The sequence below is a fragment of the Pseudonocardia zijingensis genome (assembly GCF_042657305.1).
GTDB classification, from domain to species: Bacteria; Actinomycetota; Actinomycetes; order Mycobacteriales; family Pseudonocardiaceae; genus Pseudonocardia; species Pseudonocardia zijingensis.
In genome coordinates, this window is record NZ_JBHSKO010000004.1 from 1 (window position 1) to 224430 (window position 224430).

Annotated in this window: 218 protein-coding genes, 1 tRNA gene, 1 other RNA gene and 3 pseudogenes (1 of these 223 only partly in view); 105 read left to right on the forward strand and 118 right to left on the reverse strand. The window is 74.0% G+C overall.

The genetic code is table 11. The features are described from left to right. Nucleotides 1-123 precede the first annotated feature (123 nt). Nucleotides 124-711, reverse strand: a complete 588-nt coding sequence (locus ACFPL3_RS09875) for a TetR/AcrR family transcriptional regulator (protein WP_343946626.1) — start codon at nt 709-711, stop codon at nt 124-126. A gap of 78 nt (nt 712-789) precedes the next feature. On the opposite strand from ACFPL3_RS09875, the gene ACFPL3_RS09880 reads away from it, so the two are divergent. Both ACFPL3_RS09880 and ACFPL3_RS09885 read left to right on the forward strand, forming a co-directional pair. Then, the gene (locus ACFPL3_RS09880; protein ID WP_379588792.1) at nt 790-1620 is read left to right on the forward strand and encodes an alpha/beta hydrolase family protein; all 831 of its coding nucleotides are present in this window, start codon (nt 790-792) and stop codon (nt 1618-1620) included. Next, nucleotides 1617-2732 (forward strand): YbfB/YjiJ family MFS transporter, encoded by a 1116-nt coding sequence (locus ACFPL3_RS09885; RefSeq protein WP_343946623.1) that lies wholly within the window; start codon nt 1617-1619, stop codon nt 2730-2732. The genes ACFPL3_RS09880 and ACFPL3_RS09885 overlap by 4 nt, the downstream gene beginning before the upstream one ends. On the opposite strand, the gene ACFPL3_RS09890 is transcribed toward ACFPL3_RS09885, so the two are convergent. The 6 genes from ACFPL3_RS09890 to ACFPL3_RS09915 all read right to left on the reverse strand — a co-directional run bounded on the left by ACFPL3_RS09890 (nt 2695) and on the right by ACFPL3_RS09915 (nt 10559). After that, nucleotides 2695-3609 (reverse strand): LysR family transcriptional regulator, encoded by a 915-nt coding sequence (locus tag ACFPL3_RS09890; RefSeq protein ID WP_343946622.1) that lies wholly within the window; start codon nt 3607-3609, stop codon nt 2695-2697. The genes ACFPL3_RS09885 and ACFPL3_RS09890 overlap by 38 nt on opposite strands. Nucleotides 3610-3618: 9 nt before the next feature. Then, a complete protein-coding gene (locus ACFPL3_RS09895) occupies nt 3619-4809 on the reverse strand; it encodes a 2Fe-2S iron-sulfur cluster-binding protein (protein WP_343946621.1) in 1191 nt (396 codons plus the stop codon). Next, nucleotides 4809-5666 (reverse strand): FAD binding domain-containing protein, encoded by an 858-nt coding sequence (locus ACFPL3_RS09900; protein ID WP_343946620.1) that lies wholly within the window; start codon nt 5664-5666, stop codon nt 4809-4811. The genes ACFPL3_RS09895 and ACFPL3_RS09900 overlap by 1 nt, the downstream gene beginning before the upstream one ends. A 4-nt stretch (nt 5667-5670) precedes the next feature. Further along, nucleotides 5671-6450 carry an enoyl-CoA hydratase/isomerase family protein gene (locus tag ACFPL3_RS09905; RefSeq protein ID WP_343946619.1) on the reverse strand — a complete coding sequence of 260 codons (780 nt, stop codon included), beginning with the start codon at nt 6448-6450 and terminating at the stop codon, nt 5671-5673. A 205-nt stretch (nt 6451-6655) separates the two neighbouring features. Then, entirely contained in the window at nt 6656-9049 is a 2394-nt protein-coding gene (locus ACFPL3_RS09910; RefSeq protein ID WP_343946618.1) for a xanthine dehydrogenase family protein molybdopterin-binding subunit, read from the reverse strand. Then, nucleotides 9042-10559: a class I adenylate-forming enzyme family protein gene (locus ACFPL3_RS09915; protein WP_343946617.1), complete on the reverse strand. Its 1518-nt coding sequence runs from the start codon at nt 10557-10559 to the stop codon at nt 9042-9044. Before ACFPL3_RS09915 ends, ACFPL3_RS09910 begins: the two co-directional genes overlap by 8 nt. A 123-nt stretch (nt 10560-10682) precedes the next feature. Here ACFPL3_RS09915 and ACFPL3_RS09920 point away from each other — a divergent pair, with 123 nt between their 5' ends. Together ACFPL3_RS09920 and ACFPL3_RS09925 are read left to right on the forward strand one after the other, a co-directional pair. After that, complete coding sequence (locus tag ACFPL3_RS09920) at nt 10683-11258, forward strand: PadR family transcriptional regulator (protein ID WP_343946616.1); 576 nt, start codon at nt 10683-10685, stop codon at nt 11256-11258. A 107-nt stretch (nt 11259-11365) separates the two neighbouring features. Further along, nucleotides 11366-11818: a DoxX family protein gene (locus tag ACFPL3_RS09925; RefSeq protein WP_343946615.1), complete on the forward strand. Its 453-nt coding sequence runs from the start codon at nt 11366-11368 to the stop codon at nt 11816-11818. A gap of 11 nt (nt 11819-11829) precedes the next feature. Here the strand turns inward: ACFPL3_RS09925 and ACFPL3_RS09930 are convergent, their stop codons facing one another. Together ACFPL3_RS09930 and cutA are read right to left on the reverse strand one after the other, a co-directional pair. Continuing rightward, complete coding sequence (locus ACFPL3_RS09930) at nt 11830-12030, reverse strand: hypothetical protein (RefSeq protein WP_343946614.1); 201 nt, start codon at nt 12028-12030, stop codon at nt 11830-11832. A 70-nt stretch (nt 12031-12100) separates the two neighbouring features. Next, entirely contained in the window at nt 12101-12439 is a 339-nt protein-coding gene (gene cutA / locus ACFPL3_RS09935; RefSeq protein WP_343946613.1) for a divalent-cation tolerance protein CutA, read from the reverse strand. An 86-nt stretch (nt 12440-12525) separates the two neighbouring features. Between cutA and ACFPL3_RS09940 the strand changes: the two are divergent. Next, a pseudogene (locus ACFPL3_RS09940) lies at nt 12526-12693 on the forward strand (SDR family NAD(P)-dependent oxidoreductase); the annotation flags it as partial. Nucleotides 12694-12916: 223 nt separating this feature from the next. Then, the gene (locus ACFPL3_RS09945; protein ID WP_343946612.1) at nt 12917-13192 is read left to right on the forward strand and encodes an SDR family oxidoreductase; all 276 of its coding nucleotides are present in this window, start codon (nt 12917-12919) and stop codon (nt 13190-13192) included. Between the two features lie 102 nt (nt 13193-13294). Here the strand turns inward: ACFPL3_RS09945 and ACFPL3_RS09950 are convergent, their stop codons facing one another. From ACFPL3_RS09950 to ACFPL3_RS09965, 4 genes are all read right to left on the reverse strand, one after another. Beyond that, nucleotides 13295-14131: an SDR family oxidoreductase gene (locus tag ACFPL3_RS09950; protein ID WP_343946611.1), complete on the reverse strand. Its 837-nt coding sequence runs from the start codon at nt 14129-14131 to the stop codon at nt 13295-13297. A gap of 135 nt (nt 14132-14266) precedes the next feature. Continuing rightward, nucleotides 14267-14664, reverse strand: an RNA gene (gene rnpB / locus ACFPL3_RS09955) — RNase P RNA component class A. Nucleotides 14665-14692: 28 nt separating this feature from the next. After that, nucleotides 14693-15256, reverse strand: coding sequence for an AMIN-like domain-containing (lipo)protein (locus ACFPL3_RS09960; protein ID WP_343946610.1), 564 nt, complete (start codon nt 15254-15256; stop codon nt 14693-14695). Between the two features lie 45 nt (nt 15257-15301). After that, a complete protein-coding gene (locus tag ACFPL3_RS09965; RefSeq protein WP_343946609.1) occupies nt 15302-15451 on the reverse strand; it encodes a hypothetical protein in 150 nt (49 codons plus the stop codon). A gap of 94 nt (nt 15452-15545) precedes the next feature. Between ACFPL3_RS09965 and ACFPL3_RS09970 the strand changes: the two genes are divergently transcribed. The 3 genes from ACFPL3_RS09970 (at nt 15546) to ACFPL3_RS09980 (ending at nt 17954) form a co-directional block, all read left to right on the forward strand. After that, on the forward strand, nt 15546-16307 hold the full coding sequence (locus ACFPL3_RS09970) for a sulfite exporter TauE/SafE family protein (protein ID WP_343946608.1): 762 nt from the start codon (nt 15546-15548) through the stop codon (nt 16305-16307). A gap of 61 nt (nt 16308-16368) precedes the next feature. Beyond that, complete coding sequence (locus ACFPL3_RS09975; RefSeq protein WP_343946607.1) at nt 16369-16740, forward strand: YciI family protein; 372 nt, start codon at nt 16369-16371, stop codon at nt 16738-16740. After that, nucleotides 16737-17954 (forward strand): RNA polymerase sigma factor, encoded by a 1218-nt coding sequence (locus ACFPL3_RS09980; protein WP_343946606.1) that lies wholly within the window; start codon nt 16737-16739, stop codon nt 17952-17954. The genes ACFPL3_RS09975 and ACFPL3_RS09980 overlap by 4 nt, the downstream gene beginning before the upstream one ends. Here the strand turns inward: ACFPL3_RS09980 and ACFPL3_RS09985 are convergent. Then, nucleotides 17899-18312 (reverse strand): DUF4267 domain-containing protein, encoded by a 414-nt coding sequence (locus ACFPL3_RS09985; protein WP_343946605.1) that lies wholly within the window; start codon nt 18310-18312, stop codon nt 17899-17901. The two genes, ACFPL3_RS09980 and ACFPL3_RS09985, sit on opposite strands and share 56 nt — an antisense overlap. An 81-nt stretch (nt 18313-18393) precedes the next feature. On the opposite strand from ACFPL3_RS09985, the gene ACFPL3_RS09990 reads away from it, so the two are divergent. Next, on the forward strand, nt 18394-18984 hold the full coding sequence (locus tag ACFPL3_RS09990; protein ID WP_343946604.1) for a TetR/AcrR family transcriptional regulator: 591 nt from the start codon (nt 18394-18396) through the stop codon (nt 18982-18984). Here ACFPL3_RS09990 and ACFPL3_RS09995 read toward each other — a convergent pair. The 4 genes and pseudogenes from ACFPL3_RS09995 to cobC form a co-directional block, all read right to left on the reverse strand. After that, nucleotides 18950-20025 (reverse strand): annotated as a pseudogene (locus ACFPL3_RS09995) (histidine phosphatase family protein). The gene ACFPL3_RS09990 and the pseudogene ACFPL3_RS09995 sit on opposite strands and share 35 nt — an antisense overlap. Next, nucleotides 20022-20759: a zinc ribbon domain-containing protein gene (locus ACFPL3_RS10000; protein WP_343946603.1), complete on the reverse strand. Its 738-nt coding sequence runs from the start codon at nt 20757-20759 to the stop codon at nt 20022-20024. The pseudogene ACFPL3_RS09995 and the gene ACFPL3_RS10000 overlap by 4 nt, the downstream one beginning before the upstream one ends. 187 nt (nt 20760-20946) lie before the next feature. Then, a complete protein-coding gene (locus ACFPL3_RS10005; protein WP_343946602.1) occupies nt 20947-22089 on the reverse strand; it encodes a Nif3-like dinuclear metal center hexameric protein in 1143 nt (380 codons plus the stop codon). Next, nucleotides 22086-23135, reverse strand: coding sequence for an Rv2231c family pyridoxal phosphate-dependent protein CobC (cobC, locus tag ACFPL3_RS10010; protein WP_343946601.1), 1050 nt, complete (start codon nt 23133-23135; stop codon nt 22086-22088). The genes ACFPL3_RS10005 and cobC overlap by 4 nt, the downstream gene beginning before the upstream one ends. Nucleotides 23136-23185: 50 nt before the next feature. Here cobC and ACFPL3_RS10015 point away from each other — a divergent pair, with 50 nt between their 5' ends. Beyond that, nucleotides 23186-23683, forward strand: coding sequence for a low molecular weight protein-tyrosine-phosphatase (locus ACFPL3_RS10015; protein ID WP_343946600.1), 498 nt, complete (start codon nt 23186-23188; stop codon nt 23681-23683). Then, nucleotides 23662-24507, forward strand: a complete 846-nt coding sequence (locus tag ACFPL3_RS10020) for a fructosamine kinase family protein (protein ID WP_379588801.1) — start codon at nt 23662-23664, stop codon at nt 24505-24507. Before ACFPL3_RS10015 ends, ACFPL3_RS10020 begins: the two co-directional genes overlap by 22 nt. A 26-nt stretch (nt 24508-24533) precedes the next feature. Here the strand turns inward: ACFPL3_RS10020 and ACFPL3_RS10025 are convergent, their stop codons facing one another. The 5 genes from ACFPL3_RS10025 to ACFPL3_RS10045 form a co-directional block, all read right to left on the reverse strand. Then, the gene (locus ACFPL3_RS10025; protein ID WP_343944098.1) at nt 24534-25460 is read right to left on the reverse strand and encodes a GNAT family N-acetyltransferase; all 927 of its coding nucleotides are present in this window, start codon (nt 25458-25460) and stop codon (nt 24534-24536) included. 131 nt (nt 25461-25591) lie between these two features. Then, on the reverse strand, nt 25592-26989 hold the full coding sequence (locus ACFPL3_RS10030; RefSeq protein WP_343944097.1) for a WS/DGAT/MGAT family O-acyltransferase: 1398 nt from the start codon (nt 26987-26989) through the stop codon (nt 25592-25594). A 77-nt stretch (nt 26990-27066) separates the two neighbouring features. Next, on the reverse strand, nt 27067-28296 hold the full coding sequence (locus ACFPL3_RS10035; RefSeq protein ID WP_343944096.1) for a cyclopropane-fatty-acyl-phospholipid synthase family protein: 1230 nt from the start codon (nt 28294-28296) through the stop codon (nt 27067-27069). A 13-nt stretch (nt 28297-28309) separates the two neighbouring features. Beyond that, nucleotides 28310-29653: an FAD-binding oxidoreductase gene (locus tag ACFPL3_RS10040; protein WP_343944095.1), complete on the reverse strand. Its 1344-nt coding sequence runs from the start codon at nt 29651-29653 to the stop codon at nt 28310-28312. Between the two features lie 96 nt (nt 29654-29749). Beyond that, a complete protein-coding gene (locus tag ACFPL3_RS10045; protein WP_343944100.1) occupies nt 29750-30763 on the reverse strand; it encodes an alpha/beta hydrolase in 1014 nt (337 codons plus the stop codon). Nucleotides 30764-30897: 134 nt separating this feature from the next. Between ACFPL3_RS10045 and ACFPL3_RS10050 the strand changes: the two genes are divergently transcribed. Next, nucleotides 30898-31410 carry a DUF4190 domain-containing protein gene (locus ACFPL3_RS10050; RefSeq protein WP_343944094.1) on the forward strand — a complete coding sequence of 171 codons (513 nt, stop codon included), beginning with the start codon at nt 30898-30900 and terminating at the stop codon, nt 31408-31410. A 38-nt stretch (nt 31411-31448) separates the two neighbouring features. Continuing rightward, nucleotides 31449-32591: an acyl-CoA dehydrogenase family protein gene (locus ACFPL3_RS10055; RefSeq protein WP_343944093.1), complete on the forward strand. Its 1143-nt coding sequence runs from the start codon at nt 31449-31451 to the stop codon at nt 32589-32591. A gap of 91 nt (nt 32592-32682) precedes the next feature. Here the strand turns inward: ACFPL3_RS10055 and ACFPL3_RS10060 are convergent, their stop codons facing one another. The 5 genes from ACFPL3_RS10060 to ACFPL3_RS10080 all read right to left on the reverse strand — a co-directional run bounded on the left by ACFPL3_RS10060 (nt 32683) and on the right by ACFPL3_RS10080 (nt 37571). After that, nucleotides 32683-33540 carry a PPK2 family polyphosphate kinase gene (locus tag ACFPL3_RS10060; protein ID WP_343944092.1) on the reverse strand — a complete coding sequence of 286 codons (858 nt, stop codon included), beginning with the start codon at nt 33538-33540 and terminating at the stop codon, nt 32683-32685. 280 nt (nt 33541-33820) lie between these two features. Continuing rightward, nucleotides 33821-34543, reverse strand: a complete 723-nt coding sequence (locus tag ACFPL3_RS10065; RefSeq protein WP_343944091.1) for a Uma2 family endonuclease — start codon at nt 34541-34543, stop codon at nt 33821-33823. Nucleotides 34544-34609: 66 nt separating this feature from the next. Next, nucleotides 34610-35452 (reverse strand): ABC transporter ATP-binding protein, encoded by an 843-nt coding sequence (locus tag ACFPL3_RS10070; RefSeq protein ID WP_343944090.1) that lies wholly within the window; start codon nt 35450-35452, stop codon nt 34610-34612. After that, nucleotides 35449-36537 carry a FecCD family ABC transporter permease gene (locus ACFPL3_RS10075; protein ID WP_343944089.1) on the reverse strand — a complete coding sequence of 363 codons (1089 nt, stop codon included), beginning with the start codon at nt 36535-36537 and terminating at the stop codon, nt 35449-35451. Before ACFPL3_RS10075 ends, ACFPL3_RS10070 begins: the two co-directional genes overlap by 4 nt. Beyond that, nucleotides 36537-37571 (reverse strand): FecCD family ABC transporter permease, encoded by a 1035-nt coding sequence (locus ACFPL3_RS10080; protein ID WP_379588931.1) that lies wholly within the window; start codon nt 37569-37571, stop codon nt 36537-36539. Before ACFPL3_RS10080 ends, ACFPL3_RS10075 begins: the two co-directional genes overlap by 1 nt. Nucleotides 37572-37644: 73 nt before the next feature. Here ACFPL3_RS10080 and ACFPL3_RS10085 point away from each other — a divergent pair, with 73 nt between their 5' ends. From ACFPL3_RS10085 to ACFPL3_RS10125, 9 genes are all read left to right on the forward strand, one after another. After that, on the forward strand, nt 37645-38361 hold the full coding sequence (locus tag ACFPL3_RS10085) for a dihydrofolate reductase family protein (RefSeq protein WP_343944087.1): 717 nt from the start codon (nt 37645-37647) through the stop codon (nt 38359-38361). 76 nt (nt 38362-38437) lie between these two features. After that, nucleotides 38438-38932 (forward strand): Asp23/Gls24 family envelope stress response protein, encoded by a 495-nt coding sequence (locus tag ACFPL3_RS10090; RefSeq protein WP_343944086.1) that lies wholly within the window; start codon nt 38438-38440, stop codon nt 38930-38932. A gap of 26 nt (nt 38933-38958) precedes the next feature. Then, on the forward strand, nt 38959-39282 hold the full coding sequence (locus tag ACFPL3_RS10095; RefSeq protein ID WP_343944085.1) for a hypothetical protein: 324 nt from the start codon (nt 38959-38961) through the stop codon (nt 39280-39282). Continuing rightward, nucleotides 39279-39521: a hypothetical protein gene (locus ACFPL3_RS10100; RefSeq protein ID WP_343944084.1), complete on the forward strand. Its 243-nt coding sequence runs from the start codon at nt 39279-39281 to the stop codon at nt 39519-39521. Before ACFPL3_RS10095 ends, ACFPL3_RS10100 begins: the two co-directional genes overlap by 4 nt. A 37-nt stretch (nt 39522-39558) precedes the next feature. Further along, nucleotides 39559-39738 (forward strand): hypothetical protein, encoded by a 180-nt coding sequence (locus ACFPL3_RS10105; protein WP_343944083.1) that lies wholly within the window; start codon nt 39559-39561, stop codon nt 39736-39738. Then, complete coding sequence (locus tag ACFPL3_RS10110) at nt 39735-40109, forward strand: Asp23/Gls24 family envelope stress response protein (RefSeq protein WP_343944082.1); 375 nt, start codon at nt 39735-39737, stop codon at nt 40107-40109. The genes ACFPL3_RS10105 and ACFPL3_RS10110 overlap by 4 nt, the downstream gene beginning before the upstream one ends. A gap of 24 nt (nt 40110-40133) precedes the next feature. Next, on the forward strand, nt 40134-40673 hold the full coding sequence (locus ACFPL3_RS10115; protein ID WP_343944081.1) for a DUF6286 domain-containing protein: 540 nt from the start codon (nt 40134-40136) through the stop codon (nt 40671-40673). Beyond that, nucleotides 40670-41323, forward strand: a complete 654-nt coding sequence (locus tag ACFPL3_RS10120; RefSeq protein WP_379588807.1) for an alkaline shock response membrane anchor protein AmaP — start codon at nt 40670-40672, stop codon at nt 41321-41323. Before ACFPL3_RS10115 ends, ACFPL3_RS10120 begins: the two co-directional genes overlap by 4 nt. An 84-nt stretch (nt 41324-41407) precedes the next feature. Beyond that, a complete protein-coding gene (locus ACFPL3_RS10125) occupies nt 41408-42997 on the forward strand; it encodes an alpha/beta fold hydrolase (RefSeq protein WP_343944080.1) in 1590 nt (529 codons plus the stop codon). A 489-nt stretch (nt 42998-43486) separates the two neighbouring features. On the opposite strand, the gene ACFPL3_RS10130 is transcribed toward ACFPL3_RS10125, so the two are convergent. Further along, nucleotides 43487-46900, reverse strand: a complete 3414-nt coding sequence (locus tag ACFPL3_RS10130) for a DUF732 domain-containing protein (protein WP_379588809.1) — start codon at nt 46898-46900, stop codon at nt 43487-43489. A gap of 341 nt (nt 46901-47241) precedes the next feature. Between ACFPL3_RS10130 and ACFPL3_RS10135 the strand changes: the two genes are divergently transcribed. Then, nucleotides 47242-48867 (forward strand): glycoside hydrolase family 13 protein, encoded by a 1626-nt coding sequence (locus tag ACFPL3_RS10135; protein WP_343940372.1) that lies wholly within the window; start codon nt 47242-47244, stop codon nt 48865-48867. 51 nt (nt 48868-48918) lie between these two features. On the opposite strand, the gene ACFPL3_RS10140 is transcribed toward ACFPL3_RS10135, so the two are convergent. The 9 genes from ACFPL3_RS10140 to ACFPL3_RS10180 form a co-directional block, all read right to left on the reverse strand. Further along, complete coding sequence (locus tag ACFPL3_RS10140; protein ID WP_343940370.1) at nt 48919-50181, reverse strand: aminotransferase family protein; 1263 nt, start codon at nt 50179-50181, stop codon at nt 48919-48921. Between the two features lie 20 nt (nt 50182-50201). After that, a complete protein-coding gene (locus tag ACFPL3_RS10145) occupies nt 50202-50636 on the reverse strand; it encodes a DUF5709 domain-containing protein (RefSeq protein WP_343940368.1) in 435 nt (144 codons plus the stop codon). Between the two features lie 18 nt (nt 50637-50654). Beyond that, nucleotides 50655-51800: a PucR family transcriptional regulator gene (locus tag ACFPL3_RS10150; protein ID WP_343940366.1), complete on the reverse strand. Its 1146-nt coding sequence runs from the start codon at nt 51798-51800 to the stop codon at nt 50655-50657. 95 nt (nt 51801-51895) lie between these two features. Continuing rightward, nucleotides 51896-52864, reverse strand: coding sequence for a 5-oxoprolinase subunit C family protein (locus ACFPL3_RS10155; RefSeq protein ID WP_343940364.1), 969 nt, complete (start codon nt 52862-52864; stop codon nt 51896-51898). After that, complete coding sequence (locus ACFPL3_RS10160; protein WP_343940362.1) at nt 52861-53754, reverse strand: 5-oxoprolinase subunit B family protein; 894 nt, start codon at nt 53752-53754, stop codon at nt 52861-52863. The genes ACFPL3_RS10155 and ACFPL3_RS10160 overlap by 4 nt, the downstream gene beginning before the upstream one ends. Continuing rightward, on the reverse strand, nt 53751-55106 hold the full coding sequence (locus ACFPL3_RS10165) for an acetyl-CoA carboxylase biotin carboxylase subunit (protein ID WP_343940360.1): 1356 nt from the start codon (nt 55104-55106) through the stop codon (nt 53751-53753). Before ACFPL3_RS10165 ends, ACFPL3_RS10160 begins: the two co-directional genes overlap by 4 nt. Before the next feature lie 70 nt (nt 55107-55176). Then, entirely contained in the window at nt 55177-55422 is a 246-nt protein-coding gene (locus tag ACFPL3_RS10170; RefSeq protein ID WP_343940358.1) for an acetyl-CoA carboxylase, read from the reverse strand. A gap of 68 nt (nt 55423-55490) precedes the next feature. Further along, a complete protein-coding gene (pxpA, locus tag ACFPL3_RS10175; RefSeq protein ID WP_343940356.1) occupies nt 55491-56213 on the reverse strand; it encodes a 5-oxoprolinase subunit PxpA in 723 nt (240 codons plus the stop codon). A 14-nt stretch (nt 56214-56227) separates the two neighbouring features. After that, nucleotides 56228-58615 (reverse strand): xanthine dehydrogenase family protein molybdopterin-binding subunit, encoded by a 2388-nt coding sequence (locus tag ACFPL3_RS10180; protein ID WP_343940354.1) that lies wholly within the window; start codon nt 58613-58615, stop codon nt 56228-56230. A gap of 160 nt (nt 58616-58775) precedes the next feature. On the opposite strand from ACFPL3_RS10180, the gene map reads away from it, so the two are divergent. Further along, nucleotides 58776-59555: a type I methionyl aminopeptidase gene (gene map / locus ACFPL3_RS10185; protein ID WP_343940353.1), complete on the forward strand. Its 780-nt coding sequence runs from the start codon at nt 58776-58778 to the stop codon at nt 59553-59555. An 84-nt stretch (nt 59556-59639) separates the two neighbouring features. Here the strand turns inward: map and ACFPL3_RS10190 are convergent, their stop codons facing one another. Then, nucleotides 59640-60773, reverse strand: a complete 1134-nt coding sequence (locus ACFPL3_RS10190; protein WP_343940351.1) for an FAD-dependent oxidoreductase — start codon at nt 60771-60773, stop codon at nt 59640-59642. A gap of 152 nt (nt 60774-60925) precedes the next feature. On the opposite strand from ACFPL3_RS10190, the gene ACFPL3_RS10195 reads away from it, so the two are divergent. The 4 genes from ACFPL3_RS10195 to ACFPL3_RS10210 are packed head-to-tail and all read left to right on the forward strand — an operon-like array spanning nt 60926 to nt 66114. Continuing rightward, nucleotides 60926-61501, forward strand: a complete 576-nt coding sequence (locus tag ACFPL3_RS10195) for an urease subunit gamma (RefSeq protein WP_343940349.1) — start codon at nt 60926-60928, stop codon at nt 61499-61501. Beyond that, a complete protein-coding gene (locus tag ACFPL3_RS10200) occupies nt 61498-63171 on the forward strand; it encodes an urease subunit alpha (protein ID WP_343940347.1) in 1674 nt (557 codons plus the stop codon). Before ACFPL3_RS10195 ends, ACFPL3_RS10200 begins: the two co-directional genes overlap by 4 nt. Before the next feature lie 2 nt (nt 63172-63173). Continuing rightward, nucleotides 63174-64814 carry an amidohydrolase gene (locus ACFPL3_RS10205; RefSeq protein ID WP_343940345.1) on the forward strand — a complete coding sequence of 547 codons (1641 nt, stop codon included), beginning with the start codon at nt 63174-63176 and terminating at the stop codon, nt 64812-64814. A gap of 1 nt (nt 64815) precedes the next feature. Beyond that, the gene (locus ACFPL3_RS10210) at nt 64816-66114 is read left to right on the forward strand and encodes an MFS transporter (protein ID WP_343940343.1); all 1299 of its coding nucleotides are present in this window, start codon (nt 64816-64818) and stop codon (nt 66112-66114) included. A gap of 5 nt (nt 66115-66119) precedes the next feature. Here the strand turns inward: ACFPL3_RS10210 and ACFPL3_RS10215 are convergent, their stop codons facing one another. Then, nucleotides 66120-67349 carry an MFS transporter gene (locus ACFPL3_RS10215; protein WP_379588812.1) on the reverse strand — a complete coding sequence of 410 codons (1230 nt, stop codon included), beginning with the start codon at nt 67347-67349 and terminating at the stop codon, nt 66120-66122. 68 nt (nt 67350-67417) lie between these two features. Here ACFPL3_RS10215 and ACFPL3_RS10220 point away from each other — a divergent pair, with 68 nt between their 5' ends. The 3 genes from ACFPL3_RS10220 (at nt 67418) to ACFPL3_RS10230 (ending at nt 69953) form a co-directional block, all read left to right on the forward strand. After that, nucleotides 67418-68389, forward strand: coding sequence for a LysR substrate-binding domain-containing protein (locus ACFPL3_RS10220; RefSeq protein ID WP_343940337.1), 972 nt, complete (start codon nt 67418-67420; stop codon nt 68387-68389). Nucleotides 68390-68646: 257 nt separating this feature from the next. Further along, nucleotides 68647-69207, forward strand: coding sequence for a GNAT family N-acetyltransferase (locus ACFPL3_RS10225; protein WP_343940335.1), 561 nt, complete (start codon nt 68647-68649; stop codon nt 69205-69207). Next, complete coding sequence (locus ACFPL3_RS10230; protein ID WP_343940333.1) at nt 69204-69953, forward strand: helical backbone metal receptor; 750 nt, start codon at nt 69204-69206, stop codon at nt 69951-69953. Before ACFPL3_RS10225 ends, ACFPL3_RS10230 begins: the two co-directional genes overlap by 4 nt. A 3-nt stretch (nt 69954-69956) precedes the next feature. Here ACFPL3_RS10230 and ACFPL3_RS10235 read toward each other — a convergent pair whose 3' ends face one another. Beyond that, nucleotides 69957-71141, reverse strand: a complete 1185-nt coding sequence (locus ACFPL3_RS10235) for a mandelate racemase/muconate lactonizing enzyme family protein (RefSeq protein ID WP_343940331.1) — start codon at nt 71139-71141, stop codon at nt 69957-69959. Beyond that, nucleotides 71141-72286 carry a M24 family metallopeptidase gene (locus ACFPL3_RS10240; RefSeq protein ID WP_379588814.1) on the reverse strand — a complete coding sequence of 382 codons (1146 nt, stop codon included), beginning with the start codon at nt 72284-72286 and terminating at the stop codon, nt 71141-71143. The genes ACFPL3_RS10235 and ACFPL3_RS10240 overlap by 1 nt, the downstream gene beginning before the upstream one ends. Nucleotides 72287-72358: 72 nt before the next feature. Between ACFPL3_RS10240 and ACFPL3_RS10245 the strand changes: the two genes are divergently transcribed. The 3 genes from ACFPL3_RS10245 to ACFPL3_RS10255 all read left to right on the forward strand — a co-directional run bounded on the left by ACFPL3_RS10245 (nt 72359) and on the right by ACFPL3_RS10255 (nt 74935). Further along, the gene (locus ACFPL3_RS10245) at nt 72359-73261 is read left to right on the forward strand and encodes a LysR family transcriptional regulator (protein ID WP_343943760.1); all 903 of its coding nucleotides are present in this window, start codon (nt 72359-72361) and stop codon (nt 73259-73261) included. A 43-nt stretch (nt 73262-73304) separates the two neighbouring features. Next, nucleotides 73305-73685: a hypothetical protein gene (locus ACFPL3_RS10250; RefSeq protein WP_343943761.1), complete on the forward strand. Its 381-nt coding sequence runs from the start codon at nt 73305-73307 to the stop codon at nt 73683-73685. 77 nt (nt 73686-73762) lie between these two features. Next, nucleotides 73763-74935 (forward strand): MFS transporter, encoded by a 1173-nt coding sequence (locus ACFPL3_RS10255; protein WP_379588816.1) that lies wholly within the window; start codon nt 73763-73765, stop codon nt 74933-74935. On the opposite strand, the gene ACFPL3_RS10260 is transcribed toward ACFPL3_RS10255, so the two are convergent. The 8 genes from ACFPL3_RS10260 to ACFPL3_RS10295 all read right to left on the reverse strand — a co-directional run bounded on the left by ACFPL3_RS10260 (nt 74912) and on the right by ACFPL3_RS10295 (nt 82911). Further along, nucleotides 74912-75745, reverse strand: a complete 834-nt coding sequence (locus ACFPL3_RS10260) for a helix-turn-helix domain-containing protein (RefSeq protein ID WP_343943763.1) — start codon at nt 75743-75745, stop codon at nt 74912-74914. The two genes, ACFPL3_RS10255 and ACFPL3_RS10260, sit on opposite strands and share 24 nt — an antisense overlap. 49 nt (nt 75746-75794) lie before the next feature. After that, the gene (locus ACFPL3_RS10265; protein WP_343943764.1) at nt 75795-76652 is read right to left on the reverse strand and encodes an ABC transporter permease; all 858 of its coding nucleotides are present in this window, start codon (nt 76650-76652) and stop codon (nt 75795-75797) included. Then, complete coding sequence (locus ACFPL3_RS10270) at nt 76652-77563, reverse strand: ABC transporter permease (protein ID WP_343943765.1); 912 nt, start codon at nt 77561-77563, stop codon at nt 76652-76654. The genes ACFPL3_RS10265 and ACFPL3_RS10270 overlap by 1 nt, the downstream gene beginning before the upstream one ends. Nucleotides 77564-77681: 118 nt before the next feature. Beyond that, nucleotides 77682-78794 carry an ABC transporter ATP-binding protein gene (locus ACFPL3_RS10275; protein WP_343943766.1) on the reverse strand — a complete coding sequence of 371 codons (1113 nt, stop codon included), beginning with the start codon at nt 78792-78794 and terminating at the stop codon, nt 77682-77684. Beyond that, nucleotides 78791-79999: an extracellular solute-binding protein gene (locus ACFPL3_RS10280; RefSeq protein ID WP_343943767.1), complete on the reverse strand. Its 1209-nt coding sequence runs from the start codon at nt 79997-79999 to the stop codon at nt 78791-78793. Before ACFPL3_RS10280 ends, ACFPL3_RS10275 begins: the two co-directional genes overlap by 4 nt. Next, nucleotides 79996-81006, reverse strand: coding sequence for a LacI family DNA-binding transcriptional regulator (locus ACFPL3_RS10285; protein ID WP_343943768.1), 1011 nt, complete (start codon nt 81004-81006; stop codon nt 79996-79998). The genes ACFPL3_RS10280 and ACFPL3_RS10285 overlap by 4 nt, the downstream gene beginning before the upstream one ends. Before the next feature lie 145 nt (nt 81007-81151). Next, the gene (locus ACFPL3_RS10290) at nt 81152-82156 is read right to left on the reverse strand and encodes a TIGR03557 family F420-dependent LLM class oxidoreductase (protein WP_343943769.1); all 1005 of its coding nucleotides are present in this window, start codon (nt 82154-82156) and stop codon (nt 81152-81154) included. 92 nt (nt 82157-82248) lie between these two features. Then, on the reverse strand, nt 82249-82911 hold the full coding sequence (locus tag ACFPL3_RS10295; RefSeq protein ID WP_343943770.1) for an FMN-dependent NADH-azoreductase: 663 nt from the start codon (nt 82909-82911) through the stop codon (nt 82249-82251). Nucleotides 82912-83022: 111 nt separating this feature from the next. On the opposite strand from ACFPL3_RS10295, the gene ACFPL3_RS10300 reads away from it, so the two are divergent. Next, nucleotides 83023-83502, forward strand: coding sequence for a MarR family winged helix-turn-helix transcriptional regulator (locus ACFPL3_RS10300; RefSeq protein WP_343943771.1), 480 nt, complete (start codon nt 83023-83025; stop codon nt 83500-83502). A 39-nt stretch (nt 83503-83541) separates the two neighbouring features. After that, entirely contained in the window at nt 83542-83883 is a 342-nt protein-coding gene (locus ACFPL3_RS10305; protein WP_343943772.1) for a DUF3140 domain-containing protein, read from the forward strand. 15 nt (nt 83884-83898) lie between these two features. Here ACFPL3_RS10305 and ACFPL3_RS10310 read toward each other — a convergent pair whose 3' ends face one another. Further along, complete coding sequence (locus ACFPL3_RS10310) at nt 83899-84774, reverse strand: NAD(P)-dependent oxidoreductase (protein ID WP_343943773.1); 876 nt, start codon at nt 84772-84774, stop codon at nt 83899-83901. An 85-nt stretch (nt 84775-84859) separates the two neighbouring features. Between ACFPL3_RS10310 and ACFPL3_RS10315 the strand changes: the two genes are divergently transcribed. Next, on the forward strand, nt 84860-88036 hold the full coding sequence (locus tag ACFPL3_RS10315) for an AfsR/SARP family transcriptional regulator (RefSeq protein WP_379588819.1): 3177 nt from the start codon (nt 84860-84862) through the stop codon (nt 88034-88036). 638 nt (nt 88037-88674) lie between these two features. Here the strand turns inward: ACFPL3_RS10315 and ACFPL3_RS10320 are convergent. The 3 genes from ACFPL3_RS10320 to ACFPL3_RS10330 are packed head-to-tail and all read right to left on the reverse strand — an operon-like array spanning nt 88675 to nt 92941. After that, on the reverse strand, nt 88675-90228 hold the full coding sequence (locus tag ACFPL3_RS10320) for a GMC family oxidoreductase (RefSeq protein WP_343942477.1): 1554 nt from the start codon (nt 90226-90228) through the stop codon (nt 88675-88677). Next, a complete protein-coding gene (locus ACFPL3_RS10325) occupies nt 90225-91703 on the reverse strand; it encodes an aldehyde dehydrogenase family protein (protein WP_343942478.1) in 1479 nt (492 codons plus the stop codon). The genes ACFPL3_RS10320 and ACFPL3_RS10325 overlap by 4 nt, the downstream gene beginning before the upstream one ends. A 53-nt stretch (nt 91704-91756) precedes the next feature. Continuing rightward, nucleotides 91757-92941: an MFS transporter gene (locus tag ACFPL3_RS10330; protein ID WP_343942479.1), complete on the reverse strand. Its 1185-nt coding sequence runs from the start codon at nt 92939-92941 to the stop codon at nt 91757-91759. Nucleotides 92942-93039: 98 nt separating this feature from the next. On the opposite strand from ACFPL3_RS10330, the gene ACFPL3_RS10335 reads away from it, so the two are divergent. From ACFPL3_RS10335 to ACFPL3_RS10395, 13 genes are all read left to right on the forward strand, one after another. Next, nucleotides 93040-94113 (forward strand): LacI family DNA-binding transcriptional regulator, encoded by a 1074-nt coding sequence (locus tag ACFPL3_RS10335; RefSeq protein ID WP_343942480.1) that lies wholly within the window; start codon nt 93040-93042, stop codon nt 94111-94113. 42 nt (nt 94114-94155) lie between these two features. Next, on the forward strand, nt 94156-94809 hold the full coding sequence (locus ACFPL3_RS10340; protein ID WP_343942481.1) for a response regulator transcription factor: 654 nt from the start codon (nt 94156-94158) through the stop codon (nt 94807-94809). Between the two features lie 638 nt (nt 94810-95447). Further along, entirely contained in the window at nt 95448-97088 is a 1641-nt protein-coding gene (locus ACFPL3_RS10345; protein ID WP_343942482.1) for an ABC transporter substrate-binding protein, read from the forward strand. Then, nucleotides 97089-98048, forward strand: coding sequence for an ABC transporter permease (locus tag ACFPL3_RS10350; RefSeq protein WP_343942483.1), 960 nt, complete (start codon nt 97089-97091; stop codon nt 98046-98048). Beyond that, complete coding sequence (locus ACFPL3_RS10355) at nt 98048-98911, forward strand: ABC transporter permease (RefSeq protein WP_343942484.1); 864 nt, start codon at nt 98048-98050, stop codon at nt 98909-98911. The genes ACFPL3_RS10350 and ACFPL3_RS10355 overlap by 1 nt, the downstream gene beginning before the upstream one ends. Nucleotides 98912-98988: 77 nt before the next feature. Then, entirely contained in the window at nt 98989-100722 is a 1734-nt protein-coding gene (locus tag ACFPL3_RS10360) for a gamma-glutamyltransferase family protein (RefSeq protein ID WP_343942497.1), read from the forward strand. Beyond that, complete coding sequence (locus ACFPL3_RS10365) at nt 100722-102329, forward strand: ABC transporter ATP-binding protein (protein ID WP_343942485.1); 1608 nt, start codon at nt 100722-100724, stop codon at nt 102327-102329. Before ACFPL3_RS10360 ends, ACFPL3_RS10365 begins: the two co-directional genes overlap by 1 nt. Before the next feature lie 55 nt (nt 102330-102384). Beyond that, on the forward strand, nt 102385-102726 hold the full coding sequence (locus tag ACFPL3_RS10370; RefSeq protein ID WP_343942486.1) for a UBP-type zinc finger domain-containing protein: 342 nt from the start codon (nt 102385-102387) through the stop codon (nt 102724-102726). A gap of 22 nt (nt 102727-102748) precedes the next feature. Further along, complete coding sequence (locus ACFPL3_RS10375) at nt 102749-103756, forward strand: Gfo/Idh/MocA family protein (RefSeq protein ID WP_343942487.1); 1008 nt, start codon at nt 102749-102751, stop codon at nt 103754-103756. A 148-nt stretch (nt 103757-103904) separates the two neighbouring features. After that, nucleotides 103905-105170, forward strand: a complete 1266-nt coding sequence (gene ilvA / locus ACFPL3_RS10380) for a threonine ammonia-lyase IlvA (RefSeq protein ID WP_343942488.1) — start codon at nt 103905-103907, stop codon at nt 105168-105170. 42 nt (nt 105171-105212) lie between these two features. Then, nucleotides 105213-105644 (forward strand): hypothetical protein, encoded by a 432-nt coding sequence (locus ACFPL3_RS10385; protein WP_343942489.1) that lies wholly within the window; start codon nt 105213-105215, stop codon nt 105642-105644. Nucleotides 105645-106068: 424 nt separating this feature from the next. After that, nucleotides 106069-106785 (forward strand): hypothetical protein, encoded by a 717-nt coding sequence (locus ACFPL3_RS10390; protein WP_343942490.1) that lies wholly within the window; start codon nt 106069-106071, stop codon nt 106783-106785. Beyond that, on the forward strand, nt 106719-106862 hold the full coding sequence (locus ACFPL3_RS10395; protein ID WP_343942491.1) for a hypothetical protein: 144 nt from the start codon (nt 106719-106721) through the stop codon (nt 106860-106862). The genes ACFPL3_RS10390 and ACFPL3_RS10395 overlap by 67 nt, the downstream gene beginning before the upstream one ends. 7 nt (nt 106863-106869) lie before the next feature. Here ACFPL3_RS10395 and ACFPL3_RS10400 read toward each other — a convergent pair whose 3' ends face one another. Beyond that, on the reverse strand, nt 106870-107451 hold the full coding sequence (locus ACFPL3_RS10400) for a TetR/AcrR family transcriptional regulator (RefSeq protein ID WP_343942492.1): 582 nt from the start codon (nt 107449-107451) through the stop codon (nt 106870-106872). Between the two features lie 58 nt (nt 107452-107509). On the opposite strand from ACFPL3_RS10400, the gene ACFPL3_RS10405 reads away from it, so the two are divergent. Continuing rightward, nucleotides 107510-108652 (forward strand): acyl-CoA dehydrogenase family protein, encoded by a 1143-nt coding sequence (locus ACFPL3_RS10405; protein ID WP_343942493.1) that lies wholly within the window; start codon nt 107510-107512, stop codon nt 108650-108652. Between the two features lie 4 nt (nt 108653-108656). On the opposite strand, the gene ACFPL3_RS10410 is transcribed toward ACFPL3_RS10405, so the two are convergent. Further along, nucleotides 108657-109232 carry a TetR/AcrR family transcriptional regulator gene (locus tag ACFPL3_RS10410; protein ID WP_343942494.1) on the reverse strand — a complete coding sequence of 192 codons (576 nt, stop codon included), beginning with the start codon at nt 109230-109232 and terminating at the stop codon, nt 108657-108659. A gap of 83 nt (nt 109233-109315) precedes the next feature. Here ACFPL3_RS10410 and ACFPL3_RS10415 point away from each other — a divergent pair, with 83 nt between their 5' ends. Next, nucleotides 109316-110788 (forward strand): MFS transporter, encoded by a 1473-nt coding sequence (locus tag ACFPL3_RS10415; RefSeq protein WP_379588822.1) that lies wholly within the window; start codon nt 109316-109318, stop codon nt 110786-110788. A 4-nt stretch (nt 110789-110792) separates the two neighbouring features. On the opposite strand, the gene hutH is transcribed toward ACFPL3_RS10415, so the two are convergent. Next, nucleotides 110793-112340 (reverse strand): histidine ammonia-lyase, encoded by a 1548-nt coding sequence (gene hutH, locus ACFPL3_RS10420; RefSeq protein ID WP_379588823.1) that lies wholly within the window; start codon nt 112338-112340, stop codon nt 110793-110795. Nucleotides 112341-112529: 189 nt separating this feature from the next. Here hutH and ACFPL3_RS10425 point away from each other — a divergent pair, with 189 nt between their 5' ends. Genes ACFPL3_RS10425 through ACFPL3_RS10435 form a run of 3 tightly spaced genes read left to right on the forward strand, consistent with a single transcriptional unit; the run spans nt 112530 to nt 116162 of the window. Continuing rightward, nucleotides 112530-115016, forward strand: a complete 2487-nt coding sequence (locus ACFPL3_RS10425) for a PEP/pyruvate-binding domain-containing protein (RefSeq protein WP_343945005.1) — start codon at nt 112530-112532, stop codon at nt 115014-115016. A gap of 31 nt (nt 115017-115047) precedes the next feature. Continuing rightward, nucleotides 115048-116007: a non-homologous end joining protein Ku gene (gene ku, locus ACFPL3_RS10430; protein ID WP_343945006.1), complete on the forward strand. Its 960-nt coding sequence runs from the start codon at nt 115048-115050 to the stop codon at nt 116005-116007. Further along, nucleotides 116004-116162 carry a hypothetical protein gene (locus ACFPL3_RS10435; protein ID WP_343945007.1) on the forward strand — a complete coding sequence of 53 codons (159 nt, stop codon included), beginning with the start codon at nt 116004-116006 and terminating at the stop codon, nt 116160-116162. The genes ku and ACFPL3_RS10435 overlap by 4 nt, the downstream gene beginning before the upstream one ends. Before the next feature lie 106 nt (nt 116163-116268). On the opposite strand, the gene ACFPL3_RS10440 is transcribed toward ACFPL3_RS10435, so the two are convergent. From ACFPL3_RS10440 to ACFPL3_RS10460, 5 genes are all read right to left on the reverse strand, one after another. Beyond that, on the reverse strand, nt 116269-116559 hold the full coding sequence (locus tag ACFPL3_RS10440) for a hypothetical protein (protein ID WP_343945008.1): 291 nt from the start codon (nt 116557-116559) through the stop codon (nt 116269-116271). 425 nt (nt 116560-116984) lie between these two features. Next, the gene (locus ACFPL3_RS10445; protein ID WP_379588826.1) at nt 116985-118031 is read right to left on the reverse strand and encodes a hypothetical protein; all 1047 of its coding nucleotides are present in this window, start codon (nt 118029-118031) and stop codon (nt 116985-116987) included. Nucleotides 118032-118140: 109 nt separating this feature from the next. After that, a complete protein-coding gene (locus ACFPL3_RS10450) occupies nt 118141-118581 on the reverse strand; it encodes a hypothetical protein (RefSeq protein WP_343947007.1) in 441 nt (146 codons plus the stop codon). Further along, nucleotides 118578-119876 carry a phosphodiester glycosidase family protein gene (locus ACFPL3_RS10455; RefSeq protein ID WP_343947006.1) on the reverse strand — a complete coding sequence of 433 codons (1299 nt, stop codon included), beginning with the start codon at nt 119874-119876 and terminating at the stop codon, nt 118578-118580. Before ACFPL3_RS10455 ends, ACFPL3_RS10450 begins: the two co-directional genes overlap by 4 nt. Before the next feature lie 139 nt (nt 119877-120015). After that, nucleotides 120016-121776 (reverse strand): ABC transporter ATP-binding protein, encoded by a 1761-nt coding sequence (locus ACFPL3_RS10460; RefSeq protein ID WP_343947005.1) that lies wholly within the window; start codon nt 121774-121776, stop codon nt 120016-120018. 75 nt (nt 121777-121851) lie between these two features. Between ACFPL3_RS10460 and ACFPL3_RS10465 the strand changes: the two genes are divergently transcribed. Then, on the forward strand, nt 121852-122424 hold the full coding sequence (locus tag ACFPL3_RS10465; RefSeq protein WP_343947004.1) for a TetR/AcrR family transcriptional regulator: 573 nt from the start codon (nt 121852-121854) through the stop codon (nt 122422-122424). On the opposite strand, the gene ACFPL3_RS10470 is transcribed toward ACFPL3_RS10465, so the two are convergent. Continuing rightward, the gene (locus ACFPL3_RS10470; protein ID WP_343947003.1) at nt 122425-123057 is read right to left on the reverse strand and encodes a TetR/AcrR family transcriptional regulator; all 633 of its coding nucleotides are present in this window, start codon (nt 123055-123057) and stop codon (nt 122425-122427) included. It abuts the gene before it with no gap. Between the two features lie 113 nt (nt 123058-123170). Here ACFPL3_RS10470 and ACFPL3_RS10475 point away from each other — a divergent pair, with 113 nt between their 5' ends. Both ACFPL3_RS10475 and ACFPL3_RS10480 read left to right on the forward strand, forming a co-directional pair. After that, a complete protein-coding gene (locus tag ACFPL3_RS10475) occupies nt 123171-123719 on the forward strand; it encodes a YceI family protein (RefSeq protein WP_343947002.1) in 549 nt (182 codons plus the stop codon). Nucleotides 123720-123721: 2 nt separating this feature from the next. Further along, entirely contained in the window at nt 123722-124270 is a 549-nt protein-coding gene (locus ACFPL3_RS10480; protein ID WP_343947001.1) for an NADPH-dependent FMN reductase, read from the forward strand. Nucleotides 124271-124276: 6 nt separating this feature from the next. On the opposite strand, the gene ACFPL3_RS10485 is transcribed toward ACFPL3_RS10480, so the two are convergent. From ACFPL3_RS10485 to ACFPL3_RS10520, 8 genes are all read right to left on the reverse strand, one after another. Then, complete coding sequence (locus ACFPL3_RS10485; RefSeq protein ID WP_343947000.1) at nt 124277-124525, reverse strand: hypothetical protein; 249 nt, start codon at nt 124523-124525, stop codon at nt 124277-124279. A 165-nt stretch (nt 124526-124690) separates the two neighbouring features. Continuing rightward, nucleotides 124691-125284, reverse strand: a complete 594-nt coding sequence (locus ACFPL3_RS10490) for a hypothetical protein (RefSeq protein WP_343946999.1) — start codon at nt 125282-125284, stop codon at nt 124691-124693. Then, nucleotides 125285-126361 carry a hypothetical protein gene (locus tag ACFPL3_RS10495; protein ID WP_343946998.1) on the reverse strand — a complete coding sequence of 359 codons (1077 nt, stop codon included), beginning with the start codon at nt 126359-126361 and terminating at the stop codon, nt 125285-125287. Beyond that, entirely contained in the window at nt 126358-126765 is a 408-nt protein-coding gene (locus ACFPL3_RS10500; RefSeq protein ID WP_343946997.1) for a hypothetical protein, read from the reverse strand. Before ACFPL3_RS10500 ends, ACFPL3_RS10495 begins: the two co-directional genes overlap by 4 nt. Next, nucleotides 126762-128129 (reverse strand): hypothetical protein, encoded by a 1368-nt coding sequence (locus ACFPL3_RS10505; RefSeq protein WP_379588831.1) that lies wholly within the window; start codon nt 128127-128129, stop codon nt 126762-126764. The genes ACFPL3_RS10500 and ACFPL3_RS10505 overlap by 4 nt, the downstream gene beginning before the upstream one ends. Before the next feature lie 100 nt (nt 128130-128229). Further along, a complete protein-coding gene (locus tag ACFPL3_RS10510; protein WP_343944525.1) occupies nt 128230-128877 on the reverse strand; it encodes a response regulator transcription factor in 648 nt (215 codons plus the stop codon). Continuing rightward, nucleotides 128868-130379 carry a sensor histidine kinase gene (locus ACFPL3_RS10515; protein ID WP_343944524.1) on the reverse strand — a complete coding sequence of 504 codons (1512 nt, stop codon included), beginning with the start codon at nt 130377-130379 and terminating at the stop codon, nt 128868-128870. The genes ACFPL3_RS10510 and ACFPL3_RS10515 overlap by 10 nt, the downstream gene beginning before the upstream one ends. A gap of 50 nt (nt 130380-130429) precedes the next feature. After that, complete coding sequence (locus tag ACFPL3_RS10520) at nt 130430-131203, reverse strand: AraC family transcriptional regulator (RefSeq protein WP_343944523.1); 774 nt, start codon at nt 131201-131203, stop codon at nt 130430-130432. Between the two features lie 109 nt (nt 131204-131312). Here ACFPL3_RS10520 and ACFPL3_RS10525 point away from each other — a divergent pair, with 109 nt between their 5' ends. From ACFPL3_RS10525 to ACFPL3_RS10555, 7 genes are all read left to right on the forward strand, one after another. Then, nucleotides 131313-132170: a phytanoyl-CoA dioxygenase family protein gene (locus ACFPL3_RS10525; RefSeq protein ID WP_343944522.1), complete on the forward strand. Its 858-nt coding sequence runs from the start codon at nt 131313-131315 to the stop codon at nt 132168-132170. Further along, nucleotides 132167-132430, forward strand: coding sequence for a hypothetical protein (locus tag ACFPL3_RS10530; protein WP_343944521.1), 264 nt, complete (start codon nt 132167-132169; stop codon nt 132428-132430). Before ACFPL3_RS10525 ends, ACFPL3_RS10530 begins: the two co-directional genes overlap by 4 nt. A gap of 97 nt (nt 132431-132527) precedes the next feature. Then, on the forward strand, nt 132528-133787 hold the full coding sequence (locus ACFPL3_RS10535; RefSeq protein ID WP_343944520.1) for an ABC transporter substrate-binding protein: 1260 nt from the start codon (nt 132528-132530) through the stop codon (nt 133785-133787). Nucleotides 133788-133794: 7 nt separating this feature from the next. Continuing rightward, nucleotides 133795-134724, forward strand: coding sequence for a carbohydrate ABC transporter permease (locus ACFPL3_RS10540; RefSeq protein WP_343944519.1), 930 nt, complete (start codon nt 133795-133797; stop codon nt 134722-134724). Continuing rightward, on the forward strand, nt 134717-135550 hold the full coding sequence (locus ACFPL3_RS10545) for a carbohydrate ABC transporter permease (protein WP_343944518.1): 834 nt from the start codon (nt 134717-134719) through the stop codon (nt 135548-135550). Before ACFPL3_RS10540 ends, ACFPL3_RS10545 begins: the two co-directional genes overlap by 8 nt. Nucleotides 135551-135567: 17 nt before the next feature. Then, nucleotides 135568-136887 carry an alpha-L-fucosidase gene (locus ACFPL3_RS10550; RefSeq protein ID WP_343944517.1) on the forward strand — a complete coding sequence of 440 codons (1320 nt, stop codon included), beginning with the start codon at nt 135568-135570 and terminating at the stop codon, nt 136885-136887. After that, nucleotides 136887-137561, forward strand: coding sequence for a FadR/GntR family transcriptional regulator (locus tag ACFPL3_RS10555; RefSeq protein WP_343944516.1), 675 nt, complete (start codon nt 136887-136889; stop codon nt 137559-137561). The genes ACFPL3_RS10550 and ACFPL3_RS10555 overlap by 1 nt, the downstream gene beginning before the upstream one ends. A 148-nt stretch (nt 137562-137709) precedes the next feature. Here the strand turns inward: ACFPL3_RS10555 and ACFPL3_RS10560 are convergent, their stop codons facing one another. From ACFPL3_RS10560 to ACFPL3_RS10585, 6 genes are all read right to left on the reverse strand, one after another. Next, on the reverse strand, nt 137710-138549 hold the full coding sequence (locus tag ACFPL3_RS10560) for a class I SAM-dependent methyltransferase (RefSeq protein ID WP_343944515.1): 840 nt from the start codon (nt 138547-138549) through the stop codon (nt 137710-137712). A gap of 55 nt (nt 138550-138604) precedes the next feature. Further along, nucleotides 138605-140014 carry a selenium-binding protein SBP56-related protein gene (locus ACFPL3_RS10565; RefSeq protein WP_343944514.1) on the reverse strand — a complete coding sequence of 470 codons (1410 nt, stop codon included), beginning with the start codon at nt 140012-140014 and terminating at the stop codon, nt 138605-138607. 74 nt (nt 140015-140088) lie between these two features. Beyond that, entirely contained in the window at nt 140089-140883 is a 795-nt protein-coding gene (locus ACFPL3_RS10570) for a DeoR/GlpR family DNA-binding transcription regulator (protein ID WP_343944513.1), read from the reverse strand. 7 nt (nt 140884-140890) lie between these two features. Beyond that, nucleotides 140891-141904, reverse strand: coding sequence for a 4-hydroxythreonine-4-phosphate dehydrogenase PdxA (gene pdxA / locus ACFPL3_RS10575; RefSeq protein ID WP_343944512.1), 1014 nt, complete (start codon nt 141902-141904; stop codon nt 140891-140893). Beyond that, nucleotides 141901-143064 (reverse strand): four-carbon acid sugar kinase family protein, encoded by a 1164-nt coding sequence (locus tag ACFPL3_RS10580; protein ID WP_379588837.1) that lies wholly within the window; start codon nt 143062-143064, stop codon nt 141901-141903. The genes pdxA and ACFPL3_RS10580 overlap by 4 nt, the downstream gene beginning before the upstream one ends. A 163-nt stretch (nt 143065-143227) precedes the next feature. After that, complete coding sequence (locus ACFPL3_RS10585) at nt 143228-143704, reverse strand: cupin domain-containing protein (RefSeq protein WP_343944500.1); 477 nt, start codon at nt 143702-143704, stop codon at nt 143228-143230. A gap of 68 nt (nt 143705-143772) precedes the next feature. Here ACFPL3_RS10585 and ACFPL3_RS10590 point away from each other — a divergent pair, with 68 nt between their 5' ends. Both ACFPL3_RS10590 and ACFPL3_RS10595 read left to right on the forward strand, forming a co-directional pair. Further along, a complete protein-coding gene (locus ACFPL3_RS10590) occupies nt 143773-144078 on the forward strand; it encodes a hypothetical protein (RefSeq protein WP_343944499.1) in 306 nt (101 codons plus the stop codon). A gap of 43 nt (nt 144079-144121) precedes the next feature. After that, on the forward strand, nt 144122-145012 hold the full coding sequence (locus ACFPL3_RS10595) for an alpha/beta fold hydrolase (RefSeq protein ID WP_343944498.1): 891 nt from the start codon (nt 144122-144124) through the stop codon (nt 145010-145012). On the opposite strand, the gene ACFPL3_RS10600 is transcribed toward ACFPL3_RS10595, so the two are convergent. The 6 genes and pseudogenes from ACFPL3_RS10600 to ACFPL3_RS10625 form a co-directional block, all read right to left on the reverse strand. Then, complete coding sequence (locus tag ACFPL3_RS10600; protein WP_343944497.1) at nt 144988-145797, reverse strand: MBL fold metallo-hydrolase; 810 nt, start codon at nt 145795-145797, stop codon at nt 144988-144990. The two genes, ACFPL3_RS10595 and ACFPL3_RS10600, sit on opposite strands and share 25 nt — an antisense overlap. Then, a pseudogene (locus tag ACFPL3_RS10605) lies at nt 145784-146680 on the reverse strand (fumarylacetoacetate hydrolase family protein). Before ACFPL3_RS10605 ends, ACFPL3_RS10600 begins: the two are co-directional and overlap by 14 nt. Before the next feature lie 30 nt (nt 146681-146710). After that, nucleotides 146711-148048, reverse strand: a complete 1338-nt coding sequence (locus tag ACFPL3_RS10610) for an MFS transporter (RefSeq protein ID WP_343944496.1) — start codon at nt 148046-148048, stop codon at nt 146711-146713. 20 nt (nt 148049-148068) lie between these two features. Next, nucleotides 148069-148824: an SDR family oxidoreductase gene (locus tag ACFPL3_RS10615; protein WP_343944495.1), complete on the reverse strand. Its 756-nt coding sequence runs from the start codon at nt 148822-148824 to the stop codon at nt 148069-148071. Between the two features lies 1 nt (nt 148825). After that, nucleotides 148826-150238, reverse strand: coding sequence for a class II fumarate hydratase (locus ACFPL3_RS10620; RefSeq protein WP_343944494.1), 1413 nt, complete (start codon nt 150236-150238; stop codon nt 148826-148828). Then, the gene (locus ACFPL3_RS10625) at nt 150235-151704 is read right to left on the reverse strand and encodes an NAD-dependent succinate-semialdehyde dehydrogenase (RefSeq protein ID WP_343944501.1); all 1470 of its coding nucleotides are present in this window, start codon (nt 151702-151704) and stop codon (nt 150235-150237) included. Before ACFPL3_RS10625 ends, ACFPL3_RS10620 begins: the two co-directional genes overlap by 4 nt. A gap of 201 nt (nt 151705-151905) precedes the next feature. On the opposite strand from ACFPL3_RS10625, the gene ACFPL3_RS10630 reads away from it, so the two are divergent. Next, nucleotides 151906-152832, forward strand: coding sequence for a LysR family transcriptional regulator (locus ACFPL3_RS10630; protein ID WP_343944493.1), 927 nt, complete (start codon nt 151906-151908; stop codon nt 152830-152832). 10 nt (nt 152833-152842) lie between these two features. Here the strand turns inward: ACFPL3_RS10630 and ACFPL3_RS10635 are convergent, their stop codons facing one another. Beyond that, nucleotides 152843-153610, reverse strand: a complete 768-nt coding sequence (locus tag ACFPL3_RS10635) for an LLM class flavin-dependent oxidoreductase (protein WP_343944492.1) — start codon at nt 153608-153610, stop codon at nt 152843-152845. Nucleotides 153611-153651: 41 nt separating this feature from the next. On the opposite strand from ACFPL3_RS10635, the gene ACFPL3_RS10640 reads away from it, so the two are divergent. Next, a complete protein-coding gene (locus tag ACFPL3_RS10640) occupies nt 153652-154236 on the forward strand; it encodes a TetR/AcrR family transcriptional regulator (protein WP_343944491.1) in 585 nt (194 codons plus the stop codon). Between the two features lie 13 nt (nt 154237-154249). Here the strand turns inward: ACFPL3_RS10640 and ACFPL3_RS10645 are convergent, their stop codons facing one another. Beyond that, entirely contained in the window at nt 154250-155257 is a 1008-nt protein-coding gene (locus tag ACFPL3_RS10645) for an Lrp/AsnC family transcriptional regulator (protein ID WP_343944490.1), read from the reverse strand. Nucleotides 155258-155416: 159 nt separating this feature from the next. Here ACFPL3_RS10645 and ACFPL3_RS10650 point away from each other — a divergent pair, with 159 nt between their 5' ends. After that, entirely contained in the window at nt 155417-156751 is a 1335-nt protein-coding gene (locus ACFPL3_RS10650) for an MFS transporter (RefSeq protein WP_343944489.1), read from the forward strand. Then, nucleotides 156748-158235, forward strand: coding sequence for a M81 family metallopeptidase (locus tag ACFPL3_RS10655; RefSeq protein ID WP_379588842.1), 1488 nt, complete (start codon nt 156748-156750; stop codon nt 158233-158235). The genes ACFPL3_RS10650 and ACFPL3_RS10655 overlap by 4 nt, the downstream gene beginning before the upstream one ends. On the opposite strand, the gene ACFPL3_RS10660 is transcribed toward ACFPL3_RS10655, so the two are convergent. Next, nucleotides 158224-158775 (reverse strand): P-loop nucleotide/nucleoside kinase family protein, encoded by a 552-nt coding sequence (locus ACFPL3_RS10660; protein ID WP_343944486.1) that lies wholly within the window; start codon nt 158773-158775, stop codon nt 158224-158226. The two genes, ACFPL3_RS10655 and ACFPL3_RS10660, sit on opposite strands and share 12 nt — an antisense overlap. 69 nt (nt 158776-158844) lie before the next feature. Here ACFPL3_RS10660 and ACFPL3_RS10665 point away from each other — a divergent pair, with 69 nt between their 5' ends. The 3 genes from ACFPL3_RS10665 to ACFPL3_RS10675 all read left to right on the forward strand — a co-directional run bounded on the left by ACFPL3_RS10665 (nt 158845) and on the right by ACFPL3_RS10675 (nt 162352). Beyond that, a complete protein-coding gene (locus ACFPL3_RS10665; RefSeq protein WP_343944485.1) occupies nt 158845-159555 on the forward strand; it encodes a GntR family transcriptional regulator in 711 nt (236 codons plus the stop codon). A gap of 35 nt (nt 159556-159590) precedes the next feature. Further along, nucleotides 159591-160757: an NAD(P)/FAD-dependent oxidoreductase gene (locus ACFPL3_RS10670; RefSeq protein WP_343944484.1), complete on the forward strand. Its 1167-nt coding sequence runs from the start codon at nt 159591-159593 to the stop codon at nt 160755-160757. Nucleotides 160758-160843: 86 nt separating this feature from the next. Further along, nucleotides 160844-162352: an AbgT family transporter gene (locus tag ACFPL3_RS10675; RefSeq protein ID WP_343944483.1), complete on the forward strand. Its 1509-nt coding sequence runs from the start codon at nt 160844-160846 to the stop codon at nt 162350-162352. A gap of 287 nt (nt 162353-162639) precedes the next feature. Here ACFPL3_RS10675 and ACFPL3_RS10680 read toward each other — a convergent pair whose 3' ends face one another. After that, on the reverse strand, nt 162640-163095 hold the full coding sequence (locus tag ACFPL3_RS10680; protein WP_343944482.1) for an NUDIX domain-containing protein: 456 nt from the start codon (nt 163093-163095) through the stop codon (nt 162640-162642). 285 nt (nt 163096-163380) lie between these two features. On the opposite strand from ACFPL3_RS10680, the gene ACFPL3_RS10685 reads away from it, so the two are divergent. Next, on the forward strand, nt 163381-164772 hold the full coding sequence (locus ACFPL3_RS10685) for an amidase (RefSeq protein ID WP_343944481.1): 1392 nt from the start codon (nt 163381-163383) through the stop codon (nt 164770-164772). A 198-nt stretch (nt 164773-164970) separates the two neighbouring features. Here ACFPL3_RS10685 and ACFPL3_RS10690 read toward each other — a convergent pair. Continuing rightward, a tRNA-Asn gene (locus ACFPL3_RS10690) sits at nt 164971-165043 on the reverse strand. A gap of 41 nt (nt 165044-165084) precedes the next feature. Next, nucleotides 165085-165312, reverse strand: a complete 228-nt coding sequence (locus ACFPL3_RS10695; protein WP_343944480.1) for a hypothetical protein — start codon at nt 165310-165312, stop codon at nt 165085-165087. Between the two features lie 206 nt (nt 165313-165518). Between ACFPL3_RS10695 and ACFPL3_RS10700 the strand changes: the two genes are divergently transcribed. The 5 genes from ACFPL3_RS10700 to ACFPL3_RS10720 all read left to right on the forward strand — a co-directional run bounded on the left by ACFPL3_RS10700 (nt 165519) and on the right by ACFPL3_RS10720 (nt 171185). Beyond that, nucleotides 165519-167495: a beta-galactosidase gene (locus ACFPL3_RS10700; protein ID WP_343944479.1), complete on the forward strand. Its 1977-nt coding sequence runs from the start codon at nt 165519-165521 to the stop codon at nt 167493-167495. Beyond that, entirely contained in the window at nt 167495-168262 is a 768-nt protein-coding gene (locus ACFPL3_RS10705) for a DeoR/GlpR family DNA-binding transcription regulator (protein WP_343944478.1), read from the forward strand. The genes ACFPL3_RS10700 and ACFPL3_RS10705 overlap by 1 nt, the downstream gene beginning before the upstream one ends. Continuing rightward, nucleotides 168259-169356, forward strand: coding sequence for a galactose-1-phosphate uridylyltransferase (gene galT / locus ACFPL3_RS10710; protein WP_343944477.1), 1098 nt, complete (start codon nt 168259-168261; stop codon nt 169354-169356). Before ACFPL3_RS10705 ends, galT begins: the two co-directional genes overlap by 4 nt. Continuing rightward, nucleotides 169353-170483, forward strand: coding sequence for a galactokinase (gene galK, locus ACFPL3_RS10715; protein ID WP_343944476.1), 1131 nt, complete (start codon nt 169353-169355; stop codon nt 170481-170483). The genes galT and galK overlap by 4 nt, the downstream gene beginning before the upstream one ends. A gap of 69 nt (nt 170484-170552) precedes the next feature. Then, nucleotides 170553-171185 carry an FMN-binding negative transcriptional regulator gene (locus ACFPL3_RS10720; RefSeq protein WP_343944475.1) on the forward strand — a complete coding sequence of 211 codons (633 nt, stop codon included), beginning with the start codon at nt 170553-170555 and terminating at the stop codon, nt 171183-171185. A gap of 150 nt (nt 171186-171335) precedes the next feature. Here the strand turns inward: ACFPL3_RS10720 and ACFPL3_RS10725 are convergent, their stop codons facing one another. The 5 genes from ACFPL3_RS10725 to ACFPL3_RS10745 form a co-directional block, all read right to left on the reverse strand. Further along, nucleotides 171336-171752, reverse strand: coding sequence for an OsmC family protein (locus ACFPL3_RS10725; RefSeq protein ID WP_343944474.1), 417 nt, complete (start codon nt 171750-171752; stop codon nt 171336-171338). Continuing rightward, a complete protein-coding gene (locus ACFPL3_RS10730) occupies nt 171749-173209 on the reverse strand; it encodes an ATP-binding protein (protein ID WP_343944473.1) in 1461 nt (486 codons plus the stop codon). Before ACFPL3_RS10730 ends, ACFPL3_RS10725 begins: the two co-directional genes overlap by 4 nt. Continuing rightward, the gene (locus ACFPL3_RS10735) at nt 173206-174879 is read right to left on the reverse strand and encodes an FAD-dependent oxidoreductase (RefSeq protein ID WP_343944472.1); all 1674 of its coding nucleotides are present in this window, start codon (nt 174877-174879) and stop codon (nt 173206-173208) included. The genes ACFPL3_RS10730 and ACFPL3_RS10735 overlap by 4 nt, the downstream gene beginning before the upstream one ends. Before the next feature lie 369 nt (nt 174880-175248). Beyond that, a complete protein-coding gene (locus ACFPL3_RS10740; protein ID WP_379588848.1) occupies nt 175249-176766 on the reverse strand; it encodes an aldehyde dehydrogenase (NADP(+)) in 1518 nt (505 codons plus the stop codon). Further along, nucleotides 176718-177617, reverse strand: a complete 900-nt coding sequence (locus tag ACFPL3_RS10745; RefSeq protein WP_343944747.1) for a fumarylacetoacetate hydrolase family protein — start codon at nt 177615-177617, stop codon at nt 176718-176720. The genes ACFPL3_RS10740 and ACFPL3_RS10745 overlap by 49 nt, the downstream gene beginning before the upstream one ends. A 118-nt stretch (nt 177618-177735) precedes the next feature. On the opposite strand from ACFPL3_RS10745, the gene ACFPL3_RS10750 reads away from it, so the two are divergent. Further along, complete coding sequence (locus tag ACFPL3_RS10750; RefSeq protein WP_343944746.1) at nt 177736-178401, forward strand: GntR family transcriptional regulator; 666 nt, start codon at nt 177736-177738, stop codon at nt 178399-178401. A gap of 55 nt (nt 178402-178456) precedes the next feature. Next, entirely contained in the window at nt 178457-179824 is a 1368-nt protein-coding gene (locus tag ACFPL3_RS10755) for an FAD-binding oxidoreductase (protein ID WP_343944745.1), read from the forward strand. A gap of 104 nt (nt 179825-179928) precedes the next feature. Here ACFPL3_RS10755 and ACFPL3_RS10760 read toward each other — a convergent pair whose 3' ends face one another. Beyond that, the gene (locus ACFPL3_RS10760) at nt 179929-180960 is read right to left on the reverse strand and encodes a tartrate dehydrogenase (RefSeq protein WP_343944744.1); all 1032 of its coding nucleotides are present in this window, start codon (nt 180958-180960) and stop codon (nt 179929-179931) included. A gap of 163 nt (nt 180961-181123) precedes the next feature. On the opposite strand from ACFPL3_RS10760, the gene ACFPL3_RS10765 reads away from it, so the two are divergent. Then, nucleotides 181124-182905 carry a family 20 glycosylhydrolase gene (locus ACFPL3_RS10765; RefSeq protein WP_379588850.1) on the forward strand — a complete coding sequence of 594 codons (1782 nt, stop codon included), beginning with the start codon at nt 181124-181126 and terminating at the stop codon, nt 182903-182905. 10 nt (nt 182906-182915) lie between these two features. On the opposite strand, the gene ACFPL3_RS10770 is transcribed toward ACFPL3_RS10765, so the two are convergent. Next, nucleotides 182916-183908, reverse strand: coding sequence for a polysaccharide deacetylase family protein (locus ACFPL3_RS10770; RefSeq protein ID WP_343944742.1), 993 nt, complete (start codon nt 183906-183908; stop codon nt 182916-182918). Between the two features lie 123 nt (nt 183909-184031). Between ACFPL3_RS10770 and ACFPL3_RS10775 the strand changes: the two genes are divergently transcribed. Next, on the forward strand, nt 184032-185606 hold the full coding sequence (locus ACFPL3_RS10775; protein ID WP_343944741.1) for a putative glycoside hydrolase: 1575 nt from the start codon (nt 184032-184034) through the stop codon (nt 185604-185606). A gap of 9 nt (nt 185607-185615) precedes the next feature. Here the strand turns inward: ACFPL3_RS10775 and ACFPL3_RS10780 are convergent, their stop codons facing one another. Both ACFPL3_RS10780 and ACFPL3_RS10785 read right to left on the reverse strand, forming a co-directional pair. Then, complete coding sequence (locus ACFPL3_RS10780; RefSeq protein WP_343944740.1) at nt 185616-186794, reverse strand: RtcB family protein; 1179 nt, start codon at nt 186792-186794, stop codon at nt 185616-185618. 60 nt (nt 186795-186854) lie between these two features. Then, entirely contained in the window at nt 186855-187394 is a 540-nt protein-coding gene (locus ACFPL3_RS10785) for a helix-turn-helix domain-containing protein (protein ID WP_343944739.1), read from the reverse strand. Nucleotides 187395-187464: 70 nt separating this feature from the next. Between ACFPL3_RS10785 and ACFPL3_RS10790 the strand changes: the two genes are divergently transcribed. Then, on the forward strand, nt 187465-187839 hold the full coding sequence (locus ACFPL3_RS10790) for a hypothetical protein (RefSeq protein WP_343944738.1): 375 nt from the start codon (nt 187465-187467) through the stop codon (nt 187837-187839). A 665-nt stretch (nt 187840-188504) separates the two neighbouring features. Here the strand turns inward: ACFPL3_RS10790 and ACFPL3_RS10795 are convergent. The 3 genes from ACFPL3_RS10795 to dnaG form a co-directional block, all read right to left on the reverse strand. Next, on the reverse strand, nt 188505-189269 hold the full coding sequence (locus ACFPL3_RS10795) for a trans-aconitate 2-methyltransferase (RefSeq protein ID WP_343944737.1): 765 nt from the start codon (nt 189267-189269) through the stop codon (nt 188505-188507). Next, nucleotides 189266-189784 carry a hypothetical protein gene (locus ACFPL3_RS10800; RefSeq protein WP_343944736.1) on the reverse strand — a complete coding sequence of 173 codons (519 nt, stop codon included), beginning with the start codon at nt 189782-189784 and terminating at the stop codon, nt 189266-189268. Before ACFPL3_RS10800 ends, ACFPL3_RS10795 begins: the two co-directional genes overlap by 4 nt. Before the next feature lie 218 nt (nt 189785-190002). Further along, a complete protein-coding gene (dnaG, locus tag ACFPL3_RS10805; RefSeq protein WP_343944735.1) occupies nt 190003-191865 on the reverse strand; it encodes a DNA primase in 1863 nt (620 codons plus the stop codon). A gap of 194 nt (nt 191866-192059) precedes the next feature. On the opposite strand from dnaG, the gene ACFPL3_RS10810 reads away from it, so the two are divergent. Further along, on the forward strand, nt 192060-193922 hold the full coding sequence (locus ACFPL3_RS10810; protein WP_343944734.1) for a hypothetical protein: 1863 nt from the start codon (nt 192060-192062) through the stop codon (nt 193920-193922). Between the two features lie 18 nt (nt 193923-193940). After that, the gene (locus ACFPL3_RS10815; protein WP_343944733.1) at nt 193941-195434 is read left to right on the forward strand and encodes an ABC transporter substrate-binding protein; all 1494 of its coding nucleotides are present in this window, start codon (nt 193941-193943) and stop codon (nt 195432-195434) included. 10 nt (nt 195435-195444) lie between these two features. On the opposite strand, the gene ACFPL3_RS10820 is transcribed toward ACFPL3_RS10815, so the two are convergent. After that, a complete protein-coding gene (locus ACFPL3_RS10820; RefSeq protein ID WP_343944732.1) occupies nt 195445-195579 on the reverse strand; it encodes a hypothetical protein in 135 nt (44 codons plus the stop codon). Between the two features lie 118 nt (nt 195580-195697). Between ACFPL3_RS10820 and ACFPL3_RS10825 the strand changes: the two genes are divergently transcribed. Continuing rightward, nucleotides 195698-196411: an HNH endonuclease family protein gene (locus ACFPL3_RS10825; RefSeq protein WP_343944731.1), complete on the forward strand. Its 714-nt coding sequence runs from the start codon at nt 195698-195700 to the stop codon at nt 196409-196411. 27 nt (nt 196412-196438) lie between these two features. After that, nucleotides 196439-197323, forward strand: coding sequence for an RNA polymerase sigma factor SigJ (gene sigJ, locus ACFPL3_RS10830; RefSeq protein WP_343944730.1), 885 nt, complete (start codon nt 196439-196441; stop codon nt 197321-197323). Here the strand turns inward: sigJ and ACFPL3_RS10835 are convergent. The 5 genes from ACFPL3_RS10835 to ACFPL3_RS10855 form a co-directional block, all read right to left on the reverse strand. Next, nucleotides 197289-197876: a carboxymuconolactone decarboxylase family protein gene (locus tag ACFPL3_RS10835; RefSeq protein WP_343944729.1), complete on the reverse strand. Its 588-nt coding sequence runs from the start codon at nt 197874-197876 to the stop codon at nt 197289-197291. The genes sigJ and ACFPL3_RS10835 overlap by 35 nt on opposite strands. Nucleotides 197877-197935: 59 nt before the next feature. Beyond that, entirely contained in the window at nt 197936-198346 is a 411-nt protein-coding gene (locus ACFPL3_RS10840; RefSeq protein ID WP_343944728.1) for a YccF domain-containing protein, read from the reverse strand. Between the two features lie 16 nt (nt 198347-198362). Further along, complete coding sequence (locus ACFPL3_RS10845) at nt 198363-199613, reverse strand: deoxyguanosinetriphosphate triphosphohydrolase (protein WP_343944727.1); 1251 nt, start codon at nt 199611-199613, stop codon at nt 198363-198365. Then, entirely contained in the window at nt 199613-200191 is a 579-nt protein-coding gene (locus ACFPL3_RS10850) for a YdcF family protein (RefSeq protein WP_343944752.1), read from the reverse strand. The genes ACFPL3_RS10845 and ACFPL3_RS10850 overlap by 1 nt, the downstream gene beginning before the upstream one ends. Before the next feature lie 167 nt (nt 200192-200358). Next, nucleotides 200359-201381: an XdhC family protein gene (locus ACFPL3_RS10855; protein ID WP_343944726.1), complete on the reverse strand. Its 1023-nt coding sequence runs from the start codon at nt 201379-201381 to the stop codon at nt 200359-200361. Nucleotides 201382-201588: 207 nt separating this feature from the next. Between ACFPL3_RS10855 and ACFPL3_RS10860 the strand changes: the two genes are divergently transcribed. Beyond that, a complete protein-coding gene (locus ACFPL3_RS10860) occupies nt 201589-202947 on the forward strand; it encodes a hemolysin family protein (protein ID WP_343944725.1) in 1359 nt (452 codons plus the stop codon). After that, nucleotides 202944-203942: a hemolysin family protein gene (locus ACFPL3_RS10865; protein WP_343944724.1), complete on the forward strand. Its 999-nt coding sequence runs from the start codon at nt 202944-202946 to the stop codon at nt 203940-203942. Before ACFPL3_RS10860 ends, ACFPL3_RS10865 begins: the two co-directional genes overlap by 4 nt. A 150-nt stretch (nt 203943-204092) precedes the next feature. Here ACFPL3_RS10865 and ACFPL3_RS10870 read toward each other — a convergent pair whose 3' ends face one another. Continuing rightward, nucleotides 204093-205490 carry a glycine--tRNA ligase gene (locus ACFPL3_RS10870; RefSeq protein WP_343944723.1) on the reverse strand — a complete coding sequence of 466 codons (1398 nt, stop codon included), beginning with the start codon at nt 205488-205490 and terminating at the stop codon, nt 204093-204095. A gap of 129 nt (nt 205491-205619) precedes the next feature. Here ACFPL3_RS10870 and ACFPL3_RS10875 point away from each other — a divergent pair, with 129 nt between their 5' ends. The 3 genes from ACFPL3_RS10875 to ACFPL3_RS10885 are packed head-to-tail and all read left to right on the forward strand — an operon-like array spanning nt 205620 to nt 207812. Next, nucleotides 205620-205970 (forward strand): ArsR/SmtB family transcription factor, encoded by a 351-nt coding sequence (locus tag ACFPL3_RS10875; protein ID WP_343944722.1) that lies wholly within the window; start codon nt 205620-205622, stop codon nt 205968-205970. A gap of 2 nt (nt 205971-205972) precedes the next feature. Further along, a complete protein-coding gene (locus ACFPL3_RS10880; protein WP_343944721.1) occupies nt 205973-206602 on the forward strand; it encodes an SRPBCC family protein in 630 nt (209 codons plus the stop codon). Nucleotides 206603-206636: 34 nt separating this feature from the next. After that, the gene (locus ACFPL3_RS10885) at nt 206637-207812 is read left to right on the forward strand and encodes a winged helix DNA-binding domain-containing protein (RefSeq protein ID WP_343944720.1); all 1176 of its coding nucleotides are present in this window, start codon (nt 206637-206639) and stop codon (nt 207810-207812) included. A gap of 16 nt (nt 207813-207828) precedes the next feature. Here the strand turns inward: ACFPL3_RS10885 and ACFPL3_RS10890 are convergent, their stop codons facing one another. Both ACFPL3_RS10890 and ACFPL3_RS10895 read right to left on the reverse strand, forming a co-directional pair. Then, a complete protein-coding gene (locus ACFPL3_RS10890) occupies nt 207829-208989 on the reverse strand; it encodes a pyridoxal phosphate-dependent aminotransferase (RefSeq protein WP_343944719.1) in 1161 nt (386 codons plus the stop codon). A 32-nt stretch (nt 208990-209021) separates the two neighbouring features. Beyond that, a complete protein-coding gene (locus ACFPL3_RS10895; protein ID WP_343944718.1) occupies nt 209022-209336 on the reverse strand; it encodes an antibiotic biosynthesis monooxygenase family protein in 315 nt (104 codons plus the stop codon). Nucleotides 209337-209435: 99 nt separating this feature from the next. On the opposite strand from ACFPL3_RS10895, the gene ACFPL3_RS10900 reads away from it, so the two are divergent. From ACFPL3_RS10900 to ACFPL3_RS10910, 3 genes are all read left to right on the forward strand, one after another. After that, nucleotides 209436-209837 carry an ArsR/SmtB family transcription factor gene (locus tag ACFPL3_RS10900; RefSeq protein ID WP_343944717.1) on the forward strand — a complete coding sequence of 134 codons (402 nt, stop codon included), beginning with the start codon at nt 209436-209438 and terminating at the stop codon, nt 209835-209837. Next, nucleotides 209834-210262, forward strand: coding sequence for a Fur family transcriptional regulator (locus ACFPL3_RS10905; RefSeq protein WP_343944716.1), 429 nt, complete (start codon nt 209834-209836; stop codon nt 210260-210262). The genes ACFPL3_RS10900 and ACFPL3_RS10905 overlap by 4 nt, the downstream gene beginning before the upstream one ends. An 86-nt stretch (nt 210263-210348) precedes the next feature. Further along, nucleotides 210349-210534 carry a DUF1918 domain-containing protein gene (locus tag ACFPL3_RS10910; RefSeq protein WP_343944715.1) on the forward strand — a complete coding sequence of 62 codons (186 nt, stop codon included), beginning with the start codon at nt 210349-210351 and terminating at the stop codon, nt 210532-210534. On the opposite strand, the gene ACFPL3_RS10915 is transcribed toward ACFPL3_RS10910, so the two are convergent. Beyond that, entirely contained in the window at nt 210523-210921 is a 399-nt protein-coding gene (locus tag ACFPL3_RS10915) for a hypothetical protein (RefSeq protein ID WP_379588933.1), read from the reverse strand. The genes ACFPL3_RS10910 and ACFPL3_RS10915 overlap by 12 nt on opposite strands. A gap of 17 nt (nt 210922-210938) precedes the next feature. Further along, nucleotides 210939-211724: an isoprenyl transferase gene (locus ACFPL3_RS10920; protein WP_343944713.1), complete on the reverse strand. Its 786-nt coding sequence runs from the start codon at nt 211722-211724 to the stop codon at nt 210939-210941. A 96-nt stretch (nt 211725-211820) separates the two neighbouring features. Here ACFPL3_RS10920 and ACFPL3_RS10925 point away from each other — a divergent pair, with 96 nt between their 5' ends. From ACFPL3_RS10925 to ACFPL3_RS10940, 4 genes are all read left to right on the forward strand, one after another. Next, entirely contained in the window at nt 211821-212645 is an 825-nt protein-coding gene (locus ACFPL3_RS10925) for a VTT domain-containing protein (RefSeq protein WP_379588862.1), read from the forward strand. A 4-nt stretch (nt 212646-212649) separates the two neighbouring features. Beyond that, nucleotides 212650-213777, forward strand: a complete 1128-nt coding sequence (locus tag ACFPL3_RS10930; protein ID WP_343944712.1) for a sensor histidine kinase — start codon at nt 212650-212652, stop codon at nt 213775-213777. Next, the gene (locus tag ACFPL3_RS10935; RefSeq protein WP_343944711.1) at nt 213768-214412 is read left to right on the forward strand and encodes a response regulator transcription factor; all 645 of its coding nucleotides are present in this window, start codon (nt 213768-213770) and stop codon (nt 214410-214412) included. Before ACFPL3_RS10930 ends, ACFPL3_RS10935 begins: the two co-directional genes overlap by 10 nt. 74 nt (nt 214413-214486) lie before the next feature. Next, entirely contained in the window at nt 214487-215728 is a 1242-nt protein-coding gene (locus ACFPL3_RS10940) for an FAD-dependent oxidoreductase (RefSeq protein WP_343944710.1), read from the forward strand. On the opposite strand, the gene recO is transcribed toward ACFPL3_RS10940, so the two are convergent. Then, on the reverse strand, nt 215718-216458 hold the full coding sequence (gene recO, locus ACFPL3_RS10945) for a DNA repair protein RecO (protein WP_343944709.1): 741 nt from the start codon (nt 216456-216458) through the stop codon (nt 215718-215720). The genes ACFPL3_RS10940 and recO overlap by 11 nt on opposite strands. Nucleotides 216459-216540: 82 nt before the next feature. Here recO and ACFPL3_RS10950 point away from each other — a divergent pair, with 82 nt between their 5' ends. Beyond that, the gene (locus tag ACFPL3_RS10950; RefSeq protein ID WP_343944708.1) at nt 216541-217341 is read left to right on the forward strand and encodes a HugZ family pyridoxamine 5'-phosphate oxidase; all 801 of its coding nucleotides are present in this window, start codon (nt 216541-216543) and stop codon (nt 217339-217341) included. Nucleotides 217342-217542: 201 nt separating this feature from the next. Here the strand turns inward: ACFPL3_RS10950 and ACFPL3_RS10955 are convergent, their stop codons facing one another. Continuing rightward, nucleotides 217543-218619, reverse strand: coding sequence for a TetR/AcrR family transcriptional regulator (locus ACFPL3_RS10955; RefSeq protein WP_343944707.1), 1077 nt, complete (start codon nt 218617-218619; stop codon nt 217543-217545). Nucleotides 218620-218715: 96 nt separating this feature from the next. Between ACFPL3_RS10955 and ACFPL3_RS10960 the strand changes: the two genes are divergently transcribed. Further along, nucleotides 218716-219903, forward strand: a complete 1188-nt coding sequence (locus ACFPL3_RS10960; RefSeq protein ID WP_343944706.1) for a cytochrome P450 family protein — start codon at nt 218716-218718, stop codon at nt 219901-219903. Nucleotides 219904-220010: 107 nt separating this feature from the next. Here ACFPL3_RS10960 and era read toward each other — a convergent pair whose 3' ends face one another. The 4 genes from era to ybeY are packed head-to-tail and all read right to left on the reverse strand — an operon-like array spanning nt 220011 to nt 224071. Further along, complete coding sequence (gene era, locus ACFPL3_RS10965) at nt 220011-220925, reverse strand: GTPase Era (RefSeq protein ID WP_343944705.1); 915 nt, start codon at nt 220923-220925, stop codon at nt 220011-220013. Beyond that, nucleotides 220925-222151, reverse strand: a complete 1227-nt coding sequence (gene lhgO, locus ACFPL3_RS10970) for an L-2-hydroxyglutarate oxidase (protein ID WP_343944704.1) — start codon at nt 222149-222151, stop codon at nt 220925-220927. Before lhgO ends, era begins: the two co-directional genes overlap by 1 nt. Nucleotides 222152-222166: 15 nt before the next feature. After that, nucleotides 222167-223525 (reverse strand): hemolysin family protein, encoded by a 1359-nt coding sequence (locus ACFPL3_RS10975; protein ID WP_343944703.1) that lies wholly within the window; start codon nt 223523-223525, stop codon nt 222167-222169. Nucleotides 223526-223534: 9 nt separating this feature from the next. Continuing rightward, nucleotides 223535-224071, reverse strand: coding sequence for an rRNA maturation RNase YbeY (gene ybeY / locus ACFPL3_RS10980; RefSeq protein WP_343944751.1), 537 nt, complete (start codon nt 224069-224071; stop codon nt 223535-223537). A 73-nt stretch (nt 224072-224144) separates the two neighbouring features. On the opposite strand from ybeY, the gene ACFPL3_RS10985 reads away from it, so the two are divergent. Then, nucleotides 224145-224430, forward strand: partial view of a D-arabinono-1,4-lactone oxidase gene (locus ACFPL3_RS10985; RefSeq protein ID WP_343944702.1) — the start only. Its footprint extends 947 nt past the window's final position; only the first 286 of its 1233 coding nucleotides appear in the window; the start codon lies at nt 224145-224147; its stop codon lies beyond the right edge, outside the window.

Here is a 224430-nt window from a genome sequence, read left to right on the forward strand (position 1 = left end):
TTCTGCCAGCTCAAACACTGGCGAGGACTGGCCACCCGCTATGACCGGCACGCCCGCAACTACCTCGGAGCGCTCCACCTCGCAGCCCTGCTCACCTGGCTTCCATGATCCACCAGACACTCCCTAGCCGGAGCGCGCGGCCGCCAGCAGGGCGAGGGCCGCCTCGCGCGCCTGGACCGCCGTGTCGGCGACGCCGTGGTGGGCGGCCACGACCGTCGCCCCCTCCACCAGCATCAGGAGCCGGCGCCCGAGGCCGTCGGGGTCGGCGACCCCGGCGCGGGCGGCGATGCCGGAGAGGAGGTCCAGGTAGCGGCCCAGGTGCCTGCCGGTGACGGCGCGCACCGGGTCGTCGTGGTGCTGGGCGGCGGCGTTCACCATGGCGCAGCCGCGGAACTCCGGCTCGCGATACCAGCGACCCAGCGCGTCGAAGACGGCGGCCAGCTGGTCGGCGGGATCGTCGCCCACCGCCGCGACGGCCGCGGCCATCCAGCGGTGCACCCGCTCGCTCCGCGCCTCCAGCACGGCCTGCACCAGGCCGTCCTTGGCGCCGAAGTGGCGATAGAGCGTCTCCTTGGACACACCGAGCCGGGCACACAGCTCGGCGACGCCCACCCCGTCGATCCCGCGCTCGTACAGCAGAGGGCCGGCCGCCTCGACGATGGCGGCACGGGTGCGGGCCGGATCGATCGTCGAGCGCTTGGCCACCGGCATGTCCCGGATCGTACCGATCGGTTCGATGTGGTGGTAGCGTCCCGGACCGTACCGATCGGTTCGATCTCTGGACGGCGCATGACGGACCCGCTCGCCACCGACCCCCCACCGGACCCGCTGCACCCGGCCGCCACCCCGGCGCTGACCTTCCGCAGCGGCGGCGAGGACCTGCTGGGTGTGCTGCACGTGCCCGGCGGCCCGGGGCCGCACCCGGTCGTCGTGCTCCTGCACGGCTTCCCGGGGATCGAGCGCAACTTCGACCTCGCGCAGGTGCTGCGCCGGGCCGGGTACGCCGCGCTCGTCTTCCACTACCGCGGCTCGTGGGGCATGGGCGGCGCGTGGTCGTGGGGGCACGTGCTCGAGGACGCGAGGGCGGTCGTGGCCGCGCTCCGCGACGAGCGCCTCGCCGCGGCCCACCGGCTCGATCCGGCGCGCCTGACCGTGGTCGGTCACAGCCTCGGCGGCTTCGCCGCGCTCATGACGGCGGCGGCGCTGCCGTCCGTCACCGCGGTGGCCTCGGTGGCCGGGGTCGACTTCGGCGCCGTCGCCGCCCGTTGCCGCGCCGACCCGGCAACGCGCGCCGCGTGGGTGGACGCGTTCGCCGCCGATCTGGGCCCGCTGCGCGGCACCAGCGGGGAGGCGCTGATGGCCGAGCTGGAGGCGGCGGGCGAGTCGTGGCGGCTGGCCCGGCTCGCACCTCGGCTGACCGACCGGCCCGTGCTGCTGATCGGCGGCAGCCGCGACACCGTCACGCCGCCCGACGCACATCACGACCCGGTCGTCGCGGCGTTCCGGGCGGAGCCGGTCGAGCGGCTCGAACACCACGTCCTCCCCACCGACCACGCCCTGTCCGACCACCGCGTGACGCTGGCGCGCACGCTGCTCGCCTTCCTGGCGCGGCACGCATGATCCAGGCGCTGCGGCTGGCGCTCGGCACCGCGTCGGCGCTCGGGTTCGCGCGGTTCGCCTACGGACTGCTCCTGCCGGCCATGCGCGAGGACCTGCACTGGAGCCTCGCGCAGGCCGGGGCGATGAACACCGCGAACGGGTTGGGCTACCTGATCGGCGCACTGGTGACGGCCGCCGTCGTCCGCAGGCTGGGCACCGCGGCCGCGTTCCGCTGGGGCATGGCCCTCACCGCGGTGGCGTTGGCGGCCACCGCGCTCACCGGCGACTACGCCGCGCTGCTGGTCCTCAGGACGGCCGCGGGCATCACGGGCGCCGTCGTCTTCATCGCCGGCGGGGTGATCGCGGCCCGGTCCCCGTCCCGCGGGGCGATCCCGGTCTACTTCGCCGGGAGCGGTCTGGGGATCGTCGTCAGCGGCGCCGCCCTCCCCTCGCTGGGCGACCACTGGCGCGCGGGCTGGGCCGGCCTGGGCGTCGCCGCGGGGCTGGCCACGTGGCTGAGCTGGCGCGCCGCCACCGACGGGGACGCGTCGACCACCGCCACCGGACGCGCGCGGGTGCTCCCGCTGTGGCGCACGGCCGTGGCGTACCTGCTGTTCGCGGCCGGCTACATCACCTACATCACGTTCCTGTCCGCCTACCTCGCCGAGCAGAACGCCCCGGTGGCGCAGGTGGCGCTCACCTGGACGGTGCTGGGCGCGGCCGTGATCGCGGTGCCCACGCTGTGGCGCCGCCCGCTCGCGCGCTGGCCGCGCAGCACGGCTCTCGCCGTGATGCTGGCGCTGCTGGCCGGGGCGTCGGCGCTCGCACTGGTCTCCCCGGCGCTGCCGGTGGTGCTGGCCTCCGCCGCCGGGTACGGGGCGACGTTCCTCGGGGTGCCCGCCGCGATCACCTCGCTCATCAAGCGCGACATCCCGCCCGACGACTGGACGGCCACGCTCGCGGCGTTCACCACCCTGTTCGCGGGCGGCCAGACCGCGGGCCCGTGGATCGCGGGGGTACTCGCCGATCACACCTCGACCGGCGCCACGGTGGCGTGGACGGCCGTCCTGTGCGGTGCGGGCGCGGTGATCGCCCTCACGGCGCGCCCGCCGCACCCCGCTCTGCGGGCGTGAGCTCGTCGTCGCAGATCGCGAGCAGGCGCTCGAGGAACGCTGCTACCGGGGGCGACTCGAGCGCGGTGCGCCGCCAGACCACGCCCAGCTCGCGGCAGGCGGGCGGATCCGTGACGGGCACGGCGTGCTCGGCGCCCGCGGCGGCGAGCCGGGGCAGCAGCGCCACGCCGACCCCGCTGCGCACCATCCCGTGCACGATCGAGAGCTGGCCGGTCTCGATCACGACGTCCGGGGCGAACCCGGCCTCGGCGCAGAGCTGGTCGGTGAGCTCGCGGACGCCGTAGCCGGCGCGCATGCAGACGAAGCCCTCGCCGGCGAGTTCGTGCAGGGCCACCCCCTGCCGCCCGGCGAGGGGGTGGCCGGGCGGCACGAGCACGACGATCGGCTCGCGGACGAGCGTGCGAGCGCCGAGACCGGTGAGGGTCAGCGGCATCCGCGTGACGGCCATGTCGAGCTCACCGGCCTGCACGAGCTGCTCGAAGTCGCGCGAGACGTCGTGCTCGACCAGGTGCACCGCCACCCCGGGGTGCTCCGCGCGGAACTGCGCCAGCACGGCGGGCAGCAGGTGCGCCGCGACGCTCGGCAGCACTCCGACGGCCACCCGGCCGTGCCGGAGCCCGACGACGTCGGCCACGCGGTCGCGGCCCGTCTCCAGCTCGGCGAGCGCGCGTTCGGCGTGTTCGAGGAACGCCGCGCCGGCAGCGGTGAGCACGACGCTGCGGGCGAGCCGCTCGAACAGCTTCGCGCCGACCTCCTGCTCCAGCTTGCGGATCTGGATCGACAACGTCGGCTGGGCGAGGAACAGCGAGGCCGCCGCGTGCGTCATGCTGCCCTTCTTCGCCACGGCGACGAAGTAGCGCAGCTGGTGCAGCTCCACGACGGTGGGCTACCGGCCGCCGCGCAGGCGGCGCAGCAGGGCCCGCACCCGCGCCGCGAGCGTGCCGGCGAGGAGCGAGAGCGCGCCAGGAGGCCGCACCGGGGTGGCCGGGGCCCGTCCGGTGCGGGCGTTCTCCTCGACGGCGAGGGCGAACTGCTCGAACAGCCGCCGGCTCACGTCCCCGGCGAGCGCCCGGCCGAACTGCGCGATCCGCCCGGACAGGAACAGCGCCGCCTCGGCCCGCAGCACGGTGCCACCGCCGGCGGCGGGCTCGGCGTGCAGGCGGATGTCGGCCTGGGTGGTGCTGCCCCCGGTGTCGGCGCCCTGGGCGTGCACCCGCAACCGGTGCTCGTCCGGCACGCGCTCGACCACCTGGGCGAGCCCGTCGAACGCCAGCCGGACGGGGCCGAGCGCCACGGTGGCGCGGCCGCGGTACCGGTCGTCGTCCAGGACCTCGACGAGCTCGGCGCCGGGCAGGCAGGCGGCCAGCCGGTGGAAGTCGTCGAGTACCTCCCACGCCTTGTCGACGGGCACGGCCAGCTCGCTGCGCACCTCCACGGTGGCCGAGGGCGCCCCGGCAGGCAGCTCGACGGGTCGTGAGTGGATACGAGTGCTGGGGGCCTCGTAGTCACTCACGGCGTGGTCGGTGCCGCGGCTGAGGATCGTGCGCGGACTGCAGTTGCGCGGCGGTGGCACGCCGTCGGGGTGCTCGGCGGCGACGTCGGCCACGGCCGCGAGGATCCCGCGGTACCCGGTGCAGCGGCACAGCACGCCCGACATCTCCATCGGCAGCTCCTCCGGCGCCACCGGCGTGCCGTCGGCGAGGAGGTCGTAGCTGCTCATGAGCATGCCCGGCGTGCAGAACCCGCACTGCAGGCCGTGGTGGGCGGAGAAGGCCTCCTGCAGCGGGTGCTGGTCCTCCTGGCTGCCCAGCCCCTCGACCGTGACGATCTCGGCGCCCTCGCACTGCACCGCGAACAGCAGGCAGGCGCGGGCCGCGGCGCCGTCCACGAGCACGGTGCACATGCCGCAGACGCCGTGCTCGCAGCCCAGGTGGGTGCCGGTGAGGCCCAGCTGCTCGCGCAGCACGTCCGCGAGGTGCACGCGGGGCGGCACCCGCACCGTGACCTCGGACCCGTTGACGGTCATGGCGATCTCGACCTGTTCGCCTGCGGCGACCTTGACCGGACGTGCGTCCATCACGCCACTTCCTTCCTGGCCCGGCGGAGTGCCTTCTCCAGCTCGCGGGTGGCCAGCACGCCGAAGAGACGGCGCCGGTAGCCGGTGGAGCCGTGCGCGTCCCCGGCGGTGTCGACCACCTCGGAGGCGAGCTCGGTCGTGGCGGCGCGGAGGTCGGGCTCCCGCAGCACCTCGGTGACGTCGCGGGTGACCGGCCGGTCGGAGATCCCGAACCCGGTGAGCCGGGCCTGCGCGACGGCGCCGTCGCCGCCGACCCGGACCACCGCCGCGACGCCCGCGAGGGCGAAGTCGCCGTGCCGCCGGGCGATCTCACCGAACCCGAAGCCCTCCCCCGGCCGTGCCGCGGGGAACTCGACGGAGACGACGACGTCCTGCGGGCCCGCCCCGGTGGTCATGGCGCCGGCGAAGAACTCCCCCGCCGGGATCCGCCGCCGCCCCGCGGGACCGGCGACCTCGATCGTCGCGTCCAGGCACGCCGCCACGGCGGGCAGCTCGGCTGCGGGGTCGGCATGGGCGAGGCTGCCGACCACGGTGCCGCGGCTGCGCAGCTCCCGGTGCCCCACGAACGGCATCGCCATCCCGATCAGCGGCACCGCGCGGGTCTCGGCGGCCCGCTCGACGGTGCGCTGCCGCACGGCGGCGCCGATCCGCAGGGCGCCCCCGTCGACGGTCTCGAAGCCTTGCAGCTCGGCGACCGCGTTGATGTCCACGAGCGTGGCGGGCCGGCCCAGCCGCATCGCCAGCACGGGCACCAGCGACTGCCCGCCCGCGAGCACCTTGGCGTCGCCCCCGGCGAGCTCGGCGAGCACGTCGTCGAGCGCAGCGGGGCGGACGTAGGCGAACGGTGGGGCCTTCATCGTGTCAGCGCCCCCGGAACTCCGGCTTGCGCTTCTCCCCGAACGCCTTGACGCCCTCGGCGAAGTCCTCGGTGGCACGCAGCATCGCGTACGCCTTGCGCTCCAGCTCGATGCCCGTGTACAGCGGCCCGTCGAGGCCCTTGTCGAGCACCTCCTTGGCGGTGCGCTGGGCCGAGGGCGAGAAGTCGGCCATCTTCGCGGCGAGCGCGTCGACGGCGCCGTAGAGCGCGTCCCGGTCGTCGTGCAGGCCGGCGACCACGCCCCAGTCGAGCGCCTGCTGGGCCTGGATGCGGGTGGCGGTCAGGATGTGGAACTTGGCCCGGGACAGCCCGATCAACCGCCCGAGCCGCTGCGTGCCGCCGGAACCGGGGATCATGCCCAGGTTCATCTCGGGCAGCGCGAACTGGCTGCGCGGGGTGGCCAGGCGGATGTCGCAGGACAGCACCAGTTCCAGGCCCACGCCGAAGCAGTAGCCGTCCACGGCCGCGATCACCGGCTTGGTGCTGCGCGCCGGAGCCGTGATGTTGTGGCCGAGGTCGGTGAAGTCGATCGGGTCGACCTCCATGAACCCCGCGATGTCGCCGCCCGACGAGAAGTGCTCGCCGTCGGAGCGGACCACCACGACGCGCACGTCGTCGTCGCGGTCGATCTCGGCGAACCGCTCCCCCACGAGCTTGCGCATCTCCCACGTGATCACGGTGTACTTCCCGTGGGACAGGGTCAGGTAGGCGATCCGGCCGTCGGGGGAACGGTCGAGGTGGACCTCACCGCCGGTCAGTGCCATGTCATTGCTCCTTCACAGTTGGTGGTCCAGTCGATCGCGAGGCGGCGAAGCCGCGTTCTTGCAGCACGCCACCGGCACCGCCGCGGGTTCTCAGGCGTCTGATCGCGAGGACAGCGCCGACGTGGTGAATTGGTATTCATGAGAAGGCGATCCCGGAGCGAGCGGGCGTCTGAGGTTCCGCTACCGGCACCGCTATGCAGGCCGTTCACCCGCTCTCCAACAGCTTGTGGAGAACGTCGCCGTGCAGGGGCAGGCGGGTGATCGGGACGCCTGCGGGGCGCAGGGCGTCGGCGACGGCGTTGGCGAACGCGACGGGGAAGCTCATCGACGAGCCCTCCCCACACCCCTTCGCGCCGAGCGGCGTGAGCGGTGAGGGCGAGACGACGTGGTCGGTGCGCAGTTCGTAGGCGGTCTCGGCGGCCGTCGGGCAGAGGTAGTCGAGGAACGTGGCCGAGGTGGGCTGGCCGGAGTCGGCGTAGGTGAACTCCTCGTACATGGCCCCGCCGAGGCCGTGGGTGAGGGCGCCTAGCACCTGCCCGTCCAGCAGCTGCTGGTTGAGCACGGTGCCGGAGTCGTGCACCGACGAGACGCGGTCGACGCTGATCTCGAGGGTGTCCGGGTCGATCCGCACCGCCACGACCTCCGCGACGAAGCCGTAGCACAGCGAGGAGTTGATCCGGTCGTCTCGCGTGGCGGCCTTGACCTCGGCGGGCGTGAACGCGGCCTCCTCGTACAGCCGGGCGGGCGTGCCCGCGGGCAGCGCACCGGGGTCCCAGTGCACGAGCCCGGCGGCGTGCCGGAACTGCACCGACCGCTCCGGGTCGGACCGCAGCCGCACCAACCCGTCGGCGAGCTCCAGCTCCTCGGCCGGGGCGTCGAGCAGCACGCCGGCCGCGGCGCGCACCGTGGCGGCGATCCGGTCGGCCGCCTGCACGACGGCGCTGGTCACCAGCGGGGCGAACCGCGACGAGTAGCTGCCGGAGGTGACGGTCCACGGCGTGGTGGCCGTGTCCATGTCGACGACGGCCCGCACCTGCTCGACGGGCAGCCCGAGCCGCTCCGCAGCGACCGCGCGGGCCACGGTGGCGTGCCCCTGGCCCTGCGGGACGCTGCCCAGCATCACCGTGACCAGGCCCTGCATGTCGACGGCCACCCGCACGTGCTCGGTGGAGCCGGACTTGTCCCGGCCGGGCTTGCGCTGCTCGCTGGGCGTGGCCAGCCCGACGTAGCCGATGTTGGTGCCGGACGGGTCGACGACCAGCCCGACCCCGACCCCGTAGAAGCCGCCCGCCGCGCGCGCCTCGGACTGCCGGGCGCGCAGCTCGGGCAGGTCGGCGTTCTTCACCGCGAGGTCGACGGCGGCGACGTAGTCGCCCGAGTCGTACACACCCCCCGTCGGCGTCTCGTAGGGGAAGGAGCCCACGAGGTTGCGCCTGCGCACCTCGACGACGTCCTGCCCGGTGGCCTCGGACACCGCGTCCATCAGGCGTTCGAGCCCGAAGTAGAGCTGCTGGCCGCCGAACCCGCGGTTGAGGCCCACGGGCATCTGGTTGGTGACCACGGCCCGCGCGCGGATCTCGACGGCGCCGATCCGGTAGGGGCCGGTGATGTTGCCGTAGCAGCGGTAGAGCGTGGACGGCTCGGGCGGGCGCATGTACGCGCCGACGTTGTCGACGAGGTCGGCCTTGAGCGCGGTGACCGTACCGTCGGCGGTGACCGCGGCGGCGAACCGCATCACGCGGTCGGCGCCCGTGGAGCTGGCGAGCAGGTGTTCGATGCGGTCCTCGCTCCAGCGCACCGGGGTGCCGGAGTGCTTCGACGCGAGCGCCATCAGCACGACGTACGGGTAGATCCCGGCCTTGATGCCGAAGCTGCCGCCGATGTCGGCGGGCACGTGCAGCCGGATCCGCGACGTCGGCACGCCCAGCGCGCCCGCCATGACCGGCACCATCGTGAACGGGCCGTGGAAGTTGGCCCACGCCTCGACCGCGGGCCCGTCGGTGCCGTCGCGCCAGTCGGCGATCACCGAGTAGCACTCCATCGGCACCGACGAGTAGCGCGGGAAGTCGTACTCCCCCTCGACCACGTGGGCGGCGTTGGCGAACTCGTCGTCGACCGGGCCGAACGAGAACGTCCGGTCGGTGGCGACGTTCGAGCCTGCGTCCTCGTGCAGCAGGGGGGCGTCCGGCTCCAGTGCGGCCCGCGGGCTCACGACCGCAGGCAGCGGCTCGTAGTCGACGCTCACCAGCTCGGCGGCGTCCTCGGCCGTGTAGCGGTCGGTGGCCACGACCACCGCGATCGGTTCCCCGACGAAGCGCACCTTGTCGGTGCCGGTCGGGTAGTAGGGCATCGCGGCGCCGGTGGACAGCGGGAACGGGCGCAGCGCGGCGCGCACCTCGTCCGGCCCGATCACGGCGGCCACCCCGGGGTGGGCCCGCGCCCGGGACAGGTCCACACCGCGGAGCCGGGCGTGCGGCTGCGTGGACCGCACGACGGCCGCGACGAGCGTGCCGGGGAGCGGGTCGAGGTCGTCGAGGAACCGGCCCTGCCCGGTGACCAGCGGGCCGTCCTCGACGCGGGCAGGTGTGCGGTCAGCCACGAGCGGCCTCCCCGAGAGCGGTGAACTCGCCTGCGACGAGGGTGCGGCGCAACGTCTTGCCCACCCCGGAGCGCGGGATGGAGCCGACGGCGATCACGCGCTTGGGCTGCTTCAAGGCGGGCAGCACGTCGCGCGCGTAGGCCATCGCCTTCTCGGCCGCGGCCACCGGGTCGGTGTCACGTGCCGGCACGACGAACGCCGTGACCGCGTGGCCCCACCGCTCGTCGGGCAGCCCGACCACGCACACGTCGTCGACGGCGGGGCAGCGCACGAGCGCGGCCTCGATCTCGTCGGGGTAGATGTTCTCCCCACCCGAGTTGATCATGTCGTCGACCCGGCCGGAGACCCACAGGTCACCGTCCTCGTCGGCCACGGCGAGATCGCCGGTGTAGTACCACCCGTCGCGGATCGACTTCGCGTCGGCGTCGGGGCGCTGCCAGTAGCCGCCGAAGGCCTCGGGGCTCTCCATCGACACGATCACCTGGCCCTGTTCCCCCGGCCCGACGAGCGCGTTCGGCGGCGCGCCGACCTCCGGCGCCACCAGCCGGACCCGGGAGAACATCCCCGCACGCCCCGCGCAGCCGGGCTTCGCGGCGACGTCCGGCCCGATCGTGAACGTGTAGATCTCGGTGCTGCCGAAGTGGTTGACGAACGCGCGTGGGCCGACCTCCGCCACGAGCCGCTCGGCGAGCGCGGGCGTCATCGCCGCCCCGGCGTAGGCGAGGCGGTCGAGCGCGCGGGCCTCGGACAGGCTGCCGGTGCGCAGCAGCGACCAGAAGATCGTCGGCACCAGGTAGAGCGAGCTGACGTTCTCCTCGGTGATCAGCTCGATCGACTCCTCGGCGTCGAACGCGGGCTGCGCCACCCAGGTGCCGCCCACGACGATGCTGGTCAGGAGCGTGCGCAGGCCCATCGTGTGGAACATCGGCATCACGCCGAGCACCACCTCCCCCGCGCGCTGCTGGGTCTGCACGGCGTGGGCGACGGCGGCGGAGTGCTCGGCCCGGTGGGTGCGCGGCACGCCCTTCGGCCGCCCGGTGGTGCCGGACGTGTAGAGCATCACGCTCACGTCGGTCTCGGCGGGCCCCGTGGGGAGGGCGCCGTCGGGCTCGCGCTCGGCACGGGCGTCGACCTCGTCGACGGAGCGAACCGCCACCTCGCCTGCGGCCGCGGCGGCGCGCTCGGCGTTGGCCTCGTCGGCGACGAGCAGGCGGGCGGCGGAGTCGGACACGCAGTACCGCAGCTCGTCGGCCGAGAAGCGGGTGGACAGCGGCACCGAGACCGCGCCCAGCTTCTGCGCGGCCAGGTGCAGGCTTGCCAGCGGCTCGCCGCCGGTCAGGGCGAGCGCGACCCGGTCGCCGGGGCGCACACCGTCGGCGGCCAGCGCCCTGGCGAGCCGATCGGTGCGCGCGTCCCACTCGCGGTAGCTCAGGTGCCGTCCGCGGCCGCGGACGGCGGGCCGCTGCGGGTAGCGCTCGGCCGCCCATCGCAGAGCCGTGCCCAGATCCATCCGACCTCCCTCTACGCTCTGTTTCGGACGGTACTATCCGGACTTACCCTAGGCAAGGGTGAACCGTACGACTCGGACGGTGCTGGGGCTACGATCGACCATCCGGTCGGGGGAGGAGGAGCTGTGGGCGAGGTGCGGCTGTCCGCGACGTCCTACGTCGTGCTCGGGATGATCGCGCTGCGCGGGCCGTCCACGCCCTACGAGCTCAAGCGCGCCGTCGGGCACTCCGTGGGCTACTTCTGGCACTTCCCGCACGCCCAGCTCTACTCCGAGCCCGACCGCCTCGCCGGTCTCGGCCTGCTGGAGCTGACCGTCGAGGAGCGTGGGCGGCGGCGCAAGACCTACTCGCTCACGGACGCCGGCCGGGCCGCCCTGCAGGACTGGCTCGCCTCCCCCACCCACGAGCACTTCCAGATGCGCGACATCGCCGAGCTCAAGCTGTTCTTCAACGAGGCGGGGTCCCCGGAGAACGTCACGGCGCTCGCCCGCGACCAGATCAAGCAGCACGAGGAACGCATCGCGGTCTACGAGCAGATGGTCGAGCGGTTCGGCAGCGACCCCCACGCCCAGCCCCGGATGATCACCCTGGAGCTCGGGCTGGAGATGGAGCACGCGGCCCTGCGGTTCTGGTCGGCCCTCGCCGACGGCGACCTCGAGCGCCTCCGGGCGGCCCGCCGCCGCCTCGCCGAACCGCGCTGATCCGGGGCCGCCGCACCGCCGTCCCAGCGACGGACCGATGAGTTCTTGCCACATCCGCGGTCATCAAGGGCATAACACCCACGCCCGCGCTAGAAAGCAGGATGGCCATGACGACCGTCGACAACACCGGCACACGAGTGGTGATCCACGACCTCGTGCTGCTCCTGGCCCGCATCGGCCTCGGCATCCTCATGATCGGGCACGCCGCCCTCATGTACAACTTCGCCGGGAGCCTCGCCGGCGTCGGGGAGCTCTTCGCCCCGATGGGCATCCCGATCCCCGGGGTGCTCGGGCCGGCCAACGTCCTCTTCGAGTTCGTCGGCGGCATCGCCATGATCGTCGGCGTCGCGGTGCCGATCGTCGGCGTCATCATGGCGCTGAACATGGTGGGCGCGTGGGTGCTCGTGCACACCTCGCCCCTGTACTCCATGGACAACAACGGGCCCGAGCTGGTCATCGCCATCGCGCTGCTCAGCCTCGTGCTCGCCGTCACCGGCTCCGGCCGGTTCGGGCTCGACCACGTGCTCGGCACGCGCCGCCGGGCCCGGGTCGCGCAGTAACCCGCGCCGGGTCAGCCGGCGGCGAGCACCTCGTCGAGCACTCCGCGGCGCACGTCGGCCACGAGGTCGGCGAGCTGCGCGACGCTCATCTGGATGCGCTGGCCGAAGTCGTCGGTGACGACGACGCGCCGCTCCGGCGCCGCGGTGTCGTCGAGATAGAGCTCGGGGCAGCCGCAGTTGCACTGGCCGCAGAACGTGGCGATGTGGCGCATGACGGGTTGGTCGCCGGTCCGGGACACCCGGTTCCGCGGCCGACCCGATCGGGTGAGGGCGCGCCCGCGCTCAGGCGGGGTCGCGCGTCTCGGCCACGATCCACCGCAGGTACCCGGGGTGCCCGCCGGTGAGCGGTGTCGCGATCACGCACGGCACGTCGTCGGCGTGGTCGCGGTCGGCCCGCGCGACGATCTCCGGCACGAGCGACGCACGCGTGTGCAGCGCGACCCGCGCCGACCCGTGGTCCCAGATCCGGCCTTCCCACCGGTAGGTCACCTGAATCGGGTCGATCCGGTGCCCGCAGGCGACCACGCGGTCCTCGACGAGTTGCCTCGTCCACCCGGCGAGCCAGTCCGCGTCCTCGGCCGAGACGACGACCTCCACGCAGTCGGTACCCGGGTCCGTCACGACGCCTCCCTGCCGCTCGCGGTGCCGTCGCCGACGATATCGACCGCGCCGGACAACCGCTCCCGGCGACGTGTTGTGATCAAGGGATGTCCGAACGACGGACCGCCCTCGTGACCGGATCGACCAGCGGCATCAGCCGGGCCACGGCCGTCGCCCTCGCCCGGGACGGGTTGTTCGTCGTCGTCAGCGGCCGGGACGAGGACCGCGGGCGCGAGACCTGCGACCTGATCCGGGAGGCGGGCGGCGACTGCGCGCTGGTGCCCGCCGACCTGACCGACGTCGACTCCACGCAGGCGCTGGCCCGCGACGCCCTCGCCGCGGGGGCGGGCGGATCGACGTCCTGGTCAACAACGCCGGGGGCGGCCACTTCGACGACGGCAACCAGTTCAAGCCGACCGTTGCGGTGTCCCCCGGCGAGTTCGAGGCCCTCTTCGCGCTCAACGCCCGGGCGCCCTTCCTGCTCACCGCGGCGCGATCGTGAACGTCCTGGCGATCTCCGCCCACCGCGGCTTCCCCGGCGTGAGCGTCTTCGGCGGCGCAAAAGCCGCCGTCGCCGCGTTCACCCGCACGTGGGCGGCCGAATTCGCGCCCGCGGTGCGCGTGAACGCCGTCGACCTGGGCACCGTTCGCACCCCGTTGCACGCCGGGCACGAGGAGGTGGCCGCCGTCATCGCCTTCCTGGCCTCCGACGCGGCGTCCTACGTCAACGGGGCCGTCGTGTCGGTGGACGGCGGCAAGTTCAGCACGTTCTGAGCGGTCCCGATCGGGCGGCCCCGCGGTCCCCCGTGTGCCAGCAAGGTGGCTTTACTGGCGTAATGCGCCAGTATGGCCACCTTGCTGGCACACGGTCGGGCGTCACCCGCCGCCGTCGTCGCGGCGCAGGAAGTCGCGGGCGCCCCGCAGCGGGGTGCGCAACATGCGGCGGGTCCGCGTGCAGTCCAGGCGGACGTCGAGCGGTGCCGGCGGCCCAGTGTCGGCGCAGCGGCCGGGGGTGAGCGCGGCGGCGTCCAGCCCGTCTCGGTGGGCGATCAGCACCCCGAGCTCGTACCGGTTGAGCGCATCCGGCCCCGCGAGGTGGCACACGCCCGCGTGATCGGAGGCTGCCAGCTCCAGGAGGGCCGCGGCGAGGTCGGCCACGTGCACGGGGCACCGGACCACGTCGGTGAACAGCACGCCGTCGCGTCGCCCGCTCGCGAGGTCGTGGACCATCGCCTCGTGCGGCGAGTCCCCACCACCGATGATCAGCGAGGTGCGGGCGATCACCGCGGCCGGCGCGAGGAGGCGGATGGCCGTCTCGGCCGCCGCCTTCGCCGCCCCGTAGGGCGTGATCGGGTCCGGCACGGCCGACTCGTCGTAGTGGACGTCCGCCCCCGAGAACACGGCGTCGCTGGACACGTGCACCAGTCGCGCCCCGTGCCGGGTGGCGGCCATCGCCACGCGGACCGCACCGTCGGCCGTGGTCGCCCAGTCCGCCTTGCGGTAGGCGGCGTTGATCACGACGTCGGGCCGGGTCTCCCCCACCGCCGCTGCGATCTCCTCGTCGTGGCGCAGGTCCACCCGCCGCCAGGCGACCCCCGGGACGTCGGCGGGCCGGGTCGCGAACGTCGCCGTGACGCGGTGCCCGGCCGCCACCGCCTGCCAAGCCAGCTCCCGGCCGAGGAAGCCGCTGCCACCCACGAGCAGGATGTCCATGATCGGGCACGGTAGCCCGCGACAGCGGCGGGTTCGGCTGAACGCCGAACCTTGCTTGATCACAAGATCGGCGCGTTTCCCGACGGGGGTGTCGGATTTCGTTCCCGACCGGTGATCATGGAGCGGGGCGTGGGGCGGACGAGCTGGCCTGTAAGCCGGATCCTGTTCCCGGGCGCCTTGCGGCGCACCGTTCGGCGACCATCCATCTAGGCCCGCCGTCACCGGCGGGCTCGAGCGGTCTACCCGCAGGCTCGGACGGGCCGCCCTCGAACGCCTGCGCAGCTCCCGCGAGCGGGAGCCTCTTGACCTTGCTCCGGGTGGGGTTTACCGAGCCACCCCGGTCACCCGGGGTGCTGGTGGTCTCTTACACCACCGTTTCACCCTTACCCCGCGCTGGCTGCGCGAGGCGGTCTGTTCTCTGTGGCACTTTCCCGCGGGTCGCCCCGGGTTGCTGTTGGCAACCACCCTGCCCTGCGGAGTCCGGACTTTCCTCGGCGACGGTTACCCGTCGACGCGGCCGCCCGGCCAGCTCGTCCGCGTTTCGATCCTACCCGGGGCGGTTCAGGTCCAGCGGTGCGCCACGTCGACGACGACCTTGGAGCCCTCGACGAACACGCGGAACGGGAGCCGGGCGCGCACACCGACGCCGAAGGTGGTGCTGCCCTCGAAGCTGCCGGCGTAGACGACGGAGCGCAGGGTGTCGTAGCCGCCGACGTCGGCGACGGGCCGCCCGGCAGTGGGTGGGGGGACGATCGTGGGCGTGCCGGTGGTGTCGTCGTAGGCGGGGTGGTGCACGGCCACGAGCAGCCGCGCACCGCCGGGCACGTCGACGACGGTGCCGGAACCGTCCTGGGTCACCTCGTCGACGTACTCCACGCGGTAGCCGGCGGCCGGGCCGCCGAGGTCGAACACGACGCGGTCGAAGCAGTCGTGGCGGCCGGTGCGCACGGCGGTCAGCGGTGGGCGGCCCTGCGCGTCGACCCGCTCCCCCGTGCTGCCCCACGGCGTGTCGCAGGACGTCGCGGCGACGGGGACCGGTGTGGGGGCCGTGGCGGCCACGACGGGCAGCGCGACGGCGGTGACGGCGAGCAGGACGGTCAGCAGGTGCCGGAGAGTGCGGGACATGGCGGCCTCCTCGAAGCTCATACCTGAAGACGTGCCGCCGGGCTCTCAGGTTGCTTCGCGCTCCTCCTCGGAGTCGCGCACCGCGCCGCACCGCCAGCAGCGGTCGGTGGCGCCCTCGCTGGGCATGGCCCCGCACTCGGGGCACAGCATGCCGAGCCAGCACACCGCGTCGCCGGTCTCCTCGCCGTCGCTCACGCCCCCATCCTGCGCCCGGACGGGTGGCGTTTGCCACGCGTGACGCGGACCGCGCAACGCCGGTTCGGCTGCGGCGCGCAACTACCGTGGTTTCGTGATCGATACGTCGCCGGGCACGCTCGCGTTCCTCGTCGTCGCGGGCCTGGTGGCGGGTGCTGTGAACGCGGCGGCGGGCGGCGGTTCGCTGCTGGTGTTCCCGTCGCTCCTGGCGGTGGGGCTGCCGCCGCTCTCGGCCAACGTCACGAACTCGATCGCGCAGTGGCCCGGCTACCTCGGGATCATCGCCGGTGCCCGGCACGACCTGCGCGGCCAGGGCCGGCGCATCCTGCTCACGTCGGCGGTGTCGGTCGTCGGCTCGGCGATCGGCTGCGCGCTGCTGCTGGTGCTGCCCAGCGCGGTGTTCGACGCGGTCGTGCCGGTGCTGGTGCTGCTGGCGAGCGCGGTCTTCGCCCTCCAGCCGCTGATCCGGCGCTGGACCGCGCCGACGCCGGGTGCGCCGGACCGGATCGGCACCCTCCTGCCCAGCGTGTTCCTCGCCGCGATCTACGGGGGCTACTTCGGCGGGGCGCTCGGCGTCATCCTGATCGCGACGCTCTCGCTGTTCGCGCACGACTCGCTCGTGCGCCTCAACGCACTCAAGGGGTTGTTGTCGCTGGTGGTGGCCACGGTCACCGTCGTCTACTTCGCGATCGGTGCCCCCGTGCACTGGCCCGCGGTGGCGGTGCTGGCGCCCACCACGCTCATCGGCGGGTACGTGGGGGCGCGCATCGCCCGCCGCTCCCCGGAAGCCGTGCTGCGCGCCGCGGTGGTGCTGCTCGGCACGGCCGTCGGGATCTACCTGCTCGTGTCGGGTTGACGGACCGGCGCCGCGGCGCGACGCTCCCCGTCCGCCACCGGTACGAGGAGGCCCCACCGCGGTGAAGTACGTCGTCCTGATCTACAGCAACGCCGAGTCGAGGAAGCTCTGGGAGCAGTTCTCCGCGGCGGAGCGCGGTGCGGGCCTCGACCAGTACGCGCAGTTCGACGCGGAGCTGGAGGCGTCCGGCGAGCTCGTGGTCTCCCAGGCGCTGGCCGACCCCTCCACCGCGAGGCGGGTCCACGTCGACGCGGGCCGGACGTTCACGACCGACGGCCCGTTCGCCGAGGCGAAGGAGCACCTCGCCGGGTTCTACCTGCTCGACGTCGTGAGCGAGGCACGGGCGATCGAGATCGCGGCCCGGCTCCCGGAGGCCGGGCTCGGCCTCGTCGAGGTGCGACCGGCGCGCAGCCTGGACCTCGCCGAGTGGTGACGCCCGCGGACGTCGGACGGCTCGTGCGGGAGCTCGCACCGCAGGTGCTCGTCGCCGTCGTCCGCCGCCACGGCGGGTTCGACACCTGCGAGGACGCCGTGCAGGAGGCGTTGCTCGCCGCCGCCGTCCAGTGGCCGGCGCAGGGGCTGCCTGCCGACCCGAAGGCCTGGCTGATCACCACGGCGTCCCGGCGCCGCATCGAGATGTGGCGGTCGGAGACGGCGCGGCAGCGACGGGAGGAGACCGTCTCCGCGCTGACGCCGCCCCCGCCCGACGCGGTGCCCGCGGTGGACGACTCGCTCACGCTCCTGCTGCTGTGCTGCCACCCCGCGCTCACCCCGGAGTCGCAGGTGGCGCTGACGCTGCGGGCCGTCGGCGGGCTCACCACGGCCGAGATCGCCCGCGCGTTCCTGGTGCCGGAGGCGACCCTCGCCCAGCGGATCAGCCGGGCGAAGGCGCGGATCACGGCCGCGGGCGCGCAGTTCCGGATGCCGGGGCCCGTTGAGCTTCCCGAGCGGATCGCCGCGGTGCTGCACGTCCTCTACCTGATCTTCAACGAGGGCTACACGGCCGGCTCCGGTGCGGACCTGAACCGCGTGGAGCTCAGCGCGGAGGCGGTCCGGCTCACCCGGCAGCTGCACGCCGAGTTGCCCGCGGACGGCGAGGTCGGTGGGCTGCTGGCGCTCATGCTGCTGACGGACGCGCGCCGCCCCGCGCGCACCGCGGCCGACGGCAGCCTGGTGCCGCTCGCCGAGCAGGACCGGAGCGCGTGGGACGCCGCGGCGATCGCCGAGGGCACCGCGCTGATCAGCGAGTGCCTCGCCACCGCGCCGATCGGCCCCTACCAGCTGCAGGCCGCGATCGCCGCGGTGCACGACGAGGCGGCGCGCGCCGAGGACACCGACTGGCCGCAGATCCTGGCGCTCTACAACCACCTGCAGGTCCTCACGCCCGGCCCGATGGTCACGCTGAACCGGGTCGTCGCCGTCTCGGAGGTGCACGGCCCACGGGCCGCGCTCGAACAGCTCACGGCCGCGGCCGCCGATCCTGCGCTGACCGGGCACCACCGCCTGCACGCCGTGCGCGCCCACCTCCTGGAGGCGGCGGGCGACGCCGACGCCGCGGCCGTGGAGTACCGGTGGGCGGCCCGCGGCACGCTCAGTGCGCCGGAACAGCGCTACCTCGAGGCGCGGGCCGCGCGGCTCGCTCACTGATCAGCACGGCTGCCGCGGCGATCGCCACGCCGGCGGTGGCGCCGTGCACCCCGTAGGCCACAGCCGCGGGCCCGCCGTTGGCGAGCACGATCAGGGCGTCGCCGAGCGGGATGAAGCTGGCGGCCAGCGTGACCCACCCGAGTACCCGGGGCAGGCGCAGCGCGAGCAGGGTCAGCAGGATCAGCCCGCTCCCGATGTCCCGCACCCCCTTGACCGCGAGGAACGGGTCGTCGCCCGCCGGGACCACCCCGAAGGCCGCCCCGGCCCCGGCCGGATCCAGCAGGAACCGCACCCCGATCGCGATGATCCCGACCCCGATGACCCCCACGGCGGCGAGCGCCGTCCGCTGCATCCACATGCGCTTCTCCTGTCAGTGCTAGCTTCTCTGTCGAGACTAGACGAGCGGAGACAGAATGTCTAGCAACGCTAGGATCTGCACATGGGCACGACAGCCTCCCAGCGGGAACGGCAGCGCGCCGAGCGCCATCGCCTGATCGTCGACACCGCGCGCGAGCTCGCCGAGACCTCCGGCTGGGACGCCGTCACCAGCCGCAGGCTCGCCGAGCGGATCGAGTACAGCCAGCTGGTGCTCTACAGCCACTTCAGCGGCAAGGACTCCATCGTCAGGGCGATGGCGCTGCAGGGGTCCGAGGAGCTGGCCCCGCTCATGCGGGAGCGCGTGGCCGCGGAGCCGTCGGCGTTGACCGCCACGGCAGCCGCGTACGTCGAGTTCGCGTCCCGCCATCTCGCGCTCCACGACGCGATGTTCCAGCTCACCACCGAGTACCCGTTCGCAGACGAGGCGTCACCGCCCGCGCTGCACGAGGGGTTCGGCCTCCTGCGTGACGCGCTCGCCGCCGCCACCGGGCCCGACGACATCGACCTGCGCACCGAGCTGTTCTGGAGCGCGCTGCACGGCCTCGTCACCCTCACCCGCAGCGGCCGGCTCCCCGCCGAGGCGCACGAGGAGCGGCTCGCGCTGCTCGTCGCCCAGCTCAGCGCGGGGCAGGGTGGTGGCTCGTGTCGTTGACGAGCCGCACGCTCGCGCCGCCGTCGGGGTAGAAGTCGGCGATCGACAGCGCGGCGAGGTCCAGGTGCAGCCGGTACAGCACGCCGGGGCCGCCCTGCAGGGCGTCGCGCAGCAGCATCTTGATCGGGGTGACGTGCGAGACCACCACGAGCGTGGCGCCCGGCCAGTCGCTCAGGAGGTCGGCGAGCTCGGCCTCCACCCGCCTGCCGACGGCCGCGAAGCTCTCCCCTCCCGGCGGGGCGACGTCCTCGGAGCCGAGCCACTCCGCGTGCAGCTCGGGATCGCGGGCCTTCGCCTCCGGGAACGTGAGGCCCTCCCACTCGCCGAAGTCGGTCTCGATCAACCGCTGCCGCACCACCAGCGGGGCGCCGGTCGACGCCGCCACCGCCTCGGCGGTCTGGCGGGCGCGACGCAGCGGCGACGTGAGGACGGCGGACACCCCGGGCGTCCCGGCGAGCCGGGACGCCGCGCCGGCCGCCTGGGCGAGCCCGAGCGGCGTGAGCTCGGGATCACCGTGCCCGGAGTAGCGCCGCTGCACCGACAGCGCCGTCTGCCCGTGGCGCAGCAGCAACAACCGGGTGGGCGTGCCGGTCTGCCCGGTCCAGGACGCAACCCCGCCCGCGTGGGTCACCGATCCGCGGCCTGGGAGTCCATCGCCTGGTTGGCGAGCGCGTCGGCCCGGGAGTTGCGCAGCCGCGGGATCCACTGGAACCGCACCGAGCCGATCTCCCGGACCAGTTCGGAGGCCTCCTCGGCGAGCGGCCGCATCGCGGGGTGCTTGATCTTCCAGCGGCCGCACATCTGCTCGACCACCAGCTTCGAGTCCATCCGGACCTCGACGTCGGTGGCCCCGAGCTCGGCCGCCGCGCGCAGACCCGCGATCAAACCGCGGTACTCGGCCACGTTGTTCGTGGTGACGCCGAGGCCCTCGGCCCGCTCGACCAGGACCTCGTCGGTGTCGGGGTCCAGCACGACCGCGCCGTAACCCGCGGGCCCCGGGTTGCCGCGGGATCCCCCGTCGGCCTCGACGACGACCTTCACAGCCCCGACGCCTCCGTGCGCACCAGGATCACGCCGCACTCCTCGCAGTGCACGATGTCGTCGGCCGGGGCGGCCTTCAGCTCGGCGAGCGCGGTGCGGTCGAGCTCCAGCCGGCACGCCTGGCAGCGGCGCGCCACGAGCGCGGCCGCCCCCACCCCGCGCTGCTCGCGGCGGCGCTCGTAGACGGCGACGACGTCGGCGGGCAGCGTGGCGAGGACCTCCTCGCGGGCGCGACGGCGGCCGGCCTCGGACGTGTCGATGTCGACGAGCGCGTTGTCACGGCGCTCGGTGACGGCGGAGAGCTCCTGCTCGGCGGTGGCCAGCACGACACGGGAGTGCTCCACGTCCGCCCCCACGGCCTCGCGCTGCTCCATGATCTCGAGCTGCTCGTCCTCGAGCACACTCTGCCTGCGCGCGAGCGTCTCCAGTTCGTGCTGCAGGTCGGCGGCCTGCTTCGCGCTGATCCCGGCCCCCGCGAGCAGCTGGTTGTCGCGCTCGGTGCGGGCGCGCACCCCCTCCACGTCGCGTTCGATGCGGCGGATGTCGCGGTCGAGGTCGCCCGCGGCGGTCTCGACCTCCACCAGCTTGTCCTTGGCCTCGCGGACGGCCGTCTCGGCGGCGGTCAGCTCGGCGTGCTCGGGGAGGTTACGGCGGCGGTGGGCGAGCCGCGACAGCTCGGCGTCGACCTCAGCCAGGTCGAGCAGGCGGCGCTGGACGGCGGGGTCGGCTTTCACGGGTGAGTCCTTCCGGGCGAATGCGAACCCCGACGCTACCGCCCCGCCTCGCGCCCGCGGCGGGAGGCGTGGTTCGTGGGTCCCCGGAGTTCAGGAAAGCCACATTCAGGGCCGCTGCGGCCTTGAATGTGGCTTTCCTGAACCTCGGGCGGCAGCGGCGCCGTGTACAGCTCAGGTCGGGACGCCGTCAGCAGGCGGCGCCGATGCTCCAGGGATCGGTGCGTGCCGTGGACACCTCGACCGCGACCCGGTCGCCGAGCGCGGCGCGCACCACGCCGGCCGCCTGCGCGCACCACGGCCACTCCGACGCCCAGTGCGCCACGTCCACGAGCGCCGGGGTCGGGCCGCCCACGGTGCCGGCGAGCAGGTGCTCCGACGCCGGGTGGTGGCGCAGGTCGGCGGTGACGTACGCGTCGACCCCCGCGCGGGTGGCCGCCCCCAGCGCGGAATCGCCCGCACCGCCGCAGACCGCGACCGAGTGGATCGGCCGGTCCGGGTCGCCGGCGGCGCGCACCCCCCACGCCGTGGCGGGCAGGGCCGCGCGCACCCGGTCGGCGAACGCCGAGAGCGGCTCGGGGCCGGGCAGCGTGCCGACCCTCCCGAGCCCGCGCGACGACGGCACCTCGGCCATCTCGAACAGGTCGAACGCGGGTTCCTCGTAGGGGTGCGCGGCCCGCAGCGCGGCCACGACGGCCGCCCGACGCCCGCGGGGCAGCACCATCTCGAGCTTGGTCTCGGCGACCCGTTCGAGCTTCCCGACGGTGCCGATCGTCGGGTGGGCACCGTCGAGCGGCTTGAACTGGCCGGTGCCCGCGGTGGCGAACGAGCAGTGGCTGTAGTCGCCGATGCGGCCCGCGCCCGCCGCCGACAGCGCCTCGTGCACCTCGGTGATCGCCGGACCGGTCGGCACGAACGTCACGATCTTGTCCAGCGGCTCGGCGGGCGCGCCGACCAGCGGGCCGGTGACGTCCAGGCCGATCGCGGCGGCGAGCGCGTCGGAGACGCCGGGGTCGGCGGAGTCGGCGTTCGTGTGAGCGGTGAACAGCGCGGTGCCGCCGCGGATCAGCCGGTGCAGCAGGGCACCCTTCGGAGTGTCCGCCCCGACGCCGTGCACACCGCGCAGCAGCAGCGGGTGGTGCGTGACGAGCAGCTGGTGGCGCCCGAGCGCCTCGTCGACGGTCTCGGGCACCGGGTCCACGGCCACCAGCACGGACGACACCTCCTCCGCCGGGTCGCCGCAGACCAGCCCGACGGCGTCCCAGTCGGCGGCGAGGGCGGGCGGGTAGGCGGCCTCCAGCGCGGCGACGACCTCGCCGACGGTGGCGGTCACGCCGCCACCGCCTCGAGCGCGTCGGCGAGCGCGGCCACCAGCCGGTCGACCTGGTTCGCGGGGCGCACGGCCACCCGGACGTGGTCGGGCCCGAGCCCGGGGAAGGTGTCCCCGCGGCGCACCGCGACCCCGGCCGCGCGCACGGCGGCCCGCACCCGCTCGCCCTGCCCGTCGGGCAACCGCAGCAGCAGGTAGGGCGCGGTGCCGGGCAGCACCCGGACGCCCGGAAGGCCCGCCAGCCGCTCCGCCTGCTCCGCCCGCGCCGTGGCCAGGCGCTCGGCCGCCCGCCGCGACTCCTCCACCGCCGCGGGCATCGAGCACGCGATCACGGCCTCCAACGCGAGCGTCGAGACCGGCCACTGCGGGCGCGGGGCGGCGAGCCGGGCGAGCAGCTCGGGGTCGCCCAGCGCGTACCCCGCGCGCAGCCCGGCGAGCGCCCACGTCTTGGTGAGGCTGCGGAACACGAGCAGGCCCGGCACGTCCGCGGCCCCGGCGAGCGACTCGGCCTCGCCCGGCACGGCGTCGGCGAACGCCTCGTCCACGAGCAGCACGCGGCCCGGCGCGGCGAGCGCCCGGACGTCGACGGCCGGGTGCAGCACCCCCGTCGGGTTGGTCGGGTTCCCGATCACCACGAGATCGGCCTCCGCGGGCACGGCGTCGGGGTGCAGCCGGTGGCCGTCGGCCTCGTCGGTGACCACGTGCACGACGTCGACGCCCGCCGCCCGCAACGCCGCCTCCGGCTCGGTGAAACCTGGGTGCACGACGGCGGCCAGCCGTGGCCGCAGCGCCGGGAGCAGCGCGAACCCCTCAGCGCTGCCCGCCAGCACGAGCACCTCGTCCGGACGACGGTCGTGCCGCGCCGCCACCGCCTCACGCGCCTGCTCGTCGTGGGCCGCGGCCGGGTAGCGCCCGATCCCGTCCAGCGCGACGACGAGCCGGTCCCGCAGCCACGGCGGCGGCGCACTCCCCTGGACGTTCACGGCGAAGTCGAGCAATCCGGGGGCCGCGTCGACGTCCCCGTGGTGCCGCAAGGACGCAAGATCCATGGGCGGAAGCCTACGGCGGCCCCTGCGCCCCGCTCGGGACGGAGTCGGGCGTGCGCGAGACTGGCCACGTGCCCTCCGAGTCCAAGAGTCTGTCCGTGGTGTTCGTCTGCACCGGCAACATCTGCCGGTCGCCGATCGCGGAGAAGGTGTTCGTCCACGAGCTGGAACGCGCCGGGCTGGCCGACGCCGTGCACGTCACCAGCGCGGGTACCGGGAGCTGGCACATCGGGTCGCCCGCCGACGAGCGGGCAGTGGCCACGCTGCTCGCCGCGGGCTACAAGACCGAGCACGTGGCCCGCCAGGTCGACGCCGAGCAGCTCGAGGCCGACCTGATCGTGGCGCTCGACCGGTCACACGAACGCGCGCTGCGGTCAATGGTGTCCGACCCGGACCGCGTGCGGCTCCTGCGCTCGTTCGACCCGGACGCGCCGCCCCACGCCGAGGTGCCCGACCCCTACTACGGCGACGACGACGGCTTCACCGAGGTGCTGGAGATGGTCCGGGCGGCCATGCCGGGGATGATCGCGTGGGTGCGCGAGAACATCTGACCGTCCTCGGCGCCGCCGTCCGCGACCGCGTGCCGCTCGGCGGCGGGGCCGCGCGCGTCACCCTGGCCGACGGGCGCACCGTCGTCGTCAAGGACGGGGACCCCGCGGGGATCGCAGCTGAGGCGGCGGGGCTGCGGTGGCTCGCCGCGGCGGGCGGCGCGCCCGTGCCCGCCGTCCTGGCCGCCGACGACGGCCGGCTGGTCACCGAGCTCGTGCCGGACGGCGCCCCCACGGCCCGCGCGGCCGAGGAGTTCGGACGCGCGCTGGCCCGCACGCACGAGGCGGGCGCGCCCGCGTTCGGCGCCGCGCCCCCGGGCGGTCCCACCGACGCCCGCATCGGCGCCGCCCCCATGCGCAACGCGCCCGCGCCGAGCTGGCCGGAGTGGTACGCCGCCGACCGGCTCCTGCCCTACCTGCGCACCGCCCGCGACGCGGGCACCCTCCCGGCCGAGGCGGCACGCGCCGTCGAGGCCGTGGCCGAACGGCTGCCCGACCTCGCCGGGCCCGCGGAACCCCCGGCCCGGCTGCACGGCGACCTGTGGTCGGGCAACGTGCTGTGGTCGCCCGCGGGTGCCGTGCTCATCGACCCGGCGGCCCACGGCGGGCACCGGGAGACCGACCTCGCGATGCTGGCCCTGTTCGGTTGCCCGCACCTACCCACCGTGCTCGCCGCGTACGACGAGGCCGCGCCCCTGGCCGCCGGGTGGCGCGAGCGGGTGCCGCTGCACCAGCTGTTCCCGCTGCTCGTGCACGTGGTGCTGTTCGGTGGCGGTTACGCCGCCCAGGCGGCACACGCGGCCCGCGCGGCGCTGGCCGCCGCCTGACGCCCTGTGGATGCTCGTGGCCGTCCTCAACGCCAGTCGTCGAGCAGGCGGACGTCCTCGCGGTCGTAGCCGGGTTCGTTGGGGCGATGCATCGTGATCCCCGGGCTGTCGGTGCGGAAGCCCGCCGCGAGCAGCTGCCGGTACGCCTCGTGCCGCGCGGTGTTCACCCCCAGCGCGAGCCGGACCGCACCGGCCGCCGTGGCGAAGCCCTGGCACGCCGCGAGCAGCGAGTCGAACGCCTGCGCCGCCCCCGGGCCCGGCCGCACCGCGCCGAACTTCACGTACGCGACACCGCTGCCCGCCTCGGTGCCGGGCCCCACGTGGCAGACGGCGAAGCCCCGCGGCGCGTCCGGTTCGCCGATCAGCACGACGTCACCCAGGCCCTGCTCGAGCACGGCGTCGATCTCGCCGCCGACGTCCAGGCCGGGGTGGATCTCGTCGGTGACGGCGGCACAGCCGGCCACGAGCGCGTCGCGGTCGGCGGGCGCCACCGCCGACAGCCGCCAGCCCAGCTCCTGCTCGTTCCCGGTCAACGGCTTCGACATGATCGCGGTGAGGAACCGCGGCCAGAAGCCGAACCGCTGGTAGAAGCCGTGGTGCTGCGGGCTCTGCGCGAACGTGAAGAGACCCTGGTGGCCCGTCTCCCAGCCGTCGAGCACGTCGACGGCGGCCGCGACGAGCCGGGTGCCGATCCCCTGCCCCCACAGCTTCGGCGCCACCGACAACGGCCCGAAGTACGCGACGCTCCCCCAGCGCGTGACCACCGTCGACCCGGCCATCTCGCCGTCGACGTACGCCGCGAGCACCGTGGTGTGCCGCGCCCGGAACCGGGTGCGCAGGAGCTCGGTGTCCCGGTGCACCCCGGCGCCGAGGACGGTGCTGAAAGCGTCGCGGAACACGTCGTCCGCCGCGTCCACGTCGGACGCCTCCAGCCGCCGAACCTCGTAGTCCACGGGGGAAGGATGCCGTGCCACTGCACCGAACGGACGGCGGGGCTGCTCCGGATCGCCAGGCCCGCGGTATTCGTACGTTCGAACGCGGGACTCGCGCTCCGAAACGGGAGACTCGCGCTTCTGGGGGCGGGTCACGAGAGGGCGACGAGCTCGGCCAGGGCCTCCTCGACGAAGCCGGCGAGGACGTCGACGTCGGGCAGGGCGTCGCGGTCGGCGGTGAAGCCGTAGTGGACGCCGTCGGTGTAGGACGTGATGCCGATCGCGACGGCCTGGCCGCCCCCGAGGGGCACCACCGGGTACATGTCGAGCATCCGCGCGCCCATCGCGTAGAGCGGGCGGGGCGGGCCGGGCACGTTGGTGACGAGCACGTTGTAGAAGTTGCTCGAGTACTGGCTGGCCAGCCGCGCGCCCAGGCTGTGCACGATCGGCGGGGCGAGCCCCACGAGGCGCATCAGGGTCGCGGCGCCCACCGCCTGCCCACTGCGCTTGTGCACCTCCATCGCGTCGCGCAGCACCCCGAGCCGCACCAGCGGGTCGTCCTCGGCGACAGGGAGGTCGACGAGGTAGGCGGAGATGCTGTTGCCTGCGCGGACGCCGCTGCCGCGGGTGCGGGCGCGCACGCTGACCGGCACCATCGCGCGGACGGCGGTGTCGGCCGTGAGGGGTTCCCCGCGGCTGATCAGCCACCGGCGCAGGGCACCGGTGACCACGGCGAGCACGACGTCGTTGACCGTGCCGCCGTGCGCCTTGCGGACGGCCCGGTGCTCGGCGAGTGCGGTGCGGGCCATGCCGTAGCGCCGCTGCTGGCCGGTGGCGGCGTTGAGCGGCTGCACCGGCCGGACGGTGGCGGCGCTGCGGCCCGCGGCGAGCACGCCCTCGACGGTCCGGCCGACCACCGACGCGGCCTCGCGGACATCGGTGAGCGCCCGGCCCGCGACGTCGAGCACGTCCCGGGGCCTGCGCAGCGCCTGGGCGGCCGCGGAGGCGGCCAGCTCCAGCCCGGACGGCTCGGGCGCGGGCTCCCAGTGGTCGTCCGGGGTGTCGCGCGGCTGCGGGGTGAGGTCGAGCAGCACCGCACCGATGTCCATGGAGGCGAGCCCGTCGACCATGGCGTGGTGGGTCTTGGTGACCACGGCGAAGCGGCCGTCGGCGAGCCCCTCCACCAGGTAGACCTCCCACAGCGGCCGCGACCGGTCGAGCTGGCGGGCGAGCAGCCGCCCGACGAGCTCGAGCAGCTCCTCCTCGGTGCCCGGCGCGGGCAGCGCCGAGCGCCGGACGTGGAACGCCAGGTCGAAGTCGGGGTCGTCCACCCAGACGGGCAGCCCCAGCCCGCCCGGCACCGCGCGCACCTTCTGCCGGTACCGCGGCACGAGCGCGAGCCTGCGCCCGATGAGCGCGGTGAACGCGTCCGGGTCGAACGGCCCGTCCTGCGGCGGCGCGAACGTCATGACGGCACCGACGTGCATCGCAGCCGTCCGGTGCTCGGCGAACAGGAAGGACGCGTCGAGCGGGGAGAGGCGGTCGACCACCCCGCCATTGTCCCGATTCCGACCTCGTGAGTGGTTACGCGCGCTGGAGCACTCGTTTCCACTCACGGGTGCAGTTGTTACCAGCCCCGCAACGGGAACCCGGAACGCCCGCGGTCACCGAGCTTGACCCCGAGCACCTGGTGGAGCTGGATGTTGTCGCGCTCGAACCCGAGGCGGCTGGCCGCCATGTACAGCCGCCAGACACGGGCGCGCCCGAGACCGACCTCGCCGACGGCCTCCTCCCAGTGCTCCTCCAGGTTCTCGCACCACCCCTTGAGCGTGAGCGCGTAGTGCTCGCGCAGGTTCTCCTCGTGCCGCACCTCGAACCCGCTGTCGTTCATCACCGAGATCAGGTGCCCGACCGGCTCCAGCTGCCCGTCCGGGAACACGTAGCGGGCGATGAACGGGTCGAGCCGGCGCGTCAGCGGGGTGTGCGGCTGGGTGATGCAGTGGTTGAGCAGCCGGCCCTCCGGCTTGAGCCGCTCGTACAGCGACGTGAAGTAACCCGGCAGGTTGGCCTTGCCGATGTGCTCGGTGAGCCCGATCGAGCTGATCGCGTCGAACTCCGACTCGGGCGCGTCGCGGTAGTCGAGGTGGCGCACCTCGGCGAGGTCACCGAGGCCGCGGCGCTCGATCTCGGCCTGCGCCCACTCGGCCTGGTTGCGCGAGAGCGTGACGCCCAGCGCCTTGACGCCGTGCTCCGCGGCGGCGTGCATGACCATGCCGCCCCAGCCGCAGCCGACGTCGAGCAGCCGCATGCCCGGCTTCAGCGCGAGCTTCTGCGCCACCAGCTCGTGCTTGGCGGCCTGCGCCTCCTCCAGCGTGGCGTCCTTCGTGGGGAACACCGCGCACGTGTAGGCCATCGAGGGCCCGAGCACCCACTCGTAGAAGCGGTTGGAGACGTCGTAGTGGTGCGAGATCACCTTGCTGTCGCGGAACTTCGAGTGCAGCCGGCCCCGCGGGCGGTACTCGAGCTCCGGGATGGGCTGGCGATGACGCAGCCACACCGGGAACAGCTTGCGCGCGAGGTCGAGCTGCTCCTTGCGCGTGAGGTCGTGCAGCGTGAGGTCGGCCATGGCGTTCAGCACGTCGTAGACGTCACCGTCGACCTCGATCTCGCCCGTGACGTACGCGCGGGCCAGCCCGAGCGTGCCCGGCGCCGTGGCGAGCCGGGCGAGCGCGCGCGGTGTGACGACCTTCAGCGCGACGTCGGAGTGGTCGGGCCCGGCTTTGCTGCCGTCGTAGGCCACCACCCGGATCGGCACGTCCTGGCCGAGGACATCTGAGATCAGCTCCGCCACCTGCATGACAGCCCCCTTTTCACCTGGTGACCTTGGAGTACAGATCGGGCTGCCTCCCGTGCGGGTCGTAGCGCGCCTTGAGCGCGCGGTAGGCGGGCCCGTTGTAGTGCTTCCAGAACTCACCTTCGTCGTAGTGCACCGTGGAATACAGCGACTTGTGGCCGCCGAGGTCGGCCACGAGCTCCTCGATCCGGCGGTTGTGCGCGTCCGGACGCCCCGGAACCTCGGGCACGCTCGACCAGAACCCCACGTTGACGTACAGCTCACCCGGCTGCATCGGGTACAGCGGCCAGGTGCGCTCGCCGCGCAGCCGCAGCGGGCACAGCCACACCGGGCGGATGCCGATGTCGCGGTGGAACGCATCGACGAACTCGGCGAGCCGCTCGACCGGGATCTCGACGTCCTGGATCACGGGCTCCTCCTGCGGCGTGCGTGTGACGCGGTGCGCGAGCCGGGAGAAGCCGTGGCGCCGGTCGAGGGCCACGATGCGGCGGTAGACGTCCGAGCGGCGGAAGCGGCGCGGCCAGAACCGGCGCACCACCGGGTGCTGCACGCCGAGCGCGCGCGAGCACCAGAACCAGTCGGTGTCCCAGCGCCAGATGTAGTCGTGCACGGTGAGCACGTCCGAGGTGCGCTCGCGCACGGAGCGGTAGAAGATCTGCTGGCCGGTGTAGTCGCTGACCCCCTGCCCCGGGTCCTCGGTGAACGTGCCGAGCGTGAGGTACTGCTCCCCCGGCTCGAACACCGTGCCGTCCACGAAGTCGGGCCCGTCCGGGCCGCAGACCTCGGTGATGACGGCGGCCAGGTCGGCCGTGGCCACCCGCCGGTGCTCGAGCCGGACGTACGGGGAGACCGGCTGCAGCTCGATCTTCAGCCGCAGCGCGTAGCCGAGGGTGCCGTAGGAGTTCGGGAAGCCCGCGAAGAGGTCGGCGTGCTCACCGTCGGGCGTGGCCGTGACGAGCTCGCCCTCCGGGGTGAGGACGTCCATCTCCAGCACCGACTCGTGCGGCAGCCCGTGCCGGAACGACGTGGACTCGATGCCGAGCCCGGTGACGGCGCCGCCCAGCGTGATGGTCTTGAGCTGGGGCACCACCAGCGGCATCAGCCGGTGCGGCAGGGTGGCCTCGACCAGGTCCTCGTAGGTGCACATGCCCTGCACGTCGGCGGTGCGCGCCACGTCGTCCACCGAGATCACGCCGGCCAGCGCCGACGCGTCGAGGGTGCCGACGGGTGCGGTGTCGCCGAAGCGGAACAGGTTCGAGGTCTTCTTGGCCAGACGCACCCTCGTGTTCGGCGGCAGCGCCCGGTACCGCCCGACCAGATCGGCCACCGCTGCGTCGTGCCGGCTGGGCGTCAAGGTCATGTACTGGACGGTAGTCCGCTTACCTGGCCTCGCCCAACCCCTTGACCTGCACCGTTCCTCACACCGTCCGGATCGCCCCGAAGTGGGTGATCCGGATCAGCCGTGGTCGGAGAGGAACTCGTCCAGCGCAGGCCACGTGGTGGTGCGCGCACCCCGCCCCGTGAGCACCCCGAGGTGACCGCCGGGCGCCGTGCTGAACCGCACCTCCGGGGCGCCGGTCAGCAGCCCCACCACCTTCTGCACGGCCGGGAGCGGCGCGATCACGTCGTCGCGGCCGGCCACGACGAGCACCGGCACCTGCACGGCGGCGAGCCGGATCGAGCGCCCGCCCAGGGACAGCTCGCCGTCGGCGAGGTCGTTGCGGCGCAGCATCAGGTGGTAGATCTGGCCGAACACGCGGCCCGGGTAGCCGTGCATGTTGCGCATCAGGTGCTCCACGGCCTCGATCTGGGCGAGCGCGTCGCGGTCGTCGAGCTGCGACAGCACCGTGAGCGGCTTCGTCACCAGCTTGTCGACTGCCGCCAGCTGGAACGCGGCGCTGACCAGCGGCGCCGGGAAGCTGCCGATCGCGCGGTAGACGGCCGAGAGCCCCCGGCCACCCGTCGCCACCGCGAGCGGGCGCAGCGGCGCCACGAACGGCACGGCCGTGACGTCGACCGGGCTGCCGATCATCGACAGCGTCCGCACCGGCAGCGGCTCTCCCGCCTGCGCCCCCGCGGCCACGGCCAGCGCGCAGAAGATGCCCGCGAGCGACCAGCCGACGAGGTGGACGTCCGGGCCGGCGTCCTCCGCGGTCAGGCGCGTGGCCCACGGCACGACGTCGTCGACCCAGTGCTCCATGCCGAGGCGGCGGTCGGCGAAGGACTTCGGCCCGTGGTCCACGAGGTACACCAGCCGTCCCGTCCCGACCAGGTGCTCCACGAGCGAGCAGCCGCGCCGCAGGTCGTAGGCGAAGTCGGGGGCGCCGAGCGGGGGCACCAGCAGCACCGGCTCACCGCTCGCGGGGGCGACGCCGGGAGCGGGCAGGTACCGGTAGAGCGACCCGCGCGGACCGTGATCCACCAGCTCCCGCGGCATCCGGCGCAGGTCGGCGACTCCGCCGGTGGCCATGCCGACGAGGTTCACCGCGGCGGCGGGGAGGTCCACGCCGCGACACGCTACCGAGCACCGGCCGCGCCCGGCGTCACCCGGTGGGGGGCGGGAAGATCCGCCGGGCCATACCCTCTACGTCGAGGGGGGGATGGATGAGCACACCCGATTCTCGGCCGGACGGCCCGCAGGAGGGGGCGGGCGACCAGCCGACGGGCCCGGCGTACGACCCGCAGCAGCCCGCGCAGTCCTACGACCCGCTGCCCGGGCAGGCCTACGACCCTCGGACCGGGCAGCCACTCGGCACGCCGGCCCCGCCGTACGACACGCCCCAGTACGGGCAGCAGTACGGGCCACCGCCCGGGTACGGCCCGCAGCCGACCTGGTACCCGCCGCCGGGCTACGGGGCCCACGGCCCGCGCCCGACCAACGGACTCGCGATCGCCTCGCTCGTGCTGGGGATCCTCTGGCTCTACTGGGTCGGCAGCATCCTGGCGCTCGTCTTCGGCTACATCGCCCGCCGGCAGATCGCGGAGCGCGGCGAGTCCGGCGACGGCATCGCCGTCGCGGGGATCGTGCTGGGCTGGATCGGTGTCGGGGTGCTGGCGCTGGTGTTCCTCCTCGTGATCGTGGGAGTGGCCGCGAGCGGCCCGTACGCCTCGTTCTGAAGCTCGGATCGGGCCACGGGGTGTGTGAGACTCCGCGGATGCAGCGCGACATCTTCGACGCCGAGCATGACGCCTTCCGCGACCTGGCCCGGACCTTCATCGCCAAGGAGATCACCCCGTTCCACGAGCAGTGGGAACGCGACGGCCAGGTCAGCCGCGACGTCTGGCTGGCGGCCGGCCGCGCCGGGCTGCTGGGCACCGACGTGCCCGAGGAGTTCGGCGGCGGCGGGGTGGCCGACTTCCGCTACAACGCCGTGGTCACCGAGGAGCTCATGCGGGCGGGCGCCACCGGCATCGGTTTCCCGCTGCAGAACGACGTGGTGGCCCCCTACCTGCTGCGGCTGGCCACCGACGAGCAGAAGCAGCGCTGGCTGCCCGGGTTCTGCTCCGGGGAGATCATCACCGCGATCGCGATGACCGAGCCGGGCACCGGCTCCGACCTGCAGGGCATCACCACGAACGCGCGGCGCGCCGACGGCGGGTGGGTGCTGAACGGCGCGAAGACGTTCATCACCAACGGGATCATGGCCGACCTGGTGATCGTGGTGGCGCGCACCGACCCGGACGCGGGCAGCCGCGGCTTCACGCTGCTCGTCGTCGAGCGCGGGATGCCCGGCTTCGAGCGCGGGCGACGCCTCGAGAAGGTCGGGCTGAAGGCGCAGGACACCGCCGAGCTGTCGTTCACCGACGTCCACGTGCCCGACGCCAACGTGCTCGGCGCACCCGGCGGCGGGCTGATCGCGCTGATGCAGAACCTGGCGCAGGAGCGCCTCTCGATCGCCGTCGGCTGCGTGGCGGGCGCGGTCCGGGCCCTCCAGCTGACCGTCGACTACACGAAGGCCCGCACGGCGTTCGGCCGGCCCGTGGCGAGCTTCCAGAACACCCGGTTCGAGCTGGCGGAGATCGCCACCGAGGTGGACGTCACCCAGGCGTACGTCGACCGCTGCATCACCGAGCTCGTGGCCGGCCGCCTCGACGCCGCCGACGCGGCCAAGGCCAAGTGGTGGGCGAGCGACGTGCTCAAGCGGGTGGTGGACCGCTGCGTGCAGCTGCACGGCGGCTACGGCTACATGCTCGAGTACCCGATCGCGAAGGCCTTCGTCGACTCCCGCGTGCAGGCGATCTTCGGCGGCACCAACGAGATCATGAAGGAGATCATCGGCCGGCAGCTGCTGGACTGAGCCCCGCGCGGAGCCCCCCGGTATGCCAGCAAGGTGGCTTTACTGGCGTAATGCGCCAGCAAAGCCACCTTGCTGGCATTCGGGGCAGGCCTCAGTGGGTGGGGCCTGCCGCCAGCCGCGCGCGCTCGGCGTCGACGTCGTAGGTGGGCTTCGGGAACCGCGGGTCGACCACGGCGAGGGTCTCGGCCAGCAGCGCGGCGATGGCCCAGTTGCGGTACCACTTGCGGTCGGAGGGGATCACGTACCACGGTGCGGCGTCGGTGTCGGTGCGCCGCAACGCCTCGGCGTAGGCCTCCTGGTAGGCGGGCCAATTGCGGCGGGCGTCGATGTCGGCGGGGTTGTGCTTCCACCGCTTGGCGGGGTCGTCCAGGCGGGCGAGGAGCCGCTCGAGCTGCTCCTTCGGGGAGATGTGCAGCATGCACTTCAGGATCGTGATGCCCTGCGCGTCGAGCTCCGCCTCGAACTGGGCGATCTCGGTGTAGCGCCGCCGCCAGACGTCCTCGGGCACGAGGGAGTCGACGCGGGCGATGAGGACGTCCTCGTAGTGCGAGCGGTCGAAGATCCCGATGTGGCCCGGGGTCGGGACGTGGCGGCGCACCCGCCACAGGAAGTGGTGGCGCAGCTCCTCGTCGGTGGGCTTCTTGAACGTCGCGATCCGCAGGCCCTGCGGGTTGAACAGGCCGCCGACGCTCCGGATCACCCCGCCCTTGCCGGAGGTGTCCATCCCCTGCAGCACGAGCAGCACCGCGCGCGGGCCGCCGGCCGTGGCCTCGGCGTAGTGCGCCTCCTGCAGGGTGTCGAGCCGTTCGCCGAGCTCGGCGAGCTCCTGGGCTGCCGTGGACTTGTCCCGCGGCCCGATCGGGCGCGCCCGTGGGTCGATGGCGGCGAGGTCGGCGGCCGAGGCGAGGTCGGCGGGAACGCGGAACGTCTCGCGCGCGGTCTTCCCCACCTCGGAAGACTATCGGCAGCCCGGTCCGCGTGCTGTCGCGACGACGTCGCAGTTCGGAGCGAGTTTTCACAGGTAGGCGGTCGACCTGTGCGGACGCCGGGGCACCCGCCGCTCCCAGTGCACGTGGTCGTCGTGGGCGAGCGCCGACTCGTCAATCTCCACGCCCCAGCCCGGCCGGTTGGGCCGCAGCTGCAGGTGCCCGTCAACCGGCAGGATGTCGAAGTTGGTGGTGGCCGCCGCGAAGTGCGGGCGCCACCGATCCGGGCCGGTGCGGCTCGGGTCAGGCCGTGACCGACCGCGCCGGGCCCCCCGGCTCCTCGGTGGGCACGACGGGGATCGCCTGGGTGGGCGGTGCGACCTCCGCCTCCGGCGCCGCCGTCTGGTCCGCGTCCGCGGGCGGGCTGGGATCCGGCGGGGTGGGTTCGGGCGCCGTGAGCTCGCCGAGGTCGAGCTCGAGCCGGAACGGCTCCTCGATCAGCAACGTCTCGTCGCCGCCCGCGCGGGCGTACTCGTGGTAGCGCCCACCGATGATCATGTCGGCCACCGCGAACGGGGCGTCGTGGTCCACCAGCAGCGAGTACGGGATGCGGCTGCGCGCGTAGAGCTGCAGCTTGAAGCTCCGGTCGGTGGCACCGTGGTCGCTGCCCACGACCTCGAACACCATCAGGGCCGCTGCGGCGTCCAGCACCTCGGGCTCGGCGGCGTCCCCGTCGCCTGCGTCCTCGCCCGGGGCGGCGGTGACGACCAGGTCGGGCACGAGCACGCAGTCCGGGCCGAGGCGCAGCGGCACCGGTCCGCGCGCGACCAGCCCGCCGGGCAGCGCCTCCGCCACCGCCGCGCGCAGGCGCTCGATCGCCCGCGTGCGGCGCGGGTGCGCTCCCGGGCCGATCAGCAGCGTGCCGTCGACGACCTCGACGCGGCCGTCGTGCTGCAGGGCGAGGTAGGCGGCCTCGGTCCAGGGACCCGCGTGGTCGAACACCGAGCTGTCGAGCTGGTTGCCCACCGCGGCCTCCTCTCGGTTGATCCCGGCCGTGGAAGGTCACATCGTGGCACGTGACACCCGGGGACATCAGGACGACTGAGCGTGACCACCGATCGGAACGACGAGGGGGGTGCCGGCCACCGGATCGGGGATGACGCGGGCGGCCAGCCCGAACACCTCGGCGAGCATCGACTCCGTGACCACGTCGGCCGGCTCCCCCGCGGCGACGATCCGGCCGTCGCGCATGGCGATGAGGCGGTCGGCGTAGCGGGCGGCGAGGTTGAGGTCGTGCAGCACCATCACGACGGTGCGCCCGGCGTCCTGGTGCAGCCGCCGGACCAGCTCCAGCACGTCGACCTGGTGGGCGAGGTCGAGGAAGGTGGTGGGCTCGTCGAGCAGCAGCAGATCGGTGCCCTGGGCCAGCGCCATCGAGATCCACGCGCGCTGCCGCTGGCCGCCGGACAGCTCGTCGACGGGCCGCTCGGCGAGGTCGGCGATGCCGGTCCACTCGAGGGCCTGGGCGACGGCCTCCTCGTCGTCGGCCGACCACTGCCGGTACCAGGCCTGGTGCGGGTGGCGGCCGCGCGCCACGAGGTCGGCCACCGTGAGCCCCTCCGGCGCGGTGGGGGCCTGCGGCAGCAGCCCGAGGACCTTGGCGACCTCGCGGGTGGGCATCCGGTCGATGCGCCTGCCGTCGAGCAGCACGTGGCCCGCGGTCGGCTTGAGCAGCCGGCCCAGGGCCCGCAGGAGCGTGGACTTGCCGCACCCGTTGGGCCCGATGACCGCGGTGATCGTGCCGGCCACGACCTCGAGGTCCAGCCCGTCCACCACCGTGCGCTCGCCGTAGGCCAGCCGGACCTGCTCGGCGCGCAGCCGGACCGCCGTGGCGGTCTCCGTGGCGGAGGCGTCGGTCTTGGTCAGCGGCGTCATGCGCGGGCCTCCCGGCCGTGGCGGGCGAGCAGGTAGAGCAGGTAGGGCGCGCCGAGCACGGCGGTGACGATGCCGACCGGCAGCTCGGTGGCACCGAACGCGGTGCGCGCGACGACGTCCGAGATCACGGTGAGGGCCGCGCCGACGACCAGCGACATCCCGATGGGCGGGCGCGCTCCCCCGACGAGCCGCTGCGCGATCTGCGGGGCCACGAGCGCCACGAACGCGATCGGCCCGGCGCTCGCGGTGGCCACCGACGCCAGCCCGACGGCCACGAGGAGGAGCAGCGTGCGCGCCTTGTCGACCGGCACGCCGAGGCCGCGGGCGGTGTCGTCGCCGTACTGCAGGGCACCGAGGACGTGCGCCAGCAGGAACGCCGCGGGCAGCAGCACGGCGAGCGCGACCGACACGGGCACGACGTGCTCCCAGCCGCGGGCGTTGAGGCTGCCGTTGAGCCACACGTAGGCCCGCGCCGCCTCGAACACCTCGGCCACGACGAGCAGCCAGTGGACGACGGCCAGCAGCATCGCCTGCAGCCCGATCCCGACGAGCACGAGCCGGAACCCCTGCACGCCACGCCGCCACGCCAGCAGGTAGATCACCGTGGCGGTGAGCAGGCCGCCGACGAGCGCGGCCACCGGCAGTCCGGCCGAGGCGATGAACCCGCCGATCCCCGCGAAGCCGCCCCCGACCACGATGACGAACACCGCGGCGGCGCTGGCACCCGCGGTGAGACCGATCATGTCCGGGCTCGCGAGCGGGTTGCGCGCGATCGACTGCGTGATGGCGCCCGCCACGGCCAGCGCCGCGCCGACCAGTGCGCCGGTGAGCGAGCGGGGCAGCCGCAGCTCCAGGATGATGAACTGCTGGCCGGAGTCGCCGCCGCCGAACAGCACCGCGAGCACGTCGGGCACGCTGATCGGGTACTCGCCGCGGCCGATGTTCGCGGCCATGCCGAGCACGAGCACCGCGACGCCCACGACCAGCACGACCACGTAGCGGGGCCGCCACACGATCGACACGCCCCGCGCGCGCAGCGCAGGCCGGCCGGGCACGCGCTGCGGCGGCCGTTCCAGCACCGCCATCAGATCGCCACCATCTTGCGGCGACGCACGAGCCAGATGAAGAACGGGCCGCCGATGAGCGCCAGCACGATGCCCACCTGCAGCTCGCCCGGCCGCACGACCACCCGGCCGACCACGTCGGCGACGAGCAGCAGCGCGGAGCCCGCCAGCGCCGACGCGGGCAGCAGCCAGCGGTAGTCGGGGCCGGTGAACGAGCGCACGATGTGCGGCACGACGAGCCCGACGAACGCGATGGGCCCACACGCGGCCGTGGCCGAGCCGGCGAGCAGCGTGATGGCGACGACCCCCATCGTGCGGGTGCGGCGCACCGAGTGGCCCAGCGAGCGGGCCACGTCGTCACCGAGCGAGAGCGCGTTGAGCGCGGGCGCGCCCGCCAGGCCGATCACCGCGCCCGCGAGCAGGAAGAACTGCACCTGACCTGCGATCTCGACCTCACGGCCCGCCAGCGACCCGACAGCCCAGAAGCGGTACGCGTCGAGGGTCTGGACATCGAGGAGCACCACGGCCGATGTGAGCGCGGCGAGCAGCGCCGACACGGCCGCGCCTGCGAGCGCCAGGGTGACCGGTGTGGGGCCGCCGCGGCCGACCGAGCCGAGCACGAACACCGCCACGCTCGCGACGAGCGCCCCGGCGAAGGCGAACCAGACGTAGCCGTAGAGGTTGGTGACGCCGAACGCGTAGATCCCGATGACGACGAAGAACGCCGCCCCGTTGTTCACGCCCAGCAGCCCCGGGTCGGCGAGCGGGTTGCGGGTGTGGCCCTGGATCAGCGCGCCGGCCAGGCCCAGCGCCCCGCCCGCGAGCACGCCCAGCAGCGTGCGCGGCATCCGCAGCGAGCGCACGACGATGTCGTCCTCGGTGCCGGTGGGGGTGAACAGGGCGTGCCACACGCCGTCGAGGGGGATGGCCTTGGCACCGACCGCGATGCTCGCGAGGCACGCCGCCACCAGGACGACGCCGAGCAGCGCGAGCCCGGCGAGGCGACGGCTGCGCAACCCGCCGACCGCTGGCGCGGGAGCGGCCGGCGTCGTCAACACGGACACACCATAGGTGAGGCTCGCCTTCACTCAGTAGTGGGTCTTGCCACGCGTGTGCTGGGATGGCGCGGTGCGAGCGCTGCTGCCGGCCGACGACGACCTCGACGACGACGGGCTCGCGGCGCGCTACGCCTACCCCGATGCGCTGGGCGCCCCGTACGTGCGGGTCAGCTTCGTCGCGAGCGCGGACGGCGCGTCGTCGGTAGGGGGGAGCTCCGAAGGCCTCACCGGCGCCGCCGACCGCCGGGTGTTCCGGCTGCTGCGCCGGCTCGCCGACGTCGTGCTCGTCGGGGCGGGCACGGTGCGCGCCGAGGACTACCGCGGCGTCCGCGGGTCCACCCCGGCCCCGATCGCGGTGGTCACCGGCTCGGCCGACCTCGACCCGGGCTCCCGGCTGTTCACCGACACCCGCGTGCCCCCGATCGTGCTCACCCAGGAGTCCGCGCCGGCCGACCGCCGGCAACGGCTCGCCGTCGCGGGCGCCGACGTGGTGGTGCTCCCCCGGCTCACCCCGGACGTGCTGCTGGCCGAGCTCGCCCGCCGCGGGCTGCACCGCGTGCTCTGCGAGGGCGGGCCCGCGCTCGTCGGCGACCTCGTGGCCGCCGACGCCGTCGACGAGTTGTGCCTCACGGTGGCGCCGCTGCTGGTCGGCGGGCCCGCGGGCCGCGTCGCCGCGGGCCCGGGCAGCGAGCACAGGCACCGGTTGGACCTCGTCGACGTGCTCACCGAGGAGGACGCTCTCCTCGTGCGGTACCGCAGGGCGCACGACGCTACGCCGACCGGGTGACTTCACGGGAGGGTGGCGTACACGCCGGTATCCCACCTCCGAAACACTGACGGAGCGGAACGGGAGGATCACCACCATGAGCGAGACCAGCGCCACCAACACGGCCACCAGCACCACGACCACACCCACCACCACCGTGTCCTCGCCCGCCCGGCTCGCCGACGACACGTCGCAGGGGAAGACCACGATCGCCGCGTCGGTGGTCCAGAAGATCGCGGGCATCGCCGCCCGCGAGATCTCCGGCGTGCACTCCATGGGCGGGGGCGTCTCGCGCGCCTTCGGCGCCATCCGCGAGCGCATCCCGGGCGGCGGCACGGGCGCCACCAACATCGCGGGAGTGCAGGTCGAGGTCGGCGAGAAGCAGGCCGCGATCGACCTCGACATCGTCGTCGAGTACGGCGCGTCGATCGTCGAGCTGGCGCGGGCCGTGCGCCGCAACGTCATCACGGCCGTGGAGCGGATGACGGGCCTCGAGGTCATCGAGGTCAACATCGCGGTGAACGACATCCACCTGCCCGAGGCGCTGGACGAGGACGCGATGCCGCCCGTGCAGAGCGCGCGGGTCGAATGACCGCACCGGCGAGGAGGACCACCGCCGTGCCCGGCCCACCCGACCCGGTCGAGCTGGCCGTGCGGGTGGCCGATGCCGTCACCGCGCACCCCGCGGTGGCCGGCCTGCACGGCGGCCCCTACGGGTCGGTCGCCACCTACCTCCCCGGGCGCAGGCTGCTCGGCGTGCGCATCGGCGAGGGCGACGAGCCGGTGGAGGTGGCCGTCGTGCTGCGTCCCGACCGGCCCATCCCGGAGGTCGTGCGGGAGCTGCGCCGCGACGTCTCGCGGCTGTGCGGCGGCGCGGCCGTGGACATCACGGTGGCCGACATCGCGATCCCCGACCCCGCCGGGCCCGGCGAGGCGCCGTGAACGAGCAGGAACGGGCCGCCTACCGGGCCTTCGTCCGCGAGAACCACCCCGACCGCGGCGGCGACCCCGAGGTGTTCGCCGCCGGCATCGAGCGCTTCCGCCGGGCGAGCGAGGAGCCCGACGAAGACCCGCGCTACGACGCCCCGGTCGAGGTGGTACGACCGCTGCCGTTCCCGGTGCGGGTCGGCGTGGCGCTGATCCGTACCTGGCACCGCCGCCGCAACGACCGGGTGCAGTGACACGGCTGTCCGTACGACTGAGCTGGAGGAGAACCGGATGAACGCCACCCAGACCGGCCTGCTGACAGGCCTCGCCCTCGGCCTCGCCGGGGCGTTCGGCGGCCTGGGCGCCTTCCTGATCGTCCTGGTCCTCGGCGCGATCGGGCTCCTCGTCGGCCGCGCGCTCGACGGCCAGCTCGACGTCAACGCCCTGCTCGGGCGGGGGCGCGACCGGTGACGCTCGCGGTCGCCGAGGAGCGCGGGGGGCTGGAGATCCACTCCACCGTCCTGCGCAAGATCGTCGAGCACGCCGCCGACCAGGTGCCCGGCACCCTGCGCCACGAACGGCGCCTCGCCGGCATCGACCTGGGCATCGGCGAGGCCGGGGCGAGCGCTCGCATCACCACCGGCACCGGCGATCCGCCGAGCGTCGACGTCCGGCTCGAGCTCACGCTCCAGTACCCCGGCCCGGTGCGCTCCGTCGTCGCCGCCGTCCGGGAGAAGGTCGGCGACGAGCTCGTCCGCATCACGGGCCACCGCGTGCGCTCCATGACCGTCACCGTCGAGGGGCTGCGACCGGCGCGCCCCATCCCCGCCCGCCTGCACTGACCCGGCCCACCAAGGAGGAACACCGTGCGCGTGCTGCTGCGGGTGCTCGCCCCGCTGCTGGGCCTCGCCGTCGCCGTGATCGGGGTGCTCGTGCTCCTCGAGGTGGTCGCAGCCTGGGTGCGCCCCGACGGCACCGAGGGGCTCGTGGTGCCGTGGCACGACTGGTACGCCACCCTCGGCCGGGTGGCCTGGCACGACGCGCCCGTGCCGGGCATCGCGATCGGCGTCGCCGTGCTCGGGCTGCTGCTGGTGCTCGTCGGGCTCCTGGCCCGGCGCCACGACCTCGCCGTCGACGGTCCCGCCCCCGAGATCACCGTCACCACCTCGCCCCGCGTGCTCGCGCGCCTCGTCGGCCGCCGCGTCCGCTCGGCCGACGACGTCGCCGCGGCGTCCGTCACCGCGTCGCGGCGCCGCGTGTCGGTGGCCGCCCAGGCCTGGAGCGACGCGGGCCCCGACCTCGGCGACAGCGTGCGCGCCCGGGTGGAGGGCCTGCTCGACGAGGTCCCCCTGCACCGCAGGCCACGGGTCACCGTGACCGTGCAGGACAGGAAGGGGCCCCGGTGACCACCGACGTGCGCACGAAGAGCAACGCCAAGGCGCTGCACAAGCGCGCCACCGCCGCGATCGCGCGCTCCACGGCGGGCGAGCGCACGCTCGCCGTCGTGCTCGGGCTCGTCCTGCTCGTCGTCGGCACCTTCGTCTACCTGCTGTCCACCGGGCTGTTCGGCACCGCCCGCGCCGGCAGGCCGCTGCTGGACCCGATGATCGTCGAGGCACTGCGCGCGGCGCCCGGCGTGGCGCGGATCGTCGCGATCGTCGGCGGGCTGCTGCTCGCGGTGCTGGGGCTCGTCTGGGCGGCACACGCGCTGCGCCCCGAACGGCGGCCCGACCTCACGCTCGACGGCGGCGTCCCCGAGGACGCCCCCGACACGTCCATCGTGGTGAGCGCCGCCGCAGCGGCCGAGGCCGTCGCGGCGCAGGCCGCGGCGCTGCCCGGAGTCGGCCGGGCGCGGGCCCGCCTCGTGGGCACCGAGGCCGCGCCCGCGGTGCGCGTCACCCTCTGGCTCGCCGACGACGCCGACGTCCGCGACGTGCTCGCCCGGCTCCACACCGAGGTGCTCGCCACCGCACGCGCCTCGCTCGAGCTCGCCGAGCTCCCCGCGGCCGTCCGGCTGGAGCTCGACCACCCGCACCCCACCCCCCGCGTCACGTAACAGGGGCGCACTCCTAGCGGTTCACGTCCCCCACACCGGCCGTCCGGCACGCTGGGACCGGATCCAGTACGACCGGGAGGGCACGTGGCACGACCACCGCGTCACGCGGTCGGGGCGGCTCTTCCCCGCCTGGTCGCGCTGCTCGGCCTGGTCGCCGTCCTCGCCGCTTGCACGGTCGGCCCCTCGGAGCGTCCCCCGGTGGCGGTGCGCGGCGAGAACGTGCCCGCCGCGCCGGGGCAGACCACGCCCACCCCACCGCCGGTGCTGCCCGAACCGGAGCCGCAGAGCGCCAACATCCCGTTCTTCGAGTGCACCGAGGACACGCTCGTCACGCTCGTCGAACCGGTACCCGCCGACCGGAACCTGCAGGTCGACTGCGGCGAGCTCACCGTGCCCGCCGACCCCGACCAGCCGTCGCTGGGCGCGGTCACCCTGGGCGTGATCCGCGTCGGCGAGGCCGGGGCGCCCGCCGACCGGCCACCGCTGCTCGTGCTCGGCGACAGCACCCGCGAGCCGTCCACCCGCCACGCGGCGATCATGGCCGGGCAGGTCGACCCGGCACTGCTGCAGCACTTCACGCTCGTGGGCCTCGACCGGCGCGGCGCCGGGGAGGACATCCTGCACTGCGCACCCGACGACGCCCGCGCCGCGCTCGTCGACGCCGACGCGGAGTCCACCGGCGAGGGCGGCCTCGCCCTGCTGCTCGAACAGGCCCGCGCGGTCGTGCAGGAATGCAACCTCACCCTCGACGGCGGCCTCGGCAGCTACCGCACGGCCGCCACCGCCGCCGACATCGAACTGCTGCGCGCCGCCCTCGGCGTCGAACAGCTCTCGGCGGTGGGGGTGGGCGACGGCGCCACCGCCCTCTCCGCATGGGCGCGGGCGGCACCGCGGTCCGTCGGGCGCCTCGTGCTCGACGGACCCACGCACCCCACACAGGACGAACCGGACCTCACCGCCAGCCGCGCCGCCGCCGCGGAGGCCGCGCTCGGCGCGTTCGGCGTGGCCTGCTCCGCCCGCCCCGACTGCCCACTCGGCGCCGACCCCCGCGCCACCATCGAGGCCCTGCTCAACCAGCTGAAACGCCAGCCGCTGGTGTCCGCCGAGGGCGAGCGCCTCACCGCGGGCGCCACCGTCACCGCCCTGCTGGCCGGGCTCGGCGAACCACGGCGCTGGCCGGGACTCGCGGCGGCCCTCGCCGCCGCACACGCGGGCGACCCGGTCCCGATGCTCACCATCCTCGCCCCGCTGACCGGCCCCCGCGGCCTCTTCGACGGCATGCTCGCCACCAGCTGCAACGACGCCCAGCGCCGCCTCGCCCCCGGTGAGATCGGCGACGTCGCACAGCGCTGGACCAGCGCGTACCCGACCTTCGGCTCCACCTTCGCGCTGCGGCTGCTCGCCTGCGCACCCTGGCCCACCGGGCGGAAGGCAACCCAGGCCGGCCAGGCCGAGGGCGCGCCGCCGATCCTCGTGATCGGCACGGCCGCCGACCCCCGCGGCTCGCTCGACGGCTCCCGGCGCACCGCCGACTCCCTCGCCACCGCCCGCTTCGTCAGCTGGCAGGGCGCGGGTACGGGGGCCTACCCGCGCACGTCCTGCGTCTCCGGGATCGTGGACTCGATGCTGCTCTACGGCGTGGTGCCCGACTCCGGCACCCTCTGCCCGCCGTAGGCCTCCCCCCGCTCATCGGGGTTGTCCACCACGGGCGTCCTGGCGGCGCCGCGCATCGTGCGGGGCATTCACGTGGGCAGCCCGGGGCCTGCCCGGTTGGCGCACCGCGCCGCCAGGAGGCAGGCTTCCCTTAGCAGGGGCGAATCCGGGGGTTTCGCAGCGATCAAGGGGAAATGGTAGCTCTTGGAGATCATCTAGCGACCATTTCACCTTGATCGGTGCCCCGGAGCGCAAATCTGGCGCCATGATCACGAAGTGGGCGCATTCCCGGGTCGATTTCGCCCGTTATTGCGCCAAACCTGTGATCATGCCGCTCCTGGTCCGGAACCGGCGCGGCATGAAACGGCACCGCAGCCAGCCGGGCCTCCGCGGCGAGCACCTGACAGTTCCGAGCCAGGCGCCCCCCAGTCGGGCGCGTTTCCCGACGCATGTCGTCGGGTTTCGCGCCAAATCGATGATCATGCCCTCAGAAAGGGCCCCGGCGGCTGCTCAGCAGTAGTTCTTCTGGGCGTATTCCACGACGTCGCTCGCCTGGCTTCGCGTGACGTCCGGCAGCACCGCGGGCACCGACCGCGCCAGCTGCGCCTCGTCGGCACCCTGGTCGAGCTGGGCGCAGATCGCGTCGGCGGCCTCGACCTCGGCCTGGCCGCTGGCGCTCGTCGGGATGTCGGCGTCGCGCATCGCGGTGAGGAAGGCAACCGCCTTCGGGCTGGCCGGGTCGACCGCGGGCGCGGGCGGCGGTGGCGGCTGCTCGACCGGGGCGCTCAGCGCCGCGGGCGTGGCCTCGGCGGGTGCCGCGTCGGGCTCCCCCGTCGTGAAGATCGCGACGATCGCGGCCAGCACCAGCACCGCCCCGACCCCGATGGCCGCGACGACCGGGCGCGACGTGAGCTTGCCGACCAGGCCACGCTCCTCCTCGGGCTCATCGTCGTAGTCCGGGTCGGGGTCGTCGGCGTCGTCGGCCGCCGGGGCCCGCTCCGCCGCCCGCCTCCGGGTGACGGTGGTGACCTCGGCAGGCGCCTGCTCCGGCGTGCGGGGCCGGACGGGGTCGCGCAGGGCGTCCAGGCCCGTCAGCACGGCGGTGGCCTCACCGTCGGAACCACCACGGTCGGCCGCAGGCCCCCCGCGCGGGGCGGCGGGCGCCGGGGGCGGGCCACCGGCCCGGCCGGCCTCCTCGGCCCGGGGACGACGCGGCGGCGGACCGGCCGGGCGGCGCAACGGTGGACGCCGCGGCGCCCGTGCCGGCGCGATCAGCGGCACGGCCTGCGTGGGTGGCTCGGGCGCGTCGTCCATCGCCTCCGCCGGCGGCTCGGGCTCCGCACCGCCGCGAGCGGCGGCCTCGGCGATGGCCCGTGCCTCGGCGTCGGCCGCCTGGTTCGCCTTCTCGGCCGCCTCGCCCGCGATCTCGGCGGCCTCCTCCGCCTCCTCGGCCGCGCGGGCCGCCGCCGCGATCGCGGCCGACGCGCGCTCGGCCGCGGACGACGCCGCCTGCTCCGCGGACGCCGCGGCCTGCTCCGCCGCCCGCCTCCGTGCGGTGTACTCCTCCACCGGGACCGCGGGCTCCTCGGCCGCATCGCGCCGGGCCGGCGCGACCGCGGCGAACACGGTGGTGGGGACCGGCGCCGCCTCGCCGCCGTCGGGGGCCGGGCCCTCGCCGTCGTCGATGCGGATGCGCCCGGTGCGGAGGTTCTCGGTGGAGGCGTGGCCGCCGAACGGGTTCGCGTCCCGCGAATCGGCGGTGTCGGGACCGTCGGGGTCGCCGTCGAGCGGTTCGGCGAAGGGGTCGCGACGCGGACCGGCCTGATCCGCACCGGCCCACTCGGCGCCGTTCCGGTCGGACCGATCCGGACCGTCCCACTCGACCCCGACGGGCCGCGGGCCGCCACTGTCGGCACCGTCGCGACCCGGGCCGTCCCACTCCGAACCGACCGGCCGCTGACCGCGGTCGGCACCGTTCCGGTCCGGGCCATCCCACTCCGGACCGATCGGACGGGGGCCACCACGGTCAGCTCCGCTCGGATCGGCGGCGCCCCACTCGGGGCCGGCCGAGCGACGGCCGCCCTGGTCAGCACCGTTCCGGTCAGCGGCATCCGGACCGACCGGACGCGGGCCACGGCGGTCAGCACCGCTCGGGTCCTCGCTGTCCCACTCCGAGCCCACCGGCCGCGGGGCACCGCGGTCGGCACCGTTCCGATCCGGGCCATCCCCCTCCGGGCCAGCGGGCCGCGGGCCGCCACGGGCCGCATCGTCCCGGCCCGGGCCATCCCACTCCGAACCGACCGGACGGGGGCCACCACGGTCCGCTCCGCTCGGATCGGCGCCCCACTCCGAACCGGCCGATCGACGGTCGCCCTGGTCAGCACCGTTCCAGTCGGGACCGTTCCGGTCGAGGCCATCCACGCCGACGGGCCGGGGCCCGTCGCGGTCGGCGCCGCTCGAGTCCGCACCACCCCGGTCCGAGTCGACAGGCCGCGGGCCGCGGTCTTCGCCGTTCAGGTCCGGGCCGTCCCACTCCGAGCCGACCGGCCGCGGCCCACCACGGTCCGCACCGTCGCGCCCCCGGTCGTCCCGATCCGGGCCGACGGACCGCGGGCCGCCACGATCGACACCGTTCCGACCTGGGCCGTCCCACTCCGAGCCGACGGGCCGCGGGCCACCGCGGTCATCACTGCGATCCATGGTGTCCCACTCCGAACCTGAGGGCCGGGGGCCACCACGATCTGCGCTGTCCCACTCCGCGCCGACCGGCCGAGGACGAGTCCGGTCACCACCGGGGAACTCGGCGACGCGCTCGGGGCGGGCCGGCTCGCGGCCGCCCCACACGCCGCTCCAGTCCGGTCGCACCGGTTCGCGGTCGCCGCCGAGGCCGGCGTCGTCAGCGTCGTCCCGCCCGGCATCCCGTTCGGGGCCGTGCGGCGCTCCGGCCGGGTCCGGCCCGTCGAAGCGGGCGCCGTTGCCCTCCACGTCGGCGCGGTCCGGCCCGGGGCCGTCCTGCTCGAGGCCGGCCCCGTTGCCGTGCGCGCCCGGGTCGTCGAAGAAGGACCGGTCCGCGCTGCGAGCCCCACCCTCCGGTTCGGCACCGGCGGACGGGTCGATCACCGCCGGGCGGTCGGCGGGCGACTGGCTGGGCCGGCCGAGGTCGGCCCAACGGCGCACTCGCGGGTCGGCGAGCTTGCGCTCCGCCGCTCCCTGCTCCGCGGGCTCGCGCCGCGCCCGGTCGTCGTCGCCACGCGGCCCGTCGAACGAGCCGCGGCCGGGCGCCTCACCCTCGGGGAGCGGCGGCGCCAGCGGGGAGCGGTCGTCGGGGGCGCGGTCCAGTCGGCCGGCGCCCGCGCGGGCGCCGGCATGCTCGCCGTCCATAGCCCCATCGTGCAGCGGACCCGGCGACGGGAGGCTCCGACCCCCCTCGTCGTCGCCGAGCGGGCCGTGCTCGGCGGGGACCCGTCCGCTCGACAGCACGCCGAGCGGGTCGTCGTCGATCCCCAGCCCGCTGAACCGCTGGTCGTCGGGCCCCCGCCCGTCCAGATCGGGGGCGGGTGCACCCCAGTCGTCGGAGCCGCGGTCGTCACTGCCGAGCCAGTCCCGGTCGCCGTCGACCGGGCTCTCGCCGTGCCGGCGCGGACTCGGGAAGCGCGCGTCCTCGGTGCCGCCGGACTCGCGGCCGACCCTCTCGTCGGGCCCCCAGAGTTCCGGGATGTCGTGGAGGGGCTCCCGGTCCGGGGCCGGACCGCCCGAGGACGGCTCCCCCCATCCCCAGTCGAACTCCTGGTCGCCGCCGCTGCTCGCCAGCAACCGGTCGACGAGGGACCGGTCGTCGGAGGCAGGGTGCCGCGGCGCTCCCCCTTCGTCGGCCACGGCATGCCGGGCTGCGCCGTAGCGCCCACTCACCGCCTCACCGGCCATCGCACGCTCCCGTCCCCCAGATCACGTCCTTGCCGTGTCTGTACAACGAGCGGATCACGGAGAAGGCGCGGTCAGCCGCGTCACGGTGATCCCCTGCGTGAGTTCAGTCACACCGCGTATGCGCAGGTCACGCGGCGTGTACCCCACCCGCTACCGCGTGTCATCACGGTCGTGCGGCACCGGCACACGGTGTTCGACCGTTCAGCCGTGCGTGGCGCGGCTGGATGGAGCAGAGCCCCGATCGGGCGATTCGCGGACCCGCGGCGCCCTTGAAGCCGCCCCGGCAGCTGCCTATCGTCGATCGCGAACTTAGATTTAACGCCTGAACAAAAGGAGCGCCCGTGCCGGACCCCGCGGAGTGGTGGCGGCAGGCCGTCGTCTACCAGATCTACCCCCGCAGCTTCGCCGACTCGAACGGCGACGGCATCGGCGATCTCCCCGGGATCACCAGCCGCGTCGAGTACCTGCGGCAGCTCGGTGTGGACGCCGTGTGGCTGTCGCCGTTCTACCCGTCGGCGCTCGCCGACGGCGGCTACGACGTCGACGACTACCGCGACGTCGACCCGAAGATCGGGACGCTCGCGCAGTTCGACGAGATGGTCACCGCGCTGAAGGCCGCCGGGATCCGGTTGATCGTCGACATCGTCCCGAACCACACGTCGAACCGGCACGAGTGGTTCCGCGCCGCGCTCGCGGCCGCCCCCGGCTCGCCCGAACGGGACCGCTACGTCTTCCGGCGCGGCGAGGGCCCGAACGGCGAGCGGCCGCCGAGCGACTGGACGGCGCAGTTCGGCGGGTCGGCCTGGGAGCCGGTGGGCGACGGGCAGTGGTACCTGCACATGTTCGCGCCGGAGCAGCCGGACCTGAACTGGGAGAACCGCGAGGTCCGCGACGACTTCCTGAAGACGTTGGCGTTCTGGGCCGACCGCGGTGTCGACGGCTTCCGGGTGGACGTGGCCAACGCCCTCGTCAAGGACCTCACGCCCCCGCTGCCCAGCCAGGCCGAACTGGACGCCGACGACCTGCCCGACGGCGTGCACCGGCTGCTCGACCGCGACGAGGTGCACGACATCTACAAGGAGTGGCGGGAGCTCTTCGACCGCTACGACCCGCCGCGCACGGCGGTGGCCGAGGCGTGGGTGCGCTCGGCGCACCGCCGCGCCCGCTACGCCTCCCCGGACGGGCTCGGCCAGGCCTTCAACTTCGACCTGCTGCTCGCGGAGTGGGACGCCACCGAGTTCCGGAAGGTCATCGAGGAGAACCTCGCGCTCGCCGCGTCGGCGGCCACCTCGTCGACGTGGGTGTTCTCCAACCACGACGTGGTGCGGCACGCCACCCGCTACGCGCTGCCGACGGGCATCGATCTGAAGGCGTGGCTGATGGGCGACGGCGCCACCCCGCCCCCGGACGTGGAGCGCGGCCTGCGCCGGGCCCGCGCCGCCACGCTGCTCGCGCTGGCGCTGCCCGGGTCCACCTACCTCTACCAGGGTGAGGAGCTCGGCCTCCCCGAGGTGGCCGACCTGCCGCGGGAGGCGTTGCAGGACCCCACCTGGATCCGGTCCGGCCACACGGAGAAGGGGCGCGACGGGTGCCGCGTGCCGCTGCCGTGGACGTCGTCCGGGCCGTCGTTCGGCTTCGGCACCGGCCCGGCACACCTGCCCCAGCCCGCGGGCTTCGCCGAGCTCTCGGTGGAGCGTCAGGAGGCGGACGACACGTCCACCCTCGCCCTCTACCGCCGGGCGCTGGCGCAGCGGCGCCGGTTGCAGACGGCCGAGGGCCTGGAGTGGGCGGCGGACACCCGGGACGACGTCGTCGAGTTCCGCCGCCCCGGTGGCTGGACCTGCATCACGAACTTCGGCGACGCCCCGGCCCCACTGCCGCGGGGCCGGGTGGTGCTGTCCAGCGCGCCCCTGTCAGGCGGGACGCTCCCCGGCGACACCACGGCCTGGCTGGAACCGACGGACTGACCCGCCTCGTGAGTGGATACGAGTGCCGGAGCACTCGTATCCACTCACGGGTCAGCCGGCGGCCGCGTCGTCCAACCCGCCGCGCAGGGCGTCGGCGATCAGGCCGAGGTGCTCGTCGGCCAGCGTGAGCGGCGGGGAGACCGCCACCGAGGAGACCATCGGCCGCACGAGCACGCCCCGCTTGCGCGCGCCCGCGGCCACCACCGCGGGCAGCGCCGGGTTCGCGGCGAGCCGCTCCGGGTCGAGCTCCACGGCGGCGAGCACGCCGGTGCCGCCGCGGGCCTCGGCGACGAGCGGGTGGTCGGCGAGCGACTGCACCGTCTCGTGGAGCGGGAGCTCGAGGCCGTCGGCCCGCTTGAGCAGCTCCTCGTTCTCCATGATGTCGAGGTTCGCCAGCGCGGCGGCACACGCCGTGGGGTGGCCGGAGTAGGTGGCACCGTGCCGGAACGGGGCGGCCCCGTCGGCGAAGAACGGCTCGGCCACGCGCTCGTGCGCCACGACCCCGCCGAGCTGCACGTACCCGCTGGTGATGCCCTTGGCGAACGTGACGAGGTCGGGTTCGATGCCGAAGCGGTCGACGCCGAACCAGTCGCCGAGCCGACCGAACCCGCAGATCACGCTGTCGATCACGAGCAGCACGCCGTGGCGGGTGCAGATCTCGCGCACGCGCTCGATGTAGCCGGGCGGCGGGGGCAGCACGCCGCCGGCGCCGATCACCGGCTCGGCGAAGAACGCCGCCACGCGCCCCGGCCCGATCCGCTCGATCTCGGCCTCCAGCGCGGCCGGGTCGTCCCACTCGACCTGCACGACGTCGGGCACGAACGGGCCGGCGACGCGGTTGGCCGGAATGCCGGCGAGCGCGGTGCCGAAGCCGTGGGTGCCGTGGTAGCCGTTCTTGCGGCTGATCAGCACGCTGCGCTCCGGCTGCCCCGTGCGCGCGAAGTACTCGCGGGCGATCTTCGCCGCGGTGTCGATCGCCTCCCCGCCGCCGTTGACCAGGAAGATCTTCGCCCCGGGCACGGGCGCGAGCCCGGCGAGCCTGCTGGTGAGCTCCAGCGCCGGGCGGTTGGCGACGTCGGCGAAGGTCTGGTAGGTCGCCAGCTCACGCATCTGGGCCGCCACCGCGTCGGCGATCGCGGTGCGCCCGTGACCGACGTTGACGCACCACAGGCTCGCCGTGGCGTCCAGGTAGCGGTTGCCGTCCTCGTCCCAGAGCCAGACGTCCTCGCCGCGGGTGATCACGAACTCGCCGTGGCGCACAGCGCCCATCGCGGCGAACGGATGCCAGAAAGCGGTGTCGGTCGCGTCACTCATGGCGCTGACGGTACGCGGCCTCAGTCGTCGAGCCGACGCTCCTCGGTGACCACGTGCACCGCGGCCTCCTCAGCCGATGCCGCGCCGCCGTCGATCCCGGCGTCCTGCGCGTACAACTCCTCGTCGTCGTCGAACGCGCCGCCCGCCGCCACGAGGCGACCCGCGCGCACGTCGCCGACCTCGTCGTCGAGGAGCTCGCCGTCGGTGTCGGAGGCGTCACCGAGGCCGTCGCCCTGCCCGTCCACGCCGTCGGGGAGCTCGCGCGCGAGCCGCGCCTCGAGCGGCTCACCGTCGGCCTCCTCCCGGGACGTGGTGCCCCACCCGGTGCTCGCCCACGGCCGCTCGGCGGGCGACCAGCCCTCGTCGAGCACGTCGCGCACGCCGCGGTCGTCCAGGGTGTCCTCGGGTTCGAGGACGCCGGAGTCGTCCTCGTCCGAACGGTTCTCCCGATCCATGGCGCAAGCGTGGCACGGTCAGGGGAGGCACTCCAACGCGAGCAGCACCACGGCGGCGTCGGCGGGCACCGTGACGTCGCGCCCGGTGAGCTCGGTGAAGCGGCGCAGCCGGTTGAGCACGGTGTTGCGGTGGCAGTACAGCCGCGCCGCGACCTGCGCCACCGACCCGGTGACGGCGTAGGCGCGCACGGCCGCGAGCAGCCGCTCCCGTTCCCGGGCCGGGACGTCGGCGAGCCCCGCGAGCTCGACCGCCACGAGGTCGGGTGCCGTGTCCCCGAGCCGCGCGACGGTGAGCGGGAGCCAGGCGTCGGGGAGCTCACGGGGCCCGGTGAGGGCGGGCGACACGTCGACGATCTCGCCCGCGATCCGGGCGCTGCGCGGCACGTTGGCCAGACCGTGCGCCATCGGGCCCACGCCGCACGGCACCCCGGCGAGCGCCGCCCGCACCGGGGCGCCCGTCGTGCCCTCCCAGCGCGCCATCAGCACCACGTGCCTGCCGGTGGACTGCAGGTGCACCATCCGCCCGTCGGCGCCCAGCCGGTCGGCGGCCCGGCGCAGCGCGGTGCCCGCCGCGGGCGAGGCCGCCGCGACGAGCAGGTCGGCGTCGACGTCGACGTCCAGGGCCACCGCCAGCCGCTCCACCTCGTCCGGGTCGGGGTCCGGCCCGGCGAGCAGGGCGGCCACGAGCATCGTGCGCTCGCCCTGCCGCTCCCGCGCGAGCAGCGCCGACTCGGCCTGGTAACTCATCTGGATCTGCGTGGTGTAGTCCTCCACCGCCGCCCAGACGTCCTCGACGCGCGCCACCAGCACCGGCTCGTCGTCGGCGTCGGCCCGCTCGCGCAACCCCGCCCAGAGCACCCGGAAGTCGAGCCGCACCGCCGTGAGCAGGTCGTTCAGCGGCACCCCTCGGCGCGCCCGGTCGCGGCCGATCGACGGCCCGATGTCGAGCAGCCGCTCCGGCACCGGCTGCCCGGCGATCCGGCGCAGCAGGTAGTCGAAGGTGCGGTCGGCGTCGGCCTCGAGGAGCTCGTGCGGCACGACCCCCCGTCCGTACGGGGCGATGGCCCGCACGCGGTCGACGAATTCGGTGACGAGGACGTCGGCGTCGGCGCGCAGCCGCCCGACGAGGGTGGTCCAGCGGTCGCCGTCCCACGGCTGTGGCATCCGCTCACGCTAGTCGGGCGTCCCCCGAGAGGTCAGGAAAGCCACATTCAGGGCCTCTCCGGCCCTGAATGTGGCTTTCCTGACCTCCCCGGGCCTCAGCCCCCGAGCGCCTCCGCCAGCCGGTGGACGCGCTTGCGGTGGTCGGCCCGCGCGGCGAGGGCGCCGTCGAGGTCGACCTCCACGAACCGGGTGCGGGTCTTCGGGGCCGACTGGGCCACCACGTCGAGGTCGCCCGACAGCACCGTCGCGATCATCATGTAGCCGCCGCCGGACACGGCGTCGCGGTGCAGGATGATCGGCTCGACGCTGCCCGGCACCTGGATCGAGCCGATCGGGTACGGCGCGTCCACGATGTTCGACGGGTCCTGCCCGGCGCCGAACGGGGGTTCGCGGGGCACCGTCTCCAGCTCGGGGCCGGAGTAGCGGAACCCGATCCGGTCGGCCACCGGGGTGAGGTCCCAGGTGGTGTCGAGGAAGGTGGCGCGGCCCGCCGGGCTCAGCCGGTGGTCGTAGAGGCCCATCACGACCCGCACCTCGACCTCCTTCGCGAGGTTCTGGCGCAGGTCGGCGGGCACGCTGCGGCCGGGCGCCGCGCCCGTGGCTGCGCCCACCGGGAGCTGGTCGCCCGCCGCGAGCGGCCGGCCGCCGAACCCGCCGAGCCCCCCGAGGGCGTAGGTCGAGCGGCTGCCCAGCACCTCGGGCACGTCGATCCCGCCCGCGACCGCGATGTACGCACGCGCTCCCGCGGTGAGGAAGCCGAAGGACAGGACGTCGCCCTCGGACACGGGGAACGACTCCCAATTCGGGCGCTCCTCCCCGTTCACCTTCGGCACCATGGCCGCGCCGGTGACCGCCACGACCGCGTCGGCGGTGAACGCCAGCTCCGGGCCCATGTAGACGACCTCGAGCGCCGCCGCCCCGGCCGGGTTGCCGACGAGCAGGTTCGCCGCGCGCAGCGAGTACTGGTCGAGGGCGCCCGAGGGCGGGATGCCCAGGTGGTAGTAGCCGGCCCGGCCGGCGTCCTGCACGGTGGTGGACAGCCCGGGCTTGAGCACCTCGATCACGTCAGCACCTCCAGCAGGCGGGCGTTGTACCCGTCGGGGTCGTCGAGGAACGACTGCAGGTGGAACTCGACGGGCCGCGCCGTGACGCGGAACGTGCCGGCCTCCACCTCCGCGATGAGCTCGTCATAGCGGTCCCGGTCGATCGGCGTGAACTTGACGATGTCGGCGGGCCGGAAGAGCACCATGAAGTCGGTGAAGTCCGGCAGCGTCTGCGACGGGTCGTAGATCGGGGCGGGCGTGATCCCGAACATCTGGTAGCCGCCCGCGCCGCGCACCGAGTAGATGCAGGAGAAGCACCCGCCGTACCCGACGGTCTGCTTCGGGGTGTCGGTGCGCGGGCGCAGGTACTTCGGCACGATGATCTGCCGCTCCCGAGGCACCATCTGGAACAGGAACGGAAGCCCGGCCACGAACCCGACCATCGAGGTGAACCACGGCGATCCCGAGTGGGCGGCGATGAAGTCGTCCACCGACGAGAAGCCGTTGATCCGCGCCGCGTACTCGATGTCGGTGGCGGACGGGTCCTGGTGGCGGTCGCGGAACCGCATGAGGGTCTCGGTGGTCCACGGGTCGCGGTAGAGCACCGGGATCTCGAGCACCCGCGTGGACAGGGCGAGCTCGTGGGCGTCGCCGACCTGACGCTCCAGGTCCTGCAGCAGCGCGAGCAGGTCGCGCGGCTCCAGCACGTCCGGGTCGAACCGCACCTGGTAGGACGCGTTGGCCGGGCAGATCTCCAGCACGCCGTCGGGCCGCGCGGCGGAGAGCTTCTCGGTGATGGCCATCGCCCGGAAGTTGGCCGGGAGGCTCATCTCCTCGGCCAGCTCGACGAACACGAACTCGTCGCCGCCCCAGCTGTAGCGCGCGGGCTGGACGTCCGTCACGGCGGTCATGCGGGCTCCTCACGCTCGGACAACCACTGCTCCAGCGCCCCGGTGTGGAACTCGCCCGCACCGAACCACTCCTGGTCGAGGATCTCGGTGTGCAGCCCGGCCGTCGTCGGGACGCCCTCGACGGTGAACTCGGCGAGCGCGCGGCGGGAGCGGCGGATCGCGGACTCGCGGTCCTCGCCCCACACCACGACCTTCGCCAGCAGCGAGTCGTAGAACGGCGGCACGGTGGCACCGGACTCCAGCCAGGTGTCGACGCGGACCCACGGCCCGGCCGGCAGCTCCACCGTGCCGACCTTCCCGGGCGAGGGCAGGAAGCCGCGCGTGGGGTCCTCGGCGTTGATCCGGAACTCGATCGCCCAGCCGCGGGCGACGATGTCGTCCTGGGCGCGCGACAGCCGCTCCCCCGCCGCGATCCGCAGCTGCTCGGCCACCAGGTCGACGCCGGTGACGAGCTCGGTGGTGGGGTGCTCCACCTGGATCCGGGTGTTCATCTCGATGAAGAAGAACTCGTGCGTCTCGTCGTCCACGAGGAACTCGACGGTGCCCGCGCTGCGGTAGCCGACCTCGCGGGCCAGGCGCGCCGCCGCGGCCGTCATCCCCTCGCGCACGCCGGCGTCGATGCCCGGGGCGAGTGCCTCCTCCACCACCTTCTGGCGCCGCCGCTGCAGCGAGCACTCCCGCTCGAACAGGTGCACGGCGTCGGAGCCGTCGCCGAGCACCTGTACCTCGACGTGCCGGGCGCGGCGCACGAACCGCTCCAGGTACATGCGGCCGTCGCCGAACGCGTTCGCCGCCTCGCGCGACGCCGCCGGGAACGCCTCGCGCAGCCCGGCCTCGTCGTCGACGACGCGGATGCCGCGGCCACCCCCGCCCGCTGCGGCCTTGAGCATGACCGGGTAGCCGATCTCCGCGGCGGCCGCCACGGCCGCGGCCACGTCCTCGACGCCGCCGGGCGTGCCCGGCACCGTCGGCACGCCCGCGGCGGCGGCCACCTGCCGGGCCCGGACCTTGTCGCCCATCTGGTCGATCACGGCGGCGTCGGGCCCCACGAACGCGAGCCCGGCGTCGGAGACTGCGGCCGCGAACGCGGCCCGCTCGGACAGGAACCCGTAACCGGGGTGCACGGCGTCGGCGCCCGACGAGCGCGCCGCCTCGACGATCGCGTCGGCCACCAGGTAGCTCTTGTTCGCGGCGGGCGGCCCGATCTCCACCGCGGCGTCGGCGAGCCGGACGTGGCGGGCGTCGGTGTCGGCGGTGCTGTGCACCGCCACGGTGGAGATCCCGAGGTCGCGGGCGGCCCGGATGATCCGCACCGCGATCTCACCCCGGTTGGCGACGAGGAGGCGTTTCACGCACAGCCTCGCTGACGCTCGGCTGGCGCTTCGCGAACGCGTTGTGACATCGATTCGCTCGCGAGCTCGCTCATCCTGCCTCGATCACCGCGACGGCCTGGCCCGCGTCGACGACGTCCTCGTTCTCGACGAGGAACTCGACGAGCGTGCCCGCGGCACCGGCCGGGACCGGGTGGAAGGACTTCATGACCTCAACCAGGCAGACGGTGTCGTCGGCCCCGATCGGCTGGCCCTCCTTCGCGAACACGTCGCTGTCCGGGTCGGGCCGGCGGTAGAAGACGCCGGGGATGGGTGAGACGACCTCGATCCGACTCACGCGGGTTCCTCTCATGTCAGGGGTCGTGAGTGGAAACGAGTGCCGGAGCACTCGTATCCACTCACGGCTCAGGTGAGGTGGGGACGCAGGGCTTCGTGGACCGCCTTGGCGAGGTCCACGGCGTTCGGGGTGTCGGAGTGGACACAGACGCAGTCGGCCCGCACGGGGATCTCGGTGCCGTCGACGGCGGTGGCCACCCCGTCGGTGACGGCCCGGAGCGCCTTCTGGGCCGACGACGCCGGGTCGAACGCGGCGTGCTCGCGGGTGATGATCAGCGAGCCGTCGGGGCGGTAGTCGAGGTCGGCGTAGTACTCGGAGAGGAACCCGCCGGGGCTCGCGCCCCACACCTTCTCGTGCACGGTGCCCGCCATGCCCATCAGCGGCACCCCGAACACGGCGGCGGCGTCGGCCACCGCGCCGGCGACCTCCTCGTCGCGCGCGGCCATCCCGTACAGCGAGCCGTGCGGCTTGATGTGGTTGAGCTCCATCCCGCGCTCGCGCAGGAAGCCGCTGAGTGCGCCCACCTGGTAGATCACGGCCGCGGTGAGCTCGTCGCGCTCCATCTTCATCTCGCGGCGCCCGAAGCCCTCCCGGTCGGGCAGGGACGGGTGAGCCCCCACCTTCACGCCGTGGTCCTGGGCGAGCGCGACGGTGCGGCGCATCACCCTGGGGTCGGAGGCGTGGAAACCGCAGGCCACGTTGGCGAGGGTGACCCAGGGCATCAGCCCCTCGTCGTCGCCGCACTTGTAGATGCTGAAGGCCTCGCCCATGTCGCAGTTGATCGCCACCATGTCCAGCCCTCCCTTCAGCTCGTCATGGTCCCGGCAGTCTGGCCCGCGCGCCCGATGGCACGCCAGACCTTCTCCGGGGTGACGGGCATGTCGAGGTGCGTGACCCCGAGGTGGGCGACGGCGTCGATCACCGCGTTGACCACGGCGGGTGACGAGCCGATGGCGCCGGACTCGCCGATCCCCTTCACACCCATCGGGTTGGTCGGCGAAGGGGTGACGGTCTGGTCGAGGGTGAAGTGCGGCAGGTCCACCGCGGTCGGGAAGTGGTACTCGGCGAGCGTGCCCGTCCGCGGGTTGCCGTCCGCGTCGTAGACCGCCTCCTCGTACAGCGCCTGCGCCACGCCCTGGGCGATCCCGCCGTGCAGCTGGCCCTCGACGATCGCCGGGTTGACCACCGGGCCGCAGTCGTCCACGGCCGCGTACCGGCGGATCGTGACGCGCCCGGTCTGGGTGTCGACCTCGGCCACGCAGATGTGCGTGCCGAACGGCCAGGTGAAGTTGGGCGGGTCGAAGTGGTGGTCGGCGGTGAGGTTGGGCTCCATCCCCTCAGGCAGGTCGTTCGCGAGCGACGCGGCGAGCGCCACCTCCTGGATCGTGATCCCGGGCCCGGACGTGCCGGCCACGGAGAACCGCCCGCCGGTGAACTCGAGGTCGTCCTCGGACGCCTCCAGCAGGTGCGCGGCGATCGCGCGGGCCTTGGCGGCGACGCGCTGCGCGGCGACGTGCACCGCCACCCCGCCGACGGGCAGGCTGCGCGAGCCGTAGGTGTCGCGGCCGAACGGGGCGACCGCAGTGTCGCCGTGCAGCACCTCGACGTCGTCGGGGTGCACGCCGAGCGCGTCGGCGGCGATCTGCGCCCATGCGGTCTCGTGGCCCTGCCCGTGCGGGGAGGTGCCGGTGACGACCTCGACCTTGCCGCCCACCGTCATCCGCACGGTCGCGGCCTCCCAGCCACCGCTCTGCAGGCGCACCCCGGCCGCGACCTTGGACGGCGAGAGCCCGCCGCTCTCGGTGAAGTTGCCGATCCCGATGCCGAGCTGCACGGTGTCGCCGCGCTCGCGTCGCTCCCGCTGCTCGGCGCGCAGCCGGTCGTACTCGACGAGGTCCATCGCCTTGCGCATGGTGGTCTCGTAGTCGCCGGAGTCGTACATGACGCCCGACGGCACGGTGCGCGGCTCGGAGAACGGCGGGATGAGGTTGCGCAGCCGGACCTCCGCGGGGTCCATCCCGAGCTCGCGGGCCAGATCGTCCATGATCCGCTCGTGGGCGTAGGCGGCCTCCGAGCGCCCGGCCCCGCGGTAGGCGTCGGTGGGTGTGAGGTTGGTGAACACGCCCTTGCACCCGAAGGAGTAGGCGCCGAAGTCGTAGAGGCCGCAGTAGGTGAAGGCCCCGAACACGGCGATGCCCGGGGTGAGCAGCTGCAGGTAGGCGCCCATGTCCGCGAGCAGCTCCACCCGCATGCCGAGGATCTTCCCCTCGCGGGTGGCCGCCACCGCGATCTTCTGGATCTGGCCGCGCCCGTGGGTGGTGGCGACGTGGTTCTCCGAGCGCGTCTCGGTCCACTTCACCGGCCTGCCCAGCCGGCGGGCCAGGGCGAGGGCCAGCGCCTCCTCGGCGTAGAGGTTGAGCTTGGACCCGAACCCGCCCCCGACGTCGGGCGCCACGACGCGGATCTTGCTGTCGGACACCCCGCAGACCAGCGCGAGAAGATCCCTGACGAAGTGCGGCACCTGGGTGGAGGTGTAGACGGTGAAGGCGCCGCCGACCGGCTCCGGCGTGACGACCACCGCGCGCGGCTCCATCGCCGAGGGCAGCACGCGCTGCTGCACGTACCGGCCCTCGACCACCACGTCGGCCTGCGCGAACGCCGCGTCGACGTCGCCGACGGCCAGCGGCCAGGTGTAGCAGTGGTTTGTGCCCAGCTCCTCGTGCACGAGCGGCGCGCCGGGCGCCAGCGCAGCCTCGATGTCGACGACCGCCGGGAGCTCCTCGTAGTCCACCTCGATCAGGCCGAGCGCCTCCTGCGCCGTGTGCGCGTCGGTGGCCAGCACGACCGCGACGCCGTCGCCGACGTGGTTGACCTCCCGGACGGCCAGCGGCGGGTGGTCGGGGATCTTGATGTCCTCGGTGACCGGCCATCCGCAGGGCAGGCCGATCGCGAACTCGCCCTTCAGGTCGTCCCCGGTCAGCACGGTGACCACGCCGGGCAGCGCACGCGCGGCCGACGCGTCGACGGCGCCGATCCGGGCGTGGGCGAGCGGGCTGCGCAACACGGCCATGTGGAGCGTGCCCGGTGGGGTGATGCCGTCGGTCCAGGTGGCCCGCCCGGTGATCAACGCGGCGTCCTCGCGGCGGGGCACGCTCTGCCCGACGTAGGTCGGCGTCTCGGCGGTCTGCGTCATTGCACGCCTCCTCACGGAGCGGGTCCCTGCGACCCAGGTCACAGTCTGTCCGACGCGGTGATGCCGCGCATCGACCCGTTCGAGGGAGTCGGTATTTCTATACCGGAGGCCTGCTAGGGTGTCGGTATAGAAATACCAACACCGCCGACTCGAGGTAACCGTGATCGAACTCAAGACGCCCGCCGAGATCAGCCGCATGCACGTGACCGGGCGATTCGTGGCCGAGGTGCTCACCGAGATCGGCCGGATCGCCGACGTGGGCGTCAACCTCACGGACCTCGAGCACCACGCGCGCGGCATGATCAAGCAGCGCGGCGCCGAGTCGTGCTACTGGGACTACGCCCCCTCCTTCGGCCGCGGCCCGTTCCGCAACGTCATCTGCCTCGCGGTCAACGACGCCGTCCTGCACGGCCTCCCCCACGACTACACGCTGCGCGACGGCGACGTGCTCACCGCCGACATCGCGGTGAAGATCGACGGCTGGGCGGCCGACTCGGCGCGCACCGTCGTCGTCGGCACCCCCGCCGAGGAGGACCTGCGGATCGTCCGGGCCACCGAGGAGGCGCTGGAAGCGGCGATCGACACCGCACGTCCCGGCAACCGGCTGGGCGACATCTCGGCCGCCATCTCGGCGGTGGCCACCCGGTACGGCTACCCCGTCAACGACGAGTTCGGCGGTCACGGCATCGGCCGCACCATGCACGAGGACCCCCACGTCTCCAACAAGGGCCGCGCGCGCCGGGGCCTCACCCTGCGCCCGGGGCTGACCCTCGCGCTCGAACCCTGGTTCGCCGCCACGACCGACCGGATCGTGTTCGACCCCGACGGCTGGACGATCCGGTCGGCCGACGGCTCGCGCACGGCCCACTCCGAGCACACCGTGGCCATCACCGAGGACGAGCCGCTCGTGCTCACCCGTCGCGCCGAGGAGCTCGCCTAGCCCCCACCCGCTCGCACACCGGCACGCGCGCTCGCACACCGACTGCAACCGGTGTGCGAGCACCACCGGTGGTGTGCGAGCGGCTCAGACCGCCACGCCGAGCAGCGAGCCGGCCATCTGCAGCGAGCGCGCGACCACCTCGAACCCGCGCGGCAGCATCACCCGCTCGTACGCCGCGACCGCGTCGACGACCGGCGCCCCGCCCAACAGCTCACCGGCGAGCGTCTGCGCGTCGCGCAGCGCCGTGTTGGCCCCCACGCCGCCGGTGGGCGGCATGGGGTGGATCGCGTCGCCGAGCAGTGTGACCGGCCCGGACGACCACGCCGCCACGGGCTCGCCCGCGCGGATCGTGATCGGGAAGAACGTGGCGGGGTCGGCGTGGGCGAACAGCGCGCGGACCGTGGGGTGCCAGCCCGCGGTCGCGTCCACGGTGAGCCGCCAGACCTGGTCGGGCGCCATCCGGAACAGCGCCTCGTCCGGCACCCCGAGGCGTTCGGGGGTGGCGGTGAGCACCGTCATCAGGTAGTCGGACGCGCCGCCGCCGGGCGGTGTGCGGAACCGCAGCGGCGCGAACCCCGCGCCGTACCCGGTGCGGTCGGCCACCCAGGAGAAGCCGCGGTCGAAGTCGGCGGGCACCAGCGGGTCGGTGTCCGGTCCGAGCGGCATCCGCCCGTACAGGCAGCGGACGCCCAGGTCGCGCACGACGGCGTGCGGGAGCAGCCCGCGCCGCACGGCCGACCCGATGCCGTCGGCACCCACCAGCAGGTCGCCCTCGTCGCCGCCACCCTCGGCGAAACCCACCCGCACCCGCCCGGACGCGCCGACGTCGAACGAGGCCACCGTGCACCCGAAGCGGACCACGTCGTCGAGGCCGGTGAGCAGGGCCTGGCGGAACACGTACCGGTCGACGCAGGTGATCTCGTCGTCCCCGCTCGGTGGGAAGGTCTGGGCTGTCGTGCGCTCGAGCTGGTCGGTGTAGCCGGCCACCAGGTCGCCGTTGACACCGCTGGTGCTCCGCACCCGCTCGAGGACGTCGGGCGGCAGGCAGGCGGCCAGCGCCGCGTTGCCGTCGCGGTCGATGTGGATGCGGTAGCCCTGGCGACGCGGCCGCGGCGAGGGGTCGCGCTCGTACACCACCACGTCCATGCCGCCGCGGCGCAGCGCCTGCGCGAGCGCCAGGCCGCCCACGCCCGCACCGCTGATCAGGATCCGGGTCATGCCCGCAGATTATCACTCGTCTGTTTGATTAAGTCATTCATAGATCAAAGTTGTGCACATGCACAGTTCGAGAAGCGGATCTCGTGGGGTATCCCGCTTCCACCACGCAGACCCGGCCACCATGCTGTGCCGATCCCGACCCCGGAGTGGCGATGCACCTGACCCCACGCGAACACGAGCGCCTGCTGCTCGCCGCGGGCGCCGACCTCGCCCGCCGCAGGCTCGCCCGCGGCGCGCTCCTGGGCGCGCCCGAGGCCGTGGCGCTCGTGTGCGACGAGATCTGCGAGCTCGCCTGGGACGGCCGGCCCTACGAGGAGGTCGTCGCCCGGGCCCGCGAGGTGGTGCGGCCCGACCAGCTCGTCGACGGGGTCGCGGCCGCCGTGCCCGCGGTGCAGGTCGAGGCGCTGTTCCCGCACGGCAGCGTCCTCGTGGACGTCGACGCGCCGTTCGGGCCGCCGGCAGCGGGCGGGCCGGGAGCGGTCCGGGCCGCCGACGGCACGCTCGAGCTGGCGCCGGGCCGGGAGCGGGCCACCGCCGTGCTCCACAACACCGGCGAGCTGCCGGTCTGGGTCTCCTCGCACGTGCCGCTGGACCAGCTCAACCCCGCCGTGCGCGTGAACGCGCCGCAGGGCCGGTACCGGCTCGACGTCCCGGCGGGCACGGCCGTGCGGGTGGAGGCGGGCGCCGAACGCGAGGTGGCCGTGGTGCGGATCGGGGGCGACGCGTGACCGCTGTGGACCGCACCGAGTACGCCCGCCGTTACGGGCCCACCACCGGCGACCGCATCCGCCTGGCCGACACCGAGCTGTGGGTGGAGGTCGAGGCCGACGACACCGAGCCCGGCGAGGAGCTGCTCGGCGGCTGCGGCAAGACCGCCCGCCACGGCGCGCTCGTGTCCAGCTCCGCCGACCGCTCCAGCGCGCTGGACATGGTCGTGCTCGGCGTCGTGCTGATCGACCCGGTGCTCGGCGTCCGCAAGACCAACATCGGGATCAAGGACGGCCGGATCGTGGGCGTCGGCCGGGCGGGCAACCCGGACGTCCTCGACGGCGTCGAGCTCGAGGTCGACGCCCACACCGCGATGATCACCGGCGAAGGGCTGATCGCGACGCCCGGCATCGTCGACTCGCACGTGCACCTGTCCAACGCCGACCTCGCCGCCGCGGCGCTCTCCGCGGGCGTCACCACCATCGTCGGGATGGGCATCGGGGGCGTGTGGGACGTCGGGGCCAACCCCCGGTACAACCTCCACTCGCTGATCGCGGGCTGGGCGGACGTGCCGATCAACGCGGCGTTCCTCGCGCGCGGATCGTCGACGTCGGCCGCGCTGCTGGAGGAGGCGGTGCTGTCGGGCTGCGCCGGGTTCAAGGTGCACGAGGACTGGGGCGCCACCCCCGAGGTGATCGACACCTGCCTCCGCGTGGCCGAGGCCGCCGACCTGCCGGTGGCGTTGCACACCGACACGCTCAACGAGTCCGGCTTCCTCGCCGACACCCTCGACGCCGTCGGCGGGCGCACCGTGCACGCCTACCACGTGGAGGGCGGCGGCGGGCACCCCGATCTGCTCTCGATCGTCTCCCGGCCCAACGTCCTCACCAGCTCGACCACGCCGACGCTGCCGCTCACCCCGTCCACCGTGGCCGAGCTGCACCCGATGACGCTCACCGTGCACCGCGGGCACGCGCACGTGCCGAGCGACAAGGCGATCGCCGAGAGCCGGATCCGTGAACACGCCATCTCGGCCGAGAACCGGCTGCACGACCAGGGCGCGATCAGCATCGTCAACTCCGACGCGCTCGGCATGGGCCGCATCGCCGAGACCGCGCGACGCACGTGGCAGCTCGCTTCGGTGCAGGCGACGCTGGCCGGCGAGACCGGCCCCGACGTCGCGAACAACGCCCGGGTGCTGCGCTACCTGGCCAAGCTCACCCACAACGCGGCCGTGGCGCACGGGATCGCGGCGCACGTCGGATCGTTGCGGCCCGGCCGGCTCGCCGACATCGTGCTGTGGAACCCGGCCTGGTTCGGGGCCCAGCCCGACCTCGTCATCAAGTCCGGGTTCGTGGCCTGGGGCGCGGCCGGTTCGGGCTCCGGCTCCACCCGGCTCACCCAGCCGCGGCGGATGCGCGCGTTCTACGGCGGGCACGGCACGGCGCCCGCGCGGCTGGCGCACGTGTTCGTCTCGGAGCAGGCCGACACCGCGGCCCTGCCGGCCGGGCGGACCTACTCCCCCATCACCGGCAGCCGCCGCCTGACCTGCGCCGACATGCTGCACAACACCGCCACCCCCACTGTCGAGGTGCCACCGGAACCGATCCCGGTGCGCGTCGACGGGCAGGAGGTCCCACTGCACCGGTCCGCGACGCTGCCGCTCACGCGGCTGCACCACCTGGGGTGAGGATGGAGATCGATCTGGTCGTGCGCAACGCCACCGTCGTCACGGTCGACGACGCCCGGCCCCGCGCCCGCACGCTCGCCGTGCACCACGGCCGCGTGTTCGCGCTGGACGCCGACGGGGTGCGCGGGCGCACGGAGATCGACGCGCAGGGCGCGGCGCTCGTGCCCGGGTTCGGCGACGCGCACAACCACATGGCGTGGTTCGGCGCATCACTGGACGAGGTCGACCTCTCCGGGCTCGACGACCTGTCCGGCCTCTACGACCGGGTGGCGGAGCGCGCCGCGACGCTCGACGCCGAGGCGTTCGTGGTGGGCGCGGGCTACGACGACACCGCGATCGGCGGGCACCCGCACCGCCGCGAGCTCGACCGGGCCGCGGGCGGGCGCCCGGTGCTGCTCAAGCACCGCTCCGGGCACGTCACCACGGTGAACAGCCCGGTGCTCGACCGCATCGGGGTGCTCGCCGGCACCGCGGTGGTGCCCGAGGGCGGGGTCGTGGTGCGCGACGACGCGGGCGACCCGACAGGCACGCTCGAGGAACAGGCACAGAACCTCGCGAGCGCGCTGCTCGTGCCCTACGCAGGCGCCGACCTCGTGCGCGCCATCGGCAACGCCTCCGCGGTGTACGCCGCGCAGGGCCTCACCCACGTCACCGAGTGCGGCATCGGCGGCGGCTGGGTCGGGCGCTCCCCGCGCGAGCTCGCCGCCTACCAGGAGGCCCGCGACAGCGGCGCGCTCACCGTGCGCGTGCAGCTCATGCCGGTGGCCGACGCGCTGCACCCGGTGGCCGGGCACGCGAACGACCCCGACGGCATCGGTCTCGACCTCGGCATCCGCACCGGCTTCGGCGACGACCGCCTGCGCATCGGCCCGATGAAGATCTTCACCGACGGCTCGCTCGTGGCCCGCACCGCCGCCATGCACGACGCCTTCTGCGACCGCCACTCCCACGGCTACCTCCAGGACGACCCGGAGCTGCTGCGCTCGCGCATCCTGGGCGCCCACGCCGCCGGGTGGCGCGTCGCCGCCCACGCCATCGGCGACCGCGCGATCGACCTCGCCCTCGACGCCTTCGCCGAGATGCAGCGCACCCACCCGCGCCCGGACACCCGCCCGCGCATCGAGCACGCCGCCGTGACCTCACCGCAGCAGGTCGCGCGCATGGCGGAGCTCGGCGTCACGCCGGTGCCCCAGATGCGCTTCCTACACGAGATCGGCGACACGATGGCCGCCGCCGTCGGACCGGAGCGGGCCGCGGGCCTCTACCGGCACGCGAGCTTCCTGCGCGCCGGCCTGCGGGTGCCGGGCAGCTCGGACCGCCCGGTCGCGGACGGCGCCCCGCTGCTCGGCATGCGGTCGATGGTGCTGCGCCGCTCCGCGTCCGGCGCCGTGATCGGCCCGGGCGAACGCGTCGACGCCGCCACCGCCCTGCGCGCCTACACCCTCGACGCCGCGTGGGTGGCGGGCGAGGACCACGAACGCGGCAGCCTCACCCCCGGCAAGTGCGCCGACTTCGTGCTGCTCGGCGACGACGTCACCGCCGTCGCCCCGGACCGCATCGGCGACGTGGATGTCGTCGCGACCTTCGTGGGCGGGAACTGCGTCCACGGCGCCGAACAACTCGGCATCGACCAGGAGGGATGACATGGCCGTCACCGTCACCGAAGCCGAGGCGCGCAAGGTCGCGTTCGGCGCGTTCGTGGGCACCGCCCTCGAGTGGTACGACTTCTTCCTCTTCGGCACCGCGGCGTCGCTGGTGTTCAACCGGCTGTACTTCGCCAGCGACGACGTCGTGGTGGCCACCGCGGGCGCGTTCGCGTCGTTCGCGGTCGGGTTCCTCGCGCGCCCGCTCGGCGCGGTGCTGTTCGGCCACCTCGGCGACCGCATCGGACGCCGCAAGTGCCTGATCATCACGGTGACCCTCATCGGGTTCGTGACGGGCGCGATCGGGCTGCTGCCCACCTACTTCTCCATCGGTGTCGCCGCGCCGATCCTGCTCACCCTGCTGCGGCTGCTGCAGGGCGTGGCGGTCGGCGGCGAGTGGGGCGGGGCCGTCACGCTCGCGGTCGAGCACGCGCCGAAGGAACGTCGCGGCCGCTACGCCGCCATGCCCCAGATCGGGTCCCCGATCGGCACGCTGCTGTCGTCGGGGGCGTTCCTGCTGGTCGGGCTGCTGCCCTCGGAGAGCTTCGACTCCTGGGGATGGCGACTGCCGTTCCTCGCGGCCTTCCCGCTGCTCTACATCGCGCTGTGGATCCGGCGCCGGGTCGAGGAATCGCCGCTGTTCGAGCAGCTGCTGCGCGAGGACGAGGTCGCCAGCTCCCCGGTGGTCGACGTCGTGCGCCAGGCGTTCCCCCAGCTCCTCGTGGGTGCCGGGTCCGCGCTGCTCGGCATCGGCGGCTTCTACCTGATCACCACCTTCGTGATCAGCTACGGCACCGCCACCCTCGGCATGGAACGCTCGCTGCTGCTCACGGCCACGCTCGTCGCCGCCGCCGTCGAGATCGTCGTGCTCCTCGTGGGCGGGCGGCTGGCCGAGCGCTTCGGGCCCGGGCGCATCACGTTGATCGGCGGGCTGATCTCGGCGCTGATCGCGTTCCCCGCGTTCTGGATGATCGACAGCACCGGCCCGGCGCTCGTGATCCTCGGGGTCACGCTCGCGGTGGCGTGCCTGTCGATCCCCTACGCGGTGTCCGGCGCCCTGCTCACCGACCTGTTCCCCGCGCGCCTGCGCTACAGCGGGGTGGCGCTCTCGTCCAACATCGCGGGCGTGGTGAGCGGGTTCGTCCCGCTGATGGCCACCGCGCTGCTGGCCGCGAGCGGCGGGCTGTCGTGGGCGCCGGCGCTCCTGCTGGTGGTGATCGCGCTGATCACGGCAGGCGCCGGGGCGCTCGCCCCGCGCATCTCCCTGTCCCGCGACGAGGTGGTGGCGCAGAAGAAGTAGCGGGGTCAGGTCGCGGCGGCCGGTGCGGTGATCCGGCGCAGGGCCAGCGCGAGCACCAGCGCCACCGCGAGCAACCCCGTCACGTACCCGACCACCCCGAACCAGCCGCCGTGGTCGTAGGCGATGCCGCCGACAGCCCCGCCGACGCTGCTGCCCGCGTAGTAGCCGAGCAGGTACAGCGACGAGGCGACGGCGGGCGAGCCGGCGGGCAGCATCGACGCTCGCCTGCCCACCCAGCTGCTGGCCACCGAGTGGGCGGCGAAGAACCCGATGGTCACCACCAGCAGCCCGGCCAGCACCGTGACCAGCAGGTCGGGCACGGTCACCCACGCGCCGAGCACGGCCACGAGCACCGCGGCCCACAGCACCTTGCGCCGGCCCCACCGGTCCCCGAGCCGACCGGCGGCGGTGGAGGCCCAGGTGCCCGCGAGGTAGCCGAGGAAGACCAGCCCCACCAACGCGGCCGGCAGCCCGAACGGAGGCGCGAGCAGCCGGAAGCCCAGGTAGTTGTAGACGGTGACGAACGCGCCCATCAGCAGGAACGCGATGCCGAACAGGCACCGCAGGCCGGGATCGGCGAGCTGGGCGCGCAGCGGGCCGCCGAGGTCGCGCAGGCGCACGCGCGGCGCCGCCGGGGCCGTCGCGGGCGGCAGCAGCACCCGGAACGCCACCGTGCACAGCAGCGACAGCCCTCCGATCACGGCCAGCGCCACCCGCCAGCCCGCCACGTCGGCCACGGCGGCGGCGACGAGCCGCCCGGACAGCCCGCCGATCGTGTTGCCCGCGATGAGCAGCCCGACCGCGCCACCGAGCCAGCGCGGCGCGACCTCGCGCGTGACGTGCGCCATCGCGAGCGCCGGCAGCGCCGCGAGCGTGACGCCCTGCAGCGCCCGCACCGCGACGAGCACGCCGAAGGTGGGCGCGAGCGGGGCGAGCACACCCAGCGCCGCGGAGACCGCGAGGGCCACGGTCATCACGCGGGTGCGTCCCCAGGACTCGACCACCGCGGAGAGCGGGACGATCGCGAGCGCGAGCGCGCCGGTGGTGGCCGACAGCGCGAGGCTCGCCACCGACGAGGACACGTCGAACTCGGCCGCGAAGATCGGCAGGAGCGCCTGCACGCAGTAGACCAGCACGAACGTCGCCAGGCCCGTGCACCACATCGCCGCGCCGAGCCGCCGGTACGCCGGAGTGCCGCGCTCGTGGCCGGTGCGCGCCGGGCCGGTGGTGGTCATCGCCCACCACGGTAAGGAGCCGCCCTTCGATGCGTCCAATGCATCTCTGCACTTCGTACGATGACGAAATGGATGAGTCGCCGCTGCTCGCCGTACTCGCGCCCCGGCTGCGGCACTTCACGGCCGTGGCCCGCACCGAGCACATGACCCGGGCCGCCGACGCGATCGGCGTGCCCCAGTCCACCCTGAGCCGCGGCATCGCCCGCCTCGAGCACGACCTGGGCGTGGCCCTGTTCGTCCGGGCCGGCCGCGCCGTGCGGCTCACCCGCGCCGGCCGCACCCTGCTGCGGCACGCCGAGCGCGCGGTGGCCGAGCTCGACGCGGCGGCCCGCGAGATCGTCACCGACGCCGACGCCGTGCGCGGCCGGGTGGCGCTCGGCTTCCTGCACACGTTCGGGGCGGAGGCGGTGCCGCGGCTGCTGCGCGAGTTCCGCCGAACCCACCCCGACGTGCGGTTCGACCTCGCCCAGGGCGGCAACGACGCGATCATCCAACGGCTGCGCGCAGGCGAGGTGGACGTGTGCGTGACCTCGCCGCTGCCGTCGGACCCCGCGCTCGTCAGCGCCCCGATGTACGACCAGGAACTGCGGCTCGTCGTGCCCGTCGACCACCCGCTCGCCGACCGCCGCGCCGGGCTCCCACTCGCCGCGGCGGCCGGCGCCCAGTTCGTGGGTTACCGGCCGGGGTTCGGGCTGCGCAGCCTCACCGAGGCCTGGTGCCGCGAGGCCGGGTTCGTCCCCCGGATGGCGTTCGAGGGCGAGGACGGGGAGACCCTGCGCGGTCTCGTCGGCGCCGGGCTGGGGGTCGCCCTGCTCGCCCCCTCCACGCACGTCACGCCAGGGGTCGTCGAGCTGCCGGTCACCGAGCCGCGCACCACCCGCACCGTCGGGGCCGTCTGGGTGGCCGAACGGCAGGCGGGCCCGGCCGTGCGGGTGTTCCGCGACTTCCTGCTCCGGTCCGGGCCGGCGCTGCTCGCCCCCTCCGCAGCCGACGCCCCCGCGGGTTCAGGAAAGCCACATTCAGGCCCTCTGCGGCCCTGAATGTGGCTTTCCTGAACTCGGCGGGAGTGCCTGGCGGCCGAGTGCAGCGGCACACCGATCGTGGGGCTCACACACCGGTTGCAGTCGATGTGTGCGCGCGAGAGGTGTTGTGTGAGCAGCGGGCGGTGGCCGCCCGAGCCGCTCGCACACCGGGAGTAGGGCTCACACATCAGCTGCAACCGGTGTGTGGGCGGTGGTCCTCGTGTGTGAGCATGCGAGGGCTGCGACGCCTCGGAGCGCCGTCGCACGCTGGACCGGTGATCTCCGCGGACCTCTTCCGGCACCAGCAGACGCTCGTCGGCGAGCGCGTCCAGCTCGAACCGCTCGGCCCCGCAGTGCTCGACGACTACCTCGCCGCGCTCACCGACCCGGAGGTGGCCCGCCTCACCGGCAGCCACGTCCGTCCCGACCGGGAGCGGACGGTCCGGTGGCTCGCCACCCGGGGCGACCACCACGACCGGGCGGACTGGGCCGCGGTGCGGATCGCGGACGGCGCCTTCCTCGGCGAGGCCGTCCTCAACGCCCTCGACGTCGACAACGCCTCCGCCCGCTACCGGGTCATGCTCGCCCCGGGCCACCACGACCAGGGGTACGGCACGGAGATCACCCGGCTCGTGGTGGACCACGCGTTCACCCTCGGCCTGCACCGGGTGGAGCTGGGGGTCTTCGCCTTCAACCCCCGCGCGCGGCGGGTGTACGAGAAGTGCGGGTTCGTGCTGGAGGGCAGGCGACGCGACGCCTTGCGCTGGGACGGCGAGTGGCACGACGAGCTCGTGATGGGCGTGCTGGCCACCGACTCCCTACCGTCTCCGGCATGAGAGACGACCTCGGACGCGACGTGCCGGTGCCCGCTCGGGTGGAGCGGGTCGTCTCGATCGTGCCCTCGCTCACCGAGGCCGTGGCGGCCACCGCCCCGGGCCTTCTGGTCGGCGCCACCGACTGGTGCACGCACCCGGCGGACCTCGACGTCGCCCGCGTGCGCGGCACCAAGAACCCGGACGTGGACGCGATCGTCGGGCTGGCGCCCGACCTGGTGGTGGCCAACCAGGAGGAGAACCGGGAGAGCGACCTCGACGCGCTGCGGGCGGCGGGCGTCGCGGTGTGGGTCACCGACGTCCGCACGCTCGACGGCGCGTTCGACTCGCTGGCCCGGATGTTGGCCGCGTGCGGCCTCGACCGGCCGGCGTGGCTCGACGGGGCCGAGGCGGCGTGGCGGGCGCTGCCCGAGCCGGCCGTGAGGCGCCGCGCGGTGGTGCCGATCTGGCGCAAGCCGTGGATGGCGGTCGGGCGCGACACGTTCACCGGCGCGGTCCTCGCCCGGCTCGGCGTCGACAACGCCCTCGCCGACGCCGACGAGCGCTACCCGCGGATCGACCCGGCCGACCTGCCTCCCCACGACCTGGTGGTGCTGCCCGACGAGCCCTACCTCTTCACGGCCGACGACGGCCCGGAGGCGTTCCCCGGAGTGCCATCGGCGCTGGTCAGCGGCAGGCTCCTGACCTGGTACGGCCCGAGCCTCGCCGAAGCGGCCCGGGTGCTGCCCGCCGCGCTGGCGACCCGGTAGGCGTCAGAACTTCGGCAGCGCGGCCGCGGCGTGCACGCGCTCCCGGTCGTGGAAGCCGAACCCGGCGCCCTCGCGCCGGTAGAGGTCGGCGTAGCGCTCCACCCGGTCGCGATCCAGCTCGACGCCCAACCCGGGGCCGGCGGGCACCGCGAGGTGGCCGCGGGCGTAGTTCGCGGCAGGCCCGCCGAACCCGTCCACGACGTCGTCGGTGAGCAGGGCGCCGTACGCCTGGTGCGCGGGCCGGGCGTTCGGCGTGGCCGCGAGCGCGTGCACGGCGGCCGCGAGGGCCACGCCCAGCTCGCCGAGGCTGTGCTTCACCACCGGCAGCCCGGCGGCCTCGCACATCCCGGCGGAGCGGCGCAGGTTCGCCAGGCCATCGTCCATCTGATTGTCCACCGAGATCACGTCGGCGGCCCCGGCCTTGATCACGGCGAGCTGGGCCTGCCGGGTCCAGGACGCCTCGTTGGCGAGCAGCGGCACGTCGACACGGCTGCGGACGTGGGCCATCTCGTCGAGGTTGCGGCCCGACACGGGCTGCTCGACGAGCTCCAGGTCGTAACGTGCCAGCTCCCGGATCACGCGCACGGCCGAGCCCGGTGACCAGGCCTCGTTGGCGTCCACCCGGATCCGCGCGCCCGAACCGGCCCCGTCGCGCAACGCGGCGACGCGCTCGACGTCGCGGCGCGGGCCGTCGGCGCCGACCTTGAGGTAGCAGGTGGAGAACCCGGCCGCGGTGGCACGGCGGCCCTCCTCGGCGACCTCGTCCGGTTCGGCGCGGGCCACGTACCAGAAGAACTCGACCTCGTCGCGGAACCGGCCGCCGAACAGGTTCACCAGCGGCTGCCCGCAGACCTTGCCCGCGATGTCCCAGCAGGCCATCTCGACCGCGGCGATCGCCGGGCTGCTCGCGCCGACGTGGTGCCAGGTGCCGACCACGTCGATGCGCCGCACGAGCTGCTCGATGCGCAGTGGGTCGGCGCCGACCACCAGCGGTTCCAGGCTCGCGAACACGGCGAGCACGATGTCGGCCGACGGGTAGGTGGCCGCCTCGCCGAGCCCGACGACCCCCTCGTCGGTCTCCAGCTCCAGCAGCACGCTCACCTGGCCGCGGCGGCGGCCGAACGCCCAGATCTCGTCGGTGCGGAAAGGGACGGCCACCGGGGTGGTGCGCATGCCGGTGATCCGCATCAGGCCACCACCGTGAGCTCGCGGGCGGCGGTCGTGAGCAGCTCGCACCCGTCGGCGGTCACGAGCGCGGTGTCGGAGACGACGTGGCCGGTCGGGCGCCGCACCCACGACATGAGGTGGAAGACCATCCCGGCGACGACCTCGACGTACCCGTCCGGCCGGATGCCGAGCACCTCCGGCCCGCCGACCCAGCTCGGCGGGTAGCCGATGCCCACGAGGTAGCCGCAGTGGTGGCGCCGCGGCGTCCCGCCCACGGCGCGCTGCCACGCGGCGAAGACCTCGCCTGTGCGGACGCCGGGCCGCAGCACGGCGCGGGCGGCGGCGAGCCCCGCGAGCGCCCGCTCGTGCGCCTCGACCGCCTCGGCGGGCGCGTGGCCCGGGTAGACGGTGCGCGACAGCGGCGCGTGGTAGCGGCGCACGCAGCCCGAGAGCTCCACGAACAGCCCCTGCCCCGGGCGCAGTCCGCGATCTCCCCAGGTGACGTGCTCCTGGTCGAGCATCGCCACGGGCCGGATCAGCGGGACGAACCCGGGCGGCTCGCCGCCCGCGGCGATCATCGCGTGCTGGGTGGCGGCCGCGACGTCCCGCTCGGCGGCGCCCGGCCGGGCGGCGGCGATCCCGGCCCGCACCGCCGCGTCGGACACCGCGGCGGCCCGGCGCGTCCAGCCGATCTCGGCGGCCGACTGCACGGCGCGGGCGGCGGCGAGCATGCCGGTGCAGTCCCGCCAGGTCAGCGTCGGGAGCGCGGCCCGCAACGCGTCCATGATCGCGGGCGGGAGGAAGGTGCCGCTCTGCTCGACGCCCACGGTGCCGCCGACCGGGGCGGCGTCGGCGACGGCCCGCACGGCGGCGGTCGCGGGGTCCTCCCCGTCGGCGAAGGGGAGGTGGCGCACCGCGGGGGCCTGGGCGAGCACGGTGGCGCGCTCCATCTCGCGCGTGACGAGCACCGGCTCGCCGTCGGCGGGCACCACGAGCATCGTGAACGCGAAGTAGCCGAGGTGGTCGAGCCCCACGAGGTAGTAGACGTTCTCCGGGCTGGTCACGGCGACGGCGGCGAGGCCGCGGTCGGCCATGGCGGAGCGCAGGGCGGCCAGGCGGGAGGCGCGTTCGGGGTCGCGCCGGAGCAGGAGCGGGGCGGTGGTCACGAACGCAGCGTGCGGCGCGCCCCCACTTCAGATCAAGTGACGATTCCTTCCCGGCGCCGGTAGCATCGCTTCATGTTGGAGCCCCGCCGGTTGCGCCTGCTCCGCGAGCTCGCGAGCCGCGGCACCATCGCGGCCACGGCCGAGGCCTGCGGGTACACGCCGTCCGGGGTGTCCCAGCAGCTCGCCCTCCTCGAGCGCGAGGTGCGGATGCCGCTGCTGGTGCGCGAGGGCAGGCGGGTGGCGCTCACCGAGGCCGCCCGCGTGCTGGTCGGTCACGCGGAGCGCGTGCTGGCCGCGCTGGAGGCCGCCGAGGCGGCGCTCGCGGGCCTCGCGGGCTCGGTCAGCGGCACCGCGCGCCTCGCCGCGTTCCCCACGGCGGCTGCCGCGTTCGTGCCGTCCGCGATCGCGCGCTGCCGGGCCGAGCACCCCGACCTGCGCGTCGTGCTCACCGAGGAGGAGACCGACGGGGCCGTGCTCGCAGTGCGGTCCGGCCGCATCGACCTGGCGCTGGTTTACGAGTACGACCTGCTCCCGCGGCTCGCCGACCCGGGCGTGACCGTCGAGCCGCTGCTCACCGAGCCGCTCCTGGCCGTCCTCCCGGCCGGCCGCGCGGCCCCGGACCGGCTCCCGCTCGCGTCGCTGGCCGACGAGGCCTGGATCGCCCCGCACAGCGACACGGCGCTGCGCGCGGTGCTGGAGCGGGCGTGCGGGGTGGCCGGGTTCGCGCCCGCGATCGACTACGCCAGCGACGACTACACCGTGATCGTCGCGCTCGTCGCGGCCGGGCTCGGGGTGTCGCTCCTGCCGGAGCTGGCGGCCGAACCGCTGTCGGCCGACGTGCAGCTGCGCCCCGTGGCCGATCCGGAGCTGACCCGCACCGTCTCGCTCGTCACCCGCGCCGGCCGCGGGGCCCACCCGGCCGTGGCCGCGCTCGCCCGGTGCCTGCGCGAGGCCGTCCCGGACGTGCCCACGTAGATCTGCGGATCCGTGGCGCCGCCCGTGCTGAGAGGGTCACCCGGTGGGCAGCTCCGGACGACCTCGCGGGTGTGTCATCGCGCTGCTGGTCGTCGCTGCGCTGGTCGTGCTGCCGGTGGGCTGGCTCGCCTACGCGCTGTTCCACACCGATCGGTGGGTGGGCGAGGTCCCCGCCGTCGTCACGGGGATCGACGACGACGGGCGCTACTTCAGGGTGGAGTTCACCGCACCGCTCCCGGAGGACGCCCTCGCGGGCAGACCGGAGAGCGCCGCGACACCTGACGGCGGCCTGGTCTTCGAGATGCTGCCGGACGTGCAGGTCGGCGACCACGTCCTCTGCACGGTCGAGCAGACGTTCACGGTCAACACCGATCTCGGCCATGGGCCCGTGTCGAGGATCGAGCGCTGCAGGCGACCCGCCTGACGTTGCTCCGGTCGTCCGATCAACCCCGGGCGACGTGCGATCAACACCTGCGGGGCGGGCGCGTCGACGATCGACGCGTGCCGATCGACCACGACGCCCGCACGGTGCGGGCACCAACGACGACCTCCCGGGGCTGGACCCCGGTCATCGCGCTCGCCGGCGGGATCGCCCTGCTCGTGGCGAGCGAGTTCCTCCCCGCGAGCGTCCTGCCCGCTCTGGCGGGCGACCTCGGGGTCAGCGAGGGCACTGCCGGGCTCGCGGTCGCGGCGACGGCGATCGCGGGCGCCGTCACGGCCCCGAGCATCGCGGTCCTGCTCCCCCGGACCGACCGGCGCCGGGTGCTCGTCGGCCTGCTCGTCGCCGGGGCCGTCGCGAACCTCGCGGTCGCGGTCGCGCCGCACTTCGCGGTGCTGCTCGCCGGCCGCCTCGTGCTCGGGATCGCGATCGCCGGCTACTGGTCCTTCGCGCTCGGCGTCGGCACGCACGCGGTGCCCGGCCGCAGCGGGCTGGTCTCCGCGGCCATCGCCTTCGGCGTGAGCGTCGCGACCGTGGTCGGGATCCCGATCGCGGCGCTGGTGAGCGACGTCGTCGGGTGGCGCGCTGCGTTCGCGGGTGCGGCCGCGCTCAGCGTGCTCGGCGCCGTCGCCCTCGCCGCGGCCGTGCCGCCGGTGCCCGCCCACCCCGGGGCGGGCCTCGCGATGCTGCGGCGCGCGGTCCGCAACGGGCGGCTCGTCGCGAGCGTGGCCTGCATCGTCCTCGTCGCGTTCGGCAACTTCGCCGCGTACCCCTACATCCGGCTCGCGATCGACGAGGTCGCCCCCGCGAGCACCGCGTGGCTGCTGGTGGTGTGGGGCGTCGGCGGGATGGCGGGCAACATCGCCGCGGGCGCGCTCGTGCGGTGGCTGCGCCCCGCGGCCGCGGCGGCACCCGTGCTGATCGCCGTGGGGCTGCTGCTCACCGCGGTGGCGACGTCGCTCCCGCTGCTCGCGGTCGGCATCGTGGTGTGGGGGATCGGGTTCAACATGGTCCCGGTCGTGACCCAGGTGTGGGTCACCCGGGTCGAGCCCGAACGGGCCGAGTCGGCGATGGGACTGCAGGTCACCGCGTTCCAGGTGGCGATCACCCTCGGCGCGAGCGCCGGCGGCGCGATCGTCGACGCGCGCGGTGCCGGGGCGGCGCTGCTCACGGGCGCGACCTTCGCCGCCCTCGCCGCGCTCGGCTTCGGCCTACTGCGGGTCCCGCGCGCGTGACGACGCCCGCCACTCCTGCGGCCCGACGCCCTCGTACGCGGAGAACGCGCGGCTGAACGCGGCCGTCGAGCCGTAGCCCACGGCGAACGCGACCTGCGTGACGGTCCGGGCAGGGTCGCGCAGCAGCTTGCGGGCCACCTGCATCCGCACGTCCCGGAGCACCTCGCTCGGGCTGCGGCCCAGCGCGCGCCGGAACCGGTCGGTCAGCGCGGAGCGCGACAGGTGCACCAGCCGCGCCATCGCGTCGATCGTCCACGCCCGGCCCGGGTCGCGCATCAGCGCGGCCACGACGTCGGTGACGGCGGGGTCCGCGCCGGCGGGCGGCTCGTCCGGCCGGCCGCCCTCCTCCAGCCACGACGCCACCATCGCCGCGCCGACCAAGGAGCCGTAGCTCGCGACGAACGCCGACGGCCGGCACTCGTCCCGCAGCGGGCACAGGGTGATCAGGGCGGCGATGCCCGAGTGCCGGGCGCTGAAGCCGGGCACGACGAACGGGCTCGGCAGGACGGGCACCGGGTGCGCGGACCGCAGGTCGGCGACCGCGACCTCGGAGTCCTCGGTGGCGGTGATGCGGTGGGCCGTGGCGCCGTCGACGAGGACGGCGTCCCCGGCGCGCAGCGCCCGGCGGCCCTGCGCCGTCTCGAGCGCGACGGCACCGCTGAGCACCAGCACCCACACCGACGACGACCGCCGCTCGACGTCCCGCCCGGCCGCGAGCGGGACGTGCCGCAGCGCCGACATCTCCCACTGCGGTTCCCACCGCAGCGGATCCGTCGCGGCAGTGGCGGCGTCGGGCAGGACCGTGGTCATGGCCCGTGCAGCGCAGGCCCGCGGCGCCGCATTCCCGGAGACCCCGGCATCAGGGTTCGGGCGCCTCCCTGACCCGTGCGACGAGCTGCGTCGGGTTGACGTAGCGCAGGGCGATCACCAGCAGGATGAGCATCGTGGACGTGTAGATCACGGCCATGGCGTCCACCGACTGCTGCGCCCGGATCCCGGCCGCCGACATCGAGTAGTAGAGCGCGACCACCAGCGTCTGCGAGTCTGGGCCTGCCGTCAGGAACGTCAGCTCGAACATGCCGACGGTGCGCACCAGCACGAGGATCGACGCCGCGAGGATCCCGGGCACCAGCAGCGGGCCGAGCACGCGCAGGAACAGCGCCCGCATCCCGGCCCCGCACATGCGGGCGGCCGACTCGATGCTCGGGTTGATCTGCTCGATGAACGGGGTCATCGTGAGGATCACGAACGGCACCGACGGCACCAGGTTCGCCAGCACCACGCCGGACATGTTGCCCGCGAACCCGTACTTGTAGAGCACGGTGGCCAGCGGGATGCCGTACGTGATCGGCGGCATGAGGATCGGCAGCAGGAACGCGAAGTACACGAGCTGCTTGCCCGGGAAGGTGCGCCGCGCCAGCACGTAGGCGGCCGGCACGCCGATCAGCACCGAGATCAGCACGACGAGCAGCGACACCTGGAGGGTGACGAGCACGACGTCGAACAGGCCGAAGCTGCGCCACGCGTCGGCGTACCAGTGCACCGTGAAGCCCTCGGGCAGCCAGGTGCCGAACCAGCGGGTGCCGAACGAGCTCACCAGCACCGAGCCGACCACGCCCGCGAGGTTCACCAGGAAGAACGCGACCGCGCCCCACACCAGCCACGCGGCGGGACTCGCCACGATGCGCCGCCGCGCGGGCGCCTCCGAGATCGCCATCAGCCCTTGCCCCCCGTCGAGCCGGTGTAGAGCCGCGAGCGCCACATCAGCACCACGGCGATGACGATCAGCTCGACCGCGCCCATGATCATGGCGATCGCCGACGCGAGCGAGTAGTCGTACTGCTCGTAGGCCGCCTGGTAGGCGGCGAGCGCGAGCACGCGGGTCTCACCCGCGGGGTTGCCGACGAGCACCGCCGACGGGAACACGCTGAACGCCAGCACGAACGCCAGGCAGAACGTGGTGGCCAGGCCCGGCGCGAGCAGCGGCAGCGTGATGTAGCGGAAGCGCGCCTTCCAGTCGGCGCCCAGGGTGGCCGCGGCGCGTTCCAGCGTGGGGTCGATGCCCGACAGGTAGGACAGGATCAGCAGGAACGCGAACGGGAACCCGGTGATCACCAGGGAGAAGAACACGCCCCAGTAGTTGCCCACCAGCTGCGCGGGCTCGTCCACCCCGAACCCCGCGAGGACCTTGTTGAACCACCCGGCCGGGCCGAGGAAGTTCAGCAGCCCCTGCGCGGTGAGGACGGTGCCCAGCGTGATGGGCACGACGAGCACGGTGGTGAGCAGCCGCTTGCCGCGGAAGCTCCCCCGCATCCGGTAGGCGATCGGCACCGACGCCAGCACGTTGAGCAGCGCGGCGGGCAGCGACAGACCGAGCGTGATGCCGATGGTGCCGCGCTGGTACGGGTCGGAGAAGAACGCGATGTAGCTGCCGAGCGGCCCGCCCGCCTCCGGCGCGAACGACAGCTGCAACCCGTAGAAGAACGGGTAGAGGAACAGCAGCACCACGAACAGCACGGCCGGGAGCAGCAGGAGCAACTGCCGGTCGACCCCGCGCTCGGCGAGGCGGTGGCGCAGCGCGGGGGCCTGCGCGGTGCGCCCGGCCTTCTTCTCGAGCGTGGCGGTCACGGCGTGCCACCCCCGGCCCCGGCCCCGGATGCCAGCAAGGTGGCTTTGCTGGCCGAATATGCCAGCAAGGTGGCTTTGCTGGCATAAGGGCGCGGCGAGGGGCGCCCAGGCAGCGGCGTCATCCCGTCACCTCCGCCAGCTCGGTGGGGGCCGGGTCGCCGGCCTCCTTCGGGTACACCAGCAACCGCTGCGGTTCCACCGCGAGCGACACCCGGTCCTCGGGCGCGAGGCGCTGGTCGGTGCGCAGGTGCAGGGCGCGGCCGCTGCCGGTGCCGGTGCGGGCCTCCACTGCCAGCTCCCGGCCCTGGTACTCGACGACGTCGACCGTGGCGGGGATCCGATTGTCGCCCTCGCCCTCGACGACCCGGACGTCCTCGGGCCGCACCGCCGCCACGACCGTGGCCCCGGTGGAGATCGAGCCCATGGCCGTGCCGACGAGCCGCAGGCCCTCGCCCTCGAGCACCACCTCGTCGCCGGAGACCCGCGCGACGGTCATCTCGATCATGTTGCGGAAGCCCATGAAGTCGGCCACGTGCCAGTTCGCCGGGGTGGCGTGCAGCTCCTCCGGGGTGCCGACCTGCTGCACGCGCCCGGCCCGCAGCACCACGAGGCGGTCGGCGAGCGAGAGGGCCTCCTCCTGGTCGTGCGTGACGTAGACGGTGGTGAGCCCGAGCGACTGGTGCAGCCTGCGGATCTCGGTGCGCATCTCCAGCCGCAGCTTCGCGTCGAGGTTCGACAGCGGCTCGTCCATCAGCACGAGCGAGGGCTCCAGCACCACGGCCCGTGCGATCGCGACGCGCTGCTGCTGCCCGCCCGACAGCTGGCCGGGCAGCTTGGCGGCGTGCTCCTCGAGCTGGACGAGGCGGATCGCCTCCTCCGTGCGGCGCGCCACCTCGGCCTTGGACAGCTTGCGCATCTGCAGGCCGAAGGCCACGTTGCGGCGCACCGACATGTGCGGGAAGAGCGCGTAGTTCTGGAAGACCATGCCGAAGCCGCGCTTCTCCGGCGGCAGGACGTCGATGCGCTTCTCGTCCTGCCAGATGCTGCCTGACGTGAGCGGCAGCAGCCCGGCGAGGCAGTTGAGCGCCGTCGACTTCCCGCAGCCCGACGGCCCGAGCAGGGCGATGAACTCGCCCGCCCGGATCGTGAGGTCGAGGTCGGCGAGCGCGTCCTTGCCGGAGAACCGCCGCCCGACGCCGTCGAGCCGCAGCTCGCGGAACTCGGAGGTCACGAGTTGCCCCCACCGATCTCCCGGTCCCAGCGGTCGAACGCCGCGACCATGTCCTTCGTCTCCAGCGGGGTGGCCTTCGGGTGGTCCGCGATCATGGACTCGTACTCGGGGCGGCCGAACTGCTGGATGACCTGCTGCGACTCCGCGGGCGCCATGTCGAGCGTGACGCCCTCGACGGCCGGGCCCGGGTAGAAGTAGCCGGTGTCGTAGGCCTTGGCCTGCTGCTCGGGGGTGAGCATGAACTGGATCAGCGCGAGCAGGGCGGCCTGCTTGTCGGCGGAGACGCCCTTGGGGATCGCCGCGTAGTGGGCGTCGGTGACCCAGGTGAAGCCCTCGAGCGTGCCGACCTGGTACTCGGCGGGAACCGTGCCCAGCGCCCGCGGGTTGATGTCCCAGCCGGTGGTGCTGACGATGATGTCGTAGGTGCCGTTGGCCAGGTTCTTCATCGTGTCCGACGTGCCCGACGGGTACTGCGTGATCGTCTTGTCGAGCTCGGCGAGGTAGGCCCAGGTCTTGTCCCAGCCGTTCACCGGGTCCTTCGGGTCGCTGTCACCGAGGATGTAGGGCAGGCCCATGAGGAACGTGCGGCCCGGGCCCGAGTTGGACGGGCGGGCGTAGCCGACCTTGCCGGGGTTGGCCTGCGCGTAGGCGAGCAGCTCCTCGGCGGTCTTCGGCGGGTTCGGCACCCGGTCCGGGGCGTACTCGATGAGCGGCCCCGACGGGTAGTAGGTCACCACCACGCCCTGGTCGGCGGCCAGTTCCTGCATCGCGGCCGCGGGCTCGAGGTAGGAGTTCATGCCGGGGAGGCGGTCGGCGAACTGCGGCAGCAGCGGGGTGAACAGGCCCTGCTCGGTGCCGGCGGACAGGCCGTCGGTGCCGGTGAGCACCAGGTCGATGCCGAGCCGGCCCGCGTCCTGCTGCGCCTTGATCTTGCCGGCCATCTCCGGCGCGGCGGCCTTCTCGGTGGTGACCCGCGAGACGATGTCCGGGTTCTGCGCGACGAAGTCGTCGATCATCCCCTGCGTGAGCTGCAGGTTGCCGGCCACGTCGAGGATGTTGAGGGTCACCGGCTCCGACGGCCGGTCCGGCACCTGGCCCGCGGGCACCTCCGTGGTGCCAGGGCCCTCGGGAGCACCGCAGCCGGCCAGCAACAGGATCGCGCTGATCCCGCCCGCGGTGAGTGCCCTGCGCCATTGCACGGTCATCGGGTCGATCCCTTCGTCGGAGAGACGGGCGCGACCGTCGTCGTGTCGCGCACGATGAGTTGGGTGGGGAGTTCGCGGTGCACCGGGCCTGCTTCGGCGCCGGCGTCGAGCATCGACAGCAGCAGGCCCACCGTGGCCCGCCCGGCCGATCGTTTGGGCACGGACACGGTGGTGAGCGCGGGGTGGTTCATCGCCGACATGCCGATGTCGTCGCAGCCCACCACGCTGATCGCGTCCGGCACCGGGATGCCACGGGCACCGAGGCGGCTGAGCAGCCCGAGCGCGACCAGGTCGTTGTAGCCGATCACGGCGGTGGCACCGGACGCCACGGCGAGGTCGGCCGCCGCGACCCCGCCCTCGAACTGCGGCGGGAAGTGCCCGAGGTGCACGAGGTCCACCCCGCCCGCCTCGGCGGTGCCCCGGAGCCCGGTTTCGCGCTGCGCGTTGGACCACGACGTGCGCGGCCCGGCTACGAACGCGATCCGGCGGTGTCCCAGTGCGACGAGGTGCTCGAGGGCCTGACGCATGCCGTCGGCGTTGTCGACGGTGACGCTGGGCCGCTCCCCCGCCATCCGGTTCATCAGCACGACGGTGGTGTCCGAGCCGACGGCCGCGAGCTCCTCGTCCGGGGCGCGCGGCGAGCACAGGATCAGCCCGTCGACCTGCTTGGACAGCGCCCGCGACAGGTCGACCTCGGCGCCGGCCTCCTCGTCGGTGTCGGCGATGAACACCGAGTGGTCGGCGGCCCTCGCCGCGGCCTGCACGCCCTTCACCACGGACGCGAAGAACGGGTTGGCCAGGTCCGGCACGATCAGGCCGAGGTTGCCGGTGCGGCCCGTGATCAGGCCGCGAGCAGCGCGGTTGGGCCGGTAGCCCAGCTCGCGGGCCGCCGCTTCCACCCGCGCCCGCGTGTCGGCGCGCACCAGCTCCGGCATCGACAGCGCACGCGACACGGTGGCCTGGGAAACCCCCGCAGCACGTGCGACGTCGCGGATGGTGGTCGCCACGGGTCCTCCGTCGTCGGTCGGCCGATGCGTGCGGAAGTCTGAAACCGTTTACGACCCGCGTCAACCCCCTACTTACAGGAAGGTTGAACCGTTACCGAACGACGACGATGTAAGGGTTGCAATCCTTTCCAGGGTTGCCGCAGCGTCAGCGCACGCGGATGGCGGGCGCGTCGGACTTGCCGTACTCCTCCCGCAGCGCCGGGAGGAGCTCGTGCTGCGCGAACGTCAGGTAGTCGGGCTGGGTGTCGCCGCCGACCTGCACGAGCGCGACGTGTGTGAAGCCCGCGTCGACGAACGGCCGCACCGCCTCGACGTGCGCGGCCACGTCCGGGCCACAAGGGATGGAGGCCGCGACGTCGTCCGGCGTGACGAACCGGGTGGCGGCGGCGAACGCCGCGGTGCCGGGCAGCTCGGCGTTGACCTTCCAGCCACCGCTGAACCAGCGGAACTGGTCGTGCGCGAGCGCGATCGCCGCGTCCCGGTCGGGCCCCCACGCGATGGGCTGCTGGCCGATCTTGGGCAACGTCGTGCCCGCGGCCTCGTCGAAGCTCCGCACCAGATCGGGCCGCGGCTCCACCGCCACCATCGCGTCGGCCACCGGCGCGAACGCCTCCACCGACTGCTGCCCCGAGACTGCGACGGCGATCGGCACGCCGCCCTCGGGGCAATCCCAGAGCCTGGCCGAGTCGACGCGGTAGTGCGCGCCCCTGCGGTTGACGTAGTCGCCCGTGAACAGCTCACCGATGATCTCGACGGCCTCGCCGAGCATCTCGTGGCGCACGTTCACCGGCGGCCACCCGGCCCCGATCACGTGCTCGTTGAGGTTCTCGCCCGCCCCGAGCCCGAGGCAGAAGCGCCCCTCGCCGGCCAGCAGCGCCACCGTCGCCGCCTTCTGCGCGACGACCACCGGGTGGTAGCGCATGATCGGGCAGGTCACGTACGTCATGAGCGGCATCCGCTCGGTGGCGGCCGCCACCGCCCCCAGCACCGGCCAGGCGTGCGGGGCGTGTCCCTGGCTGTCGAGCCAGGGGAAGTAGTGGTCGCTGATCACCGCGAAGTCGAAACCCGCGTCCTCGGCCCCGACCGCGTCGGACACGAGCTCGCGCGGTCCGCGCTGCTCGCACAGCAGGGTGTAGCCGAAGGCGACCATCGCAGCGTCCTCTCACATCGGGGTTCCCCCCGGGCGGTACCCGCGGCCGCGTCCCCCTACGCCGCGGGTACCGCTCGAGTGGCCGCCTCCCCTCAGGCGGCCCGGGCTGCCACGCGCTGCGCCAGCGCGCGGCCCGTCTCGACGGCGCGCTCGTTGGCCTGCACCCGCAGGGCCGCTGCCGTGTCGCGCAGCTCGGCCATCGCCGGGTTGATGTCGGCGAGCGTCAGCTCGCACTCCAGCACCTGGACGTCGGCCTGGAAGACGTCGCCGAAGATCCGTCGCAGGTACGGGGTGGCGTGGTCCCACCCGTCGCGCGGGGTGCCGGGCCCGTAGCCGCCGCCGCGGGCGATGACCAGCGAGATCGGCTTGCCCTCGAGCGGCGCGTCAGTGCCGCCGGGCCGCAGCTGGGGCGAGGCGATCAGCATGTCGATCCAGACCTTGACGTGCTGCGAGATGCCGAAGTTGTACAGCGGCACGCCGATCACGGCGGCGTCGGCCGAGATGAGCTCGTCCGCGAGCTGCGTGGCGAGCGCGACGGCGGCGCGCTGCTCCGGGGTCTGCTGGTCCTCGGGTGTGAAGCCGGCCGTGGCGGCCGTTGCCCAGACGTCCGCGGGCAGCGGGTCGGCGCCGAGGTCGCGGTGGACCACGGCGTCGTCGGGGTGGTGCTCGACCCACGCCCGCTCGAGGCTGTCGGCGACCTCGCGGGTGACCGAGCCCTCGAAGCGGATGCTGCTGTCGAGGCGGAACAAGCTCATCGGTGGTCCTTCCGGGAACCGGGCTGAAAGCTACTGCTCAGATGTTCTGCTTCACAGACCATCGTGTCAACAGAGCGTCTTCCTCGCCACATTCCCGGGTACCATCGAGGGGTGACCAGCCCCCCGGACGTCGAGCAGGACCTCGGCTGGGCCCTGGGCACGGTCCTGCGCTCGTACCTGCGACTCGCGAACGAGGCCGTCGCCGGTGTCCCCGGTGGCCCCCGCGGCTACCAGGTGCTCTCCTCCGCCGCCAGCGGCGAGCGCACCAGCCAGCTCGCGATGGCCCAGAGCCTCGGCGTCGACCGCACGGTGATGACCTACCTGCTCGACGACCTCGAGAAGGCCGGGCTCGTCGAACGCAAGCCCGACCCCGCCGACCGGCGCGCCCGGCGCGTGCTGCTCACCGAGGCGGGCACCGCGCGCCTCTGCGCCGCCGAACGCGGGCTGCGAAAGGTCGAGGAGCACCTCCTCGGCCCGCTCGACCCCGACGAGCGCCACACCCTGCGCACGCTGCTGCAGCGCGTCGCGCTCGCCAGCGGCGAGCGGCACGGCACGGCCTGCGACGTCGCGCAAGAGCTCGAAGGCTGCTGACACCGCGTCGGACCCGCCGATCGCGGGTAGGCCGCAGGCATGGCCGATGTCGACGACGAGCTGTGGCACGAGTTCCACCGGGTGGTCAACATGACCTCGCGCGAACTCTCCGAATGGCTGCGCACCCGCGACGCGGGCGAGGAGGTCGAGGAGCTGCCCGACCAAGCAGGCACCCCGACCGGGCAGCAGGTCCTCGCCATCCTCGGCAAGCGGCGCCGCGACCTCACCGCGCACGACGCGGACGTGATGCGCCGGGTGGTGGAGCGCGTGCACGCGCAGCGCCGCGACGACCTGGAGCCGACGGCCGGTCAGGCCGGGTGGCGGCACCGGCTGATGTCGCTGGGGCACGACCCGCTCAAGCCGGTCACATCCTCGCCGTAGCCGGGGCCCGCGGCGTCACCGGCGGGTCAACAGGAGCTCGATCAGGCCGACGGTGTCCTCGTGGCCGTGGCCCTCGGCCGTGCGACGCAGCATCAGCGCGTGCAGCGGCGCGAGCAGCTCCGGGCTCACGCCCTGCTCGTGGGCCGCGTCGATCAGGTTGTGGTACGCGGCCGCCTGCATCCCGAGGTTCGAGACGACGTCGCGGGTGTAGTCGCGGGCGTCCACGAGCTCGGCCGTGCGCTCGTGGAACCCACCGACCGCGGTCGTCCAGCGCTGCAGCAGGGGCGCGAACTCCACGGCGGGCACCCCCGCCGAGCGGACCATCGCGAACGCGTGCAGCTCCCCCATGATCGACCCGTACATGGCGCTGAGCAGCGCGATGTCGTAGAGGGCCGCCATGCCGTGGTCGGTGCCGACGAAGCGGCTCTCCCCGAACGCGTCGAGGGCCGCGCGGTGGACGTCGAACGCCTCCTCGGGCCCGCTGTAGAGCACGAACGCGGCGGGCGTCCCGATCATCGGCGGCACGGCCATGATCCCGCCGTCGAGCAGGGCGAACCCGTGCTCGTGCGCCCAGGCGCCCAGCTCGCGGCCCTGCCCCGGGGTGCCATTGGTCAGGTTCACCACCGTGCGCCCGGCCAGCGCGTCCGCCACCGGGTCCAGCGTCTCGTGCACCGACCGGTGGTCCCAGAGGCAGGCCACCACGAGCGGGCTCGCCCCCACGGCCTCGGCCACGCTCCCGGCCTCTGTGACTCCTGCCGCCACCAGCGCGTCCGCCCGTCCGGGCGTGCGGTTCCACACCGTCACCGGCCGGCCCGCGGCGAGCAGCGCCCCGGCGAGTGCCGACCCCATCGCGCCGAGCCCGAGGACGGTCACGTTCTTCTCGTCTGTCATGGGTCCGAGCCTCGGCGGCACCTCGCACGGTCCACGCACGAGCCGGGCAGGGCCCGTTGTCGGACCCGCTGGTTACCGTGGCGTCGTGCGTTTCGGGGTGCTCGGGCCGCTCGCCGTGTGGACGGGCGACGGCGAGCCGGTACAGGTGCCGGAGCGGAAGGTCCGCGCGCTGCTCGCCGACCTGCTCGTCCACGAGGGGCGCCCGGTGGCCGTCGAGCGGCTCGTCGAGCACCTGTGGGGCGGGCGCGAGCCCGGCAACCCGCTCAACACGCTGCAGACCAAGGTCTCCCAGCTGCGGCGCGCCCTGGAGCGCGCGGGCGGCCACGACCTGGTCGTCCGGCAGCCGCCCGGGTACCTGCTGCGGCTCGATCCGCACACGCTCGACGTCCACCGCTTCCGCGCGCTCGCGGCGCGGGCCCGGGAGGCGTCCGACCCGGCCGAGCGCGCCGCGCTGCTCACCGATGCGCTGGCGCTCTGGCGCGGCCCGGCGCTCGCCGACGTCCGCCACGAGCCGTTCGCCGTGGCGGCCGCGCAGCGGCTGGAGGAGGAGCGGCTGGTCGCCCAGGAGGAGCGCGCGGAGGCGCTGCTCGCGGTGGGCGGCGCGGAGCTGGGCCCGCTCGTGGCCGAGCTCGGGCAGCTCGTGGCGCGCCACCCGCAGCGCGAGCGGCTGCGCGGCCTGCACATGCGCGCGCTCTACCGCACCGGCCGCCAGGGCGAGGCCCTCGCCGGGTACGCCGCGCTGCGCACCGCCCTCGTCACCGAGCTCGGTCTCGAGCCGGGGCCCGAGATCAGCGCACTGCAGCGAGCGATCCTCGCGCAGGACCCGTCCCTGCAGGGCCCGCCGCCACGCCCGCGGCACGCGATCCCCGCCCCGCTCACCGAGCTGGTCGGGCGCGCCGACCAGGTCACCCGGGTCGGCGCCCGGCTGCGCGCGGCACGGCTCGTCACGCTCACCGGTCCGGGCGGTGTCGGCAAGACGAGCCTGGCGGTCGCGGTGGCGCGCGAGCACCCCGAGGCCTGTCTCGTCGAGCTCGCCGGCCTCGACCGGCAGGTGTGCCCGGAGGACGCGTGCCCGGCCGAGCACTGGGTCACCACGGCGATCGGCAGCGCCCTCGGGCTCCGCGAGTCCCCCGATCTCGTCGCCCGGATCGGCGAGGCCCTCGCCGGGTCGCCGCTGCTGCTGGTGCTGGACAACTGCGAGCAGGTCGTCGACGCCGTCGCGGCGGTCGCCACGGCGCTGCTGCGCGCCGCGCCGGGCCTGCGGATCCTCGCCACGAGCCGGGAGCCGCTCGGGGTGGCGGGCGAGGTGCTCCACGAGGTCCCGCCGCTGGAGCCCCCGGCCGCGGGCGACGACCTCGCGGCCGTGCGCGATTCCAGCGCCGCGCGGCTGTTCGTGGCGCGGGCCGCGGCCGCGGCGCCCGCGTTCGTCCTCGACGACACCACCGCGCCGGCCGTCGCGGCGATCTGCCGGCGGCTCGACGGGCTGCCGCTCGCGCTGGAACTCGCCGCCGGGCGGGTCCGGGCGCTCGGCGTGCACGAGGTCCTCGCCCGGCTCGACGACCGGTTCGCCCTGCTCGCAGGCGGGCCGCGCGACGCCCCCGACCGGCAGCGCACGCTGCGCGCCGTGATCGACTGGAGCTGGGAGCTGCTCACGCCGGGCGAGCAGATCGTGCTGCGCCGCCTGGCCGTCCACGCCGAAGGCTGCGACCTGGAGGCGGCCGAGGCGATCTGCGCAGGCGAAGGGGTGCGCCGCGAGGAGGTGCTCCACCTGCTCGCCCGCCTCGTCGACCGCTCGCTGGTCGTCAGCCAGGCCGCGCGGTTCCGGCTGCTGGAGAGCGTGGCCGCGTACGGGCTGGAGCGCATGGTGGAGGCGGGCGAACTCGACCGCGTGCGGCAGCGCCACAACGCCCACCACCTCGCGCTCGCCGAGCGGGCCGAGCCGGAGCTGCGTGGCGCCGACCAGCGCCGCTGGCTGGAACGGCTCGATGCGGAGTCGGCCAACCTCCGCGCCGCCGTCGACCACCTCGTGCAGCAGGCCGACGGTGCCGAGCAGGCGTTGCGGCTGGTGCAGGCGCTGTGCTGGTACTGGTTCCTGCGCGGGCGCACCGGGGAGGCCGTCGTGTCGCTGCGGGCCGCGCTCGCGGTGCCCGGAGCCGCCCCCGCCGCCGCCCGCGCGCAGGCCGCCGCGTGGCTCACCGCCCTGCGCGTGCTCGACGGCGAGCCGCCCGACGAGGCCGCGCTCGACGTCTCGGCCGTCGCCGACCCGGTGGCGCGGGCCCGCACCCAGTGGCTCCTCGGCTACGCGCTCACCACCGTGGCCGACCCCCGCGGCGCGCCGCTCACGTGCGCTGCCCTCGCCACGTTCGAGGCGGTGGGCGACCGGTGGGGCATCGCCGCGGCGCTCACCGACCGCGTCAGCCAGTCCCACTACTCCGGCGCGCATGAGCAGGCCGAGCGGGCCGCGGTGCTGTTCCGCGAGGTGGGCGACCAGTGGGGGCAGGTGCAGACCACGTTCGCGCTCGGCGCCCTCGCCGAGCAGGCCGGCCGCTACGCCGAGGCCACAGCGCAGCACCGCACGGGGCTGCGGATGGCCGAGGAGCTGGGCCTGCGGGCCGAGGTGTCCTACCAGATGTCCTGGCTGGGCCGGATCGCGCTCCTCGAGCGCCGGTTCGCCGAGGCCGAGGATCTGCACCGGCGAGCCGAGGCCACGGCCGTCGCCCACGGCTTCGCACCCGGCCGCATCTACGCCCTCACCGGCCTCGCCCTCGGCGAACGCCGCACCGGACGCCTCGACGAGGCCGAGCGCCACCTGCAGGAGGTGCTGCACTGGCACGTCCGGGCCGGCGCCGAGATCGCCACCACACTGATCCACGCCGAGCTCGGTTTCGTCGCGGAGTTGCGCGGCCACGCCGGGGCCGCGCTGCGCCATCAGCTCGACGGCCACGCGATCGCCCGGCGCAGCGGCGACCCCCGCGCGCTCGCACTGGCGCTGGAAGGGCTCGCCTGCGCAGTCGCGCTCGGCGGCGCCCACCCGCACACGGCCCGGCTGCTCGGGGCGGCTGCGGCCGCGCGGGAGAGCGTCGGCGCCCCGCTGCCCGCCGCCGAGCGCGGCGACGTCGACCGCGCCACCGCCGCGGCCACGGAGGCACTCGGCCCGGCCGGCTTCACGGAGGAGTTCGCGTGCGGCGCGGTCACCGACCCCGACGAGCTCGTCGCCGCGCTGCCGACCCGCACCCCTGAGCCGGCCCCCCGACCGGCCTGAGCGCCCCGGCCGCGCTCACACACCACCTCGGTCGCTCGCACACCGACTGCAACGGTGTGCCAACCCCACAACCGATGTGCCGGCGCCGCCGGCAACCACCCCCGCCCGCTCGCACACCACCTCCGTTGCTCACACACCGGCTGTAACCGGTGTGCCAACCCCACAACCGATGTGCCAGCGGCCCCAGCCCGGCAGCGCCCTCCTCCGACGGCGGACACGAACGCCCCGGCCCGCCCACACACCAGGTCCATCACTCACACACGGACTGCAACCGATGTGCCAGCCCCACAACCGATGTGCGAGCGCCCCCAGCCGCCGCAGCCGAACGAACGCCCCACCGACGGCGACCACCACCGCCCCGGCGCACTCACACACCAGGTCCATCACTCACACACCGACTACAACCGATGTGCCAACCCCACAACCGATGTGCCAGCGCCCCCAGCCGCCCCAGCCGAACGAACGCCCCACCGACGGCGACCACCACCGCCCCGGCGCACTCACACACCAGGTCCATCACTCACACACCGACTACAACCGATGTGCCAACCCCACAACCGATGTGCCAGCGCCCCCAGCCGCCGCAGCCCGGCGGGCAGCCCCTCAGGCAGCCCGTCGGCGGCAGCGTCAGCGCCGCCTCAGCCACCTGCGCGCAGCAGGTCGCTCGCCTTCTCGCCGATCATGTAGCAGGTGATGTTGGGGTTGATCGCCGGGAGGAACGGCATGATCGACGCGTCTGCCACCCGCAGACCGTCGACGCCGCGCACCCTCAGCTGGGGGTCCACGACGGCGGTGGGGTCGCTGTCCGGGCCCATCTTCGCGGTGCAGGCCGGGTGGTAGACGGTGTTGTGGGTCTTGGAGATGTAGTCGGCGAGCTCGTCGTCGGTGACGGCGTCGGGGCCGGGGGTGAGCTCGCGGGCCACCCATTCCTTGAGCGGCTCCTGCTCGGCGATGCGGCGGGCGAGCCGGACGCCCGCCGTCATGACCCGCATGTCGTGGCCCTCGGGGTCGGTGAAGTAGCGGGGGTCGACGCGGGGCCGGTCGCGGAAGTCGCGGGAGCGCAGCCGCACCGTGCCCCGGGACCGCCCGCGGGTGACGTTCGGGGTGAGGCAGAACCCGTTGTCGGTGGTCGGGTAGCCCCAGCGCACGGTGTTGAGGTCGAACGGTACCGAGCCGTAGTGCATCATCAGGTCCGGTCGGTCCAGGTCATCGCGGGTGCGGGTGAACAGGCCGATCTCCCACCACTGCGTGGAGCGGGTGACCATCGGCCGGGCGGCTTCCCACATCACCAGGCCCTCGACGTGGTCGTCCAGGTTGGCCCCGACGCCGGGCGCGTCCACGAGCACGTCGATCCCGAACTCGCGCAGGTGCTCGGCGGGGCCGATGCCCGACAGCATCAACAGCTTCGGGGTGTCGATGGCGCCGGCGCTGAGCACCACCTCGCGGCGGGCGGTGACCGTGCGCCGGCCGGGGCCGATGTCCTGCTGGTACTCGACGCCCGTGGCGCGCCCGCCCTCGAACAGCACCCGGGACGCCCACGCGCCGGTGCGCACCTCCAGGTTCGGGCGCTGCCCCATGATCGGGTGCAGGTAGGCGTGCGACGACGAGGCACGCGTGCCGTCGGGTTCGCGGTTGATCTGGAAGAACCCGGCGCCCTCGCAGACGGTGCTGCCCTCGTTGAAGCGGACGGTGGGCAGCCCCACCGCGGCGGCCGCCTCGAGCACGGCGACGCCGCACGGGTCGTCCGGCGGGACCGTCATGATCCTGACGGGGCCGGTGCGGCCGTGGCCCTCCCACGGGCCGTCGTTGTTCTCGAGCCGGGCGATGAGCGGCCAGCACTCGTCGGCGCTCCAGCCCTCGCAGCCCATCGACGCCCACTCGTCGAGGTCCTCGCGCGGGGTCCAGAACGCGATGCACGAGTTGTGCGAGGAGCAGCCGCCGAGCACCTTGGCGCGGGCGTGGCGCAGGAAGCTGTTGCCGCGCTCCTGCGGCTCCACCAGGTAGTCCCAGTCGTAGCCGGAGTCGAGCAGGGCCATCCAGTCGGAGAGCTTCAGGATCGCGGGGTCGTCGACGTCGGACGGCCCGGCCTCGAGCAGGCACACGGTGACGTCGGGGTCCTCCGAGAGGCGGGCGGCCAGCGCGCAGCCCGAGGACCCGCCACCGACGACGACGTAGTCGAAGCTCTCGGTCACCGTTGCCCTCCGCTCGTGAACCACCCGACCGGCGCCGGCTGGGTGTTGTGCCAGATGTGCTTGTGCTCCTGGTACTCGGCCAGCCCGGTGGGGCCGAGCTCGCGCCCGTTGCCCGAGCGCTTCATGCCACCCCACTCGGCCCCGGGGACGTAAGGGCCGAAGTCGTTGATCCACACCGTGCCGTGCCGCAGCGCGCGGGCCACGCGCTCGGCGCGCCCGGCGTCGCTGGTCCACACGGCGCCGGAGAGGCCGTACTCGGTGTCGTTGCCGAGCTCGATCGCCTCCTCCTCGGTGCGGAAGCGCTCGACGGTGAGGATCGGGCCGAACGTCTCCTCGCGGATCACCCGCATGTCCCGGCGGACGTCGGTGAACACGGTGGGCCGGTAGAAGTAGCCCTTCTGCAGGTCGGGCTCCTCGGGTCGCTTCCCGCCGGCCAGCAGCCGGGCGCCCTCGGCGAGCGCGGACGCGACGAAGTCCTCGATCTTCGCCCGGTGCGCCGCCGAGACCAGCGGGCCGGACTCGCTGGCCTCGTCGAGGCCGTTGCCCAGCCGGATCAGGTCGGCGCGCCTGGCGATCTCGGCCACGAGGTCGTCGTGCAGCGAGTCCTCGACGATGAGACGGGCGCCGGCGGAGCACACCTGGCCCGCGTGCAGGAACACGGCGGTGACGGCGTTGTCGACGACGGTCTCGAAGTCGGTGTCGGCGAAGACGATGTTGGGGTTCTTGCCACCCAGCTCCACCGCCACCCGCTTCACGGTGCCCGCGGCGGCCCGCATGATCGCCTGGCCGGTTGCGAGGCCGCCGGTGAAGCTCACCATGTCGACGCCCGCGTGCTCGGTGAGCGGGGCGCCGACCGAGCGGCCGTCGCCGAGCAGGATGTTGACCACGCCGCGGGGCGCGCCCGCCTCCTCCAGCAGCCGCACGAGCAGCACGGACGTGAGCGGCGTGACCTCGCTCGGCTTGATCACCACGGTGTTGCCCGCGGCGAGCGCGGGGGCCACCTTCCAGGACAGCTGCAGCAGCGGGTAGTTCCACGGCGTGATCAGCGCACAGACGCCGACCGGCTCGTGCACGACCCGGCTCACGACGGCGGGCATGCCGGTGTCGACGAGGCGACCGGCGTCCTTCGCGGCGAGGTCGGCGTAGTAGCGGAAGACCGCGGTGACGTCGTCGACGTCGATCCGGCTCTCGACCAGCGTCTTGCCGGTGTCGAGGGTCTCGGTGCGGGCGATCTCCTCCTTGTCGCGCACCAGGAGGTCGGCGACCCGCCGCAGCAGCTCACCCCGTTCCGCGGCCGGCGTGTGCGGCCAGGGGCCGGAGTCGAACGCGGCGCGGGCGGCGGCCACCGCGCGCTCGACGTCGTCCGGGCCTGCCTGGTCGATCGTCTCGATCACGCTCGCGTCGAACGGGTTGACGACCTCGGCGGTGCCCCCGGAGCCGGAGGTCCAGGTCCCGTCGATGTGAAGGCTGGGCACGCGCCGATCGTCCTCGGGAACGGCCCGGCGTCAAGCGGGAGCCGCTTTCCGGGTCAGCGCACGAGCGGGCGGGACGCTCCCGCCGCGAGCAGGCCCAGGAGCAGGGCGCCCAGCACCACGAACAGGGCGCGCAGGATGCCCGCGTGCTCGCCGAGCAGGCCGATGAGCGGCGGGCCCGCGATGAACGCCGTGTACCCGATCGAGCTGACCACGGAGACGCGGGCGGCGGCACGGGCGGGGTCGTCGGCGGCGGCGCTCATGCCCACCGGGAAGCCGAGCGACGCCCCGATCCCCCACAGGAGTGCTCCGGCGAGCGCGACCGGGACGGACCCGCCGAGCAGCATCAGCAGCAGGCCGGCGAGCGCGACGACCGCGGTGGCGCGCACGACCGCGACCCGCCCGAAGCGGTCCAGCAGCGTGCCGCCGAGCATCCGGCCCACCGTCATCGCCGCCACGAAGAAGCCGAACGCGACGGCGCCCAGGGTCTCGCTGGTGCCGTGGCCGTCGACCATGGCGATGGCGACCCAGTCGTTGGCCGAGCCCTCGGTGAAGGCGAAGGCGAGCACCATCAGCCCGACCAGGATCGTGCGCGGTTCGCGCCACGCGGTGAGCACACCGGAGCCCGACCGGGGCTCGTCGGGCGCGGCCTCGGGCACCGGCAGGAAGCGCCGCACCGCGGGGGCCACGACGACCGGCAGGAGCACCACGATGCCGACCAGCTGGACCGGGAGCGGGACGGCGAGCGCGGCGCAGGCGGCGCCGATGCCCGCGCCCGCCACCGTGCCGAGGCTGAAGCCGGCGTGCAGGCGGGGCATGAGGGAGCGGCCGAGCCTGCGCTCGACGTCGGCGCCCTCGACGTTCATGGCGACGTCCCAGACCCCGGTGCCCAGCCCGGAGGCGACCAGCCCGAGCGCGGCGAGGGGGACGAGCGTGGTGGCCAGCCCGGCGGCGAGCAGGCCCAGGCCGACCGTCATGGACAGCGCACCGGCGAGGACGGCCCGGCCGGGGCCGAGGCGGTGCACGAGCGGGCCCGACAGCGGCAGCCCCGCGACGGCGCCGCCCGACATGCAGAGCAGGAGCAGGCCGAGTTCGGCGGTGGACAGGCCGAGGCCGTCGCGCAATGCGGGCGTGCGGGCGATGAACGACGAGAACGCGAGGCCCGCCATGACGAACGCGATCACCACGGCCGTGCGTGCGCTGCGCACCTGAGCGGGCGGCAGCGCCCCGGTCGTGGTCACATCGGCCCCCAACGGTCGTCGAATCGATTCGATCCGAGGCTACGCGACACGTACGGCGCGCTCAACGGGATCCGGGTCACCCCCTATACGGTGCGGGGATGTCCAGCCGTCCGACGCTCGCCGCCGTCGCGGCGCGCGCAGGCGTGTCGGCGTCGACCGCCTCGCTCGCGTTCGCCGGCAGCCCGCGCGTCGCACCGGCCACCCGCGAGCGGGTGCTCTCGGCCGCCGCCGAACTCGGCTACGCGGGCCCCGACCCGCTCGCCGCCTCCCTGCGCCGCGGCCGCAGCGGCGTCGTCGGCGCGTTCATCGGCGAGCGCCTGCTCTACGCCTTCCGCGACCCCGTGGCGCTGCAGCTGCTCGACGGCATCAGCGAGGTGCTGAGCGCGCACGACGTGGGCCTGTTGCTCCTCGCGGGCGACGCCGGCCGGCCCTCGGCCAACCAGATCGCGCGCGTTCCGCTCGACGCCGCCATCTTCGCCACCTGCGGGCTCGAGGACGACCCCGCGCTCGACCAGCTACGCGCCCGCGGCGTGCCGATCGTGGCAGTGGAGGGGCCGGACGTGGAGGGGGTGGCGCTGATCGACATCGACGACCGCGGCGGCACCCGTGACCTTGCCCGTCACCTGCACGACCTCGGGCACCGGCGGGTGGAGGTGGTGGCGATGCCGCTGCGGCTCGACGGCACCTCCGGCCCGGTCACGCCGGAGCGGCGCGCGCTGGCGCACTACCGCGACGTGCGCCACCGCATCGCCGGCGTGGAGGACGTGTTCGGCCTGGTCCCGGTGTACGAGACCCCGAGCAACGCCGTGGACGAGGGCGCCGCGGCCGGGCGCCTGCTGCTCGACGTCGACCCCTCGCGCCGCCCCACCGCGATCGTCGCCCAGAGCGACGTGCTCGCCGCGGGTGTGCTGCAGGCCGCCGCCGAGCTCGGGCTCCGGGTGCCCGAGGACCTGTCCGTCGTCGGCTTCGACGGCGCCGAGCTGCCCTGGCTCACGCCTACCCGGCTCACCACGGTCGTGCAGCCCAGCGACGAGAAGGGGCGCCTGGCCGCCCGCGCCGCGATGGACCTGGTGGAGGGCGGTGCACCGACCAGGGTCCTGCTGCCGGTGGAGCTGCGCGTCGGTACCACGAGTGGGCGTGCTCCGTCCTCCGATCGGTCGGCTCCCCGGTAGGGGCCGCCGCCGCCAGGGAATCCTGCGGTCATGGTGGTTCGCGTGCTGGTCGTGGATCGGCAGCCGGTGTTCCGCCGCGGCCTCGAGGAGGCGTTGCTCGCGGCGACCAGGGGTGACGTGCGCGTGGTGGCGGGCACCGACCGCGCCGAGACGGCCGCGGCGTTGGTGCGGCGCCACCAGCCCGACGTCGCGCTCGTCGACCTCGAACTCGGCCCGCCGGGCCCGCTCACCGCACTCTCCGAGATGCGCCGGGTGCAGCCGCAGCTCGCGGTCCTTGCCCTCACCCGCTACACCGCCACCCACCGGAGCGCGGTCGAACTCCTGCGCGCCGGCGCGGGCGGGGTGCTGCTGCGCACCCGGTCCCCCGCCGGGCTGGTGCCGTCGCTGCTCACGGCCACCGCTGCCGCGAACCAGGCGTCCGGCCCCCAGCTGACCAGCAAGGAACGCCACCTGTGGATGCTCATCGCCGCGGGCGGCACCACCATCCAGATCGCGCGCTCGCTGCACGTCTCGGAGCGCACGGTGAAGCGCCTCACCGCGAACCTCCTGCGCGCCCTCGGCGTCGCCAACCGGACCGAGGCGGCCGCCCTCGCGGGCCGCACCGGGCTGTTGGACGACCTGTCCCCCGACATCCTCGCCCTGCCGACCCAGCGCACGAGCCCGCCGCCGTCCAACGCCTGCCTCCGGGAGCCCTGAGGCTGTACGAGCGGCACCTTCGTCCGATAGGTGCGTACGGAGGTGCCGTTGGTACGGAGAGAGCCAGTGCTGACCCGCGCGAGGCGCACACGAGGGTTGGCGGGGCAGCGGTGGAGTACTGCTCACGGGCCACGAGATGTTGACCAAGGGGAAATGGTCGCTAGTCGATCTCCAGGAGCGACCATTTCCCCTTGATCGCGGAGCCGGCGCATGAGGGAGGCCGGCCTCGGGTGGCGCCGCGCGCCGAGAGGGCAGGCCCCGCCTGCCCACGTGATGCCCGGGATGGGCCGCAGAGGCTCACGGGTCAAGGGGCGCGAAGCGCTCGCCCGGCGACGCCGAAGGCGCCCTTGAGGCGTGAGGGGCGGCCCACACGATGCGCGGCGCCACCGGAGGCCTGGGAGCGGCCGGCCCCCAGCTGGGCCGGTGCGCCACCGGAGGCGGAAGGCCTGCCTCCAAGCCCCTGTAGCGGTACGAGCGGCACCTTCGTCCGATAGGCGCGTACAGGTGTGCCCTTCGTACAGCGGCCGCCCGCCGGGGATGCAGTGATGGTCACACAGGACCGTTCGGCGTAGCCCTTGCCGTCTCACGCACATTCTGTATACATCTGATGTCCACAGATCCGGCTGAAGGGACGCTTCGTGCCCCACCCCCTCCGGCGCGCGGCCGCAATGGCCGTCGGCGGCGTGCTGGCGGTCGCGCTCGCGGCCTGCATCCCGGTGCAGCCGATCGTGCCCGCCCCGCCGCGCCCCGACGTGCCGAGCGTCGCGGTGGACGGCCGCGCGGTCCGCGAGGGCGGCGACCTGGTGATGGCCCTGTCGAACGAGCCGGACCGGCTCGACCCGACCACGTCGTCGTCGCTCTACACGCGCTACGTGATGAACGCGATGTGCGAGAAGCTCTACGACATCGACGCGGCGGGCGAGCTCGTGCCACAGCTGGCCTCGGCGCTGCCGAGCGTCTCCCCCGACGGCCGCACCGTGACGATCCCGCTGCGCACCGGCATCACGTTCGCCGACGGCACGCCGTTCGACGCGGCCGCGGTGGCCACGACGTTCGAGCGAAACCTCACGATGGACACCTCCAAGCGCAAGGGGGAGTTGGGGCCGATCACCGCCGTCGAGGTGGCGGACCCGGCCACGCTGGTGGTGCGCTACGCGCAGCCGTTCGCGCCGCTCACGGCCTCGCTCGCCGACCGCGCCGGCATGATCATGTCGCCGGCCGCGCTCGCCGAGCTGGGCGCCGACTTCAGCGAGGCCCCGGTGTGCGTCGGGCCGTTCCGGTTCGCCGAGCGCGTGCCCCAGACGTCGATCACGGTGGTGCGCGACCCGCACTACTACGCAGCCGACCAGGTGCACCTCGACTCGATCACCTACCGGATCATGACGGACGCGAACATCCGCGCCGCCAACCTCCGCTCGGGCGACGTCCAGGTGGCCGACACGATCTCCCCGCAGGACGTCGACTCGCTGCAGCTGGAGCGCGGGATCGGGGTGCTGCAGATCGGGTCGCTGGGCTACCAGGGCATCACGTTCAACCTCGGCAACGTCGACGGCGTCGGCGAACCGCCGAGACCGATCGACACGCCGCTGGCGTCGGACGCGCGCGTGCGCCAGGCGTTCGCGCTGTCGGTGGACCGCACCACGCTGGTCAACGCGGTGTTCAACAACTGGTACGAGCCCGCGTGCTCGCCGATCTCGCCCGCCAGCCCGTTCTCCACGCCCGCGAGCGAGGCCTGCCCGCCCTACGACCCGGCCCGCGCCCGCGAGCTGCTCGCCGAGGCCGGGGTGCCCACGCCCTACCCGCTCACGATGCTGGTGAGCAACAGCCAGGACACGCTGCGGCTGGCTCAGGCGCTGCAGGCCAGCGTGCGCGACGGTGGCTTCGAGATCACCATCCAGCCGGTGGAGTACTCCACGCTGCTCGACACGCAGGACCGCGGCGACTTCGAGCTGCTGCAGCTCGGCTGGTCGGGCCGGATCGACCCGCACGGCAACATGCCCCCGTTCCTGGTCACCGGCTCGAACGACAACGTGGCCGGCTACAGCAACCCCGAGGTCGACCGCCTGCTGGGCGAGGCGGCGCAGGTCGGCGACCGGGCCGCGCGCGCCGCGATCTACGGGCAGGTCGTGGAGATCGTCCAGCGGGACCTGCCGATCCTCTACCTCTACCGGCAGCGCAACCTCACCGCGTACACCACCGACGTGGCGGGCATCGCGACCTACGCCGACGGCGTCGTCCGGCTCGGCCAGGCCGCCTTCCTCGCCGAGGAGGCCGAGTAAGTGGCCCGGTACCTGCTGATCCGCCTCGGGCAGGGTCTGATCACCCTCGTACTGGCCTCGATCGTGGTGTTCCTCGGCGTGCGCGCCCTCCCCGGCGACCCGGCCCGCGCGCTCGCCGGTGAGGAGGCCGGCCCGGAGGCGGTGGCAGCCTTGCGCGCGCAGCTCGGGCTGGACCAGTCGCTCCCGGTGCAGTACGTGCGTTTCCTCGCCAACGCGCTCACCGGCGACTTCGGCGACTCGGTGCGCACCGGCACCCCGGTCACCGAGCTGATCGCGGCGACGCTGCCGGTCACGGCGTGGCTCTCGCTCTACGCCATCGTGATCGCGGTCGTGTTCGGGATGGCCGCCGGTGCGCTCGCGGCGGCGAGCCGGGGGCGCTGGCCGGACCTGGCCGTCGGCGGGGTGTCGCTGCTGTCGCTGTCGGTGCCGAACTTCTGGCTCGGGCTGCTCGCGATCCTCTACCTCGCCGTGGGGCTGGGGTGGTTCCCGGCGTCGGGTTACGTGGCCTTCTCCGAGCACCCGCTGCGGGCGCTGTGGCACCTCACGCTGCCCGCGCTGATCCTGGGCACCGGCCTCGCCGCCGTCGTGATGCGCCAGGCCCGCGCGTCGATGATCGACGCGCTGGCCGCCGACTACGTGCGCACCGCTCGGGCGAAGGGCGCGTCGCGCAGCACGGTGCTCGTCCGCTACGCCATGCGCAACAGCCTGATCGTCGTGGTGACGATCGTGGGGCTGCAGCTGGGCGGGCTGATCTCCGGTGCGGTCGTCACCGAGCGGATCTTCGCGCTGCCCGGCTTCGGCAAGCTCACGCTCGACAGCGTGTTCACCCGCGACTACCCGGTGATCCAGGGCGTGGTGCTGGTCGTCACCCTCGCCTACATCCTCATCAACCTCGCCGTCGACGTCCTGTACACGCTGGTCGACCCGCGGATCCGGGTCGCGGGGGGAGGGAACGGCTGATGGCCGCCACCGAGGAGGAACTGGGCGAGCGGCGCGGCCACGTCCTCGCCGGGCTGCTGCACCACCGGCTCGGGGTCGTGGGCGGTGGACTGCTGATCGTGGTGGTGCTGGCCGCGGTGCTCGCCCCGTGGATCGCGCCGTACCCGCCCGACGAGGTGCACTTCGAGACGCCGTTCCAGCTGCCCCGCACGATCGGGTTCCCGCTGGGCACCGACGACCTCGGCCGCGACATCCTCTCCCGGATCCTGCACGGCACGCGCGCGTCGCTGCAGGTCGGTGTGCTGGCGGTGGCGCTCGCGATCGTGGTGGGCGCGCCGCTCGGGCTGCTCGCGGGCTACTGGCGGCAGCTGGACGCGCTCGTGTCGCGGCTGACGGACCTGCTGCTCGCGTTCCCGTTCCTGATCGTGGCGGTGGGTCTGGCCGCGATCAACGGCGCGGGTCTGGCCAACGCCGCGATCGCGCTCGGGCTCGCGCAGGTGCCGACCATGATCCGGGTGGTGCGCGCCGAGACGCTGCGGCTCAAGGGCCACGAGTTCGTGCTCGCCGCCGCCGCGATGGACGCCTCGGGCGTGCGGATCCTGGCCACGCACGTGCTGCCCAACGCCCTGTCCTCGATCATCGTGCAGGCCACCGTGATCATGCCGGTGGCCGTGATCGGCGAGGCCCTCCTGTCGTTCCTCGGGCTCGGCATCCAGCCGCCCAGCCCCAGCCTGGGCATCATGTTGTCGGATGCCCAGCAGTACATCGTCCGCGCGCCGTACGCGGCGTTCTTCCCCGGCCTCGCGATCGTCGTGATCTGCCTGGCCTTCAACCTGTTCGGCGACGCGCTGCGCGACGTGCTGAGCCCCGGCTCGCGCCGGTGACACGGAAAGGACCCTCGTTGAGCTTCGTCCCCCCTCCCGAGTTCACCACCCGCCCCACCCTCCGGGGCACGTTCGGCATGTCGGCCACCACGCACTGGCTCGCCACCGCCACCGCGCAGGCCGTGCTGGAGCGCGGTGGCAACGCGTTCGACGCCGCCACCGCCGCCGGGTTCGTGCTGCACGTCGTGGAGCCGCACCTCAACGGCCCGGGCGGTGACCTCACCGGCGTGTTCGCCACGGCGGGCGACCCGACCCCGACCGTCCTGATGGGGCAGGGCCCCGCACCGGCCGGGGCCACGATCGCGCACTACCGCGGCGAGGGCCTCGACCTCGTGCCCGGCGCGGGCGGGCTCGCCGCCGCAGTGCCCGGCTCGGTGGACGCCTGGCTGCTGCTGCTCGCCGAGCACGGCACGTGGGAGCTCGCCGACGTCCTGGCCTTCGCGATCGGCTACGCCCGCGACGGCCATCCCGTGGTGGGCCGCGTGGGCAGCACCATCGAGACCGTCGCCGACCTGTTCACCGAGCACTGGCCGACGTCGGCGCAGCTGTGGATGCCGCACGGCAGGCCGCCGCGGGAGGGCGAGGTCATCCGCCTGCCCGCCTACGCGCGCACCCTCGAACGGTTGCTGGAGGCCGGTTCCGGCGCCACCGACCGGCGCGGGCGCATCGAGGCGGCCCGCCGCGAGTGGCGGGAAGGGTTCGTCGCGCGGGAGGCCGCCGCGTTCCTGCGCACCCCGCACCGCCACTCGTCCGGCACCGACCACGCGGCCGTGATGGAGGAGTCCGACTTCGCGGCGTTCTCCGCCTCGTTCGAGCCCGCCGTCACCGCCGAGTTCCGCGGCACGACCGTGGCCAAGACCGGGCCGTGGGGCCAGGGCCCCGTCCTGTTGCAGGCGCTGCTGATCCTCGACGGGTTCCCCGACGAGGCCATCGACCCGTCCACCGCCGACGGCGCGCACACCGTGATCGAGGCGGTCAAGCTCGCCATGGCCGACCGCGACGCCCACTACGGCGACGCGATCGCCGACGGCGTGCTCGACGTGCTGCTCTCCCCCGAGTACGCGCGCGAGCGCAGGCAGCTGATCGGGAAGGACGCCTCCCACGAGTTCCGGCCGGGCCGTCCGGGTGGGCGCGAGCCGTTCCTGCCCCCGCTCGTCACCGAGGCGGAGGAGGGCGCCGCGGCCGGGGTCGGCGAGCCGACCGTGGTGCTGTCCGGGGAGACCCGCGGCGACACGTGCCACGTCGACGTGGTGGACCGGTGGGGCAACATCGTGGCGGTCACGCCGTCCGGGGGCTGGCTGCAGTCCTCCCCGACGATCCCGGAGCTCGGGTTCTGCCTCGGCTCCCGGCTGCAGATGACCTGGCTGCAGGAGGGCACGCCCTCCTCGCTCACCCCCGGGCAGCGGCCGCGCACCACGCTCACCCCCACCCTGCTGCTGCGCGACGGCAAGCCGGTGGGCGCACTGGGCTCGCCCGGCGGCGACCAGCAGGACCAGTGGCAGCTGCTCTACCTGCTGCGCACGCTCGCGGGCGGCTACTCGGCGCAGGAGGCCATCGATGCCCCGGCCCTGCACACCACCTCGATGCCCGGCTCGTTCTGGCCGCGCACCTGGACCCCGGGCGGTGCCGTGGTGGAGGACCGGCTCGGCGACGAGGTCATCGCCGAGCTGGAACGCCGCGGCCACCGGATCACCCGAGCCGGCGACTGGGCGCTCGGGCGACTGTCCAGCGTGGGCCGCGACCCCGCCACCGGGCTGCTGTCCGCGGCCGCCAACCCGCGCGGCGCGCAGGGCTACGCGGCAGGCCGCTGATGGCGGAGCCGGACCACCCGCTGCTGCGCATCCGCGGCCTCGAAGTCTCCTACGGCCGCGAGCCGCGGCCCGTCGTGCACGGGGTGGACCTCACCGTGGGGCGCGGGCAGCGGGTGGCGGTGGTGGGCGAGTCGGGGTCGGGGAAGTCGACCACGGCGGCCGCCGCGATCGGCCTGCTCCCGGGAACCGGCCGCGTCACCGGCGGCACGATCGAGTTCGACGGCGAGGACATCACCGCCGCCCCCGAGCGCAGGCTGCGCGCGCTGCGCGGACGCCGGATCGGGCTCGTCCCGCAGGACCCGATGTCCAACCTCAACCCGGTGGCCCGCGTCGGCAGGCAGATCGCCGAGACGCTCGTGATGCACGGTCTGGCCCGCGGGCGGGCGGCGCGGGAGCGGGCCGTCGAGCTGATGACCGAGGCCGGCATCCCGGACGCAGGACGGCGGGCCCGGCAGTACCCGCACGAGTTCTCCGGCGGGATGCGCCAGCGCGTGCTCATCGCCATCGCGCTGGCGTGCGACCCGCAGCTGCTCATCGCCGACGAGCCGACGTCCGCGCTCGACGTCACCGTGCAGCGCCAGATCCTCGACCACTTGGAACGGCTCACCGCCGAGCGCGGCACCTCCCTGCTGCTGATCACGCACGACCTCGGCCTGGCCGCCGAACGCGCCGACGACGTCGTGGTGATGTGGCAGGGCCGGGTGGTCGAGACCGGGCCGGCCGGGCAGATCCTGCGCGACCCGCAGCACGAGTACACGCGGCGGCTGGTGGCCGCGGCACCGTCGCTGGTCACGCGTTCCCGCGCCGCGCCCGCACCGCCGCCCGCGGCCGACCCCGTGCCCGCACTGCAGGTCACCGACCTCGTCAAGACCTACCGGGTGCGCGGTCAGCGGGAGCCGCTGCGCGCGGTCGACCGGGTGTCGTTCACCGTGCCGGAGGGCACCACCACGGCGATCGTCGGCGAATCGGGATCGGGAAAGACCACCACCGCGCGGCTCGTGCTGGGGCTGGAGCAGCCGACCTCCGGGCACATCGAGATCGCCGGGCGCACGTTCCGCGGTGCCGACCGGGCGGCCAGGCGCGCGATCCGGCGCGAGATGCAGCCCGTCTTCCAGGACCCGTACGGCTCCCTCGACCCGGTGCTGCCGGTGGAGCGGCTGATCGACGAGCCGCTGCGCGTGTTCGGCATCGGCGACCCCGCCGACCGCAGGAAGCGGGTGGCCGAGCTGCTCGACCACGTCGCGCTCCCCCGCGCGGCGGCCCAGCGCCACCCCGTGGAGCTGTCGGGCGGGCAGCGCCAGCGCGTCGCGATCGCCCGGGCGCTCGCGCTGCGCCCGAAGCTGGTGATCTGCGACGAGGCCGTGTCCGCGCTCGACGTGCTCGTGCAGGACCAGATCCTGAACCTGCTCACCCAGCTGCAACGCGACCTCGGGCTGTCCTACCTGTTCATCGCGCACGACCTCGCCGTGGTGCGCCTCGTCGCGCACGACGTGCTCGTGATGCGGCGCGGCCGGATCGTCGAGCACGGCACCGCGGACGAGGTGTTCGACAGCCCGCAGGACGAGTACACGCGCGCGCTGCTCGCCGCGATCCCGGCACCCGTGTGACCCGGCCCGGTTCGCGCGTCGCCACCGGGCAGGCGGACGCGCCATGATGGGGCGCATGACCGACGGGATCGATCCGACCGCCGCGCCCAGCGGGGCGGGCTGCCGCGAGTGCGACGAGCTCGGCGGCTGGTGGGTGCACCTGCGCCGGTGCGCCCAGTGCGGGCACATCGGCTGCTGCGACAGCTCCCCCGCCCAGCACGCCACCGCGCACTTCCGCGCCACCGGCCACCCGCTCGTGCGCAGCTTCGAGCCCGGCGAGCAGTGGTACTGGGACTACCGCACCGAGTCCCTGGTGGACGGCCCCGAGCTGCCCGAGCCCCAGCACCGCCCGCAGGACCAGCCGGTGCCCGGCCCCGCGGGCCGTGTCCCGGCCGACTGGCGCGCGCACGTCCACTGACGGGCAAGGCAGGATCACCCGCGTGGAACCTCTCCGGATCGGCGTCCTGGGCGCCGCGCGCATCTCCGTCAACGCCATCGTCGCCGCCGCCCAGCTCACCGGGGCCCGGCTCGTCGCCGTCGCGGCCCGCGACCGCGGCCGGGCCGAGACCTTCGCGGCCGAGCACGGGGTGGAGCGGGTGCACGACGCCTACGCCGACGTCCTCGCCGACCCCGAGGTGGAGGCGATCTACAACCCGCTCGCCAACGGCCTGCACGGCCCGTGGAACCTCGCCGCGCTGGCCGCGGGCAAGCACGTGCTCACCGAGAAGCCCTCGGCGAGCGACGCGACCGAGGCCCGCGAGGTGCGCGACGCCGCCGCACGGACCGGCCTCGTGTTCATGGAGGCCTTCCACTACCTCTACCACCCGGTCGCGGGGCGGCTCCTCGACGTCGTCGGCTCCGGCGAGATCGGCGAGCTGCGCCACGTCGAGGTGCACATGGAGATCCCGCCGCCGCCGGACGGCGACCTGCGCTGGTCGCTCCCGCTCGCCGGGGGTGGGCTGATGGACGTCGGCTGCTACGGCCTGCACCTGCACCGTGCGCTCGGCCGGTTCGCCGGCGGCGCCCCGCGGGTCACCGGAGCCGAGGGCCGCGAGCGCGCCGGGCACCCCGGCGTCGACGAGTGGGTGCGCGCCGAGCTCGCGTTCCCCGGCGGCGCCACCGGGGTGGTGCACAGCTCGATGGCGGCCGAGGAGCTGCGCATGACCGCCCGCATCGTCGGTACCGCGGGCGAGGTGCGCGCCGCGAACTTCGTGCTCCCCCACCGCGACGACCGGGTGTGGGTCACCACCGGCGGCAGCGAGCGCGAGGAGCGGCCGGGGATGCGCCCGTCCTACGCCTACCAGCTCGAGGCGTTCACCGCGGCCGTGCGCGAGGGCGCCCCGGTGCCCACCGACGCCGACGACGCCGTGGCCACGGCCGAGCTGATCGACGATTGCTACCGCGCGGCGGGTTTCGACCTGCGCCCGCGCACGGCCGCGGTGGCCTGAGCGGGAGCCCCCGAAGTTCAGGAGCGCCACGTTGCTGTACCCCAGGTTCAGGAACGTGGCGTTCCTGAACCTCCCGGATCGCACCAAACGGCACCGGACGGCAGGCCCGGATCGGGCGACGCCGCCCGGCGGGTGCAGGATCGGGGCCGTGGTCTCCCGCACGGCTCCGCCCACCCGTTCCCTCGCCGACGCCGTCGGTGCCGCCGCCGCGCGGCTCGAGGGCGTCGCCCTCCCCACCCCGTTGCAGCCCTGCGAGCGCCTGTCGGCCGCCACGGGCGCGCAGGTGTGGCTGAAGCGGGAGGACCTGCAGGTGGGGCGCTCCTACAAGCTGCGCGGCGCGTACAACCTGCTCGCCCAGCTCAGCCCGGAGGAGCGGGCCGCGGGCGCGGTGTGCGCGAGCGCGGGCAACCACGGGCAGGGTGTGGCCTACGCGTGCAGGCGGCTGGGCCTGCGCGGCCGCGTGCACGTGCCGAGCACCACGCCGCGCCAGAAGCGGGAGCGGATCACCGCGCTCGGCGGTGACGCGGTGGAGCTGGTGGTCGGCGGCGACACCTACGACGAGGCGGCCGCGGCCGCGGCGGAGTACGCCGAGCGCACCGGCGCCACCGTCGTGCCCGCGTTCGACGACCTGCGCACGATCACCGGGCAGGGCACGGTGGCGGCGGAGATCGTGGCGCAGCTGGACGGCGCGCCCGACGTGGTCGTGGTGCCGGTGGGCGGGGGCGGCCTGCTCGCCGGGGTCGGCGGCTTCCTCGCCGAGCGCCACCCGGGGGTCCGGATCGTCGGGGTGGAGCCGGCGGGTGCGGCGAGCATGACGGCCGCACTGGCCGCCGGGGAGCCGGTGGCGCTGCCCGAGCTCGACACGTTCGTGGACGGCGCGGCCGTGCGCCGCGTGGGCGACGTGAGCCTCCCGCTGGTGCGCGACAGCGGCGCCGAGCTCGTGACGGTGGCCGAGGGCCGGGTCTGCACGGAGATGCTCGACCTCTACCAGGTGGACGGGATCATCGCCGAGCCCGCGGGTGCGCTCGCGGCCGCCGCGCTCGACGAGATCGAGCTCGAGCCCGGCGCCACCGTGGTCTGCCTGCTGTCGGGCGGCAACAACGACGTCAGTCGCTACGCCGAGGTGGTGGAGCGCTCGCTCGTGCACCGCGGGCTCAAGCACTACTTCCTCGTGGAGTTCCCGCAGGAGCCGGGGGCGCTGCGGCGGTTCCTCGACGAGGTCCTCGGTCCGGACGACGACATCGTGCTGTTCGAGTACGTCAAGCGCGACAACCGCGAGACCGGCGCCGCGCTCGTCGGCATCGAGCTGGCCGAGCGCGACGGCTACGAGCCGCTGTGGAAGCGGATGGAGGCCAGCCCGCTGAAGATCCAGCACGTGGCGCCCGGCACGACGGCGTACCGCTTCCTGGTCTGACGCGACCCGGCCCGCACCTGCAGCGTGCGCGATGATCGGCTGGTGGACCTCGACCGCGCCGGTGTCCTGGAGCTGATCGAGACACTCCCGCGCCCGGCGGACCGGCTGCGCACGGACGCCCCGCCCGGGGTGCTCGCCGAGATCGTGCTGGACCGGCGGGAATCCTGGTGGGTCCGCAGGACGTGCGCCCGTGCGCTCGACGGTCGGGTCCCCGCCGAGCACGTCGCGGAGCTGTTCGCACGTGCGCGCGACGAGCATGACGGCGAGGTCGTGCGGGCGCTCGTCGACGTGCTGGCCACCACCCAGGGCACGCACCGCGACGACCTGCTCGACTGGCTGCGCGCACAGGAGGGGGTGGAGCGGTTGACTCCCACGCCCGAGCGGCTGCTGCGCGCGCGGGCGCCGATGGGCGACCTCGACGCGGCTGAGCCGCTGGGTCGTGTGCGGCTCGGTGTGGCTCGGTGGGCGGCCTGAGAGCGGGAGCCTTGATCTGCGCGAGGCGTACGTGGGGGTTGAGGCGGCCGCGCTGGTGTGCGGCTCGCGCTGGACATGGGGAGGTCATCAGTACGCGGGTGCGGTGCCGGCAGCGGTGGCGTGCTGCTCGAGCCCTTCACCGGACGGCCGGCGACGGCAGGGCGTCTCGGCGGCGCTGATGTGCTGTTCGGCGACGACCGTGCGATCGGTTCTGAGCGGGAGCCACCGAGGCGTACGTCGGGGCTGTCGTGGCCGCGGTGGGGTGCTGCTCGACTGACCGCCGGAAGATCAGCCGCACGTTGGTGCGGTGCCGGCCGCGGCGGTGTGCGGCTCGCGCTGAATCCCGCGGGTGCCGGCAGTGGTTGGGCGGGTCGGACGTGCCCGTGTCCCGGTCGCCGCGAGCCCCTGGCGGTTCATCCGCGACATGGGCACGGAGGCCCTGTGCGCGCTCGAGGCGCTGCACGGGCAGGCCGCGCTCCTGGCGGCGCTCGGCGCCGACTCGTCGCCCGCGCTCGCGTTCGACGCGGCCGACGAGGCGCACCGCCTGGTCGGTGTGCACCTGCTCGACTCGGACCTCGGTGACATCGCGCCCGCGCTCGCGGACCCCTCCGTCGTCGTCGCCCGCGAGGCCTACGAGCTGTTGGCCGAGGACCACCTCCACGGCGACGACGAGCCGCTCCTCGACCTGGTGGAGCGGCGCGGGCCGGGCCACCTGTGGGCCCTCGCGGTGCTGCACCGGCACGGGCACCCGATCCGGGACACGTGGGAGTCGCTCGGCCCGCCCCTCGTCGAACTGCCCGGCGTGCCCGCCGACGTGCGGCAGACCGACCCGCGGTGGCTGCTCGAAGCGGCGTGCCTCCCGCCGGCGAGCGGGCCGAGCGGGCCCGAGCTGGTGGACCGGGCGGTCACGGTGCTCGCCGCGGCCGGGCTCGAACCGGGCACCCCGCAGGACGCCGCGATCGACGGGGGCAACGTGGGCGTGGCCACCTACTTCCGGATCCCCACCCGGGCCGGTGCGCCGATCGTGTGCACCCTCGGGCCGTACGTCAGCGGCCGGGGGGGGTGGGTGACAACGTGCGCCGCCCGCTGGCGGCCGCCGGTTTCCGGGTCATCGACGGCGAGCTCGCCGACACCGTGGTGACCGGGCTCCACGTCTACTGGTTCGGGGCGCGCGAGCAGCTGACCGTCCACGAGCTGCTCTTCTACTGGCAGGACTGAGCGCGGGTCAGCCGCGCGCGGTCAGCCCGTGCAGGAGCAGCTCCGTGAGGCGCGCGTAGGCCGCCGCGTCGTCGAGGCCGGTGGCCACCGCGACCTGCCGCTGCTGGATGCGCACCATCGTGGCCGTCACGACGTCGGCGACGAAGCCGGTGTGGACGTCGCGGAACGCGCCCGCCGCCACGCCGTCGGCCACGAGCTGCTGCACGCGGGCGGCCGCGGCGCGGGTGTTGCGCTCGTACACCTCGGCGGCGGGCGGGAAGGCGGCGACGTCGTCGAAGAACCGGGCGGAGGCCGGCGCGAGCTCGGCCGCGACGGCGCGCAGGTAGGCGCCCACGCGTTCGGCGACGTCGGGGCACGCGGTGACGGCTGCTTCGACCCGCTCGGTGGCGCCGCGGAAGAAGTGCACCACCGCGGCGCGGACCAGCTGCTCCTTGCTGCCCGCCAGCGCGTAGAGGGTGCGCTTGGAGCAGTGCAGGCGCGCGGCCAGGTCGTCGAGGGTGAGGTGGGCGAAGCCCTCGGCGAGCAGCAGCGCGACGAGCGCGTCGAACAGCTCCTCCCGGCGCACCGTTCCCCGCCGCACCACCGTCATGTCGGCTACTCTAGCCGGTACTGCAGTTCCTCTCTCAGTACCGATACGAGGAGCGGTCATGGCCGTCGAGCGCCTGCTGCCCACCACCGAAGCCGCCGACCTGCTCGCGCTCGCCCGCGAGATCGCCGACAAGGAGCTCGCCCCGCGCGTCGAGGAGCACGAGCGGGCCGAGACCTACCCGGAGGGGCTGTTCGCCACCCTCGGCGCGGCCGGGCTGCTGGGGCTGCCCTACCCGGAGGAGTTCGGCGGCGGGGCCCAGCCGTACGAGGTCTACCTGCAGGTGCTCGAGGAGCTGGCCGCGCGCTGGGCGGCCGTGGCGGTCGCGGTGAGCGTGCACGCGCTCGCCTGCCACCCGCTCGCCACGTTCGGCACGCCGGAGCAGCGTGAACGCTGGCTGCCCGGCATGCTCTCCGGCGACGTGGTGGGCGGCTACAGCCTGTCCGAGCCGCAGGCGGGCTCGGACGCGGCAGCGCTCGCGTGCAAGGCAGAGCGCGTGCCCGAGGGCTACCGCATCACCGGCACCAAGGCCTGGATCACGCACGGCGGCCGCGCCGGCTGCTACGCGCTGTTCGCCCGCACCGCGCCGGGCCAGGGCGGCGTCTCCTGCTTCCTCACCCCTGGCGAGGTCGACGGGCTCACCTTCGGCCGGCCGGAGGAGAAGATGGGCCTGCACGCGATCCCCACCGCGGCCGCGCACTGGGACGGCGCCGTGCTCGAGGCCGAGCGGCTGATCGGCGCCGAGGGCCAGGGCCTGCAGATCGCGTTCTCCGCGCTCGACTCCGGGCGCCTCGGCATCGCGGCGGTGGCCACCGGGCTCGCCCAGGCCGCCCTCGACACCGCCACCGCCTACGCCCACGAGCGCACCGCGTTCGGCCGCCGGATCATCGACCACCAGGGCCTCGGCTTCCTCCTCGCCGACATGGCCGCCGCCGTCGACTCCGCCCGCGCCACCTACCTCGACGCCGCCCGCCGCCGCGACGCCGGGCGCGACCACCGGCGCGCCGCGAGCGTCGCGAAGCTCGTGGCCACGGACGCGGCCATGAAGGTCACCACCGACGCGGTGCAGGTGCTCGGCGGCTACGGCTACACGCGCGACTTCCCGGTGGAGCGGTACATGCGCGAGGCCAAGGTCATGCAGATCTTCGAGGGCACCAACCAGATCCAGCGGCTCGTGATCGCGCGGTCGCTGACCAGGGACTGAGCCGTCACCGGTCACCGGCGGCCGCGACGGCCCGCACGGCGGCGGCGAGGTCCTGCCCCGACGGCGCGTGGTCGGCGTCGACGAGCACCTGCAGCACCACGCCGTTGACCAGTGCCAGGCCCAGCGAGCCGACCCGGCGGGCCTCGTCGGCGTCGACGTCCTCCTCCGGCACGCCCAGCAGCATGGCGGCGAACCCGCGCCGGGCGCGCGCGTAGGCCTGCGCCAGCTCACCGCGCACGGCCTCGGAGAACTCGACCTGCGCCACCCACTGCAGGCTCGCCGCCACCAGCGCGCGATCGGTGCGCACCTTGCCGATCAGGACGTCGATGAAGGCGGCGAGGCGGTCGGGGGCCGTACCCCGCTGGTGGTCGTGCAGCGCGGCCTCGATGTCGGCGTCCCAGTCGTCGAACGAGTCGAGGATCGCCGCGTCGAGCAGGGCATCCTTGGACCCGAAGTGGTAGCCGATGGACGCCAGGTTGGTGCCGGACGCCGCCACGATGTCGCGCGCCGTGGTGTGGGCGTACCCCTTCTCGACGATGCAGCGCTTCGCCCCGGCGAGCAGCGCCTCCCGATTCCCCACCCGCACAGGGTAGCCGATCACGATGACGCTCGTCTGAGACGTTTGTCCTAGACGCCCGTCCTATACGATCGTACCATCCACTCGTGACCCGCATCGAACCCCGGGCCGGGCGCCGGGAGTGGATCGGCCTCGCCGTGCTCGCGCTCCCCGCCCTACTGGCCTCCATGGACCTGTCCGTGCTGTTCATGGCCGCCCCGTGGCTCGCGGCCGATCTCGAACCCACCGGCCCCCAGCTGCTGTGGATCATGGACGCGTACGGCTTCCTGATGGCCGGGCTCCTCCTGCCGATGGGCGCGCTCGGCGACCGCATCGGGCGGCGCAGGCTGCTGCTCGCCGGCGCCGCCGCGTTCGGCGCCACGTCCGTGCTCGCCGCCTACGCGCCCACCGCGGAGCTGCTCGTCCTGGCGCGGGCGCTGCTCGGGATCGGCGGCGCGACGCTCGCCCCGTCCACGCTCGCGCTGCTGCACGGCATGTTCGCCGACGCCGGGCAGCGCCGGGTCGCGATCGGCGTCTGGACCGGCGCGTTCACCGGCGGCATCGCGTTCGGCCCGATCGTCGGGGGCCTGCTGCTGGAGCACTTCTGGTGGGGCTCGGTCTTCCTGGTCAACGTGCCGGTCATGGTGCTGCTGCTGGTGCTCGGGCCGGTGCTCCTGCCCGAGTCGAGGGCCGGGGACGGCGGGCGCTTCGACGTCACGGGCGCGCTGCTGTCGGTGGCGGCGGTGCTCCTGGTGGTCCACGGCGTGAAGGAGCTCGTGCACGGGGCAGGCGGCGGGTGGCCCGCGGCGGTGGCGGGGCTCGCGCTGGGCGCCGTGTTCGTCCGGCGGCAGCTGCGGCTGCCCGACCCGCTGGTCGACGTCCGGCTCTTCCGCGACGGCGCGTTCAGCGCGGCGTTCGGCGGCTACGTGGTGATGATCGCGGGCAGCGCCGGGCTGGGCTACCTCGCCGTGCAGTACCTGCAGCTCGTGCTGGAGCTCCGCCCGTTCCCGGCGGCGCTCTGGCAGCTGCCCACGGTCGTGGCCACCGGGGCGGGGATCGCGCTGAGCACCACCGCCGTGCGGTGGGTGCGGCCCGCACGGCTCGCCGCGGCCGCGCTCCTCGTGGCCGCGGTCGGCTTCCTGCTGGTCGCGCGGGTCGGCGTCGACACCGCGCCGGCGGCGATGATCGCGTCGTACTCCGTGGTGACGCTCGGCACCGGGATGCTCGTGCCGCTGGCCATCGACCTGATCGTCGGCGCCGCGCCACCCCACCGCGCCGGCGCGGCCGCCGGGCTGAGCGAGGCGGGCAGCGAGCTCGGGGGCGCGCTGGGCATCGCCGCGCTCGGCAGCGTCGCCGGTGCGGTCTACCGGTCCCGGTTCGCCCCCGACGCCCTCCCGGCGGGCGCCGCGGAGACCGTCGGCGGCGCGATCGACGCGGCCCGCACGCTCCCGGAGGCGGACACGCTGGTCGCCGACGCCCAGCGTGCGTTCACGGCCGGTTTCACGACGGCAGCGACCGTCACAGCGGCCCTGCTGGCGCTCACCGCCGCCACCGTGACCGTCCGGCTCCGCGGGACGTGAGTGCTCAGCGCAGGGGGCCCGTCATCGACTCCGCCGCGGCCAGCAGCTCACCGGAGGCGACGAGACCGGCCGCGGCCCCGATCTCCGGTGCCAGCCAGCGGTCCGGCCCGGGCCCGGCCACCTCGGCCCGCAGCCGGTCGCGCACGGCGCCGGTGGCCGGAGCAGGTGCGAACGGCGCCCGGAGATCGAGCGCCCGCGCAGCCGCGAGCAGCTCCACCGCCACCACCTGCGCGAGCCCGTCGACGGCGCGGCGCAACTTGCGCGCCGCGGCCCACCCCATCGAGACGTGGTCCTCCTGCATCGCGCTCGACGGGATCGAGTCCACCGACGACGGCACCGCCAGCCGCTTCAGCTCCGCCACGATCCCCGCCTGCGTGTACTGCGCGATCATGTGACCCGAATCGACGCCCGGATCGTCGGCCAGGAACGGCGGCAACCCGTGGTTGCGCGCCACGTCCAGGAACCGGTCGGTGCGCCGCTCGCTCATCGACGCCACATCCGCCGCCGCGATCGCCAGGAAATCCAGGACGTAGCCCAACGGGGCGCCGTGGAAGTTGCCGTTGCTCTCCACCCGCCCGTCCGCGGTGACCACCGGGTTGTCGACGGCGGCGGCCAGCTCGCGACCGGCGACGGCCTCGGCGTGGGCGACCGTGTCCCGGGCGGCGCCGTGCACCTGCGGCGCGCACCGCAGCGAGTACGCGTCCTGCACCCGGGTGGTGGCGAGCTCCCGGTGCCCCTCCACGATCGCCGAACCGGACAGCAGGGCCCGCAGGTTGGCGGCGCTGTCGGCCTGCCCCGGGTGCGGGCGCAGCGCCTGCAGGTCGGCGGCGAACACCGCGTCCGTGCCCAGCAACGCCTCCACGCTCATCGCCGCCGCCACGTCCGCCGTGCGCAAGATCGCGCGCAGGTCGTGGCAGGCCAGCACCAGCATGCCGAGCATGCCGTCGGTGCCGTTGATCAGCGCGAGGCCCTCCTTCTCCGCGAGCACCAGCGGCTCGATCCCCGCGGCCGCCAGCGCCTCCCCCGCCGCGACCAGCTCCCCCGACGCGTCGCGCACCTCCCCCTCGCCCATCGCCGCCAGCGCGCAGTGCGCCAGCGGCGCCAGGTCGCCCGAGCAGCCCAGCGACCCGTACTCGCGCACCACCGGCGTGATCCCCGCGTTCAGCATCGCGGCGTAGGCCTGCGCGACCTCCGGGCGCACCCCCGTGTGCCCCGTCGCCAGCGTCGACAGCCGCAGCAGCATCAGCGCGCGGACCACCTCGCGCTCGACCTCCGGACCCGACCCCGCCGCGTGCGAACGCACCAGGCTGCGCTGCAGCTCGATCCGCCGATCGACCGGGATGTGCCGCACGGCCAGCGCCCCGAACCCCGTCGAGATCCCGTAGTGCGGCATCTCGTCGTCGGCGAGCGACTCGATCACCTTGCGGCTCGCGGCCATTTCCGCGAGCGCCTTCACCGACAGCTCGACGGGCACCCCGGTCCGGGCGACCGCCACGACCTCCTCCGGGGTGGGCGCAGCGGCGTCGACGACGAGGGGAGCACGCGTGGCCATCCCCCCAGTTGACACCCGTTCCCCGCGGCGGTGCCAGCGGCCGGCCGTGCCCAGCGCGGTCACACTGCGCGAACTCCTGCTGACCGGAAGCGCACAGCCCCCGCCCCCAGGGGATCCGCTGGTACGAACGGCTCCCGATGATATTCATCAACTGTTGAGTTCTTGGGCCGATGGGGCTACCGTTCCGGCATGACCGGCGAGGAGTTCGTCGTCGAGCTGAAGAGCCTCGACGCGCAGGCGCTTCCGCGGGTGGGCGGCAAGGCGGCGAACCTCGGGGAGCTCATCGCCGCCGGGTTCCCGGTGCCCCCCGGCTTCGCCGTCACCACCGCCGCCTACGAGCGGGCGGGGCCCGCCCCCGCGGATGCCCCGCTTCCCGCCGACGTCGCCACGGCCGTGCGCGCCGCCTACACCCGGCTCGGCGCCGACGTCCCGGTGGCCGTGCGCTCGTCCGCCACCGCGGAGGACCTGCCCTGGGCGAGCTTCGCCGGGCAGCAGGACACCTACCTGAACGTGGTCGGGGCCGACGCCGTGCTCGACGCCGTGCGCCGCTGCTGGGCGTCGCTGTGGACCGACCGCGCCGTGCACTACCGGGAGGCCCAGGGCATCGACCACGCCGCCGTCCGCATGGCCGTGGTGGTGCAACGCATGGTGGACGCACAGGTGGCGGGCGTTCTCTTCACCGCCGACCCGGTCACCGGCACCCGCGACCGCGTGGTGATCGACGCGGCACCCGGCCTCGGCGAGGCCGTGGTCTCCGGGGCGGTGAACCCCGACCACATCGTCGTCGACGCCGACGGCGTCCACGCCCCGCCCGGCGCCTGCCTCACCGACGCGCAGGCCACCGCGCTCGCCGGCCTCGGACGCCGGGTGGCCGACCACTTCGGCTCGCCGCAGGACGTCGAGTGGGCCGTCGACGCCGACGGCGAGCTGTGGCTCACCCAGGCCCGGCCGATCACCACCCTCCACCCGCTGCCCGCGCCCGCGGGCCCCGGGCTGCGCGTCCTGTTCTGCGCGAGCCTCGCCCAGGGCCTCACCCGGCCGATCACCCCGATGGGCCTGTCCGGTTTCCGGGTGCTCGCCTCCACCGCCGCCGAGTTCGTCTTCGGCGTGCCGGTCGCCGACCGGCTCGCCGGGCCGCCCGCGTTGCGCACCGCGGGCGGGCGGGCGTTCCTCGACATCACCCCCGCCGTGCGCAGCGCTCCCGGCCGGGCGCTCCTGCCCCGGGCCCTCGACGTGATGGAGTCGCGGTCGGCCGCCGTGCTGCGCACGCTCCACGACGACCCGCGCCTGTCGGTGCAGCAGCCCTCGTGGGCGCCGTTCCTGCGCAGGGTGCTGCACGTGCTGGTCCGCTTCCGCATCCCGGTGCTGGTGGCGCTCGCGCTCGTGCGCCCGGAGGCCGCACGGCGGCGCGTCGGGCGGGTCGGCGACCGGGTGCGGGCGCTCGCGAGCGCCAGCCCCGGCCCCACCGCGGCGGAGCGGCTCGACAACGCGGTGCACGTGCTGCGGCAGGCCTTCGCGGTGATGCCGCTGACGGTGCCCGCGGCCGGCACCGGGCTCGCGATGCTCGGCCTGGCCGGCCGGGTCGCGGGCCCGGACCTCGATTCCGCGACGGCGCACGCGGTGCTGCGGTCGCTCCCGCACAACAGCACCACCGAGATGGACCTGCGGCTGTGGGCGCTCGCGCGCACGCTGCGCGGCGACCCGGCGTCCGCCGCCGCGCTGCGCGGCACCCCGCCCGGCGAGTTGGCCCGCCGCTACGGCGCCGGCACCCTGCCCCCCATCCTGCAGAGCTCCCTCGCGGCGTTCCTCCTGCGCCACGGGCACCGCGCGATCGGCGAGATCGACCTGGGGATGCCGAGGTGGTCGGAGGACCCGGAACACGTGCTCGGCGTGCTCGCCAACTACCTGCGCCTCGACGATCCGGCGCTCGCCCCGGACGTCGTCTTCGCCCGGGGAGCGGAGGCCGCGGACGCCGCGGTCACCGCGGTGGTCGAGCGCGTGCGCGCCCGGTCGCGCGTGCGGGCGGTCGTGGTGCGGTTCGCCCTGCGGCGGGTGCGCGAGCTCGCCGGGATGCGGGAGGAGCACAAGGACTACCTCATCCGGCTGCTCGCCGCCGCGCGGTCGCACCTGAAGGCGGTCGGGAGCGAACTCGCCGACCGCGGCCTCCTCGACCGCGCGGACGACGTGTTCTTCCTCGAACTGGCCGAGGCACGCACCGCACTGGACGGCGCCGACCTGCGCGACCGCGTCGCCACCCGCCGCGCCGAGTACGACCGGGAACTGCGCCGCCGCCACGTCCCACGTGTGCTGCTGTCGGACGGCACCGAGCCGGAGGCGCTGGCCAGCCCCGGTCCGGTCGACGACAGCGCCCTCACCGGCACGGCCGCGTCGGCGGGCACCGCCACCGGCCCCGCCCGGGTGGTGCTCGACCCGGTGGGCGCCCACCTGGAGCCCGGCGAGATCCTCGTCGTGCCCTCGACCGACCCCGGCTGGACCCCGCTCTTCCTCACCGCGGGCGGGCTCGTGATGGAGATGGGCGGCCCCAACTCCCACGGCGCCGTGGTGGCCCGCGAGTACGGCATCCCGGCGGTGGTCGGCGTGCCGGACGCGACCACGCGCATCGAGACCGGCCAGGAGATCACGGTCGACGGAGCGGCCGGCGTCGTGCGGGTGTGAGCCGGCGGCCCCGAGCGGGTACATCCGCTGCATGGCGCGGGCAATCTGGACCGGCGCGATCAGCTTCGGGTTGGTTTCCATACCCGTGGGGCTGTTCAGCGCCACCGAGGACCACACGATCCACTTCCACCAGTTCGAGCGCGGCACCTCCGACCGCATCCGCTACCAGCGGGTGAACGAGCGCACCGGCAAGGAGGTGGAGTACTCCGACATCGTGAAGGGCAAGGACGTCGGCGGCGGCGACCACGTCCTCGTCGAACCCGACGAGCTCGCCGACATCGCACCCGGCCGCTCGCGCACCATCGACATCGAGACCTTCGTGGACCTCGACGACATCGACCCGATCTTCTTCCAGAAGACGTACTGGCTCGCCCCGACCGACGACCAGTACGCGCGCCCGTACGCCCTGCTGCGCGAAGCGATGACCCGCACGAACCGGGCGGGCATCGCGACGTTCGTGATGCGCGGCAAGGAGTACCTCACCGCCCTGCGCGCCGACGGCGACGTGCTCGCGCTCGAGACGCTGTTCTTCGCCGACGAGATCCGCGACCGTTCCGCGCTCGACATCCCGGGCGGCGCGAAGCCCAAGGGGAAGGAACTCGAGATGGCCACCGGCCTGATCGAGGCCATGAGCGGGGAGTGGAAGCCCGACGAGTTCCGCGACACCTACACCGAGCGCGTCGAGAAGCTGATCGAGGACAAGCGCAAGGGCCGCGAGATCGTCACCGAGGCGGAGCCGCCCGAGCCCACGGCGATGACCGACCTGATCGCGGCGCTGGAGCGCAGCGTCGACGACGCGCGCGGCGGGAAGAAGTCCAAGAAGGCCTCGTCGAACGGGACACCCGACCTGTCCGAGCTCTCGAAGGCCGACCTGACGAAGATGGCGCGCGAACTCGACGTCAAGGGCCGCTCCTCGATGAGCCGCGCCGAGCTCGAGAAGGCTGTCGCCGAGGCGTCGGGCGGGTCCGAGCGCCGGAAGAAGGCCTCATGACCTGCCCGGAGTGCGCTCAGGACCTCGACCACTGCCACGGCGCGCTCGTCCGGCTGCCCGACGGCACCGTGGAGTGCTTCGACCCGGACTGCCACGACACCGGCGCCGACCGGCACGCGCTGCAGGTCCGGATCGACGGGGTGGAGTCCGGCTGATCGTTGCTCCGGCGCAAAACCCGACGCGAGGCGTCGGACAACGCGCCAGGCCGCCGATCATGGATGCGGCGCGGGCGGCATGGGCTCGATCAAGGGGAAAAGGTCGCTAGATGATCTCCACGAGCGACCATTTGCCCTTGATCGACCGCGGGGCGACGCCGCACGATGCGCGGCACCACCAGGAGGCCACCTGACAAGCCATGATCACCGCTCCGGCGCAAAACCCGACGCAAGGCGACGGAAAACGCGCCAGGCCGGCGATCATGACCGTGTGATGGCCGCGCCGCCCGTCGCTCGCGGGGAGGCCCCAGAGACTCCGCGTGCTGGGGGCGATGATCACGGCTTCGGCGCATTCCCGGGCGTTTTCGACCCGGGAATGCGCCAACTCCGTGATCATGGGCGCGACGACGGCCTGGCTCGTCCAGGGGAGACCACCTCCTGGTGGCGCCGCGCGCCAACCGGGCAGGCCACGGCCCGCCCGCGAAGCTGCCCGGGAGGGGCCGCAGAGGCTCGCAGGTCACGGGTCGCGAAGCGATCGCGCAGCGACGCCGAAGGCGCGTTTGACCTGCGAGGAGCGGCCCCGCACGATGCGCGGCGCCACCAGGAGGCCACGCACAGGGTCATGATCACCGCTCCGGCGCAAAACCCGACGCCAGGCGTCGGAAAACGCGCCCGGCCGCCGATCATGCCCCTGTGATGGCCCGTGCTGGACGCATGATCGCTGCTCTGGCGCAAAACCCGACGCCAGGCGACGGAAAACGCGCCAGGCCGGCGATCATGACCGGGCGAGGCTTCGAGCCCGCGCCCGGAGGACCTGCTCGGCTAGTTCCCGCCGGACGAGCCGCTGTCGGAGCCACCGGAGTCGCCCCCGCCGGAACCGCCACCGGAGCCACCGTCCGAACCGCCGCCGGAGTCGCCCCCGCCGGAGTCGCCGCCACCGGAACCACCGTCGGAGCCGCCGCCGGAACCTCCGTCGTCCGAGCCACCACCGTCCGAACCGCCGCCGGAGCCACCGTCATCGGAGCCGCCGCCGTCGGACCCGCCGTCATCGGGCGGGTTCGGGTCGTCGTCCCCCGGGTCGCCCGGGTCCTCGGTGGGCGGGTCGCTGGGGTCGGGCTCCTCGGGGTCGGGCGAGGGGGTCGGGTCCGGGTCGGGTGAGGGCGTGGGGTCGGGCGACGGGGTGGGGTCCGGCCGCGGGTCGGAGTGGCCGGAGTCGTGGTCGTCGTCCGAGTCGTGCCGGTCGGAGTGGTCGCGCCCCGAGTCGTGCCGGGAGTCGTCGGAGGACGAGCGGTGGTGCCGCCCCTCGTCGGCGGTGGGGGTGGTGGTCGGCGGGGCGGCCAGGGCTGGGGTGGGCAGCGGCGCCACGGGTGCGGCGACCGGGCCGGGCAGGCCCGCGGGCGGCTGCGGCGCCCCGGGGAGCAGCTGGGGGAACGCGGCGGTGGCGAGCACGGTGGGCGCGTCGGCGGCGAGCTGCGCGAGCGCGGCGATCCGGCTGCCGTCCATGATCTCGTGGTCGGCGTCCGCCCCGGTGTCGGTGGCGCCTGCGGCGAACAGGCGCGGCTCGCCGTCGGCGGTGACGTTGCCTGCCGCCTGCACGTCGCCGTAGACGAGGTCGACGGGCGCGCCGCCCGTCGACAGGACGACGACGGACGAGACGCTGGCGGCCGCGGCGCCCGCCACGGCGGTGGCGGCGAGCAGGGGTGCGGGTGCGACGCCCCGGGCGGGGGCCCGCCGGTGGGTGCCGGCCGGCCGCGTGGCGGCGGCGCTCTCCTCGCGGCTCAGCAGCGCATCGACGCTGACGCCACCGCGGTGGGCACGCGCGGACCGAAAGCGGCCCGGCGTTGCCGAGTCGTTACCGTGCGTGTTCACGCTGCGCACTCCAGGGGAGCGATGACACCTGACCGGGGGAGGGTCAGGGCCCGAACGGGGCATTCGTGCGGGGAGAATCTAACGCATCGTGTCCATACCCCGTCCAGTGCTACTTGTCGGCAGCCTCCTGGCGCAGCCGTTCCAGTGCCGCTTCCGCGTCGTGCATCTCCTGGGCCGCCCGCACGAGGTCGGCCACCACGGGGCGGCGGCGGGGACCGGCCGGGCGTGGGCGGCGTTTGCGCCACGCGATGACGCCCGCCGCGATCCCGGCGCCGGCTGGGAGGGCGAGGAGCGCGAGCGGGCCGAGGTAGGCGGTGGCGAGCAACCAGATGAGGAGCAGCCCGGTGAGCACGCCGCCGCAGACGATGAACAGCAGCATCTGCTGCCAGCTGGGCAGGGGCGGCCGGTCCGCCTCGGGCGTCGCCGCGGGGCTCGACGCCTCCTTGAGGGCGCGGTAGCGGGCCGCGGCCGTCTCCGCGTCGTGCTCGGCCGCCTCCACGAGCCGCGCCAGCCGGTCGTCCGGACGTGCCCGCGTCCGCTGCCACGTCATCCCCACGGACCGGCCGACTCCGATGCGCCCCGACACTTCCATGGACACCCTGGTTCACCTCCAACCCTCGTCAACGTCACGTACCCGGCAGGGCTGGAGGCCAGATCGCTCGATCCGGTGTAGATCCCGATCCCGTTGGGGACGAGACGCGCGGAGGGGCCCGACGGGTCGTTGACCACCGACACGGCGGTGGCGCCGGGATCGCGGAAGGCGAGCGTGGAGGAGCCGCCGCCGTCGAGGTTGACGGCGTCGTCCACGCCCATCTCGCGCAGCAGCTGCGCGAGCTCGGACAGCGTCGCCCCGACGCTGTCGGACTGGCGCCCGTCGAGGGTCAGCAGCCACAGCCTGCGCCCGTCGGCGCTGTTTCCGACGGCGCTGCGGGGTGCCCGCTCACGGTCGTCGAGGCCCGCCACCGGGGTGGCGTCGAACATGATCGGGCTGCCGCCGACCGCGATCTCGGGCGCGTGCCCGCTGCGCGGCACGAGCGCGTAGTCGACGTCGACCTCGTCGCCGACGTCGAGTTCGCGCACCGCGACGGCACCCTTCTCCCGGCCCGTCAGCGCCAGTACCCCGGCCGGGAGGCGCCCGCCGCGCGGCTTCCCCTCCTCCACCACGGTGCCGTCGCGGACCAGCGCTTCCGCCTGGTCGGCGGCGCACGGCGCGGTGCGGTCGACGTCGGTGCCGCACAACGTGCGGGACCGGTCGACGTCGCCCCACTCGGGGGTGAAGATCCCGATCGCGTCGACCGGCACGGCGTACTGGTTGAGCGCGTCGATCTCGAGCGTGCCGGACGGCCCGGTCGCGCGCGCCTCGAGCCGCAGGCGGTCGATGCGGGCCACGCGGTCGGTGCCGACGGTGAACACGTGGTCGGTCTCGGCTCCGGGCACGGCCGGGCCCATCCGGCGGCCGGGCCGCACCGCGGCCTTGAGCGGACGGCCGTCCGCCACCGCGGGACCGACGGGGGCCCCGGTGTGGTCGATGTCGAAGAAGTCGCCGTTGATCGCGGCGGTGGCACCGGAGCCGTCCGCCATCTCCGCCACCGTGCTGCGCGCGGCGATCGCGCGCGGCAGGAGGAGGCCGGCGCTCACCGCGGGGTCGGCGAGGTCGACCTCGATGACGTCGCCGAGCACCTGCCCGGCGGCCGCGGTGGTGCGCAGCGGCCGGTGGGTCACCCCGGAGCCGAGCCGGGTCGCCTGGCCGAGTTCGGCGAGCGCCCGCTCCGCCCCGTGCCCGGGCGGCGGCTCACCCGCACCGGTGCCGAGCACGAGCACCGCGGCGAGAAACCCGGCCAACATTGCAGGTCACCCCCCAGATACCCGTTCCCGACACCTGGTCGGATGGGATCATGGACGCCCGCACCGGCGGCAGCACGGCACGGCCGGGTTCACCCTCAGGAGTCCCGCACGACATCCGATCCGGTGAGGACCCGGAGGGTCATCCGGCGGCCGCGAGGGGCCGGTCCACGCGCAGGGCCGCCACGAGCGCGCGGTACAGGTCGTCGCGGGTCAGCAGCTCGTCGTGGGTGCCGCGGGCGCGCACGCGGCCGCCGTCCACCACGACGATCGTGTCGGCGTCGACCACGGTGGACAGCCGGTGGGCCACGGTGACGACGGCCCCGATCCGGGCCTGCTCGCGGATCGCGTCGTGCACGGCGGCCTCGGTGAGCCCGTCGACCTGGGCGGTGGCCTCGTCCAGCAGGAGCACCTCCGGTGTGCGCACCAGCGCGCGGGCCAGCGCGATGCGCTGGCGCTGGCCGCCCGAGAGCGACGACGAGGTGAGCGGCGCGTCGAGACCGCCGTCGAGGGCTGCCACCGCCTCGCGCAGCCGCACCCGCTCCAGCGCCGCCCACAGCTCGTCGTCGGTGGCGTCGGGGTGGGTGAAGCGCAGGTTGTCGCTCACCGACCCGGGCACGACCGGTGTCTCCTGCTCCACGTAGGCGAGACGGGCGCGCACCTCGGCGGGCGTCTGCTCCCGGTACGGGCGCCCGGCCAGCAGGATCTCGCCCTCCTGGGGCTCCAGGAAGCGCAGGAGCAGCGCGAACAGCGTGGTCTTGCCTGCACCGGAGGGGCCGACGATCGCGGTGTGGCCGCGGGCGGGGATCGCCAGGTCGACGGCGCGGACGGCGGGCGCCCGGCCCGGCCCGTACGCGGCGGTGACGCCCCGCAGCTCGAGTGCGGTGCCGGTGGTCGCGCGCTCGGCGGGCTCCCCATCCGGTGCGGCGCAGGCGGCGGGCTCCAGCTCCAGCTCCTGGACCTGGTGGATCCGCTTGGCGGCGGCGATCCCGGCCTGCAGCGCGGTGAGGTTCTGGCTGAGGTCCATGATCGGCTCCATCAGGCCGAACGCGTAGAGCAGGAACGCGATGAGGGTGGAGACCTCCAGCAGCCCGAGCCCCACCCGCCAGGCTCCGACGCCGAGGATCACGATGATCGCGAGCTGGATGCCCGACCACGAGATCGTCCACGCCACGGCCTCCCGGCGGACCCCGCGCACGCCGTGGCGCATCGCCTCCCGGGCGTGCCCCAGCACGCCCGCGGCGAGGCGGTCCTCGGCGCGGCTCGCCTTGACGGTGCGGATCGCCCGCAGCGCGGTCTCCAGCGCGCCGCCCAGCCGCCCGACGTGCTCCTGCGTGCGTTCCTGCGCCGTCGCGATGCCCGGCATGAGCACCGCGAAGAGCACGATCACGACCACGACGGCCGCGATCGTGGTGCCGAGCAGCACGAGGTCGAGCACCGCCATCAGGACGAGGGTGCCGACGAGCATCACCACCCCGTTGACGAGCCCGACGATGCTCGCCGAGACGGCCTCGCGCAGCAGCACGGTGTCGGACGTGACCCGCGTGACCAGCTCGCCGGTGGGTCGTCGGGTGAGCCCGGGCACCGTGGCGCGCAGGAACCTGCGGACCATCGACTCCCTGGCCTCCAGCACGACCCGCTCCCCCAGCGTGCCCAGGAGCGTCCACTGCCCGATCCAGATCACCGCGCCGAGCACGAGGAGCGCGAGCAGCGCGCCGATCGGGGCGGCGAGGGACGTGGGCGCGCCGAGGGAGTCGAGCACCCACTTGGTGACGAGCGGGGTGGCCAGGCTCGTCGCCGACCCGGCGAGGGCCAGTACGAGCCCGATCGCGAGCGTGCGCAGGTGCGGCCGGGCGTACGACCGGAGGAGGCCCGGCCCGGAGACCGGCGCGGGAGTACTCATGACACAGAGTGGAACATCACTGTTCCGTTTTCGTCAACTCGGTCCCGTTCTGGTGCAGTTGCTACTCTTCCCGACGTGGTCGACGACCCCGCCATCGCGGAGAGCGGCACCCGCGCCCGCACGCGGCGCGCCATCCTCGACGCGGCCGTCCGGGTGCTGTCCCAGCACTCGAACGCCTCCCTCGCCGAGGTGGCGGCCGCGGCAGGCGTCGGTCGCACCACGATGCACCGCTACTTCCCCGAACGGGCCGACCTGCTCACCGGCATCAGCAACGACCTGCTGGAACGCATCGCGGCGGCCACCGACCGCGCACAGCCCGAGACGGGGCCCGCGCTGGCCGCGCTCGACCGGCTCTGCCAGGCCTACTTCGCCCTCGGCGACGGCCTGCTGCTCACGCTGAACGAGCCGCACCTGTTCACCGACCCCGCCTGGCAGGCCGAGGCCGAGCCCGACCGGGCGCTGCTGCGGCTCGTCGAGCGCGGGCGCGCCGAGGGCACGATCGACCCGGAGCTCACGCCCGAGTGGGTGCAGTCGGTACTGTGGTCGCTGCTCTACGGCGCCTGGATGCACGCCCGCGACAGCGGTGTGCCCGAGCACGACGCGCTGGCGCTGTGCCTGCGCACCCTGCGCAAGGCCGTCGCCGCCTGATCAGCGGCCCGGGCACCCGCTGGACGCGAGCAGCGCGTCGAGCAGCCCGTCCAGGCCCGCCTTGATGCGCGCGGTGGAGTAGCCGAGGTCGCGCCGCTGGTGCACGAGCAGGCTCGCGGACACGGGCGCGAGCAGGACGTCGGCGCAGTACGCGGCGTCGTGGCGACCGACCTCCCCCAGCAGCCGGGCGAGGTGCGCGCGGGCCGTGCGGTAGGCGCCGCTCTCGTACCGGGCCGTGGCGGTGCCGGTGTCGGCCAGCGCGTGCAGCTGCCCCGCGGTCTCCATGCGGTCGACGGTGGCGCGCAGGAACGCGCGGATCCGGTCGGCGGCCGGTGCGCCCGGGCCGAGCGGCGGCGGCCCGAACAGGTAGGCCTGCTGGAACTCCTGCTCCCCGTCGTCGAGCAGGGCGAAGGCGAGCCCGCCCAGGTCGCCGAACCGGCGGTAGACGGTGCCCACCCCGACCCCGGCGGCAGCGGCCACCCGGTCCATCGTGAGCGCATCGACGCCCTGCTCGGCGACGATCGCGTGGGCGGCGGCGAGGATCGCGCGCCGGTTGCGCGCGGCGTCGGCCCGCTCGGGCGGTGGCTGACCGAGCACCGGCAGCGGGGTGCGCTTCTGCGCCGTGGTGGCCATCGCCCTCCCTCCTGTTCGGCTCGTCACGGTACCCCAGCGGCCTTGCAATCGGAGAATCTTCCGCTTAACGTGATCCACCGAAACGGAGAAAGTTCCAGTTCTGGAGGATGACCATGACGACAAGCACCCTGCCGTTCGCCGGGACCTACGCGGTCGACCCGATCCACTCGTCGGTCGAGTTCGCGGTGCGGCACATGGGGGTCTCGCTGTTCCGCGCCACCTTCGAGGACGTCTCGGCGCGCTTCGTGAGCGACGACGCCGCCGTGCGGCTCGAGGGCTCGGCACCCGTGGAGTCGGTGTCGATCCGCAGCCCGCGCGAGTTCCGCGACCACGTCGTCTTCGGCGCCGACTTCTTCGACGCGGGCAACCACCCGACGATCACGGTCTCCGCGGACGACGTCGCCCTGCACGACGACGGCACCGTCACCCTCGACGCCGCGCTCACCATCCGCAGCGTCACCCGGCAGGTGCCGGTCACCGGGACCTACCGCACGCCCGTCGTGGCGCTGGACGGGCGGCGGCGCGGCGCGTTCGAGCTCACCGCCACCGTCGACCGCCGCGACTTCGGGCTCGACTGGCAGGCCCCGCTGCCGGCGGGTGGCGAGGCGCTCGGCAACGAGGTGCAGCTCACCGCGCACCTCGAAGTGGTGGAGGAGGCCTGAGCATGCTGCTCCTCGGTGTGTCCGGGAGCCTGCGCCGCGGCTCCCACAACCGGAGGCTGCTGGAGGCCGCCGCGGGCGCGCTGCCGTCCTCGGTGCGCCTGCAGGTGTTCGACGGGCTGGCGGAGATCCCGCCCTACGTCGACGACGAGGGCGCCACGGCGCCGGTGCAGCGGCTGCGGTCGGCGATCGCGGGAGCGGACGGGCTGCTGTTCGCAACCCCCGAGTACAACGGCTCGGTGCCCGGCCAGCTGAAGAACGCGCTCGACTGGGCGTCCCGCCCGTACCCGGACAACGCGCTGCGCGGCCGCCCGGCGCTGGTGGTCGGCGCGTCCACGGGCCTCTTCGGTGCGGTGTGGGCGCAGGCCGAGCTGCGCAAGGTGCTGCGCACGGCCGGTGCCGACGTCCTCGACGACGAGCTGCCCGTCGGGTCGGCCGAGACCGCGTTCGCCGAAGGCGGCGGGCTGGCCGACCCGGAGCAGGCCGCCGTGCTCGCCCGGGCGGTGGACCGGCTGGTGCGGCAGGCGAGCCGGCCGTTGGGGCTCACGGGCTGAGCGGTCTCAGCCGGGGTTGTCGACGTCGACGAGCCGCGGGGGTTCGGGGGCGGAGCTCGGGGGGTCGACGGAGCGGATGACGGGCTCGGCGGCGGAGGTGAGCGGCGGCATCTCCCCGGCCTCCCCCGCGGCCTGGATGACCCCCACCCCCGCGGTGAAGACGACGACCACGACGAACCACAGCGCTCCCCACGCCAGGGTGTGCGGTCGCAGGAATCCGGTGATCCCGGATCCTGGTGGACCGGCTGCGGTCATGCGTCGTCCTTCCCCCGAGCGGAGCCGGCCGCCGTGCGGCGGTCGGTATCGGGAGACGTGCCGCGAGCCCCACTCGTGATCCGTCCCCCTCTCCTGCCATCGCCCGATCAGGGGGTGCCATTACGAACCGCGTCGCTGCGGTGGCTTGTTTCACCCGGTCGGCGGCTACCGCGCCACCTGCTCGGGGGAGGCACGGCGTCCACCCCGCCGAACGGCTGCCGCGAGCACCCCGAGGATGACGATCAGCGGCACCCCGCTCACCAGCCAGCTCAGCCCCAGCGGCGGGCCGGGTTGTTCGAGGACGGGGAGGGTGAGCGTGGCGGTGCCCGTGCCGGCGGCACCGGTGAGCCCGAAGGTGAAGGCCCAGTCGCCGGGTTCGTCGAGCGCGAGGACGTCGAGGCCCCAGACGTCGGGTTGGCGGGGGTGGCGCGGGATCCCGTGGACGCCGGGTGGGCGGCGCAGGTCCTCCTCGACGCCGGTCGGGGAGACGGCGACGAGGGTGCCGTCCACCCGGTCGATGCCGCCGTCCGGCTCGAAGGTGAAGTCGAGTGACTGCCGGGCGCGCAGGGGCCACTCGCTGAACCCGACGGTCAGCTCGTAGGGGCCGACGGTGAGGCGTTCCTGGTGCACGACCTCGACGGGCGCGTAGCTCTGGGCGGGTGCCTGCGCAGGGCCGGCGTGGGCCGGGGCGGCGAGCCCGAGCACCGTGCCGAGCACGACGAGGGCGAGTGCGGTGCGGGTGGGGGCGGTGCGGCGCACTCAGACCACCTCCGCCGTGCGCGCGGGGGTGAGCAGGCGTAGCGCGGCGCCGAGGCGCTCCCCGACCAGCCCGCCGGCCGCGCCGAGCAGCGCCCCGACCGCGACCGTCACCACGACCTCGACGGCGGACGGTGCCGCGGCGGTCCCGACCAGGACCGGCTGCCACGGGAAGGTGGCGGCGAGCGCGGCTCCGCCCAGAGCGCCGCCCCACGGGTACGCCGACCGGCGCGACAGCGCCGTGGCGACGGCCAGTGCGGCGGCACCGAGCAGGAGCGTGGCGGGCATGAGCAGCGACATGCGCGGCGTGCCGTCGGTGTAGTCCCGCAGCGGCAGGCCCTCGGCCGCCGCGTACAGCCGGGTCGCCCACGGGCTGAAGAGCGCGAGCGTGACCTGCACCGCGAGGAGCGTGCCCGCGGTGGCGAGCACGGCGCGCAGGCCGCCGGAGTACGACGCGACGCAGGCGAGGGTCGCCATCGACAGCAGGGCCACCACCACCGTGCGCTCGTCCACGACGTCGACCTCGGGGAGCGCGACGAGCACGACCATCGAGAAGCCGAGCAGGGTGGCGACGCTCGTGACGAGCGCGGGCGCGGCCCACGGGCGCCCGCCTGCCGCGGCGCACGTGACCACGGAGCCGATCATCACGAGCATCGCCGAGGTGAGCAGCCCGACGTGCGGGGGCGAGGCGATCACGGCGTCGAACCCGTAGAGGCCGTGCCACCACTCGTCCCACAGCCCGTACAGCAGGAACGACGCCGCGCCGACGCCGGAGACGAGGTAGCCGACGGGGGCCTGGAACACGCCGAACACCGCCACCCGGCGCCCGCCGACCGCCGGGTCGACGCGCCGGCCCGACCGCGTGGCGCCGGTGGCCGCGAGCACGACCGCGAGGCTGACCAGCCCCGAGATCGCCGTGCCCGCGTAGATGAACAGGTGGGGCAGCGTGTAGAAGGTGTCGGGCCCCACGTCGCCGTGCCATTGCAGGTCCCAGGCCAGCCCGAACAGCGTCGATGCCGTGCCTGCCAGCAGGATCCACGCGGGGATCCAGGGGCGGGCGAGCACGCCCGTTTCGATCATGGTTCTCTTCCTCTCGGAGCGATGAGCACCGGGAGGACGACGTCGTCGCTCCCGTCGGGGCCGTGCACGGTGACGGTGACGTCCCACCGGCCCGGCATGAAGAACTCGACGCCCGCGGCCTCGAACCGGCCGGGCGCCGCGGGGGTCGCGGTCACGGGTGCGCTCGCGTGCCCCATCTCGACCATCACCGGGGCGACGACCAGCCGGTCGACGGGCCCGGTGACGTCCAGTGCGAGGTCGTGGACGCCGACGGCCGGTGTGTCGAGCGCCAGCTGCACGTGGTGCGGCCCCGCCTGGCCCGCCACCACCACGGGCGCGGCCGCGCGCGGCCACAGGAGCAGCGCCAGCACGGCGACCACCGCCAGGGCCACGAGCCCGGCGGCGAGGCGCCCTTGCGCGGTCACGAGCCCACCTCCGGCGCCGCCACGTCGACCTCGACCGGCACCGTGACGATCCGGTAGCCACGCTCGACCTGGAACCACAGGCGGTGCCGGCCGGGCGTCGGGAAGGTGTAGACGAACTCGACCCGGGGGCCGCCGGTCGCGACGGTCTCGTCCGGCGCCGCGGCGGTGGGGTCGGGCATCGCGTGGACGTGCCCGACGGTGCCGCCGGGCCCGGCGGTGATCAGGTGCCCGGCCATGCCCAGCCATGGCTGCAGGTCCCGCACCGGCCGCCCGTCCACGCCGAACTCCGCGGTGAGCACGGAGGGCTCCCCCGCCACCAGGCTGGACGCCGTGATCCGCGCGGTCATCCCGCCCGCGTCCCGCTCGCCCACCCCGGCCGGCACGGGCTCGGCGGCGACGGGTCCGTCGGCGCGGACGGTGGCGCTCGCCAGCTGCACTCCCCCGCCCCGGCGCTCCAGCTCGGCGTGGAGCCGGTGCTCACCGCCCGATGCGGGCCGGAACCACACCCGGTACTCGCCCGGCCCCGTCCGCACGGGGTGCAGGTGCGCGAACTGGCCGCCCGGCCCCAGCACCACCAGGTGCAGGAGCGCGTCGTGGTGCACCACGAGGTCGTCGACGGGCCGCCCGGTGCCGCCGTCGACGAGCCGCAGGTCGATCGGCGACCGCTCCCCCGCGACCGGCGCCGCGGCGGCCAGCAGGCCGACGTGGGGTGGCGCCATCGCGGCCGTCCCGGGGCGGGTGGTGAGTGGGAGGCCGGTCGCCGGGTCGACCTCGGGGGCAGGCAGCTGCGGCGCGAGCAGGCCCGCGGTCACCGCCACCACGACGGCGGCCCCGGCGCCGCCCCCGAGCACCGGCGCAGGCCACGACCGCCTGCCGAACGCCGCCGCGCCCAGCGCGGCGATCAGCAGTGCGCCCGCGGTGGCGTAGCCGCCCGTCACCACGCGCTCCGGCAGCGGGGTCACCGCCGCGGGCACCACGAAGGGGAAGCGCGCGGTCTCCCGGCCGTCGTCCACCCGCAGCTCCCACGGCCCGGCGCGGTCGACGTGCAGGTCGACGCCCGCGGAGCCGCCGCCGCCGGGCACGGGCAGCTCGACCGGGGCGCCCGGCACGGCGTTCCGCGGCGCCACGGCCACCGTGAGCGAACCGCCCGGGCTGCCCGCGTGGTTCACGACGTCGACGCGCAGCGGGCCCGGCACCGCGCCCACCCGCCGGATGATCAGGGTCAGCTCGCGCTCGCCGAGCGAGGCGGCCACCCGCAGGTCCTGGCCGACGACGCCGCCGTGCGCGAACGCGGGCGCCGCGCCTCCCAGCATCGCGACGGCCACGGCGGCCACGACGAGCAGCCCGTGGCGGATCGATCTCACGCCCCCACCCTGCTGCGGGTGCGCGATCACCGACAGCGAGCCGCCACGCACCGGCGGGACGGTCAGCCGCGCCGGCGGGGTGCGGCTATCCGCACCCCGCTCAGGCGTTGAGGTAGCGCAGCACCGCGAGCACGCGGCGGTGGTCGTCCGGGCTCGCGGTGAGGCCCAGCTTCGTGAAGATGCTCGTGCAGTGCTTCTCGACGGTGCGCTCGGCGATGGCCAGGCGCTCGGCGATGGCCTGGTTCGTGCGTCCCTCGGCCATCAGCGCGAGCACGGCCCGCTCCCGCTCGCTGAGCACGTGCAGCGGGTCGTCGTCACCGGCGCGCCGCTGCACGAGCTGGTTGATCACGACGGGGTCGAACGCCGACCCGCCGCCCCCGACCCTGCGCACCGACTCGGTGAACTCTGCGATGTTCGTGACGCGGTCCTTCAGCAGGTAGCCGACGCCGTTCGCACCCCCGTCGAGCAGCTCGACGGTGTAGCTCACCCGCACGTACTGCGACAGCACCAGCACGCCCGTGCCCGGATGGCGCCTGCGGATCTCCCGGGCGGCGCGCAGGCCCTCGTCGGTGCGGGTCGGCGGCAGCCGGATGTCGACGATCGCCACGTCCGGCCGGTGCCTGCCCACGTCGGCGAGCAGGGCGGTGGCGTCCTCCACACCGGAGAGCACCTCGAGCCCGGCCTCGGCGAGCAGCCGGACCAGGCCCTCCCGGAGCAGGACGTTGTCCTCGGCGAGCACTACCCGCACGGCAGCTCCGCCCGCACCACCGTGCCCCGCCCGGGCGGGCTGGTGACCTGCAGCGTTCCCCCGTTGTCCACGGCCCGGACGGCGAGCCCGCGCAGCCCGGAACCGTCGGGGTCGGCGCCACCGCGGCCGTCGTCGACGATCTCCACCACGAGCCGCTCGCCCTCCTGCGCCACCCGGACCTCGGCGCCGGTGGCGTCGGCGTGCTTGGTGGTGTTGGCCAGCGCCTCGGCCACCACGTAGTAGGCCGTGGTCTCGATCTCGGCCGAGAGCGCGTCCGGCAGCTCCACCGCGACCCGCACCGGCACCGGGGCCACCGCCGTCAGCTCGAGCACCGCGCCCTCCAGACCGCGCTCCGTGAGGATCGTGGGGTGGATGCCCTGCGACAGCGCCCGCAGCTCGTCCAGCACCGCCAGCGACTGGTCCTTCGCCTCGGCGATGAGCGCCCGCGCCCGCTCGGCGCCGGGTGCGAGCGCGCTCTCGGCGACGCTCAGGGTCATCGGGATCGCGAGCAGGCGCTGCTGCACGCCGTCGTGCAGGTCGCGTTCGAGGCGCCGCCGCTCGGCCTCGGCGGCCTGCACGACGTGCCTGCGCGACTCGGCGAGCTGCGCCAGCCGCGCCCGCAGGTCGGCGGTGAGCCGCTCGTTCTGCAGGGCCAGGGCGGCCGCGGTGCAGGCCGCCTCGATCAGCCGGGGCTCGTCGAGCAGCGCGGGGTCGTGCACCAGCAGCGCGACGGGCTCGCCGCCGCGGTCCACCCGGGTGGCCACCCGGCCCGCTCCGGCCGACGCGACCGGGCGCCCGCCGGCGTCGAGGTACTGCCCGGACTCCGGCGACCAGTGGCCCAGCGTGAGCGTCGGGTCGTGCAGCGCCTTCGCCAGCGCCGCCTGCAGGCCCGCGGGCTCCGGCGCGCTGCCCAGCTGTACCACCAGGTCGGCCACGGCACCGCGCTCGATCCGCCTGCGCAGCTCCGCGGCGAGGTACGCCACCGGCACGGCCACCAGCCCACCCTCGAGCGCGCCCAGGTCGAGCAGCGACTCCTCGGGCGTCCACAGCGGGTTGGCGGTGAACAGCACCACCAGCATGACCATCGTGGCGGCGAGCACCGGTGTGAGAGAGCGGCGGCCCGGCACACTGGTGCGCTGCCACCGCATCCACTGCATGCCCGTGACGACCGCCCCGACCAGCAGGGCCCCGAGCGTGCCCGCCTCCTTGCCGACCGGTCCGGGCAGCGGCAACGCCGCGCTGAGGATCGCGTTGACGTAGCCCAGCGCGACGGCCACGCGCACGGCGGGCGCCCCCACCTTCCCGCTGGGGAGGGCCGCCACCAGGTGGATCAGCACGGCGGTCCAGGCGAGCGGGAGCAGCTGCCAGGGACCGGGGACCGGCTCCAGCAGCACGAGCACACCGACGACCGCTGCGAGCGGCCCGACCCGGCCGCGCGGGTGCCTGCGCCACGCGACGGCGGCCATCGCGAGGAACCCCGCTGCGAGCACGAGATCGCTCACGACGGCCTCCCCTCCACGGCGCACACCGAGCGTAGCCGCCCGGCCGCGGGTCAGGCGCCCGCCCGCACCGCGCGCGGGGACGCCCCCAGCTCGCGGCGGCAGGCCTTGTTGAACGCCTGGAGGTCGGTGATGCCCACGGAGGCGGCGACGGCGGGGATCGACATCGTGGTGGCCGTGAGCAGGTGGCGGGCCCTGGCCATCCGCCGCTGCCGGATCCACGCCACCACGGGCAGCCCGGTCTCGGCGCGGAAGAGGCGCGTGAGGTGGTTGTGCGACACCCCGGCCACCCGCGCGACGTCGGGCACGGGCAGGGGGCGCGCGAGGTTGGCCTCGATGTAGGCGATCGCGGTCTCCACGGCCGTGTGGTGGGTTCGGCCCGCGGCGGGCTCGGGGAGCTGCGCGATCCGCCACAGCGCAGTCCACACCTCGGCGGTGGTGCGCGGCGAGCCGCCCGGCGAGGCGGAGATCGCCGCGCGCAGGAGGTCGGAGAGCCCGGCCGCGGCCGGGCCTGCGTCCCGCACCACGGGCACCGCGTGCGGTTCACCGGACCCGTCGGGCCGGAAGTGGACGAACAGGTGCTCGGAACGCCCGGTGTAGTCGAACCGGACCTCGACCCCGGCCGGCACGAAGCTCACCCAGCCGGGCGCGACGGAGTGGGTGCCGCCGCCGATCGTGAGGGTGGCGGAGTAGCCGTAGAGGTGCAGCTGCCACAGGTCGGGCAGCCGGAAGACGTCGTGCAGGCTGCGCACGCCGTGGACCCCGACACCGGCGTTCGCCACGTGCGGCGGCCGGGCGAGGTGCAACGCCACGCGCTCCCCGGCCATGGTGAGAAATTACCACCAGTGTCGTTCTCAGCCCACGCGCTGAGGCCCGCCACGACCTAGCCTCGGTGCGCAGGAACCACTCGGCCCACACCTCGCGCGAGGGGGATTCGTGCATCGCAAGCACCTGCTGACGTCCGTGCAGATGGCCCGGTTCGTCGCCCACGGCTCGCACCGGATCGACGGTGTCGTGCCGCCGGACATGAACGCCGAGGCGATCGACGTGCTCCGCACCGGCATCCCGGCGGTGCCCTACGGCACGCCGCTGTCACAGACGTTCGCCGCCGGCTCGTTCGCGCAGCGGCTCGTGCAGCTGCCCGAGATCGCCGGGGCGATCCACAGCTTCGTGGGCCCGGACCCAGCCGTCGACCACCACGCCGTGCACATCCGCAGGGCCCACGAGGGCGAGGCCCAGAACCTGCACGGCGACGCGATCATCGACGTGCGGCCCGACGCGTTCGACGTGCAGCTCATGTACTACCCGCAGGAGGTCACCCTCGAGATGGGCGGCACCCTGGCGGTGCCCGGCAGCCACCTGCGCCGCACCAACGAGTCCGACACCGGCCGCTACCAGAACCTGCTCGGCCAGACCCGCCTCGTCTGCCCCGCGGGCACCGTGCTCTTCCTGCACCACGGCATCTGGCACGGCGGGCGGCGCAACGACAGCGACGTCGACCGCTACATGTTCAAGATCCGCTTCAACCCGACGGTGCGGCAGCTGCGGCTGTGGAACACCGACGACCTCTACGACGAGGCCGTCGCGGCGGAGCTGCGCACGCTGTTCCCCTGGTACGAGCACGCCACCGGCCGGCTGGAGATCTACAACCGCGTCCGGCTGTGGCGCGCGCTCATCGGCGACGACAGCTACGACCCGGACTACTGGGTCACCCGCGTGACGAACCGCCCCACGCGCGTCGTCGCGGCCCACAGCCTCAACCCGCACGCCCCCGCCCCCAGGGAGACCGCATGACCCGCCAGCAGGTACTGGTGCTCTACCTCGCCTCGTCCGCACTCGACGCGAAGGTCGTGGGCTGGTCGAGCTACGACGGCACCGGCGGGTCCACCCCGACCACCGGCGACAGCGACCTCCCCCCGTACGAGACCGGGCTCGACGCGCTGAAGGACGGCTGGCGGCTCTTCCAGGCCTCGCAGCTCCTCCCGCCGCAGCCGGGCCACGAGTACGACGTCTCGTTCCTCAAGCACGAGTTCTTCTTCGAGAAGCTCGCCTGACATCGGACCTTTGATCGGCATTTTCCCTTGACGCGCGGGACGAAGCACGCGAAAGTTGCGTGAACATCGGATGTCTCACTCATCGTCGAGGAGCACCATGACGGTCAAGACGATTCGGAAGCGCGCGCTCGCGGCGGCTGCGGCCGCCACCCTCGCTCTGACAGTGGCCGCATGCGGCTCCGGTGGCGACGGCGGGGGCAGCACCACGGCCGACGGCCGCACCACGATGGTATGGAACATGTGGAGCGGATCCACCGCCGAGGTGGACGCGTGGAACCACCTGTCCGAGATGGTCACGCAGCGCCACCCCGACCTCGCCCTCGAGTTCCAGACCAGCAGCTTCAACGACTACTGGACCAAGCTCGTTGCGCAGGCCAGCGGCGGTGACGCGGGCTGCATCCTCGGCGTGCAGTCCTACCGCGCGCCGAGCATCAGCGAGCTGCTCGTGCCGCTCGACGACATGCTGGCCGGCGCCGGGATCGACGCCGCCGACTTCGACCCGTCGATCTGGCAGGCGCTGCAGGTGGACGGCGAGCAGCTCGCCGTGCCGTACGACTTCGGGCCGTTGATCATGTTCTACAACGCCGACCGCTTCCGCGAGGCGGGCGTGCCGGTGCCGACCACCGACTGGACGGTCGACGACTTCCTCGCCGCGGCCCAGAGCCTCACCAGCGGCGGGAAGCACGGCTTCGCCGTGTACCCCACGATCGACAGCGTGATCCCGTGGGCGCTCTCGCTGGAGGGCACCTCGCCGGTCAACGCGGAAGGCGGGCTCGACCTCACCCAGGAGGGCTTCGCCAAGGCCGTCCAGTGGTACGCCGACCTGGTCTCGAAGTCGGGCGTCGCGCCCCAGGTGGCCGCCACCAACGACCCCACGCCCGCACTGAACTCGTTCATCGCAGGCGACGCCGCGATGGTCGTCGACGGGCCGTGGCAGCTGGTCAACGTGGTGGACCAGGCGCCGTTCGAGGTGGGTGTGGCCCCGATCCCGGCCGGCCCGTCCGGTTCCCACAGCCAGGTGGCCGGATCCGGGTTCGGCATCTCGCAGACCTGCCCCGACCCGGACAAGGCGCTGCAGGCGATCGCGGTGCTCACCGGCCCCGAGGCGCTGCAGTACCTCGCCGAGCAGGGCCGGGCCTTCCCGGCGCGCACGGCCCAGCAGGAGTCGTGGTTCAGCCCGAAGCTCGCCGGCGCGCGCGAGGGCCTGCAGGCAGCGATCGCGAACGGCGTGCCCGCGCCGTCCACCGAGAACTACACGCAGGTCTCGCAGCTGTTCCAGCAGTACGGCGTGGAGGCGGTGAACGGCCAGCAGAGCGTGCCGGACTTCCTGAACTCGGTGCAGCAGCAGGCGGGGTGACGCCACCGTGACCACGACGGTTTCCGCGCCGCCCACGCCGAAGCCCGCCGCCCCGCCCGGCGAGGGCCGCCACCGCGGCGACGGCCGCGCCGCGCTGGGCTTCCTCGCCCCGAGCACGAGCGGGTTCCTGCTGTTCACGCTGATCCCGCTCGTCGGGTCGCTGGTGATCAGCTTCTTCGCCTGGCCGGTGCTCGGGCGGCGGCGGTTCGTCGGGCTGGACAACGTCGCCGAGCTGCTGACCGACCCGATCTTCCACCGGGTCATGCTCAACACGCTGGTGTTCGTGGTGGTCTACGTGCCGCTCAACATCGTCGTGTCGCTCGGGCTGGCGCTGTGGATCTCACCGCGGATCCGCGGGCGCGGGATCTACCGGCTGCTGTTCTTCATCCCCACGGTCACGCCGATGATCGCGAACGCGCTGGTGTGGCGACTGCTCTACCAGCCGGGCGGCCCGATCGACCAGGGGTTCCAGGCCGTGTTCGGCGTGCCGTCGCCCAACTTCCTCGGCGACAACCGCTGGGCGATGGCCGCGGTGATCCTCATGTCGGTCTGGCAGGGGTTCGGCTACAACATGCTGGTCTTCTCCGCCGGGCTCGACGCGATCCCGCAGAGCCTGCACGAGGCGGCCTCGATCGACGGGGCCGGGCCGCTGCGCCGGTTCTTCAGCGTCACGCTGCCGATGCTCTCGCCGTCGATGTTCTTCGCGATGATCATGACGCTGATCACGTCGTTCCAGGTGTTCGTGCAGCCCTACGCCCTCACGGCGGGCGGTCCGGGCGTCACGACGGAGACGATGGTGCTGCACCTCTACAAGGAGGGCTTCCAGCAGTTCGACCTGGGCACCGCGGCCACGATCGGCTGGTTCCTCTTCATGATCATCATGCTGGTCACGGCGCTCCAGTTCCTCGGCCAGAAGCGGTGGGTGCACTATGACTAGGCCCCGGACCACCCCCCGCGGCCTGCTGTCGCAGACGCTGCTCACCGCGGTCCTCCTGCTGTTCCTCCTGCCGTTCGTCTGGATGATCGCCACCGCGCTGAAGCCGCCCGCCGAGGTGTTCGGCGCGGGCAGCGGGCTCGTCGGGTCGGAGATCCGCTGGTCCAACTTCGCCGAGGCGTGGAGCTACCTGCCCTTCGGCCGGTTCATGATCAACGGCCTGTACGTCGCGGTGGCGGGCACGGTCGTGGTGTGCGTGACGTCGGTGCTGTCGGCCTACGCGTTCGCGCGGCTGCGCTTCCGCTTCCGCGACCGGATCTTCCTGCTGTACCTGGGCACGCTGATGGTGCCGCAGGAGGTCACGGTGGTCCCGATGTTCATCCTCATGCAGCAGTTCGGCTGGGTGGACAGCTACGCCGCGCTGATCCTGCCGTGGGCGTTCACCGCGTTCGGGACGTTCCTGCTGCGCCAGTTCTTCCTCTCGATCCCGCGCGAGCTCGAGGAGGCCGCCACGATCGACGGCGCGAGCCGGATCCGCATCCTCCTGCAGCTGGTCGTGCCCATCGCGCGGCCCGCCGTCGCCGTGCTGGCGGTGTTCACGTTCATCAACTACTGGAACAGCTTCCTGTGGCCGCTGATCGTCGTGAACAGCCGCGACATGTCGACCGTGCCGCTCGGGCTCAACCTGTTCCTGTCCCAGAACGGCAACCAGTGGCACCTGCTGATGGCGGCGGCGGCGATCTCGATGCTGCCCACCGTCGCCATGGTCGTGCTGCTGCAGCGCCACCTCGTGCGCGGCATCGCCCTGTCCGGCCTCGGTGGCCGGTGACATCCCGGGAGGACCCCTTGACCGTCGACTGGAGCCGGCTCGAGCGCCCGCTGCCGGACTGGTACGCCGACGCCAAGTTCGGGATCTTCGTCCACTGGGGCGCCTACTCGGTGCCCGCCTGGGCGGAGCCGACGGGCGAGCTCGGTGCCGTCGACGAGCACACGTGGTTCCGCCACAACGCCTACGCCGAGTGGTACTGGAACACGATCAGGTTCGACGACGGCCCCGCGCGCGAGCACCACCGCAGCGCCCACGGGGACGCGCCGTACGACGACTTCCTCGACGCCTGGAAGGCCGAGGAGTTCGACCCGCACGCCTGGTGTGCGCTGTTCGCCCGGGCCGGGGCCCGCTACGTCGTGCCCACCACCAAGCACCACGACGGCATCGCCCTCTGGGACGCGCCGGGCACCGCCACCCGCAACACCGTGCACCGCGGTCCGCGCCGCGACCTGATCGGCGACCTCGCGAGCGCCGTGCGCGAGGCCGGGATGCGGTTCGGCGTGTACTACTCAGGTGGGCTCGACTGGAGCGTCACCCCGCACCTGCCGGTGATCGACACGTTCGCCGGCGTGCGCGCGCAGCGTCCCGTCGACGCGGCGTACGCCGCCTACGCCTACCTGCACGTCCGCGACCTCGTCGACCGGTACCGGCCCGACGTGCTCTGGAACGACATCGAGTGGCCCGACGCGGGCAAGCACGACGGCCCGCTCGGGCTCGCCGAACTGTTCCGGCACTTCTACGCCACAGTGCCCGACGGCGTCGTCAACGACCGCTGGGGCGACACCCACTGGGACTACCGCACCAGCGAGTACCAGCACAGCCGTGAGGCCGAGACCGCTCCCGCATGGGAGAACAACCGCGGGATCGGGCTCTCGTTCGGCTACAACCGGGTCGAGGACTCCCGGCACCTGATGAGCGGACCCCAGCTGGTGCGCCACCTCGTCGACGTGGTCTCCCGCGGCGGGAACCTGCTGCTCAACGTCGGCCCCACCGCGAGCGGCGCGATCCCGGACGGCCAGCGCCGCACCCTGGAGGAGCTGGCCGCGTGGATGGCGGTGCACGGCGGCGTCGTGCACGGCTCCCGCCCGCTCGACACCGCCGTCGCGGACCCGTCCGACGCGCCGTGGGTGCGCTGGACCCGCACCGGCGAGCGCGCCTGGGCCGTCGTCGACGCGTCGGGAACGGTCGTCCTGCCGGCCCGCGCCGCCCGCCTCGAGCTCTCCTCGGCCGCGCTCGCCGACGGCACCCCCGTCGAGGCCCGCGCCGAACAGGCGGGCGTCGCCGTGGAGGTGCCGCACCGGAACGCGCCGGTGGCCGTCGGGTTCCCCGTCCGCTGATGGCCGTCACGGACGAGGCGATCCTCAAGATCAAGGAGATGATCCGCGCCGGCGAGCTGGGGCCCGGGGACCGGCTGCCGCCGGAGAAGGAGCTGTCCGAGGCGCTCGGCCTGTCCCGCAGCTCGCTGCGCGAGGCCGTCAAGGCCCTGGAGATCATCCGGGTGCTCGACGTCCGGCGCGGTGACGGCACCTACGTCACCAGCCTCACCCCCGACACCCTGCTCGACGCCATGTCCTTCGTGGTGGACATCCACCAGGACTCGTCGCTGCTGGAGCTGTTCGAGGTGCGCCGGATCCTGGAACCCGCCGCGGTCGCGCTCGCCACCGCCCGCGTCACACCCCCCGACGTCGACGAGCTGCGCGGACTGCTCTCCGCGCTGGGCGACCGGCCCACCGTGGACGAGCTCGTGGCGCACGACCAGGTGTTCCACCGGCGCATCGCCGAGTTCGCGGGCAACAGCTACCTCACGAGCCTGCTCGAGACGCTCTCCAGCAGCACCCTGCGCGCCCGGATCTGGCGCGGCCTGTCCCAGGAGGGGTCGACGCAGCGCAGCCTCACCGAGCACCGCCTCATCATCGACGCGCTGGCGCGCGGCGACGCCACCCTCGCGGCCGCCCAGGCCACCGTGCACATCGACGGCGTGGCGGAGTGGCTGCAGCGGGCGACCGCCTGAGAGGAGGCCGCGCGGGGTCGACGGGGCGCCCAAGAGTTCAGGAAAGCCACATTCAGGGCCCTACAGGGCTGGAATGTGGCTTTCCTGAACCTCGGGGCCGAGGGAAGGCGGGCACATCACGTGACGCACCAGCGGTACGGCCTGGACCTCATCCGGTGCGCCGGGCCACCCGCAGGACCGCCAAGTAGCGGCGTGCAATCCGGTCGCCCAGCTCCGTGCGGATCCGCTCGGCGATCGCCTCCAAGAGCGGCTCGCGGACGTCCGGGTCGAGCTCGCGGTACAGCGAGAGCGAGCGGAGCAGGTCCGCGAAGCCCGCCCCGTCGAACCACTGGACAGCCGGGTACCAGCGCACGTCCGGCGGGCCGAACAGGTCGCCGGGGCCGTCGGGCAACCCCCAGCCGTCGGCGCCGGCGCGCGCCTCGTCCTCCAGCGGGGGATGTCCCCAGCCGGGGTTGCCCGGGGCGAAGCGCTCGTGCAGGTCGGCGGTCTCGGCGTACGCCTCCGGCTCCCCCGGCCTGCGGACCACGACGTGGCCGAGCACCGCCAGCCGGCCGTCGGGCCGGAGCACCTCGTGGGCCCGCCGCCAGCGCACCGCCGGGTCGACCCAGTGCCACGACGTCGCCGCGACGAGGGCGTCGAAGCGCCGGCCCCGGTCGTCCCAGTCCTCGAACGTCGCGAGCTCGACGTCGACCTTGCCGACGCCGACGTTGCCGAGGGCGGCGACCCGCCTGCGGGCGAGCGCGGCCATCCCCGGACCCGGCTCGACGGCGGTCACCGCGGACGCGAGCGCGGCCAGCGGGACCGTCGCCTGACCGGTGCCGCAGCCGACCTCGAGCACCGACGACCGGCCGTCGATGCCGCCGACGGCGGCGAGGTCGGCGAACAACTCGTCCGGGTAGCCCGGGCGGACCCGGTCGTAGAGCTCCGGCACCTCGTCGAACACCCGGCCGAGTTCCCGCCCGACCATCGCCCTCCGCTCCCCGCGCACGACGGGCGATCATCCCCCGGCGCGCACGGTGGCGCACCGGGGTTTCCGGTGTCGATCAGCGGTAGCAGTACGAGTCCGAGGACGCGTCGCCGCCCTGCAGCCGGATCTGGTGGGGCCGCAGGCCGCGGAAGTCGTCCCCGTGCGGGAAGAAGTCCTCGTCCACGGCGACGCCACCCCCCGGTCCGGCGTCGAGCTTGGCCATCCACGCCCCCACGCCGTCGGGGTAGAACTGGTCGTCCCACGCGCCGTAGAGCGAGTTGGTGAAGTACACGCCCCGCCCGTCGCGGCTCACCTCCACCATCTGCGGGCCGCCCGCGAGGGGCAGGTCGGGCCGGGCGGGGTGCGGGGCCCGGTCGACGATCCCGCCGAGCCGAACCGACCCGGTCTCCCTCGGCTGTGCCGGGTCCGTCACGTCGAACTGCTTCATCTCCCCCGTGCCCCAGCAGGAGACGTAGAGGAAGCGGTCGTCGACCGAGAGGTCGATGTCGGTGATGAGCGGCGGCACCGCGCCGAAGGGCTTGAGCGCGGGCGGCAACCGGTCCGGGTCGGCGGGTTCGGCGGGCACGGTGACGACCTTCTCGACCTTCCACTCGTCGCCGTCGTGGAACCACCCCCAGATGGAACCCGACAGGTCCTCGGTGGAGATCACCACTCCGACGAAACCCCAGGTGGCCTCCGGGTCGTGGGAGGGACGGACCTCCAGCACCATCTGGTGCTGCGGGCCCAGGTCGACGCGCTGGCGGTGCCTGCCCTCGGCGAGGTCCCAGAAGTGCAGCGCGTGGCCGTACTTCCCGCCGAGCAGCAGCTCGGGCACGACGCCGTCCTCGATCATCGACGGGCTGCCCCACTCGCTCGAGATCAGGACGTTCCGGTTGAGGTGCCACCAGGCGTCGTAGGCGAAGTGCTGCGGGCCGCGGTCGGTCTCCCAGGCACGGACGACGTCGAACGTCGAGTGATCGAGCAGCGCGATGCCGCCGGGGCCGTCGGCGTCGTCCTCCGGACCGCCGAGGCAGGTCAGGAACACCCCGTCGGGCCCGCAGTGCATGGTGTGCGGGCGTGAGTAGCCCGCCTTGTCCGACAGGTCCTTGCCGCTGATCGTGCGGACCACCCGCGGCGACCGGGGATCGGGCTGGGTGTCGAGCACGTGGATGTCCGACGAGCGCAGGCCGGGCACGAGCAGGTACCGGCGCGAAAGGTCGTGCTGGTCGTGACCCTCGTGCGCCAGCGCGCTCGAGCACGCGTTCCAGCCGAAGTGGTGCAGCTCGTGGCCGACGCCCGGCAGGTCCGTCCAGCCGACGAGCTGCCCGTAGCGGTCGGACCGCGGGTTCACGTCGACGACGGTCATGGCGTCGTGCTTCTCCGCGGCCCGGTCGAACGCCACGACGTAGGCGAGCTCCTCGGGTGGCGCAGCGGCTGCGTCGGCGGCGGATCGGTAGAAGGTGGGGTCGATGATCGGCTCGGTCATGGTGACCTCCTCTCGCCCTCCGAGCCTGCGTAGCACCGGGGCCACCACCGCACAACGACCGGTTGGGCGCCGGGTCAGGCGAACGGCACGACCCGTTCGGCACCGTCGGCCACCACCACCGCGATCCCCGCCGCGCGGAGCCGCCCGACGTACGCCGGGTCCGCGGACGCGTCCGTGATCAGCGTCCAGCCGCCCTCCAGCCGCGCCCAGGCGTGGAACGGGCGGCGGCCCAGCTTGGCCCCGTGGGCGAGCACGTGGACGGCACCGGCCCGCCGGGCCATGAGCTCCTTCAGCCGGGTCTGGGCGAGGTCGGCCTCGCACAACCCGTCGGTCGTGACGCCGTCGGCCCCGAGGAACGCACGGTCGAACGTCAGCCGTTCGAGGGACGCCTCGGCGAGCGGGCCGACGAAGCCGCCGCTCACGGGCCGCAGCGTGCCGCCCAGGCAGTGGACGGTGATCCCGTCGGCGTCGCCGAGCTCCTGCAGCGCGGTGACGCCGACGACCACAGCCGTGAGACCGGGGCACGACCGCAGCTCGTGGGCGAGTGCCCCCACCGTGGAGCCGGCGTCGAGCAGCACGGTCTCGCCCGGCCGCACCAGCGCGGCCGCCGCCCGCGCGATCGCCCGCTTCGCGGCGAACGCCTCGCCGACCCGCTGCCGCAGCGGCGACTCGGGGTGGGCGGTGAGCGCCATGGCGCCGCCGTAGGTGCGGGCGAGCCTGCCCTCGGCGGTCAGGACGGCGAGATCGCGCCGGATCGTCGAGGCGGTGACGCCGAACGTGCGCGACAGCTCGTCGACGCTCGCCAGGCCGGAGGTCGTGGCGAGCCGGACGATCTCGGCGCGCCGCCGCCGCGATCCGCGCTCGGCCATCGGCGCGTCAGGCGGCCGGCCGGGACGACAGCTCGGCGGCCTGGCGCAGCGCCTCGACCATGCTGCGGGGGTCGGCGGCGCCCGTGCCCGCGATGTCGAACGCCGTGCCGTGGTCGACCGAGGTGCGGATGACCGGCAGCCCCACCGTGATGTTGACGCCCGCCTCGATGCCCAGCACCTTGACCGGGGCGTGGCCCTGGTCGTGGTACATCGCGACGATCAGGTCGTAGTCGCCGCGCCCGGCGAGGAAGAACGCGGTGTCGGCGGGCAGCGGGCCGCGGGCGTCGATGCCGTCGGCCTGCAGCACCTGCAGCGCCGGCACGATCTTCTCCTCCTCCTCACCGTGGCCGAACAGGCCGTTCTCCCCGGCGTGCGGGTTGATGCCGCACACGCCGATCTTCGGCTCGGCCACCCCGGAGCGCACCAGCGCCTCGTGCCCGCGCCGCACCGTGCGCTCGACGAGTCCCGGCTCGATCCGCGCGACCGCGTCGATCAAGCCGATGTGCGTGGTGACGTGCACGACCTTGACCTTCGGCGTGGACAGCATCATCGACACCTCCTCGGTGCCGGTGAGGTGGGCCAGGAGCTCCGTGTGGCCGGGGAAGCGGTGCCCGGCGGCGTGCAACGCCTCCTTGTTGAGCGGTGCCGTGCAGATCCCCTGCACCTCACCCGCCACGGCGAGCTCCGCCGCCGCCCGGATGTACTGGTAGGCGGCCTCGCCCGCGACCGGGGAGACGGCGCCCCACGGCAGGTCGGCCGGGAGCAGGCCGAGGTCGATCACGTTGATCCGGTCGCCGTCGAACTCGGCCGCGGCGGGCGAGTCGACCGTGACGATCTCGACGTCGCGCCCGACGATCCCGGCCGCCTGCCGCAGCCGGGCCGCGTCGCCGATCACGACAGGGCGGCAACGGGCGAGCGTGTCGGGGTGCACGACGGCGGGGACGATGACCTCCGGGCCCACGCCGGCGCCGTCGCCCATCGTGACGGCGACGAGGGGCCGGGGGTCGTTCGATGCGGTCATGGTGCCTTCCTGTCCTGGTGCGTGGGTGGCTGCAGCGCGGCGACGATGTCGCGCAGGGAGTCGACCCCGCCGAAGCTCCCGGGCCGGGTGACGACGTGGCGCCCGTCAGGGGTGCGGCTGCGGACGGCGCCGTGCCCGATCTGACCGAGCGGTTCGAGGTCGTCGATCCCGAGCTCGTCGAGCACGCGGCGGGCGGTCTCCCCGCCGGTGAGCACGAGGTCGGCGCCGTCGGGGCCGGGGTCGAGGGCGGTGACGGCGCGAGCGAGCTCGGCCACCACGGCGCGCGGGTCGGCCCCGACGCCTGCGGCGGGGCGCAGGACGGTGACCCCCGGGGCGAGGGTCTCCCCCGCCACCGGGAGCCGGATATCCCGGGCGCCGTCGGCGAGCAGCCGCTCCACCTGCCGGGCGGCGATGTCCGCCGCCGACCCGACCACGACCAGCACCGACGGGGGTCGTGAGCGGATACGGGTGTCCGAGCACCCGTTCCCACTCACGGGGGCGGTTCGGCCGACGGCGGCGGCGAACCCGCCCGACCCGGCGAGCGCCACGTCGGGGTGGGCGAGCGCGGCGGCCGCCACGGCGTCCAGGTCGGCGTCGGTCTCGGCGTCGCAGATCACGACGGGCGCGCGTTCCAGGGCCGCCGCCAACGCGGCGGCCGTGTTGCCGCGGACCCCGTCGAGGCCGAGCACGGTGGTGCGCACCGGCGCGAGGGCTGCGGCCACGCTCGGCGGCGCCGCTCGGCGCTCCATCCGCCACGCGTCGGTGTGGTGCAGCGCGACGCCGGACAGGTGCACGACCCCGTCCACGACCGTGCGCCCGGCCACCGGGAGGGCGGGGGCGAGCACGACCGGGTGGGCGTCGGACAGCGCACCGATCTCGGCGGCCAGGTTGCCCCGCAGCAGCGAGTCGATCTTCTCGAGGATCCGGGCCCCCGCGGGCGCCGCGGCGAGAGCGGCGCGGACCGCGGCGGCCGCGGCCGCGGGCGTGGCGGTGCGGCTGTCGAGGTCCACCACCGTGAGGCCGGGGGCGGAGCGCAGCGGACGCCCGCCACCGCCGAGCACGACGCGCGCCGCGTCGCCGGGGCGCGCCAGCGCAGCCGCGGTCTCGGCGGCGCCGGACAGGTCGTCGGCGATGACGAACAGCTCGGTCGGCCTCGGCACCGACCCATCATGCGCCACATGCGCGATTCGCGCGAGCGCTCCCCCGAATTGCGCGAACTGCGCACGCGCCCCGCCGCCCCGTATGCCAGCAAGGTGGCCATGCTGGCGCATTACGCCAGTAAAGCCACCTTGCTGGCATACGAGGGCGGGGTCCCCGGGCGCCTTACGCGCCTTCCACCGAGCCGGGGGGCAGGAAGTGGACGTCGTGCTCGGCCGAGCGCCGCACCACCTCGTCCGGGTCGGTGAGGTCGTGCAGCTGGTCGAACAGCGCGGCGAGCCGCCCGGCCGGGCTCACCCAGAACAGCCCGCGGGTGGGGCCCTCGCTGCGGTTGTAGTACGCGTGGGGCAGGTTGCGCGGCATGAGCACGGTGTCGCCGGGGCCTGCTGTGGTCCACTCGCCGTCCAGGTAGAGCGTGAACACGCCTTCCAGCACGTAGATGTGCTCGTCCTGGGTGGGGTGCACGTGCGGGGGCACCCCGGTGCCGGGCGGGTCGAAGGTCTCGAACGCGAAGCTGGACTCGCTGCCGGCCTTCATCCAGTAGGTGTGGCCGAGCACGTTCCACACCCTCTTGCGCATCCCCTCCTTCGCGCGGGTGATGCCCTTGGGCAGCGGGCCGAGCACGATCTCGTCGCCGGTCATCGTCCGATCATCCACGCCGATCCGGGCGCGTCAATCGGCCGGCGAGCGGGCCCCTACGCTCCGGCTGCGTGGACTACGCGCTCGTCGGGATCGTGCTCGCCGCCGTCATCGTGCTGGTCACCGCCGACCTGGCGGCCCGCAGGGAGAGCGAGCGCAGGCAGCTGCGGCGGCTGGCGCACGTCGAGCGCAAGGTGGACGCGCTGGTCGAGGAGCTCGGCGTCGAGGTGCCCGAGCCGCACGTCGAACGGGTCGTGGCCCTGCTGGACCAGGGGAAGACGATCCAGGCGATCAGGGCCTACCGCGAGGAGACGGGCGCGGGGTTGCGGGAAGCCAAGGAGGCGGTGGACCGGATCGGCGGGCGGCGCCGCCGATGAGTTCGGCCGCCCGCGCGGGTCGTCATCTCGAGGGCGCCCGGACGTGGCGTCCGGGACGGAGGACCTCGTGCCGGTGGACGAGAGCGTGATCGTGGTCAACGGGGCCGCGTGCTGCGTGCGGGTGGAGGGCGATGCGGACGACCCCGCGCTGCTGTTGATCGGGTCGTCGCTGCTGAGTTGGCCCGACGAGCTGTGCGCGCGGCTGGTGGCGGGCGGGCGGCGGGTGATCCGCTACGACGTCCGCGACACCGGCCGCTCGCAGACCTACCGGCCGGGCCGGCCCGGCTACTCGCTCGCCGACCTCGTCGAGGACGCGGCAGGCGTGCTCGACGCCACCGGCACCGGGCGCGCCCACGTCGCCGGTTGGTCGAGCGGCGGCTGGATCGCCCAGCTGCTCGCCCTCGGCCACCCCGAGCGGGTCGCGACGCTCACGCTGGTGGGCAGCCGGGTGAACACCCCCGGCCCGGTGGACCCCGACCTCCCCGAGCACGACGCGGCGCTCATGCAGGTGATCAGGACGACGCCGCAGCCGGACTGGTCGGACGAGCGGGCGGCGGCCGAGCACCTCGTGCTGATGGCCCGGACGTTCGCCGGGCCGGGCGCGTTCGACGAGGCCGCGGCCCGGGCGCACGCCGAGGCCGAGGTGGCGCGCAGCACCGACATCGGGTGCGCGTACAACATCGCCTTCGCCGACCACGGCCCGCGCTGGCGCGAGCGGCTCGGCGAGATCACAGCCCCGACGCTCGTGTTGCACGGGGAGGACGACCCGTTCTTCCCCGTCGGCAACGGCGAGGCCCTCGCGGCCGAGATCCCGGGCGCCCGGCTCGTGTGGCTCGCCGGAACCGGGCACGGGCTCCCGGCCCACGTCCTCCCGGTGGTGGCGGCGGAACTGCTCGCGCACACGGGGGCTCAGGTGAACCAGCGCCTCCCCTGACCCGCGAGGACGCGGCCGAACTGCAGCTCGGGGAAGTGCGCACCGGCCCCGAGAGTGGCGCCGTCCTCGAGCTCGCGGAACAGCCGCTCCCGCACCCGGCGGGCGAGCTCGGGGTCGACGTCGCCGATGGACTGCCAGTCCGGCTCCTCGAGCTGCACCGGGCAGATGATCGCGTCGCCGAGCAGCAGCGCGCGGCGGCCCTGCGAGGAGACGATCACGCTGAGGTGGCCGGGGGTGTGCCCGGGCGTCATCGTGAGTGAGACGCCGGGCGCCACCGCGGTGTCGCCGTCGACCGGCCGCAGGCGGTGCCCGTCATCGGCCGCGAGGCGGAACCCCTCGCGGATGTGGTCGAACATCCACACCTCGGGGTTCGCCACGAAGTGGTCCCAGTCGCGTGCCCCGAACCAGATCGTGGCGCGGGGGAAGACCGGGGCCGCGTCGGCGTCGAAAAGCCACCCGCAGTGGTCGGCGTGCAGGTGGGTGCAGACGACGTCGGTGATGCCGGGCGGGGTCACCCCGACCGCGCGCAGGCCCGGCAGCAGCTGGCCGCCCACGAGCAACCTGCGCTCGCCGTCGTCGCGCATCGCGGGCCCCATGCCGGCGTCGACCAGGATCGTGCGGTCGCCGGTCCGCACCAGGAAGCAGCCGATCGGCAGCCACGCCATCCCCTCGCGGGTGAAGAGGTCCTCGTGGCCCTCGAGGCGGGCGTGGTCACCGAAGTATCCGGGTGAGGCCCGGAACGTGCCGTCCGTGATCGGGTGGACGTCGATGTCACCGACCAGCATCGGGGTCCCCGGATCCGATCCTGTTGCGCAGGGTGCCGAGGCCGGTGACGGCGCACTCGACGACGTCGCCCGGCACGAGGAACCGGGGCGGCGCGAAGCCGATGCCCACGCCCGCCGGCGTGCCGGTGGCGATGATGTCGCCGGGCAGCAGGGTGATCCCGGCGGAGATCACGCTGATCAGCTCCGGGATGTCGAAGATCAGGTCGGCGACCGGGGCATTCTAGCGGGGCTCGCCGTTCACCGTGCTCGAGACGACCAGCGCGGTGGGGTCGCCGACCTCGTCGGCCGTGACGGCCCACGGGCCCATGGGCGCGAACGTGTCGAGCGACTTGCCGAGCAGCCACTGCTTGTGGTCGCGCTGCAGGTCGCGTGCGGTGACGTCGTTGGCGATCGTGTAGCCCCAGACGTGGTCGAGGGCCTGTTCCCGGCGGATCCCCCGCCCACCCCGGCCGATGATCACGGCGAGCTCGACCTCGTAGTCCAGCTCGGAGGTGACCCCCGGGTGCGGGTCGATGTCGTCGAAGGGGCCGGTCACCGTGGTGGTGGCCTTGGAGAAGACCACGGGCGCGGTGGGGATGTCCTCGGAGCGGTCCGGGCTGTCGTAGCCGGAGCGGCCGAACTCCCGGACGTGGTCGCGGTAGTTCTTGCCGATCGCGAACAGGTTGCGCCGCGGCTGCGGGATCGGCGCGAGCAGGCGGGGTGCGGGCACCACCGGCAGGTCGCCGGCCGCGGCCGTCACCGGCTCGAGGCGGTCCCACTCCTCGATGACCTCGAGCAGTGTGCGCCGCCCGAACACGCCGCCCAGGTCGAGCACGGTCACGCCGTCGTCGGCGACCCGGCCGACCCCGATCCGCTGCCCGTCGTCGAACGTCACCAGCTTCATGGTCCACCTCTCTCCTTCGGGCCGCCCGGCTCAGCTCGCGACGCCCACGTCGTCGGCCCGGGTCGGCTGGGGTCCGGCATCGGTACGGGGCGTGGGGGCGAGTGCGATGACGATCCCGCAGACCACGGCCGCCAGCGCCAGGTAGACGGCGATCGCCGACGAGGAGCCGAACTCGGCCAGGAGCAGGGTCGCGACGATCGGGACCGGGGCCGCGGTGACGGCGCCGCCCAGGTGGTAGGCCACCGACGAGCCGGTGTAGCGCGCCCGCGGCGGGAACAGCTCGGCGGTGAAGCCCGCGACGGCGCCGTAGACCAGGGCGTGCAGCACGGGGAGGGCCAGCAGGTAGGCGGCGAAGACCCCCGCGGTGGTGCCGGTGTCGACGAGCAGGAAGACGGGGAACGCGCAGACCGCCACCACCCCGCACCCGGCGATGAGGAAGTTCCGCGGGCCGACCCGGTCGGCCACGATCGCGAACAGCGGCATGGTCACCACCTGGATGGCGGCTGCCACCAGCAGCGCGGTGAGCACGAGGCCCCGGCTCAGCCCGAGGTGGTTCGGGCCGTAGCTGAGGAAGAACGTGCTGGCCAGGTAGAAGATCGCGTTCGCGGCGAGCATGCAGAGCATCCCGACCACCAGCGCCCGCTTGTGCGAGGCGAAGATGTCGGCCGCCGGGAGCCGTACGAGGTCGCCACTCTTCTTCAGCGCCAGGAACTCGGGCGATTCCGTGACGCGCAGGCGGATGTAGAGGCCGACCACGATCAACAGGGCCGAGGCCAGGAACGGGACGCGCCAGCCCCAGCTCAGGAGCTGCTCCTCCGGCATCAGGGTCACCAGGAAGAACGCGCCGCTGGACAGGAACGTGCCCGCGGGCACGCCGGCCTGGGGGAAGCTGGCGTAGAACGCCCGCCGGTGCGGAGGCGCGTGCTCGAGCGACATCACCACGGCGCCGCCCCACTCCCCGCCCACCGCGAAGCCCTGCACGAACCGCAGGGTGACCAGGAGGACGGGCGCCCAGATCCCGATCGTCTCGTACGTCGGGAGCAGCCCGACGGCGAACGTCCCCGCGCCCATCAGCACGACCGAGAGCACGAGCATCTTCTTGCGCCCGATCCGGTCACCGAAGTGCCCGAACACGAGCCCGCCCAGCGGCCGCGCGAGGAAGGCGACGGCGAGCGTCGCGAACCCGGCGATGGTGCCGGCCAGCGGGTCGAGCGTGGGGAAGAACAGCGGGTTGAACACCAGGACGGTGGCCGCGCCGAAGACGAGGTAGTCGTACCACTCGATGGTGGTCCCGATGAAGCTGGCCACAGCGACCTTCGCGGCCGACGGCGTCGCGGGGGCGGACTGTCCGGGATACGTCGTTGCCATCCCTGTCTCCTGATCTCGGGCTAATGGATGCTGCGGCCGCCGTCGACGTCCAGGCAGACCCCCGTGAGGAAGCCGGCCTGGTCCGAGGCGAGGAAGCGGATGCTGTGGGCGACGTCCTCCGCGGTGGCGGTGCGGCCCATCGGGATGCCGGCCACCCAGGTGGTGCGCAGGTCGTCGGGCAGTCGGTCGGCGCCGCTGAAGCTCTTGACGAACCCGGTCTCGGAGATGACGGGGTTGACGGCGTTCACGCGCACGTCGGGCCCCACCTCGCCGGCGAGGCCGCGGGTGAGGGTGATCACCGCGCCCTTCGTCGCGTTGTAGACGGAGAGCCCGGGCCGGGGGCGCTTCCCCGCGATCGACGCGACGTTGACGATCACTCCGCCGCCCCGGCGGCGCAGCGCGGGCACCGCGTACTTGCAGCCGAGGAACACGCTGCGCACGTTCACCGCGAGCTGCCGGTCGACCGTGTCGACGTCGAGGTCGACGAGCGGGGCGGCGCGGTGCGGCACACCGGCGTTGTTGACCATGACGTCGATCCCGCCGAACTGCGCCTCGGCGTCGGTGACGAGGTCGCGCACGGCGTCCTCGTCGGTGACGTCGGTGGTGAGCGCGATCGCCGACGGCAGGGTCGCCGCCAGTTGCCTCGCCCCGGCCGTGTTGATGTCGGAGACGACGACGTGCGCTCCGGCCTCGGCGAACGCCCGCGCCGTGGCCGAGCCGAACCCCCCGGCGGCGCCCGTCACCACGACGACCTTGTTCTCGAACGACAGTTCCACGTCAGTTCCCTCCGGTCATGCGGTACGGGTCGAGCAGGGCGGCGAGCTCGTCCTCCGGCAGGTCGGTGCGCTCGCGGGCGACCTCGCGGATCGTGCGACCGGTCGCCTTGGCCTCGGCCGCGACGGCGGCGGCCGCGTCGTAGCCGATGCGGGGCGAGAGCGCGGTCACCAGCATCAGGCTGCGTTCGACGGCCTCCGGGCCCGCGGAGGTGCCCCGGATCCCGTGGACGCACCGGTCGGCGAACACGACGGCCGCGCCGGCCAGGAGCTCGATCGACTCCAGCAGGCTGTGGGCGACGACCGGGGTCATCACGGTGAGCTCGAAGTTGCCGCGCCCGCCCGCCAGCGCGATCGTCGCGTCGTTGCCCGTGACCTTCGCGGCCACCTGGCCGACGGCCTCCGCGACGACGGGGTTCGTCTTCCCGGGCATGATCGACGAGCCCATCGACAAACCCGGCACCTCGATCTCGCCGAGTCCCGCCCGCGGCCCGCTGTTCATCCACCGGATGTCGTCGGTGATCTTGAGCAGGCTCGCCGCGGCCGTGCGCAGCGCGCCCGAGGTGAACACGACCGCGTCGAGGTTGTTCTGCGCCTGGAAGTGGTTGCCTGTCTCGCGCAGCGCCACGTCGAACTCCGCGGCGAGCGCGGCCGCGACCCGGCCGGCGAACTCGGGGTGTGCGTTGACGCCGGTGCCCACGGCCGTGCCGCCGAGCGCCACCTCGGCGAGCCCTTCCTGCGCGGCGCGGAACCGCTCGATGCTGCGCTCGATCTGGCCGGCGTGGCCGAGGAACTCCTGCCCGAGCCGGATCGGCACCGCCTCCTGCAGGTGGGTGCGGCCCGGCTTGACGATCCCGTGGTTCGCGGCGGCCACGGTGCGCAACGCGGCCGCGAGGTGGGAGAAGGCGGGCACCAGGCGGTGGCTGATCGCTGCTTGCGCCGTGAGGTGCACGACCGTGGGTGTCACGTCGTTGGAGGACTGCCCGAGGTTCACGTGGTCGTTGGGGTGCACCGGGTGCTTGGTGCCCAGCGGCATGCCGAGCAGCTGGTTCGCCCGGTTGGCGATCACCTCGTTGGCGTTCATGTTCGTGTTGGTGCCGCTGCCGGTCTGGAACACGTCGACCGGGAAGTGGTCGTCGAGCAGGCCGTCCGCCACCTCGCCCGCGGCCGCCACGATCACCTCGGCGAGCGCGGGGTCGAGCAGCCCGAGCTCCGCGTTGACCGTGGCGGCGGCGCGCTTGAGCGAGCCGAGCGTCTCGATGTAGCGGCGCGGGAGGCGCAGGTCGCTGATCGTGAACGTCTCGATCGCGCGCTGGGTCTGGGCACCCCACAGCGCGGTGTCGCGCACGGGCACGGTGCCGCCGAAGTCGGCCTCCAGCCGGTACCCCTGCCCGGACGTGATCGGCTCGGCGCTCACCGGTCCACGTCCAGTGCGACATACTTGACCTCGAGGTACTCCTCGATGCCCTCCCGGCCACCCTCGCGGCCCAGGCCGGAGCTCTTCATGCCGCCGAAGGGGGCCGCCGGGTTCGAGACGAACCCGCGGTTGAGGCCGACCATCCCGGTCTCGAGACCCTCGGCGAGGCGCACGGCCCGCCCGATGTCCCGGCTGAAGACGTAGCTCACCAGCCCGGAGTCGGTGTCATTGGCCGCCCGGAGCACCTCCTCCTCGTCGGTGAACGTCGAGATCGCGGCCACCGGGCCGAAGATCTCCTCCCGGGTCATGCGGGCCGACGCGGGCACACCGGTCAGCACGGTGGGCGGGTAGAAGTAGCCCGGGCCCGGCGGCGTCGTGCCCCCGGTGTGGACGCGCGCGCCCTGGTCCACCGCGTCGTCCACGAGTGCGGCGACCTTGTCGCGCTGCACCGCGTCGATGAGCGGGCCGACCTCGACCCCGTCGTCGACACCGCTCCCGACCGCCAACTTGCCCATCCGCGCGGACAGCTCGGCGGTGAACTCCTCGACCACGTCCGCGTGCACGTAGAACCGGTTGGCGGCGATGCACGCCTCGCCGATGTTGCGCATCTTCGCGACCATCGCGCCGTCGACGGCCGCCGCGAGGTCGGCGTCCGCGCACACGATGAACGGGGCGTTCCCGCCCAGTTCCATCGACGTCCGCAGCACCCGGTCCGCCGACTCCACGATCAGCTTCCGGCCGACCTCGGTGGACCCGGTGAACGACAGCTTCCGCAGCCGCTCGTCGTGGATCAGCGGCGTCGCGACGGCCCCGGGGTCGGAGGTGGTGACAACGTTGAGGACGCCGTCGGGGAGGCCGGCCTCGGCGAGCACCGAGGCGAGCAGCAGCGCCGTGAGCGGGGTCTGCTCGGCCGGCTTGAGGACCATCGTGCAGCCCGCCGCGATCGCCGGGCCGATCTTGCGCGTCGGCATGGCCAGCGGCACGTTCCACGGCGTGATCAGCAGGCTCGGGCCCACCGGCTGGCGCATCAGCAGGATCCGTCCCGAACCACCGGGTTCCACCGTGAAGTCGCCCTGGATCCGCACGGCCTCCTCGGAGAACCAGCGGAAGAACTCCGCGCCGTACGCCACCTCGGCGCGCGACTCGGCCAGCGACTTGCCCATCTCCAGCGTGATCAGCAGCGCGATCTCGTCGGTGCGGGCCACGAGGAGCTCGTAGGCGCGCCGCAGGATCTCGGCCCGCTCGCGCGGCGGCGTGGCCGCCCAGGAGGGCTGCGCGGCCGACGCCGCGGCGAGGGCGTCGCGGGCGTCCTCCGCCGAGCCGTCGGCGACCTCGCAGAGCGTGGCGCCGGTGGCCGGGTTCTCGACCGGGAAGGTCCGGCCGCCCGCGGCGGCGCGCCGGCGCCCCCCGATCAGCAGATCCTTCTCGATCCTGCCCAGCACCTCGGCTTCGGACGTCGTGCCGATCATCGCGTCGCGGCCCTCGCAATCGGTTCGTGGATTCCGGTGGGCAGTCACTGTGCGGGGCGGGATCGGCGCTGTCACCAGCAGCGCAGCCGGAACACGGCCTGCGGACGGGCCGGTGCGCGGGTCGCGCACGCCGCCGCCTGCCGGTATTCAGATTCGACGCTCACCCATCCATTAGTGGCGACGAACTACGATTCCGGGATGCTCGCGCCGTCCACGACCGTGGCGTCGGACCTGATGCCCAGGTTGATGTTGCTGCAGGCGATGGCGGAGCACGGGCACCTGAGCGCCGCGGCCGAGGCGGTCGGCGTGCCACAGCCCACGGCCACGCGCTGGCTCACCTCGCTGAGCGAGACCGTCGGCGTGCCGCTCACCCGGCGGGTCGGGCGCCGGATCGAGCTCACGCGGGCGGGATTCGCGCTGGCGGAGTCGGTGGCGGCGTCGCACACCGCGCTCGCGATGGGCGTGGCCCGGGCCCACGAGGCCGCCGACCCGGCGGGCGGGCAGATCGTCTTCGGGTTCCTCCGCACGATGGGGGCGAGCAGAGCACCCACGCTCCTGCGGCACTACCGCGCCGCGCACCCCCGCGTGCGGGTGGCGCTGGTGCAGGCCGCCCATGAGGAGCTGATCGAGAAGCTCCACGACGGCACGATCGACATCGCCATGGCCTCCGTGCGCCCCACCGACGTCGACATCGACGCCACCGAGCTGTTCCGCGAGCCGTTCGTCCTGGTCGTCCCGGCCGATCACCGGCTCGCCCGCCGCGACGCGATCCGCCTGCACGACTGCCGCGACGAGACCTTCGTCGGCCTCTCCGTGGGCATCGCGTTGCGGCGCCGGGTCGACGAGATGTTCGGCGCCGCGCGGATCCGGCCCCGGTACGGGTTCGAGACCGAGGAGGTCGAGACCGTGCGAGGGCTCGCGACGGCCGGCGTCGGCGTCGCCGTGCTGCCCGCCCGCCACGGCGGGCCGCTCGCCGGCTCCGTCGAGGTGCCGATCGTGCCCCAGACCTTCCGCAACATCGGGCTGCTCGTCTCCACCCGCCGCCCGCTGGAGCCCGCCGCCGAGGGCTTCCGCCGGTGGGCGTTCGAGCACAGCCGGCCCCGGCAGGTGCGGGCCGGGCGCTGACGGGGCTCCCCTACCGAGGGGCGGGCGCGAGCCGCTCGAGCTGCTCCACGCCGGCGGCGAAGTCGCCGTCGGGGGCCACCATGAGCACCACGTGGTCGGCGCCCGCCTCGGTGTGCTCCCGCACCCGGGCTGCGACGTCCCCGGGATCCTCGGCCGCGCGCAGGCCTGCCACCAGCACTTTCCGCGGGCCGAGCGCCGCCCTGGCCCGCGCCGTGGCCTCCGGCGGCTGCATGACCTGCACGGCCCCGTCCGTGATCTCGGCGGCCAGCTCGAGCATCCTCGGGCCGTGCGCGCCGAGGATCCGCGCGAAGGCCGCCGCCGGGGCGGGCGGCTGGGTGGGCCGGTCCATCCGCTGCCGGTAGTCACGCATGGTGGCCAGCGGCCGCCCGAACTCACGACCGGCGGCCGCGGCCTGTTCGGGGTAACCGACCCCGATCCCCAGCGCGAACCGGCCCGGGTACGCCTGCGCCAGCTGCGCCGCCGCGGCCTGCATCGTCTCCGGCTGCCGCGCCCAGATGTTGGCGACGGCGGCGCCGAAGGACATCCGTTCGGTCGCGGCCAGCAGGACGGCCGCTTGCACCAGTGCGTCCTTCCCGCCGAGCACCTCGTTGGTCCACGCCGCCCCGTAGCCGGCCCGCTCCAGGGCCCGCACCGCAGCCCGCTGGGCATCGATCGGCACGGAGCCGGTGAAGACGACCGGGAGCATGGCCCCGACCGGCCCCCACGACCTGCGGATCCGCTCGACCGCCGCCTCGGCGTCCGTACTGACGTCAGTCACAGACATGACTGTACCGGTCTGCGATCTCTACACTCGGTCGCATGGCGCGTTGGGAACCCGGAGCTGCGGAGCGGTTGCAGCGGGCCGCGCTCGAACTGTTCTCCACGCGCGGGTACGAACAGACCACCGCCACCGAGATCGCCCAGGCCGTCGGGCTCACCGAGCGCACGTTCTTCCGCCACTTCAGCGACAAGCGCGAGGTGCTGTTCCACGGCCAGGAGCGGCTCACCGAGGCATTCCTCTCCGGCGTCGAGGCCGCACCCGCGGACGCGTCCCCGATGGAGGTCGTCGCCGCCGCCCTGCAGTCCGCGGCGTCGTTCTTCCCCGACGAGCGCAGGTCGCACTCGCAGGCCCGGCAGTCCGTCATCGACCAGAACCCCGCGCTGAAGGAACGCGAGCGGCACAAGCTCGCGGGTCTCGCCACCGCACTCGCCGACGCCCTGCGCGCGCGGGGCGTCGACGAGCTCGCTGCCACGCTGGCGGCGCAGACGGGCATCACGGTCTTCGAGATCACGTTCGCCCGGTGGATCCGCGAGGACGAGCAGCGCTCCCTCGCCGACATCTCCAGCGAGGTTCTGAACGAGTTGCTGACGCTCACGGCCGCAGCTCGCCTGCCCACCCGCTGATCGGCGGGCCCGCTCAGCCGGGTTCGGCGGCCACTGCCGCCCACGGGTCCACCGGGACCACGCGCACGCTCCGGCCCTGCTCGTCGACGATCCGACCGTGGATCTTGACCTGCTGCAGCACGACCCGGCGGTCGACCACGGTGACCGTCGGGTGCGTCCGCACGATCCGGCCGAGTACCTCGTCGAGGTGCTCGAGCGAGCGCAGGCTCACCATCAGCACCAGGTTGGCCGGCCCCGGCACCGCCGAGCAGTGCCGGGTCTCGGGCAGCGTGCCCAGCGCCCGGCCGACCACCGGGAGATCGCCGTCGGGCACCGACAGGAAGAGGACCGCCATCGAACCCCAGCCCGCGAGCGGGCGGGCGACGTCGCACCGGAAGGTGATGTCGCCGTTGCGCCGCAGCCGGTCGAGGCGCCTGCGGACGGCCTGCGGCGAGGTGCCCAGCTCCGCCGCCAGGTCGTTGTAGGACCGGCGCCCGTCGTGACCGAGGGCGAGGAACAGCTGCCGGTCCCCCTCGCCGAACGACCGCATCGGCGCAGGTGCCGGGCCGGGGTCCTCGCGAACCTGTTCGGCCCGCTCCCGGTTCATCACCCCCAGCCGCCACACCACACCTCCGTACAGGCCGCTGTAGAGGTAGGAGTGCAACGCGGTGACGTCCGGCGGCACAGCCAGCCGGTGCACCAGGACCTCGGAGATCGCGGGCAGGGTGGGTGCCAGCACCAGCGCGAAGATCTGGTAGCGGCCCGTGGTGACGCCGATGCTGCTCACGTGCGGCAGCTCGGCGAGCGTCAGCGCCACGGATCGGGCCGTGCCCGGCCGGCAGGACATCTCCAGCACGGCGCCGCGCATCCGGCGGTTGCTCAGCGCCACCGTGACCCACGCCGACCCGGAGCGGACCAGCCGCTGCCAGCGGCGCGCGAGCGTGATCGGAGCCAGGTCGAGCGCGGCGCCCAGGCTGGCCCAGCTGGCCCGGGGGTTGAGCTGTAGGCCGTCGACGAGGGCGAGGTCGGTCTCGTCGAGCACGTCAGGCCACGCGGGTCGGCTGGCTGTCGCGATCGAACACACGCTGCATGATCAACGGTGATTTCCTGCCCTTCTGCGCAACAGATCAACGATCTCCTGCACGGTACCCGGCAACCGCACGACCCCCGAACGATCGAGCCGGACCCGCAGGAGCGTCAGATGGCCACTGGGAACGACAACGCTGCGCCGCCCACCGCCGTACCACCCGAGCTGTACCGCAGGATCGGGTTGCGGATCCTGCCCCTGCTCGTGATCTGCTACCTGTTCGCCTACATCGACCGCGTCAACATCGGCTTCGCGAAGCTGCAGATGTCGCAGGACATCGGCATCAGCGAGTCGGTCTACGGGCTGGCCGCAGGCATCTTCTTCCTCGGCTACGTGATCTTCGAGGTGCCCAGCAACCTGCTGCTGCGCCGCATCGGCACCCGCAAGACGATCTTCCGGATCATGCTGCTCTGGGGGGTCACCTCGGCTGCCATGCTGTTCGTGCACGACGCGACCAGCTTCTACGTGCTGCGCTTCCTCCTCGGCGTGTTCGAGGCGGGATTCGCGCCGGGCATCATCTTCTACCTGACCTACTGGTACCCGAAGGCCCGGATGGGCGCGGCCATGTCCGTGCTGATGATCCCCGGCCCGCTCGGGTCGATGATCGGCGCTCCGGTGTCCGCCGCGCTGATGACCGGGCTGGACGGCACCGCGGGCCTTGCCGGCTGGCAGTGGATGTTCCTCGTGGAGGGGCTGCCCTGCGTGCTGCTCGCCTTCGTCGTCCTGCGACTGCTGCCCAACGGCCCCGGCGACGCCCGCTGGCTCTCCCCGGACGAGCGCGCGCTGGTGCAGGGAGCACTCTCCGCGGAGCAGGAGCACGGGGAGCACCGGTTCCGGAAGGTCCTCACCGACCCCCGTGTGTACGGCCTCGCGCTCGGCTACTTCTGCCTGATCAGTGGCCTCTACGGCATCAGCTTCTGGCTGCCCACGATCCTCGCGGACAACGGCGTGCAGTCCGTGCTCGCGATCGGCCTGTGGACGGCGATCCCCTACGCCGCCGCGCTCGTGCTGATGCACATCCTCGCCCGGCGCTCCGACGCCACCGGGGAACGCAGGTGGCACATCGTCATCCCGACGTTCATCAGCACGGCCGCGCTGGCGCTCGCGGCCTTCACGGGGTCGACGTTCGCGATCTCGATGACCGCGCTGATCGTGTCGACGGCGTTCATGTGGGGGGCCTACACCGTCTTCTGGTCGGTGCCCTCCACCTTCCTCACCGGTGACGCCGCGGCCGGCGGCATCGCGTTCATCAACAGCATCGGGCTGCTCGGCGGCTTCTTCAGCCCCACCGTGATCGGCTTCGTGAAGGAGGCGACCGGCAGCACGCAGATCGGGCTCCTCACGCTGGTCGGGCTGCTGGTGGCGGGCGGCATCGCGCTGGCCGTCACCCGCTACGGGCCCGCGGCCGAACCCGCGCCGGTCGCCGCCGTTACGGGGGCCGCCCGATGAGCGCGCGCGCAACGCGGGTGCTGGTGGCCGGGTTCCAGCACGAGACGAACACCTTCGCCCGGACGCCTGCCGAGTACGCGAACTTCGAGAACGGCGAGGGCTTCCCCGGCCTGCACCGCGGCGAGCGGGTGCGTGACCTGGAGCCGGTCAACCTGCCGATCGGCGGCTTCCTGCGCGAGGCCCGCGCCCGCGGCTGGGACGTGCTGCCGGTGCTCTGGGCGGGGGCCGGCCCGTCGGGCCCGGTCACCGCGGCCACCTACGAGCGGATCGCGGGCGAGATCGTCGATGCCGTGCGGGCCACCCGACCGGACGCGGTCTACCTCGACCTGCACGGGGCCATGGTCACCGAGCACCACGACGACGGCGAGGGCGAGCTGCTCAGCCGCGTCCGCGCCGTCGTCGGGCCAGGGACGCCCGTCGTCGCCAGCCTCGACCTGCACACCAACACGTCCGACCGGATGTTCGCCGCCGCGGACGCGCTGGTCTGCTACCGCACCTACCCGCACGTCGACATGGCCGAGACCGGCGCCCGTGCCGCCGGGCTGCTCGCCAGACGGCTGGCAGGCGAGGAGCTGCGGCTCGCCCGGCGCCGGATCCCGTTCCTGATCCCGATCAACTCCGGGTGCACCGACCTCGAACCCGCCCGGTCGGCCTACGGCAGCCTGGCCGACCTCGAGGGCGACGACACGTGCGCCTCGTTCGCCGCGGGGTTCCCCGCCGCGGACATCCCCGACTGCGGACCCTCGGTGTGGGCGTACGGCACCGGCCCCGTCGAGCGCATCGTGGACCGGCTGTACGACCACATCACCCGCGACGAGGAGCGGTGGGCGGTCCACCTGCTCGAACCGGCCGACGCCGTCGCCCGCGCACTCGCCACGCCCGGGGCGGACGGCCCGGTGGTCATCGCCGACACCCAGGACAACCCGGGTGCCGGCGGTTCGGCCCGCTCCACCGGCATGCTGCGCGCCCTGCTCGCTGCCGGCAGCGCCGAGCCCACCGCGTTCGGGCTGATCACCGACCCGGGCGCCGCGGCCGCCGCGGCGGCCGCCGGCGTGGGCGCCACCGTCGACCTGACCTTCGGCGGCGACCCGCTGGTGCCCGACGACGAGCCGGTGACCGGCACGTTCGTCGTCGAGGCGCTGTCGGACGGCCGCTGCCGCTTCGACGGCCCGATGCTGCACGGCACCGAGGTGGACCTCGGCACGTCCGCGGGCGTGCGGTCGGGATCGGTGCGCGTCGCCGTGACCAGCGGGCGCTCGCAGGTGTTCGACCGCAACCTGTTCCGGATGGTCGGCATCGTCCCCGAGGAGCAGCGGGTGCTCGTGGTCAAGAGCTCCGTCCACTTCCGCGGCGACTTCGCCCCGATCGCCCGCGACATCCTCGTGGCGCGGGCACCCGGGCTGGTGGCGGCCGACCCGTCGGTTCTGGAGTGGACCCGGTTGCCCGCCTCGGTGCGCATCCCGGGGCTGCGCTCAGGCGTCTAGCCGCGGGAGCGAGGGCCACCGTTCGGAGGCCCACGCGGGCCAGCTCTCGAACGGCGCGGGCGGCGGCGGGAGCGGGGAGCCGTCGAGCTCCGCGGGCGTCGGTGGCGTGAACTGGCCGTGGAAGCGCGCGTGGTCCTCGGGGGTCATCTCGAAGACCTCCTCGGGGGCCTCGCGCCACCGCGCCGTCGCCCGCCGGATGCGCTCGTCCTCGGGGAGGCTCACGTAGTGCATCTCGAAGCCGGCGCCCGCCAGGCCGGCGATCGCGCGGAGGGCGTAGCGCTCCTCCGGTGACCAGCAGCCGAAGTCCAGGATCACCGACGTCCCCGCGCGCAGCACCTGGTGGCCGACCCAGACGAGTCGGCCCTCCAGCACGTCCCGCTTCCCGTCGAACTCGGTCCACCGCAGCCCGAACAGCGGGATCATCCACTCGTCGGGGGTGAGCCGCACGGCCCCGTGGGCCTGCTCCAGCTCACGCGCCCGCGTCGTCTTGCCCGCCCCCGGCAGGCCCACCGTGAGGTGCAGCGTCGGCGTCGAACTCACGGGCCTCACCTTGCCCGTCCCGAGCGGCTGCGTATTGACCGATCAAATCAAGTTTTGTACGGTCAAAACATGCCGCCGCTGCACGAGCAGATCCGGAGAGAGCTCGAGGACCAGATCCACTCCGGAGCACTGCCCCCCGGCGCCCGGCTGCCGACGGAGATGGAGCTGCGCGACCGGTACGGCGTCAGCCGCGCCACCGCACAGCGCGTCCTCAACGACCTCGCCGACGCGGGCCTCGCCATCCGCCACCGGCGCCGGGGCACGTTCGTGGCGGACGTGCGGCAGCAGATCAACCTGCTCAGCTACGCGGCACCCACAACGCACGAGAAGGGGGTCCCCGGCCGGCACGAGGTCATCTCCTCGCGGATCGTCCGGGCCGCCGACGCGGTGCTGCCGCTGCGCGGAGCCGAGGACGACACGGCTGTCGTGGAACTGGTGCGCCGCAAGCTGGACCTGCACGACAACCCGCGCACCGTCGAGCGCCACGTCGTGCTGTTCTCCGCCGCGCCCGATCTCCTGAACGAGGACCTGGCGGAGCTGGTCTCGCTGCGCCACCTGCGCGACCGCGGCGTCACGATCGACCGGATCCGGATCTACCTGGACCCCGTGGTGCTCGACGAGGACGACGCGGAGCTCCTGCGCAGCTCCGCAGGCACTCCCACGCTGCGCAGGCGACGCGAGTTGCTCGCGCCCGAGGGGCACGCGATCGAGGTCGTCACCGCGCTCATCCGGCCCGGCACCGCGGAGTTCTTCGTCGAACTCCCCGGCTCGTCGGAGTAGGCCGCCCCGTCCCGATGGAAGGAACACCAACTCGCATGAAGGTCATCGTCGTGGGCGCCGGGGTGATCGGGGCGAGCGTGGCGCGGTCGCTCGCACTCGCCGGCCAGAAGGTCGTGGTCCTGGACCGCCGGGGCGTGGGGGCGGGGACGACGTCGACGTCGTTCGCGTGGACCAACGCGAACCGCAAGCTCGACCCGAACTACTACCGGATCAACCTCGCCGGGATGGACGAGCACGGCGTCCTCGCCCGGGAGCTGCCCGGGGAGCCCGCCTACTTCCCCAGCGGCGGCCTGCAGTGGGCCGACGACGCCACCAGGTCCGGGCTGGTCAGGAACGTGGAGCGGCTGCAGGACGCGGGCTACCCGGCACGCTGGGTCGACCGCGACGAAGCCGGCCGGATCGCGGGGGACATCCGGATCCCGGCGTCCGCCACCGCGATCGCGCACTTCCCCACCGAGGGGTACGTGCGCCCGGACCGCCTCGTGGAGAACCTGCTGGCCGATGCCGTGCGGCACGCAGCGGTGGTCGAGATCGCGGAGGTCGCGTCGTTCGCCGACGGGCCCGCGCAGGCCTCGGTGACGCTCACCGACGGGCGCACGTGCACGGCGGACCGCGTCGTCCTGGCCTCGGGGCGCTGGACGGACCGGCTCGCGGCGGGCTCCGGGTTCGACGTCCCCATGATCACCGACACCGGTCCCGGCTCCCCGATCATCGGCCTCCTCGGCTACGTCCGCTCCCCCCGGATCGACCTGCGCTGCGTGATCCACACGCCCGGACTGAACCTGCGGCCGGGCGCCGGGCGGCCCACGGTCCTGCAGGCCCTGGACCTCAACCCGCAGGTCGACCCCGCGAGCCCGCCGGACCCCGGTGGCGAGCTCGCGCGCGCCCTCGGCGACCGGCTCGCCCGCCTGCTGCAGCCCGCGGATCCCGCCCCGGAGATCGACCTGCGCGTCGGGCTGCGGTCGCTCCCGGCCGACGGGAACACGATCGCGGGGTACGTCTCGCCGGACTCGCGGGTCTACTGCGTGGTCTCCCACGGCGGGATCACCCTCGCGCCGCTCCTCGGGCGCCTGGTCGCCTCCGAGATCACCACCGACGCTTCCGAGGACCTCCTCGCCGCGTTCCGGCCCAGTCGGTTCGCCGGGCTGGAGCGCTCCGAGATCCCCGTCCCGGTTCGCCCGGCCACCTTGGGCGAGCAATAGCCGATCCGTTCGATCACCGCCGCTCCTCACAGAAGGCTCCCGCGGAAATGACCGAGGCACGTAGCACCGTCGCACGCACCCCTCACATGACCGGCCTCCTCCGGGTCATCGGCGCGATCGAACGCGTCGGCAACAAGCTCCCGCACCCGTTCTGGTTGTTCTGGATCCTCGCCGCAGGCCTGGGCGTCGTCAGCCTCGCGCTGTCCCTGTTCGGCGTCTCGGTCACCCTGCCGAAGTCCGGCGAGGTCGTCGCGGTCCAGAACCTGCTCTCCATCGACGGGATCGCGTTCGCCGCGCAGTCCGCGCTGGAGAACTTCGCGGAGTTCAAACCGCTCGCCGTCATCGTGGTCATGCTGCTGGGCGTGAGCGTGGCCGAGCGGAGCGGGCTGCTCGAAGCCCTGCTCCGGCTGACCGTCATCCGATTCCCCGGCCGCTGGGTCACGTTCTCGATCGCCTTCAGCGGCATGGTCGCGCACATCATGAGCGACTCCGCCTACCTGGTGATGATCCCCCTCGGCGCACTCGCCTTCCGCGCGGCGGGCCGCAGCCCCGTCCTCGGGATCATGGTCGCCTACGTGTCCGTCTCGGCCGGGTTCAACGCGAGCCCGCTGGTCACCCCCGGCGACGCGATCCGCGCCGCCCTCACCACCCAGGCCGCGCAGGCAGTCGACCCCACCTACGTGGTCTCCCCCCTCGCGACCTACTTCTTCTTCGGCGCGTCCTCGCTGCTGCTCGCCGGGGTCATCACCGCCGTGGTGGAGCTCGTGCTCGCGAAGCGGCCCGACCTCGTCGTGGCGACGAGCGACGCCGTAGGAGCCCCGGACGACCGGGTGCATCTGACCGGTCCGGAGAAGCGGGCGCTGATCCGCGTGGCCGCCGTCGTCGCCGGCTTCACGCTGGTCGTCGTCGCGCTCCTGCTGGTGCCCGACTCACCCCTGCTCGGCGAGAACGGCAGCGTCGTGCAGTCCGTCGTCATCAAGAACATCAGCGTCTTCATCGCGCTGCTGTTCGCGATGATCGGCATCGTGTACGGCAGGTCCGTGGGCACCATCACCGGGCTGTCCGTCGTCCCCGGGATCATGTCGGACGGCGTGGGCAAGCTCGCCCCGGTCATCGTCCTCTTCTTCGCGGTGTCCCAGTTCCTGGCCTACTTCGAGTGGACGGGGATCGCCTCGGTCCTCACCGTCCACGGCGCCGACGCCCTCAATTCCCTGAACGCCCCGCACCTCGTCGTGCTGCTCGTCATCATCCTGTCGATCAGCCTGCTCAACATGGTCATCACCAGCGGATCGGCGCAGTGGGCGATCCTCGCCCCGGTCGTCGTGCCGATGATGATGTACATCCAGCTCCCGCCCGAGGCGGCGATGGCGGCCTTCATGATCGGCGACTCCGTCACCAACGCCGTCACGCCGATGAGCCCCTACTTCGTCCTCGCCCTCGGGTTCGTCCAGCAGTACCGGAAGAACGCCGGCATCGGCACCCTGATGTCGTTCACGGTGCCGATCTCGTTCGCCATCCTGATCTCGTGGGCCACGTTCTTCGCGATCTGGTACAGCCTCGGCATCCCCCTGGGTCCCGGGGTGCACATCCCGTGATGCCCGGGGTATCCGCAGTCCGGCGGGCGGATGTCCAGGCGATCCTGCAGGCCTCCGGCGGCGCCGCGCATCGTGCGGGGCCGCTCCTCACGCCTCAAGGGCGCCTTCGGGGTCGCTGCGCGGACCCTTGACCCGTGAGCCTCTGCGACCCCTCCCGGGCGAATCGCAGGCAGGCCAGGGCCTGCCCTCTTGGCGCGCGGCGTCACCTCCGGCCGGTTCCGCGGGCATGATCAGGGCTTTGGCGCATTCCCGGGTCGATTTCGCCCGGGAATGCGCCAACTCTCTGATCATGGGCCCGTGGGGGGCCGAAATTGTGTCGTCTGGTCTCGTCGATCAAGGGCTAGATGATCTCTGGGAGCGACCATTTGCCCTTGATCGCCGTGAGATCCGCCGTTTGGCCCTGAGCGGCGCGGAGGCCCCGGCCTTGAGCCGCCGCTTCGTAGGGAGTCAGCCTCCTGGTGGCGCCGCGCGCCAAGGGGGCCCTGGACTGCCCGCGGCGCCGCCAGGAAGCCAAATGCCAGCATGGTGGCTTTACTGGCACATTGCGCCAGTAAAGCCACCATGCTGGCGTTGGGGAGGCGGACGCCCTCCTCGAACGTCTCGCCGAGCTCGAGCACTCCCCCGGGCGCCTCCCACCGGCCGTTGTCGCGCCGCTGCACCACGAGGACGCGGCCGCCGTCGCGGACCACGACCCCGGCGACGGCCACCGAGTGCGTCGGGACGATGTCGCGGCGCGGGTCCATGCCGCCGGACTACGAGTCGATCAAACACTGCGATCTTCACGGGCCGCTGACCTGAGGTGATGCTCCTTCCCGCGTTTCTGCGTGTCGGCCCCGTCGTGGGTCGCGCTCTGTGAATGCTCCGCACCGCCACGGCTGTGCCTCGTGGCATCTCGTCGGCCTGGCGTAGCCCCATGGACCTGCCCGCCCGGCGAGGGCATCACCCTTCCCTCCGCCTCTTCTCCACCTACTCAGATCAGCTGCTTGTGGCAACGCCCTGCCCCGCCTGCGCGGTTTACCTTGATGACCATGGACGTCATGGACCTGGTGTGGTGCGATGCCACCGAGCTGGCCCGCCTGGTGGCGGCCGGCGAGGTCACCGCGACCGAGGTCGTGCAGGCCCACCTCGACCGGATCGACACGATCGGCGCGCAGGTCAACGCGTTCGTCACGGTGCTGGCTGACCGGGCGCTCGCCGAGGCCGCCCGGCCGCGGCCCGGGCCGCTGAGCGGGGTGCCGTTCACGGTGAAGGACTCGTTCGACACCGCCGGGGCGCGCACCACCCGCGGGTCGCTGCTGTTCGCCGACCGCGTCCCGGCCACCGACGCCACCGCGGTGGCCCGGCTGCGCGGGGCCGGTGCCGTCCTGCTGGGCAAGACCAACCTGCCGGAGATGTCGTACTGGACCGAGACCGACAACCGCGTCGCCGGCAGGACGGTCAACCCGTACGACCCGGACCGCACGCCCGGCGGGTCCAGCGGCGGCGAGTCCGCGGCCATCGCCGCCGGTATGTCCCCGCTCGGCCTGGGCAGCGACGTGGCCATCTCGGTGCGCGGGCCGGCCCACGACACCGGCATCTGCTCGATCAAGCCCACGCACGGCCGGATCCCGTACACCGGGCACTTCCCAGCCGCACTGCGCCGGTGGTGGCACGTCGGACCGATGGCGCGCAGCGTCCGCGACCTGCGGCTGGCGCTGGCGCTCACGGAGGGACCGGACGGCCACGACCCCTACGCCGTCGCCGCACCCGACCCGCGGACCCGGCGGATCACCCGCGTCGGGTGGACCGCAGCGACGTTCGGTCCGGTCGACCCGCAGGTCGCGGCCACGGTGGCCGCGGCCGCCGACGCCGTCGCCGACCTCGGCTTCGACGTGTCCCCCACCGCTGTGGACGAACTGGAGCACGACTTCACACTGGTGTCGCAGGCGCTGTACACCGCGGAGGTGGCGCCCTACTTCCGCGACCTGACGGCGGGACGGGAAGCGGACCTGCACCCGGTGATCACCCGGACGCTGCAGGCCCCCACCGTGCCGATCGACGACCTCCTCGCCGCCGAGCGCGCGGTGGAACGGCTGCGGTCGGCGTTCGCGGGCTGGTTCCAGGACCACGACCTGCTCGTCTGCCCGGTCGTGACGTTCCCGGCGCCGCCGCACGCCCGCCCGAGCCTGCACGTCGACGGCGTCGAGATCGCGGCCCGGCAGGTCATGCGGGCCACGGTGCCGTTCAACCTGGCCGGCCTGCCCGCGGTGTGCCTGCCGTTCGGGTCCACCACCGATGGCCTGCCGATCGGCGTCCAGCTGGTGGCCCGGTGGTGGGCCGACGCCGAGCTGCTGGCCGTGGCCGAACGCCTCGAGGCGGTCAGCCCGGTCCGGGGCCGGCGCCCGACCCTCCAACCGGCCGGCGGCCCGCAGAGGACCTAGTGCTGCAGCTGTAGATCGTGATCTTGGCTCTGTCGGCGCTGGAAGGATCGTGATCGTGCCCAAGCCGTTCCCGAAAGAGTTCCGCCGCGACGTGATCGCGGTGGCCCGACTTCGGTCGGAAGGTCGCCCGGACCTGGGGGTAAACCGAGGGATGATCTTGACTCGGAGTCCCGGTCAGGCGGCTGACCTGCGGTGATGCTCCTCCGGTTGGACTCGAACCAACAACCCTGCGATTAACAGTCGCATGCTCTGCCAATTGAGCTACGGAGGACCGTACGGGTGCGGGGCGGGGCCCCGCTGGCAGGAAGAACCCTAGCGCACGGCTCCGGCCCGTCTGCGGGCGCCCTCCCCTGCGGCGTCGGCGTGCCTGTGGCCGTTGACGGCTTCGTCGACGCGGGCGCGGACGACGCCGGCGGCGCCCTGGACGGCGGGGTGGTCGGCGACGCGCTGGTAGGTGCGGCGCAGCTGCTCGTAGCGTTCGTGGCCGGCACGGGCGCCGAGCACGTACCCGACGGCGGCGCCCAGCAGGAACTTCCACATCTCGTCTCCCCGGTTCGTGCGTCCCCCGTGGGTCCATGGTGCCCGGTGTGGGAGCGGCGGAACCGGCGGATCGCCGATGGGTACGTTCGGCGCTGCGGCCGGGGCGCGTCCGGTCGCTTGACACATGCCGAGCGTCACACCAGGGTCACTTGGGTTTCTGTTCGGAAGTGTTGTTTCGTGTGCGAGGCACTTGACGAGAGGACGACGTGCTCCCCTTCCCCGGCATCGCGATGGGCTGCGACTACAACCCCGAGCAGTGGGACCCCTCGGTGTGGCGCGAGGACGTGGCCTTGATGAAGGAGGCGGGCGTCGGGTTCGTGACGCTCGGGGTGTTCTCGTGGGCGATGCTCGAGCCGGCACCCGACGAGTACACGTTCGACTGGTTCGACGAGGTCCTGGGGCTGCTGCACGAGAACGACATCGCGGTGGACCTGGCCACGGCCACGGCCTCGCCGCCGCCGTGGCTCACCATGCGCCACCCCGAGGTGCTTCCGGTCGACGCCGACGGACGCACGCTGTGGCAGGGCAGCCGCCAGTCCTGGTGCCCCAGCTCGCCGGTGTTCCGGGACCACGCGTTGCAGCTGGTGGGGGAGCTGGCCCGCCGCTACGGCAACCACCCGGCCGTGAAGCTGTGGCACGTCAGCAACGAGCTGGGCTGCCACATCGTGCGGTGCTACTGCGACGTGAGCGCCGCCGCCTTCCGGCGCTGGCTGGTGGGCCGGTACGGCTCGATCGAGAAGCTGAACGAGGCCTGGGGTACGGCGTTCTGGTCGCAGCGCTACTCGTCGTTCGACGAGATCCTGCCGCCGCGGCGCACGCCGACGTTCACCAACCCGGGCCACGAGCTGGACTTCTCCCGCTTCTCGTCCGATGCGCTGCTCGAGTACTACCGGGCCGAGCGCGACGTGCTGCGGTCGCTGTCGCCGGACGTACCGGTCACCACGAACCTGATGGTCAACCCGCGGCAGGCGGGCACCGACTACTTCCGCTGGGCACCGCAGCTCGACGTCGTCTCGCAGGACCACTACATCGACACCCGCCTGCCGCGCCCGCGCGCGGAGCAGGCGTTCAGCGACGACCTCACCCGCGGGGTCGCGGGCGGCGAGCCGTGGATGCTCATGGAGTCGGCCACGAGCGCGGTGAACTGGCAGCCGGTGAACCCGGCGAAGAAGCCCGGTGAGCTGCTGCTGGACTCGCTGCGCCACGTCGCCCGCGGCGCCGACACCGTCGGGTTCTTCCAGTGGCGGGCGTCGAAGGCGGGCGCGGAGAAGTTCCACTCCGCATTGGTGCCGCACGCCGGCCCGGACTCGGCGCGCTTCCGCGAGGTCGTGGAGCTCGGTGCCGCGCTGGGGAGGCTCGGCGAGGTGGCCGGGAGCCGGGTCGAGGCGGACGTCGCGCTGCTCGTCGACTGGGAGGCGTGGTGGGCCTGCGACCTGCACTCGCACCCCAGCTGCCAGGTCCGCTACATGGACGCCGCGCTGCGCTGGCACCGCGCCGTCACCGAGCTCGGCGCCACCGCCGACGTCGTGCACCCCTCGGCCGACCTGTCGGGCTACAAGCTGGTGATCGTCCCCACGCTGTACCTGTGCAGCGACGAGTCGGCCGCGGCCCTGCAGGCGTACGCGGAGGGCGGCGGCCACGTGCTCGTCACGTACTTCTCGGGCATCGTCGACGAGCACGACCACGTGCGCCTCGGCGGCTACCCGGGCGCGTTCCGGGAGCTGCTCGGGGTGCGCACGGAGGAGTTCGCGCCGCTCCTGCCCGGGGCCACCGTCGCGCTCGACGACGGCAGCACGGCCGACGTCTGGACCGAGCTCCTCGAGGCGCGCGACGCCGAGGTCGTCGCCAGCTACGTGGACGGGCCGTTGCCCGGCACGCCCGCGCTCACCCGCCGGGCCGTCGGCGAGGGCGCGGCCTGGTACCTGGCGACGTGGCTGGACGACGACGCGACGGCGGCACTGGCCGACCGGCTCGCGCGGGAGGCGGGCGTCGAACGGCTGGAGGAGCCGCAGCCGGGGTGCGAGGTCGTGCGCCGCGGCCGGTACCTGTTCGTGCTCAACCGCGGTGACCTGGCAGCCACCGTGCCCGCGAACGGCGTCGACCTGCTCACCGGCGACCGCGTCGAGGGCGAGGTGCGCGTGGCCGCCCGCGCCGCGGCGGTGGTACGGGCGGACGAGGGCTGATGCTGCCCCGCCAGCGCCAGGACCTGATCCTGGATGCCGTGCGCACCAGCGGCGGCGTGCGGGTGTCGGAACTGGTCGGCAGGCTGGGCGTCTCGGACATGACGGTGCGCCGCGACATCGAGGACCTCGCCCGCCGCGGGCTGGTCACCCGCGTGCACGGCGGCGCCACGGCGGCGGGCAGCAGCGTGGAGGAACCGGGCTTCGCGGCCAAGTCGGCGCTGAACACCGCGGCCAAGCAAGCGATCGCCGAGGCGGCGGCCGCGCTCGTGGAGCCGGGCGCGTCGGTGGCGCTGTCCGCGGGCACCACGACGCACGCGGTCGCGTCCGTGCTGCTCGGCATCCCGCGGCTCACGGTGGTGACGAACTCGCTGCGGGTGGCCGAGGTGCTGCACGCGGCGGCGCGGCCCGACCTCACGGTGGTGCTCACCGGCGGTGAGCGGACGCCGTCGGACGCACTGGTCGGCCCGGTCGCGGTGGCGGCCCTGCGCGGGCTGCACGTCGACTGGCTGTTGATGGGGGTGCACGGAATGGACGCCGAGGCCGGCTTCACGAGCCCGAACCTGGCGGAGGCCGAGACGAACCGGGCGCTCTACGACAGCGCGCGGCAGGTGGCCGTGGTGGCCGACAACTCGAAATGGGGAGTAGTGGGGTTGAGCACGATCGCGGGCCTCGACGAGGTCGACGTCGTCGTCAGCGACGACGGCCTCGAACCGGAGGCCCGCCAGGTCCTTCAGCAGAGCTGCGGACGGCTGGTGCTGGCGGCATGAACCGAACCACGGCCCGCATGGCCGACGGGCGGGAGCTGATCTACTTCGACGACGTCACGCCCGACCGCGTGCCACCGCCCGACACCCGGGACCTGCCGACCGTCCAGACCGGCTCGATCATGCGCTACGACGTGCTCACCGGCGAGTGGGTGGCGATCGCGGCGCACCGCCAGGACCGCACGTTCCTGCCCCCTGCCGACGCCTGCCCGCTGTGCCCGACCCGGCCCGGGCGCGCGCCGTCGGAGATCCCGGCCCCGGACTACGACGTCGTGGTGTTCGAGAACCGGTTCCCGTCGTTCGCCCAGGACATCGCCACCGACGTGGCGGCGGAGGTCGACGGCGATCCGCTGTTCCCGCAGCGCCCGGCGATCGGGCGGTGCGAGGTCGTCTGCTTCACCAGCGACCACAACTCGTCGTTCGGCGCGCTGCCCGTCGAACGGGTGCGCACCGTGATCGAGGCGTGGGCCGACCGCACGGCCGCGCTGTCGGCGATGCCGGGCGTGGAGCAGGTGTTCCCGTTCGAGAACCGCGGCACGGAGATCGGGGTGACCCTCGAGCACCCGCACGGGCAGATCTACGCCTACCCGTTCGTCACGCCGCGCACCGCGCAGCTGCTGAACAGGGCGGCCGAGCACCGCCAGCGCACCGGCCACGACCTGTTCGACGACGTGCTGGCCGCGGAGCGCAAGGCCGGCACCCGCGTGGTGCGCGAGGGCACGCACTTCACGGTGTTCGTGCCCGCCGCGGCGCGCTGGCCGGTGGAGGCGCACCTGGTGCCGCACCGGCCGGTCCGCGACTTCGCCGACCTCTCGGAGGAGGAACGCGCCGAGCTGGCCGACCTGTACCGCGACCTGCTGCACCGGTTCGAGGTGTACTTCGACGAGGCCCCGCACCCGCCCTACATCGCAGGCTGGCACCAGGCCCCCGTCCACACCGGCCGCGACCTCACCAGGCTGCACCTGCGGCTGTTCTCGCTGCGCCGCGCGCCCGGGAAGCTCAAGTACCTCGCCGGTTCGGAGTCCGGGGCCGGCGCCTGGATCAACGACGCGCTGCCGGAGCGGATCGCGCAGCGGCTGCGGGAGGTCGGATCATGACCACGTTCGGGGAGCTGTTCGGGCGGGAGCCGGACGGCCGCTGGGCCGGGCCCGGCCGCGTCAACCTGATCGGCGAGCACATCGACTACGCCGACGGCCTGTGCCTGCCGTTCGCGATCGCGCAGCGCACGGTCGTGGAGGTCGCGAAGCGCACGGACGGCCGGCTGCGGCTGCGCAGCCGCTCCGAGGAGGGCGGTTTCGACGGCGACCTCGCCGACGTGGGGCCGGGCCGCCCGGAAGGCTGGTCGGGCTACGTCGCGGGTGTGCTGTGGGCGCTGCGGGAGGCGGGCTACGCGGTGGGTGGGATCGACCTGCTGGTCACCGAGACGGTGCCGCTGGGCTCGGGCCTCTCGTCGTCGGCGGCGCTCGAGTGCGGGGCGGCCCTTGCCGTCGACGACCTGTACGGGCTCGGCCTGGGCAGCTCCGCCGAGGGCCGCAAACAGCTCGTCGACGCGTGCCGGCGGGCGGAGAACGACGTGGTCGGCGCGCAGACCGGCGGGATGGACCAGGCCGCGTCGCTGCTCGGCACGGCCGGGCACGCACTGCTGCTCGACACCCACGACGACTCGACGCGCCAGGTGCCGTTCGCGCCGGCGGAGGTCGGGCTCACCCTGCTCATCATCGACACGAAGGTGCGCCACAGCCACGCCGACAACGAGTACGGCGCCCGCCGCGCGTCCGTCGAGAAGGCGGCGAGCGCGCTCGGGCGGCCCAGCCTGCGCGACGCCACCGTGGCCGACCTCGCCGCACTCGACGCCGACCTGCTCCCCCGGGCCCGGCACGTCGTCACCGAGATCGACCGGGTGCGCCGCACCGTCGCCCTGCTGGACGCGGGCCGGATCGCCGAGATCGGCCCGCTGCTCGACGCCTCGCACACGTCGCTGGCCGTCGACTACGAGGTGTCCTGCCCGGAGCTCGACCTCGCCTGCGCCACCGCGCGCGCGGCGGGCGCACTCGGCGCCCGGATGACCGGCGGCGGGTTCGGCGGCTCGGCGATCGCGCTGGTGCCCGCCGACGGCGCCGACTCCGTGGCCGGGGCGGTACGCGCGGCGTTCGCGGCGGCAGGACACCGCGAGCCGGACATCCGGGCCACCGAGCCGTCGGCGGGCGCGGAGCGGATCACGTAGCCCGTCCGGGCCGTGAGTGGATACGAGTGCTGGGGCACTCGTATCCACTCACGGGGGACACTGGGCCGCGTGTACATCCCCGCCGCCTTCGCCCCCGACGACGCGACCGTCCGGGCGCTGCTGTCGCACCCGCGCTCCGCCGACCTGGTCACGATGACCGACGACGGGCTGGTCGCCACGTTCCTGCCGTTCGTGTACCACCCGGACGAGGGTGAGCACGGGGTGCTGCGCGGGCACCTGGCGCGCAACAACGACCAGTGGAGCCGGCCCGCGGTCGGCGAGGCGCTGGTGATCGTGCACGGGCCGGACGCCTACATCACGCCGAACTGGTACGCGTCCAAGGCCGAGCACGGGCGCGTGGTGCCCACGTGGAACTACGCCACCGCACACGTCTACGGCGAGCTGCGCGTGCACGACGACCCGGTGTGGCTCGCCGGCCTGGTCCGCGAGCTCACCGAGCTGCACGAGGCGGGCGAGGCGGCGCCGTGGGCGGTGGACGACGCGCCGGAGAAGTTCGTCGACGGCATGCTGCGCGCGATCGTCGGCGTCGAGCTGGTGATCAGCCGCGTCGAGGCGAAGGTGAAGATGAGCCAGAACCGCCCGCCGGCCGACGTCGATGGCGTGATCGCCGGGCTCGAAGCCCGCGGCGACGCCGCCAACGCCGAGGCGGTGCGCGCCGCCCGCTCGACGGCCGTCCACTGATGGTGATCCCTCTGAGATCGGCCCGAACGCCCTGCGGATGGCGCATCGACGGATGTCGGAACGATCACCGTCACATGATCGGTCCGACGTCCGCGAGAGCGCCCTCACCGGGACGCGAACACGGATCTCGGATCGATCGAGGCCGCACCGTCAGGCCAGCGGCTCCCCCGCGTGCTCGATCTGCGTGCGGATGGCGAAGGCCGGCTTGAGCATCATCGTGACCTCGGTGCGCTCGAGCGCGTCGAGGAGCCGGTGGGCCTCGGCGCGGTCGAGCCGGAACGGCAACAGCACCCTGCGGTAGAGCAGCGTCGGCGGGCCGGCGTCCAAGGTGACGACGACCTCGATGTCGCCGGGGTCGCCGGCGCGCTCCAGGTGGGTGCGCGCCGACATCACGCTGCACGCCGCGAGCGCCCCCGTCATGAGCTCGAGCGGGCGGGGCCCCGCGCCGGGGCCGCTCGCCGGGCTGTCGGCGACGATCGTGTGCGGCCCCAGGCTCAGGTCGACGACCCGGCCGGCGCCGGACGCCAGCCGGGCGTCCGCCGAGGCGAGCGGGACCTGCATCGTCACGAGGAGGCCTCCTCGGTGACCGGCAGCACCACGCGGAAGCGGGTGTCGCCGGGTTCCGAGGTGACGGAGATGTCGCCGCGGTGCCGGTTGACGATCACCCGGTAGCTGACGTCCAGCCCCAGCCCGGTGCCGCGCCCGACCGGTTTCGTGGTGAAGAACGGCTCGAAGATGCGCCGTCGCACGTCGGGCGGGATGCCCGGTCCGGTGTCGCCGATCTCGACGAACACGCATTCGCCGTCGACGCGACCGGTGCGCACGGTGAGCGTGCCGGTGCCGCCCATCGCGTCGATCGCGTTGTCGATGATGTTGGTCCAGACCTGGTTGAGCTCCGCGGGGTAGGCGGGGATCAGCGGCAGCGTGCGGTCGTACTCCCGGACGATCCGGATGCCCGCGCTGGCGTTCGACTCGGGCGGGGCGAGCTTGCGCCCGAACATCACGAGCGTGGCGTCGAGGCCCTCGTGCACGTCGATGAACCGGTGCGGGGCCCGGTCCATCTGCGAGTACTGCTTGGCGGCGAGCACCAGGTCCGAGATCCGCGTGGTGGCGTCGAGGATCTCGCGCAGCAGGCTCTCGGTCTCCACGGTGTAGGCGAGCCAGCGGATCGCGCCCTCGAGCGTGGTCTCGCCCGCGGCCGCGTCCACGGCCTCCAGGTCCTCCACCCCGAGCCCGCCCGCGACGAACACCGGGGCGAGGTCCCAGCCGCCGTCGATGCGGTGGTCGTCGAGCCAGTCGCCGAGCTCGTCCTCACGGTCGGAGGCCTCCATCGGCGAGAGCGTGGGCGCGTAGCGCACCTTCTTGACGAACTCGTCCTGCGCCATCACCAGCTTCTTGAGCTGGTCGCCCGCGATCTTCCCGTCGGCGATCATCGCGAGCTTGGCCCGCATGCCGGCCACCTTGTCGCGCAGCGCGTCGGCGGCGCGGCCCGCGGCGGCCGCCGGGTTGTTCAGCTCGTGGGTGAGCCCGGCGGACAGCTTGCCCAGCGCCAGCAACCGCTCCCGCTCGGCCACCTGCGAGTTGTTGCGGCGCAGGCCCATCAGCATGCCCTCGAGCAGGTGCACCGCCATCGGGAACCACTGGGCGAAGGCCCGTGCGAAGTCCGGCGCGGGCAGCGCGAGCACGGAGCAGTCGGTGATCGCGCGCACCGACGCCACGTAGTTCTGCTCCGCGACGTTGTCGAGGTAGAACTGCGTGGCGCCGAAGTACACGCCGCGCTGCTCGGTGCGGGTGGTCTCGACGGGGTCGCCGCTCACCAGCTTGCTCATCGAGATCGTGCCCGACAGCAGCACGTAGAAGCACTGCGCAGGCTCGCCCTCCCGCACGACGTACTCCCCCGCCGGGACGGGCACGACGTCGCCGTGCTCGGCCAGCCACGCGACCTGGTGGTCCTCGAGCTCGGCGAAGAGGAAAAGGGTGCGCAGCTCGTCCGGCGTCAGCCGAACCTGATCCGCGGTGCTCACTGTTCCGCCAGGTAGCGGTGCACGAGCGTGACGGCCATCGCGCCCTCCCCGACCGCGGACGCGACCCGCTTCACGGAATCGGACCGCACGTCTCCAGCCACGAACACCCCCGGCACGCTCGCCTCCAGGTGATAGGGATCCCGGTCCAGCTGCCAGCCCGGTGGCCGCCGCCCCTCCACCACGAGGTCCGGCCCGGTGGGGATGAAGCCGCGCTCGTCGCGCTGGACGAAGCCATCGAGCCACTCGGTGCGCGGCGCCGCGCCGATGAACACGAACATCGAGCCGGCCTTGACCGAGTCGACCCGGTCGCCCTCGCGGAGACAGATCGACTGCAGGTGGTCGTCGCCGTGGGCCTCCACCACCTGGCAGCCGGTGCGGACGGTGATGTTGTCGATGCCCTCGATCTGCTTGATCAGGTAGGTCGACATCGACGCCTCGAGGTTGGGCCCGCGCACCACCAGCGTGACGGTGGCGGCGTGGCGGGAGAAGAACACCGCCGCCTGCCCCGCGGAGTTGGCGCCCCCCACGATGTAGACGTCCTCGCCGCGGCAGGCGGGCGCCTCGGTGGCCGCCGAGCCGTAGAACACGCCGCGGCCGGTGAGCTCGGCGACGCCCGGCGCGTCGAGGCTGCGGTAGGCGACACCGGTGGCCAGCACCACGGCGTGCGCGGCGATCTCGGAGCCGTCGCCGAACCGCACCACGCGGGCCGAGCCGCGCGCCTCCAGCCCGACGACGTCGCGGGCGGTGAGCACCTCGGCGCCGAACTTGGCGGCCTGCCGGCGGGCGCGGTCGGTGAGCTGCGCCCCGGACACGCCGTCCGGGAAGCCCAGGTAGTTCTCGATGCGCGAGCTCTGCCCGGCCTGCCCGCCGGTGGCGTGGCGCTCGACGAGCACCGTGCGCAGCCCCTCCGACGCGCCGTAGACGGCGGCGCCCAGCCCGGCCGGGCCACCGCCCACCACGATCAGGTCGTAGAAGTCCGTGGCCGGCTCGGTGGTGAGCCCGACCGCCGCGGCGATCTCCGCGTCGGTGGGCGAGCGCAGCGCGGTGCCGTCGGGGGTGATCAACACCGGGACGTCCTCCGGCCCGGCACCCGCGGCTTCCAGCAGCCGCGCGCCCTCCGGCTCCTCCACCGAGTAGTAGCGGTAGGGCACGGAGTTGCGGGCGAGGAAGTCGCGGGCCGAGAAGCACTCCGCCGACCAGCGGTGGCCAACCACGCGGATCTCGTCGACCGGCCGCTGGCCCACCGCACGCCAGGTCTCCACCAGGGCGTCGACGACGGGGTAGAGCTTCTCCTCCGGCGGGTCCCACGGCTTGAGCAGGTAGTGGTCGACGTCGACCAGGTTGATCGCCTGGATCGCCGCGTCGGTGTCGGCGTAGGCGGTGAGCAGGGCCCGGCGCGCGTGCGGCGCGATGTCCATGGCCTGCTCGAGGAACTCGATGCCGTTCATCTCCGGCATCCGGTAGTCGGCGAGGATCGCCGCCACCGGCTCACCGCGCAGGGTGAGCTCGCGCAGCGCCTCGAGCGCATCGCGGCCGGACTCGGCGCGGACGATCCGGTGGTCCTGCCCGTAGCGGCGGCGCAGGTCGCGCGCCACGGCGCGGCTCACCCCGGGGTCGTCGTCCACGGTCATCAGGACGGGTTTGGTCGAGCGCGGCTCGGTCGTGGTCATGCAGGCTCCAGCGGCACGTGCGGTTCCACCGCGGAAGGGCGGAATCCCCCGTCGAACCTAGCGCCGTGGCGCGCCGACTGCGAGCGCCCGCTGCCCGCGCGGCGATCAGGGCCGAACGGCGGATCTCATGGCGATCAAGGGGAAATGGTCGCTCCCAGAGATCATCCAGCGACCATTTGCCCTTGATCGACGCCCGGGGAGGCAGTCTCGGCCCCTACTGGGGCCATGATCAGAGAGTTGGCGCATTCGCGGGTCGATTTCGCCCGGGAATGCGCCAGAGTTCCGCGGAGGCGCTGGATCCTCCCCAGCCTCGGTACGAATGGCACCCTCGTACCGCTCTATCGGACGAGGGTGCCGTTCGTACGCGGGTCAGGCCGGAGTGAGCACGCCGTCCAGGCGCCGCGGCAGGTTCAGCGGGTTGCCGTCGCGCAGGGCCTCGGGCAGCAGGGCCTGCGGCGTGTTCTGGTAGCAGACCGGGCGCAGGAACCTGCGCAGCGCCGTGGTGCCCACGCTCGTGTGGATCGACGCCGTGGTGGACGGGAACGGCCCGCCGTGGTGCATCGCCCACGACACGGCGACCCCGGTGGGCCAGCCGTTGTAGACCAGCCGCCCGGCGCGGTCGCGCAGCACGTCGACCAGGGGCGGCAGCGTGGCCGCGTCGGAGTCCTCGGCGTGGATCGTGGCGGTGAGGTTGCCCCCGAACGCCTCGGCCGCGGCGAGCATCTCGTCGGCGTCGGCGTACTCGACGATGATCGACGTGGGCCCGAAGCACTCCTGCAGGATCGGGTCCGGGTCGGCGAGGAGCTCCTTGGCCGTGGTGGCGAGCAGCGTGGGTGCCACACCCGCGGCGCTCTCGGCGCCGTGCACGAGGGTGCGCACCGGGCCGAGGCCCTCCAGCCGGTCGCGCTCGTGGGCGTGGCCCTCGCGGATGCGCTCGTTGAGCATGCCCGCGGGTGCGGTGGCGCGCACGGCGTCGGTGAGCCGCTCCTCCAGGCCGTGACCCGCGGGGAGGAACAGCAGGCCGGGCTTGGTGCAGAACTGCCCGGCGCCCAGCGTGAACGAGCCCACGTAGCCGTCGGCGATCTCGTCGCCGCGGGCGGCGATCGCCGCGGGCGTGACGAACACCGGGTTGAGGCTGCCGAGCTCGCCGTAGAACGGGATCGGCTCCTCACGCTTGGAGGCGATGTCCAGCAGCGCGAGCCCGCCCTTCACCGACCCGGTGAAGGCGCCCGCCTTGATGCGCGGGTCGGTGAGAACGGAGCTGCCGGCTTCCATGCCGTGCACGACCGCGAACGTGCCGTCGGGGGCACCGGCCGCGCGCAGCGCCTCGACCAGCACCTCACCGGTGCGCTGCGAGAGCCGCGGGTGGCCGGGGTGAGCCTTGACGACCACCGGGCAGCCCGCGGCCAGCGCCGAGGCGGTGTCGCCACCGGGCACGCTGAACGCGAACGGGAAGTTGCTCGCGGCGAACACGGCGACCGGGCCGAGCGGAACGAGCATCCGGCGCAGGTCCGGGCGCGGCACCGGCTTGGCGTTCGCGTCGGCGGAGTCGAGGATGACCTCGAGGTAGGAGCCCTCCTCGAGCGCGTCGGCGAACAGGCGCAGCTGGCCGCTGGAGCGCGCCACCTCGCCGGTGAGCCGGCCCTCGGGCAGCGACGACTCCTCGATCGCGATCGGCACGAGCTCGCCCGCCGCGGCGTCCAGCGCGTCGGCGGCGGCGCGCAGCAGCCGGGCGCGCTCGGCGGGCCGCAGCGCGGCCAGCGGACCGGCGGCCTGCGCGGCGGCGGCGAGGACGCGCTCGAGCTCCTCGTGGGTGGTGTCGGTGACGGTCACTGCTTCTAGCCCTTCCTCCTGGCCGAGGGACGCGCGAGGGCGTCCACGAGCCATGACAGTGGTTCGCGGCCCCGTACGACGGGGTTGGACAGGGTGCCCACCTGCGCGATCTCGATGTCCACGCGGTCGCCTTCCGTGAGCGAGAAGTCCAGGTCCGGCACGATGCCCGTGCCGGTGGACAGGATCGCGCCGTCGGGGAAGTCGCTGGGGGCGTAGAGCACCTCCACCAGCTCCTCGAGCGTGCGGTGCAGGCGGGCGGTGCTCGTCTCGCCCTCGAACGCGACGGTCCCGTCGCGCACCACCTTCATCGTGATGGCGAGATCGGAGGTGTCGACCTCCCATGCGGGCCGGATACCCGTGGCCAGCGCGCAGCAACCGTTGAAGATCTTCGCCTGCGGGATGTAGAGCGGGTTCTCACCCTCGATGGAGCGAGAGCTCATGTCGTTGCAGACCGTGTAGCCGACGATCTCGCCGCGGCTGTTGGCCACGATCGCGAGCTCCGGCTCGGGGACGTCGACCTCGGAGTCGGCGCGCACCGCCACCGGCTCGCCGTCGGTGACCACGCGCCACGCCACCGCCTTGAGGAACAGCTCGGGGCGCTGCGCGTCGTAGACCAGCTCGTACACCGACGCCTGGGAGCTCTCCTCGACGCGGCCCTCGCGCGAGCGCTCGTACGTGACGCCGGAGGCCCACACCTCGGTGCGGCCGTCGACGGGCGGCAGGTAGGTGACCGTGTCGGCGTCCACCTCCGGCCCGGACGGCTCCAGCGCGGCACGCAGGCCGTCGAGGGGTTCGCGCAGGAGCTCGGCGACCGAGCCGTGGCCGACCGGGGCGATCTTGCCGTCCCGGCGCACCCCGACCCGCGGCTGTGCCGCCCCCTGCTCGACGTAGCGGACGATCTCCATGTCTTCACCGACTCCTGTCTCCCGCCGCACCGTGCCGGGGAATCCTATAGGATCTTCCGGTCTCCGGGCAGTGTCGGTCGGCCCGCCCGGGGCCCGCACGGTGCGAGGTCGGAGGGACATGGACGCAGCGGCCACCGCGGACGGCCCCGCCCGACGCGCTGTCCTCGTCGACCAGGTGCACGAGGCGATCAAGGCGCGGATCATGGACCACGCGATCGCGCCCGGCGAGCGCGTGTCCATCGACGGTCTCGCCCGCGAGCTCGGCGTCTCCCCCACCCCGGTGCGCGAGGCGCTCGCCCGGCTGGAGTCGGCCCAGCTCGTGGTCAAGGAGCCGCTGCGCGGCTACCGCACCACCCCGCTGCTCACGCCCGCCCAGCTCGCCGACCTCTACCACTTCCGGCTGCTCATCGAGCCGTGGGCGGCCGCCACCGCGGCCGAGCGGGCCGACGCGGACGGGCTCGCGCGGCTCGAAGCCGAGCTCGGCGCCGCCGACGCGCCCGAGTCCGACACGTACGCGGCCTACCGCGCGTTCTCCGCCCACGACGCGCGCTTCCACCAGCTGATCGCCGAGCTCGCCGGCAGCGACCAGGTGCGCGAGGCGTTCCAGCGCACCCACTGGCACCTGCACATCTACCGCCAGTACTACGACCGCGGCATCGGCCCGCAGGCGCTCGCCGAGCACCGGCGGGTGGCCGACGCGGTGCTCGCCCGCGACCCCGCCGCCGCGGGCGACGCGATGCGCGCCCACCTGGAGCAGTCGCACGCGCGGCTCCGCCCGGCATGACGACCGCTTCTCGAACACCGTCGACGTGCGGCCTCGAAGGCCGCCGGAGGGAACCATGACCGTCCTGGAGGAGCTCGCCGCCGGACTCCCGGCCGACGCGCTGATCACCGACCCCGCCAGCACCGAGGCCTACCGCTTCGACGAGGCCAGCTTCTGCGCGGCGGGCACCCCGCTCGCGGTCGTGCGCCCCACGGAGACCGGGCAGGTGCAGCACGTGCTGCGGGTGGCGTCGGCCCACCGGGTGCCGGTGGTGCCCCAGGGCGCGCGCTCGGGCCTGTCCGGCGCCGCCAACGCCGTCGACGGCGGCATCGTGCTCTCCCTGACCCGGATGGACCGCATCCTGGAGATCGACCCCGTCGACCAGGTGGCCGTCGTCGAACCCGGCGTCCTCAACGCGGTGCTCTCGCGCGCGGTGCTCGAGCAGGGCCTGTACTACCCGCCCGACCCGTCCTCGTGGGAGCTCTCGACGATCGGCGGCAACCTCGCCACCAACGCGGGCGGGCTGTGCTGCGTGAAGTACGGCGTCACCGCCGACTTCGTGCGCGGGCTCGAGGTCGTCACCGCCACCGGTGAGCTGCTGCGCACCGGGCGGCGCACCGCGAAGGGCGTGGCCGGCTACGACCTCACCAAGCTGCTCGTCGGCTCCGAGGGCACGCTCGGCGTGATCACGAAGGCGGTCCTCGCCCTGCGTCCCGCCCCCGAGACCGCCCTCACGATGGCCGCGGCGTTCGCCTCCGCCTCCGACGCCCTGTCCGCCGTCACCCGGATCATGGCGGCCGGGCTGCAGCCGTCGCTGTGCGAGTTCCTCGACGGCGTCACGGTCCGCGCCATCCAGGACTACCGCGACATGGGCCTGCCCACCGGCGTCGGCGCGCTGCTGCTCACCCAGTCCGACCGCGGGCCCCGGGCCGCCGCGGACGTCGAGGCGATGGGCGCGATCTGCACCGAACTGGGCGCCCTCGACGTCGCCGTAGCCTCCGACGCCACCGAGTCCGAGATGCTCATGCAGGCCCGCCGGATCGTCCACTTCGCGGTGGAGAAGCTGGGATCCACGCTCATCGACGACGTCGCCGTGCCCCGCGCCCGCCTCGTGGACCTGCTCGACGGCATCACCGCCATCGCCCGCGAGCACGACGTCGTCGTGTCCTGCCCCGGGCACGTCGGCGACGGCAACATGCACCCCACGGTGATCTTCGACCGCGGCGACCCCGCCGCCGTCGAACGCGCCCAGCGCGCCTTCGACGCGATCATGCAGCTCGGCCTCGCCCTCGGCGGCACGATCACCGGGGAGCACGGCGTGGGCGTGCTCAAGCGCGAGTGGCTCGCCACGGAGCTGGGCGACCTGAGCCTGGGCCTGCACCGCAAGATCAAGGAGACCTTCGACCCGCAGGGGATCCTGAACCCGGGCAAGGTGCTCGCCTGAGGTTGAGGAACGGAGGCCGCCGAAGGGCAGGAAAGCCACATTCAGGGCCTTAGCGGCCCTGAATGTGGCTTTCCTGAACTCCCGCGGCCCCTCGGCGGGAGGCCTCAGCCCAGCGCCACCACCAGCGCCTGCGTGACCTCCGCCGTCGTGGCCGTCCCACCCAGGTCGCGGGTGCGGGTCTCCGGCTTCGCGAGCGTCGTCTCCATCGCCCGCAGGACGTCCGCGGCCGCGTCCCCGTGGCCCAGGTGCTGCAGCATCAGGGCGGCCGACCACACGGCGCCGACGGGGTTGGCGATGCCCTGGCCAGCGATGTCGGGTGCCGAGCCGTGCACGGGCTCGAACATCGACGGGAACTCCTTCTCCGGGTTCAGGTTGGCCGAGGGGGCGATGCCGATCGAGCCGGCGACGGCGGCGGCGAGGTCGGAGAGGATGTCGCCGAACAGGTTGGAGCCGACCACCACGTCGAAGCGCTGCGGCTGGAGCACGAACTTGGCCGCGAGGGCGTCGATGTGCTCGCTGTCGAACTGCACGCCGGGGTGGCGGGCCGCGCGCTCGGCCACCACCTCGTCCCAGAACGGGAGGGTGTGCACGATCCCGTTGGACTTGGTGGCGGACGTGACGTGGCCGCGACGCGACGCGGCGAGCTCGAACGCGTAGTCGGCGATCCGGGTCACCCCGGCCCGCGTGAAGATCGACTCCTGGACGGCGAGCTCGTCCGGGAGGCCCCGGTTCACTCGGCCACCGACCTCGGAGTACTCGCCCTCGTTGTTCTCGCGCACCACCACGAAGTCGACGTCGTCGGCCAGCCGCAGCGGGCTCTGCACGCCCTCGAACACCCGGATCGGGCGCAGGTTCACGTACTGGCGGAACGCGCGGCGGATCGGGATGAGCAGGCCCCACAGCGACACGTGGTCGGGCACCCCGGGCCACCCGACCGCCCCGAGCAGGATGGCGTCGAAGCCGCGCAGCGTGTCGATGCCGTCGGCCGGCATCATCGCGCCCTCGCGGTCGTAGCGCTCGCAGGACCAGTCGAACTCCGTGTACTCGAGCGTGACGCCGCGCCGGGCGCAGGCGGCGTCGAGCACGGTGCGGGCGGACTCGACGACCTCGGTTCCGATCCCGTCCCCGGGGATCACGGCGATTCTGCTCTCGCCGCCTCCTCGCTGACGCTCGTCGGCCGCGTTCGCGGCGGTTGCTGTGTCGATTGGTTCGCTCGCAAGCTCGCTCACGTACCGAATCCCATCACGGGCACCGCCCGCCGACTGGCACGCGGTGCCCGCCGCCGTCACCATGATCCACGTGCCGTCGCCCGTCTTCCCCGTTCCCCGCTCGTTCGACGTGCTCGCGGAGCCCGGTCCCCCGCCGGACGCCCCCGTCGAGGTGCACCACGACCCTGAGCTGCCCGAACAGGGCTACTCGATCACGCGCGACGCGACGGGCACCCGCATCGGCCACCGCGACGACGCCGGCCTGCGCTACGCGCGCCAGACCCTCGACCAGGTGCTCGCCGACCGCGAGCTGGCCCGGCAGGCGCTGCGGGTGCGCGACTGGCCCGACTTCCCCGTGCGCGGCTTCATGCTCGACATCAGCCGCGACCGGGTGCCCACCCGCCGCACGCTGCGCCGCTACGTGGACATCCTCGCCGCCGCCCGGATGAACCAGCTGGAGCTCTACACCGAGCACACCTTCGCCTTCGCCGACCACGCCCCGGTGTGGGCGGCGGCGAGCCCGCTGACGGCCGACGACATGCGCTGGCTGGACGCCCTGTGCGCCGGGCGCGGGATCACCCTCGTCGCGAACCAGAACACGCTCGGCCACATGGAGCGCTGGCTGGCCCACGAGGGCTACCGGGACCGGGCGGAGAAGCCGGAGGGGTTCACGATCCACGGCAGGCACCGTCCGCCGAGCACGCTGCAGCCGACGCCGGAGAACGCGGCGTTCGCGCTCGGGCTGGTGCGTGAGCTCGCCGCCACCGTGCGGGCCCGGCGGGTGAACATCGGCGCCGACGAGCCGTGGGAGCTGGGCAAGGGTCGTAGCGCCGCCGAGGCGGCGCAGCGCGGGCTCGGCCGGGTCTACCTCGACCACGTGCTGCGGGTCGCCTGCCCGCTGCTCGACGACGGCTACGAGGTGCTGTTCTGGGCCGACGTGCTGGCCGACCACCCCGAGGTCGCCGAGTTGCTGCCGACCGAAGGCCTCGTCCCGGTGGTGTGGCAGTACGACGGCCCGCAGCACGCCCGTGCCGCCCTGGACCGCGCCACCCCGGAGCAGCGCGCGCGGTGGGCGGCCGACGGCTTCGACATGGACGCGCTCGCGGGGGGCTTCCGGAAGCGGGCCGAGGCGCTCACGGCGGCCGGGCGGCCGTTCTGGGTGGCGCCGGGCACCGGGGCGTGGAACTCGATCGTCGGCCGGCTCGACAACGCGATGGAGAACCTGCTCGACGCCGCCGACGTCGGCCGTGAGCACGGCGCCGGCGGGTACGTCGTGACGTCGTGGGGCGACCACGGCCATCTCGAGCCGCCGCCCGTGACCTATCCCGGGCTGCTGTACGGGGCCGCGGTGAGCTGGTGCGCGGACACCAACCGCGACACGGACCTCGCCGCGGTGCTCGACCGCGTGGTGTTCGACGGCCCGGGCCTCGGGGCCGCGCTCACCGCGGCCGGGTCGGTGGCCGCTCTGCTCGACGCGCCGATCCTGAACAGCTCGGCGATCGCCGCCGCGTTGTCCGGGGAGGGGAGGGTGCCCGCCGTCGCGCCGGACCGGCTGGCCGAGGCCGAACGCGTGCTGTCGGCGGCCGCCGACGCCCTCGCGCACGCCCGGCCCGCCGCAGCCGACGGGGACGTCGCGGTGCGCCAGACCCGCCAGGCCGTCGCGCTCGCCTGCTTCGCGGTGGCGCTGCTCGCCGCGGGCGGCGTGGCCGAGCTGGAACCCACCTCGGCCGCCGACCTGCTGGCGAGCCTGGACGGGCTGCTGGTGGAGCAGCGGGCGTGCTGGCTGCTGAGCTCCCGCCCCGGTGGGCTCGACGACAGCATCGCGCGGTTCGCCCCGCTGCGCGCCGCCCTCGCGCAACGCGCTGCCGGCTAGGCCGCGCCCGTCAGTACGGCGCCGCGGCGGCCGCGTACGGCGCGGCCGGGCCCTCCTTGCCCGTGGGGAAGGAGATCACCGCCGGGTTGCCGTCGGAGGTGTAGCGGCTGCCCGGGTTCGCCGCCATCTTGTCCAGCCACACCGTGGAGCCGAACTCGGCCTCGCTCCCGTCGGGGCCCTGCGAGCGGATCCGCGGGATGGCCTGCGCGGCGAAGTCCTCCGTGAACGGCGACGGCGCCGGGTTCGCGCCCACGAGGAGCACGCCGGAGTAGTCGTAGCCCTCGCCGCGCGCCGCGAGCTGCGGGTCGCGCGGGCGCGCCCCGAACGGCAGCGCGAGCGTGCGGGGCTCGTAACCGGGCACCGCCTCCCGAATCGCACGGTCGCCGCGCGCGATGTCCTGGCGCGCCTTCTCCGCCGACGCGGTGCGCAGGTTGGTGTGGCCGAAGGTGTGGTTGCCGATCTCGAAGCCGTTGTCGTGCAGCCAGCGCAGCGCCGCGGCGCCGGCCTGACCGCCGCCGAACGGATCGGCGTTGACGTACATGCTCGCGACCGGGCGGAACCCGGGATTCGCCCCGGCCACGTCGAGCAGGATACCCACGGCCGAGCCGGGGGCCGGGGCGCCGTCGGGGCCGAGCGTGATCGTGGTGGGGTCGCCGTCGTCGAACGTCAGCACCACGGGGTGCTTGCCCGCCGGGATGTCGATGCGCCCGGCGGCGAGCTCGGCCGTGGTGATCGGCACGTAGTCCTCGCGCGCGAGGCGTTCCAGCTCGGCCCGGAAATCCTGGGGCGTGCGGTCGTACACCGATTCGGTGGTGGGCACGATCCGGTGGTACATCAGCACCGGAATGCGCCCCAGCTCGTTGGCCTGCACCTGCGCGGGATCGACCGGGGCGGGCGCGGGTGGCGGCTGCGCGGAATGGGGATCGGGGCTGTCGGAATCCGTTCCGCAGCCGGCAGCCAGAAGCACGGCGACCGACGCCGCGACGATGCGCAACCGAGGCATGCCGCGACGCTACCCGCGGCACCACCCGGATTATTGCTCGATCACACCATGGTGTTGTTCCTGTACACGGGCGGTCCGGGTACTGAAACAGTGATCACCTTCCACCTTGCCGAAGGAGTTCCGATGGACGGCCCGGTGTCCACCCCTCACCGGTTCCTCGTGCCGGGCGCGATCGCGCTGATCGTCGCCGGCATGCTGGTCCTGGTCGCTGCGTGGCTGCAACCGGACGTCACCGTGACCGGCGTGGCCGACGGCGGGTCCTACGCGCCGGCCGCACTGCGGGACGTCCAGATCACCGCGCTCACGGACCCCGGCGAGGTCGAGGTCCTCCTCGACGGCGCCCCGGCCCCCGTGCGCCGCGACGGCGCGCGCTTCGTGCTCGACGCGTCGGCGCTCCCCGAGGGCGAGCACTCCCTCGTCGTGAACTCCCCCGACGCGGCCATGCCGCTGCCCGGCTCGGGCACCGGGATCGACTTCACCGTGGACGCCACCGCGCCCGCGATCGTCGTCGACCCGGTGGCCCCCACGGCGCTCGAGGCGTCCACCGAGGTCAGGGGCCGGGTGGAGGGTGCCGAGGAGCTCCTCGTCAACGGTGCGCCCTACGAGCTCGAGGACGACGGCACGTTCGTCCTGACGGAGGCCGCGGGCGCCGCCGACATCGACCTCCTCGCGCGCGACGAGGCGGGCAACACCACGGCCCAGATGGTGCCGATCCCGGTGCAGCACCCCGGCATGCGCGCAGTGCACATGACGGCGCAGGCCTGGAGTGCGCCGTCGCTGCGCGAGCCGGTCCTGCAGCTGGCGAAGGAAGGCGCCATCGACACCATCCAGCTCGACATCAAGGACGAGAGCGGCGAGGTGGGCTACGCCTCGCAGGTGCCGCTCGCGAACGAGATCGGCGCGAGCAAGGGCTACTACGACGCGCGCGCCGTGGTCGACCAGCTGCACGCGGCCGGCCTGCGCGTCGTCGGCCGGATCGTGGCGTTCCGCGACCCGTTGCTCGGGCAGGCCGCCTGGGAGGACGGGCACCGCGACTGGCTCGTGCAGAATGCCAACGGCACCCCCTACACGAGCGGGTACGGCTCGTACTCGTTCACGAACTTCGCCAATCCCGAGGTCCGCGCCTACAACGTGGCGCTCGCCGAGGAAGCCGCCGGGCTCGGGTTCGACGAAATCCTCTACGACTACGTGCGCCGCCCGGACGGCGCCATCACCGGAATGCATTTCGAGGGCCTCACGACGACGCCCGAGCAGTCGATCGCCGACTTCCTCGCGGAGACCCGGCCGGTGGTCCGCAAGCACGGAGCACTGCTCGGGGCGTCCGTCTTCGGGATCGCGGCGACGCGGCCGACGCAGATCGCGCAGGACATCACCCTGATCGCGAAGTACGCCGACTACGTCGCCCCGATGGTGTACCCGTCGCACTGGGGGCGCGGCGAGTACAACGTGGCCGACCCGGAGTCGTCGCCGTTCGACATCACGGCCCGGTCGCTCGCCGACTTCCAGAAGCTCACGGAGGGCACCGGCTCCACGGTGATCCCCTGGCTGCAGGCGTTCAGCCTCCGGGTGCACTACGGGGCGACCGAGGTGCGCGCGCAGATCGACGCCGGCGAGTCCATCGGCATCCGCTCGTTCATCCTCTGGGACCCCAACTGCCGCTACGCGCAGGCCGACGCGCTGCGGCCCGCCTCGCAGTGACCCCGCCCGTCAGTCACCCTTGACGTTCAGGATCTGCCGCAGCGTGTGGTCCACCGTGACGAGGTCCTTCGCGTCCTCCATCACGACGTCGATGGACTTGTAGGCGTCCGGGATCTCGTCCAGGAACGCCGACGCGTTCGACGCCCGCCACTCGATCCCGGCCATCGCCTCGGCGAGCTGCTCCACCGTGAACTTCTCCCGTGCGGCGCGGCGGGAGAAGTTGCGCCCGGCCCCGTGCGGCGCCGAGTTGAACGAGGACGGGTTGCCCAGCCCCGTCACCACGTACGAGCGGGTGCCCATCGAGCCCGGGATGAGGCCCCGGCGCCCCGGTGAGGCGTCGATCGCGCCCTTGCGGGTGAGCCAGACGTCGTGGCCTGCGTGGCGCTCCTGCTCGGTGTAGTTGTGGTGGCACTGGACGTCCTCGGCCCGCTCGACGTCCCGGTCCGCCCACCGCGCGACGCAGCCGACGATCCGGTCGAGCATCTCGGCGCGGTTCTCCAGCGCGAACCGCTGCGCCCACCGCAGCTCCCTGATGTAGTGCCAGAACTCGTCGGTGCCCTCCGGCAGGTAGGCGAGGTCGCGGTGCGGCAGGTCGACCCACCACCGCTCGCACAGCTGCTGCGCGGTGCGGACGTGGTACTGCGCGATCTTGTTGCCGACCCCGCGCGACCCCGAGTGCAGGAACACCCACAGCCGGTCGGCCTCGTCCAGGCACAGCTCGATGAAGTGGTTGCCCGACCCGAGCGTGCCCAGCTGCAGCCGCCAGTTCCGCGCGTACGAGTCCGGGTCGAACTCCGCCTGCTCGGCGAGCGCCTCCAGCTCGGCCACGCGGGCCGCCGCCGAGTCGGTGAGGCGCTTGTTGTAGCCGCCCATCGACACGGGCACCGCCGCCTCGATCGACTCGCGCAGCGCGGAGAGCCGGCCGATCGCGGCGACGTCGTCCTTCGTGAGCTGGGTGCGCACGGCCGCCATGCCGCAGCCGATGTCGACGCCGACGCTCGCCGGCATCACCGCACGCACGGTGGGGATCACGCTGCCGACGGTGGAGCCCATGCCGAGGTGCGCATCGGGCATCAGCGCGACGTGGGGCCGGACGAAGGGCATGCGGGCGGTCTGCAGGGCCTGCTCGCGCGTGGCGTCCTCCAGGATCGACGCCCAGCTCAGCAGGCCCTTCGCGATCTTCTCCACGCCGAATGGTCTACCAGCCGCGCGCCCGCGGCACCCGCGGTTTCCGGCATCCGCGACGCGTCAGGGGTCGGGCACGAGGATCGTCGAGAGGATCCGCCGGGTGCGCCCGTTGCCGGGTTCGTGCGCCAGGAACGGCTGGAGCGCCTCCCCCAGCCGCGCCAGGAATTGCGCCAGCTCGTCGTCGGACAGCCACAGCGCGGCCTGCCGCATGCCGACGCCGTCCCGGTGCGGGTCCACCTCGTCCCGGGCGAGATAGCGGTCGAAGTCGCGGGCGAGCCCCGCGAGGTAGACGGTGAACATCGTGCGCAGCCGCTCGCGGCCCGCGGCGTCGTCGCCGGCGGTGGCGTTGTCGGCGTCGGCGGCCGCGGTGTTCAGCGCGTAGGTCCGCTCCACGGCGCCCCGCACCCGCCGCTCCCCCACGACCACCAGGACCCCGGCCTTCACCAGCACACCGATGTGCCGGTACAGCGTGGTGGTGGGCGTGTCCGGCAGCAGTTCGGCGAGCTCGGCGGTGGTGAGGGAGCGCCCGATCAGGGCCTGCACCACCCGCCACCGCACCGGTTGGTGCAGCAGGTCGGCGAGCGACGTCTCGTCGGCCACGCCTCGACCTCCATTTCCAAATCTGGTATTAATACAAGGAGTGAGAACACTGTAGCGGGGAGGACGCACGATGGGGACGGTCCACGTCGACGAGAACACCGTGACGGTGCAGCTCTCGGCCTTCGAGAAGCTCTTCTGCGGCGGGAGATCGCGGATCGTGGTGCCCCGCGCCGAGATCCGCCGGGTCGAACGGGTGGACCGGCCCACCCGGGCCTCCGCCACCGGCATCGGGCGCGCCGGGCTCGTGATCACCGGCGTGCTCAAGCTGGGCCGCTGGGGCATCGGCTCCCCGACGAACCGCTTCGTGAGCGTCCGGCGCTGGGTCCCGGCGCTGCGGATCGTGGTCGACGACCGGTTCCGCGAGCAGCTGGGCTACCACGAGCTGCTGATCAGCACCCCGGACGTCGACCGCGTCACCGCCGAGCTCGGCGCCCGGATCGCCTAGAACGCGGAACCCTGCCGGCCAGTGGGCGGGGCCACCGCACACACCGGGTCGGGACGGCACACACCGCCCGGCATGTGTGCGGACCCGACTCGCTGTGCGCGGTGCCTGCTGCGTTCCGCAGAACCTGCCGACCCGGGTGGACGGGCTGCGGTGGGCGCGCCGTTCCCGGCCGGTAGGTTGCGGCCTCCCCTTGCCTCGAGGGCCTCACGGGCGAGACCGCCGTTCTCGTGTTGATCCCCTCGGTCGGCGGGTGGCTGGGTGGGCACCACTACCGCATCCCGTGGTTGCCCTGGCACCCGTCCCCGGCGCGGGGCACGCCGGTTCCGGGGTGCCCCCCTGGGGGCGGCCGCTCGACCCGCGGTGGTGGCGTTTCGCGTCGCTTCCGTGACCGGCGCACCGCTCGTTGGTGATCGACTTCCGTCCACGCCGCTCATGATCGGCAGAGTCGCTGATCATGGCCTGCGTTCCGCGGAACCCGACGGTCCGAGCAGATGGGGCCGATCATGCTCGCAGGACATGCCTCCGGTGGCGCCGCGCGCCCACCGGGCAGGCCCCGGCCGCCGAGCGTTCACGATCGCCGGTATCGGGTGTCCACTGCTGCGGCGGCAGCAACCCACACAACCGGAACTGCGGATCTTCACCGCCTCCGGCTGCCGGGAGGGCACTCAGGTGCGGGCCACCGCGAAAATGCGGCGGAAGGGGAACCAGGTGCTCCCGTCGGGCCGCATCGGGTACGCCGCCCGCAGCCGCGGGGCGAGCTCGGCGCGGAATGCCTCGTAGTCGGCCGGGCCCAGCGCGTGGCGCACCGGGCGCAGCGCGGTGGCGCTGATCCACTGCAGCACCGGGTCCTCGCCGGTGAGGCGCTGCAGGTAGGTGGTCTCCCACACGTCGACGTGCTCCGCATGGGCGGCGAACAGCTCCGCGTAGGCGGCGGGTTCGGGCACGGCCAGCTCGTCGCGCAGGTCCACGCGGCCCTGCCACCGCGGTTCGGCGGCGAGCTCCCGGATCAGCACGTGGGACGGGGCGCCGAGGTTGCCCGGCACCTGCATCGCGAACCACGCACCCGCCGCGAGCGCCTCCAGCCAGCGGGGCAGCAGCTGCGGGTGCGACGGCACCCACTGCAGCACGGCGTTGGTGACCACGACGTCGGTGCCGGGGGCCGGTGTCCAGTCGACGACGTCGGCCAGCTCGGCGGCGATCCCCCGCTCCCGCGCCGCCGCCACCATCTCCGGCGAGGAGTCCAGGGCCGTGACCTCGGCGCCGGGCCAGCGGGCGGCGAGCAGCTCGGTGAGGTGGCCGGGCCCGCAGCCCAGGTCGACGACCCGGCGCGGCGCTGATGCCCCCACCCGCGCGAGGAGGTCGAGGAACGGGCGGGAGCGGTGGTCGTCGAAGTCGAGGTAGAGCGCCGGGTCCCAGGAGGTGGCGGTCACAGGTGGCCCAACGTGCGTTCGACGTCGGCGACGACCTGGCGCACCACGGCCAGATCGGTGCCCGGGTCGGGGCGGACCTGCAGCACGATGCCGTCGCGGCCGGGCACCTTGCGCTGCACGAACCACGCCCCGCCACCGGGCAGGTCGCGGTGGTGACGGCTGCGGATCGACCCCTCCACGCGGGCGTGCACCGTCTCCGGGACGCGGCCGGGCTCGGTGAGCCGCAGCCGCCGCGCCGGCAGGTCGGCCAGCAGCACCGCCCCGCCGACGGTCTCGGTCTCCTCCGCCTCGACCACGGTGAGCACGCTGCCGCGCCAGGCGGCCTTGCTGATCAGGTGCCAGCTCAGCAGCCGGGCACCCTCGTCGCCTGGCAGCCAGAGCCCGTAGGACGTGACGACCACGTGCCGCTCGTCGCCCAGGGCGGCCACGGCGAGCACGCGCTCCTCGGCCCCCAGCCGGCCCGCGACGTCGGCGGGCACCTCCTCACGGCGCAGCAGCTTGCGCAGGAGCTTCATCGCTCGGCCTCGCTGCGCTCGGCCGGCGCTTCGCGCGGGCGCTGTGACATCGATCCGCTCGCAAGCTCGCTCATCGCTCGACCTCGCTGCGCTCGGCCGGCGCTTCGCGCGGGCGCTGTGACAATGATTCGCTCGCAAGCTCGCTCATCGCTCGACCTCGCTGCGCTCGGCCGGCGCTTCGCGCGGGCGCTGTGACAATGATTCGCTCGCAAGCTCGCTCATCGCGCCGCCTGCTCCCGAAGCGCGATGCGGTACTGCTCCAGCGGCACCAGGTCGCCGAAGAGCTGGTGGTAGGCCTCGGGTTCCTCCACCGGGTTGGTGCGCTGCAGCCGGGCCTTGAGGTCGGCCACCTGCGCCTCCACCAGCGCGAGCCGCACCCCGGCGATGACGCTGCCGACGTAGCGGGCCTCGTCGGTGTTGCGCTTGGGCAGCTCCAGCGGCTCCACGGCCAGCTCGGTGACCAGCGGGCGGGCCTCCTGGGAGCACTCCGCGAGCACCGCCTCCAGCCAGGCGTGGCCCTCCCGGCCGCTGCAGACCCCGCCCGCAGCCTGTACGGCGCGGTGCACGGCGGCGAACACGGGGTGGACGAACACCTGCTCGGGCAGCTCGTCGTAGCTGGGCCCCGCGACGGCGGGCACCTGCAGCGCCGCCTTGAGCGCCTCGCGCTGCAGGTGCAGCCGGGGGTCGTCCTTGGGCGGCGGCGACGGGGGCTCCCGGCGCCCGTTGCGCCCGCGCACGGGTTCGGGCGGCGCCCCGGCCGCCTCCCGCACCCGCCGCACGACCATCGCGATGTCGTCCCAGCTCGTCCAGCCCGCGAGCCGGCGCGCGTACTCGTCGCGCAGGTCCTCGCGCTTGATCCGCGCCACCAGCGGCACCGTGCGCTGCAGCGCGGCCACCCGGCCCTCCGCGGTGTCGAGGTCGTGGTCGCGCAGCATGCTGCGGATCGCGAACTCGAACAGCGGCTCGCGGCGCGCCACCAGATCGCGCACGGCGGTGTCGCCGTGGGCCTGGCGCAGCTCGCACGGGTCCTGGCCCTCGGGTGCCACGGCCACGAACGTCTGCGCCGCGAAGCTCTGCTCGCCCTCGAACGCCTTGAGCGCCGCGGCCTGCCCGGCGGCGTCGCCGTCGAAGGTGTAGATCACCTCGCCGAGGTCGAACGAGTCGTCGCCGATGAGGCGGCGGATCACCGAGATGTGCTCGGAGCCGAACGCCGTGCCGCAGGACGCCACCGCGGTGGGCACGCCCGCCAGGTGCATCGCCATCACGTCGGTGTAGCCCTCGACCACCACCACCTGGCGGCGCTTGGCGATCTCGCGCTTGGCGAGGTCGAGCCCGAACAGCACGTGGGTCTTGCGGTAGACCGGGGTCTCGGTGGTGTTGAGGTACTTGGCGTCGATGCCGTCGTCGTCGAACAGCCGCCGCGCGCCGAACCCGACGACGTCGCCGCCGAGGTCCTTGATCGACCAGAGCAGCCGCCGGTGGAAGCGGTCGATCGGCCCGCGCCTGCCCTCCTTGGACAGGCCCGCCTTCATCAGCTCGTCGAGGGTGAACCCGGCGGCGAGCAGGTGGCGGGTGAGCTTGTCCCAGCCCGCCGGCGCGTAGCCGCAGCCGAACCGCTCCGCCGCCGCGACGTCGAATCCGCGGCTGGTGAGGAACTGCACGGCCGCGGCGGCCTCGGGGGTGCGCAGCTGCTCCGCGTAGAACTCGGCCGCCCGCTTGTTGGCCTCCAGCAGCCGCGAGCGCGTGCCGCGGTCGCGCTGCACCGAGCTGCCGCCGCCCTCGTACGTGAGCCGGTAGCCGACCCGCTCGGCGAGCCGCTCGACCGCCTCGACGAACGAGATGTGGTCCATCCGCATCAGGAAGGCGATGGCGTCGCCGCCCTCACCGCAGCCGAAGCAGTGGAACGTGCCGTGGCTCGGGCGGACGTTGAACGATGGTGTCTTCTCGTCGTGGAAGGGGCACAGCCCCTTCATCGAGCCCGCCCCGGCCCGGCGCAGGGCCACGTACTCGCCGACGACCTCGTCGATGCGGACTCGGTCGCGGACCTCCGCGATGTCGCTGTCCCGGATCCGGCCCGCCACGGTGAGGAGTCTAGGCGCGGCCCCCGACGGCCCCGCACACTCGCCTCCTCCGGCGGGGACGACGCAGCGTGAGGGTGGCGCAACGGACCGGTATGCGGTAAAACGATCAGCTCCTGGAGATCACCCGTTCGGGCCCCCGCCCGTCACCCGAGCAGCCGCCCCGAGGACGCCTGCGCCGCAAAGGGATCCACGCCTTGACGCTGAGCGACTCACTCGCCGATCAGCTCGACCGAGCGGACTACCGCGCCCTGCCCGACCTCCCGGTGGTGGTCGTCCAGGGCCCCGTCCGCAGCGGGAAGTCCCCGTTGCTCGCCGAGGTCGACGCCCATTGGCGCCCCCGTGCGCCGGTCGTGCGGATCGCGTTGGAGGGTGCCCGGGACGCGCGGCCGTACGAGGTGGCCCTCGCCATCGCCGACGAGCTCGTGCGCCGAGCCCCCGTGCCGAGGCGCATGTTCCGGCGGCTCTTCCTCGGTGCCGCCGCCCTGACGCCCAGGCTCCCCCACGACCCGGTGCAGGCCATGCGGGCGCTGGAGGAGCACCTGGGACGGCGCGACCTCGTGATGACCGACGTGCGCGGCGTCGTCGCCAGGGCCCGGCGCGTGCTCGCCGCGCTGCCCCCGAACGAGGTCCAGGCCGGGGCGCACGCCGGGCTCGAGGCGGTGGTGCCACTGATGTGGCTGCTGCGCAGGCGGGTGTCGGCCTGGCGGTGGTTCGCCGCCGCCACCGGCACCAACGGCGGCATCGCCGGCCTGGTCGAGCTGAACCGCCTCAACCACGCGGGCGGCCGGGACGCCGAGGTCGACGCCCTGCTGCTGCGGGCCTTCGTCGCCGACCTGCGGCGGGCGTTCACGCGCTGGCGCCATTCCGAGCGACTCACGCGCAACGTGCTGCTGCTGATCGACGGCGCGGGCACCGCGGATGCTCCCCTGCTGTTCGTCCGCGAGCTGCTCGCGGCGCGCCGGGACGAGCCCGGCCCAGGGGCCGGGGACCCGCTGCTGGTCGTCGCGGCGTGCGGCGCCCGCACCGCCTCGGGCGTGGCCGGCTTCCCCTGGGGCCGGGACGTGGTGGGGCCGACCGGGCCCGACGCGGTCGACCTGCGCGCCCGCCCCTCCGGCGCACCGGCACCGGTGCACGTGCTGGACCTCGGCCACAACCTTCCGCGGGACGAGCCCGGCGACGCCGTGGACCGCTGGAGCCGGTCCCTGTCCGGTGGCCACCGCTGGGCGTACGAGCGCATGGCTGAGCGCGGGCGGGCGCTGCCGAGGGACGGGAGGCCGAACCGGGAGACCCTGTTCCCCCTCGCCCTCGCCACGGAGCTCGCGACCGCGTCGCTGCCGGCGGGAGCCACGCGCGAGCTCGAGCAGGACCTGCAGATCCTCAGCGCGATCAGCCCGCGCGACCCGAGCGCCGCCGCCGCGTTCCTCGCGGTGCTCGCCCCGTCCGGGGAGCCCGGCATCTCGGTGCAGGACACGTTGACGCGCAGGACGCGCGCGCAGGTGCTCGTCTCCCGGTCGCTGTGGGCGGGTCCCGCATCCGAGGCGCTGCACCCGGTCCTGCGCCGCGCCCACCTCGCGGGGCTGTCGCAGGCCCGGTCGCCAATGTCGTGGGAGGTGGTCTTCGAGCGTCTGGCCGCCCGGCACTCCGACAGCGCCTGGCGCCACCACTACCTGCTCGCGCGCTCCGGGCACGCCCTGCCTGCCGGCCGCTACCTGGCCGGGCTGCTCGACGACGGGGATCCCGCGCGCTGGCTCGACGAGCTCACGTGCATCACGAGCGCACCTCGCAGGCGCGACGAGCACACCGATTTCGCCGCGGCGTGGGCGGCGGCCACCGACAGCGGCACCGACGAGCGGCAACGGCGCGTGACCGAACTGGTGGCGACGCTGTGGCTGAGCCGCAACCACCTCGGGCGCCCGGAGCACCAGGAGTTCCAGGACGCCGCCCACGCGCTGGAGGCGCTCACCGACACGCGCCTGAGCCGGTCGATGACGGAGGCGCTGTTCGCGCACGCCGCCGAGCTGCGCACCCGGCAGCAGTTCCTCGACGAGTTGGTCTAGCAGCTAAGGAGCTCGATCGTGCCGCGTCCGCCCGGACCGCGATTCGTCGCAGGCCTCACCGTCGTGCTGGTCGTCGCCGCGCTCGTGGTGTGGCTCGCGCCGTCGGCTCGGTGGAGCCCCTTCTACCCCTGCGACGCCGGCCTCCGCTCCGTGGGTGAGGCGTGCATCGGGGTGTCGGACTCCAGCGACTTCGGTGATCCCCTGCTCGCGCCGGTCATGGCCGCCATCGCCGCCGAGAACGCCGACGTCGACGGGCCGTTCTACACCGTGGGCTACCTGCTCCCCCTCGCCCCGGAGGCGGAGCGCACGGCCGAGTCGGCCGAGCTGCGCCACGAGCTGGAGGGGGCCCACGTGGCGCAGCTGCGGGCCAACCACACCGCCGAGGTGGAGGGTGGCGGCCCGAAGGTCAAGCTCGTCGTCGGCAACGCGGGGGTCGGCAACGCCCACTGGCAGGAGGTGGTGCGGCGGTTCCAGGAGATGGCGGCCGGGGACGAACGCCTGCGCGCCGTGGCCGGGATGGGCTACAGCCTGCGCACCACGCAGGAGGCGATCGCCGAGCTGACGCATCCGGCCGACGGCGATTCGATCGCCGTGATCGGCGCGCGGCTGACGGCCGACAGCCTGAGCGTCGACCCGGCGACCCGGCTGGTCGACGGGTTCTTCCGCGTCGCCCCGACCAACACCGACGAGGCGCGGGCGGCTGCCGAGCACATCCGCGGCCGCGGGTACGCGCGGCCGCTGCTGCTGCGCGACACCAACGCCGACGACCCCTACGCGGCCACGCTGGCCAGCGCCTTCCGCGGAACGTACGGGGAGACGCCCGAGGCCACGTTCGACAGCTCGAAGGACGGGCTGAACGCCGCGTTCAGCGACATCGGGCGGAACCTGTGCGTCGAGCGCCCCGACGTCGTGTACTTCGCGGGGCGCGGGGAGCCGCTCGCGCAGTTCGTCGACGTGCTGGCCAACCGCCCGTGCCAGGACGCCCCGCTGGACATCGTGACCGGCGACGACACGTCGGGGATCCGGGAGCTGGCCCTGGCGGCCGACGTCGGCGTCCGCACGGCGCTGTCGGGGAACGTCAGCCTGACCTACACGGGTCTCGCCCACCCCGCGATGTGGGACGTCGCCGAGCACCGCGACCGCTACAACGCGGGTGCCCTCGCGTACTTCCGGCCGGGGTGCGACGCCTGCCTGCCGACGCTGTTCCCGGAGGAGTCGCTGGACGACGGCGCGGCGATCATGGGGCACGACACGATGCTGCTCGCGTTGACCGCGATCCGGCGGGCCGGGCAGACGACCGATGCCGAGGCCCAGGAGGTGAGCCCGGGCGCGGTGATCCAGATGCTCTACCAGGTGCGGGGCGTGAACAGCGTGGTGGGCGCGGGTGGCGAGCTGGCGCTGTCGGCGTGCGGCGACGCGGTGGGCAAGCTGTTCCCGCTGCTGTCGCTGGAGCCGGACGGCAGCGCCCGGCTCGTGGCGCCGGCGGCCGCGGGGGAACCGCTGGCCTGCTGAGCGTTCTCCGTCACCGCCGCACGACGGCGCGGCTCTCGCGCGGCCGGTCGGTGTCCATCAGCAACGGCACCGCGGCCATCACGAGCAGCAGGCCGAGGCCGCCGCCTGCAGCGAGCACGGTGAGCAGTTCTGCGAAGTTCGTCATGGCTCCACGATCCACCGGGAACGCGGAGACCGGCCTCAGCCGGAGGTACGGATTCCGCGCCCGCCCTCGGCCGTTCGGCCGATGGAAGGCTCCCCGCGCGGCAGGAGATGATCACCGGGTGCAGCTGCGGTGGCCCGTCCTCCTCCCGATCCTCCTCCTCGCCGCCGTGCTGGCCGGCTGTGCCGACATCCAGGTGCGGATCGACCCCCTCCCGGCCCCGGTCTCGAGCCCGACCGGGGACGCCGCCACGGCGCTGGAAGCCCTCCCGGTCAAGGGCAGGGCGCCGCGCACCGGCTACGACCGCGACGAGTTCGGGCCCAGCTGGCGCGACATCGACCGCAACGGCTGCGACCAGCGCAACGACGTACTCGCCCGCGACCTCACCGCCGTGGAGTACCGGCCCGGCACGCACTCGTGCGTGGTGCAGAGCGGCGTGTTCGCCGACCCGTACTCCGGCCGGACGATGCAGTTCCGGCGCGGCCGCGACACCAGCGACGACGTGCAGATCGACCATGTCGTGGCGCTGTCCAACGCGTGGCAGACCGGGGCGCAGCAGCTCGACGCCGCCACCAGGGAACAGCTCGCCAACGACCCGCTCAACCTCATGGCCACCGAGGGGTCGCTCAACCAGCAGAAGGGCGACGGCGACGCCGCCACCTGGCTCCCGCCGGCCCGCGGTTTCCGCTGCGACTACGTCTCGCGGCAGGTGGCGGTGAAGACCAAGTACCGGCTGTGGGTCACCGCCGCGGAGCGGGAGGCGATCGCCGGCGTGCTGAGCACCTGCCCCGGCCAGGAGCTCCCGTCCGACCCGGGCGTCGCCGCCGCGTCGTGAGCACCCCGGCCGCGTACCGTCGGCGCCGTGCTGACCGACGAGCGGCTGTTCGAGGATCACCGGGCCCATCTCGTGCGGGTCGGCTACCGGATCACCGGCAGCGTCGCCGACGCCGAGGACGCCGTGCAGGAGGCGTGGCTGCGCCTCGCCGGGCTGGACGAGGCGGCGCGCGCGGAGATCCGCGACGAACGCGCGTGGCTCACCACCGTGGTGGGACGGCTGTGTCTCGACCGCCTGCGCTCGGCGGCGGCCCGCCGCGAGCGCTACGTCGGTCCGTGGCTGCCCGAGCCGCTCGTCACCACCGGCGAGGACGAGCCGCTCGCCGCCGTGGTGCGCGACGAGGGGGTGCGGATGGCCGCGATGCTGGTGCTGGAGCGCCTGACGCCCCCGCAGCGCGTGGCGTTCGTGCTGCACGCGGCGCTCGCGCTGCCGTACGCGCAGATCGCCGAGGTGCTCGGCTGCCCGGAGGCCACGGCACGCCAGCACGCGACGCGGGCCCGCCGGGTCGTGGCCGCCGCCGACCCGCCGCCGCGCGCCACCACCGCGGAGCAGGAGGCGTTGATCACCCGCTTCAGCGAGGCGATGGCGCGCGCCGACGGCGCCGCGCTGGTGGAGCTGCTGCACCCGGACGTCGTCTGGGTCGCCGATTCCGACGGCCGCGCGAAGGCCGCCCGCCGCCCCGTCGTCGGCGCGGAGAAGGTGGCGCGGCTGGCGCTCGGGCTGCTCGAGAAATACGGCGAGGACCTCCTGCGCGGCGCGTTCGTGCTCCACGTCAACGGCGAGCTCGGTCTGCGCACCCCCGCCCTCGGGTCACCGGCCGGCGCCGTGGCGTCCTTCGCGGTGCGCGACGGCCGGATCGCGGCCATCTACCAGGTGCTCAACCCCGAGAAGCTGGCGCGGGTGCCGGCCTGAGGCGCACCTTGCAGGCCGCGTCGAACCCCTGGTCGGTGATGCCGAGGGCGTGGTTGGACCGGCCCCGCATGTTCTCCAGGGCGATGGCGTGGGTGAGCTCGACCACCCCGGCCCGCCCGAACTCGGCCTCCAGCTCCGCCACCTGCGCGTCGGTCACCGTCATCGGCTGCGCGGTCATCGCGTCGGCGTAGGCGATCGCCAGCCGTTCGGCCCGGTCGTAGAGCGGGTGGGTGGCGTAGGAGTCGATGTGCTGCAGGCGCTCGACGTCCAGGCCGTCGAGGCGCTGCAGCATCGTGCCGAAGTCGACGCACCACGAGCAGCCGATCACCGTGGCGGTGCGGTAGACGGCCAGCTCGCGCACCCGCGTCGGGAGCACCCGCGGCGCCCACTCCTGCACGCCCTCGGCCACGAGCGACGCCCAGAACAGGCGCCCGTGGTGGCGGGCCACCGCCAGCGGCTCCGGCACGTCGCCGAACTTGCGGCGGATGACGCGGTACACGAGCCGTGTGAGGAACCCGGCCTCCTGCTCGGGGACCGCGGGGATGCGTGGCATGTCGTCCTCCTCGAGGTGGTGTCACCCCGAGGACGAGACGGCGGGCCCGCTCGTGACAGCTACGCGGGACGGATCTCGTAGGCCGGGACCCTGGCCTCCTCCGCGTCGACCACGCGGGTGCCCAGCGGCACCAGCGCGAGCACGGCGAGCTTGATCGAGGCGATGCCGAACGGGATGCCGATGATCGTGATCATCAGCAGGACCCCGGCCGCGATGTGCAGGAGCGCGAGCTCCCAGCCGAACAGGAGGATCCAGATCACGTTCCCGATCAGGGACGGCAGGCCCGCCTCACGCGCCACGACCACCCGCCGCCCGAACGGCCACAGGGAGTACCCCGCGAGCCGGAACGCGGCGATCCCGAACGGGATCGTGATGATCAGGACGCAGGCGAGCACGCCCGCGACCGCGTAGCAGATCGCGAGCCACCAGCCGGCGAGCACGAGCCAGATGACGTTGCCGATGGTGCGCACGTCCCGAGTGTCCGCTTCATCCGGCGATCGCGCGATGGCGCGCGACCGCCTGCTGGTCGGTGAGGATCGCGACCTGGTCGAGCACCACCCGCACCCGGGCCGCGTCGTCGGGGGCCGCCTTCCACTCCGCGGCGAACACCGGGTCCAGCGATTCCGGGGCGCCCGCGCGCAGCGCGGTGGCCAGCTCGACGAGCAGCTCGCGCTGGCGGGCCTGCATCGCGAGCCGGCCGGGGTCGCTCATCACGTACCGCAGCGCCACCGCCTTGAGCAGCGCCACCTCCGCCGCGGCCCGGGCCGGGACCACCAGGTCGGCGGTGTAGCGCAGCAGCGGGGCGTCGCCGTGGGCCGACCGGGTGGCCTCCACGGCGGCGTGCACGAACCGGCCCACGAGCTCGCTGGTGAGCCGCTTCAGCGCCACGTGGTCGCCGCCCGACGCGCTCGCTGCGGAGAACCCGCGCACCGCGGCGACGACCGGCAGCGCGAGCAGCGCCTCGGCCGCCTCGCCGAGCGCGTGCGGCTCGGCCCCGAAGTGGCGCGCCGCGAGCTCCACGAGCGCGGCCCGCTCGTGCGCCACGCCCAGCGCGGCGAGGTCGATGCGGCCGGCGAGGATGCCGTCCTCCACGTCGTGAACCGAGTAGGCGACGTCGTCGGCCCAGTCCATGATCTGCGCCTCGAGGCAGCGCCGCCGCGGCGGGGCGCCCTCGCGGACCCACGCAAACACGTCGGCGTCCTCGGGGTACGCGCTGTACTTGCGGTCGCCCGGCCGCCGCACCCACGGGTACTTGCAGGACGCGTCGAGCGTGGCCCGGGTGAGGTTGAGCCCCACCCCGTCGACCTTGGGCTCCAGCTTCGTGAGGATGCGCAGCGTCTGCGCGTTGCCCTCGAAACCGCCCTCGAGCCCGCACTCGGCTGCGAACCCGTCGAGGGCGCGCTCCCCGTTGTGGCCGAACGGCGGGTGGCCGATGTCGTGGGCCAGGCCCGCCGTGTCGACGACGTCGGGGTCGCAGCCCAGCTCCTCGGCGATCCCGCGCCCGATCTGCGCGACCTCCAGCGAGTGGGTGAGCCGCGTGCGCGGCACACCGCTGATCTCGGCCCCCTCCCCCGGCCCGACGACCTGGGTCTTGCCCGCCAGCCGGCGCAGCGCCGCCGAGTGCAGCACCCGGGCCCGGTCACGCTCGAACGGGCTGCGCCGCTCCCGGCCGGTGCCCTTGGGCGACTCCGGCGCCGGGCGGGCCCGATCGTGCGCGGAGTACCCGTCGGCGGGCATCAGCCCAGCCCCGTGGACTCGGTGTCCACGGACGCGTGCGTGAGCAGGTAGTACAGCAGCGCCCCGGTCTCGCGGACGATGTAGCGCAGCTGGGTCTCACGCGTCTGCACCACCGGGCCGCTGCGGGTGGGCGAGGTCCACGCGTCGAGCCCGCTGTCGCGGGCCATCGTGCGGGCGCGCAGCGAGTGCCAGGGATCGCTGACGACGAGCGCGCTCGTCCAGCCGTCCTGCCCGGCGCGGGCGGCCACGGCCTGGAGGCTGCCGAGGGTGTCCGACCCCTCCGCGACGGCGATCACGTCCTCGCTCGGCACGCCCCGCTCGATCAGGTAGCGCCGGCCCGCCTCGGCCTCGGTGTGGGCGTCGCCCGCGCGGTTGCCGCCGGTGGTGACGATCCGCGGCGCCAGCCCCTCCTCGTACAGCGCCTCCGCGTGCCGCAGCCGGTAGGCGAAGATCGAGCTGGGCTCGCCGTCGTACTGGGCGGCCCCGAGCACGATGACGGCGTCGACCGGCTGCCGGTCGTCGACCCGCGCCACCTGCCACACCCGGAACGCGGTGCCGCCAACCACCAGCGCGACCATCAGCAGCCCGCCCACGACCAGCCGGAAGAACCAGCCGCGGCGGCGCGGGGGCCGCTCGGGACCGGGCAGCGGGAGGGTGGGGGCCTCGGCCCCGACGAGGTCGGCGACCCGGCGGGGCCGCAGGGCGGCCGACCGCACGGGCCGGGAGAGGTCGTGCCGGGCGGTCATCAGCCGATCCGGCCGTCGGTGGCGGCGAGCGCGCTGCCCGTGCGGCCGGACCGGGCCGCCACCACCTGCGCGACGATCGACACCGCCGTCTCGGCAGGTGTGCGCGCCCCCAGGTCGAGCCCGACCGGCCCGTGCAGCCGCGCCAGCTCCTCCTCGGTGAGGCCCGCGGCGATCAACCGCTCGCGGCGGGCGGCCTGGGTGCGGCGCGAACCGAGCGCGCCGATGAAGCCCCGGCCCCGCCGCAGCGCGTCGACCAGCACGACGTCGAACGCGGGGGCGTGGTCGAGCAGCACGAGCACGTCGGCGTCGGTGAACGCGGCGACGGCGGCGTGAACGGCGTCGAGACCGGTCTCGGTGCGCGCACCCCACCCGAGCAGCTCGGCCTGCGCCACCAGCGCCTCGCCGATGGCGCCGGCCCCGGCGACCAGCACCGAGGGCACCGGCACCCAGATGTCGACCAGCAGCTCGTCGTCGCCCGCCTGCACGCGCTCGGTGGCGGTGGCGCCGCGGCGCAGCAGGCCGCGGGCAGCCGAGGCCGCCTGCTCGTCGAGCTCCGCGGTGCCCAGCGACCCGTGCACGGCCTCCAGCTCCGGCCCGGCGAGCACCACCGCGCCGCTGCCGCGCACGGTGGAGACCAGCGCGGCGGGCACCTCGCGCTCCAGCGCCTCGCCCAGCGCACCGGCCTGCGCCGCAGGCAGGGGATGGCCCAGCAGCGTGGCCCCGCCCGCGCAGGCGAGCCCGGCGTCGACCGCCGCCGCCTCCGCGACGTGCGCCTCCCGGGTGTCGGCCCCTGCCACCGCGGCCCGGGCCAGCGGGAGGACCGCGTCGTCGAGGGCGCCGCGGTAGAGCGAACCGGCCACCGGGCCACCCGCCGTGGCCGCGACCAGCTGCCCGCTCTCGACGGTGCCGAACCCGTGGCGCGCGAGCACCCGCACCACACCGACGCCGTGGGGCGCCCACTCCCGCAGCGCCGCACCCAGATCCCGGAGCTCCGACACCGCAGCCGCGCCCGCTTCCGTCACGATCCCCAGGGTAGCGATCGGCGCTGACGGATTCGCGCACGAACGCGTCTATCGTGTGAGGTGTTCGCCCGGCGGTCGGGAACCATCCGACGATCTCCGGCGTTGCAATCGGACGAACGCCCACAACCAGACCACAGGAACAATGGACCCCGCAGACAGTACCGGCGCCGTCCTCGCAGGACGGCAGCCTGAACGGGCCGATGGCCCGTGACCATCGTTTCCATCTTCGTCGGGGTGCTGGCGGTCGTCGCCCTCACCGTGCTCACGGGCTACTTCGTGGCCCAGGAGTTCGGGTACATGGCGGTCGACCGCTCCCGGTTGCAGGCCCGCGCGTCCGCCGGTGACGCCGGCGCGCGCCGGGCGCTCGCCATCACCCGCCGCACCTCCTTCATGCTCTCCGGTGCCCAGCTGGGCATCACCGTCACCGGCCTGCTCGCCGGCTACGTCGCCGAGCCGATGATCGGCGACGGCGTGGCCGAACTCCTCGGCGCCACCGGCGTGCCCGCCGGGCTCGGGGTGGCCCTCGGCGCGCTGGTCGCGCTGGTCGTGGTCACCGTCGTGCAGATGGTGTTCGGCGAGCTGTTCCCCAAGAACCTCGCCATCGCCCGCCCCGAACCGGTCGCCCGCGCGCTCGCGCTCTCCACGTCGATCTACCTCGCCGCCTTCGGCTGGCTCATCCGGCTGTTCGACGCCGCATCGAACCTGCTGCTCAAGGCGCTGCGGATCGAACCCGTGCACGACGTCGAGCACTCGGCCACCCCGCGCGACCTGGAGGCGATCATCGACGAGTCCCGCGACAGCGGCGACCTCGACGACGACCTGTCCACCCTGCTCGACCGCGTCCTCGACTTCACCGACCGCACCGCGCGGGCCGCGATGATCCCGCGCCCGCGGGTCACCTCGGTGCCCGCGCGGGCCACGATCGCCGAGCTGGTCGAGGTGATGGCGTCGGGCCACTCGCGCCTGCCCGTGATCGGGGAGAGCCCCGACGACGTGGTCGGCGTGATCTGCCTGCGCGACGTCCTGGCCCTCGAGGGCCGCACCGACCTCGCCACCCTGCGCGTCACCGACGTCGCCCGCACCCCCGTGCTCGTGCCCGCGTCGCTGCCGCTGCCCGCGGTGCTCGACCGGCTGCGCGCGGCGGACGACGAGTTCGCCGTGGTCGTCGACGAGTACGGCGGCCTCGCGGGCGTCGTCACCGTCGAGGACATCGCCGAGGAGCTCGTCGGCGAGATCACCGACGAGCACGACCCGGCCGGGGCCGACGACCTCGCCGCGGGCGACGGCGAATGGACCGTGCCCGGCACCCTGTCCGTCGAGGAGGCCGAGCGCCTCCTCGACGCCGACCTGCCCGAGGGCGGCTACCAGACGATCGGCGGGCTGGTGATCCACGAGCTGCAGCGGCTGCCCCAGCCAGGCGACCGCGTGCGCCTCGAGCTCACCGACCCGTCGCTGTCCGAGGAGGGCGAGCCGCCCCGCACGTTGGAGCTCAGCGTGCTGGCCGTCGAGCGGCGCGTGCCGTCGTCGGTGCGCCTGGCGTGGGCCGACGAGGAGGTGCGGACATGAGCATCGGCGTCGCGCTCGGCGTGTCCGCGGTGCTGGTCGCGCTCTCCGCGTTCTTCGTCGCGATCGAGTTCGCGCTCGTCGCGGCTCGCCGCTACCGCCTCGAGGAGGCCGCGGCGAGCAGCCCCTCCGCCCGGGCCGCCCTGCGCTCGTCCCGCGACCTGTCGATGCTGCTCGCGGGCTCGCAGCTGGGCATCACCCTGTGCACCGTCGGGCTCGGCGCCATCGGCAAGCCCGCGGTCGAGGAGCTGCTGCACCCCCTGTTCGGCGGGATCGGCGACCCGGCGGCCACAGTGGTGTCCTTCGTGCTGTCCCTCGTGATCGTCACGTTCGTGCACCTGGTGGTCGGCGAGATGGCCCCGAAGTCCTGGGCGATCGCCCACCCGGAGCGCTCCGCCACGATGCTGGCGCTGCCGATGCGGGCGTTCATGCTGGTCACGCGCCCGATCCTGGTGGCGCTCAACGGCATGGCCAACTGGTGCCTGCACCGGGTGGGCGTCGAGCCGGTCGACGAGCTGGCCGGCGGCCGCAACCCGGACGACCTGCGCGAGCTGGTGGAGCACTCGGCCACCACCGGCGCCCTCGACCCCGAACGCCGCGACCAGATCGTCACGGCGCTCGAGCTCGACCGGGCGCCGCTGCGCGAGGTGGTGCGGCCGCGGTCGGAGGTGGCGGGCGTACCCGCCGACGCCGACGCCGCGGCCATCCGCGCCGCCGCCCGGGAGAGCGGCCACCTGCGGCTCGTCGTCGGCGATGCCGAGGGCCGCGCGGTCGGCGTCGTACACGTCCGCGACGCGCTGGCGGTGCCCGTCACCACCACTGCCGCCGAGCTCATGCGCCCGGTGCACACCCTCCCGGCCGACCTGCCGATCCACGACGCGCTCGGCGCGATGCAGGCCGAGCGCAACCAGATCGCGCTGGTGGAGGCCGACGGGGCGATCCTGGGCCTGGTGACGCTCCACGACCTGCTGGACCGCCTCCTCCCGGCCCCCGCCTGACCCACCCCGTACGAACGGCACCCTCGTCCGATAGAGCGGTACGAAGGTGCCGTTCGTGCAATGGGGACACGGGCATGATCGGTCAGAGATGTGGTGGATCGCCCCGCCCGGGGCGGCGACCCGCATCTCGGAACGATCACGTACCGGGAGTCAGCAGCCGATCAGGCGCGCCGCGAGGTACGACTCGACCTGGTCCAGCGCCACGCGCTCCTGCGACATCGAATCGCGCTCGCGGATGGTGACGGCCTGGTCGTTGAGGGTGTCGAAGTCGACCGTGACGCAGAACGGGGTGCCGATCTCGTCCTGGCGGCGGTAGCGGCGGCCGATCGCGCCCGCGTCGTCGAACTCGACGTTCCAGTGCTTGCGCAGCGTGGCGGCGAGGTCGCGGGCCTTCGGGGAGAGGTCGGCGTTGCGCGAGAGCGGCAGCACCGCGACCTTGACCGGGGCGAGCCTGCGGTCGAGCCGCAGGACCACGCGCTTGTCGACCCCGCCCTTGGCGTTGGGGGCCTCGTCCTCGGTGTAGGCCTCGATGAGGAACGCCATCATCGAGCGCCCGACGCCGGCGGCCGGCTCGATGACGTACGGCCGGTAGCGGGCGCCGGAGGCCTGGTCGTAGAACGACAGGTCCACGCCGGAGTGGTTGGAGTGGGTGGACAGGTCGAAGTCGGTGCGGTTGGCGATGCCCTCGAGCTCGCCCCACTCCTGGCCGGTGAAGCCGAACCGGTACTCGATGTCGACGGTGCGCTTCGAGTAGTGGGACAGCTTCTCCTTCGGGTGCTCGTAGTGGCGCAGGTTGTCGCGGGCGATGCCGAGGTCGGTGTACCACCTGGTGCGCTCGTCGATCCAGTACTGGTGCAGCTCCTCGTCGGAGCCGGGCTCGACGAAGTACTCCATCTCCATCTGCTCGAACTCGCGCGTGCGGAAGATGAAGTTGCCGGGCGTGATCTCGTTGCGGAAGCTCTTGCCCATCTGGCCGATGCCGAACGGGGGCTTCTTGCGCGACGTGGTCTGCACGTTGAGGAAGTTCACGAAGATGCCCTGGGCCGTCTCCGGGCGCAGGTAGTGCAGGCCCTCCTCGGACTCCACCGGGCCGAGGTAGGTCTTGAGCATCATGTTGAACTCGCGCGGCTCGGTGTACTGGCCGCGGGTGCCGCAGTTGGGGCAGGGGATCTCGGAGAGGTCGTCCTCCGCCGCCGCCTTGCCGGTGCGCTCGGTGTACTCCTCGGCGAGCTGGTCGGCCCGGAACCGGCGGTGGCAGGACAGGCACTCGACCAGCGGGTCGTGGAACGCGTTGACGTGGCCGGAGGCCACCCACACCTGGCGCGGCAGGATCACCGACGAGTCGAGGCCGACGACGTCGTCGCGGCCGGTGACCATGAACTTCCACCACTGCCGCTTGAGGTTCTCCTTGAGCTCGACGCCCAGCGGCCCGTAGTCCCAGGCCGACCTGGTACCGCCGTAGATCTCCCCGGACGCGAAGACGAAGCCGCGCCGCTTCGCGAGCGCGACGATGGTGTCGATCTTTGCGGACGAGGGCTTGCTGGCCACGGGTGACTCCAGGACGACGGAAGGTGAGGTTTCCAGCCTATCCGCCGCGGTCCACCGGGTTGTCCCACCCCGGTCCGCGCCGTATTTTAAGTCTGGACTTATATAAGTCAGACCTGTAGCTTCGCCGTCGTGCACGCGTTCGACGTCCTCGGCGACCCGGTCCGGCGCCGGATCCTCGAGCTGCTGGCCGAGGGCGAGCAGACCTCGGGGGCCGTCACCGCCGTGGTCCGCGCGGAGTTCGGCATCTCCCAGCCCGCGGTCTCCCAGCACCTCAAGGTGCTGCGCGACAACGGCTTCGCCACGGTCCGCCCCGAGGGCACGCGTCGGCTCTACGCGGTGCGCACCGAACCGCTGCAGGACATCGACGGGTGGCTCGACCGCTTCCGCCGGTTCTGGACCCCCCGCCTGGCCGCACTGGCCACCGAGATCGAGCGCGGCAAGCGCGAACGCAGGCTGCGCTCCGACCACCCAGAGGAGTGACCATGTTCGAGATCGACCCGCAGGTCGACGCCGTCCGGCGGGCGGTCGGCCGCCGGGAGCGCGACGGTCGCGAGGCCGCGGTCGTGACGATCAGCCAGGCCTACGACACCGACGTCGAGGACCTGTGGGAGGCCTGCACCACCGCCGACCGGCTCGCGCGCTGGTTCGCCCCCGTCAGCGGCGACCTGCGGCTCGGCGGGCGGTACCAGATCGAGGGCAACGCCTCCGGCACCGTCGAGCGCTGCGACCCGCCCAAGAGCTTCTCCCTCACCTGGGAGTTCGGCGGCGGGATCAGCTGGGTGGAGGTCCGGCTGGCCCCCGAGCCCGGAGGCGGGTCGCGCTTCGAACTGGAGCACATCGCCCACCCGGAGGAGCACTGGGAGCAGTACGGCCCCGGCGCCGTCGGCCTCGGCTACGACATGGCGCTCGCCGCGCTGGCCCTGCACCTGGCCACCGGGGGCGGCGTCACCAACGACCAGGACCACGCGGCGTGGTGGGCCACGGAGTCGGGCACGCGGTTCCTCACCGAGTGCGGACGGCGCTGGTCCGAGGCCGACGTGGCAGGCGGTGCCGAGCCCGAGGCGGCCCGGGCGGCGGCCGAGCGCACGGTGGCGGCGTACACCGCGAGCTGATCCGCGCGCGGCGCCGGTCTGGCAGGCTCTCCGGGTGCGCCGCATCGACCCCGCCGAGAGGCGAGCCCGGCTCGCCGCGCGACTCCTGCTCACGCCGGGCACCCGCACCGACGACGTGGTCGCCGCGGCGGACGCCCTCGCCGGGCTCCACTCCACCGACCCGGTCACGGTGCACCTGTCCGCGGCGGCCCGGATGCGCCGTCCCGTGCTGCCCGCGGTCGACGACGCGCTGTACGTGCAGCGTTCGCTGGTGCGCCACCACGCGATGCGCCGCACGCTGTGGGTCTTCGGGCACGAGCTCGCCCGGGCGGCCCACCACTCGGCCACCGTCACGTTGCTGCCGCGGCAGCGATCGATGCTCCTCGCCGCCGTGACCGGGGCAGGCCTGGGGCCCGACCCCGCGCGCTGGATCGCCGAGGCGTCGGCCGAGATCCTCGCGGTGCTCGCCGACAAGGGGCCGCTGGGCGCGCGCGAGCTGGGCAGGCTCGTGCCGCACCTCGCCGTGCCGATCACGATCGGCACCGGGCGGCAGGCCACGTCCATGTCCGCGCACTCCCGGCTGCTGCTGGTGCTCGGCTTCGAGGGCAGGGTGCTGCGGGCCGCGCCCTCCGGCACGTGGATCAACGGCCAGTACCGGTGGGCGGCGGCCGACGCATGGGCGCCGGTGCTCGCCGAGCCGCTGGAGCCCCGCACGGCGGGCGCCGCGCTCGCGCAGGCCTGGCTGCGCTCCTACGGGCCGGGCACGGCCGCCGACCTGCAGTGGTGGGCGGGCTGGACGGTGGCCGCGACGAAACGCGCGCTCGCCGACGTCGGCGCCGTCGAGGTGGAGCTCGCCGAGGGCACCGGCTTCGTGCTGCCCGACGACGTCGACCCGGTGGAATCCGCGGAGCCGTCCGTCGCCCTGCTCCCCGGGCTCGATCCGGCCACCATGGGCTGGAAGCAGCGGGATTTCCTGCTCGACCCGGCCCACGTCCCGCTCCTGTTCGACCGCAACGGCAACGGCGGCGCCACGGTCTGGGTCGACGGCCGGATCGTCGGCGGCTGGGCGCAGCGCGGCGACGGAACGATCGCCCTGCGGATCCTGCAGGACGTCGGCGCCGAGCGATCGGCGGAGGTCGAGCAGGCGGCCCACGAGCTCGAACGTCTGCTCGGCGACGTGCGCTTCACCCCGCGGTTCCCCGCGCCGCTGCACAAGGAGCTGCGGGCCTGAACCGTCACCTGGCCGGTCAGCCCCACGCCGCCTCGACGCGCAGGCGGAGGTCGCCCAGCCGCTCGACCGGTTCGTTGGCGAACACGAACCGCAGGTAGCGCTCGCCCGAGGGACCCCACCCGTCCATCGGCGTGGCGGCCACGCGGCCGCGGGTGAACAGGCGCTCGGAGGCCTCGGCCGGGCTCATGCCGAGCTGCGCGGTGTCGACGAGCAGCGACCAGCCGCCGTCGGGCGGGATCACCGGGTAGCCGGCGAGCTCGCCCAGGACGGCGTTGCGCCGGGCGCGCCACAGGTCGACCGCCCACGCCACGTCCGCGTCCGCGTCGGGGGCGCTCAGCGCCGCGGCCACGGCCTCCTGGGCGAGCCCCACCTGGCACACGACGTTGGTGAGGCCGACCAGGTTGACGTCTCCCATGATCGCCTCCGGGCCGACGACCCACCCGACCCGCCACCCGATCATCCTCAGCTCCTTGGACGCGGAGCCGACGGTGATCGTGCGGGCCGCGAGCCCCTCGTGCCGGGCCGGGTGCGCCGGCTCGGCGCCGTCGAAGCGGATGCGTTCCATGGCGGCGTCGTGGAGCAGCCACGCCGAGGTACCGTCGAGCGCGCGGGCGAGGGCGTCCCAGTGCGCGGGTCCGAGCACCGATCCGGTCGGCATCGCGGGCGACATCATCAGCACCACCGCCGTGCGCGTGGTGACCGCGGCTGCCAGTTCGTCCGGGTCGAGCGTCCACCCGGCCGCGGTGGCGGTCAGCGGGACGAAGCGGGGCACCCCTCCCGCGAGCCGGACGCGGTTGACCAGCCCGGCGTAGACGGGGTCGACCAGCACCACATCGTCGCCGGGTTCGACGGTGGCCAGCAGCGTGTTGAGCACCCCGTTGAGCCCGCCCGCCGTGATGACGCACTCACGGGCGGGGTCGTAGTGCCGTCCGGCCAGCCGCCCGACGTGGGCGGCGGCGGCCTCGCGGAGCGTCAGACCGCCCTGGAAGGGCAGGTAGCTGTTGGCGCTGTCCTGGTCGATCGCGGCCCTGGTCGTCTCCAGGGCCACCGCGGGCGGGCGGAGGTCGGTGTCGAGGTTCTCCAGGCGGAGCAGCGTCTCGTCGCCCTCCCGGTCGGCCCGGTCGCCGAGCTGGTCCACGCCGATGCCGGGGATCTCACGCAGGCGACTGACGGTCATGCCCCCTCCTTCGTTCCGTATGCGGAACGAGGCTAGGCCAACAGGCTCCGGTGCGTGGTCGCCGTGCCGCCTTCGGCCGTCACCAGCGCCTCGAACGTCGCCGGTTCGTCGGCCAGCGCCTCCGACAGCAGCGGCACCACGTGCTCGCGCACCGGGAACGGGGAGAGCGCGCGCCGGTAGGCGTCCACGGAGGCGAAGCGGACCGTGAGCACCCAGCGGTCCGGCTCGTCCACCGAACGCCCGAACTCGCCGCCGAGGCACCCCGGCGCCGCGGTGAGCAGCTCCAGCGCCGTGCGGGCGCGCGCGAGGAGATCGGGAGAGGTGGTGAACCGGCACACGAGCAGCACGCCACCCACCCTTCCAGCACGCGCCTACGATGGGGACGCGGCCCGCAGCGCACTGACCACCGGGGAGCGCGGCCGCCGCTCCCGGGGATGGGGACGCCGATGTCGATCGTCGCAGGTGCGGGGCCCGTCGGGCGAGCCGCCGAGGAGGGGCTGCCCGCCGACGATCACGTCGAGCACGCGGCAGGCAGCCCGGGCGCTCCCCCGGCTCCGGTGCACACCACGCGCACGCTCGCGGCCGCGGGCGACCTGCTGCGCGCGCTCGCGGCCCCCGTGCGCATCGCGATCGTGCTGCAGCTCCTGGAGTCCGACCGGTGCGTCCACGACCTGGTCGACGCGTTGGAGGTGGCCCAGCCGCTCATCAGCCAGCACCTGCGCGTGCTGAAGTCCGCCGGTGTCGTGCACGGCCAACGCCGCGGGCGCGAGGTGGTGTACTCGCTGGTCGACGACCACCTCGCCCACATCGTGGTCGACGCGGTCGCGCACGTCGAGGAGGGGCGATGAACACCGGCGTCGACGGGCAGGCGCCCACCACGCGCGCGCTGCGCGCCACCCGGCAGCGCGCGGCGGTGTCGGCGATGCTCGACCGGCTCGACGACTTCCGCTCCGCGCAGGAGATCCACGAGGAGCTGCGGCGGGCCGGTGAGGGCATCGGCCTCACCACCGTCTACCGCACCCTGCAGACCCTCGCCGACGGCGGTGAGGTCGACGTGCTGCGCACCGGCTCCGGCGAGGCCGTGTACCGCCGCTGCGCGTCCGCCGAGCACCACCACCACCTCGTCTGCCGCCGCTGCGGCTACACCGTGGAGATCGAGGGCCCGGCCGTCGAGACCTGGGCGCAGCGCGTGGCCGCCGACCACGGGTTCGTGGAGCTGAGCCACACGGCCGAGGTCTTCGGCCTCTGCAAGGACTGCGGCGCGTCCCGCTGACACCCGGCGGGCGATCCCCCTGGACCGCGGCCGCCCGCTGCGGGAGCATCGAGGTGAAGCCCGATCCGGAGGGAGGTGACCTGCCGATGGAGGCGAAAGCAGGCGACCACATCGTCGTTGAGGCGACGGTCGTCGACCAGAGCCGGCGCGAGGGCGAGGTCCTCGAGGTGATCGGCTCCGGTGACCGCACGTGCTACCGGGTTCGCTGGCGGGACGGCCACGAGTCGGTGTTCCACCCCGGCCCGGGGGCGCACGTCACCTCACCGGGCTGACCGGCTCTCGTCGGGCAGCAAGGCGGCGCGCAGGCTGGAGGCGCCGCTCACCACCAGCATCAGCAGCGTGCCCATCGCCTTCTCGTCCAACCCTGCGGCGGGGAAGGCGTAGCGCCACGTGACGTCCCAGCCTGCGCTGCCCTCTATCACCCGCGGGGTGCCGAACAGGCCCTCCCCGACACCCATCGCCACCTGCGTGGGCACGTCGCTCTCGGCGGGCAGGTCCCAGGCCACCACGCAGGTGAGGTTGAGGACGGGCAGGCCGTCCTCCAGGTCCAGGCCCTGCAACGCGCAGACGACGCCGCCGTGGGCGAACGTGAGGGCGCCGTCCTCGTCGGCGGTGACGTCGTGGAAGCGTTCGAGGGCCGCGCGGGCCACGGCGAGCATGTCGGCGATCGCACTGCTCACGAGACGGCCTCCGGGGAGTCGAGGGCGCCGCCGAACCGTCGGTCGCGGCGGGCGTAGATCTCGATCGCCTGCCACAGGTGGCGGCGGTCGAAGTCGGGGAACAGGGTGTCGAGGAAGACGAGCTCCGCGTACGCCGACTGCCAGAGCAGGAAGTTCGACGTGCGTTGCTCGCCCGAGGAGCGCACGAACAGGTCGACGTCCGGCATGTCCGGTTCGTCGAGGTACCGCGCGATCATGCGCTCGTCGATCTTGTCGGGCTTGATCCGGCCCTCCGCGGCGAGGGCCGCGACCTTCTTGACGGCGTCGGCGATCTCGGCCCGCCCGCCGTAGTTCACGCACATGGTGAGCGTCAGGACGTCGTTGTGCCTGGTCTTCTCCTCGGCGATCTCCAGCTCCTTGATCACCGAGCGCCAGAGCCGCGGGCGCCGGCCCGCCCAGCGCACGCGCACGCCCATCGCGTCCATCTCGTCGACGCGGCGGCGGATGACGTCGCGGTTGAAGCCCATGAGGAAGCGCACCTCGTCGGGGCTGCGCTTCCAGTTCTCGGTGGAGAACGCGTAGGCCGACAACCACTTGACGCCGATGTCGATCGCGCCGCGGGCCACGTCCATCAGCGAGGCCTCCCCGCGGCGGTGCCCCTCGATCCGGGGCAGGCCGCGAGCGTTGGCCCAGCGCCCGTTGCCGTCCATGACCAGCGCGACGTGGCGGGGCACCAGCTCCGGCGGGATCGCGGGCGGACGCGCACCCGACGGGTGCGGCGGCGGGGGCTGGAACCGACTCACGGGTCAACCCTAGGGGCGACCGTGGGGTAGACCTCAGGGTCCCTCGGGTGACTACCCCAGTCCGGGCAAACCGCCCATCCCTCTACCGTGTGAATCATGACCGCCGCTCCAGGGCCCGAGATCGACGGAATCGTCGGCTGGGTCGTCGACCTGATGGAGGCGCTCGGCGCACCCGGGGTCGGCCTCGCGATCGCGCTCGAGAACGTGTTCCCGCCGCTGCCCAGCGAGGTGTTCCTCCCGCTCGCCGGGTTCGCCGCGTCCCGGGGCGAGCTGAGCCTCGTCGCCGCGATCGTCTGGACCACCCTCGGATCCGTCGTCGGCGCGCTCGCGCTGTACGGGCTCGGCGCCGCGCTCGGCCGCGAGCGGCTGCGCGCGATCGCCGACAGGATGCCCCTGGTGGACGTCGGCGACATCGACAAGGCGGAGGCGTGGTTCGCCCGCCACGGCGCCAAGGCGGTGTTCTTCGGGCGGATGGTGCCGCTGGTCCGGAGCATGATCTCGGTACCCGCGGGCGTCGAGCGCATGAGCGTGCCGCTGTTCCTCGCGCTCACCGCGGCCGGGAGCCTCATCTGGAACTCGATCTTCGTCGTGTCCGGGTACCTGCTCGGCGAGAACTGGCACGTCGTCGAGAGCTACGCGGGCATCCTCTCCAAGGTCGTGCTCGTGGCGGTCGCCGTCGCAGTGGTGGTGTTCGTGGTGCTGCGCGTCCGGCGCCGCCGCGACGCGCCGGACGTGGCCGACGAGCCGGCCGATCTGGCCGACGCCCCCACCGTGCTGATCCCGGCGGTGCGGGCCCGGCCGCCGGAGCCCGCCCGGCAGTGGTCGGCGCAGCCGTCGTCCACGGAGTGGGGCGCGCAGCCCACGCAGCGGATCCCGGCGGTCCGGCCCGACGCGGCGCCGCCGCACCGGTCCCCGCGGTAGCGCCGTGCGGACGTGGGCGCGCACGGGCGCGGGCGTCGCCCTCGGCGCCTGCTCGGCCGTGGCGCACGTGGTGCTCGCGCTCCCGGTGGCCGTGGCCCTGCTCGTGCCCGCGCTCCGGCTGGCGGCAGACACGACGGTGCAGCGGCTCGCGGCGCTGGAACGCCGCCGGGTCGTGGCTCTCCTCGGCGGGGCGGACCACGGCATCGACCCGGCCCCGCCGCGGGCCCTGCGGTACCTGGCGGCGCGGATCCCCGTCGGCCTGCTGGGCGGCGCGGTGCTGGCGCTGCTCGGCATCGGTCTGGCCGCCGCGGTGACGCTCGGGTACTCGTGGCTCACGCAGACCCCCTGGGCGATGGAGCGCGACGGCACCGTGATCAGCGGCGGCGTCATCGTCGCCTACGCCGTCCCGGGCGCCGTGCTGCTCTACCTCGCCCTCGCGGGCGCCGCGGGCGTGGCCCGCGGGGAACGCGCCCTCCTCGCCCGGCTGCTGGCCCCCTCGCGCGAGGAGCGGCTCGCGCGGCGCGTCGAGGAGCTCGCGCGCACGCGCGACGCGGTGGTCGCTGCCGTCGACGACGAGCGGCGCCGGATCGAGCGCGACCTGCACGACGGCGTCCAACAGCGGCTGGTGGCGCTCGGCATGCTGCTGGGCCGGGCGCGCCGCCACCCCGACCGCGCCGCGGAACTGGTGGCGCAGGCGCACGACGAGGCCGGGCGCGCGCTCGCCGAGCTGCGCGACGTGTCGTGGCGCGTCTACCCGGCGGCGCTGGACACCGGCGGCCTCGCCACCGCGCTGGAGTCGGTGGCCGAGCGTGCGCCCCTGCCGGTCCGGATCCGGTGCGACCTGCCGGTCGAACCGCCCGCTACCGTGCGCGCCGCGGCCTGGTTCGTCATCAGCGAGGCGGTGACGAACGCGGCCAAGCACTCGGGGGCGCAGCGCGTGGACGTGGAGGTGGCGACGGTGGACGGCCGGCTGCGGGTGGCGGTCCGCGACGACGGCCGTGGCGGTGCCGACCCGGCGGGCGGTGGCCTCGCCGGCCTGGCGCGCAGGGTGGCCGCCGCCGACGGGGTGTTCGCCGTGACCAGCCCGGCCGGCGGTCCGACCGTCGTCACCGCGGAGCTGCCGTGCGCGTGACGATCGCCGAGGACTCGGCCCTGCTGCGCGAAGGGCTCGTCCGGCTGCTGGCCGACGAGGGCCACGAGGTGCTCGACGCGGTGGGCGACGCCCGCGCCCTGCTCGGCGCGCTGGAGCGGCGGCAACCCGACGTCGTCGTCGTGGACGTCCGGATGCCTCCGACCCACAGCGACGAGGGCGTGGTGGCGGCGCTGGAGATCCGGCGCCGGTGGCCGCAGGTGGGGGTGCTGGTGCTGTCGCAGTACGTCGAGCGGCGACACACCGCGCAGCTGATCGGAGACGACGGTGGGCGCGTCGGCTACCTGCTCAAGGACCGGGTGGCGCAGGTCGGGGAGTTCCTCGACGCCCTCGAGCGCGTCGGTGCGGGCGGGGCGGCGTTCGACCCGGAGGTCGTGCGGCAGCTGCTCGCGGCCGGCCGCCGCGCCGACCCCCTCGCCCGCCTCACCCCCCGCGAACGCGACGTCCTCGACGCCATGGCCGAGGGCCTCACCAACGCCGGCACGGCCGAGCGGCTGCGGATGTCGGTGAGCGCGGTGGAGAAGCACGTCGCCTCGATCTTCGGGAAGCTCGGCATCCCGGAGACGGCGGGCTACAGCAGGCGGGTGCTCGCCGTGCTGCGCTACCTCGGATCCTGAGCGGCTGGACGCCGGTCCCCCGACCGAGTACCGTCGGCCTTATTCAACATCCAATGAATAAAGGGGGAAGTCCGATGACCGAGCGCACGACCTGCGCGGTGATCGGCGGCGGCCCGGCCGGCATGGTCCTCGGCCTGCTGCTCGCGCGAGCCGGGGTCGACGTCACCGTCCTGGAGAAGCACGGCGACTTCCTGCGCGACTTCCGCGGGGACACCGTCCACCCGTCCACCCTCCAGCTGCTCGACGAGCTGGGCCTCGGCGAGCGGTTCGCCCAGCTCCCGCAGAGCAGGCTGCACGAGATCGCCTTCCCGTTCCCCGACGGCAGCCGCGTCGTCATCGGCGACCTGCGCCGGCTGCGCGTGGCCCACCCGCACATCGCGATGGTGCCGCAGTGGGACCTGCTCAACCTGCTCGCCGAGGCGGGCGCGCAGGAGCCGTCGCACACGCTGCGGATGCGCGCCGAGGTCACCGAGCTGATCCAGGAGGACGGCCGGGTGCGCGGCGTGCGGTACCGCACGGAGGACGGCGCGGCCCACGAGCTGCGGGCCGACCTCACCGTGGCCTGCGACGGCCGCTGGTCGATCGCCCGCGCCCAGGCCGAGCTGCGGCCCACGGAGCTGCCGGTGCCGATCGACACGTGGTGGTTCCGGCTACCGCGCGGCGCAGGCGACCCGGAGGCCCTGCAGCCGGTCATGCGCGAGCGCCGGTTCGTGATCATGATCCCGCGGGAGGACTTCCTCCAGATCGCGTACTTCGGCCCGAAGGGCAGCGACGCCCAGCTGCGCGAGCGCGGCATCGAGTGGTTCCGCCGGGAGATCGCCGAATGCGTGCCCCAGCTGGCCGACCGGGTCGGCGAGCTCACGTCGATGGACGACGTCAAGCACCTGGACGTCCGGCTCAACCGGCTCGACCGCTGGCACGTCGACGGGCTGCTGTGCATCGGCGACGCCGCGCACGCGATGTCCCCGATCGGCGGGGTCGGCATCAACCTCGCCGTGCAGGACGCCGTCGCCGCCGCGACCCTGCTCGCCGAGCCGCTGCTGCGGGGCGGAGTCACCGCCGCGGAGCTGGCCGCCGTGCGCAGGCGCAGGATCGCCCCCACCGTCGCGGTGCAGACCCTCCAGCGCGTCATGCACCGCGCCGTCCTGAGGCCGGTCATCGAGGGCAGGCGACAGGGCCCGCCGAAGCCGATCCTCGCGCTGCTGAAGGCCATCCCCGCGGCGTCGTTCGTGCCGGCCTACCTGATCGGCGTCGGGCTGCGCCCCGAGCACGCGCCCGCGTTCGCGCGCCGGGCCGCGGGCGCCGTCAGCTCATAGCCCGCCGCTCCACCAGCGGCAGCGACCGCAGCTGCCGCTCCAGGTGCCACTGCAGGTGGGCGGCCACGAGCCCGCTGGTGTCCCGGCGGGTGACGCTGGTGGCGGAGTCCGCGGTGTCCCAGTCGCCGTGCAACAGGGCGTCGAGCAGCGCGAACGTCTCGGGCGACGGCCGCACGGAGCCCGGCGGCCGGCACCGCGGGCACACCGCTCCCCCGGCCGCGATGTTGAACGCGGCGTGCGGGCCGGGCTCGGCGCAGCGGGCGCACTCGGAGATGGCGGGAGCCCACCCGGCGTGGGTCATGGCGCGCAGCAGGAACGCGTCGAGCACGAGCGACGGGTCGCGGTCCTGCCCCGAGAGGGCCCGCACCGCCCCCACGAGCAGCAGGTACACCCGCAGCGCGGGCTCGCCCTCCTCGGCCACGAGCCGGTCGGCGGTCTCCAGCATCGCGCAGCCCGCCGTGTAGCGGGTGTAGTCGCCGACGATCCCGACGCCGAACGCGTCGACGGTCTCGGCCTGGGTGATGACGTCCAGCGAACGCCCCGTGTAGCACTGGACGTCGACGTGGTTGAACGGCTCCAGCCGGGCCCCCCAGCGCGACCGGGTGCGCCGCACCCCCTTCGCCACCGTGCGCACCTTGCCGCGGCGGCGGGTGAGCAGCGTGACGATGCGGTCCGCCTCGCCGAGCTTCTGCACCCGCAGCACGAGGCCGGTGTCTCGCCACAGGGTCACCGGCCAAGCGTACGGCCGGGCCCGGCTTGACACCGCCTCCCCACACCAGTGGGGTGGCGATGAACCGATCAGAGGAGACCCGGTGACCCATGTCGTGCCCGAGCACCAACGCGCCGCGGCCGAGCGCACCCTCGCCGCCACACCGGGGGTGCGCGGCGAGCCCAGCGACGCGGAACGCTCCCGCACGCTGATCACCGCCGTCCGCACCGGCTCGCTCGCCACGATCGGCGACGGCGGGTTCCCGTTCGGCTCGCTCGTCGCGCACGCGGTCGACCACGAGGGGCGCCCGCTGCTGCTGCTCAGCGACCTCGCCGAGCACAGCCGCAACCTCGCCGCCGACCCGCGCGCGTCGCTGATGGCCACCGAGGTGGGCACGGGCGACCCGCTCGCGCTGGCCCGGGTCACCGTGATCGGCCGCGTCGGCGAGCTGCGGGGCGAGGAGCGCGACGCCGCCCTGGAGACCTACAAGGCCGCCCACCCGGGCGCGTTCTACTCCGGCTTCGCCGACTTCCGGCTCTACCGGCTCGAGGTCCAGTCGGTCCGCTACGTCGGCGGCTTCGGCCGGATGAGCTGGGTCGACGCGGCGAGCTACACCGAGGCCGAACCCGACCCGCTGCGCCCGCACGCCGACCGGATCCTCGCCCACATGAACGACGACCACGCCGACTCCCTCGTGCTGTTCTGCCGCCGGTTCGCCGGCCGCCCCGACACCGTCGAGGCGCGGATGGTGGCCGTCGACCGCTACGGCTTCGCCGTGCTCGCCGCCGACGAGCCCGGGGGCGAGACCACCGCGGTGCGCCTGCCCTTCGACGAGCGCACCGACACCCCCGACACCGTCCGGCAGGCGATGATCGAGCTGGTGCGCAAGGCCCGGGCTGCCTGAGGCCCCGCGCCGGCGCCCCGCTTCGCCAGCATGGTGGCTTTGCTGGCGCATTACGCCAGTAAGGCCACCTTGCCGGCATAAGAGAGGCGCCCCTGGGCGAGCTACCCACGGCCTCCCCGGTGCCAGCATGGTGGCTTTGCTGGCGCATTACGCCAGTAAAGCCACCTTGCTGGCATACGGAGCCGGGCGGAGCCGGCTGCCTCAGGCTGACGCCGCCGCGTGGCAGGCGCCCCTGCCGTCGGCCTCCGCGACGATCCGCCCGCCCGCCACGCGCACAGCGACCTCGGTGGCGTCGCTGACCACCCGCTCCCCCGCCGCGGCGGCGACGGCCCCCGCCGGGTCGTGCACCACCTGCAGCTGGGGCCAGGCCTGCTCGGGGAAGGCGAGCCGGATGCAGCGGCAGACGTCGGCCACCACGAGCCGCGCGAGCGGCGTCAGCTCGCCGGGGTCGCTCGACACGAGCACCGCGGTGACCGTCGAGCCCACGGGTGCCGCTCGCACCGCCTCCTCGACGGCCACGAGCCGGTGCAGGCCGAGCACCGCGACCACCCCGTCCGCATCGAGCCGGGCGGGCGCATCGCGGACGGCGTCGACGGCGGCGGGCGGTTCCCACGGCCGGCCGACCGGCCGCGCGCGGGGCACGTAGGGCAGGTGGGGCGGCGCCCACTCGTCCCCGCGCCCGCTCCCGAGTTCCAGGTCGGCGAAGCCCTCGCAGGCGCGCACGACGTCGAACGGGTCGGCGAACCCGGGCGCCGCGGCGGCGAGCTGGGCGGCCCCGTGCAGCGTGGTGAGGGCGACCTCGGCCGCCCGCACCCGCCTACCCTCCCCCGCCGGCTCGTGCATCCGTTCCAGCGCGAGCCCGAGCAGGATCGCGTCGAGCGCCATGAGCTGGGCGAACGGGGTGCGGGTTCGTTCGTCGGCCAGCACCTCGGGCAGCAGGTCGGCACCGAGCGGGACCGCGCCGTCGGGGCCGTCGGTGGTGAGGGGCAGCCGCCCGACCCATGCCCGGGCGAACGCGCCGAGGGCGGTGCGCGGTGTGGTGCCGGCGACGACCTCCGGGATCGCCGCCCGTTCCGCCTCCTCGGCGAGCACGGCGAGGTAGAGGGCCCGCTTGCCCGGGAAGTTGGAGTAGACCGCGCCGCGGGTGAGCTCGGCACGCTCGGCGATCACGTCGATCTTGGCGTCGCGGAACCCGCGCTGGAGGAACTCGGTGCGGGCGGACGCGAGCACGCGTTCGCGGGTGCGCTCCTGCGCCTGTGCCCTGGTGAGCCGGCCCATGCCCCTCCCGCCCGTTGTCGATCTCCGCGCCGCGATGCTACGTTCACCATCCAGATGATGAGAACATCTGATTGAAACATCTAGGAGGAGGACTCCGTGGCCGACCTGCCCGAGATCGACCTCACCGATCCCGCGGTGCTGCGCGACCCGTTCACCGCGCACGGGCAGGCACGGGAACGATCGGCGCTGGCCCGCCTGGTCGTGCCGGGCATGGCGCCGATGTGGGGCGTCACGCGCCACGCCGAGTGCCGCGCGGTGCTCTCGGACCCGGCCCGGTTCGCCCTCGGCCCGGGCACGTTCGCCTTCAAGCCGCCCGTGTCCGACGATCTGGCCCCCTACCTGCGGTCCATGCAGGAGATGGAGGGCCCCGACCACACCCGGCTCCGCCGGCTGGTCGCACCGGCGTTCACGCCGCGGCGCGCCGCCGAGTTCCGGCCCCGGATCGAGGCGATCGTCGACGAGCTCCTCGACGACCTCTGCGCCCACGCCGCCCGCGGCCCGGCCGACCTGCTCACCCACGTCGCCCGGCCGCTGCCGATGGCCGTGATCTGCGAGCTCGTCGGCATCCCCGACTCCGACCGCCCGCGCTGGCAGGATTACGGGGCCGCGGTGGCCGCCGGCGCGGGAGCCGCGTTCACCGACGCCCTCCCGGGCGTCGTCGAGGGCGCCCGGGCCGCGGTCGCCGCCCGCCGCGCCCACCCGCGCGACGACATCGTCTCCGACCTCGTCCGCGTCCAGGCCGAGGACGGCGCCCGGCTGAGCGACGTCGAGCTGGTCTCGCTCGTCTGGCAGCTCGTGCTGGGCGGGCAGACGCCGACGAACCTCCTCGCCAACGCCGTCGACGCGCTGCTGGCCCACCCCGCGCAGCTCACCGCGCTCCGCGCCGACCCGGGGCTCGCCCCGCAGGCTGTCGAGGAGCTGATGCGCTGGTGCGGCCCGCAGCTCCTGGCGTTGCCCCGGTTCACCACGCAGGAGGTCGAGCTGGCCGGCGTGCGGATCGGCGTGGGCGAGCCGGTGGTCGTGATGATCGCGGCCGCCAACCGTGACCCACGCGCGTTCCCCGACGCCGGCACGCTCGACGTCACGCGCACGGCACCCGCGCCCCACCTCGGCTTCGCCCACGGGCCGCACTTCTGCCTGGGCGCCGCCTTCGCGCGGGTGCAGACGGAGGTGGCGCTCACCGCGCTCCTGCGCCGGGCTCCTCGCCTCGCGCTCGCCGGCGAGGTCCGGCCGGGATCCGACGGAGGCACCTGGCGCCTAAGGGCTCTCCCGGTGACGCTCTGAGCCCCCCGCCCCGGTACGCCGGCATGGTGGCTTTGCCGGCCGATTACGCGAGTAAAGCCACCATGCCGGCACTCGGGAGGCCGGGAGCCGGGAGGCCGGGAGCCGGGTCAGAAGCCCAGTTTCCGCAGCTGCCTCGGGTCCCGCTGCCAGTCCTTCGCGATCTTCACGTGGAGGTCGAGGTAGATCCTCGTGCCCAGCAGCGCCTCGATCTGCCGCCGGGCGTCGGCGCCGACCTGCCGCAGCCGCGCGCCGCCCTTGCCGATCACGATGCCCTTCTGGCTGGACCGCTCGACGTAGATGTTGGCGTGCACGTCCAGCAGGTCGTCGCGGCCCTCCCGCGGCACCATCTCCTCGATCACCACGGCGATCGAGTGCGGCAGCTCGTCGCGCACCCCTTCGAGGGCGGCCTCGCGGATCAGCTCCGCGACGAGCGTCTCCTCCGGCTCGTCGGTGAGCTCGCCGTCCGGGTACAGCGGCGGGCCCTCGGGGAGGCGGGCGACGAGCAGGTCGGCGAGAAGACCCACCTGGAACCCGTCGACGGCCGAGCAGGGCACGACTTCGGCGAACTCCATGAGCCCCGACAGCTGCGTGAGCCGCTCGGCGATCTGGTCGGGCTGGGCGAGGTCGGTCTTCGTGACGACACCCAGCACCGGGGTGCGGCCGGCCACCGAGCGCAGCTCGTTGACGATGAACTCGTCGCCGCGGCCCACCGGCTGGTCGGCGGGCACGCAGAACCCGATCACGTCGACCTCGGCCCACGTCTCGCGCACGACGTCGTTGAGCCGGCTGCCGAGCAGCGTGCGCGGCTTGTGCAGGCCGGGGGTGTCCACGACCACGAGCTGGGCGTCCTCGCGGTGCAGGATGCCGCGGATCGCGTGCCGGGTGGTCTGGGGCCTGCTGGACGTGATCGCGATCTTCTGCCCGATCAGCGCGTTGGTCAGCGTGGACTTGCCGGCGTTCGGCCGTCCGACGAAGCAGGCGAACCCGGAGCGGAAACCCTCGGGGACCTGGGCGAAGGTCATCACAGCGGCGCGAGCTTCTCGCCGGTGAGCTTCTCGAGGATCTCGCGGCCGATCGGCAGCGCCGCGGTGGCCGCGGGCGACGGGGCGTTCAGGACGTGCAGCACGGAGCCCGCACCGCTGCCCTGCTCGACGAACAGGAAGTCGTCGACGAGCGTGCCGTCGGCCTTGACCGCCTGCGCACGCACGCCCGCTCCGGCGCGGTGCAGGTCCTCCGCACGCACGTCGGGCAGCATCCGCTGGATCTGCTTGACCATCGCCTTGCGCGACAGCGACCGGTGCATCTCGCCGAAGCCGTACTTCCAGTGCCGCTGCGCGACCTTGAGCATGCCCGGGTAGGTGATGGTCTGCAGGAACTCCTTGGGCTTCACCACGCCCCACGAGTACCCCTCGCGGGCCAGGGCTAGCACCGCGTTCGGGCCCGCGTGCACGTGCCCGTCGATCCCGCGCGTGGCGTGCACGCCCAGGAACGGGAACGCCGGGTCGGGCACGGGGTAGATCAGGCCCTTGACGAGCTCCGCCGCCCGGTCGCTGAAGCCGGAGTACTCGCCGCGGAACGGGATGATCCGCACGCCCGGGTCGGCGCCCGCCGCCTTCGCGACATCGTCGCAGCGCAGCCCCGCGCACACGACGACCTGCTTGCCGAGCAGGTCACCCGAGTCCGTGCGCACGACGACGTCGTCCGCCCGGCGCACGATCTGGTGTACGGCCCGGCCGAGGTGGATCTCGCCACCCTCCTTGCCGACGAGCTCACCGATCTTCTCCGCGATCGCCTTGTAGTCCGTGATGCCGGTGGAGGGGACGTACAGCGCCGCGATGCCCCGGACGTGCGGCTCGTGCTCGCGCATGCCGGCCTGGTCCAGCTCGTGGTTCTCCACGCCGTTGGCGTCGCCGCGCCGCTTGAGCTCCGCCATCCGCGGCAGCTCCTCCGGCTCGGTGGCCACCACGAGCTTGCCGGTGACCTCGTGCGGCAGGTCGTGCTCGCGGCAGAAGGCCACGGTCTCGGCGCAGCCCGCCACCGCGAGGCGCGCCTTGTACCCGCCGGGCGCGTAGTAGAGGCCCGAGTGGATCACGTTCGAGTTGTTGCCGGTCTGGTGGCGGGCCAGCTGCTGCTCGCGCTCGACCACGGCGACGGACCGCCCGGTGCGCGCCACGGCGTGCGCGGTGGCGAGACCGACGATGCCGCCGCCGACCACGACGACGTCGAACGAGGGGGTGCTCGGGCTCATGAACGGGCCTCCGGGTCAGCCTGGTCGGACATCGCTCTCCTCGCGTTGGGCGCCGTGTTCGTCCGGCGCCGGTTGTTCGACGGGCTCCACCAGCACCGTGTTGATCCGGATGCGCCCGCGTGCGTCCTTGCCGCCTTCGGCCAGGAGCCGCAGGCCCGCCACCTCGGCCTCGGCACCGGGCAGCGGCACCCGGCCCAGCTGCTGGGCGAGCAGCCCGCCCACCGTGTCGACGTCGGCGGCTTCCAGCACCTCGCCCAGGTCGTGCTCCTGGCCCTCCGAGCCGTCGGCGCCGCCGAAGAGCTCGAGGAGGTCCTCCACCGGGAGGCGCGCGGACACGCGCAGGCGCTTCCCGTCGTCCAGCTCCTGGACGTCGGGCACCTCCTCGGTGTCGTACTCGTCGGTGATCTCCCCGACGATCTCCTCGAGGATGTCCTCGATGGTGACCACCCCGGCCGTGCCACCGTACTCGTCCACCACGATCGCCATGTGGTTGCGCGCGGCCTGCATCTCCTTGAGCAGCTCGTCCACCCGCTTGGTGTCGGGCACGAGCGCGGCGGGCCGCATGACGTCGGTGAGCGGGGCGTCGGGCGACTCGGCCTGTGCCCGCACGAGGTCCTTCAGGTAGGCGACCCCGATGATGTCGTCGATGTTCTCCCCGAGCACGGGGATGCGCGAGTAGCCGCTCTTCAGCGCGAGGCGCAGCACCTTGTCGACCGGGGTGCCGCGCTCGGCCCACACCACGTCCGGGCGGGGCACCATCACCTCGCGGACGAGCGTGTCGCCCAGCTCGAACACCGAGTGGATCATCTGGCGCTCGTCCTCGTCGACGACGCCGCTGGTGCTGGCCATGTCGACGAGCTCGCGCAGCTCGACCTCGGAGGAGAACGGGCCCTGGCGGAACCCCTGCCCCGGGGTGATCGCGTTGCCGACGAGGATCAGCAGCTTCGTCAGCGGGCCGAGCAGCGTGGCGAGCGCGCGCACCGGCGCCGCGACGAGCATGCCGATCCGGTAGGGGTGCTGGCGGCCGAGCGTGCGCGGCCCGACGCCGATGAGCACGTAGCTGACCACCACCATGATCGCGGCCGCGGTGAGCCCGCCCGCCCAGTCACGGTCGAACACCTGGATCAGGGCGATCGCGAGCAGCACCGTGGCGGCGGTCTCGGCGGCCAGCCGGAGCAGCAGGAGGAGGTTGACGTGGCGGGGGCGGTCGGCGGCGACGGCGGCGAGCGCGCGCGCCCCGGGACGACCCTCCCGCACGAGCGCGTCGACACGGGCGCGCGACACCGTGTTGAGGGCCGCGTCGGCGGCGGCGAACAGCCCGGCGAGCGGGACCAGCAGGACCGCGATCACGATCAGCGGGAGGGGGTCGTCCATGATCGGGGGTCAGTCGTCCTCGAGACCCGCGGTGCCCAGCACCGCGGAGTCGCTGCGCTGCCGCGCGGCCTGGGCGGCTGCCCGCTGCTGCGCGGCCTGCCAGTCGGTGAGCAGCTTGGCCTGCAGGCCGAACATCTCCCGCTCCTGCTCCGGCTCGGCGTGGTCGTAGCCGAGCAGGTGCAGCACGCCGTGCACGGTGAGCAGGTGCAGCTCGTCGGCGAGGGAGTGGCCCGCCTTGCGGGCCTGTGCCTTGGCGAAGTCCGGGCACAGCACGATGTCGCCGAGCAGCGCCGGGCCGGTGTCGGGGGCGTCCGGGCGCCGGGACTCCTCCACCAGCTCGTCCATCGGGAACGACAGCACGTCGGTGGGGCCGGGCTCGTCCATCCACCGCTCGTGCAGCTCGCTCATGACTTCCTCGGTGACGACGAGGACGGACAGCTCGGCCGCGGGGTTGACGTGCATGGCGTCGAGCGCGAAACGCGCCACGGAGGCCACGAGCGACTCGTCGACGGGCACGCCCGACTCGTTGCAGACCTCGATCGACACCTGTTTCCCCTGCTCCACTCGCGTACCGGACGACCAGCCTAGACCGTCGCGGCGGATGGGTAGGTTGCCTCCCATGGTGACCGCGAACTGGGCAGGCAACGTCGTGTTCTCCTCACGGGAGGTCCACCGCCCCGGCTCGGTCACTCAGCTGCAGGAGCTGGTCGCCGCGAGTGACAAGGTGCGGGCGCTCGGGTCGGGGCACTCGTTCAGCCGGATCGCCGACACCGAGGGCGAGCACGTCACCCTGGCCGGGCTCCCACCCGTGATCGAGATCGATGCCGCGTCCTCCACCGCACGCGTCTCGGCGGGCTTGCGCTACGGCGAGTTCACCGGCCGGCTCCACGAGGCCGGCTTCGCCC

Excerpts from the sequence above, each read along its gene's own strand:
- ACFPL3_RS10735 (WP_343944472.1), bottom strand. The coding sequence starts at position 174,879 with ATGACCACGACCGAGCCGCGCTCGACCAAACCCGTCCTGATGACCGTG.
- ACFPL3_RS10775 (WP_343944741.1), top strand. The coding sequence starts at position 184,032 with ATGGACGGCCCGGTGTCCACCCCTCACCGGTTCCTCGTGCCGGGCGCG.
- ACFPL3_RS10220 (WP_343940337.1), top strand. The coding sequence starts at position 67,418 with ATGGATGAGTCGCCGCTGCTCGCCGTACTCGCGCCCCGGCTGCGGCAC.
- ACFPL3_RS10480 (WP_343947001.1), top strand. The coding sequence starts at position 123,722 with ATGCTGCTCCTCGGTGTGTCCGGGAGCCTGCGCCGCGGCTCCCACAAC.
- ACFPL3_RS10565 (WP_343944514.1), bottom strand. The coding sequence starts at position 140,014 with ATGACCGAGCCGATCATCGACCCCACCTTCTACCGATCCGCCGCCGAC.
- ACFPL3_RS10585 (WP_343944500.1), bottom strand. The coding sequence starts at position 143,704 with ATGACCGGCGACGAGATCGTGCTCGGCCCGCTGCCCAAGGGCATCACC.
- ACFPL3_RS10190 (WP_343940351.1), bottom strand. The coding sequence starts at position 60,773 with ATGACCCGGATCCTGATCAGCGGTGCGGGCGTGGGCGGCCTGGCGCTC.
- ACFPL3_RS09900 (WP_343946620.1), bottom strand. The coding sequence starts at position 5,666 with ATGAAGGCCCCACCGTTCGCCTACGTCCGCCCCGCTGCGCTCGACGAC.
- ACFPL3_RS10845 (WP_343944727.1), bottom strand. The coding sequence starts at position 199,613 with ATGCCCGCCGACGGGTACTCCGCGCACGATCGGGCCCGCCCGGCGCCG.
- ACFPL3_RS10900 (WP_343944717.1), top strand. The coding sequence starts at position 209,436 with ATGTCGATCGTCGCAGGTGCGGGGCCCGTCGGGCGAGCCGCCGAGGAG.
- ACFPL3_RS10475 (WP_343947002.1), top strand. The coding sequence starts at position 123,171 with ATGACGACAAGCACCCTGCCGTTCGCCGGGACCTACGCGGTCGACCCG.
- ACFPL3_RS10545 (WP_343944518.1), top strand. The coding sequence starts at position 134,717 with ATGACTAGGCCCCGGACCACCCCCCGCGGCCTGCTGTCGCAGACGCTG.
- ACFPL3_RS09985 (WP_343946605.1), bottom strand. The coding sequence starts at position 18,312 with ATGTGGATGCAGCGGACGGCGCTCGCCGCCGTGGGGGTCATCGGGGTC.
- ACFPL3_RS10485 (WP_343947000.1), bottom strand. The coding sequence starts at position 124,525 with ATGACCGCAGCCGGTCCACCAGGATCCGGGATCACCGGATTCCTGCGA.
- ACFPL3_RS10370 (WP_343942486.1), top strand. The coding sequence starts at position 102,385 with ATGACCGACGGGATCGATCCGACCGCCGCGCCCAGCGGGGCGGGCTGC.
- ACFPL3_RS10055 (WP_343944093.1), top strand. The coding sequence starts at position 31,449 with ATGCAGCGCGACATCTTCGACGCCGAGCATGACGCCTTCCGCGACCTG.
- hutH (WP_379588823.1), bottom strand. The coding sequence starts at position 112,340 with ATGGCCACGCGTGCTCCCCTCGTCGTCGACGCCGCTGCGCCCACCCCG.
- ACFPL3_RS10260 (WP_343943763.1), bottom strand. The coding sequence starts at position 75,745 with ATGACCACGGTCCTGCCCGACGCCGCCACTGCCGCGACGGATCCGCTG.
- ACFPL3_RS10535 (WP_343944520.1), top strand. The coding sequence starts at position 132,528 with ATGACGGTCAAGACGATTCGGAAGCGCGCGCTCGCGGCGGCTGCGGCC.
- ACFPL3_RS09925 (WP_343946615.1), top strand. The coding sequence starts at position 11,366 with ATGACGACCGTCGACAACACCGGCACACGAGTGGTGATCCACGACCTC.
- lhgO (WP_343944704.1), bottom strand. The coding sequence starts at position 222,151 with ATGAGCCCGAGCACCCCCTCGTTCGACGTCGTCGTGGTCGGCGGCGGC.
- ACFPL3_RS10440 (WP_343945008.1), bottom strand. The coding sequence starts at position 116,559 with ATGATCACGGAGTTGGCGCATTCCCGGGTCGAAAACGCCCGGGAATGC.
- ACFPL3_RS10130 (WP_379588809.1), bottom strand. The coding sequence starts at position 46,900 with ATGGCCGGTGAGGCGGTGAGTGGGCGCTACGGCGCAGCCCGGCATGCC.
- ACFPL3_RS10205 (WP_343940345.1), top strand. The coding sequence starts at position 63,174 with ATGGAGATCGATCTGGTCGTGCGCAACGCCACCGTCGTCACGGTCGAC.
- ACFPL3_RS10290 (WP_343943769.1), bottom strand. The coding sequence starts at position 82,156 with ATGGTCGCCTTCGGCTACACCCTGCTGTGCGAGCAGCGCGGACCGCGC.
- ACFPL3_RS10695 (WP_343944480.1), bottom strand. The coding sequence starts at position 165,312 with ATGTGGAAGTTCCTGCTGGGCGCCGCCGTCGGGTACGTGCTCGGCGCC.
- ACFPL3_RS10685 (WP_343944481.1), top strand. The coding sequence starts at position 163,381 with ATGGACGTCATGGACCTGGTGTGGTGCGATGCCACCGAGCTGGCCCGC.
- ACFPL3_RS10400 (WP_343942492.1), bottom strand. The coding sequence starts at position 107,451 with ATGACGGTGGTGCGGCGGGGAACGGTGCGCCGGGAGGAGCTGTTCGAC.
- ACFPL3_RS09960 (WP_343946610.1), bottom strand. The coding sequence starts at position 15,256 with ATGTCCCGCACTCTCCGGCACCTGCTGACCGTCCTGCTCGCCGTCACC.
- ACFPL3_RS10740 (WP_379588848.1), bottom strand. The coding sequence starts at position 176,766 with ATGGCTCGTGGACGCCCTCGCGCGTCCCTCGGCCAGGAGGAAGGGCTA.
- ACFPL3_RS10975 (WP_343944703.1), bottom strand. The coding sequence starts at position 223,525 with ATGGACGACCCCCTCCCGCTGATCGTGATCGCGGTCCTGCTGGTCCCG.
- ACFPL3_RS10820 (WP_343944732.1), bottom strand. The coding sequence starts at position 195,579 with ATGACGAACTTCGCAGAACTGCTCACCGTGCTCGCTGCAGGCGGCGGC.
- ACFPL3_RS10150 (WP_343940366.1), bottom strand. The coding sequence starts at position 51,800 with ATGCCACAGCCGTGGGACGGCGACCGCTGGACCACCCTCGTCGGGCGG.
- ACFPL3_RS10460 (WP_343947005.1), bottom strand. The coding sequence starts at position 121,776 with ATGAGTACTCCCGCGCCGGTCTCCGGGCCGGGCCTCCTCCGGTCGTAC.
- ACFPL3_RS09880 (WP_379588792.1), top strand. The coding sequence starts at position 790 with ATGACGGACCCGCTCGCCACCGACCCCCCACCGGACCCGCTGCACCCG.
- ACFPL3_RS10035 (WP_343944096.1), bottom strand. The coding sequence starts at position 28,296 with ATGCAGGTGGCGGAGCTGATCTCAGATGTCCTCGGCCAGGACGTGCCG.
- ACFPL3_RS10230 (WP_343940333.1), top strand. The coding sequence starts at position 69,204 with ATGAGAGACGACCTCGGACGCGACGTGCCGGTGCCCGCTCGGGTGGAG.
- galT (WP_343944477.1), top strand. The coding sequence starts at position 168,259 with ATGAACCGAACCACGGCCCGCATGGCCGACGGGCGGGAGCTGATCTAC.
- ACFPL3_RS10610 (WP_343944496.1), bottom strand. The coding sequence starts at position 148,048 with ATGGCAACGACGTATCCCGGACAGTCCGCCCCCGCGACGCCGTCGGCC.
- ACFPL3_RS10425 (WP_343945005.1), top strand. The coding sequence starts at position 112,530 with ATGACCGGCGAGGAGTTCGTCGTCGAGCTGAAGAGCCTCGACGCGCAG.
- ACFPL3_RS10910 (WP_343944715.1), top strand. The coding sequence starts at position 210,349 with ATGGAGGCGAAAGCAGGCGACCACATCGTCGTTGAGGCGACGGTCGTC.
- ACFPL3_RS09930 (WP_343946614.1), bottom strand. The coding sequence starts at position 12,030 with ATGCGCCACATCGCCACGTTCTGCGGCCAGTGCAACTGCGGCTGCCCC.
- ACFPL3_RS10160 (WP_343940362.1), bottom strand. The coding sequence starts at position 53,754 with ATGACCGCCGTGACGGACGTCCAGCCCGCGCGCTACAGCTGGGGCGGC.
- ACFPL3_RS10570 (WP_343944513.1), bottom strand. The coding sequence starts at position 140,883 with ATGGCCGAGCGCGGATCGCGGCGGCGGCGCGCCGAGATCGTCCGGCTC.
- pdxA (WP_343944512.1), bottom strand. The coding sequence starts at position 141,904 with ATGACCGCATCGAACGACCCCCGGCCCCTCGTCGCCGTCACGATGGGC.
- ACFPL3_RS09915 (WP_343946617.1), bottom strand. The coding sequence starts at position 10,559 with ATGGATCTGGGCACGGCTCTGCGATGGGCGGCCGAGCGCTACCCGCAG.
- ACFPL3_RS10280 (WP_343943767.1), bottom strand. The coding sequence starts at position 79,999 with ATGACCGTGCAATGGCGCAGGGCACTCACCGCGGGCGGGATCAGCGCG.
- ACFPL3_RS10210 (WP_343940343.1), top strand. The coding sequence starts at position 64,816 with ATGGCCGTCACCGTCACCGAAGCCGAGGCGCGCAAGGTCGCGTTCGGC.
- ACFPL3_RS10850 (WP_343944752.1), bottom strand. The coding sequence starts at position 200,191 with ATGGTCGCGCTGGTGGTTGGCGGCACCGCGTTCCGGGTGTGGCAGGTG.
- ACFPL3_RS10305 (WP_343943772.1), top strand. The coding sequence starts at position 83,542 with ATGGCCGATGTCGACGACGAGCTGTGGCACGAGTTCCACCGGGTGGTC.
- ACFPL3_RS10790 (WP_343944738.1), top strand. The coding sequence starts at position 187,465 with ATGGGGACGGTCCACGTCGACGAGAACACCGTGACGGTGCAGCTCTCG.
- ACFPL3_RS10640 (WP_343944491.1), top strand. The coding sequence starts at position 153,652 with ATGGCGCGTTGGGAACCCGGAGCTGCGGAGCGGTTGCAGCGGGCCGCG.
- ACFPL3_RS10750 (WP_343944746.1), top strand. The coding sequence starts at position 177,736 with ATGGACGCAGCGGCCACCGCGGACGGCCCCGCCCGACGCGCTGTCCTC.
- galK (WP_343944476.1), top strand. The coding sequence starts at position 169,353 with ATGACCACGTTCGGGGAGCTGTTCGGGCGGGAGCCGGACGGCCGCTGG.
- ACFPL3_RS09885 (WP_343946623.1), top strand. The coding sequence starts at position 1,617 with ATGATCCAGGCGCTGCGGCTGGCGCTCGGCACCGCGTCGGCGCTCGGG.
- ACFPL3_RS10630 (WP_343944493.1), top strand. The coding sequence starts at position 151,906 with ATGCTCGCGCCGTCCACGACCGTGGCGTCGGACCTGATGCCCAGGTTG.
- ACFPL3_RS10705 (WP_343944478.1), top strand. The coding sequence starts at position 167,495 with ATGCTGCCCCGCCAGCGCCAGGACCTGATCCTGGATGCCGTGCGCACC.
- ACFPL3_RS10600 (WP_343944497.1), bottom strand. The coding sequence starts at position 145,797 with ATGCTGGTCGGTGACATCGACGTCCACCCGATCACGGACGGCACGTTC.
- ACFPL3_RS10140 (WP_343940370.1), bottom strand. The coding sequence starts at position 50,181 with ATGAGTGACGCGACCGACACCGCTTTCTGGCATCCGTTCGCCGCGATG.
- ACFPL3_RS10265 (WP_343943764.1), bottom strand. The coding sequence starts at position 76,652 with ATGGCGATCTCGGAGGCGCCCGCGCGGCGGCGCATCGTGGCGAGTCCC.
- ACFPL3_RS10245 (WP_343943760.1), top strand. The coding sequence starts at position 72,359 with ATGTTGGAGCCCCGCCGGTTGCGCCTGCTCCGCGAGCTCGCGAGCCGC.
- ACFPL3_RS10915 (WP_379588933.1), bottom strand. The coding sequence starts at position 210,921 with ATGCTCGCCGTGGCCCGCGCGGCCCTCGAACGCTTCCACGACGTCACC.
- ACFPL3_RS10555 (WP_343944516.1), top strand. The coding sequence starts at position 136,887 with ATGGCCGTCACGGACGAGGCGATCCTCAAGATCAAGGAGATGATCCGC.
- ACFPL3_RS10360 (WP_343942497.1), top strand. The coding sequence starts at position 98,989 with ATGTCGGCCACCACGCACTGGCTCGCCACCGCCACCGCGCAGGCCGTG.
- ACFPL3_RS10310 (WP_343943773.1), bottom strand. The coding sequence starts at position 84,774 with ATGACAGACGAGAAGAACGTGACCGTCCTCGGGCTCGGCGCGATGGGG.
- ACFPL3_RS09950 (WP_343946611.1), bottom strand. The coding sequence starts at position 14,131 with ATGGACATCCTGCTCGTGGGTGGCAGCGGCTTCCTCGGCCGGGAGCTG.
- ACFPL3_RS10800 (WP_343944736.1), bottom strand. The coding sequence starts at position 189,784 with ATGAAGCTCCTGCGCAAGCTGCTGCGCCGTGAGGAGGTGCCCGCCGAC.
- pxpA (WP_343940356.1), bottom strand. The coding sequence starts at position 56,213 with ATGGTGGCGATCAACTGCGACATGGGCGAGGCCTTCAGCATCTACAAG.
- ACFPL3_RS10865 (WP_343944724.1), top strand. The coding sequence starts at position 202,944 with ATGAGCATCGGCGTCGCGCTCGGCGTGTCCGCGGTGCTGGTCGCGCTC.
- ACFPL3_RS10435 (WP_343945007.1), top strand. The coding sequence starts at position 116,004 with ATGACCTGCCCGGAGTGCGCTCAGGACCTCGACCACTGCCACGGCGCG.
- ACFPL3_RS09875 (WP_343946626.1), bottom strand. The coding sequence starts at position 711 with ATGCCGGTGGCCAAGCGCTCGACGATCGATCCGGCCCGCACCCGTGCC.
- ACFPL3_RS09895 (WP_343946621.1), bottom strand. The coding sequence starts at position 4,809 with ATGGACGCACGTCCGGTCAAGGTCGCCGCAGGCGAACAGGTCGAGATC.
- ACFPL3_RS10940 (WP_343944710.1), top strand. The coding sequence starts at position 214,487 with ATGACCGAGCGCACGACCTGCGCGGTGATCGGCGGCGGCCCGGCCGGC.
- ACFPL3_RS10045 (WP_343944100.1), bottom strand. The coding sequence starts at position 30,763 with ATGGCCACCGGCGGAGTCGCCGACCTGCGCCGGATGCCGCGGGAGCTG.
- ACFPL3_RS10070 (WP_343944090.1), bottom strand. The coding sequence starts at position 35,452 with ATGACGCCGCTGACCAAGACCGACGCCTCCGCCACGGAGACCGCCACG.
- ACFPL3_RS10450 (WP_343947007.1), bottom strand. The coding sequence starts at position 118,581 with ATGACGTGGCAGCGGACGCGGGCACGTCCGGACGACCGGCTGGCGCGG.
- ACFPL3_RS10050 (WP_343944094.1), top strand. The coding sequence starts at position 30,898 with ATGAGCACACCCGATTCTCGGCCGGACGGCCCGCAGGAGGGGGCGGGC.
- ACFPL3_RS09905 (WP_343946619.1), bottom strand. The coding sequence starts at position 6,450 with ATGGCACTGACCGGCGGTGAGGTCCACCTCGACCGTTCCCCCGACGGC.
- ACFPL3_RS10495 (WP_343946998.1), bottom strand. The coding sequence starts at position 126,361 with ATGATCGAAACGGGCGTGCTCGCCCGCCCCTGGATCCCCGCGTGGATC.
- ACFPL3_RS10455 (WP_343947006.1), bottom strand. The coding sequence starts at position 119,876 with ATGTTGGCCGGGTTTCTCGCCGCGGTGCTCGTGCTCGGCACCGGTGCG.
- ACFPL3_RS10680 (WP_343944482.1), bottom strand. The coding sequence starts at position 163,095 with ATGGACCCGCGCCGCGACATCGTCCCGACGCACTCGGTGGCCGTCGCC.
- ACFPL3_RS10880 (WP_343944721.1), top strand. The coding sequence starts at position 205,973 with ATGTTCGAGATCGACCCGCAGGTCGACGCCGTCCGGCGGGCGGTCGGC.
- ACFPL3_RS10195 (WP_343940349.1), top strand. The coding sequence starts at position 60,926 with ATGCACCTGACCCCACGCGAACACGAGCGCCTGCTGCTCGCCGCGGGC.
- ACFPL3_RS10890 (WP_343944719.1), bottom strand. The coding sequence starts at position 208,989 with ATGACCGTCAGTCGCCTGCGTGAGATCCCCGGCATCGGCGTGGACCAG.
- ACFPL3_RS10675 (WP_343944483.1), top strand. The coding sequence starts at position 160,844 with ATGACCGGCCTCCTCCGGGTCATCGGCGCGATCGAACGCGTCGGCAAC.
- ku (WP_343945006.1), top strand. The coding sequence starts at position 115,048 with ATGGCGCGGGCAATCTGGACCGGCGCGATCAGCTTCGGGTTGGTTTCC.
- ACFPL3_RS10075 (WP_343944089.1), bottom strand. The coding sequence starts at position 36,537 with ATGGCGGTGCTGGAACGGCCGCCGCAGCGCGTGCCCGGCCGGCCTGCG.
- ACFPL3_RS10215 (WP_379588812.1), bottom strand. The coding sequence starts at position 67,349 with ATGACCACCACCGGCCCGGCGCGCACCGGCCACGAGCGCGGCACTCCG.
- ACFPL3_RS10665 (WP_343944485.1), top strand. The coding sequence starts at position 158,845 with ATGCCGCCGCTGCACGAGCAGATCCGGAGAGAGCTCGAGGACCAGATC.
- ACFPL3_RS10180 (WP_343940354.1), bottom strand. The coding sequence starts at position 58,615 with ATGACGCAGACCGCCGAGACGCCGACCTACGTCGGGCAGAGCGTGCCC.
- ACFPL3_RS10655 (WP_379588842.1), top strand. The coding sequence starts at position 156,748 with ATGAGCGCGCGCGCAACGCGGGTGCTGGTGGCCGGGTTCCAGCACGAG.
- ACFPL3_RS10530 (WP_343944521.1), top strand. The coding sequence starts at position 132,167 with ATGACCCGCCAGCAGGTACTGGTGCTCTACCTCGCCTCGTCCGCACTC.
- ACFPL3_RS10755 (WP_343944745.1), top strand. The coding sequence starts at position 178,457 with ATGACCGTCCTGGAGGAGCTCGCCGCCGGACTCCCGGCCGACGCGCTG.
- ACFPL3_RS10835 (WP_343944729.1), bottom strand. The coding sequence starts at position 197,876 with ATGCCACGCATCCCCGCGGTCCCCGAGCAGGAGGCCGGGTTCCTCACA.
- ACFPL3_RS10295 (WP_343943770.1), bottom strand. The coding sequence starts at position 82,911 with ATGAGCTTGTTCCGCCTCGACAGCAGCATCCGCTTCGAGGGCTCGGTC.
- ACFPL3_RS10365 (WP_343942485.1), top strand. The coding sequence starts at position 100,722 with ATGGCGGAGCCGGACCACCCGCTGCTGCGCATCCGCGGCCTCGAAGTC.
- ACFPL3_RS10040 (WP_343944095.1), bottom strand. The coding sequence starts at position 29,653 with ATGACCTTGACGCCCAGCCGGCACGACGCAGCGGTGGCCGATCTGGTC.
- ACFPL3_RS10745 (WP_343944747.1), bottom strand. The coding sequence starts at position 177,617 with ATGGAGATCGTCCGCTACGTCGAGCAGGGGGCGGCACAGCCGCGGGTC.
- era (WP_343944705.1), bottom strand. The coding sequence starts at position 220,925 with ATGACCTTCGCCCAGGTCCCCGAGGGTTTCCGCTCCGGGTTCGCCTGC.
- ACFPL3_RS10335 (WP_343942480.1), top strand. The coding sequence starts at position 93,040 with ATGTCCAGCCGTCCGACGCTCGCCGCCGTCGCGGCGCGCGCAGGCGTG.
- ACFPL3_RS10090 (WP_343944086.1), top strand. The coding sequence starts at position 38,438 with ATGAGCGAGACCAGCGCCACCAACACGGCCACCAGCACCACGACCACA.
- ACFPL3_RS10470 (WP_343947003.1), bottom strand. The coding sequence starts at position 123,057 with ATGGCCACCACGGCGCAGAAGCGCACCCCGCTGCCGGTGCTCGGTCAG.
- ACFPL3_RS10105 (WP_343944083.1), top strand. The coding sequence starts at position 39,559 with ATGAACGCCACCCAGACCGGCCTGCTGACAGGCCTCGCCCTCGGCCTC.
- ACFPL3_RS10390 (WP_343942490.1), top strand. The coding sequence starts at position 106,069 with ATGGGCACGGAGGCCCTGTGCGCGCTCGAGGCGCTGCACGGGCAGGCC.
- ACFPL3_RS10650 (WP_343944489.1), top strand. The coding sequence starts at position 155,417 with ATGGCCACTGGGAACGACAACGCTGCGCCGCCCACCGCCGTACCACCC.
- ACFPL3_RS10925 (WP_379588862.1), top strand. The coding sequence starts at position 211,821 with ATGACCGCCGCTCCAGGGCCCGAGATCGACGGAATCGTCGGCTGGGTC.
- ACFPL3_RS10905 (WP_343944716.1), top strand. The coding sequence starts at position 209,834 with ATGAACACCGGCGTCGACGGGCAGGCGCCCACCACGCGCGCGCTGCGC.
- ACFPL3_RS10955 (WP_343944707.1), bottom strand. The coding sequence starts at position 218,619 with ATGGGCCGGCTCACCAGGGCACAGGCGCAGGAGCGCACCCGCGAACGC.
- ACFPL3_RS09990 (WP_343946604.1), top strand. The coding sequence starts at position 18,394 with ATGGGCACGACAGCCTCCCAGCGGGAACGGCAGCGCGCCGAGCGCCAT.
- ACFPL3_RS10355 (WP_343942484.1), top strand. The coding sequence starts at position 98,048 with ATGGCCGCCACCGAGGAGGAACTGGGCGAGCGGCGCGGCCACGTCCTC.
- ACFPL3_RS10520 (WP_343944523.1), bottom strand. The coding sequence starts at position 131,203 with ATGGCCGGGGAGCGCGTGGCGTTGCACCTCGCCCGGCCGCCGCACGTG.
- ACFPL3_RS10235 (WP_343940331.1), bottom strand. The coding sequence starts at position 71,141 with ATGCGGATCACCGGCATGCGCACCACCCCGGTGGCCGTCCCTTTCCGC.
- ACFPL3_RS10770 (WP_343944742.1), bottom strand. The coding sequence starts at position 183,908 with ATGCCTCGGTTGCGCATCGTCGCGGCGTCGGTCGCCGTGCTTCTGGCT.
- ACFPL3_RS10405 (WP_343942493.1), top strand. The coding sequence starts at position 107,510 with ATGGCCGTCGAGCGCCTGCTGCCCACCACCGAAGCCGCCGACCTGCTC.
- ACFPL3_RS10670 (WP_343944484.1), top strand. The coding sequence starts at position 159,591 with ATGAAGGTCATCGTCGTGGGCGCCGGGGTGATCGGGGCGAGCGTGGCG.
- cobC (WP_343946601.1), bottom strand. The coding sequence starts at position 23,135 with ATGGATCTTGCGTCCTTGCGGCACCACGGGGACGTCGACGCGGCCCCC.
- ACFPL3_RS10145 (WP_343940368.1), bottom strand. The coding sequence starts at position 50,636 with ATGGATCGGGAGAACCGTTCGGACGAGGACGACTCCGGCGTCCTCGAA.